The 222,186-nt window shown below is 69.8% G+C and carries 227 protein-coding genes, 1 tRNA gene and 1 pseudogene (2 of these 229 running past the window's edge); 126 read left to right on the top strand and 103 right to left on the bottom strand.

The features are described 5' to 3' along the window. The 5 genes from AC6CCG_RS22220 to AC6CCG_RS22200 all read right to left on the bottom strand — a co-directional run. Positions 1–91, bottom strand: the 5' end (the start) of a protein-coding gene (locus AC6CCG_RS22220) for an ATP-binding cassette domain-containing protein (RefSeq protein ID WP_496656857.1). Its footprint begins 1,238 nt before the window's first position; 91 of the gene's 1,329 nt are visible here — the first part of the coding sequence; the start codon lies at positions 89–91; its stop codon lies beyond the left edge, outside the window. Between the two features lie 769 nt (positions 92–860). Then, a complete protein-coding gene (locus AC6CCG_RS22215) occupies positions 861–1,898 on the bottom strand; it encodes an ABC transporter ATP-binding protein (protein ID WP_496656856.1) in 1,038 nt (345 codons plus the stop codon). Positions 1,899–1,900: 2 nt separating this feature from the next. After that, positions 1,901–2,848 carry an ABC transporter permease gene (locus AC6CCG_RS22210; RefSeq protein WP_496656854.1) on the bottom strand — a complete coding sequence of 316 codons (948 nt, stop codon included), beginning with the start codon at positions 2,846–2,848 and terminating at the stop codon, positions 1,901–1,903. Further along, positions 2,841–3,845, bottom strand: a complete 1,005-nt coding sequence (locus tag AC6CCG_RS22205) for an ABC transporter permease (protein ID WP_496656852.1) — start codon at positions 3,843–3,845, stop codon at positions 2,841–2,843. Before AC6CCG_RS22205 ends, AC6CCG_RS22210 begins: the two co-directional genes overlap by 8 nt. A gap of 54 nt (positions 3,846–3,899) precedes the next feature. Further along, on the bottom strand, positions 3,900–5,555 hold the full coding sequence (locus AC6CCG_RS22200) for a peptide ABC transporter substrate-binding protein (RefSeq protein ID WP_496656850.1): 1,656 nt from the start codon (positions 5,553–5,555) through the stop codon (positions 3,900–3,902). Between the two features lie 216 nt (positions 5,556–5,771). Between AC6CCG_RS22200 and AC6CCG_RS22195 the strand changes: the two genes are divergently transcribed. Next, the gene (locus tag AC6CCG_RS22195; RefSeq protein ID WP_496656849.1) at positions 5,772–7,952 is read left to right on the top strand and encodes a (Fe-S)-binding protein; all 2,181 of its coding nucleotides are present in this window, start codon (positions 5,772–5,774) and stop codon (positions 7,950–7,952) included. A gap of 30 nt (positions 7,953–7,982) precedes the next feature. Beyond that, the gene (locus tag AC6CCG_RS22190) at positions 7,983–8,750 is read left to right on the top strand and encodes an isocitrate lyase/PEP mutase family protein (protein ID WP_496656847.1); all 768 of its coding nucleotides are present in this window, start codon (positions 7,983–7,985) and stop codon (positions 8,748–8,750) included. Between the two features lie 64 nt (positions 8,751–8,814). Here the strand turns inward: AC6CCG_RS22190 and AC6CCG_RS22185 are convergent, their stop codons facing one another. From AC6CCG_RS22185 to AC6CCG_RS22175, 3 genes are all read right to left on the bottom strand, one after another. After that, on the bottom strand, positions 8,815–9,288 hold the full coding sequence (locus AC6CCG_RS22185) for a carboxymuconolactone decarboxylase family protein (protein ID WP_496656846.1): 474 nt from the start codon (positions 9,286–9,288) through the stop codon (positions 8,815–8,817). A 101-nt stretch (positions 9,289–9,389) separates the two neighbouring features. Next, entirely contained in the window at positions 9,390–10,814 is a 1,425-nt protein-coding gene (locus AC6CCG_RS22180) for a dihydrolipoyl dehydrogenase family protein (protein WP_496656845.1), read from the bottom strand. Positions 10,815–10,874: 60 nt separating this feature from the next. After that, positions 10,875–11,210, bottom strand: coding sequence for a hypothetical protein (locus tag AC6CCG_RS22175; RefSeq protein WP_496656844.1), 336 nt, complete (start codon positions 11,208–11,210; stop codon positions 10,875–10,877). 53 nt (positions 11,211–11,263) lie between these two features. Here AC6CCG_RS22175 and AC6CCG_RS22170 point away from each other — a divergent pair, with 53 nt between their 5' ends. Together AC6CCG_RS22170 and AC6CCG_RS22165 are read left to right on the top strand one after the other, a co-directional pair. Then, on the top strand, positions 11,264–11,926 hold the full coding sequence (locus tag AC6CCG_RS22170) for a hypothetical protein (RefSeq protein ID WP_496656843.1): 663 nt from the start codon (positions 11,264–11,266) through the stop codon (positions 11,924–11,926). After that, positions 11,923–12,699, top strand: a complete 777-nt coding sequence (locus tag AC6CCG_RS22165) for a DUF4097 family beta strand repeat-containing protein (RefSeq protein WP_496656841.1) — start codon at positions 11,923–11,925, stop codon at positions 12,697–12,699. The genes AC6CCG_RS22170 and AC6CCG_RS22165 overlap by 4 nt, the downstream gene beginning before the upstream one ends. Positions 12,700–12,759: 60 nt before the next feature. On the opposite strand, the gene AC6CCG_RS22160 is transcribed toward AC6CCG_RS22165, so the two are convergent. From AC6CCG_RS22160 to AC6CCG_RS22140, 5 genes are all read right to left on the bottom strand, one after another. Then, entirely contained in the window at positions 12,760–13,452 is a 693-nt protein-coding gene (locus AC6CCG_RS22160) for a DUF1707 SHOCT-like domain-containing protein (RefSeq protein WP_496656839.1), read from the bottom strand. A gap of 55 nt (positions 13,453–13,507) precedes the next feature. After that, a complete protein-coding gene (dcd, locus tag AC6CCG_RS22155) occupies positions 13,508–14,086 on the bottom strand; it encodes a dCTP deaminase (protein WP_496656837.1) in 579 nt (192 codons plus the stop codon). 37 nt (positions 14,087–14,123) lie between these two features. After that, positions 14,124–15,590 (bottom strand): RDD family protein, encoded by a 1,467-nt coding sequence (locus AC6CCG_RS22150; protein WP_496656836.1) that lies wholly within the window; start codon positions 15,588–15,590, stop codon positions 14,124–14,126. Positions 15,591–15,776: 186 nt separating this feature from the next. Further along, positions 15,777–17,051: an FHA domain-containing protein gene (locus tag AC6CCG_RS22145; protein WP_496656834.1), complete on the bottom strand. Its 1,275-nt coding sequence runs from the start codon at positions 17,049–17,051 to the stop codon at positions 15,777–15,779. A gap of 206 nt (positions 17,052–17,257) precedes the next feature. Continuing rightward, on the bottom strand, positions 17,258–18,112 hold the full coding sequence (locus AC6CCG_RS22140; protein ID WP_496656833.1) for a siderophore-interacting protein: 855 nt from the start codon (positions 18,110–18,112) through the stop codon (positions 17,258–17,260). A gap of 61 nt (positions 18,113–18,173) precedes the next feature. Between AC6CCG_RS22140 and AC6CCG_RS22135 the strand changes: the two genes are divergently transcribed. From AC6CCG_RS22135 to AC6CCG_RS22125, 3 genes are read left to right on the top strand one after another with little or no spacing between them, the layout of a single operon-like run. Continuing rightward, on the top strand, positions 18,174–18,554 hold the full coding sequence (locus AC6CCG_RS22135; protein WP_496656832.1) for a nuclear transport factor 2 family protein: 381 nt from the start codon (positions 18,174–18,176) through the stop codon (positions 18,552–18,554). Between the two features lie 6 nt (positions 18,555–18,560). Then, positions 18,561–19,598, top strand: coding sequence for an adenosine deaminase (locus AC6CCG_RS22130; protein WP_496656831.1), 1,038 nt, complete (start codon positions 18,561–18,563; stop codon positions 19,596–19,598). Beyond that, positions 19,595–20,638, top strand: coding sequence for a class I SAM-dependent methyltransferase (locus AC6CCG_RS22125; protein ID WP_496656830.1), 1,044 nt, complete (start codon positions 19,595–19,597; stop codon positions 20,636–20,638). Before AC6CCG_RS22130 ends, AC6CCG_RS22125 begins: the two co-directional genes overlap by 4 nt. Positions 20,639–20,657: 19 nt before the next feature. Here AC6CCG_RS22125 and AC6CCG_RS22120 read toward each other — a convergent pair whose 3' ends face one another. Further along, a complete protein-coding gene (locus AC6CCG_RS22120) occupies positions 20,658–21,224 on the bottom strand; it encodes a helix-turn-helix domain-containing protein (protein ID WP_496656829.1) in 567 nt (188 codons plus the stop codon). An 18-nt stretch (positions 21,225–21,242) separates the two neighbouring features. Here AC6CCG_RS22120 and AC6CCG_RS22115 point away from each other — a divergent pair, with 18 nt between their 5' ends. Together AC6CCG_RS22115 and AC6CCG_RS22110 are read left to right on the top strand one after the other, a co-directional pair. Beyond that, a complete protein-coding gene (locus AC6CCG_RS22115; protein ID WP_496656828.1) occupies positions 21,243–22,559 on the top strand; it encodes a GNAT family N-acetyltransferase in 1,317 nt (438 codons plus the stop codon). 82 nt (positions 22,560–22,641) lie between these two features. Continuing rightward, positions 22,642–23,178 (top strand): dihydrofolate reductase family protein, encoded by a 537-nt coding sequence (locus tag AC6CCG_RS22110; protein ID WP_496656827.1) that lies wholly within the window; start codon positions 22,642–22,644, stop codon positions 23,176–23,178. Positions 23,179–23,184: 6 nt separating this feature from the next. Here the strand turns inward: AC6CCG_RS22110 and uppS are convergent, their stop codons facing one another. Together uppS and AC6CCG_RS22100 are read right to left on the bottom strand one after the other, a co-directional pair. Further along, positions 23,185–23,958 carry a polyprenyl diphosphate synthase gene (gene uppS, locus AC6CCG_RS22105; RefSeq protein ID WP_496656825.1) on the bottom strand — a complete coding sequence of 258 codons (774 nt, stop codon included), beginning with the start codon at positions 23,956–23,958 and terminating at the stop codon, positions 23,185–23,187. A 10-nt stretch (positions 23,959–23,968) separates the two neighbouring features. Further along, positions 23,969–24,475, bottom strand: coding sequence for a GNAT family N-acetyltransferase (locus tag AC6CCG_RS22100; RefSeq protein WP_496656824.1), 507 nt, complete (start codon positions 24,473–24,475; stop codon positions 23,969–23,971). Between the two features lie 124 nt (positions 24,476–24,599). Here AC6CCG_RS22100 and AC6CCG_RS22095 point away from each other — a divergent pair, with 124 nt between their 5' ends. Together AC6CCG_RS22095 and AC6CCG_RS22090 are read left to right on the top strand one after the other, a co-directional pair. Then, entirely contained in the window at positions 24,600–24,914 is a 315-nt protein-coding gene (locus tag AC6CCG_RS22095; RefSeq protein WP_496656823.1) for a GNAT family N-acetyltransferase, read from the top strand. Positions 24,915–24,942: 28 nt separating this feature from the next. After that, positions 24,943–25,776: a class I SAM-dependent methyltransferase gene (locus AC6CCG_RS22090; protein ID WP_496656821.1), complete on the top strand. Its 834-nt coding sequence runs from the start codon at positions 24,943–24,945 to the stop codon at positions 25,774–25,776. Between the two features lie 75 nt (positions 25,777–25,851). Here AC6CCG_RS22090 and AC6CCG_RS22085 read toward each other — a convergent pair whose 3' ends face one another. From AC6CCG_RS22085 to AC6CCG_RS22075, 3 genes are read right to left on the bottom strand one after another with little or no spacing between them, the layout of a single operon-like run. Continuing rightward, positions 25,852–26,244, bottom strand: coding sequence for a PIN domain-containing protein (locus tag AC6CCG_RS22085; protein WP_496656820.1), 393 nt, complete (start codon positions 26,242–26,244; stop codon positions 25,852–25,854). Next, a complete protein-coding gene (locus tag AC6CCG_RS22080; RefSeq protein ID WP_496656818.1) occupies positions 26,241–26,501 on the bottom strand; it encodes a ribbon-helix-helix domain-containing protein in 261 nt (86 codons plus the stop codon). The genes AC6CCG_RS22085 and AC6CCG_RS22080 overlap by 4 nt, the downstream gene beginning before the upstream one ends. 50 nt (positions 26,502–26,551) lie before the next feature. Beyond that, positions 26,552–27,580 (bottom strand): hypothetical protein, encoded by a 1,029-nt coding sequence (locus AC6CCG_RS22075; protein WP_496656817.1) that lies wholly within the window; start codon positions 27,578–27,580, stop codon positions 26,552–26,554. Positions 27,581–27,768: 188 nt separating this feature from the next. On the opposite strand from AC6CCG_RS22075, the gene AC6CCG_RS22070 reads away from it, so the two are divergent. The 3 genes from AC6CCG_RS22070 to AC6CCG_RS22060 are packed head-to-tail and all read left to right on the top strand — an operon-like array spanning position 27,769 to position 29,489. Beyond that, positions 27,769–28,656 carry a formate/nitrite transporter family protein gene (locus AC6CCG_RS22070; protein WP_496656816.1) on the top strand — a complete coding sequence of 296 codons (888 nt, stop codon included), beginning with the start codon at positions 27,769–27,771 and terminating at the stop codon, positions 28,654–28,656. Positions 28,657–28,658: 2 nt separating this feature from the next. Then, entirely contained in the window at positions 28,659–29,111 is a 453-nt protein-coding gene (gene cynS, locus AC6CCG_RS22065; protein WP_496656815.1) for a cyanase, read from the top strand. A gap of 27 nt (positions 29,112–29,138) precedes the next feature. Beyond that, positions 29,139–29,489 (top strand): HIT family protein, encoded by a 351-nt coding sequence (locus AC6CCG_RS22060; RefSeq protein ID WP_496656814.1) that lies wholly within the window; start codon positions 29,139–29,141, stop codon positions 29,487–29,489. 93 nt (positions 29,490–29,582) lie between these two features. Here the strand turns inward: AC6CCG_RS22060 and AC6CCG_RS22055 are convergent, their stop codons facing one another. The 5 genes from AC6CCG_RS22055 to AC6CCG_RS22035 all read right to left on the bottom strand — a co-directional run bounded on the left by AC6CCG_RS22055 (position 29,583) and on the right by AC6CCG_RS22035 (position 33,968). Further along, complete coding sequence (locus AC6CCG_RS22055) at positions 29,583–30,782, bottom strand: MFS transporter (RefSeq protein WP_496656813.1); 1,200 nt, start codon at positions 30,780–30,782, stop codon at positions 29,583–29,585. Positions 30,783–31,102: 320 nt separating this feature from the next. Beyond that, positions 31,103–31,366 carry a sigma-70 family RNA polymerase sigma factor gene (locus AC6CCG_RS22050; protein ID WP_496656812.1) on the bottom strand — a complete coding sequence of 88 codons (264 nt, stop codon included), beginning with the start codon at positions 31,364–31,366 and terminating at the stop codon, positions 31,103–31,105. Between the two features lies 1 nt (position 31,367). Next, positions 31,368–31,772: a hypothetical protein gene (locus AC6CCG_RS22045; protein ID WP_496656811.1), complete on the bottom strand. Its 405-nt coding sequence runs from the start codon at positions 31,770–31,772 to the stop codon at positions 31,368–31,370. Then, a complete protein-coding gene (locus AC6CCG_RS22040; protein ID WP_496656810.1) occupies positions 31,762–32,856 on the bottom strand; it encodes a DNA/RNA non-specific endonuclease in 1,095 nt (364 codons plus the stop codon). Before AC6CCG_RS22040 ends, AC6CCG_RS22045 begins: the two co-directional genes overlap by 11 nt. Before the next feature lie 707 nt (positions 32,857–33,563). Then, the gene (locus AC6CCG_RS22035; RefSeq protein WP_496656809.1) at positions 33,564–33,968 is read right to left on the bottom strand and encodes a hypothetical protein; all 405 of its coding nucleotides are present in this window, start codon (positions 33,966–33,968) and stop codon (positions 33,564–33,566) included. Positions 33,969–34,047: 79 nt separating this feature from the next. Here AC6CCG_RS22035 and AC6CCG_RS22030 point away from each other — a divergent pair, with 79 nt between their 5' ends. Genes AC6CCG_RS22030 through AC6CCG_RS22020 form a run of 3 tightly spaced genes read left to right on the top strand, consistent with a single transcriptional unit; the run spans position 34,048 to position 35,468 of the window. Further along, positions 34,048–34,401, top strand: a complete 354-nt coding sequence (locus AC6CCG_RS22030) for an ArsR/SmtB family transcription factor (RefSeq protein WP_496656808.1) — start codon at positions 34,048–34,050, stop codon at positions 34,399–34,401. Next, complete coding sequence (locus AC6CCG_RS22025) at positions 34,398–34,895, top strand: SRPBCC family protein (protein ID WP_496656807.1); 498 nt, start codon at positions 34,398–34,400, stop codon at positions 34,893–34,895. Before AC6CCG_RS22030 ends, AC6CCG_RS22025 begins: the two co-directional genes overlap by 4 nt. Positions 34,896–34,925: 30 nt before the next feature. Beyond that, the gene (locus AC6CCG_RS22020; protein WP_496656806.1) at positions 34,926–35,468 is read left to right on the top strand and encodes a P-loop nucleotide/nucleoside kinase family protein; all 543 of its coding nucleotides are present in this window, start codon (positions 34,926–34,928) and stop codon (positions 35,466–35,468) included. 55 nt (positions 35,469–35,523) lie between these two features. Here AC6CCG_RS22020 and AC6CCG_RS22015 read toward each other — a convergent pair whose 3' ends face one another. After that, the gene (locus AC6CCG_RS22015) at positions 35,524–36,420 is read right to left on the bottom strand and encodes a phosphotransferase family protein (RefSeq protein ID WP_496656805.1); all 897 of its coding nucleotides are present in this window, start codon (positions 36,418–36,420) and stop codon (positions 35,524–35,526) included. Positions 36,421–36,489: 69 nt separating this feature from the next. Here AC6CCG_RS22015 and AC6CCG_RS22010 point away from each other — a divergent pair, with 69 nt between their 5' ends. Further along, positions 36,490–37,272: a sulfite exporter TauE/SafE family protein gene (locus AC6CCG_RS22010; protein ID WP_496656803.1), complete on the top strand. Its 783-nt coding sequence runs from the start codon at positions 36,490–36,492 to the stop codon at positions 37,270–37,272. On the opposite strand, the gene AC6CCG_RS22005 is transcribed toward AC6CCG_RS22010, so the two are convergent. Continuing rightward, positions 37,273–38,289: an alpha/beta hydrolase gene (locus AC6CCG_RS22005; RefSeq protein ID WP_496656802.1), complete on the bottom strand. Its 1,017-nt coding sequence runs from the start codon at positions 38,287–38,289 to the stop codon at positions 37,273–37,275. It abuts the gene before it with no gap. A gap of 163 nt (positions 38,290–38,452) precedes the next feature. Between AC6CCG_RS22005 and AC6CCG_RS22000 the strand changes: the two genes are divergently transcribed. Genes AC6CCG_RS22000 through AC6CCG_RS21980 form a run of 5 tightly spaced genes read left to right on the top strand, consistent with a single transcriptional unit; the run spans position 38,453 to position 43,575 of the window. Further along, a complete protein-coding gene (locus AC6CCG_RS22000; protein WP_496656800.1) occupies positions 38,453–39,427 on the top strand; it encodes a carbohydrate ABC transporter permease in 975 nt (324 codons plus the stop codon). Positions 39,428–39,430: 3 nt separating this feature from the next. After that, positions 39,431–40,255, top strand: coding sequence for a carbohydrate ABC transporter permease (locus AC6CCG_RS21995; protein WP_496656799.1), 825 nt, complete (start codon positions 39,431–39,433; stop codon positions 40,253–40,255). Between the two features lie 26 nt (positions 40,256–40,281). Next, positions 40,282–41,661: an extracellular solute-binding protein gene (locus AC6CCG_RS21990; protein WP_496656797.1), complete on the top strand. Its 1,380-nt coding sequence runs from the start codon at positions 40,282–40,284 to the stop codon at positions 41,659–41,661. Between the two features lie 28 nt (positions 41,662–41,689). Then, entirely contained in the window at positions 41,690–43,147 is a 1,458-nt protein-coding gene (locus AC6CCG_RS21985; RefSeq protein WP_496656795.1) for a S10 family peptidase, read from the top strand. A gap of 5 nt (positions 43,148–43,152) precedes the next feature. Beyond that, positions 43,153–43,575 carry a TIGR03668 family PPOX class F420-dependent oxidoreductase gene (locus AC6CCG_RS21980; protein ID WP_496656794.1) on the top strand — a complete coding sequence of 141 codons (423 nt, stop codon included), beginning with the start codon at positions 43,153–43,155 and terminating at the stop codon, positions 43,573–43,575. On the opposite strand, the gene AC6CCG_RS21975 is transcribed toward AC6CCG_RS21980, so the two are convergent. Further along, entirely contained in the window at positions 43,532–44,419 is an 888-nt protein-coding gene (locus tag AC6CCG_RS21975; RefSeq protein WP_496656793.1) for an SDR family oxidoreductase, read from the bottom strand. The two genes, AC6CCG_RS21980 and AC6CCG_RS21975, sit on opposite strands and share 44 nt — an antisense overlap. An 18-nt stretch (positions 44,420–44,437) precedes the next feature. Here AC6CCG_RS21975 and AC6CCG_RS21970 point away from each other — a divergent pair, with 18 nt between their 5' ends. Further along, on the top strand, positions 44,438–45,055 hold the full coding sequence (locus tag AC6CCG_RS21970; RefSeq protein ID WP_496656792.1) for a TetR/AcrR family transcriptional regulator: 618 nt from the start codon (positions 44,438–44,440) through the stop codon (positions 45,053–45,055). A 72-nt stretch (positions 45,056–45,127) separates the two neighbouring features. Here AC6CCG_RS21970 and AC6CCG_RS21965 read toward each other — a convergent pair whose 3' ends face one another. The 6 genes from AC6CCG_RS21965 to AC6CCG_RS21940 form a co-directional block, all read right to left on the bottom strand. Beyond that, the gene (locus AC6CCG_RS21965; protein WP_496656790.1) at positions 45,128–46,258 is read right to left on the bottom strand and encodes an ROK family transcriptional regulator; all 1,131 of its coding nucleotides are present in this window, start codon (positions 46,256–46,258) and stop codon (positions 45,128–45,130) included. Between the two features lie 114 nt (positions 46,259–46,372). Continuing rightward, positions 46,373–48,298 carry a family 20 glycosylhydrolase gene (locus AC6CCG_RS21960; RefSeq protein WP_496656788.1) on the bottom strand — a complete coding sequence of 642 codons (1,926 nt, stop codon included), beginning with the start codon at positions 48,296–48,298 and terminating at the stop codon, positions 46,373–46,375. After that, complete coding sequence (locus AC6CCG_RS21955) at positions 48,295–50,535, bottom strand: family 78 glycoside hydrolase catalytic domain (RefSeq protein WP_496656787.1); 2,241 nt, start codon at positions 50,533–50,535, stop codon at positions 48,295–48,297. The genes AC6CCG_RS21960 and AC6CCG_RS21955 overlap by 4 nt, the downstream gene beginning before the upstream one ends. Further along, the gene (locus AC6CCG_RS21950; protein ID WP_496656786.1) at positions 50,532–52,196 is read right to left on the bottom strand and encodes an extracellular solute-binding protein; all 1,665 of its coding nucleotides are present in this window, start codon (positions 52,194–52,196) and stop codon (positions 50,532–50,534) included. Before AC6CCG_RS21950 ends, AC6CCG_RS21955 begins: the two co-directional genes overlap by 4 nt. A 17-nt stretch (positions 52,197–52,213) precedes the next feature. Then, positions 52,214–53,080, bottom strand: coding sequence for a carbohydrate ABC transporter permease (locus AC6CCG_RS21945; RefSeq protein WP_496656785.1), 867 nt, complete (start codon positions 53,078–53,080; stop codon positions 52,214–52,216). Beyond that, positions 53,080–54,078 (bottom strand): ABC transporter permease, encoded by a 999-nt coding sequence (locus tag AC6CCG_RS21940; RefSeq protein ID WP_496656784.1) that lies wholly within the window; start codon positions 54,076–54,078, stop codon positions 53,080–53,082. Before AC6CCG_RS21940 ends, AC6CCG_RS21945 begins: the two co-directional genes overlap by 1 nt. A 107-nt stretch (positions 54,079–54,185) precedes the next feature. Here AC6CCG_RS21940 and AC6CCG_RS21935 point away from each other — a divergent pair, with 107 nt between their 5' ends. The 3 genes from AC6CCG_RS21935 to AC6CCG_RS21925 all read left to right on the top strand — a co-directional run bounded on the left by AC6CCG_RS21935 (position 54,186) and on the right by AC6CCG_RS21925 (position 56,316). Beyond that, positions 54,186–55,130, top strand: a complete 945-nt coding sequence (locus tag AC6CCG_RS21935) for a hypothetical protein (RefSeq protein ID WP_496656783.1) — start codon at positions 54,186–54,188, stop codon at positions 55,128–55,130. Between the two features lie 63 nt (positions 55,131–55,193). Beyond that, on the top strand, positions 55,194–55,748 hold the full coding sequence (locus AC6CCG_RS21930) for a dihydrofolate reductase family protein (protein WP_496656782.1): 555 nt from the start codon (positions 55,194–55,196) through the stop codon (positions 55,746–55,748). A gap of 118 nt (positions 55,749–55,866) precedes the next feature. Then, positions 55,867–56,316: an HIT family protein gene (locus tag AC6CCG_RS21925; protein ID WP_496656781.1), complete on the top strand. Its 450-nt coding sequence runs from the start codon at positions 55,867–55,869 to the stop codon at positions 56,314–56,316. Here AC6CCG_RS21925 and AC6CCG_RS21920 read toward each other — a convergent pair whose 3' ends face one another. Beyond that, complete coding sequence (locus AC6CCG_RS21920; protein WP_496656780.1) at positions 56,317–57,033, bottom strand: hypothetical protein; 717 nt, start codon at positions 57,031–57,033, stop codon at positions 56,317–56,319. A 129-nt stretch (positions 57,034–57,162) separates the two neighbouring features. On the opposite strand from AC6CCG_RS21920, the gene AC6CCG_RS21915 reads away from it, so the two are divergent. Further along, positions 57,163–58,122: a phosphotransferase family protein gene (locus AC6CCG_RS21915; protein WP_496656779.1), complete on the top strand. Its 960-nt coding sequence runs from the start codon at positions 57,163–57,165 to the stop codon at positions 58,120–58,122. Here the strand turns inward: AC6CCG_RS21915 and AC6CCG_RS21910 are convergent. Continuing rightward, on the bottom strand, positions 58,097–59,023 hold the full coding sequence (locus tag AC6CCG_RS21910) for a hypothetical protein (protein ID WP_496656778.1): 927 nt from the start codon (positions 59,021–59,023) through the stop codon (positions 58,097–58,099). The two genes, AC6CCG_RS21915 and AC6CCG_RS21910, sit on opposite strands and share 26 nt — an antisense overlap. Positions 59,024–59,033: 10 nt before the next feature. Beyond that, positions 59,034–59,780, bottom strand: a complete 747-nt coding sequence (locus tag AC6CCG_RS21905; protein WP_496656777.1) for a GH25 family lysozyme — start codon at positions 59,778–59,780, stop codon at positions 59,034–59,036. 187 nt (positions 59,781–59,967) lie between these two features. On the opposite strand from AC6CCG_RS21905, the gene AC6CCG_RS21900 reads away from it, so the two are divergent. From AC6CCG_RS21900 to AC6CCG_RS21885, 4 genes are read left to right on the top strand one after another with little or no spacing between them, the layout of a single operon-like run. After that, positions 59,968–60,627, top strand: coding sequence for a hypothetical protein (locus AC6CCG_RS21900; RefSeq protein ID WP_496656776.1), 660 nt, complete (start codon positions 59,968–59,970; stop codon positions 60,625–60,627). Positions 60,628–60,658: 31 nt separating this feature from the next. Next, positions 60,659–61,198, top strand: coding sequence for an HD domain-containing protein (locus AC6CCG_RS21895; protein WP_496656775.1), 540 nt, complete (start codon positions 60,659–60,661; stop codon positions 61,196–61,198). A gap of 37 nt (positions 61,199–61,235) precedes the next feature. After that, complete coding sequence (locus tag AC6CCG_RS21890; RefSeq protein WP_496656774.1) at positions 61,236–61,739, top strand: GyrI-like domain-containing protein; 504 nt, start codon at positions 61,236–61,238, stop codon at positions 61,737–61,739. 5 nt (positions 61,740–61,744) lie between these two features. Further along, positions 61,745–62,257 (top strand): DinB family protein, encoded by a 513-nt coding sequence (locus AC6CCG_RS21885; protein ID WP_496656773.1) that lies wholly within the window; start codon positions 61,745–61,747, stop codon positions 62,255–62,257. Between the two features lie 12 nt (positions 62,258–62,269). On the opposite strand, the gene AC6CCG_RS21880 is transcribed toward AC6CCG_RS21885, so the two are convergent. Together AC6CCG_RS21880 and AC6CCG_RS21875 are read right to left on the bottom strand one after the other, a co-directional pair. Continuing rightward, positions 62,270–62,719 carry a GNAT family N-acetyltransferase gene (locus AC6CCG_RS21880; protein ID WP_496656772.1) on the bottom strand — a complete coding sequence of 150 codons (450 nt, stop codon included), beginning with the start codon at positions 62,717–62,719 and terminating at the stop codon, positions 62,270–62,272. 64 nt (positions 62,720–62,783) lie between these two features. After that, positions 62,784–63,263, bottom strand: coding sequence for a DUF402 domain-containing protein (locus tag AC6CCG_RS21875; RefSeq protein WP_496656915.1), 480 nt, complete (start codon positions 63,261–63,263; stop codon positions 62,784–62,786). A gap of 208 nt (positions 63,264–63,471) precedes the next feature. On the opposite strand from AC6CCG_RS21875, the gene AC6CCG_RS21870 reads away from it, so the two are divergent. After that, positions 63,472–63,933 carry a hypothetical protein gene (locus AC6CCG_RS21870; protein ID WP_496656771.1) on the top strand — a complete coding sequence of 154 codons (462 nt, stop codon included), beginning with the start codon at positions 63,472–63,474 and terminating at the stop codon, positions 63,931–63,933. A gap of 227 nt (positions 63,934–64,160) precedes the next feature. Here the strand turns inward: AC6CCG_RS21870 and AC6CCG_RS21865 are convergent, their stop codons facing one another. After that, positions 64,161–65,495 carry an ApeA N-terminal domain 1-containing protein gene (locus AC6CCG_RS21865; protein ID WP_496656770.1) on the bottom strand — a complete coding sequence of 445 codons (1,335 nt, stop codon included), beginning with the start codon at positions 65,493–65,495 and terminating at the stop codon, positions 64,161–64,163. Positions 65,496–65,749: 254 nt separating this feature from the next. On the opposite strand from AC6CCG_RS21865, the gene AC6CCG_RS21860 reads away from it, so the two are divergent. From AC6CCG_RS21860 to AC6CCG_RS21845, 4 genes are read left to right on the top strand one after another with little or no spacing between them, the layout of a single operon-like run. Next, positions 65,750–66,052 (top strand): hypothetical protein, encoded by a 303-nt coding sequence (locus AC6CCG_RS21860; RefSeq protein WP_496656769.1) that lies wholly within the window; start codon positions 65,750–65,752, stop codon positions 66,050–66,052. Between the two features lie 19 nt (positions 66,053–66,071). Continuing rightward, positions 66,072–66,341: a hypothetical protein gene (locus tag AC6CCG_RS21855; protein ID WP_496656768.1), complete on the top strand. Its 270-nt coding sequence runs from the start codon at positions 66,072–66,074 to the stop codon at positions 66,339–66,341. Between the two features lie 30 nt (positions 66,342–66,371). Then, positions 66,372–66,626, top strand: coding sequence for a hypothetical protein (locus AC6CCG_RS21850; protein WP_496656766.1), 255 nt, complete (start codon positions 66,372–66,374; stop codon positions 66,624–66,626). After that, entirely contained in the window at positions 66,623–67,522 is a 900-nt protein-coding gene (locus AC6CCG_RS21845; protein ID WP_496656765.1) for a phosphotransferase enzyme family protein, read from the top strand. The genes AC6CCG_RS21850 and AC6CCG_RS21845 overlap by 4 nt, the downstream gene beginning before the upstream one ends. On the opposite strand, the gene AC6CCG_RS21840 is transcribed toward AC6CCG_RS21845, so the two are convergent. After that, positions 67,494–68,876, bottom strand: coding sequence for an NsdA family TPR-like regulatory protein (locus tag AC6CCG_RS21840; RefSeq protein WP_496656764.1), 1,383 nt, complete (start codon positions 68,874–68,876; stop codon positions 67,494–67,496). The genes AC6CCG_RS21845 and AC6CCG_RS21840 overlap by 29 nt on opposite strands. A 200-nt stretch (positions 68,877–69,076) precedes the next feature. Between AC6CCG_RS21840 and AC6CCG_RS21835 the strand changes: the two genes are divergently transcribed. The 16 genes from AC6CCG_RS21835 to AC6CCG_RS21760 all read left to right on the top strand — a co-directional run bounded on the left by AC6CCG_RS21835 (position 69,077) and on the right by AC6CCG_RS21760 (position 79,872). Then, complete coding sequence (locus tag AC6CCG_RS21835) at positions 69,077–69,292, top strand: hypothetical protein (protein ID WP_496656763.1); 216 nt, start codon at positions 69,077–69,079, stop codon at positions 69,290–69,292. A 361-nt stretch (positions 69,293–69,653) separates the two neighbouring features. Continuing rightward, on the top strand, positions 69,654–69,839 hold the full coding sequence (locus AC6CCG_RS21830; RefSeq protein ID WP_496656762.1) for a hypothetical protein: 186 nt from the start codon (positions 69,654–69,656) through the stop codon (positions 69,837–69,839). Further along, a complete protein-coding gene (locus AC6CCG_RS21825; RefSeq protein WP_496656760.1) occupies positions 69,836–70,081 on the top strand; it encodes a hypothetical protein in 246 nt (81 codons plus the stop codon). The genes AC6CCG_RS21830 and AC6CCG_RS21825 overlap by 4 nt, the downstream gene beginning before the upstream one ends. Beyond that, positions 70,078–70,491, top strand: coding sequence for a hypothetical protein (locus AC6CCG_RS21820; protein ID WP_496656759.1), 414 nt, complete (start codon positions 70,078–70,080; stop codon positions 70,489–70,491). Before AC6CCG_RS21825 ends, AC6CCG_RS21820 begins: the two co-directional genes overlap by 4 nt. Continuing rightward, positions 70,488–71,318 carry a hypothetical protein gene (locus AC6CCG_RS21815; protein ID WP_496656758.1) on the top strand — a complete coding sequence of 277 codons (831 nt, stop codon included), beginning with the start codon at positions 70,488–70,490 and terminating at the stop codon, positions 71,316–71,318. Before AC6CCG_RS21820 ends, AC6CCG_RS21815 begins: the two co-directional genes overlap by 4 nt. Next, the gene (locus tag AC6CCG_RS21810) at positions 71,318–73,696 is read left to right on the top strand and encodes a P-loop NTPase family protein (protein ID WP_496656757.1); all 2,379 of its coding nucleotides are present in this window, start codon (positions 71,318–71,320) and stop codon (positions 73,694–73,696) included. The genes AC6CCG_RS21815 and AC6CCG_RS21810 overlap by 1 nt, the downstream gene beginning before the upstream one ends. A gap of 178 nt (positions 73,697–73,874) precedes the next feature. Next, entirely contained in the window at positions 73,875–74,186 is a 312-nt protein-coding gene (locus tag AC6CCG_RS21805; protein ID WP_496656756.1) for a hypothetical protein, read from the top strand. Beyond that, the gene (locus AC6CCG_RS21800; protein WP_496656755.1) at positions 74,183–74,461 is read left to right on the top strand and encodes a hypothetical protein; all 279 of its coding nucleotides are present in this window, start codon (positions 74,183–74,185) and stop codon (positions 74,459–74,461) included. The genes AC6CCG_RS21805 and AC6CCG_RS21800 overlap by 4 nt, the downstream gene beginning before the upstream one ends. Next, positions 74,458–74,709: a hypothetical protein gene (locus tag AC6CCG_RS21795; protein WP_496656754.1), complete on the top strand. Its 252-nt coding sequence runs from the start codon at positions 74,458–74,460 to the stop codon at positions 74,707–74,709. Before AC6CCG_RS21800 ends, AC6CCG_RS21795 begins: the two co-directional genes overlap by 4 nt. Before the next feature lie 21 nt (positions 74,710–74,730). Continuing rightward, positions 74,731–75,069, top strand: a complete 339-nt coding sequence (locus AC6CCG_RS21790) for a hypothetical protein (protein ID WP_496656752.1) — start codon at positions 74,731–74,733, stop codon at positions 75,067–75,069. A gap of 27 nt (positions 75,070–75,096) precedes the next feature. Beyond that, on the top strand, positions 75,097–75,570 hold the full coding sequence (gene ssb, locus AC6CCG_RS21785) for a single-stranded DNA-binding protein (protein ID WP_496656751.1): 474 nt from the start codon (positions 75,097–75,099) through the stop codon (positions 75,568–75,570). A gap of 96 nt (positions 75,571–75,666) precedes the next feature. Continuing rightward, on the top strand, positions 75,667–76,371 hold the full coding sequence (locus tag AC6CCG_RS21780; protein ID WP_496656750.1) for a hypothetical protein: 705 nt from the start codon (positions 75,667–75,669) through the stop codon (positions 76,369–76,371). Further along, positions 76,368–77,270 carry a bifunctional DNA primase/polymerase gene (locus tag AC6CCG_RS21775; RefSeq protein WP_496656749.1) on the top strand — a complete coding sequence of 301 codons (903 nt, stop codon included), beginning with the start codon at positions 76,368–76,370 and terminating at the stop codon, positions 77,268–77,270. Before AC6CCG_RS21780 ends, AC6CCG_RS21775 begins: the two co-directional genes overlap by 4 nt. Beyond that, positions 77,267–78,451 (top strand): AAA family ATPase, encoded by a 1,185-nt coding sequence (locus AC6CCG_RS21770; RefSeq protein ID WP_496656748.1) that lies wholly within the window; start codon positions 77,267–77,269, stop codon positions 78,449–78,451. The genes AC6CCG_RS21775 and AC6CCG_RS21770 overlap by 4 nt, the downstream gene beginning before the upstream one ends. 3 nt (positions 78,452–78,454) lie before the next feature. After that, positions 78,455–78,673 (top strand): helix-turn-helix domain-containing protein, encoded by a 219-nt coding sequence (locus AC6CCG_RS21765; RefSeq protein WP_496656747.1) that lies wholly within the window; start codon positions 78,455–78,457, stop codon positions 78,671–78,673. Next, entirely contained in the window at positions 78,673–79,872 is a 1,200-nt protein-coding gene (locus AC6CCG_RS21760) for a tyrosine-type recombinase/integrase (RefSeq protein ID WP_496656746.1), read from the top strand. The genes AC6CCG_RS21765 and AC6CCG_RS21760 overlap by 1 nt, the downstream gene beginning before the upstream one ends. Positions 79,873–79,918: 46 nt before the next feature. Here AC6CCG_RS21760 and AC6CCG_RS21755 read toward each other — a convergent pair. Next, positions 79,919–79,992: transfer RNA gene (locus tag AC6CCG_RS21755), tRNA-Gly, on the bottom strand. Between the two features lie 95 nt (positions 79,993–80,087). Between AC6CCG_RS21755 and AC6CCG_RS21750 the strand changes: the two genes are divergently transcribed. From AC6CCG_RS21750 to ppgK, 6 genes are all read left to right on the top strand, one after another. After that, on the top strand, positions 80,088–80,891 hold the full coding sequence (locus AC6CCG_RS21750) for a MerR family transcriptional regulator (protein ID WP_496656745.1): 804 nt from the start codon (positions 80,088–80,090) through the stop codon (positions 80,889–80,891). A gap of 15 nt (positions 80,892–80,906) precedes the next feature. Next, the gene (locus AC6CCG_RS21745; protein ID WP_496656744.1) at positions 80,907–81,251 is read left to right on the top strand and encodes a VOC family protein; all 345 of its coding nucleotides are present in this window, start codon (positions 80,907–80,909) and stop codon (positions 81,249–81,251) included. Positions 81,252–81,337: 86 nt separating this feature from the next. Continuing rightward, positions 81,338–81,997, top strand: coding sequence for a DUF1707 SHOCT-like domain-containing protein (locus tag AC6CCG_RS21740; protein ID WP_496656743.1), 660 nt, complete (start codon positions 81,338–81,340; stop codon positions 81,995–81,997). Between the two features lie 33 nt (positions 81,998–82,030). Further along, positions 82,031–82,519: a PH domain-containing protein gene (locus tag AC6CCG_RS21735; protein WP_496656742.1), complete on the top strand. Its 489-nt coding sequence runs from the start codon at positions 82,031–82,033 to the stop codon at positions 82,517–82,519. Between the two features lie 18 nt (positions 82,520–82,537). Then, positions 82,538–84,889, top strand: coding sequence for a PH domain-containing protein (locus AC6CCG_RS21730; protein ID WP_496656741.1), 2,352 nt, complete (start codon positions 82,538–82,540; stop codon positions 84,887–84,889). 10 nt (positions 84,890–84,899) lie between these two features. Then, positions 84,900–85,685 carry a polyphosphate--glucose phosphotransferase gene (gene ppgK / locus AC6CCG_RS21725; RefSeq protein WP_496656740.1) on the top strand — a complete coding sequence of 262 codons (786 nt, stop codon included), beginning with the start codon at positions 84,900–84,902 and terminating at the stop codon, positions 85,683–85,685. A gap of 109 nt (positions 85,686–85,794) precedes the next feature. Here ppgK and argS read toward each other — a convergent pair whose 3' ends face one another. After that, positions 85,795–87,432 (bottom strand): arginine--tRNA ligase, encoded by a 1,638-nt coding sequence (gene argS, locus AC6CCG_RS21720; protein WP_496656739.1) that lies wholly within the window; start codon positions 87,430–87,432, stop codon positions 85,795–85,797. A gap of 70 nt (positions 87,433–87,502) precedes the next feature. Here argS and AC6CCG_RS21715 point away from each other — a divergent pair, with 70 nt between their 5' ends. After that, the gene (locus AC6CCG_RS21715) at positions 87,503–88,015 is read left to right on the top strand and encodes a nucleoside/nucleotide kinase family protein (protein ID WP_496656738.1); all 513 of its coding nucleotides are present in this window, start codon (positions 87,503–87,505) and stop codon (positions 88,013–88,015) included. Next, positions 88,012–88,617 (top strand): hypothetical protein, encoded by a 606-nt coding sequence (locus tag AC6CCG_RS21710; protein WP_496656737.1) that lies wholly within the window; start codon positions 88,012–88,014, stop codon positions 88,615–88,617. The genes AC6CCG_RS21715 and AC6CCG_RS21710 overlap by 4 nt, the downstream gene beginning before the upstream one ends. On the opposite strand, the gene AC6CCG_RS21705 is transcribed toward AC6CCG_RS21710, so the two are convergent. Then, positions 88,601–89,608: a UbiA family prenyltransferase gene (locus tag AC6CCG_RS21705; RefSeq protein WP_496656736.1), complete on the bottom strand. Its 1,008-nt coding sequence runs from the start codon at positions 89,606–89,608 to the stop codon at positions 88,601–88,603. The genes AC6CCG_RS21710 and AC6CCG_RS21705 overlap by 17 nt on opposite strands. Positions 89,609–89,783: 175 nt before the next feature. Between AC6CCG_RS21705 and AC6CCG_RS21700 the strand changes: the two genes are divergently transcribed. After that, positions 89,784–90,377 carry a hypothetical protein gene (locus AC6CCG_RS21700; RefSeq protein ID WP_496656735.1) on the top strand — a complete coding sequence of 198 codons (594 nt, stop codon included), beginning with the start codon at positions 89,784–89,786 and terminating at the stop codon, positions 90,375–90,377. On the opposite strand, the gene AC6CCG_RS21695 is transcribed toward AC6CCG_RS21700, so the two are convergent. Then, positions 90,374–91,093 carry an SDR family NAD(P)-dependent oxidoreductase gene (locus tag AC6CCG_RS21695; protein ID WP_496656734.1) on the bottom strand — a complete coding sequence of 240 codons (720 nt, stop codon included), beginning with the start codon at positions 91,091–91,093 and terminating at the stop codon, positions 90,374–90,376. The genes AC6CCG_RS21700 and AC6CCG_RS21695 overlap by 4 nt on opposite strands. 51 nt (positions 91,094–91,144) lie before the next feature. On the opposite strand from AC6CCG_RS21695, the gene AC6CCG_RS21690 reads away from it, so the two are divergent. Continuing rightward, complete coding sequence (locus tag AC6CCG_RS21690) at positions 91,145–91,717, top strand: MarR family winged helix-turn-helix transcriptional regulator (RefSeq protein WP_496656733.1); 573 nt, start codon at positions 91,145–91,147, stop codon at positions 91,715–91,717. On the opposite strand, the gene AC6CCG_RS21685 is transcribed toward AC6CCG_RS21690, so the two are convergent. After that, positions 91,686–92,318 carry a methyltransferase domain-containing protein gene (locus AC6CCG_RS21685; protein ID WP_496656732.1) on the bottom strand — a complete coding sequence of 211 codons (633 nt, stop codon included), beginning with the start codon at positions 92,316–92,318 and terminating at the stop codon, positions 91,686–91,688. The two genes, AC6CCG_RS21690 and AC6CCG_RS21685, sit on opposite strands and share 32 nt — an antisense overlap. 120 nt (positions 92,319–92,438) lie before the next feature. Here AC6CCG_RS21685 and AC6CCG_RS21680 point away from each other — a divergent pair, with 120 nt between their 5' ends. Then, positions 92,439–93,263: an aldo/keto reductase gene (locus tag AC6CCG_RS21680; RefSeq protein WP_496656731.1), complete on the top strand. Its 825-nt coding sequence runs from the start codon at positions 92,439–92,441 to the stop codon at positions 93,261–93,263. 21 nt (positions 93,264–93,284) lie between these two features. On the opposite strand, the gene AC6CCG_RS21675 is transcribed toward AC6CCG_RS21680, so the two are convergent. After that, positions 93,285–93,809, bottom strand: coding sequence for a GNAT family N-acetyltransferase (locus AC6CCG_RS21675; protein WP_496656729.1), 525 nt, complete (start codon positions 93,807–93,809; stop codon positions 93,285–93,287). Positions 93,810–93,938: 129 nt separating this feature from the next. On the opposite strand from AC6CCG_RS21675, the gene AC6CCG_RS21670 reads away from it, so the two are divergent. The 3 genes from AC6CCG_RS21670 to AC6CCG_RS21660 all read left to right on the top strand — a co-directional run bounded on the left by AC6CCG_RS21670 (position 93,939) and on the right by AC6CCG_RS21660 (position 97,245). Beyond that, complete coding sequence (locus AC6CCG_RS21670) at positions 93,939–95,855, top strand: glycogen debranching N-terminal domain-containing protein (protein ID WP_496656728.1); 1,917 nt, start codon at positions 93,939–93,941, stop codon at positions 95,853–95,855. Positions 95,856–95,928: 73 nt separating this feature from the next. Next, positions 95,929–96,402, top strand: coding sequence for a GNAT family N-acetyltransferase (locus tag AC6CCG_RS21665; RefSeq protein ID WP_496656727.1), 474 nt, complete (start codon positions 95,929–95,931; stop codon positions 96,400–96,402). Between the two features lie 51 nt (positions 96,403–96,453). Next, positions 96,454–97,245, top strand: coding sequence for a hypothetical protein (locus AC6CCG_RS21660; RefSeq protein WP_496656726.1), 792 nt, complete (start codon positions 96,454–96,456; stop codon positions 97,243–97,245). A gap of 6 nt (positions 97,246–97,251) precedes the next feature. Here the strand turns inward: AC6CCG_RS21660 and AC6CCG_RS21655 are convergent, their stop codons facing one another. Continuing rightward, complete coding sequence (locus AC6CCG_RS21655) at positions 97,252–98,244, bottom strand: phosphotransferase enzyme family protein (RefSeq protein ID WP_496656725.1); 993 nt, start codon at positions 98,242–98,244, stop codon at positions 97,252–97,254. A gap of 338 nt (positions 98,245–98,582) precedes the next feature. Here AC6CCG_RS21655 and AC6CCG_RS21650 point away from each other — a divergent pair, with 338 nt between their 5' ends. Continuing rightward, the gene (locus AC6CCG_RS21650) at positions 98,583–98,816 is read left to right on the top strand and encodes a hypothetical protein (RefSeq protein ID WP_496656724.1); all 234 of its coding nucleotides are present in this window, start codon (positions 98,583–98,585) and stop codon (positions 98,814–98,816) included. Positions 98,817–98,980: 164 nt separating this feature from the next. Beyond that, complete coding sequence (locus tag AC6CCG_RS21645) at positions 98,981–99,283, top strand: hypothetical protein (protein ID WP_496656723.1); 303 nt, start codon at positions 98,981–98,983, stop codon at positions 99,281–99,283. A gap of 470 nt (positions 99,284–99,753) precedes the next feature. Here the strand turns inward: AC6CCG_RS21645 and AC6CCG_RS21640 are convergent, their stop codons facing one another. Continuing rightward, positions 99,754–100,536 carry an Fpg/Nei family DNA glycosylase gene (locus tag AC6CCG_RS21640; RefSeq protein ID WP_496656722.1) on the bottom strand — a complete coding sequence of 261 codons (783 nt, stop codon included), beginning with the start codon at positions 100,534–100,536 and terminating at the stop codon, positions 99,754–99,756. A 36-nt stretch (positions 100,537–100,572) separates the two neighbouring features. Between AC6CCG_RS21640 and AC6CCG_RS21635 the strand changes: the two genes are divergently transcribed. Together AC6CCG_RS21635 and abmR are read left to right on the top strand one after the other, a co-directional pair. Beyond that, the gene (locus AC6CCG_RS21635) at positions 100,573–101,211 is read left to right on the top strand and encodes a SanA/YdcF family protein (RefSeq protein ID WP_496656721.1); all 639 of its coding nucleotides are present in this window, start codon (positions 100,573–100,575) and stop codon (positions 101,209–101,211) included. Positions 101,212–101,295: 84 nt separating this feature from the next. Then, on the top strand, positions 101,296–102,045 hold the full coding sequence (abmR, locus tag AC6CCG_RS21630) for an ATP-binding transcription factor AbmR (protein WP_496656720.1): 750 nt from the start codon (positions 101,296–101,298) through the stop codon (positions 102,043–102,045). A gap of 212 nt (positions 102,046–102,257) precedes the next feature. On the opposite strand, the gene pgi is transcribed toward abmR, so the two are convergent. From pgi to AC6CCG_RS21610, 4 genes are read right to left on the bottom strand one after another with little or no spacing between them, the layout of a single operon-like run. Next, a complete protein-coding gene (gene pgi, locus AC6CCG_RS21625; RefSeq protein WP_496656718.1) occupies positions 102,258–103,934 on the bottom strand; it encodes a glucose-6-phosphate isomerase in 1,677 nt (558 codons plus the stop codon). A 35-nt stretch (positions 103,935–103,969) separates the two neighbouring features. Next, positions 103,970–104,578 carry a response regulator transcription factor gene (locus AC6CCG_RS21620; protein WP_496656717.1) on the bottom strand — a complete coding sequence of 203 codons (609 nt, stop codon included), beginning with the start codon at positions 104,576–104,578 and terminating at the stop codon, positions 103,970–103,972. Further along, positions 104,575–105,762 carry a sensor histidine kinase gene (locus tag AC6CCG_RS21615; RefSeq protein WP_496656715.1) on the bottom strand — a complete coding sequence of 396 codons (1,188 nt, stop codon included), beginning with the start codon at positions 105,760–105,762 and terminating at the stop codon, positions 104,575–104,577. Before AC6CCG_RS21615 ends, AC6CCG_RS21620 begins: the two co-directional genes overlap by 4 nt. Beyond that, a complete protein-coding gene (locus AC6CCG_RS21610; protein WP_496656714.1) occupies positions 105,729–106,265 on the bottom strand; it encodes a hypothetical protein in 537 nt (178 codons plus the stop codon). The genes AC6CCG_RS21615 and AC6CCG_RS21610 overlap by 34 nt, the downstream gene beginning before the upstream one ends. A gap of 247 nt (positions 106,266–106,512) precedes the next feature. Here AC6CCG_RS21610 and AC6CCG_RS21605 point away from each other — a divergent pair, with 247 nt between their 5' ends. The 6 genes from AC6CCG_RS21605 to AC6CCG_RS21580 all read left to right on the top strand — a co-directional run bounded on the left by AC6CCG_RS21605 (position 106,513) and on the right by AC6CCG_RS21580 (position 112,100). Then, positions 106,513–107,088, top strand: coding sequence for a dihydrofolate reductase family protein (locus tag AC6CCG_RS21605; RefSeq protein WP_496656713.1), 576 nt, complete (start codon positions 106,513–106,515; stop codon positions 107,086–107,088). Between the two features lie 90 nt (positions 107,089–107,178). Then, entirely contained in the window at positions 107,179–108,570 is a 1,392-nt protein-coding gene (locus AC6CCG_RS21600; RefSeq protein ID WP_496656712.1) for an MFS transporter, read from the top strand. Between the two features lie 24 nt (positions 108,571–108,594). Then, positions 108,595–109,383 (top strand): DUF899 family protein, encoded by a 789-nt coding sequence (locus AC6CCG_RS21595; protein WP_496656711.1) that lies wholly within the window; start codon positions 108,595–108,597, stop codon positions 109,381–109,383. Positions 109,384–109,418: 35 nt separating this feature from the next. Next, on the top strand, positions 109,419–109,748 hold the full coding sequence (locus AC6CCG_RS21590; protein ID WP_496656710.1) for a YciI family protein: 330 nt from the start codon (positions 109,419–109,421) through the stop codon (positions 109,746–109,748). A 48-nt stretch (positions 109,749–109,796) separates the two neighbouring features. Beyond that, the gene (locus tag AC6CCG_RS21585; RefSeq protein ID WP_496656709.1) at positions 109,797–111,326 is read left to right on the top strand and encodes a deoxyguanosinetriphosphate triphosphohydrolase family protein; all 1,530 of its coding nucleotides are present in this window, start codon (positions 109,797–109,799) and stop codon (positions 111,324–111,326) included. 3 nt (positions 111,327–111,329) lie between these two features. Further along, positions 111,330–112,100, top strand: coding sequence for a M50 family metallopeptidase (locus tag AC6CCG_RS21580; RefSeq protein ID WP_496656708.1), 771 nt, complete (start codon positions 111,330–111,332; stop codon positions 112,098–112,100). Positions 112,101–112,171: 71 nt separating this feature from the next. On the opposite strand, the gene AC6CCG_RS21575 is transcribed toward AC6CCG_RS21580, so the two are convergent. After that, a complete protein-coding gene (locus tag AC6CCG_RS21575) occupies positions 112,172–112,327 on the bottom strand; it encodes a hypothetical protein (RefSeq protein ID WP_496656707.1) in 156 nt (51 codons plus the stop codon). 136 nt (positions 112,328–112,463) lie between these two features. On the opposite strand from AC6CCG_RS21575, the gene AC6CCG_RS21570 reads away from it, so the two are divergent. Together AC6CCG_RS21570 and AC6CCG_RS21565 are read left to right on the top strand one after the other, a co-directional pair. Further along, on the top strand, positions 112,464–112,964 hold the full coding sequence (locus tag AC6CCG_RS21570) for an SRPBCC family protein (RefSeq protein ID WP_496656706.1): 501 nt from the start codon (positions 112,464–112,466) through the stop codon (positions 112,962–112,964). A gap of 11 nt (positions 112,965–112,975) precedes the next feature. Beyond that, positions 112,976–114,124 carry a serine hydrolase domain-containing protein gene (locus AC6CCG_RS21565; protein ID WP_496656705.1) on the top strand — a complete coding sequence of 383 codons (1,149 nt, stop codon included), beginning with the start codon at positions 112,976–112,978 and terminating at the stop codon, positions 114,122–114,124. Positions 114,125–114,359: 235 nt separating this feature from the next. On the opposite strand, the gene AC6CCG_RS21560 is transcribed toward AC6CCG_RS21565, so the two are convergent. The 3 genes from AC6CCG_RS21560 to AC6CCG_RS21550 form a co-directional block, all read right to left on the bottom strand. Next, positions 114,360–114,824, bottom strand: a complete 465-nt coding sequence (locus tag AC6CCG_RS21560) for a hypothetical protein (protein ID WP_496656704.1) — start codon at positions 114,822–114,824, stop codon at positions 114,360–114,362. A 100-nt stretch (positions 114,825–114,924) separates the two neighbouring features. Next, positions 114,925–116,058, bottom strand: coding sequence for an SH3 domain-containing protein (locus AC6CCG_RS21555; protein WP_496656703.1), 1,134 nt, complete (start codon positions 116,056–116,058; stop codon positions 114,925–114,927). Between the two features lie 120 nt (positions 116,059–116,178). Further along, on the bottom strand, positions 116,179–116,769 hold the full coding sequence (locus AC6CCG_RS21550; protein WP_496656702.1) for a DNA-3-methyladenine glycosylase: 591 nt from the start codon (positions 116,767–116,769) through the stop codon (positions 116,179–116,181). Between the two features lie 65 nt (positions 116,770–116,834). Between AC6CCG_RS21550 and AC6CCG_RS21545 the strand changes: the two genes are divergently transcribed. Then, entirely contained in the window at positions 116,835–117,191 is a 357-nt protein-coding gene (locus AC6CCG_RS21545; protein WP_496656701.1) for a VOC family protein, read from the top strand. A gap of 76 nt (positions 117,192–117,267) precedes the next feature. Here AC6CCG_RS21545 and AC6CCG_RS21540 read toward each other — a convergent pair whose 3' ends face one another. Genes AC6CCG_RS21540 through AC6CCG_RS21530 form a run of 3 tightly spaced genes read right to left on the bottom strand, consistent with a single transcriptional unit; the run spans position 117,268 to position 121,974 of the window. Next, the gene (locus tag AC6CCG_RS21540) at positions 117,268–119,829 is read right to left on the bottom strand and encodes a PEP/pyruvate-binding domain-containing protein (protein ID WP_496656700.1); all 2,562 of its coding nucleotides are present in this window, start codon (positions 119,827–119,829) and stop codon (positions 117,268–117,270) included. Next, a complete protein-coding gene (locus AC6CCG_RS21535; RefSeq protein WP_496656699.1) occupies positions 119,813–120,421 on the bottom strand; it encodes a TetR/AcrR family transcriptional regulator in 609 nt (202 codons plus the stop codon). Before AC6CCG_RS21535 ends, AC6CCG_RS21540 begins: the two co-directional genes overlap by 17 nt. A gap of 32 nt (positions 120,422–120,453) precedes the next feature. Further along, complete coding sequence (locus AC6CCG_RS21530; protein ID WP_496656698.1) at positions 120,454–121,974, bottom strand: MFS transporter; 1,521 nt, start codon at positions 121,972–121,974, stop codon at positions 120,454–120,456. A gap of 54 nt (positions 121,975–122,028) precedes the next feature. Between AC6CCG_RS21530 and AC6CCG_RS21525 the strand changes: the two genes are divergently transcribed. From AC6CCG_RS21525 to AC6CCG_RS21500, 6 genes are all read left to right on the top strand, one after another. Continuing rightward, positions 122,029–122,931: a helix-turn-helix transcriptional regulator gene (locus tag AC6CCG_RS21525; RefSeq protein ID WP_496656697.1), complete on the top strand. Its 903-nt coding sequence runs from the start codon at positions 122,029–122,031 to the stop codon at positions 122,929–122,931. 55 nt (positions 122,932–122,986) lie between these two features. Then, on the top strand, positions 122,987–123,379 hold the full coding sequence (locus AC6CCG_RS21520) for a VOC family protein (RefSeq protein ID WP_496656696.1): 393 nt from the start codon (positions 122,987–122,989) through the stop codon (positions 123,377–123,379). 237 nt (positions 123,380–123,616) lie between these two features. After that, entirely contained in the window at positions 123,617–124,948 is a 1,332-nt protein-coding gene (locus AC6CCG_RS21515) for an ABC transporter substrate-binding protein (RefSeq protein WP_496656695.1), read from the top strand. Between the two features lie 205 nt (positions 124,949–125,153). Then, the gene (locus AC6CCG_RS21510; protein WP_496656694.1) at positions 125,154–126,071 is read left to right on the top strand and encodes a carbohydrate ABC transporter permease; all 918 of its coding nucleotides are present in this window, start codon (positions 125,154–125,156) and stop codon (positions 126,069–126,071) included. Further along, positions 126,068–126,919: a carbohydrate ABC transporter permease gene (locus tag AC6CCG_RS21505; RefSeq protein ID WP_496656693.1), complete on the top strand. Its 852-nt coding sequence runs from the start codon at positions 126,068–126,070 to the stop codon at positions 126,917–126,919. Before AC6CCG_RS21510 ends, AC6CCG_RS21505 begins: the two co-directional genes overlap by 4 nt. 84 nt (positions 126,920–127,003) lie before the next feature. Further along, complete coding sequence (locus tag AC6CCG_RS21500; RefSeq protein WP_496656692.1) at positions 127,004–128,029, top strand: LacI family DNA-binding transcriptional regulator; 1,026 nt, start codon at positions 127,004–127,006, stop codon at positions 128,027–128,029. 60 nt (positions 128,030–128,089) lie between these two features. Here the strand turns inward: AC6CCG_RS21500 and AC6CCG_RS21495 are convergent, their stop codons facing one another. Together AC6CCG_RS21495 and AC6CCG_RS21490 are read right to left on the bottom strand one after the other, a co-directional pair. Next, a complete protein-coding gene (locus tag AC6CCG_RS21495) occupies positions 128,090–129,232 on the bottom strand; it encodes a Gfo/Idh/MocA family protein (protein WP_496656691.1) in 1,143 nt (380 codons plus the stop codon). Positions 129,233–129,394: 162 nt separating this feature from the next. Next, positions 129,395–130,513 carry an epoxide hydrolase family protein gene (locus tag AC6CCG_RS21490; protein ID WP_496656690.1) on the bottom strand — a complete coding sequence of 373 codons (1,119 nt, stop codon included), beginning with the start codon at positions 130,511–130,513 and terminating at the stop codon, positions 129,395–129,397. A 68-nt stretch (positions 130,514–130,581) separates the two neighbouring features. Here AC6CCG_RS21490 and AC6CCG_RS21485 point away from each other — a divergent pair, with 68 nt between their 5' ends. Beyond that, entirely contained in the window at positions 130,582–131,535 is a 954-nt protein-coding gene (locus AC6CCG_RS21485; protein ID WP_496656689.1) for a helix-turn-helix transcriptional regulator, read from the top strand. On the opposite strand, the gene AC6CCG_RS21480 is transcribed toward AC6CCG_RS21485, so the two are convergent. Further along, complete coding sequence (locus AC6CCG_RS21480; RefSeq protein WP_496656688.1) at positions 131,532–132,422, bottom strand: siderophore-interacting protein; 891 nt, start codon at positions 132,420–132,422, stop codon at positions 131,532–131,534. The two genes, AC6CCG_RS21485 and AC6CCG_RS21480, sit on opposite strands and share 4 nt — an antisense overlap. Before the next feature lie 85 nt (positions 132,423–132,507). Here AC6CCG_RS21480 and AC6CCG_RS21475 point away from each other — a divergent pair, with 85 nt between their 5' ends. Continuing rightward, positions 132,508–133,560 (top strand): ABC transporter substrate-binding protein, encoded by a 1,053-nt coding sequence (locus AC6CCG_RS21475; RefSeq protein ID WP_496656687.1) that lies wholly within the window; start codon positions 132,508–132,510, stop codon positions 133,558–133,560. Positions 133,561–133,574: 14 nt separating this feature from the next. Here AC6CCG_RS21475 and AC6CCG_RS21470 read toward each other — a convergent pair whose 3' ends face one another. Then, complete coding sequence (locus AC6CCG_RS21470) at positions 133,575–134,186, bottom strand: dihydrofolate reductase family protein (RefSeq protein WP_496656686.1); 612 nt, start codon at positions 134,184–134,186, stop codon at positions 133,575–133,577. Between the two features lie 126 nt (positions 134,187–134,312). On the opposite strand from AC6CCG_RS21470, the gene AC6CCG_RS21465 reads away from it, so the two are divergent. Then, positions 134,313–136,934, top strand: a complete 2,622-nt coding sequence (locus tag AC6CCG_RS21465) for a helix-turn-helix transcriptional regulator (protein WP_496656685.1) — start codon at positions 134,313–134,315, stop codon at positions 136,932–136,934. A 3-nt stretch (positions 136,935–136,937) separates the two neighbouring features. On the opposite strand, the gene AC6CCG_RS21460 is transcribed toward AC6CCG_RS21465, so the two are convergent. Continuing rightward, complete coding sequence (locus AC6CCG_RS21460) at positions 136,938–137,552, bottom strand: TetR/AcrR family transcriptional regulator (protein WP_496656684.1); 615 nt, start codon at positions 137,550–137,552, stop codon at positions 136,938–136,940. A gap of 105 nt (positions 137,553–137,657) precedes the next feature. Between AC6CCG_RS21460 and AC6CCG_RS21455 the strand changes: the two genes are divergently transcribed. Further along, a complete protein-coding gene (locus AC6CCG_RS21455; protein WP_496656683.1) occupies positions 137,658–138,731 on the top strand; it encodes a saccharopine dehydrogenase NADP-binding domain-containing protein in 1,074 nt (357 codons plus the stop codon). An 11-nt stretch (positions 138,732–138,742) separates the two neighbouring features. On the opposite strand, the gene AC6CCG_RS21450 is transcribed toward AC6CCG_RS21455, so the two are convergent. Beyond that, positions 138,743–139,627 (bottom strand): transglutaminase-like domain-containing protein, encoded by an 885-nt coding sequence (locus AC6CCG_RS21450; protein ID WP_496656682.1) that lies wholly within the window; start codon positions 139,625–139,627, stop codon positions 138,743–138,745. Next, positions 139,624–140,535 (bottom strand): transglutaminase-like domain-containing protein, encoded by a 912-nt coding sequence (locus AC6CCG_RS21445; protein ID WP_496656681.1) that lies wholly within the window; start codon positions 140,533–140,535, stop codon positions 139,624–139,626. The genes AC6CCG_RS21450 and AC6CCG_RS21445 overlap by 4 nt, the downstream gene beginning before the upstream one ends. Positions 140,536–140,682: 147 nt before the next feature. Here AC6CCG_RS21445 and AC6CCG_RS21440 point away from each other — a divergent pair, with 147 nt between their 5' ends. Next, complete coding sequence (locus AC6CCG_RS21440; RefSeq protein ID WP_496656680.1) at positions 140,683–141,084, top strand: FAD synthase family protein; 402 nt, start codon at positions 140,683–140,685, stop codon at positions 141,082–141,084. A gap of 378 nt (positions 141,085–141,462) precedes the next feature. Here the strand turns inward: AC6CCG_RS21440 and AC6CCG_RS21435 are convergent, their stop codons facing one another. Next, entirely contained in the window at positions 141,463–142,110 is a 648-nt protein-coding gene (locus AC6CCG_RS21435; RefSeq protein WP_496656678.1) for a uridine kinase family protein, read from the bottom strand. Between the two features lie 47 nt (positions 142,111–142,157). On the opposite strand from AC6CCG_RS21435, the gene AC6CCG_RS21430 reads away from it, so the two are divergent. Together AC6CCG_RS21430 and AC6CCG_RS21425 are read left to right on the top strand one after the other, a co-directional pair. After that, on the top strand, positions 142,158–142,424 hold the full coding sequence (locus tag AC6CCG_RS21430) for a hypothetical protein (RefSeq protein WP_496656677.1): 267 nt from the start codon (positions 142,158–142,160) through the stop codon (positions 142,422–142,424). Between the two features lie 35 nt (positions 142,425–142,459). Next, positions 142,460–143,308 (top strand): phosphoribosylaminoimidazolesuccinocarboxamide synthase, encoded by an 849-nt coding sequence (locus AC6CCG_RS21425; RefSeq protein WP_496656676.1) that lies wholly within the window; start codon positions 142,460–142,462, stop codon positions 143,306–143,308. Positions 143,309–143,384: 76 nt separating this feature from the next. Here the strand turns inward: AC6CCG_RS21425 and AC6CCG_RS21420 are convergent, their stop codons facing one another. Together AC6CCG_RS21420 and AC6CCG_RS21415 are read right to left on the bottom strand one after the other, a co-directional pair. Continuing rightward, a complete protein-coding gene (locus AC6CCG_RS21420; RefSeq protein WP_496656675.1) occupies positions 143,385–144,185 on the bottom strand; it encodes a sugar phosphate isomerase/epimerase family protein in 801 nt (266 codons plus the stop codon). A gap of 63 nt (positions 144,186–144,248) precedes the next feature. Beyond that, on the bottom strand, positions 144,249–144,788 hold the full coding sequence (locus AC6CCG_RS21415; protein WP_496656674.1) for a hypothetical protein: 540 nt from the start codon (positions 144,786–144,788) through the stop codon (positions 144,249–144,251). Between the two features lie 47 nt (positions 144,789–144,835). On the opposite strand from AC6CCG_RS21415, the gene AC6CCG_RS21410 reads away from it, so the two are divergent. After that, the gene (locus tag AC6CCG_RS21410; RefSeq protein WP_496656673.1) at positions 144,836–145,591 is read left to right on the top strand and encodes a GNAT family N-acetyltransferase; all 756 of its coding nucleotides are present in this window, start codon (positions 144,836–144,838) and stop codon (positions 145,589–145,591) included. Positions 145,592–145,640: 49 nt separating this feature from the next. Here the strand turns inward: AC6CCG_RS21410 and AC6CCG_RS21405 are convergent, their stop codons facing one another. Continuing rightward, on the bottom strand, positions 145,641–145,835 hold the full coding sequence (locus tag AC6CCG_RS21405) for a hypothetical protein (RefSeq protein WP_496656672.1): 195 nt from the start codon (positions 145,833–145,835) through the stop codon (positions 145,641–145,643). Positions 145,836–145,930: 95 nt separating this feature from the next. Here AC6CCG_RS21405 and AC6CCG_RS21400 point away from each other — a divergent pair, with 95 nt between their 5' ends. Continuing rightward, positions 145,931–146,746, top strand: coding sequence for a hypothetical protein (locus AC6CCG_RS21400; protein ID WP_496656671.1), 816 nt, complete (start codon positions 145,931–145,933; stop codon positions 146,744–146,746). A gap of 92 nt (positions 146,747–146,838) precedes the next feature. Here the strand turns inward: AC6CCG_RS21400 and AC6CCG_RS21395 are convergent, their stop codons facing one another. From AC6CCG_RS21395 to AC6CCG_RS21385, 3 genes are all read right to left on the bottom strand, one after another. Further along, positions 146,839–147,528, bottom strand: a complete 690-nt coding sequence (locus AC6CCG_RS21395) for a DedA family protein (protein WP_496656670.1) — start codon at positions 147,526–147,528, stop codon at positions 146,839–146,841. A gap of 127 nt (positions 147,529–147,655) precedes the next feature. Continuing rightward, positions 147,656–149,941: a hypothetical protein gene (locus tag AC6CCG_RS21390; protein ID WP_496656669.1), complete on the bottom strand. Its 2,286-nt coding sequence runs from the start codon at positions 149,939–149,941 to the stop codon at positions 147,656–147,658. Positions 149,942–150,012: 71 nt separating this feature from the next. Next, positions 150,013–151,056 (bottom strand): aminoglycoside phosphotransferase family protein, encoded by a 1,044-nt coding sequence (locus AC6CCG_RS21385; RefSeq protein ID WP_496656668.1) that lies wholly within the window; start codon positions 151,054–151,056, stop codon positions 150,013–150,015. 124 nt (positions 151,057–151,180) lie between these two features. Between AC6CCG_RS21385 and AC6CCG_RS21380 the strand changes: the two genes are divergently transcribed. Continuing rightward, positions 151,181–152,068: a phosphotransferase family protein gene (locus AC6CCG_RS21380; RefSeq protein ID WP_496656667.1), complete on the top strand. Its 888-nt coding sequence runs from the start codon at positions 151,181–151,183 to the stop codon at positions 152,066–152,068. On the opposite strand, the gene AC6CCG_RS21375 is transcribed toward AC6CCG_RS21380, so the two are convergent. Beyond that, the gene (locus tag AC6CCG_RS21375) at positions 152,069–153,337 is read right to left on the bottom strand and encodes an exo-beta-N-acetylmuramidase NamZ family protein (protein ID WP_496656666.1); all 1,269 of its coding nucleotides are present in this window, start codon (positions 153,335–153,337) and stop codon (positions 152,069–152,071) included. Positions 153,338–153,413: 76 nt separating this feature from the next. Here AC6CCG_RS21375 and AC6CCG_RS21370 point away from each other — a divergent pair, with 76 nt between their 5' ends. From AC6CCG_RS21370 to AC6CCG_RS21360, 3 genes are all read left to right on the top strand, one after another. Then, on the top strand, positions 153,414–154,070 hold the full coding sequence (locus AC6CCG_RS21370; RefSeq protein WP_496656665.1) for a pentapeptide repeat-containing protein: 657 nt from the start codon (positions 153,414–153,416) through the stop codon (positions 154,068–154,070). A gap of 114 nt (positions 154,071–154,184) precedes the next feature. Further along, positions 154,185–154,439, top strand: a complete 255-nt coding sequence (locus AC6CCG_RS21365; RefSeq protein WP_496656664.1) for a hypothetical protein — start codon at positions 154,185–154,187, stop codon at positions 154,437–154,439. 34 nt (positions 154,440–154,473) lie between these two features. Beyond that, positions 154,474–154,869, top strand: a complete 396-nt coding sequence (locus tag AC6CCG_RS21360; RefSeq protein ID WP_496656663.1) for a VOC family protein — start codon at positions 154,474–154,476, stop codon at positions 154,867–154,869. 125 nt (positions 154,870–154,994) lie between these two features. Here the strand turns inward: AC6CCG_RS21360 and AC6CCG_RS21355 are convergent, their stop codons facing one another. Further along, the gene (locus AC6CCG_RS21355; protein ID WP_496656662.1) at positions 154,995–155,597 is read right to left on the bottom strand and encodes an HAD family hydrolase; all 603 of its coding nucleotides are present in this window, start codon (positions 155,595–155,597) and stop codon (positions 154,995–154,997) included. A 288-nt stretch (positions 155,598–155,885) separates the two neighbouring features. Here AC6CCG_RS21355 and guaB point away from each other — a divergent pair, with 288 nt between their 5' ends. Further along, on the top strand, positions 155,886–157,379 hold the full coding sequence (gene guaB, locus AC6CCG_RS21350; protein ID WP_496656660.1) for an IMP dehydrogenase: 1,494 nt from the start codon (positions 155,886–155,888) through the stop codon (positions 157,377–157,379). Here guaB and AC6CCG_RS21345 read toward each other — a convergent pair. The 3 genes from AC6CCG_RS21345 to AC6CCG_RS21335 all read right to left on the bottom strand — a co-directional run bounded on the left by AC6CCG_RS21345 (position 157,361) and on the right by AC6CCG_RS21335 (position 161,049). Then, the gene (locus AC6CCG_RS21345) at positions 157,361–158,722 is read right to left on the bottom strand and encodes a cryptochrome/photolyase family protein (protein WP_496656659.1); all 1,362 of its coding nucleotides are present in this window, start codon (positions 158,720–158,722) and stop codon (positions 157,361–157,363) included. The genes guaB and AC6CCG_RS21345 overlap by 19 nt on opposite strands. Positions 158,723–158,815: 93 nt before the next feature. Beyond that, positions 158,816–159,874: a serine hydrolase domain-containing protein gene (locus tag AC6CCG_RS21340; RefSeq protein WP_496656658.1), complete on the bottom strand. Its 1,059-nt coding sequence runs from the start codon at positions 159,872–159,874 to the stop codon at positions 158,816–158,818. A gap of 113 nt (positions 159,875–159,987) precedes the next feature. After that, a complete protein-coding gene (locus tag AC6CCG_RS21335) occupies positions 159,988–161,049 on the bottom strand; it encodes a DUF4037 domain-containing protein (protein WP_496656657.1) in 1,062 nt (353 codons plus the stop codon). A gap of 52 nt (positions 161,050–161,101) precedes the next feature. Between AC6CCG_RS21335 and AC6CCG_RS21330 the strand changes: the two genes are divergently transcribed. Further along, a complete protein-coding gene (locus tag AC6CCG_RS21330; RefSeq protein ID WP_496656656.1) occupies positions 161,102–161,518 on the top strand; it encodes a helix-turn-helix domain-containing protein in 417 nt (138 codons plus the stop codon). A 34-nt stretch (positions 161,519–161,552) separates the two neighbouring features. Then, a complete protein-coding gene (locus AC6CCG_RS21325; protein ID WP_496656655.1) occupies positions 161,553–161,960 on the top strand; it encodes a VOC family protein in 408 nt (135 codons plus the stop codon). Here the strand turns inward: AC6CCG_RS21325 and AC6CCG_RS21320 are convergent. Both AC6CCG_RS21320 and AC6CCG_RS21315 read right to left on the bottom strand, forming a co-directional pair. Next, positions 161,944–162,537 (bottom strand): hypothetical protein, encoded by a 594-nt coding sequence (locus AC6CCG_RS21320; protein ID WP_496656654.1) that lies wholly within the window; start codon positions 162,535–162,537, stop codon positions 161,944–161,946. The genes AC6CCG_RS21325 and AC6CCG_RS21320 overlap by 17 nt on opposite strands. Then, a complete protein-coding gene (locus AC6CCG_RS21315; protein WP_496656653.1) occupies positions 162,534–163,055 on the bottom strand; it encodes a DUF1697 domain-containing protein in 522 nt (173 codons plus the stop codon). Before AC6CCG_RS21315 ends, AC6CCG_RS21320 begins: the two co-directional genes overlap by 4 nt. A gap of 419 nt (positions 163,056–163,474) precedes the next feature. Between AC6CCG_RS21315 and AC6CCG_RS21310 the strand changes: the two genes are divergently transcribed. From AC6CCG_RS21310 to AC6CCG_RS21290, 5 genes are all read left to right on the top strand, one after another. Beyond that, on the top strand, positions 163,475–165,328 hold the full coding sequence (locus AC6CCG_RS21310; RefSeq protein WP_496656652.1) for an acyl-CoA dehydrogenase: 1,854 nt from the start codon (positions 163,475–163,477) through the stop codon (positions 165,326–165,328). A gap of 115 nt (positions 165,329–165,443) precedes the next feature. Next, positions 165,444–166,283 (top strand): hypothetical protein, encoded by an 840-nt coding sequence (locus AC6CCG_RS21305; RefSeq protein WP_496656651.1) that lies wholly within the window; start codon positions 165,444–165,446, stop codon positions 166,281–166,283. Continuing rightward, positions 166,270–166,611: a hypothetical protein gene (locus AC6CCG_RS21300; protein WP_496656650.1), complete on the top strand. Its 342-nt coding sequence runs from the start codon at positions 166,270–166,272 to the stop codon at positions 166,609–166,611. The genes AC6CCG_RS21305 and AC6CCG_RS21300 overlap by 14 nt, the downstream gene beginning before the upstream one ends. Positions 166,612–166,922: 311 nt before the next feature. Then, on the top strand, positions 166,923–171,179 hold the full coding sequence (locus AC6CCG_RS21295; RefSeq protein ID WP_496656649.1) for an ExeM/NucH family extracellular endonuclease: 4,257 nt from the start codon (positions 166,923–166,925) through the stop codon (positions 171,177–171,179). 33 nt (positions 171,180–171,212) lie between these two features. Further along, a complete protein-coding gene (locus AC6CCG_RS21290) occupies positions 171,213–172,316 on the top strand; it encodes a DUF4282 domain-containing protein (RefSeq protein WP_496656648.1) in 1,104 nt (367 codons plus the stop codon). A gap of 13 nt (positions 172,317–172,329) precedes the next feature. On the opposite strand, the gene AC6CCG_RS21285 is transcribed toward AC6CCG_RS21290, so the two are convergent. Continuing rightward, a complete protein-coding gene (locus AC6CCG_RS21285) occupies positions 172,330–175,119 on the bottom strand; it encodes an AfsR/SARP family transcriptional regulator (RefSeq protein WP_496656647.1) in 2,790 nt (929 codons plus the stop codon). Positions 175,120–175,316: 197 nt separating this feature from the next. On the opposite strand from AC6CCG_RS21285, the gene AC6CCG_RS21280 reads away from it, so the two are divergent. Beyond that, on the top strand, positions 175,317–177,053 hold the full coding sequence (locus AC6CCG_RS21280; RefSeq protein ID WP_496656646.1) for a phospholipase D-like domain-containing protein: 1,737 nt from the start codon (positions 175,317–175,319) through the stop codon (positions 177,051–177,053). Between the two features lie 282 nt (positions 177,054–177,335). Then, the gene (locus AC6CCG_RS21275; RefSeq protein WP_496656644.1) at positions 177,336–177,830 is read left to right on the top strand and encodes a hypothetical protein; all 495 of its coding nucleotides are present in this window, start codon (positions 177,336–177,338) and stop codon (positions 177,828–177,830) included. 19 nt (positions 177,831–177,849) lie between these two features. Here the strand turns inward: AC6CCG_RS21275 and AC6CCG_RS21270 are convergent, their stop codons facing one another. From AC6CCG_RS21270 to AC6CCG_RS21260, 3 genes are read right to left on the bottom strand one after another with little or no spacing between them, the layout of a single operon-like run. Then, complete coding sequence (locus AC6CCG_RS21270) at positions 177,850–178,881, bottom strand: LacI family DNA-binding transcriptional regulator (protein WP_496656643.1); 1,032 nt, start codon at positions 178,879–178,881, stop codon at positions 177,850–177,852. A gap of 38 nt (positions 178,882–178,919) precedes the next feature. Continuing rightward, positions 178,920–179,252, bottom strand: coding sequence for a hypothetical protein (locus tag AC6CCG_RS21265; RefSeq protein ID WP_496656642.1), 333 nt, complete (start codon positions 179,250–179,252; stop codon positions 178,920–178,922). Positions 179,253–179,257: 5 nt separating this feature from the next. Beyond that, positions 179,258–180,214: a DUF6772 family protein gene (locus AC6CCG_RS21260; protein ID WP_496656641.1), complete on the bottom strand. Its 957-nt coding sequence runs from the start codon at positions 180,212–180,214 to the stop codon at positions 179,258–179,260. A gap of 104 nt (positions 180,215–180,318) precedes the next feature. Between AC6CCG_RS21260 and AC6CCG_RS21255 the strand changes: the two genes are divergently transcribed. The 3 genes from AC6CCG_RS21255 to AC6CCG_RS21245 are packed head-to-tail and all read left to right on the top strand — an operon-like array spanning position 180,319 to position 182,887. After that, on the top strand, positions 180,319–181,635 hold the full coding sequence (locus tag AC6CCG_RS21255) for an MFS transporter (protein WP_496656640.1): 1,317 nt from the start codon (positions 180,319–180,321) through the stop codon (positions 181,633–181,635). A 5-nt stretch (positions 181,636–181,640) separates the two neighbouring features. Continuing rightward, entirely contained in the window at positions 181,641–182,567 is a 927-nt protein-coding gene (locus AC6CCG_RS21250; protein ID WP_496656914.1) for a DUF6772 family protein, read from the top strand. Then, a complete protein-coding gene (locus tag AC6CCG_RS21245) occupies positions 182,567–182,887 on the top strand; it encodes a hypothetical protein (RefSeq protein ID WP_496656639.1) in 321 nt (106 codons plus the stop codon). Before AC6CCG_RS21250 ends, AC6CCG_RS21245 begins: the two co-directional genes overlap by 1 nt. Positions 182,888–182,926: 39 nt before the next feature. Here the strand turns inward: AC6CCG_RS21245 and AC6CCG_RS21240 are convergent, their stop codons facing one another. Genes AC6CCG_RS21240 through pdhA form a run of 3 tightly spaced genes read right to left on the bottom strand, consistent with a single transcriptional unit; the run spans position 182,927 to position 186,483 of the window. Further along, positions 182,927–184,363, bottom strand: a complete 1,437-nt coding sequence (locus tag AC6CCG_RS21240) for a dihydrolipoamide acetyltransferase family protein (RefSeq protein WP_496656638.1) — start codon at positions 184,361–184,363, stop codon at positions 182,927–182,929. Positions 184,364–184,375: 12 nt separating this feature from the next. Next, a complete protein-coding gene (locus AC6CCG_RS21235) occupies positions 184,376–185,353 on the bottom strand; it encodes an alpha-ketoacid dehydrogenase subunit beta (RefSeq protein ID WP_496656637.1) in 978 nt (325 codons plus the stop codon). Next, positions 185,350–186,483 (bottom strand): pyruvate dehydrogenase (acetyl-transferring) E1 component subunit alpha, encoded by a 1,134-nt coding sequence (gene pdhA / locus AC6CCG_RS21230; RefSeq protein ID WP_496656636.1) that lies wholly within the window; start codon positions 186,481–186,483, stop codon positions 185,350–185,352. Before pdhA ends, AC6CCG_RS21235 begins: the two co-directional genes overlap by 4 nt. 280 nt (positions 186,484–186,763) lie before the next feature. Between pdhA and AC6CCG_RS21225 the strand changes: the two genes are divergently transcribed. Then, entirely contained in the window at positions 186,764–187,951 is a 1,188-nt protein-coding gene (locus AC6CCG_RS21225; RefSeq protein ID WP_496656635.1) for an endonuclease, read from the top strand. 40 nt (positions 187,952–187,991) lie between these two features. Here the strand turns inward: AC6CCG_RS21225 and AC6CCG_RS21220 are convergent, their stop codons facing one another. After that, on the bottom strand, positions 187,992–188,543 hold the full coding sequence (locus AC6CCG_RS21220; RefSeq protein WP_496656634.1) for a CGNR zinc finger domain-containing protein: 552 nt from the start codon (positions 188,541–188,543) through the stop codon (positions 187,992–187,994). A gap of 74 nt (positions 188,544–188,617) precedes the next feature. On the opposite strand from AC6CCG_RS21220, the gene AC6CCG_RS21215 reads away from it, so the two are divergent. Then, positions 188,618–189,643 (top strand): EamA family transporter, encoded by a 1,026-nt coding sequence (locus tag AC6CCG_RS21215; RefSeq protein ID WP_496656633.1) that lies wholly within the window; start codon positions 188,618–188,620, stop codon positions 189,641–189,643. Continuing rightward, positions 189,633–190,835, top strand: coding sequence for an MFS transporter (locus AC6CCG_RS21210; RefSeq protein WP_496656632.1), 1,203 nt, complete (start codon positions 189,633–189,635; stop codon positions 190,833–190,835). The genes AC6CCG_RS21215 and AC6CCG_RS21210 overlap by 11 nt, the downstream gene beginning before the upstream one ends. A 93-nt stretch (positions 190,836–190,928) precedes the next feature. Here AC6CCG_RS21210 and AC6CCG_RS21205 read toward each other — a convergent pair whose 3' ends face one another. The 7 genes from AC6CCG_RS21205 to AC6CCG_RS21175 all read right to left on the bottom strand — a co-directional run bounded on the left by AC6CCG_RS21205 (position 190,929) and on the right by AC6CCG_RS21175 (position 199,791). After that, a complete protein-coding gene (locus AC6CCG_RS21205) occupies positions 190,929–191,882 on the bottom strand; it encodes a phosphotransferase (RefSeq protein ID WP_496656631.1) in 954 nt (317 codons plus the stop codon). Then, positions 191,879–193,510 (bottom strand): nickel ABC transporter ATP-binding protein NikE, encoded by a 1,632-nt coding sequence (gene nikE / locus AC6CCG_RS21200; protein WP_496656630.1) that lies wholly within the window; start codon positions 193,508–193,510, stop codon positions 191,879–191,881. Before nikE ends, AC6CCG_RS21205 begins: the two co-directional genes overlap by 4 nt. Further along, entirely contained in the window at positions 193,510–194,412 is a 903-nt protein-coding gene (locus AC6CCG_RS21195) for an ABC transporter permease (protein ID WP_496656629.1), read from the bottom strand. The genes nikE and AC6CCG_RS21195 overlap by 1 nt, the downstream gene beginning before the upstream one ends. A 40-nt stretch (positions 194,413–194,452) precedes the next feature. Then, entirely contained in the window at positions 194,453–195,484 is a 1,032-nt protein-coding gene (locus tag AC6CCG_RS21190; RefSeq protein ID WP_496656628.1) for an ABC transporter permease, read from the bottom strand. Between the two features lie 57 nt (positions 195,485–195,541). Further along, entirely contained in the window at positions 195,542–197,368 is a 1,827-nt protein-coding gene (locus AC6CCG_RS21185; RefSeq protein ID WP_496656627.1) for an ABC transporter substrate-binding protein, read from the bottom strand. 138 nt (positions 197,369–197,506) lie between these two features. Beyond that, positions 197,507–199,000, bottom strand: a complete 1,494-nt coding sequence (locus AC6CCG_RS21180; protein WP_496656626.1) for a glycosyltransferase family 39 protein — start codon at positions 198,998–199,000, stop codon at positions 197,507–197,509. A gap of 173 nt (positions 199,001–199,173) precedes the next feature. Next, positions 199,174–199,791: a TetR/AcrR family transcriptional regulator gene (locus AC6CCG_RS21175; protein ID WP_496656625.1), complete on the bottom strand. Its 618-nt coding sequence runs from the start codon at positions 199,789–199,791 to the stop codon at positions 199,174–199,176. A 67-nt stretch (positions 199,792–199,858) separates the two neighbouring features. Between AC6CCG_RS21175 and AC6CCG_RS21170 the strand changes: the two genes are divergently transcribed. The 6 genes and pseudogenes from AC6CCG_RS21170 (at position 199,859) to AC6CCG_RS21145 (ending at position 204,512) form a co-directional block, all read left to right on the top strand. Next, the gene (locus AC6CCG_RS21170; protein ID WP_496656624.1) at positions 199,859–200,341 is read left to right on the top strand and encodes a hypothetical protein; all 483 of its coding nucleotides are present in this window, start codon (positions 199,859–199,861) and stop codon (positions 200,339–200,341) included. Positions 200,342–200,390: 49 nt separating this feature from the next. Further along, positions 200,391–201,197, top strand: coding sequence for a phosphotransferase family protein (locus AC6CCG_RS21165; RefSeq protein WP_496656623.1), 807 nt, complete (start codon positions 200,391–200,393; stop codon positions 201,195–201,197). Between the two features lie 128 nt (positions 201,198–201,325). After that, complete coding sequence (locus AC6CCG_RS21160) at positions 201,326–202,267, top strand: type IV toxin-antitoxin system AbiEi family antitoxin domain-containing protein (RefSeq protein ID WP_496656621.1); 942 nt, start codon at positions 201,326–201,328, stop codon at positions 202,265–202,267. Next, positions 202,243–202,614 (top strand): annotated as a pseudogene (locus tag AC6CCG_RS21155) (NAD(P)-dependent oxidoreductase); the annotation flags it as partial. The gene AC6CCG_RS21160 and the pseudogene AC6CCG_RS21155, both read left to right, overlap by 25 nt. Before the next feature lie 273 nt (positions 202,615–202,887). Continuing rightward, a complete protein-coding gene (cobA, locus tag AC6CCG_RS21150; RefSeq protein WP_496656913.1) occupies positions 202,888–203,604 on the top strand; it encodes a uroporphyrinogen-III C-methyltransferase in 717 nt (238 codons plus the stop codon). Continuing rightward, positions 203,601–204,512 carry a phosphotransferase enzyme family protein gene (locus tag AC6CCG_RS21145; protein ID WP_496656620.1) on the top strand — a complete coding sequence of 304 codons (912 nt, stop codon included), beginning with the start codon at positions 203,601–203,603 and terminating at the stop codon, positions 204,510–204,512. The genes cobA and AC6CCG_RS21145 overlap by 4 nt, the downstream gene beginning before the upstream one ends. On the opposite strand, the gene AC6CCG_RS21140 is transcribed toward AC6CCG_RS21145, so the two are convergent. Both AC6CCG_RS21140 and AC6CCG_RS21135 read right to left on the bottom strand, forming a co-directional pair. Continuing rightward, positions 204,493–205,170 carry an ion channel gene (locus AC6CCG_RS21140; RefSeq protein WP_496656619.1) on the bottom strand — a complete coding sequence of 226 codons (678 nt, stop codon included), beginning with the start codon at positions 205,168–205,170 and terminating at the stop codon, positions 204,493–204,495. The two genes, AC6CCG_RS21145 and AC6CCG_RS21140, sit on opposite strands and share 20 nt — an antisense overlap. A gap of 10 nt (positions 205,171–205,180) precedes the next feature. After that, the gene (locus AC6CCG_RS21135) at positions 205,181–205,861 is read right to left on the bottom strand and encodes a helix-turn-helix transcriptional regulator (protein WP_496656618.1); all 681 of its coding nucleotides are present in this window, start codon (positions 205,859–205,861) and stop codon (positions 205,181–205,183) included. A gap of 94 nt (positions 205,862–205,955) precedes the next feature. On the opposite strand from AC6CCG_RS21135, the gene AC6CCG_RS21130 reads away from it, so the two are divergent. Together AC6CCG_RS21130 and folE are read left to right on the top strand one after the other, a co-directional pair. Further along, entirely contained in the window at positions 205,956–206,372 is a 417-nt protein-coding gene (locus AC6CCG_RS21130; RefSeq protein ID WP_496656617.1) for a hypothetical protein, read from the top strand. Beyond that, positions 206,369–207,007, top strand: coding sequence for a GTP cyclohydrolase I FolE (gene folE / locus AC6CCG_RS21125; protein WP_496656616.1), 639 nt, complete (start codon positions 206,369–206,371; stop codon positions 207,005–207,007). Before AC6CCG_RS21130 ends, folE begins: the two co-directional genes overlap by 4 nt. Before the next feature lie 72 nt (positions 207,008–207,079). Here folE and AC6CCG_RS21120 read toward each other — a convergent pair whose 3' ends face one another. Then, on the bottom strand, positions 207,080–212,578 hold the full coding sequence (locus AC6CCG_RS21120) for an ATP-binding protein (protein WP_496656615.1): 5,499 nt from the start codon (positions 212,576–212,578) through the stop codon (positions 207,080–207,082). A gap of 172 nt (positions 212,579–212,750) precedes the next feature. On the opposite strand from AC6CCG_RS21120, the gene AC6CCG_RS21115 reads away from it, so the two are divergent. Continuing rightward, positions 212,751–213,275: a cobalamin biosynthesis protein gene (locus AC6CCG_RS21115; RefSeq protein WP_496656614.1), complete on the top strand. Its 525-nt coding sequence runs from the start codon at positions 212,751–212,753 to the stop codon at positions 213,273–213,275. Positions 213,276–213,309: 34 nt separating this feature from the next. Here the strand turns inward: AC6CCG_RS21115 and AC6CCG_RS21110 are convergent, their stop codons facing one another. Both AC6CCG_RS21110 and AC6CCG_RS21105 read right to left on the bottom strand, forming a co-directional pair. Continuing rightward, positions 213,310–215,166: an ABC transporter ATP-binding protein gene (locus tag AC6CCG_RS21110; RefSeq protein WP_496656613.1), complete on the bottom strand. Its 1,857-nt coding sequence runs from the start codon at positions 215,164–215,166 to the stop codon at positions 213,310–213,312. Next, complete coding sequence (locus tag AC6CCG_RS21105; RefSeq protein WP_496656612.1) at positions 215,163–216,986, bottom strand: ABC transporter ATP-binding protein; 1,824 nt, start codon at positions 216,984–216,986, stop codon at positions 215,163–215,165. Before AC6CCG_RS21105 ends, AC6CCG_RS21110 begins: the two co-directional genes overlap by 4 nt. 319 nt (positions 216,987–217,305) lie before the next feature. Here AC6CCG_RS21105 and AC6CCG_RS21100 point away from each other — a divergent pair, with 319 nt between their 5' ends. After that, entirely contained in the window at positions 217,306–218,082 is a 777-nt protein-coding gene (locus tag AC6CCG_RS21100) for a CPBP family intramembrane glutamic endopeptidase (protein WP_496656611.1), read from the top strand. Here AC6CCG_RS21100 and AC6CCG_RS21095 read toward each other — a convergent pair. From AC6CCG_RS21095 to AC6CCG_RS21085, 3 genes are read right to left on the bottom strand one after another with little or no spacing between them, the layout of a single operon-like run. Beyond that, the gene (locus AC6CCG_RS21095) at positions 218,075–218,974 is read right to left on the bottom strand and encodes a phosphotransferase family protein (RefSeq protein ID WP_496656610.1); all 900 of its coding nucleotides are present in this window, start codon (positions 218,972–218,974) and stop codon (positions 218,075–218,077) included. The two genes, AC6CCG_RS21100 and AC6CCG_RS21095, sit on opposite strands and share 8 nt — an antisense overlap. Positions 218,975–219,003: 29 nt before the next feature. Further along, entirely contained in the window at positions 219,004–219,942 is a 939-nt protein-coding gene (locus AC6CCG_RS21090; RefSeq protein WP_496656609.1) for a sigma-70 family RNA polymerase sigma factor, read from the bottom strand. A gap of 29 nt (positions 219,943–219,971) precedes the next feature. Continuing rightward, positions 219,972–221,228, bottom strand: coding sequence for an FAD-dependent oxidoreductase (locus tag AC6CCG_RS21085; RefSeq protein WP_496656608.1), 1,257 nt, complete (start codon positions 221,226–221,228; stop codon positions 219,972–219,974). 91 nt (positions 221,229–221,319) lie between these two features. Here AC6CCG_RS21085 and AC6CCG_RS21080 point away from each other — a divergent pair, with 91 nt between their 5' ends. Beyond that, positions 221,320–222,186 carry the 5' portion of an S-(hydroxymethyl)mycothiol dehydrogenase gene (locus AC6CCG_RS21080; protein WP_496656607.1) on the top strand. 219 nt of this gene lie beyond the right edge of the window, so the window shows 867 of its 1,086 coding nt (coding positions 1–867); the start codon lies at positions 221,320–221,322; its stop codon lies beyond the right edge, outside the window.

Genomic DNA, 222,186 nt, shown 5'->3' with positions numbered 1-222,186 from the left:
TCATGCGCAGCACGGTGCTGGTCCCGGAGCCGGGTTCACCAAGCAGCACCGTGATCTGGTTCTGATGGGCGGCGAAGGTGACGTCGGTCACCGCGGCTGAGCCGCGTCGAGAAGCCCGACTCACCGATTCGAACTCGATCACAGGGATCACCAACTACTCTGCCCAACCGTTCGGGGAAGTTTTCTGTGGCCACGGGGGCAGACTTAGCCACGAATCCGAGGCTAGAGGGAGGTTGCCGACATAGCACGGAACCGCCCCGGCGCGCCCCCACTTTCCCCTTCCCCAGTAGGCCCGGGAGCCCCGGCCCCGAGCCGGCCGCCCGGCCCCTTGATCGCCGCCGCCCCCGGATCCGCGACCGCTGCACCCATCCGCGACTGTTGCAACAGTCGCGGACGCGAAGAACGGTCGCGGACCGAGGGGGAAGCCTGTCGGCTGCGGAGGCGAAGAATGGTCGCGGACGGTGATCTGGAGGCGTCGAGGGCGGGGGCTGGGGCGAACCGGGCGCGCCCGTGCAGCAACGGCGCCAAGGGTCCGCGCTCACCCAAGTGGCACAGATCTGGCGTTTGCGGGTCCCTCATCGCACCGGGACCGATTTCCTGCTCGTTGCGCGCCCGATTTGTGTCACTTGGATTGGCGGTCCCGCGCGGCCAGTCCCGGAGCGGGCGTGACGGCGGATACGAGTCGATGCCCGCGCCGCGCGCCTGTCGAACTGCCGAGCCGGACGCACGGGGCGGTCCGGAGCGACCAGTCGGCGAGCCTGGCCGGCTTTCGTCGGGGGCGAACCGGCGCGGCCTACGAGCGCTGACCCTCACTCAGATCACGGTCGCCGCCCGAACGGGGCGTTGTTGGGCGGGCGGGGTCAGGGGCTCACGAGGTCGGCGGCGAAATGGCAGGCCGAGTGTCGGCCGGGGGCTACTTCGAGGAGCGGGGGTGGTGGGTCGGTGCGGCAGAGGTCCTCGGCTCGGCGACAGCGGGGGTGGAACGGGCAGCCGGCGGGGATCCGGGTCAGTTCCGGCGGGCGGCCGGCGATCACCTCGAGTTCCTGACCCTTGCGGTCCACCCGCGGGATGGAACGCAACAGAGCCTCGGTGTACGGATGCGCCGGGGCCGCGAAGAGATCGTGGACGCCGGCCTGCTCGACGGCCCGGCCGGCGTACATCACGGTGATCTCGTCCGCGACGTCGGCCACGACGCCGAGATCGTGGGTGATCAGGATCAGGCCCATGTCCCGTTCGGCCTGGATCTCGGCCAGCAGGCGCATGATCTGGGCCTGCACCGTGACGTCCAGCGCTGTGGTCGGCTCGTCGGCGATCAGCACCTCGGGTTCCATCGCCAGCGCCATCGCGATCATGGCCCGCTGTCGCATCCCGCCGGAGAACTCGTGCGGGTAGTCCCGGACCCGCTGAGCGGCGTTCGGCACCTGGACCAGGTCGAGCAGCTCGACGGCCCGCGCCCGGGCCGCCCGCCGGGACAGGCCGCGCCGCGCGACCAGAGCCTCGCCGAGCTGGAAGCCGACGCTGTACACGGGATTCAGCGCCGCCAGAGCGTCCTGGAACACCATCGCGATGTGCTCACCGCAGACGGCCCGGTGCTCCCGCCGCGGCAGCGTCAGCAGGTCGACCCCGCGGAAGTTGATCTTGCCGGCGGTGATCCGGGCCGGCGGCGTCTGCAGCAGCCCCAGGACGGCCTGGGCGGTGACGCTCTTACCGCTGCCGGACTCGCCGACGATGGCCAGGGTCCGGCCAGCCTCGACGGCGAACGAGACGCCGTTCACGGCCCGTACGACTCCGTCCTCGGTACGGAACTCGACCGCGAGTCGATCAACCTCGAGCAGCGGACCGTCGGTCCGCCCTTCGACGAGCTCAGGGGGCGATGTGGGCATCAGCGGTTCGGCCATGATCACCTCAGCTTCGGGTCCAGGGCGTCCCGCAGGTTGTCCCCGATCACCACGAAGGACAGGATCGTGGCCAGCAGGCAGCCGAGCGGGAACAGCAGCAGGTGCGGGAAGCCGCCGGTGAACCACTCGGCACCGTCGGAGATCATGATCCCCCAGCTGACCGCCGGCGGCCGGACGCCGATGCCGAGGAAGGCCAGGACGGCCTCGGTCGCGATCACGCCGGCGATCGACGTCGGCACCAGCGCGGTGACCGGGCCGATCGCGTTCGGCAGGATGTGCGAGAACATCAGCCGCAGGTCGGAGGCGCCGAGCGAGCGGGCGGCGGCGACGTAGTCGAGGTTCTTCGTCTCCAGCACGCTGGCCCGGACGTAGCGGGTGTAGCCCATCCAGCCGAACAAGATCAACACGATCGCCGGTTGCACGATCGAGGCCAGCTGACCGCCGCCGAAGTCGACGTTGCGGAACATCGACAGCAACAGCAGGGCGGCCAGCAGGAACGGGATCACCAGGAAGATCTCCAGCACCCGGGACGTCACCGCATCGACCCAGCCGAGGTAGTAGCCGGAGACCGTGCCCAGCACCAGCCCGATGATCACGGACGCGCCGACGACGGTGAACGCCAGCACCAGCGACGGCCGGGCGCCGTGCACCAACTGGGCCAGGACGTCGCAGCCGTGCAGGTTGGTCCCGAAGGGATGCTCGCCGCCGAAGCCCTGCGGCGGCAGCCGGGACTCGGAGATGTCGCAGCGCTGCGGGTCGGTGGCGGTGAACAGGGTCGGGAAGATCGCGACGACCACGAAGAAGAGGCTGATCAAGGTCGCGATGATCACGTCCGGCCGGCGCCGCATCCGGCGGAACACGTCGGACCAGAGGGACCGCGCGGCCTGGTCGACGCGGCCGCCCGGTTCTGTCTCGGCCGCGATAGCCGCCGACGTGGTGGGATCAGTCATAGCGGATCCGGGGATCGAGGACCGCGTACAACAGATCGACGACGAGCATCACCACGATCGTGACCACGGCCAGGATGGTCACCACCCCGATCACCACCGACACCTCGCTGCCCCGTACGGCATCCCAGAGCACTCCGCCCATCCCGTAGATGTTCATCATGCCCTCGGTGATCACGGCACCGGCAAGCGCCTCGGCGAAGACGAACCCGACCGCGGTGATCACCGGGATCGCCGAGTTGCGGACGATGTGGTACGCCGCGACGTGGGTGTCGCCGAGCCCTTTCGCGCGAGCGGTCCGGACATGATCGGCGTTGTAGTTCTCCAGCTGGCTGGCCCGGACCAGGCGCAGGAACGGTGCCGCCCCGGTCAGCCCGAGCAGCAGTCCGGGAATGATCACGGTCGCCCACGGATGCTCGGCCGAGAACGACGGCTTGAACAGCAGGGCGGGAAGGCTGTTGTCGCCGAACCGGTCGCTCAGCCAGTTGCTGACCGGCACCGTGACGATGAACTTGTAGACCAGCAACGTCACGAACACCGGGAAGGCGTCGATCAGGATGCTGATGAACCGGATCGAGTGATCGGGAGCCCGACCGCGGAAGCGCGCCGCGACCGAGCCCAGCAGCATGCCGACGATCATCCAGGTGATCGTGACGATCACGAACAGGCGCAGCGTGTTCGGCGCCGCCGTGGCCACGATGTCGGCGACCTCGCGGCCCCGGTGGTTGGTCCCGAAGTCGCCGGTCAGGTAGTCCCCCATCCGCTTCACGAACGGCCCCAGGCAGGGATTGCCGAGCTGGTCGTAACAGGGATCGGCCAGCCCGAACCGCTCCTCCACCGCCGCCAGCTGGGACTTCGACGGCACCCGGTCGCCGAAGAACGCCAGCGCCGGGTTGCCGTTGAGCTGGATCGCCAGCGTCATCAGCAGATGCAGCAGCAGCATGACGCCGACCAGTGAGCCGACGCCCTGCAACACCCGCCGGACGAGATAGCTACCCAATGATCACGCCTCTACGTTCACGCGTCTTCGACAGGCTCAGGACACGAACGCCGTTCAGCCGACGTACTTCAGCAGGCGCAGCTTGGTCGCACCGCTGAACGGATCGATCACGACGTTCTCGACCCGGTCGCTGTGGAACGTGACCGCGAGCGCGAAGCTGAGCGGGATGGTCGGGAAGTCCTGGGCCAGCACCTTCTCCGCCTCGGCGTACTTCGCCACGGCCTCCTCGACGCTCTTCGACTGATCACCCTCGGAGATCAACTTCTCGAAGTCCTCGTTGTAGTAGCCGAAGTTCGTGTTGCCCTTCGGGTCGCCGCTGGCGTACACGGGGGCCAGGTAGTTCTCGTTCAGCGGGTAGTCCGGGAACCAGTTGTTGCGCCACACGCCGTCGAAGTCGCGGGCGCTGCGCCGGGAGAAGAAGTCCGGCGTCGGGTCGAGCTCGTACGGGATGCCGAGGTTGAGCTTGATCTGATCGCCGATGGCGCGGAAGTACTGCTCCTGGGTGTCGTCCTGGCCCAGCGAGATGGTCAGCGTCTTGCCCTCCGGCCAACCGCCGGCCTTGGCCAGCGCGGCCTTCGCCGCCTCCGGGTCGAACGTGCACCACTCGCAGGTGCCGGCCGCGCCGCCGGGCACGCCGCCCGGCACCACCCAACTGTCGGCCGGCACGGCCTGGCCCGGCAGCACCTGCTCGATGATCGACTTCCGGTCGATCGCCATCGAGATCGCCTTGCGGAACTCGATGTTGTTCCACGGGGCTCCCTTGTACAGCGGGAATCCGAGGTACGTCAGACCGGCGCCCGGACGCTCAACCTTGCGCGCGGTCAGGTCCGGATCGTTGTTGGCCGACTGCCACTCGGCGGGCGGCGGCGCGCCGGTGTCCAGGTCACCCGCCTGGAAGTCCGGCCAGGACGAGGACCCGGAATACTCGGTCCACTCGATCCGGTCGTAGTTCGGCGTCTCCTCGCCCTTGTAGTCGGCCCATTTGTTGGCGACCAGCTTGACGCCCTGGTCCCACTCCTCGACCTGGAACGGGCCGTTGCCGATCGGCTTCACCGCGCACGCCTTGACGTCGTCGAGGCAGGCTTTGGCGACCGGGAAGAAGCCGGTGTAGCCGAGCATCGTGGAGAACCCGACGAACGGTGCGTTGAGGGTGACCTTCAGCGTGCTCGGATCGACCACCTCGACCCCGGACAGCTCCTTCGCCGTCGGCTCCTTGGTGACCGTGACCTTGCCCTCGTCGTCCTCCTCGTACTCGCCCTGCATCTCCTCGTAGCCCTTGATCCGCTCGAAGAAGTAGTTGTTCTCCACGGCGTTCGGGCCGTACGCGGCGTAGTTCCAGGCCCGGGCGAAGGACTCGGCGTCGACCGGCTCGCCGTTGTGGAACGTGAAGCCGTCCTTGATCTTGATCGTCCAGACCGTGTTGTCCGGCGAGCTGATGTCGGAGGCGATGTAGTTGTACGGCTCCGTGGTCTCCGGCTTGTAGCGGACCAGGCCGTCGTAGATCACGTCCAGCACCGCGATGTTGTCGTTGACGTTGGAGTCCATCGGGAGCAGCGTCTCGACGTCCTGGGTGAGCGCCAGCCGGACCGTCTTCGGCCCTTCCGGCTCCTCGCCGCTGGGGGAGCTCCCGCCGCCGCAGCCGGACAGCGCCAGGGCCGAAGCGGCCAGCAGCGCGACCGCCGCGGTCAGCTTCCGCTTGATGATCGACATCGATTCCTCCCGGTCGCCGAGGTCAGGGTGGAACGGATCATGCCACGATCCGCCGCAGGAGGTGCCAGACGCGCACATTTGTTACACCGCCGTAGCTGGGCGGCAGACCGGATCGTGGCGAACCGAACCTGGTTACTGGCCAGTAAGGTGTGCCCTGAGGCGTGCCACGGGCCACCATCGGCACGCCGCCGACCCCCTCTGGCCCCGGGAGTGTGCGTGAGGATCATCGCCATCGTGGTGGCGCTCGCCGTATCGGTCGTCGGCGTCACCCTCTTCGCTCGTGCCATCGCCGGCATCGTCGGCGTCGTCCGCCTCGGCCGGCCGGTCGCGGGGCAGCGGTCCGACGCCCCTGCCGAGCGCTGGAAGCATCTGCTCGCCGAGTCGCTCGGGCACACCCGGATGCTGCAGTGGACCAAGATCGGGGTCGCCCACTGGTTCGTCTTCGTCGGCTTCGGGCTGTTGTTCTTCACCCTGGTCACCGCGTACGGGCAGTTGTTCGACCCGACCTTCGCACTGCCCCTGATCGGGCACTGGGTGGTCTACGAGTGGATCAGCGAACTGATCAGCTGGATCATGATCATCAGCATCCTGGGTCTGATGATCGTCCGGTTCCTGCAGCGGGACAAGGGCCGCGGTTCCCGCTTCTTCGGATCCCGGACCTGGCAGGCCGTGTACGTCGAGCTGACCATCCTGGGCATCGGGATCTGCATCGTCGTCCTGCGCGGGCTGGAGTACCGGCTGCTCGGCGCCGAGACCTCGGCGATCCACTTCCCGCTGACCAATTTCCTCGTCCCGGCCGGGATCCCGGCGGACGCCCTGGCCACGGCCGTCGTGGTGGTGGCCGCGATCAAGATCATCATCTCGATGGCCTGGATGATCACGATCAGCCTGAACCTGACCATGGGCGTGGCCTGGCACCGGTTCACCGCCTGGCCGAACCTCTGGTTCAAGCGGGAGTCCTCCGGTCGGCCGGCGCTGGGCGCATTGCAGCCGATCATGGTCGAGGGGAAGCCGCTCGACTTCGAGCAGATCGAGGACCTCGACCCGGACGCCACGCCGCTCGGCGTCGGCAAGGTCGAGGACTTCACCTGGAAGGGCTTGCTCGACTTCACCAGCTGCACCGAGTGCGGCCGCTGTCAGTCCCAGTGCCCGGCCTGGCACACCGAGAAGCCGCTCTCGCCGAAGCTGTTGATCATGGGGCTGCGCGAGCACGCGTACGCCAAGGCACCGTACCTGCAGGCTGCCGAGGCGGCCCGGGAGACCCTGCCGGACGACCTGCGCAACGAGGCGGCCCGGCCGCTGGTCGGCCCGATCCAGGTCAGCGACGGGCTGGCCGGTGTCATCGACCCGGACGTGCTGTGGTCCTGCACCAGTTGCGGTGCGTGCGTCCAGCAGTGCCCGGTGGACATCGAGCACGTCGACCACATCATGGATCTGCGCCGGCACCAGGTGCTGCTCGAGGAGGAGTTCCCGAGCGAGCTGAACGGCCTGTTCAAGGGCCTGGAGAGCAAGGGCAACCCGTGGAACCAGAGCCCGCGGAAGCGGATGGACTGGGCCAAGGACCTGGAGTTCGAGGTGCCGGTGGTCGGCGAGGACGTCGAGGACCTGACGGCGGTCGAGTACCTGTTCTGGGTCGGCTGCGCCGGCGCGTACGAGGACCGGGCGATCAAGACCACGCGCGCGGTGGCGGAGCTGCTGCACCGGGCCGGGGTGTCGTACGCGGTGCTCGGCAACGGCGAGACCTGCACCGGCGACCCGGCGCGGCGAGCCGGCAACGAGTTCGTCTTCCAGCAGCTGGCCCTGGAGAACGCGGCCACTCTGACCGAGGCGAAGGCGGGCAAGGTGGTCACCACCTGCGCGCACTGCCTGAACACGCTGAAGAACGAGTACCCGCAGGTGGGCGTCGAGCTCGAGGTGGTGCACCACACGCAGCTGCTCAACCGGCTGGTCCGGGACGGGAAGCTGACCCCGGTCGCGCCGCCCGAGGGCTCGGTGGCCGGGCGGACGATCACGTACCACGACCCTTGTTATCTGGGCCGGCACAACGAGATCTACGAAGCGCCGCGGGAACTGCTGGGCGCCCTGCCGGGCTCGACCGTGGCCGAGATGCCGCGGAACCGGCAACGGTCGTTCTGCTGCGGGGCCGGCGGCGCCCGGATGTGGATGGAGGAGACCCTCGGCACCCGGATCAACGCGAACCGGACCGACGAGGCGGTCGCGACACTGGCCGCCGGCAACGGCCAGGCCAAGGGCGCGATCGCCACCGGCTGCCCGTTCTGCCGGGTGATGCTGACCGACGGGCTGGCCGCGAAGCAGGCCGACGGGACCGCGCCCGAGTCGGTCGAGGTGATCGACGTCGCGCAACTGCTGCTGGAGTCGGTGCAGCGGTCCTCCTGAGTGTCAGTGGCCGGGCGCAGAATGACGGCCATGGACGTGACGAGGTTGAAGGCCGACGCGGATCGGCTCCGGGCCCTGCATACCGACGGGATGCTGGTGCTGCCGAACGTGTGGGATGCGGGCAGCGCGAAGGTGGTGGCCGAGGCAGGCTTCCCGGCGGTCGCGACCGCGAGTGCGGCGGTCACCGAGATGCTCGGCTTTCCGGACGGTGATGTCGCGCCGTGGCAGGAGATGTTCGGGGCTGCCGCGCGGATCGCCGGGGCCGTGTCGGTGCCGGTGACGGTCGATGCCGAGGGTGGGTACGGGTTGCCTCCGGCGCAGCTCGTCGAGGAGTTGATCAAGGCGGGTGCGGTCGGCTGCAACCTCGAGGACACCGACCACCGGGGCGGCGGACTCAAGGACGCGGAGGCGCATGCGGCCTGGCTCGGCGAGGTCCGGGCCGCGGCCGACGCGGCCGGGGTGCCGATCGTGATCAACGCCCGGGTCGACGCGTTCCTGCCGGGCGCCGGGATCGCCGAGGACGACCGGATCGCCGAGACGATCCGGCGCGGCCGGCTCTATCGGGACGCCGGCGCCGACTGCATCTATCCCATCGCGGTACGGCGAGCGGACGAGCTGGCCGCGTTGATCAAGGGGCTGGACTGTCCGGTGAACGGCAATCCGAGCGACGAGCTTGACCTGTCCCGGCTCCGCGAACTCGGCGCCGCCCGCGTCTCGTACGGGCCGACGTTCTATCGCAAGGCCCTGGCCGCCCTGAAGGCCGATGTCGAGGCGCTGCGGCCCGGTCTCGCTTCCTGACGGCAATGGGGGGAGTTCCCGCCGGGTGCATGCGGCGAGAACTCCCCCGATCCCACGACGTCGATCAGCCGAACATACCCGGCTGGTAGTCGCCGGCGGGCTGCTGGATCATCACGTTGACCCGGTTGTAGGCGTTGATGATCGCGATCTGGATCACCAGGGCGGCGAGCTGTTCCTCGTCGAAGTGCTTGGCCGCCCGCTGCCACACCTCGTCCGGGACCCCGCCGGCCGCGTCCGCGAGCCGAGTGCCCTCCTCGGCCAGTTCGAGCGCGGCCCGCTCGGCCTCCGTGAAGACCTTGGCCTCCCGCCAGGTGGCGACCAGGTTGAGCCGCTGCTGGGTCTCCCCCGCCGCGGCGGCGTCCTTCGTGTGCATGTCGGTGCAGAACCCGCAGCCGTTGATCTGACTGGCCCGGATCTTCACCAGTTCGGCGGTGGCCTGCGGCACGATCCCGGACTCGGCGGCCTTGCCCGCCGAGGTGATGTACTTCAGGACCTTGCCGCCGACCGCGCTGCCCATCAGGTTCAGTCGAGCTTCCATCGTGCACTCCTTATGCCGTGTCTGCTTACACCTCTTTGACAGCACGGCACCGCACGATGTGACAGCCCTCGACGTGATCCGACCCACACCGGGCTCAGGGGTCAGAGTCCGTACGTCTCCAGCAGGCGCAGCCAGACCTCGCTGATCGTCGGGTACGACGGCACCGCGTGCCAGAGCCGGTCGATCGTGACCTCGCCGGCGATCGCGACCGTCGCCGAATGGGTCAGCTCCGCGATGCCCGGGCCGACGAACGTGGCGCCGACGATGGTCCGCCGGTCCTCGTCGACGACCAGCTTCGCGGTGCCGGCGTAGCCGTCGGCGAACAGCGAGGCGCCCGCAACGTTGCCGATCTCGTACGTCACCGCACGGACCCGCACGCCGTCGCCCTTGGCCTGCTCCTCGGTCCGGCCGACGGCGCCGACCTGGGGCACGGTGAAGATCACGCTCGGCGTGGCGTCATGATCGGCGGTGGCGACGGCCGTACCCCAGGGCTGGTCGTCGATCGTGTCGCCGGCGGACCGCTGCAGGATCGCCGTACCGCACATCCGGGCCTGGTACTTGCCCATGTGGGTGAGCAGGTTCCGGCCGTTGGCGTCACCGACCGCGTAGAGCCAGCCGTCCGCGACGCCGGTGACCCGGCAGGTGTCGTCGACCTCGAGGTAGCGGCCGGGCTCGAGGCCGACCGTGTCCAGCCCGAGGTCGCCGGTCGCCGGGGTCCGGCCGGCCGCGACCAGCACCTGCTCAGCGGTGACGGTCTCGCCGCCCACGGAGAGCCGTACCTCGCCGCCCTCGCGCCGGGCCGCGTCGACCGAGACGCCGGTCCGGACCTCGACGCCGGACTCGCGCAGCGTCGCCGCGACCTGCTCGCCGGCGAACGGCTCCAACCGGTCCAGTAGCCGCTCGCCGCGGACCAGCATGATCACCTTCGTGCCGAGTGCGTTCCACGCGGTCGCCATCTCGCAGGCCACCACGCCGCCGCCGATAATCGCCAGCGAGGCGGGCGGCTGCTGCGCCGAGGTCGCGTTCCGGCTGGTCCACGGGTCGACGTCCTTCAGGCCCTCGATCGGCGGGATCGAGGCCACCGAGCCGGTCGCGACCACGACCGCCTGCCGCGCGGTCAGCGTGGTCCGGCCGCCGTCCGGCCCCTCGACCGTCACCTGGCGCGGGCCGGACAGCCGGCCCCGGCCGCGGTGCAGCGTGATGCCCGCACCGTCCAGCCACTGCACCTGGCCGTCGTCCTTCCAGTTCGAGGTGAACGAATCCCGCCGGTCCAGCGTCGCCGCCACGTCCTGGTTCCCGGTGACGGCGGCCGCCGCTCCCGCGACCGCCTTCACGTCGACCAGCGCCTCGGTCCCGCGCAGCAGCGCCTTGCTCGGCATGCAGGCCCAGTACGAACACTCGCCGCCGACCAGCTCCGCCTCGACGATGGCCGCCGTCAGCCCGCCGTCCACCACCCGTCCCGCAACGTTCTCGCCCGGCGGTCCCGCACCGATGACCACGACGTCGTACTCGAGTTGCTCAGTCATGGTTGCCATCCTCGCCCCTCCACCCCGGCCTGTCAGCGACCGGGTGCCCGGAGCCGCTCGTCAGTCGCCGACCCGGCTCCAGAAGGTCGTCTCGATGCCGTGGTCCTGGAGGGTGCGTTCCAGTTCGGGCGAGCCGCCCGGGTGGGCGAAGCGGCGGCGGAGTTCCTCGCCGAGGTCCGCTTCGGGGTCGAGGGCGAGGGCCTCCCGGAGCCGGGCGACGCCGGCCGGGGTCACGGTGCGGGTGAACTCGTACTCGGTGTTGCCCTCGCCGAAGAACCGCTCCACGCCCGGGCCCAGGTCGTGGCCTTCGATGGTGAGGCCGCCGTCATCGGCGAACAGCACCCGGCGGACCGAGAAGCCGCGGTCGTCGTCGGTCTGTTCCAGGGTCAGGTGCACGAGCGGTGCACTCCTGTCTTGAAGTGACGCCATCATGGTGTCATGATGGCGTCATGGATCTCTCACCTTATCTGGCCTCGGTCCGCGAAGGCGTCACGAATGCCGCCGCGCTCGCCGACGAGAATACTCAGCAGGTCGCGCAGCGCCTCGGCACGGCGATCGACTCCTCCACCCGCCTGGCGATGATCCGGGCCCTGTCCGACGCGGCGAGCACGATCAGTGCGGACCTGGCGCCGGCCTCTGTCGAGGTACGGATCGTCGGCGGTGACCCCGAGTTCGCCGTCTCCGTGCCCACCGCGCCGAGCGAACCGACCATGATCGCTCCGACCGCCGAGGAACCGGCCGAGCCCGAGGAGCCGGAGATCGGGTCCGAGGACGAGCCGATCGCCCGGATCAGCCTCCGGCTGCCCGCCTCGGTCAAGTCCAAGGTGGACGAACTGGCCGACGCCGACGGCATCTCGACCAACGCCTGGCTGCAGCGCGCCATCCTCGACGCCATCAACGAGCGCCGCCGGCCACCGCACATGCCGCACCCCCCGACCCCGCCGGGCCCCCCGTCCGGCGTGTTCGGGCCGGACGGGCCGTTCGGGCCGAACGGGATCTTCGGGCCCGGTGGCGTCTTCGGCCACGGCGGCCCCACCGGCCGGAACCGCAATCGCGAGGGCCGCGGCCGTTCGCACCCGGGCGGCCAGAGTGTCCAGGGGTGGGTCAAGTGAGCGTCTTCGAGCAGGTCTACCGCGGCATCTCCTCGGTGTCGGTGAACCTGCCCGGCGAGGGCGACGTGCTGATCAACGCCGGCGCGGAGGCGGACCAGGTCCGCTGCACGATCGACGAGTGGGACGCGAACGACCCGTACGCCCTCCGGGTGGAACAGCGGGACGACCGGTTGATGATCACCGCCGACCGGATCTGGGGCCGCGGCTCGAACTCGGACGTGTTCCTCGAGGTGCCGGCCGGCCTGGACGTCGAGGTGACCACCCAGTCCGGCGACATCGTGATCAACGCCGACCTCGGCTCCAGCCGGATCGCCACCGGCTCCGGCGACATCGCGATCGGCACTGCCCGGGCCCTGTCGGCCAAGTCGGGCTCCGGCGACATCGCCGCGGGTACGGTCACCGACGCGGCCGAGATCACCACCGGCTCCGGCGACATCGTCGTCCGCGAGGCCACCGGCCCGGTCACCGCGAAGTCGGGCTCCGGCGACGTGCAGTTGGCCCGGCTCAAGGCGGCCACCCTCAGCGTGTCCACCGGCTCGGGCGACATCAGCGCGGCCTCCACCACCGGCTCGGTGGATCTCCGGTCCGCCTCAGGCTCGATCGAGGTCGGCGTCGCGGACGGCCTGCCGGCCTGGCTCGACCTGAACACGGTGAACGGCGACATCCGGATCGACCTCGACGCGAGTCAGCAGCCCGAGGACGGCCAGCCGTACGTCGCCGTCCGCTGCCGGACCGCCTCCGGCGAGATCGACATCCACCGCGCCCGGGACTGACGCACATGCGCCGGGTCCCGGGAGCCTGGGCCGACGGACCGGCCGAGCCGACGGAGCCGGTCAGCGTGGCTGAGCGGCGGCGGCTTCGGCGAGTGCCTCCGCCGAGTCCCGGACCGCCGCTTCCAGCTCGAGAGCCAGCTTCTCGAGTGCTGCCGCATCGGGCTTGCCGCCGGCAGCCTCGATCAGAGCCTCGGCCCTAGCCCGGGCCTGGGCCACCTCGGCCAGCCTGATCCCCTTCTCGACGCGCGCCAGCAACTCCCTCGACGGCTCGTACGACTCGATGTCCCCGCGAGCGATCTGCAGCTGGTCGGCGTAGGCGTCCAGCCGAATCTGGGCGGCCGACCGGGGCGGACACGGCTGCGCCATGTCGTCCCGTCCGGTCGACTCGCAGTAGGCGGAGGCGGCCGCCTGGTTCGCCGCGCCGGTGCTGGTGGCCAGGCCGACGACTCCGATGCCCGCGGCCAGCACGGCCGCCGCTCCCGCGATCGCCAGCACGGTGCGACGCCACCGCCCGCGCTCGGTCCGGGCCTGGACAGGTACCGGTACCGGCGGCGGGGCCACCGGTTCGGCCGGTGCCGGGGCAAGGTCAGCGTTCAGGGCCGACAGGGCGCTGTGCGTCTTCGCCTGCAGCGCGAGACCGACCCGATCGTCGAGGTCGTCCCGGGACAGCCGGCCGAGCGCGTACTGCCGCTGGATCTGCTCGATGCACGCCTCGCGTACGGATTCGATCATGGGCTCGAGCTGATCGGGCATGGCAGACCTCCTCGGGACGACATCGGGGAGGGATGTCGAGGTCAGTCTGCACCATTCAGGGGATGTCGGTGCGGTGGAAGTTCAGATGGGAACGGCTCGGCGTGGGGCCCCGCTGGCCCTGGTAGTGCGAGCCGTACCGCTCCGAACCGTACGCGTGCTCGGCCGGCGAACTGAGCCGGAAGAAGCAGAGCTGGCCGATCTTCATACCGGGCCACAGCTTGATCGGCAGCGTGGCGACGTTGGACAGTTCCAGCGTCACGTGGCCGGAGAAGCCGGGATCGATGAACCCTGCGGTCGCGTGGGTCAGCAGGCCGAGCCGGCCCAGCGACGATTTGCCCTCGACCCGCGCGGCGACGTCGTCCGGCAGCGTGACCGACTCGTAGATCGAGCCGAGCGCGAATTCGCCCGGATGCAGGATGAACGGATCCTCGCCGGAGACCTCGACCGGCCGGGTCAGCTCCGACTGCTCCTCCGCCGGATCGATGTGCGGGTAGCGGTGGTTCTCGAAGACCCGGAAGTGCCGGTCCAGCCGGACGTCGATGCTGGACGGCTGGATCAGCCCGGCCTCGTACGGCTCGAGCACGATCCGGCCCGCTTCGATCTCCGCGCTGATGTCGCGATCCGAAAGCAACATAGGCAGACCCTACCGACGCCCGGCCGCCGGAGCCCGGTCAGGGGCGCTTGACCTCGAGCCAGTGGTCACCGAAGGACACGATCGTGCCGACGTCGACCTGCACCACGTCGCCCGGTGCACAGGGCCTGGTCTGCCCCTCCGAGTCGGTGGCCGTCGAGCCGTTGGTCGAGCCGCGGTCCATCACGTACATCCCGCCGGCGTCGACGCCCAGCGCCAGGTGCGTCTTGGAGACGGTACGGGTCTCGTCGGAGATCTTGATCAACTGGGCGTCGTCCTCGTTCGGCCGCGCCTGCGGGTTGCGGCCCAGCAGCACCAGACCGTTCACCGCGATCTCCCGGCCGTCGTCCAGCGAGGCCCGCCAGCCCTGGTCCAGCGGCCGCGGGTCGGCCTCCCGGTAGTCGGCCGAGCCGGCGCTGCTCCCGGACACCGGCGGCGGCGCGGCGGCCGGGAACTGGGTGGCACCGGGGATCGGGGCCGCCACCGGAGCCGAGTCGTAGCCCTGGTCCTGACCGTATTGATCTTGGTACTGGTCGCCGTAGGACTGCTGGTACGCGTCCTGCTGCTGACCGTACTGATCTTGACCGTACTGGGTGCCGTACTGATCTTGCTGCTGGCCGTACTGGTCCTGACCGTACTGATCCTGCTGCTGGCCGTACTGGTCCTGCTGCGGATACTGCCCCTGCTGTCCGTACTGGTCCGGCTGGCCGTACTGATCCTGCTGACCGTATTGATCTTGCCGGTAGGGGTCCTGACCGTACTGATCCTGCTGGTACGGATCCTGCTGTTGGCCGTACTGATCCTGCTGCTGGTACTGGTCCTGACCCTGCGGCGGGTACGGGCTCTGCTGCGACTGCTGTCCGTGCTCGCCGGCCGGCGCATCGTACTGATCGCGGCCGTAGCGGTCCGACTGGCCGTACCGGACCGGCGTCTGCACGCCGTGCTCCTGGTGCTGCGGGAACAGGCCGCGGTCGCCGGCGCCGGTCGGGCCGGGAGCGTACTGCTGCTGGTGGTCCTGCGGCAGCTGCTTCGGCGCCAGCGCGCGGGCCTGGATGACCACGGCGTCGGCGATCTGGTCCGGCCAGGTCTGCCGGCGCGGATTCTGCATCATGAAGACGAGGAGCAGGATGGCGCCGATGCCGGTGCCGGCGATCACGCCGAGCAGGAACCAGCGCAGGATGACCCGACCCCAGCTGAGCGGCCGGCCGTCGGAGAACCCGACCAGCTGCAGCCCCATCAGCTTCATGCCCGGCCCGGCGGCCTGGCTCACGTAGCTCCACCAGACGAAGACCACCCAGCCGATCACGGCGATGAACGACACCAGGCCGAGAACCAGGGAGAGCACGGCGCTCTGGGCGAGGATCCCGATCAGGGAGACCAGCCACACCACGATGCCCGGCGCGGCCCACTCGATCAGGTAGGCGGCGATCCGCTTTCCGACATCACCCGGCTGCACGCCCGGCGGCAGGCCTGTGCCTGGCGCCGGTCCTGGCTGCGGCGATTCCATCTGCGGCTCCTATCCGGACGGCGATCGATCCCCCGTAACGACAACATATGCGTCACGACAACCTCTAGGTTCAGGCCACAACCTATTGGCTGTGCCGTCAACCTGTGCCGATTATCGGCCCTTGCACAGTGCTGATTATCGACCCTGGGCGCGGGGAGCTCCGCAGCCGGTCCCCGACCTTCCCGCTCAGGAGGCGGGATCCACGGCGATGCTGACGCCGTCCCCCAGCTCGAGAACACTGCCCAGCGGCACCACCATCGACTCGCCGGGCGCGAGGCGGCGGCGCACGATGTCGGGTCCGCCCAGCACGACCGCGGTGCCGTTGGTCGAGTGCAGGTCGGTGACCACGATCTCCCAGCCCTCGGCCTCCACCTGCGCGTGGGTACGGCTGATGTCGTGGCCCGGGCTGAGCACCGTCATCAGGCGCGGGTTCTCCGCCGTGCTGCGGTCCGCGTTCGGGGCCCGGCCGATCACGACGGCCGTGTCCAGCTCGGCGACGACACCGTCCGGGCCGTGCAGCCTGGCCAGCGACGGGCGGGTCACCAGACGCGGGTTCTGCGGCGGGATCTGGTCCCCGCAGACCCGGCAGCTGATGCTCTCCGGCGGATTGCTGTGCTGCCGTACGCAGAGCACGGCCATGATGAGCGACTCGCCGGCCATCAGCTCGGCGTCCGGCGCCGCCCGCCGCCCGCGCGGCTCGTCGGCGTAGATCCCGGCCGCGTCGGCGGGCGAGACGTACGGCTCCTGGTACTCCTCGCGGACCCGCTGGGTCGGCTCGACGTCCTCCTCGGCCCAGCCCTGTGAATCGTCGTACTGGTCGTCGAACCCGTACTCGGCGGACTGGCCGTACTGGCCCGCGTTCGGGTCGTACGAGTAGTCGGCGTCGGCCGACATCAGCTCGGTGTCGGCGTTCTCGGTCTCCACCTGGGCGGCCGAGACCGGCGCCCCGGCCTGGGGCGAGACGACCCGCGCGTCCACTCCGGCCTCCAGCGTGATCGACGACGCGGTCACCACGCCGACCACCAGCGGCAGCTCGAGCAGCGTCTGGTTGCCGTTGCTGGCCAGGTCGACCCGCACCTGCTCGACCGTCTCCAGCCCGACCTCACGCCAGGTCTGCACGCCCTCGCCGTCGGCGACGATCTTGCCGTCGGCCAGATTCATCACGGTGATGCCGCCGCGGATCAGGGAGCGCATCCCGTCCGGCGACCAGAAGAACGCCGCGAAACTGGCCATCTCGTCGATCCGGTAGTGAGCCAGCCGCTCGGCGACCTCGGCCAGCGACGAGGAACCCATCACCTCGGCCCACAGTGTGTTGATCAGCGAACTGTGCCCCATCGACGACGGCTCCAGCACCACCAGCGACGTCGGTCCGGACAGGACCACCCACTCGCCAGGGGTGTAGGCCGCCCGCCAGCGGCTCACCTCCCCGCTGCCCCGAACGGACTCGGCTGTGTTCGTCACCCACACTCCCATCGTTTGCCCCGTTCACCGGCAGGCCTGCGCCTCAGCCAACGCGCCACACCGGATCCCCCCGACGCCGCCCGACCTTCGGAGCCTCCCGCTTCCGGCTCCGACCGGGCATGATCGTGCCTATTGTCCACGCGATGCAGGACGATGGAAAGCCCGCGACGGGCGAGCGGGCGGCACGAGCGAGGAGAACGGAACCCTCAGCCGACCAGGGCGTCCCGTTCGGAAGCCTCCATCTCGGCGACGAACTGGCCCTTGGTCGACTGCCACCGGTCCTCGGTGTAGTCGGTCCGCCAGTAGCCGGAGATCGAGGCGAGCGAACGGTCCAGCTTGGCCTCGACGAAGAGGAACCGGCGCAGATCGCGGACCAGGTAGGCGTTGCCGTGGACGAACGCCTGCACCCGTCCCTCGGGCAGGCCGGCCGTGCGGACCGCCTGGGCGAGCGCCACGCCGTAGTCGGTGCCGGTGTCGTCGCGGTGCACCCAGGTGATCGTGGTGCCCGCGGTCTGCCGGAGCGGGAGTTCCTCGTCGGTGTTGGCGACCTCGACGAAGACGTACGCCTTCGCCTGCGGATCGAGCCGGTCCAGGGCCGCCGCGATCGCCGGGATCGCCGCCTCGTCGCCGACCAACAGGTGCGCGTCCGCCGCCGGATCGGGGGCGTAGGCGCCGCCCGGCCCGTAGAAGCCGAGCAGATCGCCCGGTTGCGCCCGCGCCGCCCACGGCCCGGCCAGGCCGGAGTCGCCGTGCACGACGAAGTCGATCGCCAGCTCGTTGCTGTCCGGGGCGTACGACCGGATCGTGTACGTCCGCGTCACCGGCCACCGCTCCGCCGGCTCGGTCTCGCGCAGTTCGTCCGGGTCGAACGGCCACCGGTAGTCGGCGCCCTCCGGCGGGAAGATCAGTTTCACGTAGTGGTCGGTGAACGTCAGCTCGGGAAGCTGGCGCAGGTCGTCGCCGGTGAAGATCACCCGCACCATCGAGGGCGCCAGCCACTCGGTGCGGACGACTTCGACGGTCCTGGCGACCCGCTTGCGCCGGGTCTGTGGCTGATTCAACGGTCCTCCCGAAAGATGGTAAGGACGACCTTACCTGACGCCGAACGACTAGCGTCAGGGCATGGTCCACGCCGCGGAATCCGCAGTCCGGGAGTATTTCGACCGGATCTTCGGCCGCCGGGACCTGACCGCGTGCGCGGACCTGCTCGCGGACGCCTATGTCGATCATGACGCCTATGTCGATCATGATGCGCCGCCCGGGACGGCACCGGGACCGGCGGCGACGCACGCGTTCCTGGAAGACTTCCTGCGCGAGCACGATCCGCTCGAGTTCGAGCTGGTCGACCTGGTCGCCGGCGGCGACGCGGTGGCGGTACGGGCTCGCTGGCGCGGCCGGCGGACGGACTCCGGAGCGCCGCTGCATCAGGACAGGCTGCTGTTGATCAAGGTCGACCCGGACGGCCGACTGGCCGAGCGGTGGTCGGCGTACCGGGAGGAATGAGGGGACATGTCGGATCTGACCAGCTTCATCGCCGGCCTGCCGAAGGCCGAGTTGCACGTCCACCACGTCGGCTCGGCGTCGCCGCGGATCGTCGCCGAGCTCGCCGCCCGGCATCCGGGCGTGGTGCCGACCGACCCGGCCGAGTTGGTCGACTACTTCACCTTCACCGACTTCGGCCACTTCATCGAGGTCTACCTGTCCGTGGTCGATCTGATCCGGACCGCCGAGGACGTCCGGATGCTGACCTACGAGGTGGCCGCGGACCTGGCCGCGCAGCAGGTCCGCTACGCCGAGCTGACCGTGACACCGGACTCCTCGATGATCCGCGGCATCCCGGGCGAGGCGTTCGTCGAGGCGATCGAGGACGCCCGCGTCGCCGCCGAACGTGATCATGGGATCCGGCTGCAGTGGATCTTCGACATCCCGGGCGAGCGCGGGTTGGATGCTGCCGCGTCCACGCTGGCCCTGGCCCTGGAGCGCGGGCCGTCGTCCTTGATCGGCTTCGGCCTCGGCGGGCCTGAGGTGGGCGTGCCGCGGCCGCAGTTCAAGCCGTACTTCGACCAGGCCCGGGCCGCCGGCCTGCACTCGCTGCCGCACGCCGGCGAGGTGACCGGGCCGGAGACGATCTGGGACGCGTTGCACGAGCTCGAGGCGGAACGGATCGGGCACGGCACCTCCTGCGTCCGCGACGAACGACTCCTTGATCATCTGGCCGAGCACCGGATCCCGATCGAGGTCTGCCCGACCTCCAACTACGCGACCGGCGCGGTGGCCGGCACCGACGTCCACCCGGTGGTCCGGATGGTGGAGCGCGGCCTGGTGGTGACGATCAACAGCGACGACCCGCCGATGTTCGGCACCACCCTGAACACCGAGTACGGGATCGCCGCCGACCTGCTCGGCCTGGACCGGCACGGCCTGGCCGAACTGGCCCGGACTGCCGTCCGGAGCAGCTATCTGGACCCGGCCGGCCAGGCCGCCCTGCTGGCCGAGATCGATGATCACCTGACCGCGACCGATGATCAGACGGCCGTGCCCCGATGATCATGGGCGACCAGGTGAGCCGGGTGATCATGGCCGAGGCCGACCGGCTCGGCCTCGCGGGACCGGACCGGGTGGCCGTGCTCGACGATCAGGACGGCAGCCTGCTGCGGGCCGCGGCCGATCGCTGGCCGGGCGCCGAACTCTCCTTGTTCTGCGACGATCTGGCCGATCAACGAGCGACCGTCGCGTCGGCCGGCGTCACGGTCCGGGTCGAGGACGAGCTCGGCGCGGCGACGGCCGGCGCGCAGCTCTGCCTGGCCCGGCTGCCGAAGAGCCTGGACGCCCTCGACGTCCGCGCCGCGGCCGTCGCCCGGCACGCCGCTCCGGAGGTCGTCCTGCTTGCCGGCGGCCGGGTGAAGCACCTGACCCGCTCGATGAACACCACGCTGGAGCGGTCTTTCGGCGAGGTGCGCGGTTCGCTCGGCCTCGGCAAGGCGCGCGCTCTGGTCGCCGCGGCGCCGAGGCCGGACATCGCGGAGCCGGAGCCGCGCCGGGCCGACGTGGCAGGGCTCGAGGTGGTCGCGTACGGCGGGGTCTTCGCCGGTGCCGCGCTCGACCCGGGCACCCGGCTGCTGCTCGGCCAGGCCGACCGGTTCCCGGCCGCCGAGGCCGCGATCGATCTCGGCTGCGGCACCGGCCTGATCGCCTGCACCCTGGCCCGGAACCTTCCGGCCGCCAGGATCACCGCGATCGACAGCTCCCACGCCGCCGTCCGCTCAGCGGGAGCGACCGCCGCGGCCAACGGCCTCGCCGACCGGATCGAGGTGCGCCGAAGCGACGGGCTGACCGAGGTTCCCGACCATGCCGTCGACCTGATCGTCTGCAATCCGCCGTTCCACCGCGGCACGGCGAAGGACAGCTCCGCGGCGCTGATCATGATCAAGGACGCCGCCCGCGCCCTCCGCCCCGGTGGCGAGCTCTGGCTGGTCTACAACACCCATCTGCCCTACCGTTCCACGCTCCGCACGGTGATCGGCCGGACCGAGTTGATCACCCAGGACCAGGGCTACCTGGTCACCCGCTCCCGCCGTCCCGACTGACGAACGCGGCGGGCGACCTTCAGCCGGGCCGACGGCTGCGCATGATCAACGCGGCCACGTGATAGCGGCACTCCGCGGCGGTGTGATTGGCATAGCCGTGCAGGACGTCGGCCGCGAAGTAGACCGAGTCACCGGCCGCGAGCTCGTACCGGTCGTCACCGATGGTCAGGGTCAGAGTGCCGGTGTCGACGACGACGAACTCGTGCGAACCGGGCGCGTAGGCCGGGAAGGTGCCGGCGTCGCAGCCCGGCGGCAGCGTGGACCGGATCCATTCGAAGTTCACCCCGGGCACCACCGGAGTGAGGATCGTCCGGCGCCAGCCCCCGGGCTCGTCGGCGACGTCCTGCTCGGCCGCCCGACGGACGATCACCCGTCCGTCGGACTGCCCGGCCAGCAACTCCGCGATCGGTGTGCCGAGGCCCTGGGCGATCTTGTCCAGCACGACCACCGTGGCCGCCTTGTCGCCGCGCTCGACCGAGGACAGCATGCTCACGCTGACGTCGCACTGTTCAGCCAGCTGCTGCAGCGTCAGGCCTCGCTCGAGGCGCAGGCCGCGGACACGTTCGCCCAGCACCCGAAGATCCATGTCCGCTATAATATCTACATGTTCCACTATAGTGAAATCACGGAGCCTTCGGTGCTCGTCCGGGACGCGGTCCCGAGCGATCTCGACGCCGTCACCGAGATCTACGCGCACTACGTGGAGCGAACGCCGGCGACGTTCGAGATCACGCCACCGAACCGGCGGGACTGGTCCCAGCGCTACTGGACCGCTGCGGCGGCCGGGCTCCCGTTCCTGGTCGCCGAGCTGAACGGCAGGGTCGCCGGCTATGCCTACGGTGCCCGGTGGAAGCCGCGCGCCGCGTACCGGCGGACCGTCGAGGACTCGGTCTACGTCGCGCCGACCGCCACCGGGCACGGCGTCGGCGGCGCCCTGCTGGCCGCGTTGATCGAGGCCTGTGCCGCCGCGGACGTCCGCGAGCTCATCGCGGTCGTCGTCGACACCGGCAACCCGGCCTCGCTCGCCCTACACCGACGGCACGGCTTCCGCGAGACCGGCCGGTTGACCGCGGTCGGGTTCAAGCAGGGACGTTGGTGGGACACCGTGCTGTTGCAGCGCAGTCTGCGCCCGTTGGAGCGAAGATCGACGGGTGACCACGATGGCGAGGGCCGGCTCGTACGGGAGGTACGACCGTTCCGGCGGAACCTGTCGATCGCGAACGAGAGCCGGGCCTCGGACTCCCCGTACATCGAACGCGTCTACCGCAGCGACGGTGTCCTGGCGGCGACCCGGATGCACTCGATCGCGAGCACGCACTGGGAGCTGGCGTTCGCGGAATCCCGCGGTCGGCTGCGCGTCGCCGTCCGCGGGCCGGAGACGAGACCGACCTCGGTCATGGCGGACCCGGACATCCGCTGGTCCGGGATCGTCTTCGCTCACGGGGCCGTGATGCCTCACCTGCCGGTGCCCCGGCTGGTCGACTCCGGGCTCTCGGCGACCAGGGTCGACCCGACCTCGTTCTGGCTCCGGGGCGAGCCGTGGGAACTGCCGACCTTCGACAACGCGGAGGTCTTCGTGCAGCGCCTGGTCAGCGCGGGCATCCTGGTCCGCGATCCGCTGGTGACCGAGGTCCTGGCCGGCGCCGAGGTTCCGGTACGGAGCGCGCGCTCGATCCAGCGCCGCGTGGTGGCCGCGACCGGACTGACCCGTCAGCTGGCCCGGCAGATCGACCGGGTCCGCCAGGCCGCGCTGCTGATCGGCGACGGGGTGCCGGCGATGGACGTGGTGCATCTGCTCGGCTACTACGACCAGCCGCATCTGGCGCGTTCGCTGACCCGGTTCCTGGGCCATACCGCCACCCAGCTGCGGGAGCTGCCACCGGACCAGGCACTGTCGCTCCTGTACAAGCCCGGCGCGTGATCGGCTCCCTAGCCTGACGGTTCGTCGTACGGCGATCCACACTGCTCCCGGGAGGTCGAAAGTGTCCAGATCCATCCTCGACATGTCCGTCTCGCTCGACGGGTACGTCTCCGACGAGAGCGACTTCCTCGGCGGGGCCGACGGCGAACGGCTGCACCAGTGGGCCGGCGCGGACCCGCAGACGAGCGAGCTCTTCGAGGCGGAGTGGACGTCCGGCTGCGGTGCCGTGCTCGCCGGCCGGCGCACCGCGGAGCTGATGGACCACTGGGGCGGCAGCCACCACGGCCTGCCGATCTTCGTGCCCAGCCATCGCCCGCCCGGCCCGGCGGCCCGCTGGGGCTACCCGCTCGTGACGTACGTGACCGACGGGATCGAGAGCGCGATGGCGCAGGCCAAGGAGGCGGCCGGTGACAAGGACGTCCAGGTCCGCGGCGCCTACACGGGCCAGCGCGCGCTCGAGGCCGGCGTGCTGGACGAGGTGCAGCTGCACCAGGTCCCGGTCCTGCTCGGCCGCGGCCGGCGGCTGTTCGACGTCCTGCCGGCCGAGATCGAACTGGAGATCGTCCGGGTCATCGACACCCCGCAGGCCACCCATCTGCGCTACCGCGTCCGGCGCTGATCTGGCTCAGGTCGCCGCGGCCCGCAGCCGGCGGCGGCCGAAATCGCGCAGCGCCCGGACGAAGTCGACCTCACGGAAACCGGGCCAGAGCGTGTCGCAGAAGGAGAACTCGGCGTGGGCGCTCTGCCAGAGCAGGAAGTTGGACAGCCGGAGTTCGCCGCTGGTCCGGATGATCAGATCCACCCCGCTCATCGACGGCGCGTAGAGCCGGCCGGCGATGTCGGAGGCCTCGACCCGCCCGGCCAGGTCGGCCAGGCTGCCGCCGGCCCGCCGCTCGTCCCAGAGCAGCTCGCGTACGGCGTCGACGATCTCCTGCCGGCCGCCGTAGCCGATCGCCAGGGCCAGCCGGCCGCCGGTCAGCCCGGCGGTGGTCTCGGCGGCCCGCTTCAGCGCGTTCCGGGTGCCGTCCGGGAGTACGTCGAGCCGGCCCATCAGTTCGATCTTCCAGCGGTTGCCCGGTTGCGCGGCCCGCTCGGTGACCACCCGTTCCATCGCACCGAGCAGGAAGTCGACCTCCTCGGCCGGCCGCCGGTGCAGGTTCTCGGTGGAGCAGACGAAGATCGTCACCTCGTCGATGCCGTACCGGCTGCACCAGCCGAGCAGCGTGTCCACATGATCGGCACCGTGGGCATGCCCGACGCTCGGGTTGTCGTACCCCTGCTGCCGGGCCCACCGCCGATTGCCGTCCATCACCAGCGCGACGTGCCGCGGCCGGGGCAGTCGGCGCAGGCGGTGCCGCAGCCCGGCCAGGTAGGCCCGCCGCAGTAGATCGGCGATCATCGCGGGGTGTTCATGCGGACGGCTTCGCGGCCTGGGCCAGCGCGTCACCGGCCAGCCGGTGCACGGTCCACTCGTCCATCGGCACGGCGCCGAGGCTGCGGTAGAAGTCGAGCGCCGGCTGGTTCCAGTCCAGCACGGCCCACTCGAACCGGCCGTAGTCGCGGGCCACGGCGATCGCCGCCAACGACTGCAGCAGCGCCTTGCCGAGACCGCTGCCCCGGCTCTCCGGGCTGACGTACAGGTCCTCCAGGTAGATGCCCAGCTTCCCTTCCCAGGTTGAGAAGTTGAGGAAGTAGATCGCCATGCCGACCACTCGCTGTTGATCTTCGGCGACCAGAGCGTAGACCCGGGGGTCGGGGTCGAACAGCAGCGCCGTGAGCTGCTCCTCGGTGATCTTGACCGCGTCCGGTTCGCGCTCGTACGCGGCGAGTTCCTTGATCAGACCGATCAGGGCCGGCACATCGGTCTCGGCGGCCGGGCGGACGGCGGGATGGAGTTCGGGCATCGGAAGAGTCACAGGGACCAATATGACCGATCCGCCCGGCGGCAGGATAGGCGCATGAACGAGCTGGCCGAGGTGTACGCCGATCGCCCTGCTCGCCACCGGCCGGGATGGTCCGCCTGACCTCGAGCTGACCAGGGTGGACGCCAGTGATCACGGCCGGGTGGAACGCAGCCGGCAGCATCGGGACGACGTCCGCGTCTACGCCACCGACGGCGCGGTGCTGACCATCGGCCGCGGCGTCGCGGGCCGCTGGGAGGCGGCGTTCGAGGTCGATCCCGCCCACCGGGGCCGAGGCCTGGGACGCCGGCTGGTCGAGGCCGCGCGGCACCTGGTCCCCGATGGAGCGGGCGTATGGTGTCAGGTCACCCCGGGCAACGCGGCCTCGCTGCGGGCGGTGCTCGCCGCCGGCTACCAGCCGGTCGGGTCCGAGGTGATCTTCGACCCGATCTGAGCCCGCACCCAACCCTGGGGAGGCAGCGATGTCGTACGACCCGACCGCCTACAGCGGCGCCGCGATCCACTACCGACCGGGCCGGCCGCCGTACGCACCGGAGCTGGAGGCCGTGCTCACCCGGGAGGCGGGCCTGGACGGCACCGGCCGGCTGCTCGATGTCGGCTGCGGCCCGGGCATCCTCACCGTCCGGCTGGCGCCTCTGTTCGACACCGCCGTCGGACTCGATCCGGACCCGGACATGCTGGCGGAGGGACGGCGCGAGGCCGAGGCGAGCAGGCTGACCGGGATCGACTGGGTCCAGGCGCTGGCCGAGGAATTGCCGGCGGCGGCGCCCGGCCCGTACCGGCTGGTGACGTTCGGGCAGTCCTTCTACTGGACCGATCAGGAACTCGTCGCCGAACGGGTCTACGACCTGCTGGAGCCCGGCGGAACGCTGGCGCTGATCGGGCACGCGGCCGAGGGCCGGCCCAAGCCGCCGAACCCCGGGTCGCCACCGATCCCGCACGACGAGATCCGGACCGTGGTGCGGCGCTACCTCGGGCCGGAGCAGCGGCTCGGCCAGGGAACGGCGCCGCCGCCCGGGACGCACCGCTTCGAGGACGTCCTGGTCCGGACCCGGTTCGGGGCCCCGCGGACGATCTTCGTCCCGGGCATCCCGGATCTACGACGGAGCAGCGAGAGTGTGCTGTCCGGCTACTTCTCCTTCTCGTTCTCGGCGCCGCACCTGTTCGGCGACCAGGTGGACGACTTCGCCCGAGACGTACGAGAACTGCTGGCCGGTCACGCGCCGGACGGCCTCTTCTGGGACTGGCCCGGCGACACCCAGGTCGTGCTCGCCCGGAAGCCGCGCCTGCCCTGAGCCGACGCCAGGTCCCGGGCCCACCCAGCCTGCGGCCCGCGCCACGACATGACCCTCCAGCCGAGGTTCGGCTGGTCAGACGTGGACGATCTCCAGGTCGGCATCGACGCGAGCGATGTCCGCGTCATCCGAAGTGAGGACGGCACAGTGGCGTTCGCCTGCCGCGAGGGCCACGTGCACATCCACGATGTCGGCGTGCTTGACCCGGCCGATCGTGATCCCGATCTGCTCCGCACGCGCGGCCGTGAGTTCGTCGATGATCACCGGCCCATGATCAGCCCGGCCGGCCCTGATCAATCGCGCCAGGCCGGCCTGCCTCGGCCCGCCACGCCACAACCGCGCGACGACTGTCCGTGGCACGACCACCCGCACAGTGCCCGCCAGGACACCCTCGACGACGGTGAGCATGGACGGCTTCCGGCGTTCGAGCGCGATCAGGGCGCCGGTGTCGAGAACGAAGCCCCTCACGCGACCTTGCCCGCAGAACCTCGTTGCGCCCGATCAGCTGCCGCCAGCGCGTTGTCCATCCACTCCCGCGTGGCCTCGTCGACGGTCACGTCGGTCCGCAGATCAGCCACGATCCATTCGAGGTGCGCCCTGGCCTCCAACAGTTCCAGCCCCTCGGCCACGAGCGCGGAGACCGACTCCGCCCGCCCTTCGGCCACCGCAGCCGTCGCCCACTCGTAGAGATCGTCGGGGAGCGACACCCCGATCTTCCTGGTCATACCGACGATTGTACAACTGGTATGACCGCTGGCGGTCAGGTCCTTTGTGATCAGATCGGATAGCCGCCGGCGAGCGGCGCGCCGACCCGGACGGTGATCGGCACCGAGCCGCCGATCGGCGGGATCGGCGCTGCGTCGACGGCGACCACGGTCCCCGCGACGATGCCGAGGTAGTCCTGCCGGGCCTTCCGGGCCTCCTCGATCTTGGCGCCGACCGCCGCCCGTACGGCCGGGGTGAGGAAGGTGAGGCCGCGCGGGAAGACCTCGGCCAGCGTCTCGTCGCCGGCGACGAAGAAGTCGGCCGTGACGATGCGGTCGCCGCGGAGCGAGACCCGGAACTCCTGGAACTCGCGGCGGCAGTAGTCCTGCGGCGGGTAGAAGCATTCGAAGCCGGACTCCTGCAGGTCGCCGACCGCCAGGCTCATCCGGTTGGCGTAGTGCGCGGCGTCCGACGGCCACCGGTCCACCGATGCGTCGTGCCCCGCAACGAGCAGCCCGGGGCTGCTGGACATCGTGTAGTCGGCATGATCATCGCGCCAACTGCGGGTGAACGCTCCCTCCTTAGCCCTGGCCCGCTCGAGCCACCGGCCGTGATCAAGGTCGTAACCGGCCAGCTCCTCGGCGATCCGCTCGGCGCTGTCCGGCCACAGCGCGCCGAGACTCGGCGCGGCCACCGCGGTCAGTCGCTCGATGTCCGAGCGGCGATCGGGGTTGTCCTGCTCGAGAACCGGCGGCTGCGGGAACCAGGCCCAGGCCAGCCGATCGTGCTCGTCCAGCAGGAACTGGGCCACCCAGGGATCCTCGGTGACCCGGTTGCGGCACCACAGTGCCCGTCCCTCGGCGTTGCTCCGGACCTGGGCACAGAAGGCACCGGCCGCGACCAGCGGCCCGGTGATCGTTTCGGCCGTTCCGGGCGGTACCGGCCGGGCGACGCTGTCCTCGCCCACCGGATCCTGTGGCTGATACCGGTCGGGCGGCGGAAGCCGTACTTCCGGCGGCTCGATCGTGCAGGCCGTGGCCAGGAGTACCGCCGACACCATGATCAGCAAGGAGACGATCAGCCCTCCGGCTCGGCGCATCCGTACCTCAATCCTGTTGTCGACGCGCGATTCAGGATAGTCGCGACCGCACAGGCCGCCGGCCGGCCTGTGCGGTGCCTTTCACGGCCCGGAGACGGCTCCGTAACACCGCCGGAACGCGCGGAACCTAGCGTCGGCGACCAACGCCCGTCGCACGCATGCCCTTCAGCCTGGGGAGGCTCCAGCCCATGTCGTACGTCAGTCCCACCGAACTCGCGCAGCAGATGATCAACGCCGGCGCGGCCAAGGTGCAGTTGAGCACCCGCGACACGTTGATCCGCGCCTTCATGGCCGGCGCGATCCTCGCCCTGGCCGCCGCGTTCGCGGTCACCATCTCGACCAAGACCGGGCAGCCGCTGATCGGGGCGCTGCTGTTCCCGGTCGGGTTCTGCCTGCTCGTCCTGCTCGGCTTCGACCTGCTGACCGGTGTGTTCACGCTGGCGCCGCTTGCCTGGCTGGACCGGCGGCCCGGCATCACGGTCCGGGCCGTGCTGCGCAACTGGGGCCTGGTCTTCCTGGGCAACTTCGCCGGCGCGCTGACCGTTGCGCTCATGATGGCCGTCTACTTCACGTACGGCTTCACGCAGGCACCGGACGCGGTCGGCCAGGCGATCGGCCAGATCGGCGCGAGCCGGACGGTCGGCTATGCCGATCATGGTGCCGCCGGCATGCTGACCCTGTTCCTGCGTGGCGTGATGTGCAACTGGATGGTCTCGACCGGCGTGATCGGCGCCCTGGTGTCGAAGAGCGTGCCCGGCAAGATCCTCTGCATGTGGCTGCCGGTGCTGGTCTTCTTCTACATGGGCTTCGAGCACTCGATCGTCAACATGTTCCTGTTCCCGTCCGGGTTGCTGCTGGGCGGCGAGTTCACGGTGATCGACTACCTGCTCTGGAACGAGATCCCCACCGTGCTGGGGAACCTGGTCGGCGGTCTCACGTTCGTCGGCCTGCCGATCTTCCTCACCCACGCCCGCACCCGACGCGCCCGGAGCGTGGTCGCCGAGCCCGTCGTGGCCGAGACCAAGCCGGCCGCCACCCCCGACCGAGTCCCGGCCGTCGCCGGCGCCGAGAGCTGATCATGGAAGACTCGATCATGGACAAGGCGACCGCGGCCACCTTGATCAACTCGGCCAGGGTCCGCCGCGGAGTCAGCTGGGCCGAGTTGGCCCAGGCTGTCGACGCCCCACTGGTATGGACCACCGCCGCGCTGCTCGGCTCGCATCCGATGACCGAGGCCCAGGCCGCCGCTGCCTGCGCGCTGCTCGACCTGGACGACCGGGTCGCGGAAAGCCTGCGGCAGCAGCCGGCCCGCGGCCCGGATCCCCGGCTCGCCGCGGATCCGACGGTCTACCGATTCACCGAGGCGCTCGCCGTGTACGGCCCGGCCCTGAAGGAACTGATCCACGAGGAGTTCGGCGACGGCATCATGAGCGCGATCAACTTCAAGATCGACTTCGCGCGGCGGCCGGACCCGGACGGCGACCGGGTGGTCGTCACCTTCGACGGGAAGTTCCTCGACTATCGCTGGTGATCAACTCTTCCGTGACACACTGCGGCGATGGACGAGTTGACCGGCTACCAGGGCACGGACTTCTACTGCGACGTGGCGCTGCGCCGGACCGGGGAGCTCGACGTCGTCGCCGAGACCAACCAGGTGCTGGCGTTCCGGCACACCCGGCCGTACTGGCGTGATCATGTCGTCGTCATTCCCAAGGTCCATCTGGCCTCGCTGATCACCGTCACCGAGGCCGACGAGCCGGTGCTGCGGGACCTGTTCGCCGTGGTCCGCCGGATCGCCGCCGAGCTGACGGCCGAGCGGGGCGCGGCCCGCGTCCTGACCAACCTCGGCGACTACCAGGACTCCAAGCACCTGCACGTGCACGTGGCGAGCGGACCGGTCCTCGGCTGACCAGGTGGCTGGCGTCGAACGAGCGCTGAGCCCGTCGAAGTGCCGAGCCAGATCGGGCCCCTGCCCTTCGACAGGCTCAGGGAGCGTGTCGGCCTAAGGGCCGTTCCGGCGCAGGGCCCGGTCCAGCACGACCAGGCCGACGCAGCCGATCAAGGTCAGCACGGCCGGCAGCAGGAACACCCGGGGCAGGCCGAACGTGCCGACCGCGATCCCGCCGATCACACCGCCCACCGCGCCGGCCACCGGGATCGAGCTCATGAACAGGCCGGACGCGGTGGCCACCCGCTCGGGATAGAGATCCTGGGCGATCGTCACGCCGAGGACGCCGATACAGGCCCAGAGCAGGGCGATCTGCAGCTGCCCGGCGAACAGCCCGGCCGCCCCGTCCGAGAAGGCGTACGTGAGGTTGCCGGTGACGCCGAACGCGACGCCGACCGGCAGCACCCGGAGCGCACCGAACCGGTCCGCCAATCGTGCCGCGATCGGCATCAGGGCGAACTCCAGCAGCGGCTGGACGCCGATCACGGCACCGCGCAGCAGCGGCGACAGGTGCAACTGCTGTTCCATGTAGATCGGCAGGTAGCCGAACTTCATCGTGTCGCCGGCCATCGCCAGCACGATCAACGCCATGAAGATCAACAACGGCAGCATCCGCCGCACGCCCGGATCCCGTACGGTGCCGGGCGTCTCGGGCCGGCGGTAGCGGAGCACCCGCTGCCGGCCGAGCGGCACGATCTGCAGCAGCACCAGAGCCGCGGTCGCGAACACCATCGCTCGGAGTCCGGCGAAGCTGCCGTACCAACTGCCGAGGACGGGCCCGAGCACCCAGCCGGCCGTGAACGCCATCCGCACCAGCGCGATCACCTGGTTGTCGACCGTCGTCGGATGCCGACTCAGCTCGTCACGGCAGGCGGCGAACAACTGCCCCATCGCCGCACCGCCGATGCTCAGCGCGACCACACTGACCACGAACGGCACCCAGATCGCCTGGGCCAGCCCGACGACCAGCCAGCCCACCGCGCCGACGACCGCGCAGACCCGGAACATCAGGAGTCGATCGGCTGAGCGGTCCGACCAGCGTCCGACCAGGAAGCCGGCGACCGGCGCCGCCAGATTGGTCAGGTAGTACAGGCCGGCCACGGTCAGCGACGCGTGCAGCTCCTCGACCAGGAACAGCGTCAACTGCGGCGTCACCGCGGAGACCCCGATTCCGGAGCAGAACAGGGCGACCACGGCGGCCCGGAGGAACCGGGAGCGGGCGACCACGCCGATCGCCGTGTCGCCCGCCTGCATTGCTCCGTACGCCTCCCCGCAGACCCGCTCGGGCCGGCGGATCAACGGTACGGGAAGCGATCTCAGCCGCTCGCGGCGACCGGCTCCGGAGCGAGGTAGGCCAGCTCGGTCACCCAGCGGGACGGGTCGGGTTCCTGCTCGGGATCGGTCAGGTACGCCTCGTACATCAGGCCCCCAGCGGAGCCGGTCCGGGCTGCCGGTCAACGCGATCCCGTGCGCCGCGGCCCAGTCGACCAGCGCGGTGTGCGACCCGCTGATCGTGTCGGGATGGCCGCGGTGCTCCAGCACCAGGTAGCGCCCGGCCGGGAACGCTCCGCTGATCACCCGTTCGCCGCCGGCCCCAGCTCGGTCGCGACCGCTCGGCGAGCCGACCCGCGGAGCAGGTCCAGGCAGAGGTTGGTCGCGATCCGGTAGAGCCAGGTGCTGAATGCGCCTCGGGCCGGATCGTACGAGTCGGCCGCCCGCCAGGCTCGCAACATCGTCTCCTGCACCGCGTCCTCGGCCGCACCACCGAGCATCCGGTAGCAGAACCCAGTCAGCCCGATCCGGTGCGCCTCCAGCTGCTCGGCCGGGAACGTGCTCATCTCAGGGGCGGGAGGGATGCCAGGCCGGAAGGTTCTCCGGGCTGCGCGGGTAGGCCTCTTGATCATCTTCGAGCATCTCGGGAGTGAAATCGCCGTCGAACGGAGCCTCGTCGTAATCGAAGTCAGTCTCCAGTTGGCCGTCCGACGTCAGTGTGAAGGTCGCGGTGTACCAGGTGCCAACACCTTCCTGATACATGGAGTCGCGCAGGTCATCGAGTGCGAAATGACCATCAGGTCCCACGCCTTGCGACTCGTCGACCGTTCCGTCGGACAACTCGATCCGCTGCGACGTTTGCACGGTGGACGAGACCGCCGAAACCCGTAGCGTGATGGACCTCCATCCTTCGGGCGCGGACGCGGCCATAGCTGCGCCGATCTTCGCAAGCTGGCAAGAATCAGGGTTCATCGTTCGAAGCCTCCGCTCGTCGGTGGGGTTTGTTCAGGATGCCCTGCTCGAACTTCTTGCCATCGATCCACCAGGTCAGGGACAAGGCATCCGGACGTGGGCTGTCCGATCGGTAGGTCAAGGCGATCTCCACTCTCACTTCTCGTCCAGCCTCGATCCCCCGCCGCCAAGCGTTCTCGGCCATCTTGTAGGAGCCGAGGTTGACCTTGTTTCCTTCCATAGCCGTCAGGTTGATCGTCTCGCCCGGGCCCTGGAAGATTCTCGCGAACAGGTGCCCCGCGTGATCACCGGGGAGCTTACCGATCAGCTGCGCCTGCGCCGATTTGTCCCGCGGATGATCAAGATCGACGACCTCCAGCTTCGCCGAGGCGTGGACGACGCGACCCAGTTGATCGGTGCGATAGGTGAAGCGATCGTCGACCACCACCGTGCTGTCCGGCGGAGGGCGGTTCAGCAACTCCTTGTGCTCCTGATCCGTGGTCTCCAGACGCAGCGGCCCCGGATCCTTGACCTCGTCCGCGTGGCCGTACTGCTCGTGCAACTCGGTGTCGACCAACCACACCGTCCGGCCGTCGCCGGACTTGTGCCACGTCTTGCCCTCCGGCGTGCTCTCCCAGCCGAAGATCACGTTGACCCGGTCGTCCACCTCAGCCTGTTCCGGGCGGTCGAAACCCTTCCGCAGCTCGACCGTCTTGCTCGCGTACCGACCAAGATCAGGATGCCCGGTCTCCGTGTAGTCGACCCCGGCCGGGTAGCGCTCCCGGAGTGGCTCGGCGGCCGGCTGGGTGCTGCCGGCCAGGTCGGTCCGGCCCTCCGGCAGGCGGAAGGATTCCGGATCTCGCTCCTCCTCCGGTCCCTCGTACCGCTCGTACACCAGCTCGTCCCGACGACTCAGGTCACCCGGCGGGAACACCGGGCGATATTCCGACCAGGCTGTGGCGGGAAACTTCCGTTGCCGATCCTGGTCGAGCGGCGTGTTGTCCGGTCCCTCGACCGGCACGGTCCGGAAGTGCTCCAGGGCCCGATCCTGTCGCTCGTACGGCTCCCGCCGCTGCGCCTCGTGCGTCTCCGGCGGTCCCCACACCGCCGGCTGCTGATCTTGTCCCTGGCCGAGGAGAGCTCCGCGGCCTGCCGGGCATCCTCGCGCGCGGTCTCCTCCTTCGCCACGAACTCCTCGCGCGAGATTCCGCGTTCCGAAGCCTTCGCGATCCGCGCCTCCCGAGCCTCGTACCGCTGGCGGATCATCTCCTGGCGCAACTCGGACAGGGCCTGGTCGGCGCGGTGGCGATCATCATCATCAGACCGCTCCGGCGATCTCGGTTCCACGTCACGGTCGTCCGCCGCCTCACGCCCACCGTCGACCCGACCCAACTCCCGCACCGCCCTCACCTCCCGCCGCTCCGCCGAGGCTAGCCGACCACGCCGATCGTGGACAGACCGTCGAGCCCACGCCTGCATCCGCGCCGTTGTCGAGAGTCCCACCCATCTCGCGGTCTGAGGGCTGAACTGAATTCCTAGTCGATCGTGAAGTTCTGCACCACGTGACCGTCGGCTCCGGTCCGCTCGTCGTACGGCATCGGGATGGCACGCCGCCAGAACGCCGTCGCTCCCTCGTTGCCCAGCACCTGGGTGACTTTCCACGGTCCCGGATGACGACGCAGGGCACATGGCGGGGCGTGGGGTTGTCGACATTCCCACGCATTTCGGTACTGGACCCGTGGCGTTGTCGACAATCCCACTCAACTCCACGGACCCGCCGTGCCGGCCCACGCGCTGCGACCCCCGGGTCGGTCAGGACGACCGGTAGTCGATCTTGACCGGCCCGTGGTCGGGCCGCTGGGTGAAGGTCCGGGTGCCGGCGGGGAATTCGATCATGAGCCGGTCCGGGGCCGGCCAGGTGACGCGGAGGGCGAGCGCGTTGTCGGGGCCGAGCGGCACCGCCCCGTGATCGCCGTCGGCGCTGAAGATCTCGTTGGCGTCGCCGACCGCCTCGCCGGGGCCGACGAGGGAGACGTGAGTGCTGTAGCCCGAGGTGGCGCCGCAGTTCTTCACGAGGACGACCGCCGTCCGGTCGCCCGCCGGGGCGGCGACCCGGTTCACCTCGGTCCGTTCGCACGGGTCCGGACCGGCGCCGCAGCCGGCCGCGCCGAGGACACCGAACAAGATCAGCAGCAGGGCACCGAGGCCGCGAGACATCACAGGGACGAGGTTCGCACGGACCGGGCTCGAACGCCGCCCGTTGTCAATGCGTAACCGATCGGTTACGCTTTTCGTCATGGACGGGGCACGAGCGATCGCGGACCCGGTGCGCCGGGAGATTCTCGAACTGCTGCACGCCGCCCCGCAGCCGGCGGGCCGGATCGCGGAGCGGTTCCCGATCAGCCGGCCGGCGGTCAGCAAGCACCTGCGGATCCTCGTCGAGTGCGGCGTCGTCGAGGCCGAACTCGTCGGGCGGCAACGGATCTATCGCCTGCGTACGGAGCCGTTGGCCGAGGTCGCGGACTACCTGAACCGGCTGCTCGGGCCTTCGCTGCCGAGCCGGCTCGACGCGCTGGCCACCGAGGTCGCCCGCGCCCGCCGCGACCGCCGTACCGGAACCTCAGACAACCCGAAGGAGCAATCAGCATGAGCACACCGACCCCGACCGGGCGCCTGGTCCCGACCGCCGAAGGCCTCGATCTGGTCCTGACCCGGAGCCTGCCCGGCTCGATCGACGACGCCTGGGCCAGCATCACCGAACCGGACCGGACCGCCCGCTGGATCGGCCGCTGGGAGGGCGAGGGTGCTGTCGGAGCGACGATCAAGCTGCAGCTGGGCTTCGAGGAGGAGACCCCGTGGACCGAGGTCAAGATCACCGAGTGCGCGGCGCCGAGTCGGCTCCGGGTCCTGACCATCGACGATCACGGCAGCTGGGACGTCAGCCTCGAGCTGAGCAGCGCCGGTGATCACGCCGAGCTGCGGTTCGTCATGCACCGCGTCGATCCCGCCGGTGTCGGCGACGTCGGACCCGGCTGGGAGTACTACCTTGATCAGCTGCTGGCCTCGCTGACCGACGGGCCGCTGCCGGACTTCAACGACTACTACCCGGCTCAGCGTTCTCACTTCGAGGCTCAGGTTTCCTGATCATGAACGGGCCGTGCTAGAACACGAGGTATGGCCTCCCCTTCCTTGATCGTCGTCAGTGGTCCGCCCGGTTCCGGCAAGACCACGCTGGCCCACAAGATCGCGCAGGGCGTCGGTTGTCCGGCCATCTGCCGGGACGAGCTCAAGGAGGGCATGGTGCACGCGCACCCCGGTTTCGTGCCCGGCCCGGTCGACGAGCTGAACCTGCGCACCTTCCCAGCGTTCTTCGGGGTCGTCGAGTATCTGCTCCGGGCCGGGATCACGGTGGTCGCCGAGGCGGCGTTCCAGGACAAGTTGTGGCGCCCGGGACTGACCCCGATCCTCGACCTGGCCGCCGTCCGCCTGGTCCGCTGCCAGGTCGATCCGGACACCGTCGAGGCCCGGATCCGCCGCCGCTACGAGGAGAACGGGCTCCGCGCCGCCGCCCACGGCGATCTTGATCATCTCGCCGAGGTCCGGGAACGTACGCTGAACTTCGACCCGATCACCCTGGACGTCCCGACCGTCGACGTCGACACCACCGACGGCTACGACCCGGGGCTGCCCGACCTGATCACCTTCGCCCGCACCTGATCGACGTTCCCTGAGCCTGTCGAAGGGCCGGGCCACACCGAACCCTTCGACAGGCTCAGGGCGCGGAGGGGCTGAGCCAGTCGATGATCGTCTGCCGGTAGACGTCGAACCAGTCGCCGCCGGCCATCAGCTCGTAGTGCAGCGCGTCCACCCGCTGGATCGCCCGATAGCAGGCCAGGCTCCGCGACAGGTCGGCGTCGAGCTCGAGCCCGTACCCTTCCAGGGCCGGCCGGAAGATCTCGTCGTCGGCGACCGACAACCGGGCCACGTCGTACAACGGATCGCCGTACGAGGTGTCGCCCCAATCGATGATCGCGGACAGCCGCCCGTCCGCGACGAACAGATGCGCCGGCTTCAGGTCGCAGTGCAGCAGCGCGCCCTCGCCCTCGTACGCGATCGCATCGGCATGATCGGCCACCGCGGCCCGGAATCCGTCGGCGAGCTCGGCGGTGATCACACCGTGCCGGACCAGCGGCTCGGTCTTCGCCACGATGTCCGCGATCCGGTCGGCCCAGGAGCCGAAGGTCCCGGCCGCCGGCCCGTTCCGGAACTGGACCAGCCCGTAGCCGGGCCCGCCGGTCCGGTGATAGCGGCGGATCGCTCGCCCGGCCTCGACCAGCGCGTCACGGTCGGCCCCGTCCGCCGGGCCGCCGGCGACCCAGCCGGTGATCATGAACCCGCGGCCGTCGCCCAGCTCGCCCGCGGCCGCGACCGGCGGCACCGGTACGCCGGCCTCGGCCGCCCGTTCCAGTCCCCACCGCTCGCCGGCGAGCTCGGTCTCGGCGGCGAGCTTGATCGAGAACCGGCCGCGTTCGGTGTCCAGCCGGAGGTTCTGGTTGCCGACCGACCCGGCCAGCGGGGCCGTCGCGGTCACGGGAACGGCCAGGGCACGCTCGGCGATAGCGCGGATGTCGGCCTCGGCGAGCTGAGGAGCAGGGACGGGTTCGGTCATCGCGGGCCAGCCTAGGCACGGGGAGCACCCGGCGCGAGCAGATTTCCGCCGTCTCGTACCCTCGACCGGGTGAGTCCCGTCGAGATCCTGTTGATCCTGCTCGCCGGAGTCGGCGCCGGCACGATCAACGCGGTGGTCGGTTCCGGCACCATGATCACCTTCCCGACCTTGATCACCTTCGGGTACGAGCCGGTGGTGGCCACCATGTCCAACGCGATCGGCCAGGTGCCCGGCAGCGCGTCCGGATCCTGGGGCTACCGGCGCGAGCTCAAGGGCCAGGGGCGCCGGCTGCTGCAGCTGCTGCCGGCCTCGCTGCTCGGCGCGATCTGCGGCGCCTGGCTGCTGCTGCACCTGCCGCAGACGGTGTTCCGGGTGATCGTCCCGGTGCTGCTCGGACTGGCGGTGCTGCTGGTCGTGCTGCAGCCCAAGATCCAGGCCTGGGCCCGGCGCCGCGCCGAGGCAGCCGGCGAGGACGGCGAGACGCTGTCCCGCGGCAAGACCGTGTTGTTGATCTTCCTGGTCTTCCTGATCGGCATCTACGGCGGCTACTTCACCGCTGCACAAGGGATTCTGCTGGTCGGCGCGATGGGCGCCCTGATGCCGGAGAGCATGCAGCGGCTGAACGCACTGAAGAACGTGCTCGCGCTCGGCGTCAACATCGTCGCCGCGATCGCCTACACGATCGTGGCCTTCGACCGGATCAGCTGGCCCGCGGCCGGCCTGATCGCCGGCGGCACCCTGATCGGTGGCTTCATCGGAGCCAGCGTCGGCCGCCGACTGCCGCCGATCGCGCTCCGGACGATCATCGTCGTCCTCGGCGTGATCGCGATCGCCCGGCTGCTGCTCAGCTGATCACCGGAACCGGTCGGCCAGGAAGTCCAGCGTCGCCGCCAACGTGTCCCGGGCGTCGACTCCGTCCAGCTTGAACTGGTACTCGTGCCCGAGCGCCGGTTCATGATCATCGGCGAAGAACCGCTCCGTCACCGGTACGCCGAGCTCGGCGAGCCGGGCAGCCAGGGCGCGGGACTGGGCCGGCGTCAGCCCGTCGGCGTTCCCGCCGGAGATGAACGTGGCCGGGAAGTCGCGGGTGACGAAACGCAGCGTCGACATCTCCCGGCCGGCCGCGGTCTCGGACCAGTCGCGCTCGCCGGAGTAGGCCCACAGCGCGGTCTTGAAGCCCCAGCCGACGATCCCGGTGCTCCCGGCGAGCGCCTGGAGGTCGTACACGCCGCAGTGCAGGATCACCCCGCGCAACTGTTCCGACCGGAGCGCCGGCGTCAGCCCGGTCGTCGCCGCGTAGCCGGGGTTGGTCACCGCCACCGCGAGCTGACTGGCCAGCTGGGCACCGGCCGAGTCGCCGGCCAGCACGATCCGGTCCGGGTCCAGCCCGAACGCGCCCGCCTGCTCGACGAGGCGCGCCAGCGTCGTGTTGAGCTGATGCACCGCGGCCGGATAGGTCTGCTCGGGTCCGAGCGGATAGTTCAGCCCGGCGGTCGCGTAGCCGTGCCCGGCCAGGATCCGCAGGTACGGCGCCACGTCCTCCTTCCAGCCCGAGATCCACGCCCCGCCGTGAATCCAGACCACGACCGGCAGCGGGCCGGTGGCGTCGACCGGCGTGAAGAGGTCGTAGCGGGCCGGCCGATCGAGCCCGGTGTCGAGATCGGTCCGGGCCACCAGCCGGGTCGGCGGCACATGCCGCTCCAGCTCCCGTACGGTGTCGGCCGCGCCCCGCTCGAACAGGGCCCGGATCAGCAGCGCCGACGGCCACGGCGTGACCGCGCCGACGGCGGCCCCGGCGCCGACCACGGCCCCCGCACCGGCGACGGAGAGCAGCGCACGGCGCCGCCAGCGACGTTTCGTTTCGGGCACCCGCACACCTCGTCTCGACCGGATCATCCAGTCTGACGCACCGTACGCCGAGGCCGCCGACACCCGGCTGGCGCGTCGCCGAGGCTCCCCGCCAACCCAGTTGTGAAATCGATTACAATCACTTATCGTCAGGCCGTCGGATCCCGAGGCCGAGGAGGGTCAGTTGGCCACCGCAACACCGAGCCCGCCGGGCACCGCCGCCGCACCGTCGCGGCCGGCCCGCCCCGCCGCACCCCGCCGGACCGGACGGCTGCACCGCTCGAACCTGATCGCTTTTGTCATGCTGGCGCCGTTGATGGTGCTGCTGGCGATCTTCGTGATCATCCCGTTCTTCCAGGCGGCGTCGCTGTCGTTCTTCGACTTCTCGTTCTACCTGCCGTCGACGTTCATCGGCTTCGACAACTACCGCAACGTGCTCAGCGACCCGATCTTCACCCAGTCGATCGTCCGCGGCCTGCTGTTCATGGTGCTGGTGGTGCCGATCGGGCTGGTCCTCGCGTTCGTCTTCGCCTCCGTGGTGAAGGGGATGGGCCAACGGCTGGCGTCCTTCGTCAAGACGTCGATCTACCTGCCGACGATCGTGTCCGGCGTGATCGCCTCGATCGTCTTCATCCTGATCTTCGACTACTACGGCGGCATCCTGAACTGGTTCCTCGACCTGCTGGTCAGTCCGTTCCGGGACTTCGAGCCGATCCCGTGGCTGGGCGATCCGGCCACAGCGCTGCCGTCGCTGGCCGTACCGGCGGTCTGGATCGGCTTCGGCGTCACCGCGTTGATCATGCTCGCCGGCATGCTGGACATCCCGGACTCCTACTACGAGTCGGCCTCGCTGGACGGCGCGACCTGGTGGCAGCAGACGGTCCACATCACCATCCCGATGCTGAAGAACGTGCTGATCTACCTGCTCATCGCGGGCTGTACCGGCGCCATCCAGCAGTTCGAGCTCCCGTTGATCATGACCGGGGGCGGCCCGCTGAACTCGACCATGATGCCGAACCTCTACATCTTCCAGCACTTCACCCAGGATCAACGCCAGGGTCAGCCGCTGGCCGCGGCGCTGATGCTGTTCGTGGTGCTCGGCCTGGTGTCGGCGTTGATCTTCCGGTTCATCAACTCCGAGAAGACCCAGGAGGGCTGACCCGTGGCCAAGAGTCCCGCTCCGGTCCGGGTCGCCCGGACCGTCGTCGGCCTGCTGTTCGCCGCCGTCGCCCTGTTCCCACTGCTCTGGATGGCCCTCTCCGGCTTCAAGCCGAACAGCGAGGTCACGGCGACCCCGTTCAAGCTGCTGCCGACCGAGTGGATGGTGTCGAACTACGTCACCATCGCGACCGACCCGGCCTTCCAGCGCGCGATGGTGATCACGTTCGTCGGGGCGGCGATCTTCACCGTCGGCACGCTCGCGGTGAACTCGATGGCCGCGTATGTCTTCGCCCGCCTGGAGTTCACCTTCAAGCCGCTGCTCTGGGTGCTGGCCATCGGCACCATGTTCGTGCCGTCGATGGCGATCCTGCTCACCTCATTCATCATGGTGACCCGGCTCTACATGCTGGACACGCTGACCGTGTTGATCTTGCCGGGGATGGCCTCGGCCGGTCAGATGTTCTTCATCCGGCAGTTCTACCTGTCGATCCCGACCGCGCTGGAGGAGGCGGCCATGATCGACGGCGCCGGCCGCTGGCGGATCTACACCCGGATCTTCCTACCGCTGTCCCAGCCGGCCTTCGTCGTGGTCGGCGTCGTGTCGTTCCTCGCGTACTGGAACTCCTACATCTGGCCGATCATGACGATCACCAGCCCGGACCTGTTCCAGATCCAGCAGTACCTGGCCAACTTCCGTTCCGAGCGGTCGCCCGAGCGCGGCCTGCTGATGGCCGGATCGTTCCTGGCCGCCCTCCCGGTGATCTTGCTCGTGATGATCTTCCAGCGCCGGATCATCAGCAACATCAAGATCGCCGGCCTGAAATGACCCACGCATTCACGAAGGAGTGTTCCATGACCTCACCCGCTCAGCGGCTGCTCAGCCGCCGTACCCTGCTCGCCACCAGCGCGATCGCCGGGACCGGAGCACTGCTCGCCGGCTGTGGCTCCGGGACGCCCGGCCAGTCCGCCTCCGAGGCCCAGAACTCCCAGTCGCCGGGGTCGACGACCACGGTGCAGTTCTGGCAGTCCAAGCTGACCAACGGCGAGGACGCCTGGTACAAGAAGATGGTCGAGCAGTTCAACGGTGCCCAGTCCGAGGTCAAGGTCGTCCTCACCCAGGTGCCCGGTGACGCCTGGGAGCAGAAGATCAAGGCCGCGCAGGCCGCCGGCAAGGCGCCGGACATGTACATCGGCGTCGGCAACAACGTCTGGGTGCAGGTGGAGAACGGCGAGCTGGCCGATCTCACGGACGTGCTGCCCAAGGAATCGTGGGACGACCTGACCGACACCGCCCGCGAGCTGGTCACGGTCAACGGCAAGCACTACGCCTATCCGATGCTGTTCGAGCCGCAGACCGTCCTGTACTACCGGAAGGACTTCTTCGAGGCGGCCGGGCTGGACCCGGAGACGCCGCCCAAGAGCTGGGCCGAGCTGGTCGACTTCGGCTCCAAGACCAAGGCCGACGGCCGGTTCGGGCTGGTCATGGGCGTGACCGGCGGAGACTTCGGCTGGCAGTCCTGGCCCTGGCAGCGCAACGTGGCCGGGCACCTGCCGATCAGCGACGACTGGTCGACGGCCCAGGCCAACGATCCCGCGTACCAGAAACTGGCCCAGCTCTACCGCGACCTGTTCGACGCCCAGGTGATCCCGAAGCAGTCGCTCGGCCCGGCCAACGACTCCACGCCGTTCGGCCAGAACAAGGCCGCGATGATGATCAACGGCTCCTGGGCGATCAGCCAGATCCTGGACGAGTTCAAGGGTCTGGCCGACAAGGTCGGCGTCGCCCCGATCCCGACCCACGACGGGACCGGCGCCGCTCCGGCGACCAACGGCAACATGAAGTGGATGATCGACGCGAAGTCGAAGCACATCGAGGCCGTCGGGAAGTTCTTCCTGTGGGCGCTCGCCGGCCCCGATCCGGCGGTCATGCTCGACTACTTCAAGGTGACCGGGTTCTCCAAGTTCCCGACCCGGAAGTCGCTGGTCGACGCGGTGGCCCAGGCTCCGGACGCCGACACGCTGAACCCGTGGCGCAAGGTGATCCAAGATCAGGTGCTGCCGTCGGCCGCGCTCGAGCCGCAGTACGACTGGACGGTCGCCGAGGCGTTCGGCCAGGCGATGGAGAAGTCCATGCGCGGCGCCGACATCCCGAAGACGCTGGAGGCGGCCAACGGCCAGATCCAGGACATCATCACCAAGCTGAAGCTCGCCGGGAAGGCACCCAACCGCTGAGCGTCCTGCTTGCGGCAGAATACGAGGCATGAGTGACGATGCCTCGGGTGATCATCCGCAGCCGCCCACTGACGATCTTGTGGTGACGACCCACCAGATCGGCAGTGGGCGGTCCAAGCTCAGCTACACGGCGACGACCGGCCGGGTGGTGCTGCGGGAGGAAGTGATCACCGACGGCAAGTTCACCGGACACCAGCCGCGGGCCCAGATCTTCCACACCAGCTACGTGCTCGACGACGCCGACCCGGCGACGCGGCCGGTGACGTTCGCGTTCAACGGCGGCCCGGGCTCGTCCTCGGTCTGGCTGCACCTGGGGCTGCTCGGCCCACGCCGGGTGATCATGGGCGACGCCGGTGACCTGGCGCCGCCGCCGTACAAGATCGAGGACAACCTCGAGTCGCTGCTCGCCGTGTCCGACCTGGTCTTCATCGACCCGGTGACGACCGGCTTCTCCCGGACCACCGAGGGACACCAGGCCGACGACTTCCACGGTTACGGCCGCGACATCGAGTCGGTCGCCGAGTTCGTGCGGCTCTGGACGTCGCGGAACGGGCGCTGGCTGTCGCCGAAGTACCTCGCCGGCGAGTCGTACGGGACGACGCGGGCCGCCGCGCTGGCCGCGCGGCTGGCCGAGAACGACGGCCTGTACGTGAACGGGCTGATGTTGATCTCGTCGGTACTCGACCTCGGGTCCGTGCACTACAGCGAAGGAAATGATCTTCCGTACGCGCTCTACTTCCCGACCTTCACCGCCACCGCGCACTACCACGGCAAGGTCTCCGGCCGGCTGCGCACGCGGGTCGCGGAGGCCGAGCAGTTCGCCGCCGGTGATCTCTGGGTCGGGCTGGGTCGCGGCAACCGGCTCTCGGTAACCGAGCGCAGCGATCTGGTGCAGCGCTACTCGGCGCTGACCGGTCTCGACCCCGAGTACGTCGATCGCGCCGACCTCCGGGTCACCCTGCACGCGTTCGCCGCCGAGCTGCTGCGGGACCGCGGCCAGGTGATCGGCCGGCTGGACATGCGGTTCACCGGCTGGCCGACCGACCACAACCGCGATCAGATGGAGTACGACCCGTCCCACGCGGCCATCACCGGGCCCTACGCTGCCGCGCTCAATTCCTATGTCCGTTCGGAACTCGGCTACTCGACCGACGTCGCGTACAACATCCTGACGCCGAAGGTGCAGCCCTGGTCGTACAAGGAGTTCGAGGGCGAGTCGGTCGAGGTGGCGACGGCGCTGACCAAGGCGATGCGCGCGAATCCGCACCTGCGCGTGCACGTGGCCTGCGGCTACTACGACGGCGCGACCCCGCACTTCGCGGCGGAGCACGTGTTCGCGCACCTGAAGCTGCCGGAGGACGCGCGGGACCGGATCGAGTGGGCCTACTACGAGGCCGGGCACATGATGTACGTGCACGAGCCGAGCCGGCTGCAGCAGTCGGCCGATCTGGCCAAGTTCGTCACCGAAACCTCGGCGCGTTCCTGACGATCATGAGGCTGGACGAGGCCACCTGCCGGCGCCTGGTCGAGGGCGCGGCGGTGGCCCGGCTGGCCACCACGGGGACCGACCGGCAGCCGCACCTGGTGCCGGTCACGTTCGCGGTCACCGGCGACACGGTGATCATCGCGATCGACCAGAAGCCGAAGTCCACCACGAAGCTGCGCCGGTTGCGCAACCTGACCGAGAACCCGCGGGCGGCGCTGCTCTGTGATCATTACGAGGACGACTGGACCCGGCTCTGGTGGGTCCGACTGGACGGCAGTGCCGTGATGATCACCGACGAGCCGGACCGGTCGGCGGCGCTGGATCCGCTGATCCGGAAGTATGCGCAGTACCGGGCTGACCCACCGGCCGGGCCGGTGATCATGATCAGCGTGGATCGCTGGACCGGCTGGTCCGGCGCAGCCGGCTGACCAGGGTCCAGAAGATCATCCGGGCCAGCGCGGCAGGCCGGTAGCGAACACCGCGCCGGTACGGCTCGTCGCCGCGAAGGGTCACGTCGGCGCCGCCGTCGACGAAGACCAGCTGGCCGGCCATGAACGAGTTCTCCGCGCCGACCGCCCAGGCGACCGCGTCGGCCGCCGCCGCTGCCGGGCCCGGGAAGCCGAGCGGCTGCGGCAACGCCTCGGCCAGCACCCGGGCCTGCGCCGCGTCGCCGAGCATGGTGGTCCGCGCCGTCTCGGTGTCCACGATCCCCGGCACCACGACGTTCAGCGGGATGCCACTGCCGGCCCAGTCCGGACCGCCCGCGTTGCGGCGCACCCAGCGGTTGATCGCGATCTTGGTCGACCGATAGATCACCGTGCCCCGGCCCCGCTCGATCGCCCGCTCGGCCGCCCGGTCGGCCGCCTCCTCGTCCTCGCGCAGGCAGGCGTGCACCAGGTCGGTCGCGCCGGCCGAAAGAGAGGATGCGGACGAGACCAGCACCGCCCGCGGCGCCCGGGACCGCACCAGCAGCGGCCGCAGTGCACGGAGCACGGCGAGGGTGCCGAAGTAGTTGAGCCGTACGGTCAGCGACGTCGGTGCGGCGATGCCGGCCACCAGGGCCACGCCGTCCAGGCCGGAGGGAGCGAGCCGCTCCGCCTCGGCGGCCAGCCGGGTCACCTCCGCCGATTCGGACAGGTCGGCCCTGATCTCCATCCCGGGGCCGATCCCGCAGCGGATCACCGTACCTCCGGCGTCGGCCAGCCGTGCCACGACCAGGGCACCGATCCCGCTGTCCGCCCCGGTCACCAGATACGTACGATTTCGATGCACATATGCAATATTACACTTGTGCAATCAGAGACCGGGCTTCGGGAACGCAAGCGCCGGGCGACCCGGCAGTCGCTGGTCGAGGCGGCGACCACGCTGTTCCTCCGGGACGGCTTCGACGCGACGTCCGTCGCCGAGATCGCCCGGCTGGCCGGCCTGTCGCCGCGGACCTTCTTCGTCCACTTCACGGCGAAGGAGGACGTCCTCTTTCATCACGTCGAGCGGTACGCGGAGCTCGCCGTCACCGCGGTCGAGGCGCTGCCTGACGAAGCGACACCCTGGCAGGCCGTGCACGCGGCCATGATCGCGTTGATCGACGCCGCCGACCCGATCGGCGACGAGGCCGATCGGCTGGCCCCGATCCGGGCCGACCTGGCGCGCCGCGGTCACGGTGCCCCGGCCTCTCTGATCCGCCGGCTCCAGGGCCTTCAACGTGCCGTGCTGGAAGCGATCCGGGCCAGGTTCGGCCGGGCGCCGGGCGCCGACCTCGCCGCGATCCAGCTGGGCGCCGCCATCGGGGCGGTCACGGCCGCCGCGGTCCATGATCAAGCTCCGGGCCGGAGCCGGCCGGCCCGGCGCGGCGCGATGCACCGGGCGCTGCGGCTCGCCGAGGCAGGCTTCGCGCCCTCAGCGCCCTGAGCCTGTCGAAGGGCCGAGTCCGATCGTGGCCTGCCCTTCGACAAGCTCAAGGAGCGTTCCGTACTGGAGAAGTCAGATCTGGAAGAGCTGCTTGTCCATCCAGTCCGCCGCCACCTGGAGCGCCCCGCTGCGCAGACAGTCGGCGCCGAGGTCGGAATAGATGATCTTGGTGTCGCCGTAGAGGTACGGCTCGAGAGCGGCCCGGAACGGGTCCAGGAACACCTCTCCGGCCTCGACGATCTCGCCACCGACGACGATCACCGGCGGGTCGAGGACCAGCAGCGCCCCGATCCGCTCGGCGATCTCGCCGGCGTACCGGGCGACCAGGGTGCGCGCCCGGCCGGGCTTCAGCCGGGCGGCCCGGAAGATCGCCGCGAACGACTGGTCACGCTGCTTCGCGTAGTCGCGGATCGCCCGGTTCGTCGCGGTCCAGGACCGGGACTTGTCCTCGCCGAAGAACTCGCCCGCCGCGCCGTGGGCGCCGCGGTAGAGCTCGCCGTTGACCACCAGCCCGCAGCCGAGGCCCTCCCCGATCAGCAGCCCGACCACGTTGTCCGGCCCGGCGAGGTTGCGATGCTCGGCCAGGGTGGCCAGGTTCGCGTCGTTCTCGATCAGGACCGGGCAGTCGAACGCCGCCGTCAGCCGCCGGTGCACCTGCTCGCCGACCAGCGACGGCAGTTCGCCGGAGACCTCGATCACGCCGCCCGCCGACACGATCCCCCGCACGCCGATCACGGCGATCCGCAATCCGGCCGCGGTCTGGGCACACTCGCTCAGCGCGTGATCGACGGCAGCCTTGATACAGGCCGGTGGGTCCGGCTCCTGGTTCAGGTCGTCGAACCTGAACCGCCGTTCGCCGATCACCTGGTCGCGCAGGTCGGCGATCACCACCAGCAGTTCGTGGTTCGTCACGGTGACGGCCGCGACGCAGCCGGCCCAGGCGTCGAACCGGAACTCCCGGGCCGGGCGGCCGCCACGCGGCGAGCTGACCGTCTGGGTCGTCTCCAGCACCAGCCCGCGCTCGGCCAGGTCGCGCAGGGCAAGATCAACGGTGGGCCTGGACAGTTCGGTCTCGCGAGCCACCACCGAGATCCCGTGCGCCTCACCCGACCTGCGCAGGAACCGCAGCACCTCGTTGCGGTTCAGGTGGCGCAGCAGCGAGGTCTCGGCCCCGTAGACATCGATCGCGTCCTTGAGCGTCAACGTCGGTCTACCGGACTGTTCCTGCATCTGGCCAACCCCTTCCGGTCGTCGACGATCAGTCGATGCCCACGATATGCGGTTATTCGTATCACCGAGCCCGGTTCGCCGGACCGGTCAGGTGCGGCGGGTCTGCAGGATCGACAGGTACGCGATCGCCGTGATGAACAGGTTGTCCCAGTCGCTGTCGATGATCAACTTCAGGTAGCGGCCGGTCACCGCCGGGAACCGCACCGACTGGGCGGGCTGTTCGTCGGGCAGGGTGCCGGACCAGGCCTGCTGCCAGGACTGCCGGTCCGTGCTGACCTCGACCCGGATCGCCTTCGGGCGTGCCTTGGTGTGGTGGAAGTCGTCGACCACCTTGCCGTCCTGGCGCGGCCACACCTCGATCCCGGCCAGCGGACGTACCGCACCGGTGTCGATCACGAGCCGGTGCGGCGTGATCATCAGGTCGTTGCGGTACTGGGTGACCCACTGGGTCTGCGGGTTCGGATCGAGCACGTGCTGGGCGGAGCCGTCCTCGTCCTTGATCTCCTCACTGCTCACCTCGACGATCCGGCACTCCCGGACCGGGACGGCGGTGCGCTCGTCATCCGCCGCGCCGATCGCGTCCGCCCGGGCGTAGAAGTCGGAGGCCGACGCCGCCGCCGGCCCGCCCCAGGTCCGGTCGGCCAGCACCTGCAGCGGGCGGTGTGAGAAGAAGTGCACCCAGGAGGTCGAGCGCGCCTCGGCCTTGTCCATCCAGCGACCCAGCCGATGCCCCTCCAGCAGGTCGTCGCTCGGGTAGTCGTCGTCGGCATAGATCCGCTCGGCCGGCATGTGGCCCTCCCAACCCTGCGGCGAGGTGCCGGTCGGCGTGGTGCTGTAGCCGGGCGTGACGTAGTTGCCGCCCCAGTTGACCCCGACCGTCCGGTAGCCGCGCCGGGTCAGGTCGGCGGGGTCGCCGTCCAGCCACTTGCTGATCCGGATGTCCGGGTGCGGCTCGATGCTGGCGGGTTGATCACCGTAGGTCCACCACTCCCAGAGCTCGGTGCGCTTGCCGTGCTCGCGCAGGGTGGCTGCAAGATCATTGGCGAAGTCGATCAGGGCATCGCCTGAATAGCGGAGCCCCTTGGCCCGGGCGTACGCCAGCAGCTCGGGATCCTGCTTCTCCGCCGTCTGCAAGGGAATCTCGTCGCCGCCGATGTGAAGGTACTCACCCCGGAAGACGCCGGCCAGCTCGATGATCAGTTTCCGGACGAAGGCGCGGGCGAACTCCGAGGTGAGGTCGAGGGTCCAGCCGCCGCCGAGGCCGCCGGGCCAGCCGGCGTAGTCCATCGCCGGCGATCGCAGCCGGAGCCGCGGCTCGTACCGGGTCAGCCACACGGCGTGGCCGGGCAGGTCGATCTCGGGCACGATCGTGACACCCCAGCGGGCGGCATAGGCGTCCAGGTCGCGCAGGTCGGCCTGGGTGTAGTGATCGGTGGAGGCCAGGCCGGGAAACTCCAGGCTCTCGAAGCGGAAGCCGTTCCACTCGGTCAGGTGCAACTGCAGGCTGTTCAGCTTCAGCCAGGCCATCCGGCGGATCTCCGACCGGAGGTACGTCAGCGGCAGGAACTTCCGGCCGACGTCGATCATCTGGCCCCGCACCGCGCACCGGGGCCGATCGACGGCCCGCCCGCGCGGCAGCGCCCGCCGCTCCGGATCCTGCTTGATCAACTGGCCGATCGTCTGGCAGCCGTAGAGCAGACCTGATCGCCCCGCGGCGACGACCCGGACCGTGTCGGCGATCTCCAGCCGGTAACCCTCGGCACCAAGATCATCGGTGTGGCCCGGGTCCAGGACCAGCCGGACCTCCGCGTCCGCCGGATCGGCGACGATCACCGGGCGCCCACCGCGGAACAGCAACAGGTCGTCGGCCAGCAACCTCGCCACCTCGGCCGCCGCGCCGCCGGAGTGGCTGATCGTCCCGGGACTGCCGAGCAGCAGCCGGCCGTTGCCGGGCGTCCACTCGCGCAGCGCCGGCACGACCGCCGGAACGATCTTCGACGTCTCCGAACTCATCGCGTCGCCTCCACTCTCGCCGGTCTCGTGATCACGTGGGTTCCGGGTCCGACCCGTTGCCGATACCCGTCCGGGGCATCGATCAGGCAGGAGGAGCCGTCCGGAACCTCGGCCTGCAGCCGGAACGCGTCACCCTCGATCCGCCACTCGACGGCGAAGAGACCGCGCCCGGTGCGGTAGCTCGCCCGTGCCCGGTCGATCCCGCCGCACGGCCGCGGCCGGATGATCAACTCCCGGAACCCGGCATCGCCCGCAGCCTGCTGCAGCCCGGCCAGGTGCGCGAAGACCCAGTCGTCGATGGCGCCGAGCATGAAGTGGTTCTGGCTGATCCCGTAGGTGGGGCCGTCCCAGGTCTCGGTCAGCGAGGTCGCGCCGTGCCGCAGCTGATAGCCGTAGCCGGGCCGCTCCTCCTGGCGCGCGAACCGGAAGATCGTCTCGTGGCGATCATGCTCGGCGAGCAGTTCCAGCAACGCCGGCAGCCCGACCTCGCCCACATCGGCCACGTAGCCGTCGGCGACGATCCGCCCCTCCAGCCGGTCCACCACGTCGAGGATCCGCTCCGGCGGCACGATGCCGTACCGGGCCGCGATCGCGAGCTCGCCGAGGGTGTCGTCGCCGACGGTCAGGTCATGATCGTTCCAGAACTCGGCCCGGACCCGGTTCGTCACGAGGCGTGCCTCGTTGCGCCACCACGCCGCATCCGCGGGGCGGCCGAGCTGCTCGGTGACGTCCGCGAGCACGCCGAGCAGGCGGGCCAGCGTCGCCGTGCCGACCAGCGGGACGGCCCGGAACTCCCGGCCGTCCCAGTCGCCGAGGCCGTACCGGATCAGGCCGTCGACCCGGCTGTCCAGCAGGTGCCGGGCATACCGGCCCATGGCCTCCTCGTTGTCCCGCAGGACGGACTCGTCGGCGTAGGTCCGGTACAGCAGCCAGGGCAGCATGATCACGGCGCCGCCCCAGTTGACGTCGCCGCGCCACGGATCCGGGAACGGATCCCACTCGGGCACGTACAAGGGCAGGTGACCGTCCCGGCCCTGGCCCTCCCGGATCAGCCGCAGCGTGTTGGTCAGGATCGCCAGCACGTCGTAGTTCCACCGCAGCACGGGGAAGGCCAGGTGCAGTTCCTCGAGGAAGTTGAGCTTCTCCCGATGCGGGCAGTCGGTGAAGACCGAGAACATGTTGGACGTGACGGCGCGCCGGATGATCGTGTGCAGCCTCGTCAGCGTCGGGTCCGAGCAGGCGAAGTCGCCGGCCGACGGGGTGTCGGCGGAGATCACCAGACCGCGGACCTGGCCGGGGCGCAACGGCTCCACGAGCCCGCTGATCTCCAGGTAGCGCAGGCCGTTGTAGCAGAACCGCGGATGCCAGGTCAGCGGCCGGGCACCGGTCGCGACCGTGTGATAGACGGGATCCCAGCCCTCGGTCCGCGGATCGATCGTGCCGTCCGGGTGCAGCAGCTCGGCCGGTCGCAGTGTGACCCGCGTGCCGGCCGGCAGGTCGACCTCGGGCCAGCCGGCGAAGTTCAACCCGAAGTCGATCACCTGCGTGCCCGTCGCGAAGGTACGCAGGCTGACCGGTTCGAGCACCTCCCGGACGCGTAGCGGCCGCGTCGTCTTCGCGCTGAGCCGGAGCCTGGGCGGCATCGCGGCGATCACGGCCTTGGGCCAGGCCCGGATCCCGCCGACCGAGGTGTCCAGCGGCACGGTCGCGTCGAAGTCCTCCCCGCCGGTCCAGTTCGAGGCCCGGGTCTGGCCGACCGTGGCACCCCAGTCGGTCCCGGTGATCACCGTCGAGGCGGCCCGGCCGTCGTACTCGAGGGTCAACGACGCACAGGCCGCCAGCTCACCGTACTCGGTCTTGATCTTGGTCCAGCGGTCGTCCAGTCGCTGGGAGCGATAGAGCCCGGGGCCGAGCTCGATCATGATCACGTTGTCGCCGGCCGTGATCAGCCGGGTCACGTCGTAGCGGCAGAATTCGGCCCGCTGCGCGTAATCCGAATAGCCGGGCTCGAGCAGGTCGGCCGACACGGCGCTGTCGTTGATCGACGCCGTGAAGACGCCGAGCCCGGCGATCCGCAGCTCCGCCGACACCGGCGGCGCCGGGCAGCGGAACACGGTGCCGAGCACCGGCAGCGGCCCGGTCGGATCGGCTCGCCAGGCCGGCGCGGTGATCCAGCGGGCACCGTGGGCCAGCGGGTCGTCCCGCCGTTCCTCGGGACGGAGGTCGGAGTTGATCATGCCAGGCCGGCCTCGAACTCTTTCCGGATCGTGTCGCCGCCGCGGCTGCGCCAGCGTTCCCGCCATTCGGCCAGTTGGCTGATCGGCCGCCGGCCGGTGATGATGCCGAACAGGTAGTCGTCGGTGAGCTGCCCGAGCGCCGCCGACTGCCTGATGTCGGTCTCCGAGATCAGGCTCCGGACCGGGTTCTCGATCGACAGCGGCACAGCCTTCGCGATCGCCTGCTGGGCTTCGGTCGCGGCCTTGTCGTCGCCGGGGAAGAAGAACACGGCCTCCAGCGGCTGCACCAGGAACGACGGTCCGGCCACCTCGGTGAACGGCTTGTCGCCGTCGACGGCGATCGGCGTTCCCCGTTCGTCGTAACGGAAGTGCCGGCCCTCGATCCCGTAGTTGATGAACGTGTGTTCCTCGCTGCCGAACGGAGCGCACCAGTAGTTGATCACACGCAGCAACTCGGCCAGCCGGGCCTGGTCCTTACCCACCTCGGACGGGATCGCGGCGATGCCGAAGTAACCGCCGCCCTGGTGCACGACCGGGTCGCCACCGTCGTGCCCGGGCGGACTGATCGCCACCACCTCGGCCGACGGGTCGTTCTTCCGCAGCGTCGGCACCATGCTGCGATAGTGCGGCGCGATCCCGGCCGGCATCAGCCCGATCCGCCCGCTCATGAACAGATCCTGCGAGTCCAGCGTCGGCAGCGTGGCCGCATCCGGATGGAACGCGCCGGCCTTCCAGAGCTCGACCAGCCAGGTGATCGCGGCCTCGTACTCGTCGGTCTCGATCACGTTGGTCAGCGTGCCGTCGTCGTTCAGCCGCCAGTCGTTCGGCACCCGGAACATCTCCATCGCCCAGCTCACGCCGTTGCCGAGCGTGGCCAGGCCCCAGCAGTCTCCCTTGGCCTTGCCGCGATGATCACCCTTGGTGAACCCGACCAGGAGTTCCTTCACCGCTTCGGCGTTCTTCGGCGGTTCGGCGAGGCCGAGGTCGGCCGCCCAGTCGGCCCGATACATCGTCACCCCGTTGACCAGCGGCAGCGCCCGCGGGACCCCGAGGATCCGGCCGTTGATGCTGGAGTTCTTCCAGGCATAGGTGGGCAGCCGGGCGAGATTCGGGTACGCGTCGATGCCGGACCCCGCCAGCAGCTCACTGAGATCGGTGAACGCGCCCTGCTGCATCGGCTTCACCACCGACGGCGCGGCGCTGCGTTCCACGAAACAGATGTCCGGAAGATCACCGCTGGCCATCAGCGTCTGGACCTTCTGCCCGTACGCGTCGCCCGCGCCGAACGTCGCCTTGATCTTGGCACCGAGCCGTCGGTCGAATTCGGTCAGCCAGGGATTGTTCGACGGCGGCGGAGCCTGGAACAGCACCTGGAACGTGGCCACCTCGCCACCGCTGCCGGGCGTCTCCGTGACCGATCTGGCCTGTTCGCTCGGGTATCGGCTGTACGCCGGCGAGACGCCGTCGATGTCGCTGATCATGGCGCCGGGCACCTGGTCCGGCGGCACGTAGTTCGGGGCGACGAACCTGGCCGTCTGCTCGGCGCCCGGGGCCGGATCCTTCGGTTGGGTACGGCAGCCGGCCAGCGCGGCCAGCCCGGCGCCCAGGCCCAGCACGCCCCGTCGGGACAGCCGGCTCTGCGGCAGTGATGCGTTGATCATGGAAACTCCTTGTCTGGTCAGCCCTTGACCGCGCCGGTGAGGACGCCCTTGGTGAAGAACCGCTGGAGGAAGGGATAGACGACGAGGATGGGCACGGTGGCCAGCACGACCACGGCCATCTGGACCGACTTCGCCGGTGGCGGCGGGGCGGCCGGGTTCTGCAGCTGGGTCAGCGGGGTGCCCTGGAGGACGTACTGGTTCAGCACCAGTTGCACCGGCCACTTGGCCGTGTCGTTCAGGTAGATCATCGCGCTGAAGAAGTCGTTCCAGTACGCGACGCCGTAGAACAGCGCGATCACCGCGATCACGCCCTTGGACAGCGGGACCATGATCATGGACAGGATCTGCCAGTCGCTCGCACCGTCGATCCGCGCGCACTCGATCAGTTCGCGCGGGATGCCCTGGAAGAAGTTGCGCACCACGACCATGTTGAACGCGCTGACCGCGCCGGGCAGGATCAGCGAGGCGTACGTGTCGAGTAGCCCGAGTTCCTTCACCAGCAGGTAGTTCGGGATGATGCCCGCGCCGAACAGCATGGTGAACAGGACCAGGTACAAGATCACCTTGCCGCCCGGGACCTCGCGCGTGTTCATCAGTCCGTACGCGAGCAGGATGGTCAGCACGACGCTGAGCAGGGTGCCGATCACGGTCACGCCGATGCTGACCAGCAGGGCCCGGACCACGATGCCGCCGGACAACACCGAGAGGTAGGCGTCGAGAGATGCGCCGCTCTCTCCGGGCGGGGCGGCGAAACTCTGCGCGATCACGTACAGGAAGGGATAGATCATCACGACGACGGTGACCGCCAGCACGACGGCCTTGAGCACCGTGGAGGTGAGGGTCGGCTGGTTCCAGCGGGGCCGGACCGCGACGGCGAGGCTCATCAGAAGGCCCCCTCGCCACCGAGCCGCTTGGCCAGCCAGTTGGCGCCGAGCACCAGCACCGTGCCGACCAGGCCCTTGACCAGGCCGGCGGCGGTGGCCAGCCCCCAGTCACCACCGAGCACGCCGCGGTAGTAGACGAACGTGTCGAGCACCTGCGCCACGTCGGCGCCGACCGCATCCTGCTGCAGGATGATCTGCTCGAACCCGACCGTCAGCACCGAGCCGAGTCGCAAGATCAACAGCAGCACGATCACCGGCGCGATCCCGGGCAGCGTGATGTGCCACATCCGGCGCCAGCCGCCGGCGCCGTCCACCGCCGCGGCCTCGTAACGCTCCAGGGGGACCAGCGCCATCGCCGCGAGGAAGATGATCGTTCCCCAGCCGATCTCCTTCCAGATCACCTGGGAGGTGATCAACAGGGCGAACGTGTCCGGATTCGTCATCAGGTTCACCGGGCGGTCGAGCAAGCCGGACAGCACGTCGCTGATCGCGCCGGTGCCGCCGAACAGCGCCTGCCAGATCGAGACCACGATGACCCAGCCGATGAAGTGCGGCAGGTAGACCACCGACTGGACGAACCGCTTGATCCTGTCGCTGACGATGCTGTTCAGCAGCAGCGCCAGCAGCAGCGGCGCCGGGAACGCGAAGACGATCTGGAGCAGGCTCAGCACCAGCGTGTTGACCAAGGCATCGGCGACCTCCGGATCGGTGATCAACCGCTCGAAGTTGTCCCAGGCGACCCAGGGACTGCCGGCCACGCCGAGATAGGGGCTGTAGTCCTGCCAGGCCACGGCGTTGCCGAGCAGCGGAACGTACCGGAAGATCACGAAGTAGATCAGCCCGGGCAGGATGAACAGGTAGCTCCACCGGGCCTGCCAGAGCCGCCGCTTCAGGGCCCGCCGCCTGGGGACGCGTCGATGATCATCGGTCGATGGCCGGTCGTCGGGCGTGACGGACGGCGCCCGCGAAGTCTCCCGTGACAGCGTCAGCCGGTCCAACTCTCCGCCTCCCTAGCGAGTGTCCTCATCAAAACCGACCGCCGCGGAGTTAGTCAAGATGGTTACATATCCTGTCTTCGTTTCTGGGATCGGTTAGGGTCGGCCGCATGATCGATCACCGTGGATCCGGTCCGACCGAAGTGCTGATCGTCGGCGTCGCCCATCTGACCGACGAGGTGCCCGACGCGGCGATCGCCGGTGGCCGCGATCGCCTGCTGGCCTGGGCTCCCGACCTGATCGCAGTCGAGAACCTGCCGGGTCACCTGGTGGTCGAGTACGAGGAGCACGGCGGCGCCTTCACCGACTTCCCGGTCGGCGGCGCCGCGATCGCCCGCGGCCGCGCGGCCACTGTGTCCGGGCTGAGGCCCTGGTCGGTGTGGCAGGCGCGGCGGGTGGCGCTCGACACCGACGCCGCCGTGACCGACCGGGTGATCGGGTGGCTGCTCGCCCGTGAACCCGAGAACGCCCTGCTGCTGCCGTGGCGCGAGGCGGAACTGCCGGACGCGGCCGTGGCGGCCCTGGCGGAGCTGGAGCGTTCGCCGTCGGAGCGAATCCGGATCGGCGTCGCGATCGCCCGCGAACTGGGCCATCCGTACCTGGCCCATGTCGACGATCATGCCGGCGTCGAGCTGCTGGAACACCTGCCGGACGACTGGCCCGAGGCCGAGGACGCGGCCTACCGCACGGTCAGCGACCGGGCCAGCACCACGCGTCCGGTCGGGACGCCGATCGATCATGATCATTGGCAGAAGTGGGTGGCGGTGGCGGAGTCACCCTTCGCGGACTACTGGGAGTGGTTCGAGAGCGGAGCACGAGCCGACGTCTCGGATCCGAGCGGCGTGATGCGGGCCCGGCTGGCCCAGTGGCGGACCCGCAACCTGGCCATGGCGGCGCGGCTCCGCGAGGCCACCGGACTCGTGCCCGGCGGCCGAGTCATGGCCATCGTCGGCAGCTCGCACGCCCGCCCGCTGCGCGCTGCGCTGGCCACCGATCAGCATGACCTGGCGCTGCTCGTACCCGGCGACCTGGAGAAGGCCGGAGCGGGCCGATGAGTTTCCGGCACGGCGCCGGTCTCAACCACCACGCACGCACGCAAGATCTCAAGGAGAATGATCATGGGCAAGATCCGCGTTCACGAGTTCGTCAGCCTCGACGGGAGCTTCGAGGACCCGAGCTTCACCTTCGACTTCGGTTGGACGGACGCGATGTTCGAGCGGATGGGCGCCATCACCGCTGGTAGCGACGCGATCCTGCTCGGCAAGAACACCTTCGAGGGCTTCGCCCCGGCCTGGAAGGACCGCACGGCGGAAGAGGACCCGGGTGCGCCGTTCTTCAACGACAGCCCCAAGTACGTCGTGTCCTCGACCCTGCAGAACCCCGAGGAACAGTGGCAGAACTCGAGTGTGATCGGCGGCTACGACGCCGACAAGATCCGCGAGCTCAAGGCCAAGCACGAGGGCATCTACATCAGCGGCAGCGGCACCCTGGTCCGCGCCCTGCTCGCCGACGGCCTGGTCGACGAACTCCACCTGCTGACCTACCCGGTCGTCCTCGGCACCGGAGCCCGCCTCTTCCCCGACGGCACCGACAATCTCGCCCTGTCGCTGGTCGAGTCCACCGCCTACGACAACGGCGTGGTGCATCTGGTCTACGGCCCGAAGGGCGCCTGATCCACTCCGACGATCAGCGCTGGTGACCGGAATCGAGCGCACTTCGCCCGGATCGGCCCGTTCCAAGCCCGATTCACCCGAGTGCGCTGGGTTCCGGTCACCCCCTACCGTCGAGGGCATGTACAACCACGAGCCGGACGGCTATGACTGCCCGTTCTGCCGGGAGGACCCGGCGCTGGCCACCCGCCCGATGGAGATCCTGCGCCGCTACGAGCGGGTCACGGTCCGGCTCAATCCGAAGTGGTGGCCGAACAACCCTGGTGCCGCGCTGGTCGTGCCGCATGATCATTTCGAGAACGTCTACGACCTGCCGCCGGAGCTCGGAACGCCTTTGCAGCAGGCGATCCGGGATACCGCGCTCGCGCTGAAGGCCGCGTTCGACTGCCCCGGCGTATCGACCCGGCAGCACAACGAGCCGGCCGGCAACCAGGACGTCTGGCACTACCACGTGCACGTGTTCCCACGGTTCCAGGACGACGGTCTGTACGGATCGCTGGGCGATTGGGTGGACGCCGAACGGATGCGCCGGTACGCGGATCGGATCCGGGCGGCCTGGCCGCGATCATGATCAGACGTGCAGGCGCATCAGGACGCCGGTCTCGCCGTCGCGTCCGGCGACGGTGAAGCCGAGGCGCTCGAACATCGACATCAGGCCGCGGTGCGGCGCGGTCCGCACGGTGGCCTCGGCGGCGCGGATCCAGCCGACCCGGGGCACGTTCTGCACCGGCCAGACCTCGAGGTGTTCGGCGACCTCGCGGGACCGCGGGCCGAACTCCCGGCGGGCCTTGCCGAGCTCGGGATCGTAATGACAGTGGACCACCGGCCGGGCCTCGATCCAGCCGCCGCCCTGCTGCCGGATCGACTGCACGGCCACCGCCAACGCGAGGGTGGCGACGCCCTGGCGGCGGAACGGCAGCAGGGTGAGGAAACAGGTGATCCGCCAGTCCGACGTCGGGTCCGCCGCCACCATCCAGTCCGGGGTGCTGCTGGTCCGCGTGAGCGGCAGGTCCTCGACCCGGCCGTACTGGCACCAGCCGATCACCTGGCCCGCGCCGTACACCAGGATGCCGCGCGCCCGGCCCTGTTTGATCAACTCCCGCATCTCGCCGAGGTTCTGGTCGCGGCGAAGATCACGACTCGGCAGCTCCTTGCCACTACCCTCGGGCTCGCTGACGGCCGGCGGGCGGCCGCACGGATAGCGCAGACAGCCGCAACTGCCGCGACCGTTGACCCGGAAGAACCGCTCGTAGTCGCGCCAGGTCTTCGTCGAGAGTTCCCGTGTCATGAACTGACTGACTTCCATCCATCGCCCCCAAGCTCCGACGGTGAACACACTCACCCTGGGCCACCGCTCGGCCGGCGTCAACTGCATAATCCCTTGCCAGGCGGCAACCCGGTGTGACTCGATGGTGCCATGGCCGCGTCCGAATTCCTGGTTGATCTGCATCGGCGCTTCGCCACCCCGCGTGTCGCGGTGACCGATTTCGTCCGTCGTACGACCGGCGCCGCGGCCGTCGAACTGGACCGGATCGCGCGCGGGTACGACAACGAGGTGTACCGGGTGACGCTCGATTCCGGGGCCTGCGTCTACGTACGGATCCGGAGCGGCGACGAGGACTTCGCGGGCGAGCTCTGGGCGATGGACCTGGCGCGGGATCACGGGATCGGCGTGCCGGAAGTGCTCGGCACCGGACGGGTTGCCGGTGATCAAGGAGAGCGCGCAGCCATGGTGATCACGCCCGCGCCCGGTGGCCAGTTCCGGGAATCGGCCGACGGGCTGACCCGCGCCGAGCGCCGGTCGGTCCTCGCCGACCTCGGCGGCGTGCTGGCGCAGCTGCACGAGATCCGGACGCCCGGACCGTGGCGACCCGATGCAGGAGGACGTTGGCCGGATCCCGCCGAGCTGCGCGAGGGCTACATCCGCGAACGTCTCGCCGAGCATGATCAACTCGTCAGTGCCGGGCTGTCACCGGCCGAGGTCGAGGCAACGTTCGCGACGCTGCACACTTCACCCGAGCCGGCGCCCTCCGGGTTCGTCCTCTGCCACGGCGATCTCAGCCCGGAGCACGTCTTCGTCGACGGCCGGGTGACCTGTCTGATCGACTGGGGCATGTGGCACGGCGGTTCGCAGCTCGGCGAGCTCACGTACCTCAGCAACACCTTCACCAGCGAGGATTTCGCCGCAATCGTGGAGGGTTACGGCTGGTCACTCGACGACGAGTTGCGCCGAGGGCTGGCGACCGTGACGGTGTCCAACCGGATCGGCCATCTGGCACACCATGTGAGCATCGGCGACCGGGCCGGCACCGAACGCAACGTCGCCCTGATGCGCCGCGCGCTCGCCGAACTCAGGGAGTTGGGTCCGGCCAACTGACCTCGGCCAGCCTGCGTTCGGCGAGCCGCTGCCGTTCCGGATCGCCCGAGCCGAGCTCGGCCCGCTGGAAATCGCGGTACAGCAGCAGGAAGTGGTTCTGGAAGTCCACGGTCCGGCGGCACAGGTCGCGTAGTTGATCGCGTTCATGATCATCGGCCGGAATCCCGTACCGCCAACGGTTCCGGCACAGGTCGTGGGTCCGGACGACGAGTTCGGTCCACTCGTCGGCCACCTCGCGGCGATAGAGGTCGGCGCAGGCGGCCTTGTCGCGGACGTACCGGCCGGTGCGCAGCGCGATGATCGCCGTCGCGGTCCAGCCGACGGTCGCGACGAGCAGCTTGGTGCTCGGACGCTCAACCCCGTCCGACCCCGGCATCGCCCACTGATCGAAGCCGAAGAACGCGCCGTCCGGATCGAGGTGCTCCAACGGGTACGTGAGCACGTCGCTGCGTTGTGCGGGGAAGCGGTAACTGGTGAACGGCGTGTGGATCACCGACCGCCGGTAGCTGTCCGGCTCGAACTCCGGCAGGCCCGGCCGGACGTCGTCTCCGTACAGCAATCTCGTGCCCAGCTTGAGATCCAGGGCCGTGCTCACGGCCTCGGGAAGCTGGAGGACCTGCTCTCCGATCACGATGATCTCCAGCAGGATCGGACTCAGCCGCGCGCAGTGATCACTCAGCGCCCGGGCCCGGTCGAACTCGGCCCGATCGAGGAAGCGGTCCCGGAACAGGACGTACAGATCAAGATCACTGCCGTCGATGCTGGCACCACTGGCATGACTGCCGCGGAGATAGACACCCAGGACCCTGCGGGGGAAGGTGATCTCGAAGATCCCGATCAGGCCCTGAGTGATCATGTCGCAGCGGTGATCACCGGTCGACTCGATCAGCTCAGGGCCCATCGGCGAGAAGTTACGCGGTGTTGTTGGCGAGCGCCAGCAGCCTGGCGTCGCTCCCGTTGAACACGTTCCGGTCCACCGCTCCGGAGATCCCGGAGACGGAACCGGAATCGGTCCACTGCCAGAAGGTGTAGGTCCCGAAGCCGGTCGGCATGGTCGGGCTGGACGCCGACGTCCAGCTGGCCACCCAGAGCGGCGTCAGTGCGGCGAATTGGCTCGTGCCGCCGGTGCAGGCGTTCCACCAGCTGCGCGAGGTGTAGATGACGACGTCCCGACCGGTCCGCGCCTTGTACGTGTCGTAGAAGCTCTTGATCCAGGTCCGCGTGGCGGCCTGGCCCAGCGTGCACGAGCCCTCGAGGTCGAGGGCACCGGGCAGGGTCAGGTTGTCGGCGCTCCAGGCACCGCCGTTGGACGCGAAGTAGTTCGCTTCGGCGGCGCCGTCGGCGACCGGGTCACCGTTCGGCCGGGCGAAGTGATACGCCCCGCGAATGACCCCTGCACGGTGTGCGTTCGGGTAGTTGGCGTTGAACTGCGGATCCTTGTAGTTCGTGGATTCCGTCGCCTTGATGTAGGCGAACTTGATCCCCGCGCCCTTGACCGCCGTCCAGTTGATCGTGCCCTGCCAGTGTGAGACGTCGATCCCGGGCAGGCCCGCCGGCGCAGCCTGCGCCGGTTGCACGAACGTGAATGCGAGCGAGACCGCAGCGAGAGCGACGGCCGCAGACCGCGCCAGACGGCGCAGGTGAACACTTCCCATCATGCCCACTCCTTCGGTAGAGATTTGCCATCCCCCCGGACAGGAACCTACGGCACCGAAGTGGACTTGCCTAGACCCAAAAGTGAACCGTGTCACACCCTTGGTCGACCGGATCGCGGAGTGACTGCTCCGCAAGATGTTCCCGGCCACGCCGTGCGCCATCCGGTGAAACCGCTCTACTGTATGACCCATGCCGGGGGACATCTTGACGTTTCTGTTGCAGGCCCAAGCACCATGGTTGGTCGGGCCGCTGGGTGTCCTCGTCGGCGTCATCATCGGCCTGATCGGAGCGGCCTGGGCGGCCGCCGCGCAACGGAAGGCGGACCTGGTCCGGGCGGCCCAGGATCGGGACCACACCGCGACCCTCGGCGAGATCGAGCGGGTCCGGGAGGTCTGCACCTCCCTGTTCCGCGACCTGCAGGACTACTCCCGGCAGGCGCTGCTGCTGCGCACCGACGCGAACCTCGGCCGGAAGGCCAGCTTCGAGGTCACCCTGGCGATCACCGAGTCGCAGGCGGCGGTGATGGAGACGTATGCGACGGCACGGCTGAGCTCCCCCGGCCCGGTCAGCGACGCCACGGCCCGGATCGTCCGCGCGGTCGGCGACTGCCCGATCCTGGAGAGCCAGGAGGAGTTCGACATCTGGTCCGAGTCGTGCCGGAAGCTCTCCGGGTTCCTGTTGCAGGTCGGCGAGCAGCGGATCAAGGAGTTGTCCGGCGGGACCGTACCGAAGAATTGGTACGAGACGCTGGTCCGCACCGAACTCGCCGAGGAGACGCCGGCGCCGCGGGGTCCGAAGCGTGGGGCTTCGACCAACGGCCGCAGCTACGCCCGGGCCAAGTCGAACTAGGTCCCGCCCGGCGGGTGCGACCATGGTGGCCATGTCGGCCGAACCGTACGAGAGCTTTGCCCTGCCGCACTACGCGGACCGCGACCCGGCCCACGACGCCGACCACATCCGGCGGATCCTGCGCCGACTGCCCGACCTGTCCCGCGACGTCGAGCCGGAACCCCAGCCGCCTCTGCTGCACTTCCTGGCCTGCTTCCACGGTCTCGCCGACCGGGTCCGCCGCGACGACGCGTTCCGGGCCGAGACCGAAGCGTTCCTGATCATGAACGGCTGGACGCCCGAGCAGGTGACCGAGGGGCTCCTCGCTCTCGGCCGGCACCACGTGATGCCGATGACCTCCGAGGAGAAGATCGTCCACGACGCGAACCACATCGAACGGCTCGGCGCGTTCGGCGTCGCCAAGGCCTTCACCCGCGGCGGCGCGGACGGGCAGAGCTACGAGCGAACGTTGGCCATCTTCGAACGCAACCTCAGGATGACCCGGTTCCTGACCCCGCGCGGCCGCGCCCTGGCGACCGAGGGTCTCGCGTACTGCCGCGACTTCATCACTCGACTGCGCCTCGAGCTGTGATCTTGACCGGGTAGGCCCGGAGTGCCACCGTGATCGCATGCCCGAGGAGCCGAGGACGGTCGCGGGGTCCGACGTCATGCGCCGGCGGCTACGCGCCCAGCCGGTGCTGCGGCTGCGCGAACTGTGGGATCCGGCGAGTCCCGAGTCCGGCGCCGGTCAGGCGTTGGCTCGCGTGCTCGCCGAAGCGATGCGCCAGGGATTGGCCCGGGCCGGGACGGTGTGGATCGTGCTCGGGCGGAAGACGGACGCGGGCCTCATCCCGGGCGAGGCGGCCGTGCCGGTGGACCGGGCTGGGGAGTCGGTCGAGGGCATCGAGGCGGTGGTGGTGCCCGGCGGGCTTGCGCTCTCCGTCCTCTATCGCGACGACATCCACCTGACCTCCGGCGGCGCCGTCGCGGATCGACTCCGGGCGCACGCCGAGGCCGAGGGTCTCGCGCTGGAAGGCGATCCCCGGCGGATCTACCACACCGACCCGGCCTGGAACCTCGAGCCCGATGATCAACTCATCGAGGTCCTCTGGCCGATCCATAGCGAGGAGTGATCACGATGGCTCGACGCGAGGTGCCGACCCACGGCGACGAGAAGACGAGCCTGCACGCCAGCCTTGATCGCCATCGCGACGCCGTCCTGTGGAAGCTCGACGGACTGGACGATGATCAACTACGCCGCCCGCTGGTGCCTTCGGGAACCAATCCGCTCGGCCTGGTCAAGCATCTGGCCTCGATCCAGTTCGGCTGGTTCTGCGAACCGTACGGACGGCCGTCGGAATGGATCCCCTGGGATCCGGAGGACTGCGACGCCGACGCCCGGGTCCGCCCCGACGAGACGACCGCCGACGTCCTGGCCTACTTCGCCCGGGCCCGCGCCGCCGCCGACGCGGTGATCATGGACTACCCTCTCGATGATCAACGCACCACGCCACCCGGCCTCGGGACCGGCGATCCGGTCACCCTCCGCTGGATCCTGATCCACGTCCTCGAGGACACCATCCGCCACGCCGGCCACCTGGACATTCTCCGCGAGCTGATCGACGGCCGCACCGGGACCTTCCCGAGGTGAGGAGGGTGGTGATCAACTACCGTTCCAGACCAGGTAGCGATCTGCCGTCTCGAACCCGGTCTGTCGATACAGCCCGACGGCTGCCTCAGTCGACCGCAGCAGGATCTTTGTCACGTCGTTCTGCCGTGCGTAGTCGAACGCTGACTCCAGCAGACTCCGGCCCAGGCCACGGTTGCGGTGCTCCGGAAGGACGAAGAGGAGTCCCAGGTAGGCCAGCTTTCCCGCCTCCCGTCCCGGAACCGGCATTCTCGGGATCACGAACATGCTGAGCAATCCGATGGCGCTGGCGTCGTGACAGGCGATCCAGCAGACGGACAGTCCCTCGGTCTGCTGGAACCACCTGTCGAGGCGTGCTTCGAAGCCCGGATCTGTGCCGGCCTCCGCCGGGCGTCGCTCCGCGGCATACGCCCGCCGCAGGGCCGCCACCTGATCCGAGTCGGCCGCAGCTACCCGCCTGATCATCGGAACCGTCACCCTCGGATGGTAGCGAGCTCTATGTCGCGCAGGAGGCAGGTGATCATGACCGTCAGACACACAAGATCGCCGCCGCCCGGCTGACCCAGGATCGCCAGATCGCGCCGAAGGGTTCGGTTCCGTGCAGTGCCGCGGCCAACACCTCGTCGGCGGCCACCCGCGTCCTGGCCACGCTCTCCGGCGGGTAGCCGTAGCGAACCGTGTGAGCGGCGAACTCGTCCTCGTCCTCGATCCACGCCTGCCCGTCCGCACTGCGGACCACGTCGAGCTCAAGATCAACAGCGGCAATGGACCAGCCGGAACCGTCTGCGCAGAACTCCGGCGCCGTCGTGATGTCGGCGTACACCGCGGTCCGGTGAGGTGGGGCGTTGAAATGCGCGAGATAACAACCGGCGTGGGGAACGAGCATGACGTGCGTTCCCCTCCGGACAGACACGCGCGCAGGATCCCGAGCCTCAGAATCGACCGGGAACGGAGATCCATCCGCATTGGCCAGCCATCCACCGAACTTGTCCGAACCCAGGTACAACATCGACGCGCGGCGGTGCGGGGATCCGTCCCACTTGCGCTGCCGCAGAGCCACCGCTGCGCCGATCGTCGGCTCGGTCACTCGCATTCCATCCTCCTGAGATGCCGGCTGATGATTGCTCCGAGCTCCGGACCGTGGAAGTTTCGGGGCATCAGACGCGGCGATAGTTTCCACGTTATCGCCAGCTCGAGTGAGCGAGAGGTTCGAGAAGATGATCACTGATCCGATCCTGACCCGGATCGGCGAGGCCGCCGCGCTGAACCATCATCAGGGTCAGCGTGACGCTGCTCGAGACCTGTTCACGCAACTCTGGGCCGACATCGGCGGCGAGGAAGGCGACCCGCTGCACGTCTACGTCCTCGCCCACTCGATGGCCGATACCCAGGACGACCCGCACCAGGAACTGGTCTGGGACCTCCGTGCCCTGGCCGCCGCCGACCGGATCAAGGACGACCGCGCCGCAGCAGCCGGAGTGACCCTCCCGGTGGCCGGCCTCTTTCCATCCCTCCATCTCAACCTCGCCGACGGCTACCGCAAGCTCGGCCACCGGGACCAGGCCCGTGGTCACCTGCAGCAGGCTCGGAAGACGATCGAGATCCTCGGCGACGACGATTACGGCCGGCTCATCAGAGAGGGACTGGAGCGACTGACGCGAGAGTTGGCCTCCGACTGAGGCACCACATCTTGGAGCGGATGACGAGAATCGAACTCGCATTCTCAGCTTGGGAATCCCACCTATCCCGGCTGCATGCGCCGCGCTCAATGGAATCGACCGTGGACCCTCGTTGGCACCTGCTGGCGCCACCGACCCGTCGGTCGAGATGCACGAGGGATGCAGATCCAAGCCGGCTCACCCACCCCCCCAATGCTCCAGCTTCGCTCTGATGCGGCTCACGGAACTCACACAAGCTTGACCTCTTGGGCCATCGGATCGCTGTCGGCGTTCACCTGCAGGACCTCTGACGGCACACCGATCCGAGCCGCCGCCCAGACTCGAAACACAAATATGTTCATTCGGACAACTTTGACCATCTCTTCAACGTCCGGCATCAACCGATTTGAATGCTTGATTGAATTGTATGCTTTTGCCGACCTAGTGGCCCATTCGTCACACTCAAAAGGCATCTTTATTGGGATACCTCGATAGACTCGCTTTATCCGATTCTCATGACTCTCACTATTCGCCGAACTTTTCGACTTCCCGTCGTCTAGTGCCACCTGCAATCCGATCGCATCCAGTCCAGCGCCAGATTGGAGTATCTGCGTTTCGATGGACATGGAGGATCGCAAGTGTAAATCCAAGACTGCACTTACCCCCCTGCCATACGCTCCGGAACGGAGATCAACCCAAGCACGAACGCCAGAGTTCTCGATGTCGCCATATCGGAAAAGGAATCGAACCGCACCTGGCTTGTCAGATGAGGATGACCGAGCGTCAGAGTAAACAACGCGTGACCAACGCCTACCTATAGCATCTCCGGACATGACCTTCTCAGGATCGTCCTCACGCATTGCACGCACATCATCCAGTGTGTACGTCTTCCAGCTTGCCAATGCAAGAAGCAAGCACACCGACCAATGCAGGGACTCGTGCTCATTCCAGTCTGTGAGGTCCTCGCTCATGGTCTCAATTAGGATCGCTTCTGTGATTTCAGAAACGTCACCGTACGCGGAAGGCTTGAACCCAAAGCTCGGCCGTGCAGTTAGACTCAACCTGTCGTGCAGCAGAATAGGATCCGGCGACTTCAAGGTCAGTGTCATTGACTCGAGTCGCTTGTCCCTAAATTGCTGGTCCCATTGCAGTGACCGCAAATGAAGCCACTGACTTAGGCCCGGGATTCTCGACCGCAGGCCGTTAATTCTGACGTAGTCAACAAGGTCGCGGCCCCCGAAGATTGCTTTTCTGACCGCGATCCGCCCGACGCCGTGGGACATATTGGTGTGAGATCCCGCAAATCGACAGCCGACGAGGGTGACACACCCGTCTACCGTAAACAACCACAGCACTTGGGGCGGCGAATATCGATACTTGGTTCGATCCGGGTCATCGCCGTGATGACCAAGGTCTCCCTCAAACCATCGACGATACGGACTTGAGGGATCCGACCACGGCAAAGTCAACTCCAGCTTGCCGTCGTCGAATCGCCGCAGTACGCAACTCACCTCGGGCGTGTCCTCCAGGCCATCAACGAGCCAGCCGACAGATTGTTCGCCTGCTTCAAGGTAATTCACCACATTGGACAGTGTCGCAGGCGAAAACGACAGCCGGTGCAAGAAGCCGAATCTTTGCACCAAGGACTCGCTGGAGCATTGGGGTCCGCCACCTCCGCCACCTCCGCCACCTCCGCCACCTCCGCCACCTCCGCCACCTCCGCCACCTCCGCCACCTCCGCCAGTTCCGCCAGTTCCGCCACCAGCATCGGCGACCCGCGCGGCCCGTCGTGCACCCGCAGCTTGACCAAATCGAACACACGTTCGATACTCGATTGATGGACCGTACCAACAGCTTCGAACGGACCGTCATGAATGGCATCGAGCGAGTGAGTGGTCAAGTGGCGCAGTACTACATACCCCTGGCTGCCCGCCCTATCCGAGATCTGGCGGACGGTCGGGCCGACCTGCTGGCAGAGGTGGCCGGGCTACAGGTCGGACACTGGCTTGCCAACCCGCGAACCGAGACCGGCTCCGCCCTGGTGACCGCAGGGCTGATGATCTGGGCCGGCGCCGATCCAGACCAACTCAGCCGGTGGGTAGAACTCGGCGCCAGGCGAAGGGCACCCGGTGCAGCCTGACAAGGACGGGGCGGCGAGAGTGCTCAACGAAGAGCGCCCACCGGCGGCGATCGTTCCGTACCTCGGCGACAACCCGGCTGTTCAGGTGGAGGCCCGGATCGTCTGGGCCGACGGTTCCGAGGAATGGGTACGGGGCCACGCAACGCGTTGGACTCGACCGCTCGCCATGGTCAACCTTGCCGATCGCCGCCGCCGGTTCGTATGGCTCCCAGTCGAAGACGTGCGCCGGCTGCCACCGGGCGATGAAGAGGCGTCCGACTCCCGACATTCGGACGGTGGCGACCGCTGAGACCTTGCCTCGCTCTGCGAAGGTAGACCGGTGAGCGATGCCCCAGATCCGAACGCAGAGTGGTGGACGACTTCTGACGTGGCCGCGCACCTCGGCGTGCGCGTCGGTGCGGTCAGTTCCTACCGGCTGCGCGGCCAGATGCCAGAGCCCGATCTGACGGTCGGCCGGACTCACATGTGGAAGCCGCAACGAATCATCGAGTGGCACGAGAAGCGCCCGCGCCATGGCATCGGCGGCCGGCCGCGCAAGGAAGCCAGCGAGACCGAGCCGAAGGCCAGCGAGTGACCAGCCCGGACGACTCCGATCGTGAGTGCTCGGAGGCGCTGAACGCCCTTGAGCAGGCTGCAGCCGAAGCCGGACTGGACCTCCCCGCCCCTGATCTGATCAGGATCGGATCAAACGCCGTGTTTCGGTCGGGAAGCACGATCGTTCGCGTTAGCGCCCCCGATGCGGACGCTGAGTCGGTGCGGATGACGGTGGAGATCGCGCGCTGGCTGGCCGTTCACAGGGTCGCTGTGACGGAGGTGCTGGACGTACGCCAGCCAATCACGGCTGGCGATCGGGTCGTGACGTTCTGGCGGTCCGTTTCGGACCGAACCGTGTTCGGCACGACCGCAGATTGCGGCCGCTTGCTCGCCCAAATGCATGCGATCCAGGGTCCGGCTCCGGTGCCGTTGCCGACGTTCAACCCCGGAGGGAAGGCGGCCCGCCGGCTGTCCAAGCTCCAACACCTGGACGAAGGCATGCGTGACTTCCTCGCCGATCGGCTGGGCCAACTTGCGGCCGATTTCGAGGGGCTCAAGTTTGCACTGAAGCCAGGCCCGATCCACGGAGACGCGAACGTGGGCAACGTCCTGGTGGACGATGCGGGAGTCGCCCGGCTGGCCGACCTGGACAGCTTCGCCACCGGCGCCCGTGAGTGGGATCTGATCCAGACGGCGCAGTACTACGAACAGTTCGGCTGGCACACGCGGGATGAGTACCGGGCGTTCGTCAAGGCCTACGGGTTCGACGTGATGGAGTGGCCTGGCTACAGCACTCTGCGGGACACGCTCGAACTCACGATGCTGACGTGGATCGCGGGTCGCGCTGAGACTGATCCGGCCGCTGTTCCTGAGGCCAGACAGCGAATCCACGACGTTCGCACGGGCTCTAGCCGGCGATCTTGGAAGCCGTTCTGAGTCCGGCGTTCCACATGCGGTTGTCGGCGCTCCGCTCGACTAGATCGACAACGGCAGCCGCGCCATCCCGACCCGCAAGCTTCGCCTGGAAGTCCGCGACGTACGACACCGCTCGGCTCGATTTGAGGTGTTCTCCGGCGTCCAGTGCGTCCCCCGCGATGGCACAGGCAGACTCGATATCTGCGGCCGGCCCGGACAGCAGCGCTGTAGCGCGCAGCATGGACGTAAAGAAGTCGCTCCGGGGCGAGCCAACCTGAGATTCGACCGCGTAGGCGTCCACCTTGTGGTGCCACCCAAGGGCCTCGTAGCAGTGGCTGAACTCGGCGTTGAGTTCGCGATCGTCTACATACCGGATCCATTCCGGATCATCGTCCGGCTGGCGCCGGTCGAAGATGCCGACAGCCTTGGACAGGGCCCGTTCCGCTCCAACGGCGTCGCCGCTCACCGAGAGCCCGCGCGCCTCCATCAGCAGGAAATGGGCGTTGAGAGTCGGCGTCGCGACTGAGCGCGTGCCTGCCAAGGCTGCCCTCGCCAGCGTCGCCGCTTCCGTTCCGCGGCCGAGGAATGTTGCTTGGTGACTCATTGCGTCGAGAACGCTTCCGGCGAGTAGCTGATCATTGCCGGACCGGGCCAACCCGAGCGCCAGGGTGAAGTACCGCTGAGCAAGTCCATGCCGGCCCGCGTCGTACGACATCCACGCCGCGAGCAACGTTGCCTCTGCGATCGTCCGGTGCAACTCGCGGCCGATCGACTCCGAATAGCGCCCGCTCAGTAGCCGCTTGGCGTCGGACCGTAGGAACTCGACCAGCGCCCGGCGGGCATGGTCGCCGCCATAGGTGTCATCGAGGCGCGCAAACGCCGCCGTCGTCGCCTGGACAGCTGCAACGTCAGCCAGTCCGACCCGCTGGCCAGTGGTGTTCTCCGGCATCGGCTGATCACCGTCGGTGAGCCATTGGAGTGCCGCGGCCGGCCCGGCCTGCGCGTCGAGCTCCGATCGGACGATCGCCTGGACATCAGCCAGATCGGCCTCCATGACGTCCAGCAGTGTGCTCGGGGCCTCCGCGGCCCCGTAGTCGAGCCCCGCTCGGTTGATCGACGGACTCGCACCGGGAAACCCGATGTCGGCGGGGCTGACGGCACGTCCGGTCAGGTCCGTCATAGCCTCGGCGATCAGGGCGACTGTGGTCACCCGAGGGACCGTGCCGGATAGCCATCGGGAAATGTCTGTGTGGTTCGTTCCGAGCGGCTTTCCCGTACGCGCCGATAGCTCCCGGATCCGGCGGGCCAGTCGCTTGCTGGAGAGGTCCGCGCTTCGCATCGCGGCGGCCAGGCGTTCGTTCGGCTTGCCTGCCATCGCACCTCGCCCCTTCCCTGATTCGCGATTTGCACATTTGCGCCCCCCGCTGCGCCCTACCGAGCCCCCGGTGATCGTCGGGATGCTGGTCAAACAAACCAAGAACCGCAGCGGCCAGTACTGAGTCGCAGCATAACCCTTGACTCTCAATACTGACTGAGTCAGTATTGAGTCCTGCCCAATCGATCTAGGAGAAACCGATGGTGACGATCCCGTTGGTCGCGATCCTCGCGATCTTGATCTTTCTGTGTGTGAAGTACTGGAAGCAGGGCCTTGGCGGTGCGATCGTCGGGGTGCTGTTGGGTTTGGCGTTGGCGAGTACGGCTGTGGGTCCGCCGATCTTGTCCGGCCTGAACACGTTCTGTGATGCGGTGATCGGCGCGATCAACGCGGGCGTGAACGGTGGTGGTCGGTGATGTCGCGGCCTCACGTTGAGCGCCCGATCCTGGTCCGGGCCACGACCGGCGGCGGTTACTCCTGGACCTGCCTTGGCTACCCGTCGTGTCCGGGCGTGGGCCGGGAGCGGTCGCAGCTTGAGGCGATCGCGGCGGGTGTTGATCATCTCCGGACCGGGCACCGCCCGGCCGCTGCTGTGCGGGCGGTGGCGGCGTGATGGCGGCGGGCGAGGTTCGTTCGGCGTGGCCGGTGGTCGCGGTGGCTGAGGCTGCGGTGATTGGTGCAGCTGGTGGCCGGTGCGAGTGCCGGGGAGTGTGCGGTCGGGCTCATGCGAAGGGCGGCGGCCGCTGCGATGTGGAGCACCGGCAGGGTCGGCGGCTGATGATCGTCCCGGTCGATCCCGAGGTCCTCCTGGATTCGGTGGCCGCGGTCCGTTCGGCAAAGCGGGCGATGTGCCCGGCCTGTTGGGACCTGGCGCACCGGCTCGCGACGCGGCAGGCAGCCGAGGATCGCCTGGCTGCGGTCGAGCCGCTGTTCGCTGCCGATCTTGGGGGTGAGGCAGCATGACCGGCCATCTGTGGGCCCGGCTTCGGCTGGCTGTCGTGCTGGTGCTCACGCTGGCCGCGGCGGTCGTGCTGGTGGTGTGGCTGGTCGGTGAGGTGATCGCCGGCAACCCGCTGGCGCTGCTGTGGCTGACACCCTTCCCGGTGGCGGCCTGGTTGGTTTGGCAAAGCCATGCCGATGCACGGAACGACGCGCCGAACCACACCCCTGCCGATCATGATCATCGACAGGACGGCCCGAAATGACCGGCGAACAGAAAGCGGTCCGCCGGGTGGAGCCGTTGCCCGGTCCGGGTTACACGACCCGGCAGGCGAGGGCTCAGGTGGCGTTGACGGCGGCGATTCAAGATCAGTTCGAGGCAGGGGTGTTGACGCCGTGCCGGATGGATCCGCGGTCGTGGGACGCCGATGAGCGGGGAACGCCGTTCAAGGAAGACATTCAGCGGCCAGCCCGGCTGTGCCGGACGGCGTGCCCGGTGTTCGACGTGTGCGCAGCGTTCCTGGCGACCGACCCGCCGGTCCACGGGATCATCGCCGGCCAGTTCCGGCGCCATCCGCGCGATGACCGGAACAACGCCCATTGGCGCGGCCGACGCGATCAGCGCGTGGAGTGGGCAGCCATCGCCGGCACCGAGCAGGAAGGACGAGCAGCATGACCAAGATCAAATCCGCCCCGGCCAAGTCGGCCAAGACCACCAAGATCAGCGGCGGGGAGAACGCGCGGGATCCGTGGGTGCGGGCCGGCCTGTACGTAGTGATCATCGCCGCCATCGTCGTGTCCGGTGACACGTTGATCTTTCTCGCGGCTCAGGCCGGGTGGGGCGGTTGGCGGGCGTGGCTGTTGCCGGTGCTGATCGATCTTCCGGCGTTCCTGGGTGGCCGGATCTGGCTGCGCCGGCAGCAGACCAGTCCGCAGACCCGTAGCTATGCCCGGCGGTTGACGCTGGCCGCGCTCGGCGCGTCGCTGGCCGGGAACGTGTCCGGTCACCTGGTGCATGCCGGGCACCTGCCGGCCGGGTTGGCGTTGGTGATCGTCGCGGCGATGGTCGCCCCGATCGTGCTGGCCGCGGTGCTCCACCTGGACGCTCTGCTGTCCCCGGCGTCCCTGCCCAAGCTCCGCACCGAGACCCGGCCCGAACCGTCCCCGGCCAGCACACCGGCCGCGATCACCGCAAGGCCCGACTCGATCCCGGCCCCGAAGCCGGCCGAGCCGACCCGGCCGGCCGAGGCTCCGGCATCGACTGGTCCGGCCTCGGCCGAGGTGAGGCCGGGGACGGGTAAGGCGCGGGCGCGTGAGGTGTGGGAAGCGGCCCGGGCGGAGGGCCGGACCCCGGACGGCGCCGAGTTGGCCGAGGCGGCCGGCGCGACCCGCCGCTCGGGCAACCGGTGGCGCCAGGAATTCCTCACCGAAGACACCACCGACACCAGCGCCGATGACGGCGAGACCGAGACCGGAACCGAGTACGGAAGCGAGGCGGCGTGATGACCGCGACCACGGGACCCGACACCCCGAGCTTTGAGGACGAGACCGAGCCGAGCGGCGTGATCCCGTTCCGCCGTCCCGGCACCACTGGCCCGGTCTGGCCGACCCTGGACGACGACCAGGACGAGACCGAGATCGAGATCCCGGACCTGTCCGAGACCGACCGGGACGACCAGGCCAGGACCGAGACGGGACCGGACCAGGACGAGCGGGACACGGCCGAGACCGGGCGGGACCGGGACGGGTCCGGCGGTGTCCTGGTCCTGCGAGACGGCGGGACCGTCATCGTCCCGGACCCCGACCTGGACCGGGACACCGACCAGGACACGGACGACGAGGGCGGGACGCTGGTCCTGGTCGATCCGCCGACCGGGACCGGTCCGGGTGTCCTGCCGTGGGACCGGCCAGCGGAACGGCAGGACGTGATCCCGGTCTGGCTCCGCGACACCACGACCCGCAAGGCCGCCGTGGTCTGGGTGGCCGGGACCGCCCGCCATATCGCGGCGTTCCACGCCGCCCGTGTCCCGCTCTACCTGGGCCGGCTGCTGCTGCAAGCCCCGATCGGCGCGGCCCGCCTGCTCGGGCGTTGGTCCCGCTGGGTCCGTGACGCCGACACCGCCCCACTCCGCAGCCATGCGATCCAGCAGGCCGACGCCGAGACCCACATGCGGCTGATGGACAAGACGGTGAACCGACAACGGGTCCGCGGCGTCCTGTCCCTGCTGATCGGCGTGACCGCGGTCGTGGCGGGCGGGACGGCGGTCACGGTCCTGCCCGATCCGGTCCTGGTCGTGCTGGGGTGTGTCCTGGTCGGCCTGTTGGGTTGGGCCGGGACCCCGGCGGACAAGCCGGTCCTGGGTCGGGCGGTCACGCCGGACAAGGTCCCGGTCCTGACTTCCGATCTGGTGATGGGCGCGTTGGGCGCGCTCGGGATCGCGGAGATGAACAAGGCGCTGCGTCCGGGCGGGTCTGGCGTGCATTTCCCTCAGCCGATCACGCGGGACGGTCCGGGTTGGCGGGCCGCGGTGGACCTGCCGCCCGGCGTGACCGCCGGGGACATCCTGGACCGTCGCCCGGCACTGGCGTCGGCCCTGCGCCGCCAACTCGGTTGTGTCTGGCCGGAGGGTGACCCGGACTCGCACGAGGGCCGCCTGGTCCTGTGGGTCGGAGACAAGGACATGGCCCAGTCCAAGCCCGCCGCCTGGCCGCTCGCGGCCCGTGGTCAGGCTGACGTGTTCACCGATCTGCCGTTCGGGGTCGATCAGCGCGGCCGGCCGGTCACCATGACCATGATCTTCAACAGCCTGCTCATCGGTGCGATGCCTCGTCAGGGGAAGACGTTCGCGCTGCGGGTCGTGCTGCTGGACCTGGCGCTGGATCCGTCGGTGATGCTCTACACATACGAGTTGAAGGGCACCGGCGACCTGGAAGCGCTGGAACGGATCTCGCACCGCTACGCCTCCGGCCCCGGCGACGAGGCCACCCTGGACCGCCTGATGACCGGCCTGCGCGAGGTCTTCGCCGAACTGGAACGCCGCGCCGGCGTGATCACCAAGCTGCCCAAGGATCTGTGCCCGGAGAACAAGGTCACGCCGGACCTGTCCCGCAACCCCAAGCTCGGCCTGGCGCCGATCGTGCTCGCGATCGACGAGTGCCAGGAACTGTTCACCTCCGACAAGTACGGCGACGAGGCCGAACAACTCTGTTTGGCGATCATCAAGCGCGGCCCCGCGCTGGGGATCATGCTGATCTTGGCCACGCAGCGGCCGGACAAGGACTCGCTGCCGACCGGCATCAGCGCCAACGTTGGGATCCGGTTCTGTCTGCGGGTGATGGGCCAGCTGGAGAACGACATGATCCTCGGCACGAGCGCGTATCGGACCGGGCTGCGGGCGTCGGACCTGACGAACCGGGACAAGGGGATCGGGATCCTGCGCGGTCACGCCGACAACCACCAGATCACCCGCACCTACTACATCGACGGCCTGGCGGCCGAGAAGACCGCCGACCGTGCCCGCGCCCTCCGCGAGGCCGCCGGAATGATCACCGGCCACGCCGCCGGCGACACCCCGGACACCGCGCCGGCGGTGTCGCTGCTGGACGACCTCGCCGCGGTCTGGCCGGACGGGCAGGACAAGGCGTGGTCGGAGACCCTGTGCGACCTGCTGACTGGCCTGCGGCCCGACCACTACGGCGACCTGGACCCGGCCGGCCTGGCCGCCCAGATCAAGCCCTACGGCCTCAAGACCGCCCAGGTGTGGGGCACCGACCCCGCGACCGGGAAGGGCAGCAACCGGCGCGGCCTCGACCGCGCCGACCTCGCCGCCGCCCGCCGCCGCCTCGCCGCGAACGGTGGCAGCGGGGAGGGCGCCGACTGACCAGACCGCCCACCAGGCAGGGCCGCTAGACCTAGCAGCCCCGCTAGCACACCGATCAGGACGCTGACCAGGCACGACACCGGTCTAGCGGCCCTGGCCGAACACGCCCGAAATGCAGCCAAATGCCTGCCAAACAGGAACCTGGACACCCTTCCGAGCCGATAGGAGCTAGACCCGAATGACCACCAACCGCCTCGCCCACGACCCCCGACTGCTGGCCCTGTTCACCGACCTCACCCGCGAGAACCGCGACCTCAAGACCGAGCGCGCCCGGCTCGACCGGCGCCTGTGTGAGGCGCTGGCCGACGCGAACCGCTACCTGACCGCGGCCGGCCGGGCCAACGCCGAAGCCGTCCGGCTGCGGGCCGCGATCGCCGAACTCGTCACCCTGGTCGATCCGCTCGCCGGGCCAGCCCTCGACGCCCGGCAACTCCGCACCGCGATCGGTCACCTTGCCGCTGTCGCGCGGCCGATCGGCGGTGCGGCATGACGCCGACCGCGTTCGTGGTGATCGTGCTGGCCGGTGTCGCGGTCGTCACGGCCTGGTGCCTCGGCTCGACCTGGATGATCGAACCCGGTGACCCCGCCTCGCCCGACCCGGCCCGGCGCAAGCTCCGGTTCCGGCCGGACTCGCTGTACCGGTGGGCCGCCGACAACGGTCCGCTCGGGATCGCGCTGGTCGCCGCGCTGTTCGGAGCCTTCTACCTCGGCCTGTGCATGGTCGCGGTCGTGATCATCCGCGCGATCCCCGGACTCATCCCGTGACCGGCGAACAAGTCGGCCTGTTGGTCCTGGTCGTCGCTGGGCTCGGCCTGCTCTACCTGCTGACGTGCTGGCTCTGGCCGTTCGCCGCCTGCCGGCGGTGCACCGGCTCCGGCAAACGCCGCTCACCCAGCGGCAAAGCCTGGCGCGACTGCCCCCGCTGCAAAGGCACCGGCCGCCGGCTCCGGCTCGGCCGCCGGATCGCCAACAGCCTCGGCCGCACCCGCGACCACACCAACAAACACCTCTAGCCACGTGAAAGGGAGTTGATCATGACCGCGACTCTGCATGACCCGCACCGGGCGATCCGAGCCGACATCTACCGGGCCGGCGCCATCCTCGGCGACGCCCTCGACGACGCAGCCGGGACCCCGCTGGCTGGCCGCGACGCCACCTCGCTGGCCGCCGCGCTGGCCGACATCGCCGAACGGATCGCCGACCTGTGTGACCAGGCCGTCCGCAATCACGCCCTCGCCGGCCACACCGCCACTCCGGAACCCGGAAGCCCGCTCACGACCGGCGAGCACTTCCGCGCCGCCGAACGCCGGTCCCGCGAGACCGCGACCGCGCTCTACCGAACCGCCGCCGGCCACACCGCCCGCGCCGCCTGAAACCCAACCCCGAAAGGAACACTCACCATGAGCAACGACACCACGATCACGATCATCGGGAACCTGACCGCCGACCCCGAACTCGGCTTCACCCGCAGCCGCGACACCTACGCCCGGTTCGTCATCGCCTCCACCCCGCGCCGCTACGACCGCGCCACGAACGGCTGGGCCGACGGGGAAACGATCTTCCTGCGCTGCACCGCCTGGCGCGACCTCGCCGAACACGCCGCCGAATCACTGACCAAGGGCGTCCGGGTGATCATCACCGGCCGGCTCCGGCAGAACAACTGGACCACCGACGACGGCCAACACCGTTCCTCGCTGGACCTCGACGTGGACGACCTCGGCCCGTCCCTGCAATGGGCCACCACCAAGATCACCAAGGCCACCCGGCAACGACCAGAAACGGCACCGGCCGGCGCCGAGACCTATTCGGCACCGACCGGTGACCAGGGCCAGCCGGTCCCGGCCGGAGTCGCGGCGGGCGAGCCGCCGTTCTGACCGGTGCTGGTGAGCGAGTCCGGAGGCTGCCACCTCCGGGCCGCTCGCCGGCCAACCCTTCCCATGACCACGACCGGGACTGAAACCGAGGCGATCATGAACCACCCCCATCCTTACGGAACCCGTCGCCGTCCGCGACTGCTCGACCTGTACTGCTGCGCCGGAGGCGCGGCCACCGGCTATCACCGGGCCGGGTTCGACGTGACCGGCATCGACCACCGGCCCCAACCCCGCTACCCGTTCCGGTTCGTCCAGGCCGACGCCCTCACCTACCTCGCCGAGCACGGGCACCGCTTCGACGCCGTTCACGCCTCCCCGCCGTGTCAGGGCTACAGCACCATGACGCCCGAGCCGGACCGGTACTCGCGCGACATCGGCAAGGTGCGTGCCCTGCTGAGGCTGGCCGGCGTCCCGTACGTGATCGAGAACGTCGAGGGTGCACAACGGGACCTGGACCATCCGGCCAAGCTGTGCGGGTCCGCGTTCGGTCTCGCGGTCCGGCGGCATCGCTACTTCGAAGCCAACTTCGCGGTGCTGAGCACGCCCTGTGCCCATCGTCAACAGGGTCAGCCGATCGGCGTCTACGGCGACCACGCGGAGAACGATCGCGAGTACCGCCGGCCCGACGGCACCCGCCGCGGGCACAAGGCCGCCGACCTCGACCACGCGCGCGCCGCGATGGGTATCGACTGGATGACCTGGCGGGAACTCACCCAGGCCATCCCGCCCGCCTACACCGAACACATCGGCCACCAACTCCTCGCCCATCTCAACGCCGAGGCGATCGGCGGTGCGGCATGACCGGCTACGCACTCGCCGTCGCCCTCGACATGGCTCGGCGCGGCTGGCGGATCTTCCCTCTCAAGCCCAACCGCAAGACCCCCGCGATCCTCGGCTGGGAGAACGCCGCCACCACCGACCCTGATCGGATCCGGCGCTGGTGGAACCACCCCGACCACACAGGCGACGGGATCGGGATCGCCTGCGGACCCTCCCGGCTCCTGGTCATCGACTGCGACCAACCCAAGACCGGCGAAACACCGCCCACCGAGAGGCCGGCCGGGATCCGGGACGGCGCGGACGCGCTCGCCGCGGCCGCCGAACAGGCAGGTGAACACCTGCCTATCGAGACGTTCACCGTGCACACCGGCTCCGGCGGGCTCCACCTGTACTACCGGCAACCCGAACCCGCCCTTGGCAACAGCCAGAGCCGGCTCGCCTGGCACGTCGATACCCGCGGCCGCGGCGGCTACGTCGTCGCCGCCGGCAACCGAATCGGGGGCCGGGTCTACACGATCACCCACGACGCGCCAGCCGCCCCGCTGCCCGACTGGATCGCCGCACGCCTCACCCGCCAACGGCCCGCCGTGGCACGGCCAGCACAGGTCCAGACAGAACGGCTGACCGGCTACCTCGCCGCCGTCGTCGGCGCTGAGGTGCAGTACGTCACCGACGCACCGCCCGGCGAGCACAACCGGGCGCTTTACATCGCCGCGCTCAACCTCGGCCGCCTGGTCGCCGGCCACGCCCTCGACCACGGCACCGCCTACGCCGCCCTGATGGCCGCAGAGCAAGCCCTGGCCGCCTCCTGTCCCAAGGGTGACCACACCGACCAGCAAGCCCACAAAACGATCACGTCCGGGTTCCGGGCTGGCGCCCAACGCCCGCGCAGGATCGCTACCGGAAGGAACGCGGCGTGAGCCACCAACCCACCGAGACCGTGCGACAGCTCCGGCCCGTGGAACCCGACTGGTCCCCCGAGCCAGCCGGGCCCCGGCCGGTCCTGCGGAACCTCGCCGAGGTCCAGCCCGAGCGGATTGATTGGCTCTGGGACGGCTACCTGGCCCGTGGCAAGGTGCACACGTTCGACGGCAACCCCGGCCTCGGCAAGTCCACCGCGCTACTTGATCTTGCCGCCAAGATCACCACCGGCAATCCCTGGCCCGACGGGCAGCCCGGCACCACCCCGGCCGGCGTCGTGCTGCTGTCGGCCGAGGACGGCCTGGCCGACACCATCCGGCCCCGGCTCGACGCCGCCGACGCCGACGTGTCCCGCGTCGTGGCGCTGACCGGGATCACCGTGGACGACTACCCCGAGCCCTACGAACGACTGCCGGTGCTCCCCGGCGATATCGACCACATCGCCGACGCGATCGCCTCCGTGGACGCCGCGCTGGTCGTGATCGATCCGCTGATGGCGTTCCTGGACGGCAAGATCGACTCCCACAAAGACCAATCGATCCGCCGAGCGTTGACACCGCTCACCCGCGCCGCCGAGACCTCCGGCGCCGCCGTCGTGATCGTTCGCCACCTCACCAAGGCCGACGGCGGACCGGCCATCTACCGCGGCGGTGGTTCCATCGGCATCATCGGCGCCGCCCGCCTCGGCTTCACCGTCGCCCGCGACCGCGACAACCCCGACCAGGTGATCATCGCCTCCACCAAATCCAACATCGGACCCGAGCCCGCCAGCCTCGTCTACCACCTCGAGAACAGCGACGACCACGGCTGCGCCCGCGTCATCTGGGACGGCATCACGGAACGCACCGCGGACGACCTCACCGCGCCAGCCATGCCCGCACAGGAGACGAACCAGGATCGCGCGCGAGCCTGGCTGACGGACTACCTGACCGAGCACGAATCCGGAGTACTGCGCACCGATGTCTTCTCGGCCGCGGTTGAGGCCGGGCACGCCGTCCGCAACATCGAACGCGCGTTCAAGGCAGGGCCGTTCACCTCCTCGACCATCAACCGCCACGCGCTCTGGCAACTCGCCATCTCCGCCAACTCAGGCGGCCTTGGCGGAACTGGCGGAAGTGGCGGAGGTGGCGGAACTGGCGGCCATACCGAATCAACCGACGACCTGACGGAAGGACTCTGAACCATGACGACCAAGATCGAGAAGCTGTACGACGTTCCGCAGGCCGCCGAGCTGCTGGGCAGCAGCGAGAAGTTCATTCGCAGGCTGATCGCCGAACGGCGGATTGCGTTCGTCAGGATGGGGCGCTGCATCCGGATCGCTGAGTCGGCACTCAGCGGCTACATCACGGCGCAGACGGTCCAACCGATCGACCGTCGCCGCGGTGGACGGTGGGCTGCCTGATGGCACAGTCGAAGCGGCGGCGGTTTGGCAAGATTCAGCAGCAACGATCGGGGCGATACCAGGCGAGCTACCTGGACCCGCTCGGCGTGCGCCGATATGCGCCCGACACGTTCGAAACAAAGACCGAAGCGAACGACTGGCTAACCACCGTTGAGGCCGATCTACTTCGCGGAGTTTGGCAGGACCCAGATCGAGGAAAGATCAAGTTCGCGCTCTACGCCGAGACCTGGATTCCCGAGCGCCCGAACCTTCGCCCGCGAACGGTCGAACTCTACGAGTGGCTCTATCGGCGTTACCTCAAAGATCATTTCGGGAACGTGTTCCTCTCGGACATCGATCCGGGAATGATCCGCCGGTGGCGGTCGCGACTCATGGGCGAGAACGTCTCGGCAACCATGGTCGCAAAGGCGTATCGGCTGCTTCGCGCGGTGCTGATGACGGCCGTTGACGATGAATTGATCAAGCGGAATCCTTGTCGCATCAAGGGCGCGGGTACCGAGAATCCCGCTGAGCGACCGGTTCTGACTGTGGATCAGGTGTATGCACTTGCTGACAGGATGCCCGAGCGGTACCGAGTCATGATCTTGACGGCGACGTTCCTCAGTCTCCGCTACGGCGAAGTGACCGCATTGCAGCGACGCCACATCAACATCGAGGACCGGACGGCGAGGGTTCAGCATGCATACGGTTTCGTCCGTGGCCGGGGTCTGGTCCTGGGCCCGACCAAGTCCAAGGCCGGCGACCGGATCATTGGGATGCCGGACGAATTGGTTCCCGAGTTGGCGGAGCACCTCGACATGTACACCGATCGATCACCTGATGCGCTCGTATTCACTCATCCATCGGGTAAGCCGATCGCGCGCGGCAACTTCAACCCAACTGTCGGGTGGACTGAGGCCGTGACCGCCATCGGAATGCCCGGCTTCCGCTTCCACGACCTCCGCCACACAGGTAACACGCTCGCCGCCGACTCGGGTGCCAGCACCCGCAATCTGATGGCTCGGATGGGTCAGGACAGTCCTCGGGCTGCGCTGATCTATCAGCACGCATCGTCACAGGCCGATCGGGCCATCGCGGACGCGATCAACGCCCGGATCAAGCTGGCTCGCGAGCGGCGAAAGGCCGGCGCAGAGAGCGGTGAAGGATGCACCGGGGATGCAGACAGCGTCGGAGATGCCCCCGCTGCGGGCAGCAGCTAGGACGCTGATCGGCCCGGTTCCCTTGTGTGTAAGGGAACCGGGCCGTTGGAGCGGATGACGAGAATCGAACTCGCATTCTCAGCTTGGGAAGCTGATGTTCTGCCATTGAACTACATCCGCGCTGACCGGCAGCATACCGGCGCAGAGAGCAGTGTAGCCAACTCGTCCGGTCGCCGCTTGACCCTCCCATTGTCGGAGGGTGCAGGGTTGCGGTCATGAGCGCATCGGTACCGATCGGGGAGTTCTCCAGGCTGACCCATCTCAGCGTCAAGATGCTGCGGCACTACCACGAGATCGGGCTGCTGGAGCCGGCTGAGGTGGATGCGGCGACGAGCTATCGGCGGTACGGGGTCGGGCAGGTTCCGACCGCCCTGCTGATCGCTCGGCTGCGGCGCCTGGACATGCCGCTGCCGGAGATCACGACGGTGGTCCGGGCGGAGTCCGAGGAGGCACGGAACGCGATCATCGCGGAGCATCTGCGCCGGATGGAGGAGGAGCTGGACCGGACCCGGGAGATCGTGGGGTCGCTGCGCCGGCTGCTCTCCCAGCCCAGGATCGGGTACGAGTTCCGCCACACGCATCAGCCCGAGCAGCGGGTCGCCGCCATCGCCGACCGGGTCGACCGAAGCGTGATCGATCTCTGGTGCGCGCAGACGTTCCCGCGGCTGTACGGGGCGCTCGGCGCGGCCGGGATCGCACCGGTCGGCCCGGGCGCCGCGACGTACGACGATTCCTTCTTCACCGACAGCATCGGCGAGGTGGTCGCCTACGTCCCGATCGCCCAGACGCCGCCGCGCGAGCTCCGGGAACTCACGCTCCCGGCCGGCCGGTTCGCGACCACGGTGCATCACGGCAGCTTCACCGACATCGACCGCACCTATGCCGCGCTCGGCAGCTACGTCGCCGAGCGGGAGACCCTCGCGCCGGGACCGGTGCGCGAGCTCTACCTGGTCGGTCCGGGCGACGTGCCCGATCCGGCCGACTACACCACCGAACTCTGCTGGCCCATCGCCGGCTGACCGAAAGGAACCTCGATGCAATTCGGACAGATCGTGATCGACGCCGCCGAGCCCGCCAAGCTGGCCGGCTTCTACGCCGACCTGGTCGGCCGGCCCGTCGCCGACGGCGGCAATCCGTTCATGGCGCAGATCCACGGCGACGCGGCCTTCCCGTCGCTGATGTTCCTGGCCGTGCCCGAGCCCCGTACCGGCAAGAACCGGCTGCACCTCGACCTCGTCTCGGACGACTTCCGGGCCGAGGTCGAGCGGGCGGTCGGGCTCGGCGCGACGAAGGTCGGCGAGTACGAGGAGTACGGCACGGCCTGGGTCACGCTGACCGATCCGGAGGGCAACGTCTTCGACATCGGCCGTCCGCACTAGCCCGGCCCCAGGGTTCGCCCGGGTTCCTCCATTGTCCGGCCGACGAGCATGTCGGACCCCGCGAGGAACGCGTTACGGTACGGGGTGTGACCGCGAGCAACAACGTGCCGGAGCCGGTCGGTCGGGAGCCACGGGACGTGGGGCCGATCGCCGGTGGCAACCTGCGCGCGTCCGACGCCGACCGGGAACAGGTCGCCAACCTGCTCGGTACGGCGTTCGCGGAGGGCCGGCTCACCCACGAGGAATACGACGAGCGACTGGAGCAGGCGATGAGCGCCCGGACGTTCGACGACCTGATGCCGATCACCAGCGACCTGGTCCTGGTGACGCCGCCCTCGCCGCCGCAGCCACAACCGCAAGCTCAGTCCAACGTCACCATCGACCAGTCCCACCCGGCCGAGGAACGCGACACCATGATCGCGATCTTCGGCGGGGCGTCACGCAAGGGGAAGTGGCGGGTTCGTAAGTCCAGCACGGCGATCGCGGTGTTCGGCGGCGTCGAACTCGATCTTCGCGACGCGATCTTCGAGGCCCCGGTGGTGGAGATCATCGGCTTCTGGTGCTTCGGCGGGATGGACGTCCTGGTGCCGGAGGGCGTCGAGGTCCGCGATCAGACCGCGGGGGTGTTCGGCGGCACCGACATCAGCCGGCTCGGCGACCCGGTGCCCGGTGCACCGGTGATCGTTCTGAAGGGGATGTCGTTGTTCGGCGGCGTCAGCGTCAAGGGGCCGAAGAAGCGTCGCTGACGTTCTCGCGTCCCCACTAAGGTGGGATTCGCTATGGATGACCTGTTCGCGCCCCCGCAGTACGAGTGGAAGCGCCTCGCTCCCCCGTACCGTACCTTGCGCCGCCTCACCACCGTCATCGCCGCGGTCGTCTTCGTGGTGCCGGCGGTGATCTTCGGCGTCCTGACCCAGCTCTGGTGGGTCAGCGCGATCGTGATCGCCCTCGGCCTGGCGATCACGGTGCCGCGGTGGCTGCTGATCGAACGGCACTACCGCTCCTGGGGGTACGTGGAGCGCGACGACGACCTCTACATCACGCACGGCGTCATGTTCCGCTCCCTGGTCGCGGTGCCGTACGGGCGGATGCAGCTGGTCGAGGTCGAGTCCGGGCCGCTGGAACGGGCACTCGGACTGGCCCACGTCACCCTGGTCACGGCCAGCGCGTCCACCAACGCGACCATCCCCGGGCTGGTCCCGGAGGAGGCGGCCCGGCTGCGGGACAGCCTGACCCAGCTGGGCGAGGCCCATGCCTCGGGTCTGTGACCGTCGGAAGTCCGGACGATGACCGACCAAGATCATGAGCAGGCCACCGCGCCCGAGCTGGCGCCGGTGGTCGAGGGCGCGCCCGCGGTCAAGCAGACCGAGCGCCCGCACCCGCTGACCCCGTTCATCCGCGGCTGGATCGTGCTGGTCGCGATCGTCGTGTACGGAGGCCGCGAACTGATCCCGGACTCCAACGGGCAGGGCTTCGTGCTGCCCGAGCTGCGCTGGCTGCTGCTCGCGGTCGCCGTGATCGTCGTGCTGGCCGCCGTGGTCGGCTTCATCAGCTGGTACTTCACCCGGTTCGTCATCGACGACGAGGAGCTCCGGGTCGAGACCGGCGCGATCTTCAAGAGTTCCAAGAAGGTCCCGTTCGAGCGGCTGCAGTCGGTGGACATCATCCAGCCGTTCGCCGCCCGGATCTTCGGCCTGGTCGAGTTGCGCCTCGAGGTCGGCGCCGGCGACAACACGATCAAACTTCGTTACCTGCAACGGGACAAGGCGGCCCGGCTGCGGGACTACCTGCTGGTCCGCGCGCACGGCGAGCAGAGCAGTCTGCACGAGGCCGAGCACGGCGAGAAGACCAGCGTCTTCACCGATCTGCGGCAGTCCGACCGGCCGTTGGTGGTGATCAGTCCGGCGATGCTGGTGGGCAGCTTCCTGCTCTCCAGCGAGTTCTTGATCACCGCCTTCCTGACCATCGGCGCGCTGGTCGTGACCGGCGTCCTCGGCGTGATCATCTACGCACTGCCCGGCCTGGTGCCGGCGGTGATCGGCCTGGTGTCACTGGTCGGCCGCCGCCTCATCGCGATGTTCAACTTCACGCTGGCCGAGTCGTCCCGGGGGCTGCGGATCACCCGCGGACTGACCGCGCTGACCAGCCAGTCGGTGCCGCTGGACCGGATCCAGGGGCTCTCGGTGTCGCAGCCGATCCTGTGGCGCCGGCTCGGCTGGTGGCGGGTCGACGTCGACATCCTCGGCTATGGCACCTCGGAGGGCGAGAACAACGACAACAACGCCACCAGCGTGCTGCTGCCGGTGGCCAACAAAGATCAACTTCAGGTCGCCCTGGACCGCGTCCTGCCCGGGGTCGACCTGTCGGCGATCGAGCTGCACCCGTCGCCGCGCCGGGCCCGCTGGCCGGCCTGGTACAACTTCTGGACCCTCAGGTACGGCTACGACGACCGGGTCCTGGTCACCGAGCACGGCTGGCTGACCCATCGCCGCGACATCGTGCCGCACGCCAAGAGCCAGTCGGTCCGGATCGAGCAGGGCCCGTGGCAGCGGCGGCTGCGGCTGGCCGACGTCCACGTCGACACCCCGAAGGGACCGGTCAACGCCGTGGCCCGGCAGCTGGACGAGACCGCGGCCCGCGAACTGGCGCTGACCCAGCTGGACCGGGCCCGGACCGCGCGCGCGGCGGACCGGCAGCGCCGGCTGACCGCCGGCCGGCCGGGTGCCACCGACCGGGACGAGCTGGCGGTGCTGGACCGGTTCCGGATCGGCCCGGAGGCGCTGCTCGGCGGCGGTTCGGAGTCGCAGGTGTACGCCCTCGACGACGACCGGGTGCTCCGGCTGCAGGCGCCCGGTGCCCAGCCCGAGGTGGCAGCCCAGCGCCGGGCCCTGGCCGACCTCTGGACCGGGGTCGATCTCGGCTACGCGGTCCCGCGGGTCCTGGACGCCGGGGAGTTCGCCGGCCGCCGCTACACGGTCGAACCGCGGATCGAGGGCGAGGAACTGCGCCGCTATCTCGCCTCGGATCCGGACGAGTCGCCCCGCCGGGTGGCCCTGGAGCGTTACCTGACCGCCGCGATGGACCTGCAGCGGCTGCCCGTACCCGTGGCCGGCTTCGCCCAGCTGATCGGCCCGGAGGCACCGCGCCGGTTCGACACCCTGGCCGACCTGCTGGCGGCCCAGCTGCACCGGACCGTCGGGGCTGTCCGGCCGCGGCTCGAGGCCGACCTGCCGGACCTGACCGAGCGGTGGCAGGAGCTGTTCGACGCGCTGGCCCGGCGCCAGGCCTGGCCGGCGCTGGTGCACGGCGACTACTTCCCGGGCAACGTGCTGGTCCGCCGCGAGCCCGACGGATCGGCGAGCGTCACCGGCGTGGTCGACTTCAGCCCGCACACCCTGGCGGCCGACCCGATGCTCGACGTCGCGGGAGCGATCGCCTTCCTCGGCCTCGAACCGGCGACCGCCCACCCGGGTGACGAGGAGTGGCTGACCGACCTCGCGGTCGCCCGGCTCGGCGACGAGGCGCGGTTCTGGATCGAGGTGTACCGCCGCTTCTACGCCTTCTACTTCGCTGAGGACCCAGCGATCTACGACTGGTCCGTGGAACAGCTGAGGCGAGACCTCCACCGCGGCAGATAGGCTCCCGTGCATGACCGAACGTCCAGTGCTGGGTATCGATATCGGCGGGAGTGGGATCAAGGGCGCCCCGGTGGATCTCGCCGAGGGTGTGTTCGCGGAGAAGCGACTCCGGATCGAGACCCCGCAGCAGTCGACGCCGAAGAACGTCGCCGCCGTCGTCGGCGAGATCGTTGATCATTTCGCCGACACGATCGGTGACGGACCGATCGGCATCACCGTCCCGGCCGTGGTGACCCACGGCCGCACCCGGTCCGCCGCGAACATCGACAAGTCCTGGATCGACGCACCCGCCGAGAAGATCTTCGAAGATCATCTCGGCCGGCCGATCCTGCTGGTCAACGACGCCGACGCGGCCGGGGTCGCCGAGGTGCAGTACGGCGCGGCGAAGGGGCATCCGGGCCTGGTCCTGATGACCACCCTCGGCACCGGGATCGGCAGCGCGCTGATCTACCGCGGCGTGCTGATCCCCAACTCCGAGCTGGGCCATCTGGAGATCGACGGCCACGACGCCGAGAGCCGGGCCGCGGCCAGCATCAAGGACAAGACCGGCATGTCGTACGAGGAGTACGCCAAGCGGCTGCAGCGCTACTACGAGGTGGTCGAGGCCCTGTTCTGGCCGGATCTGATCGTCGTCGGCGGCGGCGTCAGCAAGGACTCCGACGAGTTCCTGCCGCACCTCAAGCTGAACAGCAAGATCGTGCCCGCCGAGTTGCGCAACAAGGCCGGCATCATCGGCGCCGCCTGGCTGGCCAACGACGCACAGGACAACCCGGACCCGATCGCCCACGCGACCTGATCGTCCTGCGCGGGCTGGACCTGACCCACCTTCCTGGCACTTTGCACAGGTTGCAACCTAGGCAAAGCGCCAGTTTTTCACGTTAACGTGAAAAACTGACCGGGTCGGGCTACATCCGTTCCAGGGCTTCGATGCCGAGCAGGTCGAGCCCGGCGGCGAGGACCCGCTTGGTGGCCAGGCAGAGGGCGAGCCGGGAGGCCCGGATCTCGCCGTCGGCCTTGAGCACCGGGCAGTTCTCGTAGAAGTCGGTGTAGGCGACCGCGAGGTCGTACAGATAGCCGCAGAGCCGGTGCGGCTGCAGCGTCTCGGCCACCTCGGCGACGGTCTCGCCGTACTTGGTCAACTGCAGCGCCAAGGTCTGCTCGGCCGGCTCGTCGATCACGGTGATCTTGTCGGGCACCTGCAGCTGATCCGCCTCGGCCTTGCGCAGCACCTGGCTGCACCGGGCGTGCGCGTACTGCAGGTAGGGGCCGGTGTTGCCCTGCGCCTTGACCATCCGGTCGATGTCGAAGACGTAGTCCTTCTGCAGCCCGCTGGACAGGTCGGCGTACTTGATCGCGGCCAGCGCGATCGGCGGGGACGCCTTCTCCTCGGCCGCGTCGAGCAGGTTGATCAACTTCATCGTGCCGCCGTCCCGGGTCCGCAGCCGCTTGCCGTCGGCACCCAGGATCAGGCCGTAGCCGGCATGCTCGGCGACCACGTCGTCCGGGAGATAGCCCGCCTTGCGGCAGACCGCGAAGACCTGGTTGAAGTGGTACGTCTGCTCGGTGCCGACGACGTAGATCATCCGGTCGGCCTTCAGGTCCCGGACCCGGTGCCGGACGGCGGCCAGGTCCGTGATGCCGTAGCCGTACCCGCCGTCGGTCTTGCGGATGATCATGGGCGAGTTGAAGCCCTCGACGAAGACGCACAACGCGCCGTCGTCGATCACCGCGGTGCCGTTCTCCTCCAGCTCGGTGGCGACGACCGCAAGATCATCGTTGTACGTGGACTCGCCGGCAAGATCATCGTCGGTGAGCTTGACGTGGAGCCGCGCGTAGACGTCGTTGAAGCCCGCCACCGAGAGCGTGATCAACTGCCGCCAGATGGACAGCGTCTGCTCGTCGCCCGACTGCAGCGCCACGACCCGCTTGCGGGCCGAGGCGGCGAAGTCCGGGTCTTCCTTGAAATGCTCGTTGGCCCGCCGGTACAGCTCCTCGGCCTTGACCAGGTCGAAGGTGGACGCGTCCAGGCCCTCCTCGAGGATCTGCTCCACCAGCATGCCGAACTGGGTGCCCCAGTCGCCGAGGTGGTTCTGCGGGATCACCGTATGCCCGAGCGCCGTCAGCACCCGGTTGAAGCAGTCCCCGATCACGGTCGACCGCAGATGTCCGACGTGCATCTGCTTGGCCACGTTCGCGCCCGAGTAGTCGATCACCACCCGCTGCGGCATGTCCGTCGGCACCACCCCGACCGCCGGGTCGGTCAGCTGCCGGCTCGCCTCCGCGGCCAGTACGTCAGCCTTGATCCGGAAGTTGATGAAGCCCGGGCCGGCGATCTCCAGCGGCTCGCACCATTCCGACACGTCCAGGGTGTCGACGATCCGCGCCGCGACCTCGCGCGGCGGCTTGCCCTCGGCCTTGGCCAGGCGCAGCGCGACGTTGGACTGGAAGTGTCCGAACTGCGGCTTCGTGGCGGGCCGGAGTTCGGGGTCGACACCGGCAATCGCCTCGACCGCGGAACTCAACAGGGTAGGAATCGATGACACGAGAGCCCAGTATTCCACTCTCCGAACGGTGCCTCCGAACGGATTCTGATCCACCCGTACAGTGCGATCCATGACCGCCGCCCTGGTGCTGGTCGGCCCGAGCGGGGCCGGCAAGTCGACGCTGCTCCGGGCGCTCGGCGACCAACTGCCCGGACTGCGTACGGTCCGTACCCTCACCACCCGCCCGCGCCGCCCGGGCGAGACCTCCGACACGCACGAGTTCGTCACTCCGGCGGAGTTCGCCGAGCGCCGGGCGGCGGCGCTGGGCGTGCATCGGCACTACGGCCACGACTACGCGCTGCCCCGGCTCGACGCCGAGCCCGGTGTGCCGGTCGCGACCTGCCTGCGGGCCGTCGTGCTGGACCGGCTGCGGGCCCTGCACCCGGACCTGTTGGTGGTCGCCGCAGAGGCTCCGGTGCCGGACCTGCTGGTGCGGCTGCACGAGCGCGGCGACCGGGACCGGGCCGAACCGAAGGTGCTGGCCGCCGAACTGGAGCACGGTCGCCGGATCGCCGACCTGGTCGTCGACACCCGCGAACCCGTACCCGCGAGCCTGGCCCGGATCCGCGAGGTCTGGCCGTGATCACCGCGGCCACGGTCGCGCTGACCATCGCCCTGCTGGCCGGCTTCCTCGCCGTCAACGAGGTCGTCGCGCGGCGCCGGCCGCCGCCGCCCGAGGTGAGCCGGAAGATCGCCCACGTCGGCTCCGCCGTGCTCGCCGCACTGTCCTGCCTCTGGCTCGACTTCCGCTGGTACGTGCTGATCGGCCTGCTGTTCTCCGCGGCGCTGGTGCTGGCGCGGCGCTACCTGCCGCTGCGCAGCCTGAGCTCGCGCGCGGAGGGGTCCTGGGGCGATCTGCTGTTCGGGGTCGGCGTGGCGCTGGCCGGGCTGCTGGCCGACAACGCGATCGTCTTCGTCCTGGCGGTGCTGATCCTCGGACTCGCCGACACCGCGGCCTATGTCGTCGGGCGGCGGTGGCCCATCCGGACCATCGTGTTGGGCCGCTCGGTCGGCGGAGCGCTCGCGTTCCTGGTCACCGCCTTCCTGATCACGTTGCCGGCCGGGCCGGTGCCGGCGCTCGTGGTCGCCCTGAGCTGTACGGTCACGGAGCTGGTCAGCCCGCGCGGCACCGACAACCTCACCGTCCCGGCGATCGCGGCGATCCTGATCAGCGCTCTCGTCTGAGCTCTTCGAGATAGGCGTACGCGGAAACCGCGAACACCAGCACGCCGAGCGCGGTCACCACCTCCTGCTGCCACCAGGGCCCGCCCCCAACCGTCTGCACAGACCACCGGCTGACCGCCAGCGACACCGTGCAGCAGAACGTCCACAGGCTCGCCAGCCGGCCGACCAGACCGACCCAGAGCAGCCGCCGGCTCAGGGTCTCGGCCAGGCCGACCTTGATCAACAACAGCGGCTCGCCGACCACCGTGATCACCGCGGCCAGGATCAGCGCGAACCGGGCCGGCGGCATGATCGCCAGCGCCATGATCACCACACCGGCCACCAGCAGCACCGCCGAGGCGACCAGGGTGGCGGGCAGCCCGTGCCGGACCAGGAAGGTCCGCTTCCCGGTCCGCCGGTCGCCCTCCAGATCGCGGATGTCCTTGAGGAACAACCTTCCGCAGAGCAGCAGATAGAGCCCGGCCACGCCGAGCAGGCCGCGCCCGTCGACCGGCGGCTGGCCCGCGATGGCCCAGACCACGACGGCCGGGAAGATCACGTACCCGATCGGGAGCAACAGCTGGGCGGCGCCACCGCGGCCGGACAGCCGGACCGGCGGCAGGGAGTACGCCAGATTGAGCAGCACCATGATCAAACCGGCCAGGCCGAGCCACGGTGACAGCAGCAGCCCGACCAGGACCACCGCCGCGGCCAGCAACCAGCCGGTCAGCCGCAGCCGGCCCACGCTCACGGTCTTGTTGATCAACGGACGGTCGGCGGCCCCGGCCAGGTTGATCGCGTCCGTGTCCGCGTCGCTGAGGTCGTTGATCGCGACCGCGTGGGCATACCAGAGCGCGAGCATGACCAGTCCGCCCAGGACGGCCGGCGGTTGCGGGGCGGGCAGGCCGAGCAGCAGGTGGCAGAGCAAGGCCTGGAGCAAGATCAGGATCGCCGTGCCGGGCCGCAGCAGCTGCCACAGCAACGGTGAGCGCCCACCCGTTCTCCGCACCACCCCCCGACCCTAATCCCGCCGCCACCCCACAATTCCGCCGACCGGTCACCAAAGCAGCGGTTTTTGCGGCGTGTCGACGCGCAAGTGACCGGTCGGCGGAATTTCGGACAAGGTCAACGGGTTCCGGACCCGCGTCGGGCAGGCGGGTGATTCGGCGAAGTGGGACGATGCGGGCATGGACACCGGACCGTTGGCCGTCATCCTGGTGAACCTCGTCGGCGGGGCCGCCGTGCTCGCCCTGCTGCTGCCCGCGTACGTGCTCGGACGGCGCCGGCTGCTCGCGTCGGAGGAGCCGCTCGCGCACGACCCGGAGTTGCTGACCGGCTACCGGCGGGTCACCGGCGGCCCGCGCCCGGTACTGATCTTCCTGGCCAGCGTGCTCGGCGTGATCGTGGTCGGCCTGGTGATCCAATACCTGGTCACCGAGCAGATCGAGCCCGAGGCCGGCATGATCGCGGCCGGCGTGTCGGCCCTGGTGTTCGTCGCCGCACCGGTCCCGATCGTGCTGGCGATCGTCCTGATCGCCCTGCTGATCTGGCTGATCTCGACCACCCGGGCGCGCTATCGCCACCTGGAGCAGATCGCCCATCAACCGGGCGCGACCGAGGCGGCCGAGCGGCTGCGGAACGAGCGCGGATCGCTCGGCATCGCCGGTGCCGCGGGGTTCGCCGCGGTCACCTGCCTCCTGCTCGGGATCGGCTGGGTCGGGCTGCTGTTCGCGGCCGCCGGCGGCGCGATCCAGTGCGTCCGTAACCCGAAGTGCCTTTAGCGGCTGGCCCATTCACCCCCGTTGACGGCGATCGTCTGTCCCGTGACCTGGCGGGCACCGGGCGAGGCGAGGAACCGTACGGTCTCGGCGATGTCGGCGGGCGTTCCGGCCCGCTTGGTCATCGTGGCCGCGACGAGCGAGGCGCGGCGATCGTCGGTGAGGTTGTCCCGGAAGAACTCGGTCTCCGCGATGTAGCCGGGCGAGACGACGTTGGCCGTGATGCCGCGGCTGCCGACCTGGCGAGCCAGATCGATGTTCCAGGAAGCCACAGCCGCCTTCGCCGCTCCGTACGAACCGACGCCCTTGTCCGCAGCGATCGAGCCGATGGTGATCACCGACGAGCCGCTCGGCATCGCGGGCAGCAGCGCCGTCGTCATCAGGACCGCGGTCAGCAGGTTGCTGTCCAGGTTGCGCCGCCAGGCCTCGGCGACCGCGGCCAGGCTGCCGGGTTCGGCGAAGTCGAAGTCCGTGTTGCCGCCGGCGTTGTTGACCAGCACGTCGACGGCCCCGGCCGCCGCGGCCAGGGCCGCCACCTGCTCCGGGTCCGTACCGTCCAGCGTGATCGGCCGGACCGAACCCTCGAGTTCCGCGGCCGCCCGAGCCAGCACCTCGGTGCGCCGGCCGGTGATGATCACCTGGCAGCCGTCGGCGGCGAACCGCCCGGCGATCTCCCGGCCGATTCCCGTGCCGCCACCGGTCACGACGACAGTGCGCATGCGTCTACCTCCTGCTACGTTTAGGTCTAAACGAGACTAGCAGGAGGGTCGATGCCGGACGCAACCGCGGATGACGCCGTCGATGCGATCGCCACGGCGTGGCAACGGGAACTGCCCGGCGTGCCGGTGCACTCGATCGGCATCGTGACCCGGGTGTGGCAGATCGCGAAACTGCTCGGCGACGACCGCGCCCGGCTGCTGCGGGCGCACGGCGCGGACGCGGCCACGCTCGACCTGCTGGCCACGCTGCGCCGCAGCGGCGAGCCGTACCGGATGACCACGCGGGAACTGGCCGCCGCCTCGCTGATCACGGCCGGGGCGATCACCCAGCGCGTGGATCGCGCCGAGGCGCAGGGGCTGGTGCAGCGGTCGGGACGTGCCGGTTCACGGGCCGTCGACGTCGAACTCACGCCGCTCGGCCACTCGACCGTCGACGGCCTGGTCGTCGCGGTCCTGTCCCGTGAGGCCGAGTTGCTCGACGGGCTCTCCGCCGATCAGCAGGCCGAACTGGGACTCACCTTGCGACAACTCCTGCGCCATCTCTCGGGATTGCTCGGAGACCAGCAGCCCGGCCATGTCGGGCACCACGACGCTAGCGCCGGAACTCGGCCAGCCAAGGGGTGAGGCCGGGCCGGTCGGGGCGTTCCCAGCGGTTGATCGCGACCGGCTCGAGGCCGTACTCACCGAAGCGCTCGATGTCGGCCCGGTCCAGCGGCCACGGCGGTCCCGGCTCCTTCTCGGCGTCGTCGAGGGCCGAAGCGATCACCAGCACCGTTCCGCCCGGCGCGGCCAGTCGAGCGATCGCCGCGGTGGCGTCGACCCGCTGCCCACGCGGGATGGACTGCACGGTCAGGCTCTCCACCACCAGGTCGAAGGCGCCGGTCCACTCCCTCGGCAACGCGAGGACGTCGGCCACCCGGAGGTCGAGATCAGCAGTGGGGTGCCGTTGCCGAGCGCCCGCGATCGCGTCCTCGACGTAGTCGAACCCGGTGGTACGGAAGCCCAGCGAGGCCACGAAGGCCGCGTCGTCCCCGTACCCGCAACCGACGACCATCGCCGACCGGCCGCTGCCACTGATCTTGTTCTCCCGCGCCCAACGGACCAGGTGCGGGTGCGGCGCCTGCCAGTCCCAGGGCGGTTGCCGGCCACCGGCATTCGCGGTCCGATATGTGTCGGTGAACATCGTGATCATCTCGGCCTGCTGCGGTCCGCTCTGACCGGACATCCGATCCTCCCTGTCTGTTCCCGGTGGCGAGGCACCATCGTGCCGTACCCGAGTCGATTCCGCATCGCGGATCGGAAATACTCACGACTGACACCCGACAGACGAGAAGGAGCAACGGTCATGAGCCAGGTGCCCACGATCACCCTCAACGACGGCAACGAGATCCCGCAGCTCGGGTTCGGCGTATGGCAGGTCTCGACCGAGGACATCGTCGCCTCGGTGGCCAAGGCGCTCGAGGTCGGCTACCGGCACATCGACACGGCCGCGATCTACGGCAACGAGGAGGGCGTCGGCCGCGCGATCGCCGAGTCCGGCATCCCGCGCGAGGAGCTGTTCGTCACCACCAAGCTGTGGAACGACAAGCACGCGCACGACGACGCGATCGCCGCGATCCAGACCAGCCTGGAGAAGCTCGGCCTCGACTACGTCGATCTCTACCTGATCCACTGGCCGACGCCGGAGAAGGACAACTACGTCGAGGCGTGGCTGGCGCTCGAGGAGATCAAGTCGAAGGGCTGGTCCAAGTCGATCGGCGTGTCCAACTTCCTCGAAGATCATCTTCGACGCACCGTCGCCGAGAGCTCGACCGTCCCCGCGGTGAACCAGATCGAGTTGCACCCGACCTTCAGCCAGGAGCCGCTGGTCGCCGTGAACTCCGAGCTCGGCATCGTCACCCAGTCCTACAGCCCGCTCGGCCTGTCCAAGGATCTGGCCAACCCGCAGATCCAGGAGCTGGCCGGGAAGCTCGGTCGCACGCCGGCCCAGGTGATCTTGCGCTGGCACATCCAGAAGGGCTACGTGGTGTTCCCGAAGTCGGTCACGCCGGCCCGGATCGCGGAGAACTTCGACATCTTCGGGTTCGAGCTGTCCGCCGACGACATCGCCGTGATCGACGGCGTGAACGTCGACGGCCGGAACAACCCGCACCCCAACGAGTTCAACTGATCATGGAGTGCCGGCGCCCGTTCAGGGGCGCCGGCACCAGATCCGGTCGTCGTCGACGCGATCACCGAGTGTGAAGGTGCAACGGCCGACCTCGGTGAAGCCGTAACGTCCGTAGAAGCGCTTCGCTCGCTCGTTGTGATCGAAGACGGTCAGATAGAGCTCCGGCGCGTCAGCTGCGGTGGCCAGGGCCCACTCCATCAGGCGGTCGGCGATGCCGGTCCCGTGCCATTCCTTCAGTACGTACAGCTGCTGCAGTTCGAGGGCGCCGGGCAGCGGTGTCGCCGCCGGAGCGCGGAGCGGGGTCAGCTTCGCGTACCCGATCGGGCGGGTCGCCTCGAACGCCGCGAACCACCGCAACTCCGGGTCGGCGAGATCGCGGGCCATGCTGCCGTCCGGGCCGTAGCTGCCGTCCAGGAAGGCGCCGAACGGCTCCGGATCGTAGTGCCGGGCGAACGTGTCCGCGAAGCAGCGGCGGGCCATCGCCCGGAGAGCCTCGTGCTGGTCCGGCGTCGGCACGGCGTAGTCGATCCGCTGTTGATCATCCATCTGCGTCTCCAGTCCTGGAGGACGCCCTTGGATTGATCATCCGACCGGCCCGAGCGTGGCGGCCGTGCCGCTGCAGCGTCTCTCGGACTCGCTCCCACTTTACGGCAGACACTCGATAGCCTCGTCACCATGAGCCGACTGCATCCGCTGCTGCACGATGTGCTGATCTTGGTCGCCGCGCCGACCCAGGTGCTCTCCGGCGCCGACGGTGGCATCCGGGCCGACGCCCGGACCGCGCACGGCGTGCTGCACGCCGACTGCCGCGTGATCAGCGAGGCGACCGTGACCGTGGTGGCACCGGACGGTGGGGAGAGCGCCGGCGAATCGATCGCCCGACTCGGCTCCGGCACCGCCGCGACCTTCACCGCGCTGCTCCGCGAGCTGAGCGTGGCGCCGAGCCCGGACCCGGTGCTCCGGCTCGACCGGGAGCGCACCGTCGCGCCCGGCACCGTGACCGAACGGATCACGGTCTCCTCCGTGCTCGAGCATCCGGTGGAGTGCGTGGTCCGGCTTCGGCTGGCCGCCGACCAGGCCGGCATGGACGCCATCCGCTCCGGTACTCCCGTGGAACCGATCGAACTTCCGGAACCGGACGGTGCGTCGGTGACCTGGGCTGACGTACGGACCGCGACGACGCTCACCGCCCCCGATGCCCGGCTGCGGCGGGCCGACGACCGGCGTTCCATGATCATCGAGTGGCCGGTCACGGTTCCGGCCCGCGGTTCGGTGACCTGCTCCTGGGTGGCGGAGGTGACCGACCTCCAGCCGGTGATCATCGCGGCCGGCCGGGACGGGCTCGCGGTCCATGATCACGTACGGACCGCCGAGACACGGCTGGCCGACCGTCCGGAGCCTCGGCTGGGTCGCTGGCTGGAGCTGGCCTTGACCGATCTGGACTCGCTGCGGATGGCCCTGCCCGACTCGCCGGCCGACGCGTTCTTCGCGGCCGGTGCGCCCTGGTACCTGACCTTGTTCGGCCGGGACAGCCTGTGGACCGCGCGCCTGTTGCTGCCCGTTGAACACCGCCCGGCCCTGGGTACGTTGCGTACCCTCGCCGGGCTGCAGGGCCGTCAGGAGGACCCGGAGACCGGCGAGCAGCCGGGCAAGATCATCCACGAGTTGCGCCGAGCCACCCAGGGCTACGGGGACAGCTGGCTGCCGCCGCGCTACTACGGGACGATCGACGCGACGCCGCTCTGGGTCTGCCTGCTGCACGACACCTGGCGCGCCGGCGGAGTCCCGGACTCCGAGTTGGCCGCACTCGCCCCGGCGTTGACCGGCGCACTGTCCTGGATGATCGACTTCGGTGACGCCGACGGCGACGGCTTCCTGGAGTACATCGACGCCAGCGGCCGCGGGCTGGCCAACCAGGGCTGGAAGGACTCCGGCGACGCCGTGCGGTTCACCGACGGCAGCCAGGCCGACGGTCCGGTGGCGCTGTCCGAGGTGCAGGGCTATGCGTACGAGGCCGCGGTCAAGGGCGCCGAACTTCTGGATGTGCTCGGCCTCGACGGCAGTGATCGTTTCCGTACCTGGGCAGCCGATCTCGCCGACCGGTTCCGCGCCGCGTTCTGGTGCGAACGGGACGGCGAGCGCTACCCGGCGCTGGCCCTGGACGGATCGAAGCGACGGGTGGACTCCCTGACCAGCAACATCGGCCACCTGCTCGGCACCGGGCTGTTGGGCGCCGACGAGGAGCGGCAGGTGGCCCGCATGATCGCCACGCCCGAATTGGACTCGGGGCTCGGCCTCCGCACGATGTCGATCAAGGACGGCGGCTACTCCCCGCTCAGCTACCACTGCGGCTCGGTCTGGCCGCACGACACCGCGATCGTGATCAACGGCCTGGTCCGCTCCGGCCTGACCGAGCACGGCGCGGGCCTGATCGAAGGTCTGCTCCGAGCCTCGGTCCTCTTCGAGCAGCGCCTGCCGGAACTCTGGTCCGGCGAAGGCCGCCCGGTCCCGTACCCGGCCGCCTGCCGCCCTCAGGCCTGGTCCGCCGCAGCCGCCGTCACCGTCGCCCACGCCCTCGGCGCCCTGCCCTGAGCCGGCTCGGCGCGCCCAGCGCGGACCGAAAACGCGTTGGCCGGCCGACCGGAGTGTGGCAGAGTCGCGGGCTATGGCGGGCCTCGACGGAGTCGTGATCAGGCCGTTCCGCCGCGACGACGTCGACAGGTGGACTCGGACACCGTCGCACCGGCAGCACGTGATCGACGGGCTGAAGCAGGCGGGTGACTATCTGGCCGCGGTGCTGCCCGGTGGTCGGATCGCGGGCAAGATCGGGATCCGGTACGACGAGCATCCCGGTGCCGGGACCGTGTTTCAGTTCGATGTCGTGGAAGACCTTCGGAACAAGGGAATCGGGACCGCACTGATCGGCCGGGCCGAGCAGGTGATTCGTGATCATGGCTGTGATCGGGTCACGTTGGGCGTCGAGGAATCCAACGACGGCGCCATCCGGCTCTACCGCCGCCTGGGCTATCAGGAGTTCGGGACTGAGCCGGCCGAGTGGGACCAGGAGGGTCCGGACGGCACCGTCTACCGCTACCGCTGCTTGTGCCTCCTGATGCAGCGCACCTGGTCCGCTCGCTGATCCGAGTCCCGCACCGGGTCAGATGATCAACTTCAGGCGACGGGAGTGGACATGGGGACACGTACGGTGCTCAACATCGCGGTCAGTGACGACCTGGTGGAGTCCTGGCGCGGCTGGTTCGCGCCGCCTCGACAGCCGTTTCCGTTGGATCCTCTCGCTCCGGCGGTTGCGGCGACGGTTCCGGTCGTCGAGGGAGACCCGATCGACGAGGTGCGGGATACGTTCGGCGTGTACCGCGGGGCCTGGACCTGGTTGGACGAAGCCGAGTTCGATGCTCTGCCCTACCGCAGCCGTCGGGCACTGGCAGCCGCTCAGCGACGATCGGTCAGGCCCAAACCGAAGCCCGTCTGGCCGTCGCAACTCGCCCGCGCGGGAGACGAGCTGCTGGTGCGCTGGGTTGAGACCAACCGCAAGCCCAGCCAGCACGAGATCGTGCCGGCGTCGGTCTGGCGGCGGGCCGAACGCCTGCTGCCCGAGGCGAAGCGGCTCGCCGGGACCTTCCCGAGCAGCTCCGGGCCGAACTGCTACGGCAACGTCGTGGCCGCCGCCGGCGTACCGGACACGGCGACCGTCCAGGTGTTCCCGGACCAGTTCCAGGCCTGGCTGGACCGGCAGACCGAACCCGTCCGCGGGACCGGCCATGATCGGGACCCGGGCACCGTCCTGTACTGGACCGAGCACGGGAAGCTGGCCCACGCGGCGGTGACGATCGGGGACGGGTGGGTCCTGAACAAGCCCTCCCAGGCCTGGTCGTGTCCCCGGTTGATCATGACGGTACGGGACCTGATCAACCGTTGGAAGTTCCCCACGACTCGCCTGTATCGGCGCCGGATCACCAACTGAGGCTGGTCAGCCTGCCCCTATCACGCAGCTGAGAACGTCGATCAGTTCGGCGCCATGCCTCGCGATCCAGCGCTGGGTCTGCACGGCGTCCGGGACCCGGGACGCGACATCCTCCAGCCGGGCGGCGCCACGCTGCCACAAGTTGGCTCGCCAGCCGACCGCTCCGATCGCCCGGGCCAGGATCAACTCGGGGATGATCATGATCTCGGCGGGATCCAGCCGGACCGTCTCGGCGTAGCCCTCGAGCAGCGCCGTAGTCCTGGTTCGCCAGTCGTCGCCGTTCAGGTAGCCGCTCTGATACAGCAGGATGGTCAGATCGTTCACCCGCAGGTCGCGGCCGGCGAACTCGAAATCGATCACGCCGGTGATCCTGATCTCCGGATCGTCGACTGCGAGCAGGCTGTAGGCCCCGACGTCACGGTGGATGATCTGCGCCGGCAGCTTCGCGCCACGAACCTGCATGTCGGAATGATCATGAAGCCAGTCGACCTGATCACCGGGCAGGCCGGCGGCGCCGAGCGCTGTGATCATCGTGTCGCCCAGCTCGGCCCGACCGAGGTCCGTGCTGAGCCAGTCGAACGGGGCATCCTTCGCCGGTACGCAGGCCAGGGCAGCGGCGAGCCGGCCCAGGGCGCGCCCGGCCGTCCGCGCCGCGTCGATCCGGTCGAGGTCGGGGCGCCGGCCCTCGATCCAGTCGACCAGGCTGACCGCACCCCAGGGCGATTCGACGACCGTCGCCCCGTCACGCGCCGGCCGTGGTGCCGACACCCGGAACGGCAGGTCAGCGGTAGCCAACCGGTCCAGCAACCGATGCTCGGCCAGCACCCGATCATGATCAAGAGTCTGATACAGCCGGAGCACGGCGATCGGCCGGTCTGCGACCACGATCCGGGTCAGGTTATGGGTGCCGCGGAGAGGGGGCCGCAGCCGGACCTCGCCACCCCGCCAATGCCGGTGCACCAACTCCAGCAGGGCGTCGTCGTCCGGGGGTCTGATCATGACGGGTCAGTCTCGCCGAATGATGAGCCACCCGCCAGGAGGGACGGTCGAACCGTCCGCCGATCGGGCGGCGGCTGTCGGTGGCGTCGCCTAGCGTCGTTCAGACCGACGACTTCGGAGGTTCGAATGAATGACGAAGCGGCACCGGCCGAACCTACGGCCCGGCCCGGGCGTCTACCCGATGGCTACAACGATTCCGGCGAACAACGTCTCCTCGGCTGGAGGGACGTCCGCCACCGTTTGGAGCAGTCGAAGCACTTCTGGTTCAGCACGGCGGACGCCGGCGGAGCACCACATGCTCGGCCGATCTGGGTCTGCTGGCGAATCCACGGATCCAGGTGCACCTGGAGAGCGCGACCGACGTGGTGATCGTCGAGGGCGTGTTCACGCTCGAGAACGACCTGACCGAGGAATCCTTTCGGCGTGTCCAGGCGAGCTATCTCACGCGCTACCGCGACTATCAACCCGAAGCTGCCGACGGCTTGTTCATGATCAAACCTCGGCATGTGCTGGCGTGGTCACAGTTCCCGGCCGATGTGACGCGATTCGTGTTCGACGATGATCAAGGCTGATCAGGCCGACCGACGCCGTGCCATTGCCGCTGACCCATAACGCTGTTATGGTCGATATCTCGGGGTTTCCTTCGCTATATCGAAGATTAGAGGAGATCATGCCCAGAGAGAGATCGGTCATGGCCAGGGTCGGGGCACTCGTTGCCTCGACAGGTGTCGCCGTAGTGACGCTCGCGCTGTCGGTGCCTGCGCAGGCCGCAACCACGACTGCCGATGGCGACGTGGACGTCATGGCGTGGCCGAGTTCGTGCCACACCGCCATCGATACGTTCCGCGAGTACTCGAGTGCTCAGTGCGTGCACCCGAACGGGGGTTCCTGGCGCGCGATTGCCATCTGTGAAGGCCCGAACGGCACCGTCCATCGGTACGGCGGATGGCGGCAGGGCGGACAGTCCAATGCCTACTGCGTCGGAACCGAGCTGGTTCGGCCGGGCGATGGCGGCGCCATCGAGACCCGGACCTGGTGACGGACAGCCGCTGATCACATGACCACTCACCGAAGGGAGACCGCTATGTCGCCAGAAGCAACGAGAAGGTCCAAGGGAGCCCGTGCGCGTCGGGTCGCGTTGGCCGCAGCCGGTGTCACCGCCGTCGCGCTCGCGGGACTGACGTCTGCGACGAGTGCTGCTGCGGCGCCTGTCGTCACCGGGTATCCGACCGATTGCCATGACTACCTGTCGAAGAACGGCTGGTTCTCGAGATGTGGGTCGGGTTCCGGGTTCTACAAGTCATCGGTGATCTGCAATCCATGGGACGGTGGTCCCAAGTTCGTCCGGGACGCAGAGTCATGGTCCACGCCCGGCGCCCTTTCGTACTCCTGGGTGAAGTGCCCGGCCCAGACGACCGCCGAATCCGGCGGAATCCTGTACAGCTCCTAGCTCCGGCCTCCGCACGGTGCCCGACCTGCGTGCGCGCGAGAGCAGTGTCTCGACGATGATCAAGGCTGACAGCGGGGGCACCAGTAGCTGAGGCGTTCCTGGCCTTCCGGGCCGAACTCCTCGCTCTTGATCATCGTCCCGCAGCGGCGGCAGGGCTGGCCGGCCCTTCCGTACACGTAGCTTCGGGCGCCGGAGCGGAGGTCGCCGGTGCTGGTCTGCTCGGGGCGCTCCCGGTTGGCCATGATCAATCGGTGGGCGCGGTCGACCAGACGGCGCAGGTTCGGTACGTCGGCGACCGGACGGCGCGGGTGGATTCCTTGCAGGAAACAGATCTCGGCCCGATAGAAGGTGCCGAGGCCGGCCAGGTTGCGCTGGTCGAGCAGGGCCTCGCCGATCGCCCGCTCGGAGGCTTCGCCGAGTCTGCGTACGGCTTCGTCGAGGTCCCAGTCCGGGCCGAGCAGATCGGGGCCGAGGTGACCGAGGACCCGATCCTCCTCGGCGGTCGGCAACAGTTCCAGCACCGGCAGCCGATAGCCCACGGCGACCTGGTCGGCGTTCGCCAGCAGGGCCCGGATCTCGTGCGGCGGCCCGCCCCGCGGCGTCCGCCCGGCCGGGGAGATCCGCCAGGTCCCGTCCATCCGAAGATGGCTGTGCAGCGTACGCCCGTCGTCGAACCGGAACAGCTGGTGCTTCCCTCGGGACACCACCTCACGCACCGCGTGCCCGACCAGGGAGACCGTCGCCAGCGACGGCACCCGCAGCTCGGCACGGACGAGCGGGCGACCGGCAAGGGCGGCGTGCAGCCGCCGACAAGCCAGCCAGACCGTGTCGCCTTCAGGCATGCCGCCCATTGTGGCCCACCCGCCTAGGGTGGTCGCGTGACCAGCCCCGCGCCTCTGCTCGACAACCTCGGCCGACTCGCGACCGGCGGCGCCGTCCTGGGAGGGCTGGGACTGCTCGCCTCGATCGGGTACGTCCGCGGTGCCGCGATCGGCCACCTCCACCGCCTCGAGGACGTACCGGCAGCCCCGGTGGCCATGATCCTCGGCGCGAAGGTGCATCCGGACGGACATCCGTCCTCGTTCCTCTCGGCCCGCTTGGAGCTCGGCCGGCGGCTCTTCGAACTGGGCAAGGTGGAGCGGCTGCTGGTGTCGGGCGACGGCGTCCGGCCCGAGTACGACGAGCCTGCCGCCATGATCGACTACCTGACCGATGCCGGCGTCCCGGCCGACGTGATCATGGCCGACCGGGCCGGCCTGGACACGTACGACTCCTGCCTGCGAGCCAAGACCCTGTACGGCTGCCACGAGTTGATCATCGTCACGCAGACCTACCACCTGGCCCGCGCGGTCGGCATCGCCCGCCACCTCGGGCTGGTGGCCCACGGCGTCGGGGACAACTCCGTCCGCCGGCACCGCAGGCCTTGGCTGATCGGTTCCGCCCGTGAACAGCTTGCGTACCTGAAGGCGGCCGGGGACCTGATCAGCCGCCGCGACCCGACCGAACCGACGGCCTGAGTCACTCACCGCTCCACTATCAGGTTTGACTTGCTTGTGCAAGCATGTAATGCTGTAATCAAGTAAGAACGAAAGGAGGGTCAGATGACCTGGCACTCACCTTGGGACGAGGGCTCGCGGGAACGCCGCGGACGCCCCGGACTACGAGACGACCGCCGGCGTGGTGCCGGCGAAGGCCGCGGGCGGGGACGCCGCCGCGGCGAATCTGAAGAGCCGGCCGCGGACGAGACCGAGGCCGACCCGCGCGAGCGTCGCCGCCATCACGGCGAACGACGCGGCGGACGCGGCTTCGGCCGACCGGGCGGCTGGCAGAACGTTGATCTGCCGCCGGCCGACGACGCTCAGGCCTGGTTCGAGGGACGACTGCCCGACGGTTGGTTCTCCGACGTCGAGGTCAGTGTCGACCGCGAGGAGATCCTCGTGATCGGCACGCTGCCCGACGACACGACCGACGACACCGCTGCGGCAGAGGGCCGGATCAGCCGGTTCCGCGCCGACACCCGCGGCACCCGGATGCAGATCGCCGACGAGGCTCAGGCCCGGTACCGGCGGAAGGTGTCCTGGGGCGCCGAGCTCGGGGACGTCCGCACGCTGTTCACGCACATCTCGGTTCCCGTGATGACGCGGCTCCGTCAGCCCGAACGGCAGGTCCTGGACACGCTGGTCGACGCCGGCGTCGCCCGCTCCCGGTCCGAGGCGCTGGCCTGGGCCGTCAAGCTGGTCGGCGAGCACACCGAGTCCTGGCTGTCCGGGCTGCGTGACGCCATGGCCGAGGTCGACAAGCTCCGTGCCGCCGGCCCGAGGCTCGACCGCGAGGACGATTCCGACGATTGAGCGCGGGCCGGTCGGGCCCGCGCTGTGGATCCCCGGCTCGAGGATCGTGCTGCGGCCCGAGCCGGGACGCTCCGGGCCACCGGAGGCCGTACCCCTGCTGCTGAGGTTGCTGGCCGAACTCCGCCGGCCACCACCGCCCCGACCCCGAACCCACTGATCGACCGGTCAGTTCTGCAGCGACACGCCGCCAGAACGCCTGCTTTTGTGACCGGTCAGCGGGTTCTGTGGGTGCGGTAGTAGGTGATCAGGGAGCGCGTGGAGGAATCCTGGGCGGCCAGGGCCGCCTCGTCGCCGGAGACGGCCGGCGCGAGTTGCAGGGCCAACTGCTTGCCCAGCTCCACCCCCCACTGATCGAAACTGTCGATGCCCCAGATCGCACCCTGGACGAAGGTCAGGTGCTCGTAGAGGGCGATCAGCTGACCGAGCACGGCCGGCGTGAGCGCCGGAGCCATGATCGAGGTCGACGGGCGATTACCCGAGAACACCCGAGCCGGCACGATCGGCTCGGGTGTTCCCTCGTCGCGGACCTCGTCGGGCGTCTTGCCGAAGGCCAGGGCCGCGGTCTGGGCGAAGAAGTTGGCCAGGAACAGCTCGTGGACATCGGTGTCGCCGTCCCGCAGTGGGTGCGCAGGGTTCGCGAACGCGATGAAGTCGGTCGGGATCAGCCGGGTGCCCTGGTGGATCAGCTGATAGAACGCGTGCTGGCCGTTGGTGCCCGGCTCGCCCCAGAACACCTCGCCGGTCTCGGTCGTGACCGGCGAGCCGTCGTAACGGACGCCCTTGCCGTTGGACTCCATGGTCAGCTGCTGCAGGTAGGCCGGGAACCGGTGCAGATACTGCGAGTACGGCAGCACGGCGTGGGTGGCCGCGCCGAGGAAGTTGCCGTACCAGACGTTGAGCAGGCCGAGCAGCACCGGCAGGTTGCGGGCCGGTTCGGCGGTCCGGAAATGATCATCGATCGCCCGGAAGCCGGCCAGGAACTCGGCGAACCGCTCCGGCCCGATCGCCACCGCGAGCGAGGTCCCGATCGCCGAGTCGACCGAGTAGCGACCGCCGACCCAGTCCCAGAACCCGAACGCGTTCGCCGGGTCGATGCCGAAGGCGGCCACCTTGTCCAGCGCCGTCGACACCGCGACGAAGTGCTTCGCCACCGCGGTCTTGGCTTGATCGTCTCCGCCGTCGATCGCCCCGGCGGAGCGCAGGCCGTCCAGCAGCCAGGCCCGGGCCAGCCGGGCGTTGGTCAGCGTCTCCAAGGTGCCGAACGTCTTGGAGGACACGATGAACAGCGTCGTCTCCGGGTCCAGGCCGGCCGTCTTCGTGGCCAGGTCGGTCGGGTCGATGTTGGAGATGAACCGGGCCTCCAGGCCCTCCTTGACGTACGGCCTCAGCGCCTCGTACGCCATCACCGGACCAAGATCAGATCCGCCGATGCCGATGTTGATCACCGTGCTGATCGGCTTGCCGGTGACACCGGTCCACTCCCCGCTGCGGACCCGGTCGGCGAAGGCGTACACCTTGGCCAGCTCGGCGTGCACCTCCTCGACGACCTCGTGGCCGTCCACCTCCAGCCGTTCGCCGGCCGGGGCCCGCAGCGCGGTGTGCAGCACCGCCCGGTCCTCGGTGACGTTGATGTGCTCGCCGGCGAACATCGCCGCGATCCGTTCGGGCAGCCCGACCTCGCCGGCCAGGGCGAGCAGCGCTGCGACGACCTCGTCGGTGATCAGGTTCTTGGACAGGTCGGCCCGCAGGTCGGCGGCGTCGACGGTGAGCCGCTCGGCCCGGTCGGGGTCGTCGGCGAACCAGGCCCGCAGGTCGGGTCGCAGCGAGTCGGCCAGCCCGGACAGGGTCCGCCAGGCCTCGGTTCGAGTCGGGTCCACCGGTGCGCTCATGGGGCCATCCTGCCAGGGCAGGATCCGGGCCGGGATCAGAGCCAGCCCTTGACCTCGGCGCGGCGGGCCGCCTCGACCCGGTTGCTGGTGCCGAGCTTGCGGATCGCGTTGGAGAGATAGTTGCGTACGGTGCCGGGAGACAGGTGCAGCCGGTCCGCCACGGCATTGATCGACGCCCCGTCGGAGGCGGCCCGGAGCACGTCCCGCTCCCGTTCGGTCAAGGGATTCTCTCCGTCGCGGACCGCGGTGATCGCAAGATCCGGATCGATCACCCGCTCCCCGGCCGCGACCTGCCGGACCGCCTCGGCCAGCTCGGACGCCGGCGCGTCCTTGAGCAGAAAGCCGACCGCGCCGGCCGCCATCGCCCGCCGCAGGTAGCCGGTCCGGCCGAACGTGGTCAGCATGATGATCTTGGTCCCCGGCAACTGCCGGGTCAGCTCGGTCGCCGCGCTGATGCCGTCGGTGCCGGGCATCTCGATGTCCAGCAGCGCGACGTCCGGCCGGCCCGTCAGGGCGGCCGGCAGCACCTCGTCGCCGCGGGACACCTCCGCGACGATCTCGATGTCGCCCTCCAGCGAGAGCAGCGCGGACAGCGCCCCGCGCACCATCGCCTGGTCCTCGGCGATCAGCACCTTGATGATCATGGCACCTCCGGTTCGGCCGGCACACTGACCCGGAGCCGGAAGCCGGGCCCGAGATCCTCGATGGTCAGGGTCGCCCCATCGGCCTGGCGGACCCGCTCGGCCAGGCCGGCCAGCCCGCTGCCCGGACCGGATCGGGCCGGCGGGGTCCGCTCCTGTCCGCGGCCGTCGTCGTCGACGACCAGCGAGATCACCCGGTCGGACCGGCGCAACTCGATCCGGCAGCGGGCGGCACCGCTGTGCCGGACCACGTTCGTCACCGCCTCCCGGACGGCCCAGGCCAGCACCGCGTCGTGCCGGACCGGGCTGCCGTCGAGCTGATCATCGATCACGGTCTCGATGCCGGCCGACTCGAGCAGTTCCCGGGCGCCGTCGAGCTCGGCGGTGAGGACCGGGCGGCGATAGCCGGCCACCGCCTCGCGGACCTCGCGCAGGGAGCGCCGGGCCACCACGTGCGCGTCGGCGATCTCCGCGCGAGCCCGTACCGGATCGGTGTCGATCAACTTCTCCCCCAGCTCGGTCTTCAAGCTGATCAGGGACAGGCTGTGCCCGAGCAGGTCGTGCAGGTCCCGGGCGAACCGCAACCGCTCCTCGGCCACGGCCAGCTCGGCCAGCCGCCGCCGCGCCGTGATCAACTCGGCCAGGTTCGCCGTCTGGCCGATCGTCGCCGCGCCCCACAGCCCGAGCAGCCCGGCCGGCAGCCCCAGGAACGACAGCCCGTACGGCCAGCCCAGCACGAACAGCACCACCACCAGCACGGCGACGCCGACGTACGCCTCGCGGGCCGGCAGCATCACGCCGACGGCCATCCCGACGTGGAAGAACAGCGACAACCAGGCCGGCCCGGTCAGCTGGGCCAGCATGATCAACAGCACCGCCAGCCCGACGACCAGTCCCCGGCGCAGCCACAGCGCGGCCGCCGGCGGCGGCCCGACCAGCAGCGTGGCGGGCCGGAGCCAGCACATCAGGTACGTGAAGCCGACCGCGAACAGCAGCGCGCCCGCGAAGCTGATCATGGACGTCGGCCGAGTCGGCCCGGCCTCGACCGCGGTCCGGATCGGATAGCCGAGCATGATCAGGCTGAGCGGCGTCAGCACCTGCCACCAGTGCCGGTAGAACAGCCGTGGCAGCGAGCGCAGGTCGGCCCCGTTGATCACGCCGAGCGCCGCTTCCGGATCCGGCCCCACGGCTTGAAGACCGCGAGCACCATCGCGAAGGTCAGCGCGGTGGGCGAGACGATCGGCGGGTAGATGATGTTGTCCAGGTCCGCGGTCGCGGCCGGGTCGGCGGCCAGCTGCCGCCCGTACTCGCCGACCTCCTGCACCCCGCCGAGCAGGGACAACGGAACCAGCAAGGTCAAGATCAAGTTCAGCACCAGCTTGATCAACACCCACCAGTAGCGGACGATCCCGTACCGCGAACCCCAGCCGAGGAAGAGCCCGGTGATCAGGCAGACCAGGCCGGCGCAGAGCAGCGGCACCACGGTGATCGTCTCCAGGGCCTGGAACAGCGAAGCGGCGAGCCGCGGATCGTCGGTGGTCAGGCCGGTGAAGACCGCGAACGCCATCGCCACATCCAGTCCGATCCAGATTCCCGCGGACATGATGTGCAGCAACAGCACGAGCTTGCGTACCGGAGTCCTGAGCCGCAGCCGGATCGGTGACCCGGCCGCCGTCGTCGTGGTCGCCATCTCGCCCTCCTCGCTGACGCCAACCCTGCCCGGACCCCGGTGGACCCGACCAGTGATTTCTGTCATTCCGGAATCCTCGCCGAGCGGACGTCTGCTGTCGTCGGACGAGCAACGGCCGTCGGCTCAACATCCGGCGCAGCGTGCCGGCTCGTCACTACGCACTCGGACGTAGTTGCGGTCGTTCTGTCGGATTCGCCCGGACGGCTCCGTACGGACTCACAACAGACCACATGAGAAGGAGCAGACCATGAACCAGGCCAACCCGATCCGGCTCTACATGTCCATGTCCCTCGACGGCTTCATCGCCGGCGAGGACGACCGCCGCGGCCAGGAGATGGGGCGGCGCGGCTTCCGGCTGTTCAACTGGCTGGACGACCGGTTCGGCGACGGGCCGAACGGCCAGGTGTACCGCGAAGGACTCGCGACCGGTGCCGTGATCAGCGGCCGGCGCACGTTCGAGCTGGCCGGGCACTGGAACGGCGACCACCACGACGGGGTGCCGATCTTCGTGTTGACCCGCACCGTCACCGAGCAGGACCGGCCGATCGGCCACGCCCGGTTCATCAGCGACGTCGCCGAGTGCGCCCGGCTGGCCCGGGCCGCCGCCGGTGACCGACCGGTGCTGGTGCACGGCGCCGGTGCGGCCCAGGCGCTGCTCCGAGCCGGCCAGCTGGACGAGCTGGAGATCCAGCTGGTGCCGGTGCTGCTGGGCCGGGGCCGGCGACTGTTCGACGAGCTCGCCGACGAGACGGTGGAGCTGGAGCCGGTGCGCCGGCTCGAGGGGCGCGACGTCACCCACCTCCGCTATCGGGTGGTGCGCTGAACTTTCCGGAGATTTCTTGGCGGCGGTGTCGATCTCGGGTCGTGACTCTTCGTCGGTGGGGCAAAGAAGGCTTCACGGAGGGAGAGTCCGATGTCGTACGCAGCAACCCGGACCATGCCGGTGCCGGCCCGGACCGCCGGAGCAGGCCTGGTGCTGGGCCTGGCCTGCGCGGCCGACGCGATGGTCGGCCTGGACATGGCGATCGTCAACGTCGCGTTGCCGTCGATCCAGCGCGACCTCGGAGTCGGCCCCGGGGCCGTGCAATGGGTGGTCGTGGCCTACGGGCTGCTGCTCGGCGGCTTCCTGCTGTTCGGCGGACGGCTGGCCGACCAATTCGGCCGCAAGCGGGTCTTCGTCGCGGGCCTCGCGGTCTTCACCGCCTCGTCGCTGCTGGCCGGCCTCGCCGCCGAGGCGTGGCAGCTGATCGCGGCGCGGGCGGTCCAGGGCTTCGGCGCCGCGCTGATCGCCCCGACCGCCCTGTCGCTGCTCGCGGTCAGCTTCGCCGAGGGGCGCGAGCGGAACCGCGCGCTCGGCGTCTTCGGCGCCGTCGGCGGCGTCTCCGGCTCGGTCGGGGTGGTGGCCAGCGGCCTGCTCACCGGCGGGCCGGGGTGGCGCTGGGGCTTCCTGATCAACGTCCCGGCGGGTCTCGTCATGATCACACTCGCCGTCGTCTTCCTGACCGCCGACCGGGAGACCCGCCGGACCGCCCGGCTGGACACGGCCGGCGCGACGACGGTGACCGGCGGCCTGCTGCTCCTGGTGTACGCGCTCCATCACGGCGCCACCCATGGCTGGCTGGCCTGGTCGACCCTGGCGCTGGGCGCTGCGGCCGTGGCGTTGCTGGTCGCCTTCGTACGGATCGAACGCCGCACCGCCAACCCGCTGGTGCCGCCGTCGACCTGGCGGAACCGGACCCTGGTGGTGGCCAACGCCGCAGCGTTCCTGACCACCTGCGCCTTCCTCTCCTTCATCTTCATCGCCTCGCTGCTGATGCAGCAGGTGCTCGGCTACTCGCCGCAGCTGACCGGCGTGGCCTGGCTCGCCACCACGGCGACGATCTTCCCGGTGGCCATGATCGGCGGCCGGCTGACCGCGCTGGTCGGGGTCCGGCCGCTGCTGGTCGTCGGGCTCGGCCTGTTCGCCGCCGGCGCGGTCTGGCTCGGCCGGGTGCCCGCGGCGGGTCACTACTGGACCGATCTACTGCCGTCGTTCCTGGCCGCCGGGATCGGCTTCGGGCTGTGTGTTCCGGCGTTGCAGGTCGGCGCGCTGGCCGGGGTACCCGAGAAGGACTCGGGACTGGCCTCCGGGCTGGTCGAGACGATGCGCGAGGTCGGCGGTGCGGCCGGCGTCGCCGCGGTGTCGACCGTGCTGGTGGCCGGTTCCGGCCTGGCCGGGTTCCACCTGGCCTTCCTGTTCATCGGCGTCGTGGCCGCGCTCGCGCTGGTCACCGCCGCGATCGGGTTCGCCGGCCGGCGAGCCTGACCATCCGATCCAGAGGAGTCTGAGATGACCATCGAGAACGTTCCCGAACCCGCGATCGCCGACCGCGCCACCTTCGAGGCGGAACTGGCCGAGCTGCGGACCCGGGAGAAGGCGCACACCCGGGCCGGCGACGCCATCGCCGCGGCCAGGCGCCGGCTGCCCGTGGTCGAGGTCGACCCGTCCACCCCGCTGATCGGTGCGAACGGGCCGGTGCCGCTGATCGACACCTTCGAGGGCCGGCAGCAGCTGATCACGTACTACTTCATGTGGTACCCGGGTCGGCCCGCGGCCGGGCAGTGCGAGGGGTGCACCTGGAACAACACGCAGCTCGACGAGCTGTCGTACGTCCATTCCCGGGACATCACGTACGCGGTGTTCTGTCAGGGGCCGTACGAGGAAAGTGTGCGCTACCACGACTTCATGAACTGGTCGATGCCCTGGTACTCGGCGCAGGACTCGCTGGAGACGCTCCTGGTCGGGCGGCAGGCCGGCATGATGCACGTGGTCTGCTATCTCCGGCGCGGCGACCGCGTCTTCGAGACCTACTGGACCACCCTCCGCGGCGTCGAGGCCGTCGACATCAACTACCGGCTGATGGACCTGACCATCTACGGGCGACAGGAGCCGTGGGAGGACTCGCCCCAGGGCTGGCCGCAGGGCCACGGGGAGACGTTCCGCGTCGACGGCCGCCCGATCGCCCAGTGGTCGCGGATCCGCGCCGGCCGGTCCGACGACCTCACCGGTGGCGCAGCACCGACGACCGCGGCACCATCGTCACCACCCACGTCCGGCGGATGTGGCGCTTGTGGCTGATGCCCGCTGCAGGCAGAACCGAGACCGGAGGTGTCATGAAGTACGTGCTGTTGATCTGTGACGACGAGGTCGATCCGCCGTCGACGGCGGAGATGGCCGCCGACCCGGTGCACAAGGTCTGGGAGGAGAAGGTCCGCGGCTCCGAGCTGTGGGGTGCGCGGCTCCTGCCGACGGTCAACGCGACGACGATCCGGGTCCGCAGCGGAGAGGTGCTCGTGTCCGACGGGCCCTTCGCCGAGACCAAGGACTTCGTCGGCGGTGTGGTCGCCATCGAGTGCGAGAACCTCGACGACGCGATCGAGATCGCGGCCAGTCACCCGTACGCGCGCCGCGGGAGCGTTGAGATCCGGCCCTTCTGGGAATGACGGCCGGGCGCTCCGGCCGCTGGGCACGGCGCTAAGTTGGGCCCCACTATGGGTACGGAGAGCCGGCAGGCCCGGGCGCGCGCGGAGCAGATCGTCCGGGACGGCGCCCCGGTCGGCTCGTCGCCGTACCGGACGGATCTGGAACGGATCCGCTTCGCGCCGTCGTTCTCCCGGCTGGCCGAAGTGACCCAGGTGGTCGCCTCGGCCGCGACGGCCGGCGTCGTGCACAACCGGCTGACCCACACGATCAAGGTCACCGCGGTCGCCCGGGCGCTGGCCGAGCGGCTGGTCCGGAGCGAGCCGTCGGACCGGTTGGACGAGCTGGGCGGGCTGGATCAGGTCGTCGTGCAGGCCGCGGCCAGCGCGCACGATCTCGGCCATCCGCCGTTCGGGCATCTGGGCGAGCGGGTGCTGGACCAGCTGGCCCGGCAGCGGTTCGGCCTGCACGACGGGTTCGAGGGCAACGCGCAGACGTACCGGATCATCACCGAGCTCGAGGTGCGCGGCCCGGGCGACGAGGGGCTGAACCTCACCGCGGCGGTGCGGGCGGCGGTGCTGAAGTATCCGTGGGGGCGGCTCGACGTACCGGAGCCGCATCCGAGCGGCTGGCCCGAGATGCCGCGCGGGGCTCGGGTCGGCGTCGACGGTCCGGGATCGGCGAAGTTCTCGGCGTACGTGATCGACCTGCACGAACTGATCGCGGCACGGGCCGCGTTCCCGATGCTCGAGCCGGGCCGGCAGACCGTCGAGTGCTCGGTGATGGACCTGGCCGACGACATCGCCTACTCACTGCACGACCTGGAGGACTTCCACCGGTCCGGGGTGCTGCAGTTCTCGCCCGTGTCGGCCGAGTTCCGGGCCTGGGCGGCCGACCGGAAGACGCTGGCCGGCCTGGAACCCGAAGCCGTGCAACAGCTGGACCGCAAGCCCGGCGCCGGACTGGAGCGGCTGCGGCGCCGGCTGCAGGACCGGGACGGCTGGATCTTCGACGAGGAGCTGTTCGCGGCGGCGGTGGCCCGGGTCGGTGACGAGTTCGTCGACGGGGTGCTGGACCGGCCGTACGACGGGTCGATGGCGGCCGACCGGACCATCTCGGGCTTCACCGGGCGCTGGATCGACGAGTTCATCGCCGCCGCCCGATTGGATCCCGCGCCGCAGATCCGGGCCGGCTGGGTCGAGCCCACCCCGGAGGCCTGGCACCGGGTCCAGGTGCTCAAGTTCGTGCACGCCTACTTCATCCTGGAACGGCCGGACCTGGCGATGTTCCAGCGCGGCCAGGCCGAGATCCTGTCCCGCTTGGTCGCCGCCCTGGACGACTGGCTGTCGGACCGGCTGGACGCCGGCCGGGCGCCGCGGCGGCTGCTCGACCTGGTCCGGATCGCGACGCTGGCGTACCGGAGGCTGGCGGAGGAGCGGCCCGCATGGCTGGGCGGCCGGACCGGTGACGGCGACCTGGCCCGGATGGGGCGGGGCCGCGGCATCATCGACTACGTGAGCGGCCTGACCGACGAGCAGGCGATCGCGTTCTCGTCCCGGCTCTCCGGCGGTAACAGCATCCTGTGGAGCGGGGCGGTCTGACCCTTGGATTCGTTGCAGGAGTTCGCCGCGGCCGCCGGGACGGTGCTGCGGGAGATCATCAACCGCGCGGTGTCGGTGCAACCGGCGCCGCCGATCGAGGTGATCCTGATCATCGCGGCCATCGCCGCGCTGGCCGTGCTGCTGCGGCCGGTCTGGCCGGTCACCCGGCTGTTGATCACGATCACCCACGAGGGTGCGCACGGCGTCGCGGCGCTGCTGACCGGTCGCCGGCTGCACGGGATCCGGCTGCACTCGGACACCTCCGGCGTCACGCTGTCCAGCGGCCGGCCCGACGGACCGGGCATGATCATCATGCTCGCGGCCGGCTATCTCGGACCGGCCGTGGTGGGCATCGGCGCGGCCCTGCTGCTCGCCGCCGGGCGCAGCGTGGGGCTGCTCTGGTTGTTGTTGATCTTGCTCGCCCTGCTGTTGGTGCAGATCCGCAACTTCTACGGGCTGCTGGTGATTCTCGGCGTCGGCGCCGTCCTGGTCGCGATCAGTTGGTACGCGCCGCCCACGGTCCAGTCCGGCGTCGCGTACCTGATCACCTGGATCCTGCTGATCGCCGCGCCGAAGCCGGTGATCGAACTGATCCGGCACCGGAACCACCCGCAGACCGCCGGCTCGGACGCCGCCCAGCTGGCCGGGCTGACCCGGCTGCCGGCGCTGGGCTGGTCGCTGCTGTTCCTGGCCGCGAACGTGGCCGGCCTGGTCCTCGGGGTCAGCTTCCTGCTGCCGGGGATGATCCAACGGCTCCTTGCGCTGGCCGGCTGAATCCCCGGAAAACAAAGGACTCCCGGCCGAAGCCGGGAGTCCTGGTCAGTTGGGGAGGAAGGGAAGTTCGATCAGCGGTGTGGGCTGAAGACGCCGTGACGCTGCGCGACCAGGATCAGCTCATCGCGCATCGCCGGCGTGGCGGCGGTGCTGATGGCGCGGTTGATCTCGCGGCGGGTCCGGATGGTCTCACGGCGGCTTCGGAGAGCCTTCGCGAGGCGTGACATGCGTGGTCCTTTCACAGGGTTGACTGGTGGCAGCTTCGGCGTCGAAACTTTCGATTTCGAATTAATCTTACCTCGCCGGACAAGCCGTTCCGAAGCCGGCGGCTATGATCTCGCCCACACGGCTGGGAGGTCAGAGATGCCGCAGGTGGAGGCACGGGTACGGGTCGCCGTCGACCCCGCGACCGCCTTCGCCGTCTCGCAGACCACCGGGCCGACCCGGCTTCGCTGGGACCCGTTCATCCGGCGCCAGCACTTCCTCGACGACGCGACCGAGGCGGGTCGCGGCGTCCGGACCTTCACCCGGTCCCGGCACGGTCTTTCCATGATCAGCAGGTACGTCTCGTACGCGCCGCCGGCACCCGGCCGGGACACCGGCAACGTCGGCATGACCATGGAACGCGGGCCCTGGTTCTTCGAGACCTTCGGCGGCGGCTGGCGGTTCGTACCGGACGGCGAGGGCGGCACCGTGGCGACCTGGAAGTACACCTTCAGCTGCCGGCCGGCCTGGGCGCGGCGGGTGCTGGAGCCGATCGGCAGCTGGCTGCTCGGCCGGGACATCCGCCGCCGGATCGCCGGATTCGCCAACGGGTGCAGCGATCCCGAGGTGCTCGCGGCGGCCCGGTCCGGGGCGGGATAGGCTCGATGGCCATGGACACCGAACCGTTGGCACGGTTGCTCCGCAGCGGCATTGCCGCCCATCCCCGGCCGCTGTTCCCCGGCGCGGTCTGCGCCGTCGATCATGGCGGTGAGTGCGACGTGATCATGGTCGGCGACGCCTACCGCTATGCGGACCTCGACGGCACCCGGGTGCCGGACGAGCAGCGGACGCCGATGGCGGCCGACACGGTCTTCGACCTGGCCTCGCTGACCAAGCTGTTCACCGCGATCTTGATCATGCAACTGGTGGACCAGGAGCAGCTGGAGCTGGACGCACCGGTCGCGGACTACCTCGAGGCGTGGTCCGATCCGGAGCGGTCCTCGGTGACCGTGCGGCAACTGCTCACCCACACGAGCGGGCTCGCTGCCGTACTGGGGCTGTGGCATGAGCCGGACCCGGACGCCCGGGTCCGCGCCGTCCTCGAGGCCCCGCTGGAGACGCCGCCGGGCGCCGCCTTCCGCTACTCGTGCGTCGGCTACCTCAACCTCGGCCTGCTCTACCAGGCGATCACCGGGATGGACCTCGCGCACGCCGTGATCAACCGGATCTGCCGGCCGCTCGGCCTGACCGACACCGGCTACCGACCCCTGGCCGCCGGGATCGCCAAGGAGCGGATCGCGGCGACCGAGATGCGGCCGATCGCCTGGTCCCGCGACCTGCCCCCGGCCGGCCCGGACGAACCGGCCCAGGACAACCGCGGCATCGTGCACGACGAGAACGCCGCCTCGCTCGGCGGGATCGCCGGCAACGCCGGCATCTTCGGTACGGCCGCCGACCTGCTCACCTTCGGCCGGGCCGTGCTGACCGGACTCGGCGGCGACGGCTCGGCCCTCGGCCTGCGGCCGGAGACCCTGGCCGAGATGGCGAGGCCGCAGCTGCCGGACGGACTGAACCCCGATTTCCAGCAGGGCCTGGGCTTCCGGATCGGCCAGACCGGCTTCATGGGCAAGCTCGCCGACACCCCGGCGATCGGCCACACCGGCTACACCGGCACCTCGATCACCATCGACCCGTCCCGAGACCTGGTCCTGGTCCTGCTCACCAACCGGGTCCACCCGTCCCGCGAGTGGTCCGAGCTGAACCCGTTCCGGAGCCGGATCTCCGACCAGGTCGTCGCCACCCTCGAGCCCAGGGTCTAGCCGCGCGCCGCCCTTGGGACTGGGCGCAGCGCTTGTCCCCGCACCATCAACCCACCCGCGCCGGTGTTCGCGGGTCTTGGCCCGCCCGGGTCCCGCCCACCGGCCGCCCGTCACTCGTCGCGGAGCCGGGGCCCAGCCCGATCCCCGGCCCCGCGCGACCTCCACGCCGACCGGTCACTACTGCAGCGACACGCCGCCCAAACGCCTGCTTTGGTGACCGGTCGGCGGAGGAGTTTCAGGCGGCTCGGCCGTAGCCGGTGGAGAGGACGACGCCGGCGCGTTCGAGTTCGGCCTCGACGCGGAGGCGTTCGATGTCGCGGGCGTGGCCGGCGGTGTCGGTGTCGAGTTCGTGTTCGATGCCGAGCATCTCGCAGCACTGGATCAGCAGGCGGTCGTACGCGAGCCGGTTGCCGAGCTGGTGGGCCGCCGAGGAGCTGGCGTCGACGGCGATGATCCGGCGAAGCCGGCGCAGGTCGGCCGCCAGGCGTTCGATCGGGATGCCGCACTGGTGCCGGAGTGCGGACACGTTGCGATGATGCTCGGCCCGCTGTCGTACGGCCTCGGCGACCCGCTCCAGCAGGTCGGTCTCGGGGGTCTCGAATCGACGGCGCCGCAGCCACCGGGATCGGGCCCACCAGAGGGCCGCCAGTCCGCACAGCAGGCCGGCGAACACCAGGTATCCGAGCACCAGCCAGCCCACAGCTGAACTCTAGGCACGGTGTGACGCACCGCACAAGGAACTTTAGACATGCCTCTGCCCGGCCGGACAAGTTCCGGCCGGGCAGAGGTGTGGCGATGGACTATCCGGTGCCCTCGTTGCCGTACACGGAGACGTGCACGTGGTCGTAGTGGTTCGCGGTCGCCGAGCCGCGATCCTCCATCGAGCGCCAGCCTTCGCTGCTGCGCTGGACCGTCCAGATCTTCTGCGCGTGGATCACTTCCATCACGCCGAGGGCCTTGGCGTTCGCGCGCAGCCAGCGGGCCACCTCCCAGCCGAGATCGCCGTCGACCATCGCGTCGACCGCCCGGCCGGAGCCGTGGTAGCCGTAGGCAGCAGCCCGGACGCCACCGTACTCGGTGATGGACGGGAACTTGGCGCAGATGGCGCGGTGCACCCGGATGGCGTCCTGGGTCAGGCCGTCCTCGACGCCGGACCCGCTCGGGCACGGCTCCATCGAGAACCCGTCCGAGGAGTCACCGCCGTCGTCCTCGCGAGGCTCCGGCTTCGTCTTGGACAGGTACTCGGTGGCCAGCCAGCGCGGCTCGTCCGAGTAGACGACCAGCGTGTAGTCGCCCTTCTTGGTCGAGGTCGCGGTGACCTTCTCGCCCTCCGGCAGGACCTTGATGATCTCGCCGTCCGGCGACGGCTCCACGCGGAGATTCAGGGCCGTGGTCACGTACCGGTCGCCGACTTCCTCCCAGTCAGTCGGCGCCCGGTACGCATCCTCGGATCCCGAGTCCCCCGACTTCTCCTCCGAGTCCCCACCGGACTTCTGCGACCCCGCTCCCTCGGAGTCGCTGTCCGATTCCTTCTCCTCCTGGGCCTTCTTCTCGGCGGCTTCCCGCTCGGCCTTCTCCTTGGCCGCCTTGTCCTTCGCGGCCTGCTCCTCGGCTGCCTTCTTGTCGGCGGCCTTCTGCTTGGCGGCCTTCTCCTTCGCCGCCTTCTCCTTGGCGGCCTTCTCCTTGGCCGCCTTGTCAGCGGTGGTCGGTGGCGTGGACGGGCGGTCGGTGCTCCGATCCGGCCGGTCCTCGCGGGTGTCGGTCAGCGGTGTCGCTGACGAGGGGATTGGTGGCTCCGCAGTGACTGACTCTTGTTGGGGCCAATACGCCACAGCAACCCCCGTCGCCAGGGCTCCCGCAACCACGACCGGGATCCCGATGCGGGCGATCCGGATGATCATGGGCGGTCGCGCCGCGCGGCGGGGTCGTACCACGAAATCTGCCTCCTGCGTTTATCAAACCGTTACCAAACGCTGGCAGTCTAACCACACGGGTGCCGGATTGGGCAAACCTGACCGCAAAAAACCTGCAGGAAGCGCCCCGGACCAGGGCTTTCAGGACTCTGCCGGTACGGGAGCACGCGGGCTCCTCCGGTACGGCGACACGCTGGGATCACCGTCGATCCAGAACCGCCAGGCCCGGTCCGCCGCGACCGACACGCCGACTCGCGGTCCCCTCGCCACACCGCGCGCCGGGCGGTCCGCGAGGGTCAGCGAGACCGGGCCGTCGCCGAACAGGTCCGCGCCGCGATGCTCGCCGGTCAGCCCGAGCGCCTGGGTGAGCCGGCCCGGGCCGCGAGCAAGATCACGATCCTTCGTCGCCGACAGCCGCCGGCTCCGGGCCAGCTCGATCCCGTCGATCACCTCGCCGGCCCGGAGCAGCACCGCGGCCGATCTCCCGTCGGGGCCGCAGACGACGTTCGCGGCCCAGTGCACGCCGTAGGAGAAGTACACGTAGAGGAACCCGGGCGGGCCGAACATGATCGCGTTCCGCTGGGTCAGGCCCCGGAACGCGTGCGAGGCCGGGTCGTTCGCGCCGTCGTACGCCTCCACCTCGGTCAGCCGGACCGCGACGTCGCCGTTCCGCAGCACCGCGTTCAGCAGCCGCGGCGCCACCTGCGCCACCGGGCGGGCAAGATCGATCATCGGCGGCAGTGCTCCCGGAATCGGATCATGATCATGATGGTAGTCAGGGGCTAGTGTGGCGTCCCATGACCATCCGCGCAGTGACGCTGATCATGGACGATCCCTCGCGAGCGGTCCGCGCGCTCAGCGACATCTTCGGCTGGACGATCGAGAGCGACTTCGGCCGGTTCGCCTCGGTACTGCCGCCGTCCGGCATCCCGGTCTGGATCAACGCCCCGTCCGAACCGGGCGCGACCACCGCGCACTTGGTCGTCCACCTGGCCACCGACGACGTCGACGCCGACGCCGCGGCAGCCGTCGATCGCGGCGCGCGGATCCTCCGCGGGCCGGTCGACATGGAGTACGGCGAACGCTCCGCGGTCGTCGAGGTCGAAGACGTCCCCGGTGTCAGCTTCGACTTCTCGCGGCCGATCGCACCCTGAGCCTGTCGAAGGGCCGAGCCGGGATCGCCCTGCCCTTCGACAAGCTCAGGGAACGTTGTTCAGGGTTCGATCCTCGCTACGTCAGCAGCTCGACCGTCCCGGCCGACCCGTCCACCCGGATCCGGTCCCCTGACTTGATCCGCATCGTCGCGGTACCGGTGCCGACGACCGCCGGGATGCCGAGCTCGCGAGCGACGATCGCCGCATGGGAGAGCGGAGCGCCGATGTCGGTGACGACCGCGGAAGCCCTGGGAAACAAGGGAGTCCAGCCGACGTTGGTGATCGACGTGACGAGGATCTCGCCCGGTTGCAGCCGGTCGCCGTCGGCCGCGTCGATGATCACCCGGGCGACGCCCTCGACCGTCCCGCCGGCGCCGGCGAAGCCGGTGATCACGTCCCCCGTTTCATGATCGTCGGGCCGGCCCGGCGCCCACAGATCGGTCCGCCGGTTCGGCTGCGCAGCCCAGCGGTACGGGTCGAACGGGCCCAAGATCAGACTCGGCGGCGCCGGCAGTGCCCGGTAGTGGTCGTAGGCGTCCCGTCGTTCCGTGATCAGTCCCGGGTCGACCGGCTCACCGCGCAGGGCGGCGACCAGTTCGTCCAGGTCGAGGAAGTACGCGTCGTCGCCGAGCCCGAGGAGCTCACCGGCCCGCCGGACGAAGTCGCGGATCACCCAGAAGTAGCGGACCACCTCGCTGCGGGTCTGCTCCCGGTCCCGGCTCATCTTGGCCCACCGCGCCAGCAGCGGCCGCAGCCGGGCGGCCTGCTTCGGGTGGGCCGCGGCCAGCCGGTCCCACGCCTCGCGTTGCTGTTCCTGCTGCCGGGTGATCATGGTGGCGAAGTCCGGGCCGTCGCCCTGCTCGGCGAGCCACTGCTCGATCCAGCCCGGTTCCTCGGCCGGCCGGGGGCTGGACAGCTCGAACTCGTGCGGGCCCCGATGGGCGTAACGCCGGTTGAACGTCTCGGCGTCCAGCTCGCCGCGGGCCAGTTGATCAAGGCCGGCCACCAGGCCGAGGCTGGCCAACTGCCCGGCGCTGGCGCCGAGCCCGGAGGTGATCTTGGCGGCCTCCGCCTCGCCGACCAGAGCGGCCAGCTTCTCCGGCGTCGTGATCGGGCCCAGGCCGGTGCTCCGGGTGGCGGCGGTGAGCAGGTCACCGGCGTGGTCGAACTCCGGCCGCAGCGTGTCGGTCCACAGCGCGGCCAGCGCCACCGGGTCTCCGACGGCGGCGATCTCGGCGCGCCGCCGCTCACAGAGAGCGGGGTGCTCGGCGACGAAGGAATCGATCAGGCCGACGTTCCGGCGGACCAGGATCCGCATCCCGATCACGATCGGGATCAGCGTCCGGATCGCCCGCCAGCGACTCATCGCCGCCTTCGGGATCGGCAGGTCCGCCGGGATCCGGCCGAACAGCGTGCCGATCATGGACCGGAACCGGCCCTCGCCGACGCCGAACGCGCCGAGCAGGCTGGCCTGCATCGACAGGTCGAGATAGATCCGGCCGGCGATCCGGCCGTAGCCGAGGTAGCCGGGGATGCTCGCCGTCGGCATCGCCCTGGCCATGAACAGCCGGACGGCCGACCAGGAGGCCGGTGTCAGCACGTCCGGGATCGCCTCGCCGACGTTGGTGTTGGCCCACAGATGATCACTGTCCCGGGCGTCGTTCCACGGGTCCGGCCCACGCATCGGTACGGTCTCGGCGGCAACGGCGGTGACCGGCCGGGACTGCACGATCTGCAGCCGGTCGCCGGCCCGGCACCACTCCACGTCCCGCTCGGACCCGGCCCAGTCGGCCAGCCGGATCCCGAGTTCAGCCAGGGCTACGGCCTGTTCGGTGGTCAGGGCCGGCTCCGTCCGCCGGTCGGCCGGGACCGGCTGTTCCTCGGTGCCGCCCTCGGTCAGCACGGTCATGATCGTCTTCTCCGCGACGGTCGCCTCGGTGACCGTACGGTCGCCGCGCCGGACCCGGTAGACGTCCGGCGTGACGGCACCGCTGACCACCGCCTCGCCGAGGCCCCAGGCCGCGTTGATCACCACCTGATCGGCCGCACCGGTGACCGGGTCGACGGTGAACAGCACGCCCGACGCGTCGGCCTCGACCAGGCGCTGCACGACGACGGCCAGCGCGACCTGATCATGGTCGATGCCCTGCCGGGCCCGGTACCCGATCGCCCGGTCGGTCCACAGCGACGCCCAGCAGTCCCGGACCGCGGTGAGCAAGGACTCGGGCCCGCGGATGTTGAGGAAGCTGTCCTGCTGACCCGCGAAGGACGCCGACTCCAGGTCCTCCGCGGTGGCCGACGAGCGGACCGCGACCGGCGGTGCCCCGAGGTCGGCGTACGCCTTCTCGATCGCGGTCGCGACGGCCGCCGGCAACGCGTGGGCCCGGAACAGGCCGATGATCTCGGCGGACGCGGCGGCGGTGCTCCGCGGGTCGGCCGGGTCGACCCCGGCCAGGGCGGCGATGATCGGAGCCTGCAGCCGGTGCTCGTCGACGAAGGCGCGGTACGCGTCGGTCACCACCTGGAAGCCGTCCGGGACGTCGAAGCCGGCGCCGATCATGGCGGCCAGCGAGGCGCCCTTGCCGCCGACGTCGGCCAGTCCGGAGCCCGGGTCGGCCAGCTCACGTACGAAGATCATGATCATTCCTCTGGGGGAGCAGAATGCCGCGGCTCCGCAGGTCGTCGGCCGCGTCCTTGACGCGCTCGAGGACACCCGGGTCGAGCAGGCTGGCCCCGCCCAGCCGGCTGGCGATGGCGTCACCGAGCATGAACGAAGCGGCGTTCCAGCTCGCCAGGATCGCCGCGTAGGCCTCGAGATCGTCCACCGGCCGGATCCGGCCGGCCTCGATCCCGGTGACCAGGTTGTTGCGAGCGGCGTCGATCATCCGGTCGAAGACCCGCCGGCTGGCCACGCCGCCGATCAGCAGCGCCTGGCCGAGGTAACGGGTCATCGCGATCAGTTCCGGATGATCACCCAGGTAGTCGGCGACCGAGTCGATCGTCGTCCCGCCGCGCAGGTAGTCGTCCCGCAACCGTTCGATGTGGCCCAGGACGTAGTCGTCGCAGTGCCGGATCAGGCCGTCCTTGGAGCCGAAGTGATGCATGATCAACGCCGGCGAGACCTCGGCCCGGGCCGCGATGGCCCGCACCGTGGTGCCACCGAAGCCGGCCCGGCCGAACAGCTCGACCGCCGCCTCCCGAATCCGTTCCAGACCCGAGTCCTCGCTCACCCAGCCAGACTAAACATTTGTTCAGCCGACGGTCAACGGCCGTTCCTGCGACGTTCATCACGGCCGCCGCCGACGCCCGCGCAGAGTGCCGTGATCCCTGCCAACACGGCCATTCCGGTGAACACGATCACGGTCAGCGAGGCCCAGCCGGGCGAGTGCACCGGGCCGTGCGGCGCCGCGAACAGCACCGCACCGAAGGCAGCCGCACCGAGCGCGATGCCGATCTGCTGGGTGGTGGTCAGTACCCCGGCGGCGGTGCCGGCCCGCTCCGCCGGCAGCTGGGCCAGCACCTGGCCGAACACCGGGATCATCACCAGGCTCTGCCCGACGCCGAGCATGATCAACTCCGGCAGCAGGGCCGTCCCGCTGAGGCTCGCGTACGTCAGCCAGGACCGCACCGCGATGATCAAATTGGCCACGACCAGGACCACCGCTCCCGCGATGATCACCCGCCCCGCGAACCGCCGGACCAGCCACGGAATGATCATCGAGCAGGCCAGGAAGGCCAGCGCATAGGGCGTGAGCACCAGAGCGGCACCGAGCGGGCCGAGGCCGAGGCCGCCCTGCAGCACGAAGCCGATCACCAGGAAGAACCCGCCGAGACCGAGGAAGAAGGCGAGCGCCGTCACCAGCCCGCGCCGGAACGGACCCAGCGCGAACAACGACGGCGGCAACAGCGGCGTCCGGCCGGCCGCCTCGATCCGCCGCTCCACGGCGACGAAGATCACCACCGCCGGGACCGCCGCGAGCAGGCTGAGCCAGGTCCACACCGGCCAGCCCAGCCGGGCGCCGAGGCTGAGCGGCAGCAACAGCAGCACGAGCGGGAGCGCGAGCAGCGCGGCGCCGAGGATGTCGATCTTGACCGCCTGCCCGGTCGTCTCCGGGACCAGCCGGACGGCCAGCAGGGCCAGCAGCCCCGCGACGACGACCAGCGGCAGGAAGATCGCCCGCCAGCCCAGGCCGCCGAGGTCGTACTCCGCGATCACCCCGCCGAGCAGCTGACCGCCGGCCGCGGCCAGGCCCAGGGTCGACCCGAACCAGGCGATCGCGCGTTGCCGGGCCGCTCCGCTGAAGGTGGCCTGGATCGTGCCCAGCACCTGCGGGGTCAGCAGGGCGGCCGCCGAGCCCTGCAGCACCCGGGCCGCGACCAGGGTCCAGAACCCGGGAGCGATCGTGCAGCACAGGGTGCCCAGCGCGAAGGCCGCGGCGCCGATCACGAACATCCGGCGCCGGCCGTACCGGTCGCCGAGCCGGCCCCCGGCCACCAGCAGGGCCGCGTACGGGGTGCTGTAGCCGGCCACCAGCAGCGGCAACAGCCCCGGATCGGCGCCGAGCTGGCGACCGATGGTCGGCAGCGCGACGTTGATCACGAAGAAGCTTCCGGTGGCCAGGAAGGCGCCGGCCAGGATCACCACCAGGCCGGGGAGCCCGCTCGTCGCCCGCTCGCGCCCCGTCAGATTGCGGATGCGGGTCCGGGGCCGGGTGAGCACCTGTTCGTCGGTCACGCTGATCACCTTCGGCGCACCGGGAACCTGGTACCAGAGCGTCTTCATCCTGGTACCGGAAGCACCTGGAAACCTGTCAGCGGGACGGGGCACGATGGAGGCATGTCCACCGCGGTCAGCCGTACCGAACTCGCCGCCTTCCTGCGTTCCCGGCGGGAGCGCGTGCAGCCGGAGGAGGTCGGGCTGCCGAGTGGTGGCCGGCGCCGGACGCCGGGGCTGCGGCGCGAGGAGGTCGCCCAGCTGGCCCGGGTCGGCGTCACCTGGTACACCTGGCTCGAGCAGGGCCGGCCGATCAACGCCTCGCCGTCGGTGCTGGAGGCGATCGCCGGCGCGCTGCGGCTCGACGGCGGCGAGACGACGCACCTGTTCACGCTGGCCGGGGCCGCCCCGCCGCCGGCCGTCGACGATGCGGCCCAGGTCGACCCGGTGACCCGGCACGTGCTGGACGCGGTCGCGCCGCTGCCCGCCTGCCTGGTCAACACGAGGCTGGACGTGGTCACCCAGAATCGCCCGTCGGAGCAGTTGTTCGGGGTCACCCAGGAATTGCCGCCGGGCCGGCGGAACAACCTCTGGCTGGTCTTCGCCGAGCCTCGCTGGCGGAGCATGATGGCCGACTGGGAACTGGAGTCGGCGCACCTGATCGGGCTCTACCGGGCCGCGCTGGCGGAGCACCTCGGCGAGCCGAGCTGGCAGGACCTGGTGGACGAGTTGATCGAGATCTCGCCGGAGTTCCGCGCCGGCTGGGCCGAACACCGGGTCGCCCAGCCCGGCGGACGGACCAAGCTGTTCGAGCACCCGGCCGCAGGGCTGCTCCGCTTCCGTACCGCCAGTCAGTGGTTGCAGCCGCGGGCCGGGCTGCGGATGGTGATCTACTGCCCGGTCGACGCCGCCACCGAGCACACCCTGCACCGGTGGCAGCAGTCCGGACCGAAGCCGTTCGCCGACTGGTCCGATCTGGCCCGGTACGGCCGCTGCGCCAGGGCGCCGCTGCAGCAGGTCGGCTGACGATAGGTCGGATTTCTTCAAGCTCAGCCGGGCCCGATGCGGTTGACTCGGTGTCATGAGCACAGAACAACCATCCAAGGCAGCCGCGCCGGCCAGCGTGGCGATGTTCACCATCGACTGCGCCGATCCGGCACCGCTGGTCGACTTCTATACGAAGCTGCTCGGGATGACGGTCGCCTACCAGGACGAGAACGTCGCCATGATCACGGGCGACGGCGGTCCGGCGATCGGGTTCGGCAAGGTGGACCACTACACGCCGCCGCCGTGGCCGGACAACGACAGCGCCAAGCAGTTCCACCTCGACCTCAAGGTCGACGACATCGACGCCGTGGCGAAGCAGGCCGTCGAGCTCGGCGCCACCCAGCCGGAGCACCAGCCGGGCGAGACCTGGCGCGTCCTGCTCGACCCGGCAGGGCACCCGTTCTGCCTCGCACTCTGGCAGAACTGACCGCATAGATCGAATGTTTCGTTAATCGTTAGCGATCTTTCGACCTCGCCGTATGACGTCGTGACCCGAGTCCACCCCCGTGTGGACTCGGGTCTTGTTGCGTCCTGACGGTTGACATCATTTAGAGCGGGGAGCATGCTGAACGAAGTCGTACGAATCTTTTCGTAGACCTGCGACACTTTTCGTTCATCGCCGAACAGCAGCCCGCGACGGCGCGCGGCCGCGGAAGGGCAGATCATGGCGACATCCCTCAGCTCGCTCCCCCGTCGGGGATTCCTCGGCCTGGCGGCGACGGCCGGCCTGGCCGGTTCCGGCGCCCTGGCCGGGTGCAACCGGGCGGCCAACAACGGAGGGTCCGGCGGGACTGCTCCGATCAAGTTCTGGAACATGCCCTGGGGCAACACCGAATTCAACGTCGTCGACGAGAAGATCACCACCGCCTACCAGCCGGCCGACGGGCTCGGCCCCGCGACCTACCAGGTGATCCAGTGGGCGAACTTCACCCAGACGTTCTCCTCCGCGGTCGCCTCCAACACCGGTCCGGCGGTCAGTTCCGGCGGCGGCACCCAGGCCTTCCAGTTCGAGGCGCAGGGCAAGATCGCTTACGCCGACGGGCTGCTCGAGTCCTGGAAGAAGGACGGCCTCTACGACGACTTCCTGCCCGGCCTGATCGACACGATGAAGGTCGAGAAGGGGTATGCGGCGGTCCCGTACAACCTCGACATGCGGGTGCTCTGGTACAACAAAACCCTGCTGCAGAAGGCCGATGCGGAGCCGCCGAAGGACTGGCCGGGCTTCCTCGAGACCTGCGCGGCGCTGAAGAAGATCGGCGTCTACGGGTACGGCACCGCGGCCGGCGCGGGCGCCTTCACCGGCAGCCACATCCTGGTCAGTTGGATGATCAACAACGGCGGTGGGCTGTTCGGCGCCGACCAGCAGCCGGACATGCTGACCGACGCCAACCTGGAGGCGATCGAGTTCGTCCTGGAATGCGTGAGCAAGGGCTACGTCGACCCGGCCAGCCCGACCTACACCAGCGACAACGCGCAGTCGCAGTGGAAGGCGCAGAAGTACGGAATGGGCTTCGACACCGCGGGCCTGGCCAACAACGTCGGCGGCGACATCGCCAAGCAGCTCACCGTCGGCAGCCCGCTGACCAGCCCGGCCGGGAAGCAGGGCATGCTCTACTTCCCGAACAACATCATGATGTACACGAACACCCCGAGTCAGCCGGCCACCGAGGCGTTCGTCACCTACTACTACAAGAACATGGCGCCGCTCTGGACCGAGAACACCGGCATCGGGCTGCCGCCACTGAAGTCGATCACCGAGACCGAGGGCTTCCGCAAGGACGCCAACGCGGTCAAGGCGATCACCGAGTATCAGCCGATCGCCAAGACCTGGGCCGCACCGGGCTCGGACGCCTTGTTCCTCGGCGTCACCACGGTGGACGGCACGCCGGCGATGGACACCTTCACGCAGTCGGTGCTGGGCGGCAAGACGACGGCCCGGGACGCGTTGACCAAGCTCCAGGACGCTGTGGCCAAGGCGATCAAGGCCCAGGGCTGAGCGGGGGGAACCCGACGTGGCACGACCAGGCCCGCGGCCATCGGATCCGCGTCCGGAGTCCCCGGCGAACCGACCGCCGGAGCCCGGACCGCCGACCCGGCCCGCCGCGACACAATCCGCTCCGACACAGTCCGCCCCGACCCAGTCCGCTCCGGCACGATCCGCCCTGACCGAGGGATGGGACCGGGCCCGCCGCGGCGTCGGCATGGCCGGACCCGGGCCCCGGCCCGCCACCGGTCGGCCGGGGCGCCGTCGCGGCTTCCGCCGCTCGGCGATCACCCTGGTGCTGCTCGCTCTGCCGTCGTTGATCCTGCTCCTGTTGATCAACCTCTATCCACTGCTCTACGCGGGCATGCAGTCGGTCCGGGCCGGCAACCTGATCAGCCTGGGCCGGTTCGTCGGGCTGGACAACTACGCCGACGTGCTGCAGAACCCGGACTTCTGGAGCTCGGCGCTGTTCACGGTGATCTTCACCGTGACCGGCGTCTTCGGCAGTTGGGTGATCGGGCTCGCGCTGGCCCTGCTGCTGCGGACCCGGATCCCGGCCGGTGGTCTGTTCAAGGTGCTGCTGCTGTTGCCGTGGGTGGTCCCGATCGTGGTGTCGGCGACCGCCTGGAACTGGCTGGTGGCCACACCGCAGAGCCCGCTGCCGATGCTGGCCGAGGCGATCGGCTTCGGCAACGTGTTGTTCCTGGCCGATCCGCTGCTGGCCCAGATCACCGTCTGCGTGTTCAAGGTGTGGGTCAGCTTCCCGTTCATGATGATGATGATGAGTTCGGCGCTGGCCGGTGTCGATCATGGTGTGTACGAGGCCGCGAAGGTGGACGGGGCGACCGGCTGGCAGGCGTTCCGGACGATCACGATGCCGTTGATCTCCCGCTCCACGTACATCAGCTGGATCCTGATGACGATCTTCTGCGTGAACGACTTCCCGACGATCTTCCTGCTCACCGGCGGCGGCCCGGTCAACGCGACCACGTCGCTGGTGGTGCTGGCGTACCGCACCGTGTTCCAGAACTTCCAGACCGGGCCCGGCGTGGCGATCGCGTTCCTGATGACGCTGGTGCTCGTCGTGATCTCGGTGCTGCTCTATCGGCAGATCAGGAAGGTGGAGATCGAATGACCGAGACCGTACGCGAGCGAAGCCGGAGCCGGCGGCCGCCGCTGGCGGACCGCGGCCAGTGGTGGCGGTTCGTGCTGATCTTGATCGTCACCACCGTGACCGTGGTACCGATCGCGGCCGTGGTCTACCTGTCGCTGCTGCCCGGCTTGGGCAGCGCGACCACCGGCGTCACCCTGGAGAACTTCGCCCTGGTGTTCAGCCAGACCAACGTCGACTACTGGCTGGAGAACAGTCTCGGCGTCACGATCGTCACGGTGATCATCTCGCTGGCCGTCGCTGCGCCGGCCGGCTACGTGCTGTCCCGGGTCCGGAACCGGCTGGTCTCCGGCTATTCGCTGACCCTGTTCATCGTGCAGTCGCTGCCGGTGGTGACCGCGGTGATCCCGCTGTTCATGCTGTTCTCGACGCTCGGCCTGGTGGACAACCTCGGCGGCGTGACGATCATCTACGTCGGTTCCACGCTGTCGGTGGCGATCTGGATGATGGCGGCCTACTACGACTCGATCCCGATCTCGCTGGAGGAGGCGGCCTGGATGGACGGCTGCTCGCTGTTCGGCGGTTTCGTCCGAGTGGTGCTGCGCAACGCGCTGCCCGGGGTGCTGTCGACGGCGATCTTCTGCTTCCTGCTGGCCTGGAACGACTACCTGATCTCGGTCGTCTTCCTGCGCTCGGACGTCAACTACACACTGCCGGTCGGGCTGCAGACCTTCTTCCAGCAGAACGCGACCAACTGGGGCCCGGTGATGGCGGTGGCCGTGATCATGATGCTGCCACCGGTGATCTTGTTCGCCGCGCTCAACCGGTACTTCAGCGTGGGAGGCATCGGTGGTGCGCTGGCCGGCCGCTGACCGGAACACGGAGCGGCGGGACAGCCCGGATCTGGTGCAGGATGGGCCCGGATGACCGCGGGGGCGGTCCCGGAGGGAGGCAGCGTGGACACCACGGACAACGGCGGCGATGTCGCGCGGTCGACGCTGTCCAGGATCGCGGCGGACGCCGACGTCTCCACCTCGACCGTGTCGAAGGTGCTGAACGGGCGGGCCGGCGTCTCCGAGGCGACCCGGGCCCGGGTCGAGGCGCTGCTGCAGCACCACGGCTATCAGCGCCGCGGGCTGCGCGACGCGGCACCGTTGATCGAGCTCGTCTTCGCCCGGTTCTCCTCGGTCTGGGCACTGCAGATCCTGCGTGGCGTCCAGCAGGTGGCCCGGGAGCGCGGGCTCGGCGTCGTCGTCACCGAGAGCGGTGATCATTCCGGGCCCGGACCGGAGTGGGTGGACGGGCTGATGCAGCGCAACCCGGCCGGCATCGTGCTGGTGCTGTCCGGCATCTCGCGGTCGCAGCGGGACCAGCTGCGGGCCCGTGGAATCCCCTTCGTAGTGGTCGATCCGGCCGGCGACCCGGCCCCGGACGTCGCGTCGGTCGGCTCGGCCAACTGGAACGGCGGCCTGCTCGCCACCCGGCACCTGCTGTCGCTCGGGCACCGGACGATCGGCGTGGTCGGCGGACCCGCGGACACCATGTGCTCGCGGGCCCGGCTGTCCGGTTTCCGTGCCGCGATGGAGGAAGCCGGTGCGCCGGTCTGCGAAGAGTTGATCGTCTTCGGCGACTTCGAGCGGAACAGCGGCCTGGCCCGGGGCCAGGAGCTGCTGGACCGGCCCGAACGGCCGACCGCGATCTTCGCCTGCAACGACCTGATGGCGCTCGGCGTGTACGAGGCCGCGCGGCTCGCCGGGCTCGCCGTACCGGAGGATCTTTCGGTGATCGGCTACGACGACCTGAGCGTGGCCGAATGGGCCGGGCCGCCGCTGACCACGATCCGGCAGCCGCTGACCGAGATGGGCCGGCAGGCTGCCCAGCTGGTGCTCGACCTGGACGACACGGCGCCGGCGCCGCGGCTGGATCTGGCCATCGACCTGATCATCCGCGGCAGCACGGCACCGAACCACAACGTTCCCTGAGCCTGTCGAAGGGCCGAGCCCGAGGTGGCCTTGCCTTCGACAAGCTCAGGGAACTGAAGGTCAGCCGACCTTGACCCAGGTCTTCTCGGCGTCGGAGCGCAGCATGGCGTCGCAGATCTCGGCGGCGCGGACGCCGTCGGCGAACGTGGGCAGGCCCTGCGGTGCCTCGCCGGAGCCGGAGACCTTCGCGTCGATCGCCGCGTACGAATCCGCGACGTAATGCTCGAAGCACTGCGCGTACCCCTCGGCGTGCCCGGCCGGCAGCCCGGCCAGCCGGCGCTGCTCCGGCGAACCCTGGTTGGGATCCCGGACCAGCAGGGTGGTCTCCGCATCGGCGCCGATCCACAGCTGCTCGGCGTGTTCCTGATCGAAGACCGCGCTCTGCGAACCGCCGTCGACCTCGATCCAGAGCCGGTTCTTCCGGCCGGCGCTGAGCTGCGAGATCACGGCCGAGCCCGCGATGCCCTTCTGCGTCCGGAACAAGATCAACGCGCTGTCCTCGGTGGTCACGTCGACCAGCTCCGCGTCGCCGCCCTCGACCGCGCTGAACGAGGCCGCGGTCGCCGCCGGCCGCTTCGGGATGGTGATCGACGTCGTCGAGACCAGCTCGGCGATCCGGTCACCGGTGACCCATTCGGCAAGATCACACCAGTGCGAGCCGATGTCGCCGAACGCCCGGGAAGGCCCGCCCGCCTTGGCATCCACGCGCCAACCGCTGGCCAGCGGATTGAGCATCCAGTCCTGCAGATAGCTGCCGTGGATCAGATTCACCGCGCCGAACGCGTCGGACTGCACCCGCGCCCGGAGCTCGCGGGCCATCGGGTGGAACCGGTACGCGAACGGGATGGTGTTGATCATGCCCGTCCGCTCCGCGACCGCGGCCGCCTCGCGGGCCTCGTCCAGCCCGGTGCCGAGCGGCTTCTCGCACAGGACGTGCTTGCCGGCCTCCATCAGCTGGATCGAGTACGGGACGTGGGAGGAGTTCGGCGTGCAGATGTGCACCGCCTCCACGTCGGACGCGGCCACCTCCTCGATGCTGGCGTACGCCGTCTCGACACCCCAAGCGTCCGCGACCTCCCGCGACCGCTCCGGACTGGAGGCCATCACGCCGGCCACCTCGGCCCCCGCCAGCACCGCCGCCCGCCGGTGCACCTCGCCGATCATGCCGGCACCCAGGATCGCTACTTTTCGCCTCGTCGCCATGCGGTTCATCCTATTTGCCGAGCCCTGGCGCGTCTGCCGGGCGTTCATGATCACGGGACGCGAACGCTCCCCGGCGTCGGTCGGTTTTTCACGTAACGTGAAAAACTGGCGCTATACCAGAGATGTTTCCCTGGTATAGCGCCAGTAAGTGTGGTGAAGACGTCAGCCGGCGAAGAAGGTCCGGATGTCGGCGGCGACGTCGGCCGGGCGTTCCAGCGCGGCGAAGTGGCCGCCCTCCTCGTATCGGCTCCAGTGCTCGATCGCCGCGTTGTCCCGTTCGGCGAAGACCCGGATGGTCTGGAAGTCCGAGGCGAAGACCGCGACGCCGGTGCGGGACTTGTTGACCCGCGGCTCGGCCTGGGCCCGCGCCTCCTCGTAGTAGAAGCGGGCGGCGGTGGCGCCGGTATTGGTCAGCCAGTAGAGCGAGACCTGGGTGAGCAGCTGGTCCCGGGTGATCAGGCTGGTGCCGTTGCCGAAGGACTCGAAGAGTTCCGAGTACGCCAGCTGGGCGACCGGGGAATCGGCGAGGCCGGCGCCGATCGTCTGCGGCCGGGACGCGTTCATCCCGTTGTAGCCGCCGACCGACTGGAACCACTGCATGTGCTCGAGCCCGGCATAGTCGGCCGGCTCCAGCCTCTCGAACTCGGCCGGATCGCCGCTCGGGAAGGAGAACAGCTGCAGCACGTGCAGACCGAGGAAGCCCTCCGGCTCGAGCAGGCCGAGCTCGCGGGCGACCATCGCGCCGGCGTCGCTGCCGTGCACCCCGTACGAGCTGTAGCCGAGGTCGCGCATCAGCATGTCGAAGGTCTTGGCCACTCGGGCCAGGGTCCAACCGCCGTCGGCCAGCGGGGTGCTGAAGCCGAAACCGGGGATCGACGGGACGACCACCGAGCAGGCGTCCTCGGCCTTGCCGCCGTGCGCCTCCGGATCGACCAGCGGGCCGATCACGTCGAGGAAGTCGGCGAACGAGCCCGGGTAGCTGTGCACCAGCAGCACCGGCGTCGCGTCCGCGACCGCGGACGGCACGTGCAGGTAGTGGATCGTCTGGCCGTCGATCTCGGTCAGGTACTGCGGGAAGGCGTTGAGCCGTTCCTCCTGGGCCCGCCAGTCGAACTCGTCCTTCCAGTACGCGACGGTCTCGGCGAGGTAGCTGTTCGGGGTGCCGTAGTCCCAGCTGTCGCCGGGAGCGGCCTGCGGCAGCCGGGTCCGGGCCAGCCGATCCTTGAGGTCGTCGAGGTCGGTCTGCGGGATCCGGACGGTGAACGGGGTGTGGTTCGTCATGACCACTACTCTGTATCTCAATCAGGAAAGTTTCGTTCCTGATTAATGGACGGATCCGGAGGAATTTCGTGACCGACACCGCGGCCCGCTTGCTGGCGCTGCTGGGCCTGCTGCAGGCCCGGCCGGACTGGACCGGTCCCGAGCTCGCGGAACGTCTTCGGGTGAGCGAGCGGACCGTCCGCAACGACATCGCCCGGCTGCGCAGCCTGGACTATCCGGTCGATGCTGTCCGCGGCGCCGCCGGCCACTACCGGCTGGGCGCGGGCGGGAAGCTGCCGCCGCTGCTGTTGAACGACTCGGAGGCGGTCGCGGTAGCCCTCGGGCTGCGCGCGACGACCGGCGTCGGCGGCGTCAAGGAGAGCAGCGCCAGGGCCCTGGCCAAGCTCGAGCAGGTGCTGCCGAACCGACTGAAACGCCGGGTCACGGCGATCCACCAGGCCACCAGCGAGGGGCCGCGGAACACCGCGACGGCCGACCCCGAGGTCGAGGTCGACGCCGAGTTGCTGAGCACCCTGGCCGCGGCGATCCGGGACCGGGAGCTGGTGCGCTTCGACTATCCGGGTGCCGACCTGCCGTTGACCGTCGAGCCCTACCGGCTGGTCGCCTGGCAGGGCCGCTGGTATCTGGTCGGGCGAGAGTCGGACCGCTGGCGCACCTTCCGGGCGGACTGGCTCGAACCGCGGATGGCCACCGGGCGGCGGTTCGCGCCGGTCGCGCTGCCCGGCGGCGACTACACGGCCTTCGTCCTGCGCGATGTCGCCGCGACCGGCTGGAAGGTGCACGTCCGGATCACGGTGCTGGCGCCGGCCGCCACGGTGCTGGCCCGGATCAATCCGGCCGTCGGGCTGGTCGAGGAGATCGACGACGAGCGGTGCGTGCTGGTCACCGGCGCCGACAGCGTGGACACGGTCGCGGTCTACATCGGCATGCTCGGCCTGGACTTCCGCGTGACTGAGCCGCCCGAACTGGTGGCCGCGCTCCGCGCCGTCGCCGAGCGCTATCTGCGGGCCATCGATCGTTAGAGGCCGACCCGTTCCAGGGCGTCGTCGTACAGTTCGCGGACCTCGGTCCGGTTGGTGCCGACGGTGTTCGCGTGGTCGAGGGCCTTCGCCATCTCGTCCCGTACCGCGTCGAAGCGGGCCAGCCACTCCTCCTTGCGGTGCCGCCAGTAGCCGATGATCTCGAACCGGTCCGCGGTCCAGCCGAGCTCGCCGCGGACGAACTTCCGGACGGTACGGGAAGCGCCGGCCTCCCCCGCGAACCAGAGATAGCCCGGCCCTTCCGGCAGGTCGTAGGCCCGCACCGCCTCCGGCAGCGCACTCTCGGTCAGTCCGTGCCCAGTCCCGTGCAGCCACTGGTACGTGACGTCGCCGCGGGTCTCGAAGCGCTGCTCGTCGGCCGGATCGATCACCTCGATGATCGCGTGCACCCGGTCGCCCGGGGTCAGCTCCTCGATGATCCGGCCGACCGCGGGCAGCGCGGTCAGGTCGGCGACGAGCAACTGCCAGCCGGCATCGACCGGAGGCGCATACCAACCGTCGGCACCGGTCAGGCCGACCACGTCGCCCGGGGCCGCCCGCAGCGCCCACTGCGCCGCCACGCCGCCCTCGTGGACGACGAAGTCGATGATCATCTCGGCCGCGACGGGATCCCAACGGCGCACCGTGTAGCTGCGCATCGGCGGCCGTTCCTCGTCATCGGGATAGCCGTAGATCCCGTTGCTCAGCGTCGGAACGGGCGGCCGGTCGGCACCCTCGGGCGGGAAGATCACCGACAGCCGCTCGTCGGCCTGGCCGCTGCTGACGAAGCGACCAAGATCATCGCCACCGAACCGGATCCGCACCATGTTGGGCGTCAGCCGCTCGGCGCCGGTCACCGTCGCCTCGTAGTAGTAGGAGTGCCTGCTCACGATCCCCCCTCGCTCGTCAACTAAGGCTAGCCTATCCTGTTGTATCGGGTCGCGCCGCCCGCTGCCCGACCCTCGGGAGGCCTTGATGATCACCACCGTTCCAGCCGCTCCGCCCGTGATCGAGGTCGGGTCCGACCTCGACGAACGATGGCGCGAACTCGTCGACCAACTGACCCGCCGCGGCTTCCTCGCCGCAACGGCGGCGACGGCCGCACTGGCCGGCTGCCGGCAGACCTCCGACGGACCGGCCGGTCCCGACCAGGCGACCATGATCACGGCCGAGACGCCGCTCGGCACCTTCCAGGTGCCGGTCGCACCCGAGCGGGTCGTGGTGCTGGAGGGCCGCCAGGATCTGGAGGTGGCGCTGGTGCTCCGACTGCCGCGACCGGTCGGGCTGGGCAGCAACGCGATCGGCGCCGACGGCAAGGCCTCACCGTTCCTCGATTTCGATCCGGCCGGGATCGAGATCATCCCCGGCGGCGAGACCGACGTCGAGAAGGTCCTGTCGCTGCGGCCTGACCTGATCATCGGCAGGGCCCTGAACCTCGAGCCGGTCAAGGACGGGCTGGCGCCGTTCGCGCCGCTGATCCCGGTCGAGATCGATCGGTTGGACTGGCGCACCGGCCTGATCGACGCCGGCCGCTGGACCGGCCGGAACGATCAGGCCGACCGTGCGATCGAGGGGTACGAGGCCGCCCTCGCCGAGTTCCGGGCCGATCATTCCGAGGTCGGTACCGCGGTTGCCGCCGTGATCCAGGTCGGCGCGGAAGGCACCTTCTCCTCCTCGAACTCCGACGGCTTCTACCTGCCCGCCCGGACCCATCATGATCTTGGTGGCCGTTACCTGCCGTTCCTGGACGAGGCCAGGCAGGGCGCGGGGCCGTACGGGCCGGACGGCGCGTACCTCGAGTTCAGCCTCGAGGAGTTGGACCGGCTGGTCCCGGCCGACCTGATCATGGTCGTCGCCAACACGCCGCAGCAGCGCGCCGAGCTGGAACGGAACCAGCTCTGGCAGCGCCTGCCCGCGGTCCGGGCCGGCCGGGTCGGCTACACCGATTCCCGACTCAACTCCGGATCCGTCCTCGCCGCGACGGAGTGCCTGCGCCTCTGGGAGATCCTGTACGGACGCCTCGGCTGAGCCGCGGACCATGATCAGGAGGCCGTGCGGGCGCGGTCGTAGGTGAGGATGACGGCGCCGCTGTCGGTGCTGGTGACATCGGTCAGGCTCCAGGAGGTGGACGGGAAGCCGTCCTCGAACAGCCGGACCCCGCCGCCGGACAGTTCCGGGCAGAGGGTCACGATCAGCCGGTCCAGCTCGTCGGCGGCCAACAGGGCCCGGATCAGGCTGAGGCTGTTGTTGATCACGATGTCGCCGCCCGGCTGGTCCCGCAGCTCCCGGATGAGCGTGGCCGGGTCACCGGCGACCAGGCGGGCGTTGTGCCAGTCGGTGGCGGTCTGGGTGGTGGAGAAGATCACCTTCTCCACCTGCTCCAGCCACTGGCCGTAGGCACGGTCGCGGGGGTCGGCGTTCTCGTCCTGGCCGACCGGGACCCAGTAGCCGCGGAAGCCCTCGGCGTTGACCCGGCCCAGCACGGCGGTGGTGCCGTTGACCAGTCGGGTCAAGATGTCGCGGGCCTGCTCGCTCACGGCGTGCTTGACCACCCAGCTCATGTCGGCCGGGCCGCCCGGGCCGGTGACGTAGCCGTCCAGCGACATGGTGAAGTTCGCCAGGACGGTCCGGGTGGTGGTCTGCTGCTCGGTCATTTCGGTGTTCCTTCTCTTCGTTGTGGCTGCGATCCTTCGCAGTGATTCGATCCTGTCCGGGCGGGGTGGGTGGCTACATCTGCCAGGTGGCCGATCTTCCCGCGCCGGGTGGCAGACTCGTCGCCCATGGGGATCCCGCTACCCGGCGAGCTGTCGTCGTTCGTCGGCCGCACCGGTGAGTTGGAGTCGGTCGCCCAAGGGCTGGTCGGCAGCCGACTGCTGACCCTGGTCGGGCCGGGCGGCTGCGGCAAGACGAGACTGGCGATCCGGGCGGCGCGCGAGGCCGGTCCGGCCGAGGTGGTCTGGGTCGACCTGTCCGAGGAGACCCGCGACGACCAGGTCGTGGCGCGGATCGCCGAGGCCGTCACGGCGCCGGTCCCGGGTTCCGATCCGACGGCCGTGGTCGCCGCGCTGGCCGACCGGCCGGCGCTGATCGTGATCGACAACTGCGAGCAGGTACGGGCCGGGGTCGCGACGTTCGCCGAGACCGCGCTGCGCCGCTACCCGGACCTGACCGTGCTGGCCACCAGCCGGGAGCCGCTGGGCGTGACCGGCGAACGGGTCTGGCGGCTGGCCCCGATGATCTTGGACGAGGCGATCGCCCTGTTCCTGGACCGGGCCGGCGCCGATCCCGGGGATCACGACGCACGGGCCGCGGCCCGCCGGATCTGCGACCGACTGGACCGCCTGCCGCTGGCCCTCGAACTCGCCGCTTCCTGGTCGGGAACCCTTTCCCTGCAAGAGATCTCGGAGTTGTTGATCAAGGAGCCGGGGCACCCGCTGCTGGACGACGAGGCCGGCCGGTCGGCACCGTTCCGGCAACGGACCCTGGCCGACTCCTTCGCCTGGAGCCATCGGCTGCTGACCGAGGACGAGCGGGTCCTGCTGCGCCGGCTGGCGCCGTTCCAGCAGTTCGGCGTCGAGGCCGTACGGGCGCTGGCGGAGGGCACCGACCGAACGGCCGAGGCGCACCTGCGGGCCCTGCGCGGCTTGATCGACAAGTCCCTGGTGGTCTGCGATCCGACCGGACCGCGGGCCCGGCATCATCTGCTCAAGATCATCGGCGAATACGCCCTGGCCCGGCTCCGCGAGGCCGGCGAGGAGGAGGACGTACGGCGGCGGCATGCGCGGATCGTGGCCGATCAGTTCGCGACCCTGGCGCCGTTGTTGATCACCGACAAGGACGCTTGGCGGGACCGGGTCCGCGATCTCCGGGCCGACCTGGTGGCGGCGGCCGAGTGGTGCCTGGCCGGCGCCGACCCCCAGCTCGGCCGCCGGCTCTGCGCCGAGGCGGCCTGGTGGTGGCACCTGACCGGCGACCGCCCCGGGCTGCTGCTGCTGCAGCGGGCGGCCGAACTGGATCCGGGCACCGACGACGCGCTGCAGGCCCGGGTCCTGGTCGGGCACGCCCTGGTCGCGGACGTGGTCGAGCCGGGCGTCGGCTATCCGTCGGCCGAACGTGCCCTGACCCTGGCCGAGGCGGCCGGCGACCACCGCACCGTCGGGCTGGCCCGCCAGCTGATGGCGATCGGCCGGATCGGTTTCGACCTGGCCGGGGCGCGCGAACTGGCGTACCTCGGGCATCGGGAGGGTGCCGAGACCGGCGATCTGTTCGCACGTGATGCGGGCGGGGTGCTGGTCGGCCTGGTCCATTCGCTGCTGGACCAGCACCGTGACGCGATCGACTGGCTGAGCCGCTCCGTGCCGGGCCTGATCGAGCGCGGCGACCGCGGGATCGCCGGCACCGGCCTCTGCGCGCTGGCGCTGAGCCAGGCCGCGGTGGGCGAGTTGGCGGCCGCCGAGCAGTCCGCGCGGCGGGCCCGTGAGATCACCGAGCCGCTGCGCGACTTCGCCCGGGTCGGTGTCGCCACCTGGGGACTGGCCCGGATCCTCGGCCTCGGCGGCGACCTGGCCGGGGCCGAGGCCCTGCTGACCGACCTGCAGCGGCTGATCGACCGCGCGGACGAGGAGCCCTACCTGCCCGGCTGGTACGCCACGCGCGCGCGGATCGCCTTGTGGAGCGAGGATCCCGCGGCCGCCACGCGTTGGTGCGCGCGGGAGCGTTTCGCCGCCACCCCGGATCTGCTGATCGTGCAGGCCGCGGCCCGCCGGACCGCCGGTGATCCCGACGGTGCGACCGCGCTGCTGGACCGCTCGCAGGAGTCGCCGATCCTCGACGCGATGCCGGCGATCCGGGCCGAGCTGATCTTCGAACGGGCGCGACTGCGGGAGCCGCGGGACCCGGTCGGGGCGGCCGGTGAACACCGGGAGGCGCTCCGGCTCCGGTCCGAACACGACCTGCGGCTCGCCCAGATCGACAGCCTGGAGGCCCTGGCGGGGCTGGCCGGGACGCCGGAGCGAGCGGCGATCCTGTACGGCGGAGCAGACCGGGCCCGGGCCGAAACCGGCTACCGGGCCGGACAGCCCGCGTTGCCGCAGGGTGAGGAGTTCGAGGTCGGCCTGGACCGCGGCCGTGCGCTGACCCTGGAGCAGGCCGTGGAGCGGGCGCTGCGGGTCCGGTCGGCCGATCGTGCCGGTTCCGGCTGGGCCAGCCTGACCCCGGCCGAGCGCTCGGTCGTCGACCTCGCCGTCCGCGGCCTGTCCAACCCCGAGATCGCCGCCGAGCTGTTCATCGGCCGAGGCACGGTGAAGACCCACCTCGCCCATGTGTACGCCAAGCTGGGCGTCGCCAACCGCACCGAGCTGGCCCGCAGCGCCGCCGAGATCGGCCCTCCGCCGGCCCGGTGACGGTCAGTCCGGTCGCCGCTGACCGCGGACCGTGGCCACACACCGGTCGTACAACTGATCGAGGGCAACCGAGTCGTCCTCGATCCAGGTCTCCAGGGCCGCGTCGAAGCACGCGAACGCCGTCGCGATCACGGCCCGGGGCCGCGGGTCCCCAGGCTGATCGCCGAGGCCCATCCGTTCGGCGATCAACGGCACCAGGTCGGCCTGCCAGCGTTGCCGCTTCTCGACGTACCGCGCCCGCAGCGTCGGGATGGTCAAGATCAGCCGGAACCGGGCACGGAAGTGCTCCGGCGCGTCGTGTGCGGCCAGGACGGCGATGATGCCCGCGCGCAGGGCGGCCCAACTGCTCGCCCGGGCAGGCTGGTCCCCCACCGCCCGGCGCAGCACCTCCCAGAACGCTTCCTGATCACCGCCGATCAGGTCCTCCTTGGTCCCGAAGTAGCGGAAGAGGGTGCGCTGGGACACCTCGGCCTCGCGCGCGATCTGGGCGATCGTCGTCGCCTCGAAGCCCTGTTCGGCGAACAGCCGCATGGCCGCATCCATGATCGACTGCCGGGCCAACTGGCGGGAGCGATCCCACAGCGTTGGCCGCGGCTCCGCCTCGGTTTCCCTGGTCACGGGGACACCCTAGGCGATCGACGCCATCCTGGCAGAAGCCGACATTTTGGCAGTCTCTGCCAATATCACCTAGACTCGGCGTCGAACGGAACCCACAGGAGGGCCATGAACGAGATCTGGATCCTGGGCGCGACCGGCCGCACCGGGCGCGCCATCGCCGCCCGGCTGGGCGAGCGGCAACGATCGGTGGTCCTGGTCGGCCGGGACCGCAACCGGCTCGAGGCTGTAGCCCGCGACGTGGGTGGCGAAGCGTCGGTGTTGGTCGCGGCTTCACTGGCCGACACCACGCATCGGATCGCAGCGGGCGCGCCGGCCGTCGTGGTGAACACCGTAGGACCGTTCGCCACGACGCAACCCCTGATCGCCACTGCCGGCCCGGCGGGCACGCACTACCTCGACCTGGCCAACGATCTGCCGGCCGTGACGTCACTGCTGGGCGGCCACGAGGAGGCCGTCGCGGCCGCGCGTTGCCTCGTCACCGGCGCCGGCTTCGGAGTTCTCGGTACGGAGAGCGCGACGCTGCGGGTGTGCGACGGGAGACCAGCGCCGACCAGCGTCCGGGTGGACGCGCTCGCCGCCATCGGTGGCGGCGGAGCGGTCGGAACTGCGGTAGCCGAGAGCCTCGTCGACGTCCTCGCCGGCGGTGGCTACCGTTACCGATCCGGCCGGCTCACTCGCGGGCCGATCGGCGGGGACGCCGAGCGCTTCGAACTGCCCGACGGCAGGATCGTCACCACGGTCGGTGCACCGCTGGCCGAACTGGTCGCCGCGCAGCGCGGCAGCGGAGCACCCGAGGTCGTCGCGGCGTCGAACGAACTGCCGAGCGGGCGCGTGGCGCGGCTCGCCCTGTCGCTCGTCGCGCCCCTGGTCAGGATCCCTTTGTTCCGGCGGGCGGCGGTTCGCGCTGTCGCCGGGATCGAGGTGAAGGAGGACCGGTCGGCCGGCGAACCGACCACCTGGGCCCGCGCCCGGGCGACGTGGGCCGACGGCTCGACCCGGGTGGCCTGGCTGCGCGCCCGAGAGGGAATGGACTTCACGGCCGCGGTCGCCGCGGAGGTCGCGGACCGGTTGGCGAGCGGAGCCGGCCGGCCCGGTGCCTACACACCGGGCGCCCTCTTCGGCGCCGAGCTGGCCGAGCAGGCCGGCGGCACGTTCCTGGTCGAGGACCGCCTCGGCTGATCGGGGCCGAGTCAGCCGGCAACCTCGGACCGAGCGCCGCCGCGGGTCAGATCGACGGTGATCGGCGGCTCCCCGTACGGCGACAGCTGGGTCACCGTGTCGGTCGGCCGGAGTCGCGGATCGGCCCGGAATCGCTGCTCCAGCTTGGTTTCGGCGGCCCCGTCTCCGGCATCGGCCTTGATCAACAACGCCGCGAGCTGGTCGGTCTCGGCGTCCGTGACACCGGTGCCGACGACATCCCAGAGCAGCAGCTCGTTGCCGTACCGGTGGTTGATCTCGAGGAAGACGTACGTCTTGATCAACGCCGGTCCGATCAGGTCGGAACCCGGGATCACGCCGTAGCGATCGGGGTCGACGCGGCCGGCCCGGTACTCGGTCCAGACCTCGGCCGCGGTCGGGAACAGCGAGTCGGCGCCGACGGAGAGATCGAGCACGTCGAACGGATGATCTTGCTGACGCAGACCGGGATCGGACCGCTGCCAGCGACTACCCTGCCACCAGTCGACGACGACGTGGTCGTAGTGGAAGTCCGGGCCGAAGTAGCCGGCGAAGCCGACCCGGGTGCGCGCCGGGATCCCCTGCTCACGAAGAGCGGCGACCGTGAACAGGGAATGATCACGACAACAGCCGGCGACCCGGTCGTCCGGAGGTCGCGGCGTCAGCAACGAACCCGGATGGCGCTGCTGGTCGACGTCGAGGATGACCGAGACCCAACGGGAGTTGATCTCGTCCTTCCGATCGTCGTGGAGCAACTCGGCCTCGCCCCGGTAGTGCAGGATGAGGTTGCGGGCCGTCGCGCAGACCTGGTCGATGCCGGCGGGCTCGCGGAGCAGGGCGGCGTGCCGGCCGGGTTCGGTGTACGCCGTGTGAGCGGCGAAGCGGTGTGGTGTGGTCATGATCGAAGCGTGTGCCCTGACACCGTGTCAGAGTCCAGCCCGGCCGCCGGTCCGGCCGCGAGATCGATGATCACCGGCGGCTCGCCGTACGGGGACAGCTGGGTCACCGTGCCGGGCGGCCGCAGTCGCGGGTCGGTCCGGAACCACTGCTCCAGCTCGGCTTCCGCCGCCTCGTCACCGGCGTCCGCCTTGATCAACAACGCGGCCAGCCGATCGGTGTCCTCGTCCGTGACGCCGGCGCCGAGTTCGTCCCAGAGCAGCAGCTCGTCGCCGTACCGATGATGGACTTCCATGATCACGTAGAACCTGATGAATCCAGGCCCGGAGAGGGCGGGAACGCCGGCGACACCGTAGCGCTGCGGATCGAGCCGGCCGGCCCGGTAGCCGGCCCAGACCTCGGCTGCGGTCTCGAACGGCGCACCCTCGCCGGTGGCGAGGTCGTGCACGTCGAAGTCGCGCGTGCCCGGAACCAGCTCCGGGTCGGCGCGCTGCCAACGATCGCCGTTCCACCAGTCGATGACGACATGATCACCGTGGAAGGACGGATCGAAGTAGGTGGTGAACCCGATTCGGGTGCGGGCCGGGATCCCCTGCTCGCGCAGCATCGCCACCGCCAGCAGAGCATGATCACGACAGCAGCCGGCCACCCGGTCGCCGGGCGGCCGCGGCGCGAGCACCGGCTCCGGGTGCCGCTCCTGATCAAGATCGAGGATCGCCGAGACCCAGCGCGCGTTGATCTCGCCCCGCCGCTCGCCGGCCAGCAGCTCCGCCTCGGCCCGGTAGTGCAGCACCAGGTTCCGTACCGCCTCCCCGATCCGGTCCAGTCCGACCGGCTCCCGGAGCAACGCGGCATGGCGGCCCGGATCGGAATAGGGCGAGTGGGCGGCGAAGCGTTGCCGATCGGTCATGGCACGATCAGACGCCCGAACCCGCCGAAATGTCCAGAAATCCGCGGCCGCGGTGGACGGACCTCGGGACGGCCGGTGGTGTCACCGGGCCGCTGCCGTACGTTCCCGTAGAGTTGACCGGAAGTTCACGAGGGAAGGGCACTACCGATGGCTGACACGACGGTGATCACGTTCGGCACATTCGACGTGTTCCACGTCGGGCACGTCAGGGTGTTGAACCGGGCGGCCGAGTTCGGCGACCGCCTGCTGGTCGGCGTCTCTTCCGACCAACTCAACCTGGCCAAGAAGGGCCGGCGGCCGGTGTTCACCCAGGACGAGCGGATGGAGATCCTGACCAACATCAAGGTCGTCGACGGCGTCTTCCTGGAGGAGAGTCTCGAACTGAAGCGGCAGTACGTCGAGGAGCACCAGGCCGACATCCTCGTCATGGGCGATGACTGGGCCGGCAAGTTCGACTTCCTCAACGACGTCTGCAAGGTCGTCTACCTGCCCCGCACCCCGTCCGTCTCGACCACCGCGATCATCGAGCACATCACCACCATCGCCTGACCTCCCGTTGTCCCCAGGCCCCTGTGCACAACGTGTGGACGAGGGTACGGAAACGGTGGGTAGCCGGCCGGTAACTGTGGATCGACCGGTGGACGAAGAATTGCCCAGGATTCTTTCGCAGAAGGGCTTGCGGACCCCTGGCACCGGGTGTAGAACTTACTCACCGGAAGCCGCAAGGCAACCGGGATCGGACGAAGGAAGGTCCATACGGAGGGTTTCGGCCCACCGCGTCGGTCGTGACGGACCGCGGGACCGGAGAGCATCCGATGGTCAGACAGCGTCACCCGTCGGGCCCCACCAGTAGGGCCCGTCCAACTCATACTTGGACGGGCCCTACACCCATTTTCGCATAGGTGCATGGCGGTCCCCAAGCAGCGATCAGGCCGGCGCCAGTTCGACCAGGTCATCGTCATCGCCCGCGGCCCGACCGGCCACGATGACCGTCGCCCGCTCCCAGGGCCGCTCGGACTCGAGGAACGGCAGTTCCGACCGCATCCATTCGTCCCAGAAGGGCTCGACATCTTCCGCGGCCCGGACCCCGAACGCCAGATCCCGCGCGACACCGCGGGCGCGGGCGTCGCCGAAGTCCGACTGCACCCACACCACCGCATCCGCCCAGGCCGCGATGCTCGCCCGACCGGCGCCCACGCCCTCCACGATCAGATCCCGGCGCGGTTCGACGATGATGGCGCCGTCGCGTCCGTTCGGCGCCCAGCCCGGCGGTTGGTAACGCACCGGCTCGTTCCGGCGCACCGGGGCGAGGATGTTCTCGATCAGTTCGGAATCCCAGTCGAAGAAGGAATGGTTCCAGGCCACGTCGTCCGTGTGCACGATCGCGGCTCCGGGCAGCGCGGCCTGGAGCCGGCCGGCCAGCGTCGTCTTGCCGCCGGCGCTGCGGCCGTCGACCACGATCACCCGGTTCCCCGCGGCTCGGTCCGGCAGGCCGAGCCGATCCACCAGGGTCGTCAGCGGGGCACGGCGCCAGCCGTCGATGACCGGCTCGGTCGTGCCGTCCGGCAGCTTCATGAACGTTCCTCGTCCTCGGCGGTCAGAATCTCACTAGTGTGGCGCGCATGATCACCTGGCGGGAGTTCGCAGCCGCCGCGCCGCACGTGTCGGCGATCTTCGCACGGCGGCACCGGGAGGCGGACTGGGTCTACCGGGAGCTCGGGCACGACATCCGTGGCGTCCCGGTCGCCGGCAACTTCTTCGTCGCCGACCTCGAGGGAGCGTCGTCCGTCGAAGCGGACGGACAGGGCCTCAAGATCACGCTCTGGAAGGCCGGCGGGGCGGAGCGTGTCACCAGACCCGGAGCGAGGGACATAGGCGACAGCCGCTGACGCTGCCGGCCGGTGCGCCTGCGAGACTGCTGCCCGTGACCGAGTTGACGCTGCTGCACCAGGGCAAGGTTCGCGACATCTACACGGATCGGCCGGGCGAGATCCTGCTGGTCGCCTCCGACCGGGTTTCGACGTTCGACGTCGTGCACCCGACGCCCATCCCGGACAAGGGGAAGGTGCTGACCGCGCTCTCCCTGTGGTGGTTCGAGCAGTTCGCGGACGTACCGAATCATGTGTTGTCGGTGACCGACGTGCCCGAACAGTTCGCCGGGCGGGCGATGCGGTGTCGGCAGGTCGAGATCGTGCCGGTCGAGTGCATCGCGCGCGGTTATCTCTCCGGCACGGGGTTGAAGGCCTATCAGCAGTCCGGCGAGATTTCCGGGGTACGGCTTCCGGGCGGACTGGTCGAGGCCTCGCAACTGCCGGAGCCCGTCTTCACGCCCTCGACGAAGGCGCCCGCCGGTGAAGGGCATGACGAACTCATCACCTTCGACGAGGTCGTCGACCTGGTCGGTTCGGAGACCGCCGAGAAGCTGCGCGCCCTGACCATGGACCTGTACACCCGGGCCGCCGAGCTCGCCCGCAGCCGCGGCGTGATCATCGGCGACACCAAGTTCGAGTTCGGCCGGACTCCGGACGGCGAGATCATCCTCGCCGACGAGATCTTCACCCCGGATTCGTCCCGCTTCTGGGCCGCCGAGGAATGGGAACCGGGCCGGCCGCAGAACTACCTCGACAAGCAGTACCTGCGGAACTGGGTCGAGACGACCGACTGGGACAAGATGCCGCCGGCCCCCGAGCTGCCGCCCGAGGTCGTCGCCGAGACCCGCCGCCGCTACATCGCCATGTACGAACGTCTCACCGGCAGCACCTGGTCCGACTAGCCCAACGCTTGGGTGAATTCCCGCCGGGTACTCGCGGCGGAAATTCACCCAAGACCTGAGGCTCTGCCGCTGATCCTCAGCCGAGGGTGTCGGTGAGGAAGCGGTAGCTCTGCGCGATGCCGTCGAAGGTGTCGCCCTCGTAGTGATCGAACTCCACGACGGCGTACGGGATCGCCAGGTCCGACGTCAGCACCTCGGCCAGCGGGACGTCGCCCTGGCCGGCGGGCTGCTGATCGTTCGGCAGTTCGCGGGCGCTGATGCCGGGACGCATCGGGCCGTCCTTGACGTGGACCGCGATCACCCGGTCGCCGAGCTTGCGCAGCAGGGGCAGCAGGTCGGCGCCGCCTGCGAAGGCCCAGTAGAGATCGACCTCCAGCAGCACGGACGGGTCGAGCTGCTCGGCGAAGAACTCCAGGACGGGCCGGTCGTCGATCTTGGTGGTCAGTTCGTGATCATGGTTGTGGTAGCCGACCTTGAGGCCGAATTCCTTGGCCTGCTCGGCGCGTTCGTTGAGGCGCTCGGCATTGCGCTTCACGTCGTCGGCGGTGGCCCAGCGGTCGGGGGCGACGAACGGGTCGATCACGACCTGGACGCCGAGGGCGTTGGCGGCGGCGAAGGTCTCCTCGGCCGGCGGTACGGAGAGCAGGCCGTCCGGCGTGGCCACTCCGGCCTCCTCGAGCAGCAGCGCGTGCGCGGTCGGCGAGCTGAGACCGTACTTCTCGAAGGACGCCTTCAGCGCATCGGCGCGGCGGACGAAGTCGAACGCCTCGACGGTCCGGAACCCGATCTCGGCGAGCTTCGCCAGCGAGCCGTCCAAGTCGGCCTCCAGCTCGGGGTGGATGGAATACAGCTGCACAGAGATCTCGGGCGTGGCCATATGGATCTTCCTCACGTCGTGCGGGCAGAGACGCCAGTATCTCCCGACGGGCCCGGCCGACTGTTACCGGGCGAGGCTGAACGTGACCGTGGACGACTCCCCGTAGCTGGGATCGCCGTCGGCCACCCGTACCTCGGCGTTGATGTTGCCGTCCGCGACGCCCGGGATGCCCAACGGCTCGCAGTCGGCCGGAATCGTCGCGGTGCCGTGCCAGGTTGCGACGATCTTGGACTCGGGCGGCTTGTGGGTCGACCCGGGCACTCGGAACCTCGCCGTGCCGGTGAACTTCGTGTTCTGGCACACCGCCTCGATGATGATCTTGGTCTCGACCGGCCGCCCGGAGTAGTTCCGGAAGTCGAGCGACAGGTTCGCTGCCTGACCGGGCCGCACCAGATACTGCCCCGCGTCGTTGGCCGGCCCATCGACCCGGAGTTCGGCGGACTCCGCGCCGCTCAGCACACCAGTGCCCCTTGTCGGAGCCTCGAAGGTGCCCCCGGTTTCCGGCTGTGTCGAAGGCCTCGGCGGCGGCGCCGGATCCTCGGCGGTGCACGCCGTCAGCGCCAGTACGACGAGCAGGGCGAGCCCGCCTCTCCGCAGTCTCATGGCGGCACGGTACCTGTTGTCAGCCGTCGGTGACAGCATGCTTCTCCATGGGCTGTGAGCTCCGCTGCGACGGATGTACGACGCTCGTCACGGCGCCTGACCTGGAGGCGTTCAGCGACGCCTACCTCGCCCATGTCCGCACGGTGCATCCGGACTGGCCGTTCCCCGACCTGGCCATCCGGAACACCGCCGAGGCGACCCAACGGCTGACCGGTCCGACGGAGCGGCTGGAGTCGATCGGCCCGGTGACGGTCGAAGCCGTCACCGCGGACCGGATCGAGGACTGGCTGGCCTTCTTCGATCACGACGCCTTCGCCGGCAACCCGGTGGACGCCGTCTGTTACTGCGCCGGGCCCCATCTGCCGGCCGGGCAGGCCGGGCGGCAGCCGTGGCGACGGAACCGGGAGTTCATGATCGAACTGTTCCGCAGCGGAGCGGCCCACGGCTATCTGGCGTACGTGGACGACCGGCCGGCCGGCTGGGTGAACGCCTCCCGGCGTGCGGCCTGTCCGCAGTTCCGGACCGGTGATCCGACCGACGACCGCACGATCGCGATCACCTGCGTCGGCATCGCCCCGCCCTGTCGCGGGCACGGCCTCGCGGACCCGCTGATCGGCCGGGTCATCGCCGATGCACCCGGGCGAGGCGCAGGCTGGATCGAGGCCTATCCGTTCGCCGACCAGACCGGAGTCGACGAGGACAACTGGCGCGGTGCGCTCTCCGTGCTGACGCGGTTCGGCTTCGAGCAGGCCGGGGCTCGGGAAGATCTGCAGGTGCTTCGCCGCCCGGCTCTTCCGACATAGGGTGCCGCGTCTGTGGATCACCGGGATCCCGCGGCGCCGAGGTCTCGCGTCACCCGGACAAGGTCTCGATCATGAAGTTGATCAGTAGAGCCATCAGGTAGACAGATCCGGTCAGCCACACCACCAAGACGATGATCATTCCCACGGTGACGAGGCCGTTCACTCCCAGCACCGATCGCAGAAATGCTCCCCGACCTGGATAGTCGCCAGGAGGGTCCTTCATCGGATCTTGTGAGCGCAGCACGCCATGGATTATCCAGCCCGACAGGCCCAATTCATAACGGCGTTATTCAGGACAAGCCAGCCGTTCGACGGGCCCGGCGTGTGAGAATCGGGGCCGTGGAGTTCTCCGAGATCGCCGCCGAGCTGTACGCCGGGTCGCCGGACGGGTTCGTCGCGCGGCGGAAGGAGTTGGCCGACCAGGCCAAGAAGGAGGGCGACAAGGAGCTGGCCAAGCGGGTCGGCGCGCTTCGGCGGCCGACCAAGTCGGCCTGGCTGGTGAACCTGCTGGCCCACCACGACCCGGATCGGATCGAGTCCTGGCTCGAGCTGGGTACGGCGCTCGCCGAGGCTCAGCAGCGGTTGGCCGGTGATCAACTCCGGGAACTCAACCAGCAGCGAGCAACGGCGGCGCGGCAGTTGTCCCGGCGGGCGGCGGAGCTGGCCAAGGAGGCTGGGCAGTCGACCACGGATGCCGCACTGCAGGAGGTTGCCTCCACGCTGCAGGCCGCCTGGACCGATCCAGAGTTGGCCGAGGCGGTCCGCAACGGCTGGGTGCACCAGGTCGTCGCGTACGGCGGATTCGGACCGCTGTCGCCCGGTCCCGTACCGGCTCCGGCGCCGGACAAGGCCGCGAAGGCCAAGCCTGCCGAAAAGGAGAAGGCTCCGGCGAAGCCGAAGACCGAGGATCCCGAGGTACGGAAGGCGCGCGAGGAGGCCGAGCGGAAGCGGGCCGAGCAGGCCAAGCTGCGTAAGGAACTGGACCAGGCCAAGGCGGAGTTGGACGCGGCCGCCGAGGTGCTGGCCGGGCTGCGGGAGCGGCAGTCCGAACTCTCCGAGCAACTCAAGCAGGTCACCGCCGAGGAGCGGGATCAGGCGAAGGTCGTCGCCGAACTGCGGGCCCGCGCCACCACCCTGCGCCGCGACCTGCCCTGAGCCGCCGACGAACCTGAACCGAACGTGCCCTGAGCCTGTCGAAGGGGCCCGGATCGGGCTTGCCCTTCGACAGGCTCAGGGAGCGTGGTGGTTCAGGATTCGATCGGCTTGGCCGCGACCACGGCCGCCTGGCGCTGAGCCTGCGCGTCCTCGTCAGCGGCCCCGTCCACGACCGGTTCGGGCAGCCGGTGCCGGCCGGTGATCCGGCCGACGATCTTGTCGATCAGGAAGCCGATGATCATGGCGGCGACGATCGCGATGCCGGCGCCCAGGATCGGGTTGTCCTTCACCCAGTGACCGGCCAGGGCCCCGATCAAGATCGAGTACAGGGCCCAGGAGGTGCCGGCCAGGATGCTCAGCGGGAAGAACCGGCGCCAGGAGAAGCCGGTCGCCCCGGCGGTCATGTTGACCGCGACCCGGCCGACCGGGATGTAGCGGGCGGTCAGGATGAGCAGGGCGCCGCGGTGCTGCAACTGCCGGTGGGCGAAGTCGAACACCTTCGCGACCCGCGGCCGGCGCATCCAGGCGAACCGGCCGAGACCGAGCTTGCGGCCCATCAGGAACGCAATGTTGTCACCGGCGATGGCGCCGATCGCGGCGACGATCGCGATGCCGATCACCCACGGCTGGCCGGTCGCGATGCCGACCGCGGCGAGCGCGACGACGACCGACTCGCTGGGGACCGGCGGGAAGAACCCGTCGATGCAGGCGGCCAGCAGCACCAGTACGTAGACCAGCGGCGATCCGGCGGCCCCCAGGATGAAATCGGTCAGCGTCTCCATGTCCACTATCCAACGCAAATCCGCCGGACAGCACATTGAGGTAGTCACCCGAATCGGTGTCGGGTTAGCCCTACCCGGAACCGGGGTCCGGGATGACCCCGACCCTGAGAGGCCCCCTCCCGCTGCGTCAGGGCAGTTCGAAGACGATCGCGAGGGGGGTCTGCTGACTGCCCTGGCCGAGCGGGTTGTCCGCGAACATCTCTTCGTAGACCTTCGGTTCGCCCGGCACGTCCTGGCCGAGCGCGTTCCGACCAAGATCATTCGCATCCATCACGACGGTTCCGGCGAACGTGCTCGCGTACGGCTCCGGGAGCAGCGGCCGGATCGCGGCGGTCAGCTGCGCGGCCACCTTGTCCGGGTCCTTCGGCGGCAGCTTCGCCGACACGTTGGACGGGTAGGCCGAGTACTCGGTCGGCCCGTCGATCGCCCGTACGTCGTTGCCGACCAGGTTGTAGAACACGCCGGACTTGCCGGCCAGCTTGCCGACCACGCTGCCGGCCGACGCGAACAGGATCCGCGGCAGGCCGGCCTCGCCGATCGCCAGCTGCATGGTGAACGGCGACCCGAGGCCGATCCCGGTCGGCGTCCGAGTGACGAACCGGGACAGCACTCGGGCCGCCCAGCTGACCTTGATGTCCCAGACGAACATCGAGCGGCCCTGGGTGATCGCGACGATCTTCTCGCTGATGAAGAAGTACCAGCGGCCGGTCGTTGCCGCGCGATGATCTTGGTCGGTGGTCGCGCTGAGCGTCTGGAAGAACTCGGCGACCCGCTCGACCACTCGGGCGGTCAGGTCGTCGTCGGCGCTGAACAGCTCGGTCCGCAGCGGGTAGCGCCGCACCGACCGGCCGTTCGGCAGCACAAGGTCGAGTTCCTTGCCCTCGTTCGCCTCCAGGTCGGTCTTGATCTTGACCTCGGGCGCCGGCTGGGCCTTGTCGAAGAACTCGCGGCACCAGAGTTCGACGTTGAGGATGCGCCAGAACACGGCCGCCGCGGCGCTGCTCGGGCGCTTGATGAAGGCCTCGAACGACTCCACCACCGCGGTCTGGTCGAAGTAGCCGCGGTTGGCGAACGACTCGCTCATGAACACGTCGTAGACGGTGTTCTTGATCCGCATCAGCCAGTCGGCCTGGGCCGGCTCGCTGTCCCCCTGGCCGGGGCCGTCCAGCAAGTTGATCAAGGTCTGGTCGTCCTGGCCGAGCAGCCAGCGCACCGTGTCGGTCTGCAGGTACGGCAGCACGAACCGGGTGCCGAAATGATCAGCGGTCTTGGCCAGCGACCGCAGCCGGTACGGCAGCGAGGTCGTGGTCAGCGCGTCCACCCGGAGCCGGGTCGGCTCGGTGGCGAGCGGCGCCGGGCCCTCGTCGGAGTACCGGCCCCGCAACTCCTCCGAGAGCAGGCTGACGCCCAGGTCGGCCCGCTGCCCGGCGGACACCGACCGGACCCCGCGCACCGCCGAACCGACCAGCCGGACGGCCCCGGCGAGCCGGTTGGGGGCCCCGCCGGCCCCGAGCAGCAATTGCGCGGCGCCCTCGGCGCTGATCAAGGTGCCCAGGTCGGCGCAGTCCTGGGCGAGCCGGTAGTGCAGATAGGCGACGGCCGACCCGGTCGGTTCCTCCTGGACCCGGATGAAGTCGGACCAGTCCGCCTTGAACTGATCGGCGGTGAGCCGGACCCGGCCGGGTCCGGGCGCGTTGCCGGTCTCGGACGGCTCCGGGTACTCCGGAACGATCTTGGTCCCGGCCAGCCCGGACAGGGCTGCCGAGCCCGGTCCCGCCGCGACCACGGCCGCCTCCCGATCGCCCGCGTCCACGGCGGCGGCGAGCCGGCGCTGCAGTTCGGCCGCGGGATCGGCACCGGCGGCCGGGTCCGGCCGTAGCAGCTCGGTCTGCGGGCGGAGGAAGACCTGGCGGCGGACGCCGCTCGGCTCGGCGATCAGCGCCTGGCCTGGCAGCACCCGCTCGACGCCCTCGAAGAAGGTGGCCGGCTCGTCGTCCAGCGCGCCGGTGGAGAGATAGCGGTGCACCACCCGTGGTGCCGGCGCCGGCTCCGGACCGTCGGCCAGCACGGCCGCGATCGTGGACCCGTACCGCACCCGGCAGCCGTCCGCGTCGTGGCGGAAGTAGAGCTGTTCGACGCCGAACGGGTCCCGGGCCAGCACCAGCCGGTCCGCGTCCGAGATGGCCAGCGCGAACGTGCCGGACAGCCGGCGGAAGCCGTCGATCCCCCAGATCCGGTACGCCTGCAGGGCCAGCGTGGCATCGTCGGCGCCCGCCGCCGGCGCCGCCTCCGGATCGGCCTGCTGCATCTCGGCGGCCAGCGCGTCGGTGTCGGTGAGCCGGCCGCTGAACTCGATCGTCCCGTCCGACGACGTCAGCTCGGCACAGTGGTACGACCCGGCCAACGCGATCATCGAAACGTCCTTACATCCAGGGGGCTTGGGGAGGGCCGGACGATCCTACCGAAGCGTCCGACCGCCCGACCTTAACCCGCGCTGACCGCTGACCCACACAACAGCGAACTCAAATAGCCGGCGTGGCTCTGCAGCATGTCCAGCGGCAGGTACGGCAGCAGCCGATGCCAACTGTTGTAGCGGTGCAGCCGCCCGATCACCAGAGCCGGTTCGACCAGCCGGCGCAGCTCGGCGAGGGGTGCCAGGTCTGACCAGCACTCGAGATAGGCGTCGACCAGGCGGTCCAGCCGCGGGTCCGCGCCGTTCTCGGTCCAGGCCGGGCAGGACCACTCCTGGGCGAGCACGACCAGGGTGACGTGCAGGACACAGAACGGGTGGCCCCAGACCGCGTCGCCGAAGTCGAAGAACCGCAGCGGCCGGCCCGGCTCGGCGGCGAACGCGTTGTTCTGGTGCAGGTCGTTGTGCTGCAGGGACGACGGGATCGGAGTCTCGGCGAGCCGGTCGGCGGCGGCCGTGAGCACCGGGCTGTACGCGACGGACCGGGCCAGCAGCTCGGCGCCGGCGTGCAGCGGGTGCTCGGCCGGCAGTGCCGCGAGCTCGGCGACCTGGCCGGCCACGTGGTCGGCGGTTCGATCCGGTTCCAGGGCGGGCAACCCGGTCCCGACCAGATCGGCGCCGTGGCCGGCCAGCTCCCGCTGCAGTTCGGCGTACTCGGTCAGGATCCGGACGAAGGCCGCCTCGTCGGCGGCCCCGGTCTCGCGCACCGTACGACCGCCGTCGGGGACCAGCAGCCAGCCCCGGTCGGCCGCCACCGCGACCGGTTCCAGCACCCGGCCGGGGACCAGCTCCGCGAGCCGGGCGACCAGGGCGGCCTCGAAGGTCATGGCCGGGTTGTTCTCCTTGAACCAGTGGCGGCCGCGGTCCGTCGGCACCACCAGCTGGGTCGACCAGGGCCGGACCCGCGGCTGCTCGATCGGCCCGGTGACCGCGATCCCGGCTGTCGCGAGCCGGTCCCGGATCCAGCTCTCGGCCTCCGCTCGCCAGGCTGTGCCGGTCCACGTCGCCGTCAGGTCGATCCCTGAGCCCGTCGAAGGACCGGCGCTCCCCGTACTCATCGGAGCATCCTGACAGCCGTCCCGTTCGAGGGCGAGGGAATTCGGCTTGACCGCGCCGATAGCCTGACTCCCCTGGTGGATGGCCGTCATGGGGGGGACCGACCCGACGCTCGGAAGGATCCCGATGAATCTCCCACCACCCATCCCGCGCCTCGACCCGGCCCGACTGGTCGACGCCCTCGCCGCCCAGCACGGCATTCGACTCGCCCTGATCGGCACCGCCGCCGAGGGTCAGGTCGGTGCCGCCTATGTGCGTTGGCCGGACGGCCGGGACGGCGTCCTCACCACGGTCGGCGACGGCGACGACGCGACCGGCGACCGGCTCCGGCAGACCGCCGACGTGCTCGACCTCGCCCGCTCGCACGGGTTGCCGGTGCCGCGCTACGACCTGGTCGCCGCGGTGACCGAGCCGGCCGCGCATGTCGTCGTCCAACAGCGGCTGCCGGGTGCTCCGCCGGCGACGGTCGACGTCGCGCTGCTGGACCGGATGGTCGCCGAGACCGAACGCTGGGCCGGGCTGCTCGCCGACCGGCCGGCGGACCCGCTGCCGCTGTACCTGACCGAGAGCGGTCCGGGCTTCTGCCTGCACGAGTCACTGGAGCGGTACGACCGGCGGACCCGGCGTCTGCTCGGGGTGGTGCGGGAGATCGGCCGGTCCGGGCCGGACGTGATCACCGGCGACGACCTGGTCCATCTCGACTTCCATGCCGGCAATCTGCTGGTCGACCCGGCCGGCCGGATCACCGGCATCGTCGATTGGGACGGCTGGGCTCGTGGCGACCGCCGCTTCGCGCTCGTCGTGCTGGCGTACGACCTCGGCTGGCGGCGCAGCGACCCGGCCGTCCGGACCCGGCTGGACGAGTTGATCAACCTGACCGTGCCGCCGGACCGACGCCGGCGCTACGACGCCTCGCTGAGCCTGCGCCAGGTGGACTGGTCGATCCGGCACCACGGTGCGGCCGAGGTGGACTTCTGGCTGGGCGTTGCGGCGGACCGGTTGGACCCGTCGTGATCAGTAGTGCAGGTAGCGCCGCCGGATCCGGTTGAACCGGGCCAGGTCGTCCTGCCAGCCGGCGACGATGGCGTCCGCGTCGTCGCCGGCGTCGACCGCGAGCCGCACCCGGTCGGAGCCGGTCAGGTGGTCGATCCACCATTGCGGCTGCGCGTCCGTACCGGAGTTGAGCCAGGCGAAATCCTTGGGATACAAGGACTTCAGCGTGACCAGCAGGTTGATGCCGAGGGCCACCGCGTCGACCTTCGCCGGGTCGGTGACGTTGATGTCGACGCCGCCGCAGTTCTTGCCCTGATAGGTGGAGAAGGTCGGCGTGAAGTAGGCCTCGCGGAACGCCAGCCCGGGCAGCCGGCGGGCGGTCAGCTCGGCTGCCCACCGGTGGTCGATGAACGGCGCTCCGACCAGCTGGAACGGGCGGGTGGTCCCGCGGCCCTGGGACAGGTTGGTCCCGGAGAAGAGGCAACTGCCCGGATAGACGTACGCAGTCTCCAGGGACGGCAGGTTCGGCGACGGCAGCACCCAGGGCAGCCCCGTTCGGTCGTAGGAGAGTTCGCGGCGCCAGCCGTTCATCCGCCGCACGGACAGTTCGACCGGTCCGCTCGGCCGGCCGGGCAGGAACTCGGCGTTGAACAGGTCGGCGAGTTCGCCGACCGTCATGCCGTGCTGCTGCGCGATCGGGGCCCGGCCGATGAACGTCGCGTACTCGGGGTGGAGCACCGGCCCGGTGGCGCGGCGGCCGGTGATCGGATTCGGCCGGTCCAGCACCACGAATCGCTTGCCGGCCAACGCGGCCGCCTCCATCGAGTCGAACATCGTCCAGATGTAGGTGTAGAAGCGGGCGCCGACGTCCTGCACGTCGAACAGGATCGTGTCCGCCTTGGACGCGGTGAACAGGTCCGCCAGGTCCTGGCCCGACGCCTCGAACGTGTCGTACACCGGCAGGCCGGTCTTCGGGTCGGTGAAGAAGTCCTCCGAGTCGTTCGCCTGCGCGGTGCCGCGGAAGCCGTGCTCCGGCCCGAACACCGCGACCAGGTCGACGTCGTCGCTCTCGGCCATCACATCGACGCCGTGCCGGAGGTCCGGCAGCACTCCGGTCGGGTTCGTGATCACGCCGACCCGCTGGCCGCGCAGCTCACGGAAGCGGTCCTGGACCAGGAGCTCCAGGCCGGTACGGACCCGGCCGGGCTGAGCGTTCGCCGTTGGGCCGAAGCCGATCGTTCCGGCCAGGGCTCCGGCGCCGATCAAGGCTCCACGTCTGGTCATCGTCATGATCATGAGGCTAGCGAGGCCGGATGACCAGCGGCTGACGTACGGGTGTCGGAACGCTGGCGTACCGTGACGTGGCATGGAGAGCCGGGAGCCGAAGCCGCCGAAGATCACCGCCGTACGCCTCGGGGAGCTGACCCGGCCCGATCCCCGCGACGTGCTGGACGGCGATCTGCGCGAGGGCGAGCAGTACGTCCGGGTCGACTTCACCGACCGCGACCTGACCGCAGCCTCGTTCACCGGTTGCGAATTCGACCAGGTGCAACTGCTCGACGCCAATCTCCGCGGCGTCCACTTCACCGGCGGGCGGTGGCGCGACGTCGACGCACCGGTGCTGCGCGGGCAACGGACCGGCTGGCGGAACATGATCATCGAGCGGTCCCGGATCGGCTCAGCCGAGCTGTACGAGTCGAACTGGCGCGACGTGACGATCACCGATTGCAAGCTGGGCTATCTGAATCTGCGCGGTTCGGAGTGGCGCGACGTGATCATCGCGGACTCCGGGATCGAGGAGCTCGACCTCAACTCCGCCAAGATCAACCGGCTCGCGATCCGCAACTGCCGGATCGGCACCCTCGACCTGACCGACACGAAGCTGACCGACGTCGATCTTCGCGGCGCCGAGCTGTCGACGATCAACGGGCTGGCCGGGATCGCCGGAGCGACGATCAGCGAGGAGCAGCTGATGTTGATGTCCCGGCTGCTGGCCCGGCACCTCGGGCTCAACGTCCTTTGAGCAAAGGGAATTCGCCCAACAACTCCTGCAGTTGCATCACCTGGCGCGGCGCGCCATCTGTCATGACGTCAGGCTACCTTGACAGGCTCCGATCTGTCAGGAATCCTTGACATCATGTTCGAGACCACGGAACGAGAGGACCCGGTCGAGACACCGGTCCAGGTCAAGGTCACGGTCGGCATCAGCGGCGACTGGCGCGCCGAGCCGATCAAGGTCATCAGCGGCATCACCGAAGGCATCCGCTCCCTCGACAGCACCCTCGCCGAAGCAGTGCGACTGGCCCGGAAACAGGGCGTGACCTGGGCCGAGATCGGCACCGCCCTCGGCGTCAGCCGCCAGGCCGCCTGGGAACGATTCTCCGTCGACTGACCCGCGACCCGGTCGGAACTGGTTGACTCGACCGATGAGGGTCACCGAGATCAACCTCGTCGTCGAGGACCTGGCCCGAAGCCACGCGTTCTATGCGGCGATCGGCTGCGCGCTACGCCCCGCCTCCGAAGCCGGCGAGGAGACCCAGGCGTGGCTGAGCGACGGCGGCCCGGTGCCGGTCGCCCTGCACAGCACGGAGTTCGCAGCGCGGTGGGACTCGTCCGAACCACCCGTTGCACCAGGCTCGACCACCATCGACCTGACCCTCGACTCGGCCGACGAGGTCGACGCCCTGCTCTCGACGGTGGAGCGGGCCGGCGGCCGGGTGATCGCCGCGGCGCGATCGATGCCCTGGGGCCAGCAGTACGCGATCTTCGCCGACCCCGACGGCTACCGCTGGGGCCTGAAATCCCCGCCCCGTGCCGACTGATGATCGACTCGCATGTCGTTAAAGCTCTTGGCATTGAGGGCTCCTCCGTGCCCGATGCGCTTTATCGGTTCATGCGAAGAGAAATCGCGACATGCACCCTGGTGGCACTCACCCCGCTTGGGCGATCAACGCGCGGCGGTGATGGCCTCGAGGGGGTGCAGGTCCGCTGCCGCGGTGAAGTGGATGCCGGCCATGCCGAGTGCCAGGGCGGCTTCGACGTTCTCGCGCCGGTCGTCGATGAAGACGCAGGTGCGGGGCTCAGCGCCGGCCGCCTCGGCGGCCAGCTCGTAGATGCGCCGGTCGGGTTTCGCGATGCCGACGCGGGCACTGCTGATCACCGCGTGGGCGAAGCCGGTCAGGCCGGCGCGCTCGAGATGCTCGTCGAGGGTGTCGGTGGCGTTGGTGACGATCACGACCGGGACGCGCTCCATCGCACGCTCCAGCGCCTCCTTCACCTTCTGATCAACGAAGAACGGTACGTCGACGAACTCCTGCATCGCCTGCCGCGCCTGCTGATCACCACCGAGCGCTTCGACGACCGCCTCGACCCACTCCTGTTCGGTGGCCAGGCCGAGCGTCGCCGGCCCGATCAGCTCGGGGTCGAACGCCGTACGCATCAGCGGCAGTCCGTAGCGGTCTTCGATCTCGACCTGAACCTCATGATCGAAAACCCGGAGCACCCCGTCGAGATCACAGAGCACGGCCCCGATCTCGTTGTTGATCTTCATCCTGCTCTCCGACCGATCGCGGTCGCCCAAGGCTACGACAACGCGATCACCCCGCCCACCTCGGCACCGCCGCGACCCCCTGCACCTCTCCGCCACCGTCGCGACAGTCGCGGATCGGCGCGACGGCCGGTCGGTTCCGGGCACCGACCCGTCCAGACACCTCGCCCACCTCCATCGACCGGTCACAACTGCAGCGACACGCCGCCAGAACGCCTGCTTTTGTGACCGGTCGGCGGAACGGAGAGGGTAGTAGTTGTGTTGGCTACTACTCCTTGGTTATGGTGGCGCATGGACAAGGTGATGGAACGCTGGGGATTGACCTTCGACGACGTGCTGCTGAAGCCCGGGGAGTCGGAGGTGATTCCTTCTCAGGCGGACACGCGGTCGCGGGTGTCGCGCAACATCTCGCTCAAGGTGCCGCTGCTGAGCTCGCCGATGGACACGGTGACCGAGGCTCGGATGGCGGTGGCGATGGCTCGGGTCGGTGGGCTGGGCGTGATCCACCGCAACCTCCCGTTGGACCAGCAGGCCCGGCAGGTGGACCAGGTGAAGCGGTCCGAGTCGGGCATGATCGACGATCCGGTGACGATCTCGCCGGACGCCAGCCTGCGCGACGTCGAGGAGCTCTGTGCGCACTACCGGATCTCCGGGGTGCCGGTGGTCGACGCGGACGAACGGCTGGTCGGCATCGTGACCAACCGTGACCTGCGCTTCGAGACCGATCCGCTGCGCCGGGTCGGCGAGGTGATGACGCCGATGCCGTTGATCACGGGGCGGGTCGGCATCGGGCGTACGGAAGCGCTGCGGCTGCTCGCCGCGCACAAGATCGAGAAACTGCCCCTGGTCGACGACCATGATCGACTTCGCGGGCTGATCACGGTCAAGGACTTCGTCAAGGCCGATCAGCATCCCGACGCCACCAAGGACGAGCAGGGCCGACTCCGGGTCGCGGCCGCGGTCGGCTTCTTCGGCGATGCCTGGGAACGGGCCATGGCCCTGATCGATGCCGGGGTCGACCTGCTGATCGTCGACACCGCGCACGGGCACACCCGCGCCGTACTGGACATGATCAACAAGCTCCGGGTCGAACCGCGGGCCGATCAGGTGGACATCGTCGGCGGCAACGTCGCGACGGCGGCCGGGGCGCGGGCGCTGATCGAGGCCGGCGTGGACGGGATCCGAGTCGGCGTGGGCCCGGGTTCGATCTGCACCACCCGGGTGGTGGCCGGGGTCGGCGTACCGCAGGTGACCGCGATCAGCGAGGCGGCGTCGGTGGCCGGTCCGGCCGGCATCCCGGTGATCGGCGACGGCGGCCTGCAGTACTCCGGCGACATCGCCAAGGCCATCGTGGCCGGTGCGGACACGGTCATGCTGGGTTCGCTGCTGGCCGGCTGCGACGAGAGCCCGGGCGAGTTGATCTTCGTCAACGGCAAGCAGTACAAGGAGTATCGCGGGATGGCTTCACTGCCGGCGCTGTCCGGTCGGGGCCGCAGCGGCTCGTACTCGAAGGACCGCTACTTCCAGGGTGACGTCACGGCGGTGAACGACCTGGTGCCGGAGGGCATCGAGGGGCGGGTGCCGCACCGCGGGCCGATCGCCGCGGTCGCCTACCAGCTGGTCGGCGGGCTGCGGCAGGCGATGTTCTACGCGGGCGCCGCAACGATCCCCGAACTGAAGGAGCGCGGCCGGTTCGTCCGGATCACCTCCGCGGGCCTCCGCGAGTCACACCCGCACGACATCCAGCTGACCGCCGAGGCACCGAACTACGCCGTGCGTCCCTGAGCCGCCCGAGCGTGCCGGTAGCGGGACAGCGCCACCTCGCGCTCCTCGGCGTGGTCGACGATCCGTTCCGGATAGCCGTCCGCGTAGCCGTCGTCGGACCGCCACGGCTCGTGGGCGGCAGCGCCGGCGAGGTGGCGCAGCTCCGGCACCCAGCGCCGGACGTAGTCGCCGTCCGGGTCGAACCGCTTGGCCTGGGTGGTCGGATTGAAGATCCGGAAGTACGGCGCCGCGTCCGTCCCCGTCCCGGCCACCCACTGCCAGCCGTGGTTGTTCGAGGCCAGGTCGCCGTCCAGGAGTTGATCAAGGAAGTGCCGCGCACCGACCGGCCACCAGACGTGCAGGTCCTTGATCAGGAAGCTCGCCGTGATCATCCGCATCCGGTTGTGCATCCAGCCCTCCGCGGCCAGCTGCCGCATCGCGGCGTCGACCACCGGATAGCCGGTCCGGCCCTCCGTCCAGGCCTTGATCAACTCCGCCGCCTCGGCCGGGTCGGCATAGTCCATCGCGGCGAGCTCGGGGCGTAGGTCCTGCCAGGCCGACCGCGGCCGGTGCCAGAGCACGTCGGCGTAGAACTCGCGCCAACACAGCTCGGCGACGAACTTGTCCCGCCCCGCGCTCGGCGGCCCGGCGGCGACATCGGCCAGCAGGGTGCGCGGATGCAGTTCGCCGTACTTCAGCGGGATCGACATTCGGCTGGTCGCATCGAGGTCGGGCCGGTCCCGCTCGGCGTCGTAGCGGTCGATCGTGTCCTCGACATAGCGCCGCCACCGATCCAGCGCCCGCTCCTCGCCGGCGTCGTGATCGGCCGGTGCCGGCAACCGCCGATGCTCCGGCTGGACGTCCGACGGGTGCCAGTCCGGCTCGACCGACGGTGCCGGAGCGGGCCAGCCGTGCTCCCGCCAGGCCCGATGGAACGGCGTGAACACCTGGTACGGCGCGCCGCTCCCGTTCAGCACCAGTCCCGGTCCGATCGCGTACGGGCTCCCGGTCATGATCAACTCCAGCCCCGCCTCGGCCAGCGCCTCGCCGACCCGCCGGTCCCGCCGTCGACCGTACGGCGTGCCGTCGGCGCTGACGTGGATCCGCGTCGCGCCGACCCGCCGCGCCGCCGCCCGCACCTCGACGGCAGGATCGCCGGTCCGGATCTCGAGCGCCCCGCCGGTGGCGTCGCGCAGGGCCGCGACCGAGGCCAGATAGCGGTCCCGCCGCCGGCCCGCCGCCCGGAGCAACCCGGGATCGAGCACGACCAGGGGCAGCACCGCGCCCTCCGCGGCGGCCCGGCCGAGCGCCGGATGATCACCCAGCCGCAGATCACGCCGGAACCACATCACGGAAACGTCCATCCGACGACACTAGCCCGATCGTCGGGGCCGTCCGGGTCGCGCGCTGTCGCGAGATCGCGTCGACTTGAAGGGCTATCGCGACAGCGGCACCGGCTAGTGCCGCCCGATCGTGCGCAGGACGCCGCGAACGACCTCCGACCCGCGATCTCCGTTGGTCAGCACGACGACGCCAAACCGCTCCCGCGGGTTCACGACCAGCCGGGCGTAGTAGCCGCGGTTCACCCCGAGATGCCCGACGTGGTCCGGATGATCGATCTCGACGCCGAGCCCGTACTTTCCGTCGGTCCCCTCCTCGGCGGTACGCAGGCGCACCGCAACGGGATCGGACGAGCCGAGCCAGGCCGCGAAGCGACCAAGATCATCGGCCGTGCTGCACAGGCCTGCCGCGGCCGCCTCCGGATAGCGGTAGTCCGGCGTCCGCCGCCCCTGTTGATCATGACCGGGTACGACCTCGGCACCACAACCGAAGCCGCTCCGCTCCATCCTCAGCGGCGCCAGCACCCGATCCTGGACCAGGGCGGCGAACGGCCGGCCGGTGTCAGACTCGGCGAACAGTTGCGCCACCGTGTAACCGCCCCCGCTGTAGCGATAGCGGCCCGGTGTCTCGGTCTGCCGGACCGGGTCGGCCCCGGTCCGCCCGTTCAGCGAGTCGATCGTCGAGCCGCCCCGCTCCGCGCCGAGGTAGCCGGGCACGTTCATCCCGGCCGTGTGGCTGAGCAGCCGCCGCAGGGAGATCGCCGTCGGGTCCGGCCCGCCGGGCGGCAGGGCCCAGCCACGCAGCTCGCCGGCGATCGGCTCGTCCAGCCGGTCCGGGTAGCGTGCGACGAGCGCCGCCGCTGCCACGGTCTTGGAGATCGAACCGGCCTGGAAGACCGTGTCGTCGGTGACCGGCGTGCCCGTCCGGTCCGCTACGCCGTAACCGCGGCTGAAGATCACCCGGTCGCCAGACACCAGCGCCACCGCCGCTCCCGGGACCTTGGTCGAGGCGAGCAGGGCGGGCAGGTCCCGGTCCAGGGCGGCGGTCGCGGCGGCGAGATCACGCGGTGGCCGGAGCTCGGGGCGTTCGTCGGCGGACCACCAGAGCCCGAGGCCGGCTCCGGCGGCCAGGATGAGCAGGCCGGCCAGCACGCGCCGAACCCAGGCGACGATCATCCCGCCCGCCCTTCGACAAGCTCAGGGACCGCGTGGGGTGCGGCGATCATCCGGCCTGCCCTTCGACAAGCTCAGGGAGCGGAGGGGCGGTGATCATCCTGGCTTCGACCGGCTCAGGGAGCGGAGTTGCGCGTGGGGCGGAGGACGGTACCCGCGGCGGCGTCACGCAGTCCATGATCATTGAGCGCGTCGGTGCTGTCCAGGTATTGGTCGGCCGCGCCGATCCTGGGTAGGTGCCGCAGTTCCGGATCGGTGATGGTCTGCAGCAGCGCATCGGCATAGCGGCCGGCGGCCGGGACCAGGAACGGCCTGGTGTGGAAGGGGACCAGGGCCGGCTCGATCGGCGCGGTCAGGCCGAGGGCGTTGTGGGCGCGGCCGGTCGCCAGGTAGGCCTGGTTGAGCAGCCGCTCCCGCTCCGGCCAGTCGCGGGCGGTCAGGGCGCCGGTGAGCAGCGGCTCGACCTCGGCCGCGATCGGCAGCCGCTTGAAGGCGGTGCCCAGCCATTTCGGGTACGGCGGGTAACGGCGCTCCATCAGCAGGCACAGCTTGATCACGTCCCGGGCCAGCCGGCCGGCGATGATCATGGAGCCGACGTCGTCGCCTACCTCGGCACAGCGACCCGGGAACGGCTCCTCCTGGCTGATCCGCTGCCACTGACAGGCCAGCAGATAGCGCCACACGTCGTTCGGATACCAGGCCAGTCGCGCCCGGACCCGGCCCAGTTCGCCGGAGTCGTCGTGGAAGACGGCACCGCCGGTGATCTCGGCCAGCAACTGACCGGGCGCGCCGAGCCAGTCCCGCAGCGCGACCCCGCTGCGCGGATCGAAGCCGAGCCGCCAACGCAGCCAATCGCCCAGCCCGGCCACCACGACCCGGTGATCACCCTCCGGGAAGGTGGTCGGAAACCCGTGGAACCGCTCCGGGAGCCGCCGGCCCACAACGTCCCGGACCTCGGCCGCGCGGTCGGCATGATCATCGGCGAGGAAGATCAACAACCGCGGGCCCCAGTCGTGATCGGTGGACCGCTCGGTGTCGTACCCGAGCACTTCGGAGCCGGGGCCGATCAGAGCGGCCGCGTACGGCAGCCCGGGGAAGTCCGCCGCCAGACCGGGCCCGACGACCTCCCCGTACAACCTACGGGCGAGTTCGATCCCGGACAGGAAGGCTGGCGGCACCCGCCAAGTCTGGCCAGCCCGGAGCCGTCCCGTCCAAGGGGTTTCCGGCAGGATGACCTCCATGAGCCGGGCCGCCGAGGACACCAATCGGCGGATGCTGCGCGCCCGGGACGCGATGGACCGTGGCTACGCCGAGCCGCTGGACATTCCCGCCCTGGCCCGGCTGGCGCACGTCTCCGAGGCGCACTTCATCCGGACCTTCCGGGCGACGTTCGGCGAGACGCCGCACCGCTATCTGCAGCGGCGCCGGGTGGAACGGGCAATGCGGCTGCTCCGGGAGACCGACCGCAGCGTCACCGACATCTGCCTCGAGGTCGGGTTCAGCAGCCTCGGCACGTTCAGCCGTACGTTCCGCGACATCGTCGGCGAATCGCCGACCGAGTTCCGGCGCCGGATCGTCGGGTTGCCGCCGATCGTCGCGCCGACCTGCTTCGCCAAGGCCTGGCTCAGACCGAGCAGTTTCGGATAAGCATCCGCGCGGTCGCGGACCTTAGGTTCGAGGCATGTTGAACGCCATCACGATTTCCTCGATCTTCGTCCTCGACCAGGACGAGGCCCTCGCCTTCTACGTCGACAAGCTCGGCTTCGAGGTCCGCACCGACCAGGACCTCGGCTTCATGCGCTGGCTCACCGTCGGGGTGCCAGGCCAGCCGGACCGCGAACTGCTGCTGGAGCGGCCGGGCGCGCCGGCGCACGACGACAGCACCGCCGAACAGGTCCGCGAACTGGTCACCAAGGGCGCCGGCGGGGGCTGGATCGGCCTGTCCACCGACGACATCCACAAGACGTACGAGGAACTGACCGCCAAGGGCGTCGAGTTCACCGAGCCGCCCACCGAGCGCCCGTACGGGATCGACTGCGGACTGCGCGACCCGTTCGGCAACGCGATCCGGATCAACCAGACGACGTAGCCGGCACCGGCGCCCGGCGGCCGGCCACCCAGGTCAGCCAGCCGGTCGCCAGGCCGATCAGCAACACGGTGATCACTCCGCGCGGTGCATAGATGTGGCTGTCCAGGAACGAGACCGCGCTCCCGACCAGGAGCAGCCCGGGGATCAGCGCCGGACCGCGGACCCGCTGGAACAGCAACCCGGCCACCAACAGGGCAGCCGCCAGGAACGCGATGCTGCCCACCCAGCCGAGGCTGTTGCCGACGTCCAGCAGCCAGCGATCGACGTCGCCGCGGGCCTGGTTCCGCTGTACCGCGATGCCGGCCCCGATCCCGGCGACCGCGTCCAGGGCGCCGTAGTAGACGACGTACAGGAAGATCAACGCGGCCAGCACGATCCGGGCCCAGCGCGGGGATCGCCAGCCCGGGATCAGGAGGGCCAGCCCGAGCAGCGGGAAGATCGGGACCAGCCAGACGTGCAGGGTGATCCAGTGGCCCGCCGTGGCCGGAGCGAGATCGTGCGGATGGGCCAGGCCGATGCCGGCCAGCACCAGCCCCGGCAGCGCCGCCGCGATCGCCGGAACCAGCTTGGCGTTCACGTCAGCAGCTCCACCAGCTTCTGCACCGTGCGCAGATTCCGCCCGGTGGCGGTGACGCCGATGACCTTGTCCCCGGCGCCGGCGAGCTTGCTCCGGCCGATCCCGTCCCGAAAGTCCACGACGACTTCGTCGCCCACCACCGCGATCGGCTCCGCGTCGGTGGCCAGCCGGGCCATCCGGTCCAGCACGTCGGCCGGCGGTGCGGTCGCGCAGAAGTTGATGATCAGGCGGGACGGATCGGCGTCCGGGAACGGGTTCGCGGCCAGCACCGCTCGTAGTTGATCAACGGTGCGCACGACGACCGGCACGTCGAAGCCGAACCGCTCGGCGATCGCGGGCTCCAGCAGCTTCCGCACCTTGTCGGCAGCGTGATCGCTCGCGATGATCAGGTTGCCGCTGTTCAGATGCGTCCGTACGTCCTCGAAGCCGGCCGCTTCGGCGACTTCGCGCAACTCCGCCATCGCCACTTTGCGCCGGCCGAGGTTGATCCCGCGCAGCAACACCGCGTAACGCGTCATGGCCCCATCGAACCACGCCGGGCCCGTCCACTCGCCGAAGACGGGACGATCATCAAGATTTCGCTTGTACGGCAGCAAGATGGGACCAACTTCCCCTACCGCGACGGGGCGCCGAATCCTAGAATGTAGCTCTCTCTTCTGCCGGGTATCTCCCCGGAATCCGGCAGGTCAGGAGTGTGAATCGGCGAAGCTCGTAAGACCGCACTCAACCCCACCTTCTCGTGGCCCGTGTGGCCGAGCTACCCGTCCGTGCTGATCACACCCTGAATCGAGAGAGTGACGCCGGGTGGGGCCCTGGTGCCCCACCCGGCGAATCATCCTCTGCTGCCCTCTTCGGATCAGTGCAGCTTGCGCAGGTTACCGGCGAGTAGCATACTTTTGGTTACTGACGGGTAACTTCGGTCCTGGCGAGGAGTCCCATGGCGCACTACAAGTCCAATGTCCGCGACATCGCGTTCAACCTGTTCGAGGTTCTGCACACGGACAAGGTGCTCGGCACCGGCCCGTACGCGGAGCTCGACAAGGAGACGGCCGAGGCGATGCTGGCCGAGGTCGACCTGCTGGCCCGGACCAAGCTGGCCGAGTCGTTCGTCGACGGCGACCGCAATCCGCCGGTCTTCGACCCGGTGACGCAGACGGCGCCGCTGCCCGAGTCGTTCAAGAAGTCGTACCAGGCCTACATCGACTCGGACTGGTGGCGCGTGGTGCTGCCGGAGGAGCTCGACGGCCAGCCGACCCCGCCCAGCCTGGCCTGGGGTCTGGCCGAGATGGTGCTCGGCGCCAACCCGTCGATCTACATGTACGCGGAGGGCCCGCACATGGGCTACGCGGTGTGGCGCAACGGCACCGATCGGGACAAGAAGATCGGCAAGCACATCGTCGACCGCAAATGGGCCGCGACGATGGTGCTGACCGAGCCGGACGCGGGCTCCGATGTCGGCGCCGGCCGGACCCGGGCCATCCCGCAGCCGGACGGCTCCTGGCACCTCGAGGGCGTCAAGCGGTTCATCACCGGCGGCGAGCACGACCTCACCGAGAACATCATCCACCTGGTGCTGGCGCGGCCGCACGGGGTCGAGGGCGAGGGCGGGCCCGGCACCAAGGGGCTCAGCCTGTTCATCGTGCCCAAATACCACTTCGATCATGAAACCGGCGAGCTGACCGGCGAGCGCAACGGCGTCAACGTCACCGGTCTGGAGCACAAGATGGGGCTCAAGGTGTCCAACACCTGCGAGCTCACGTTCGGCGACGGCGCCACCCCGGCCAAGGGCTGGCTGCTGGGCGAGGTGCACAACGGGATCAAGCAGATGTTCGAAATCATCGAGCACGCCCGGATGCTGGTCGGCACCAAGGCCATCGCGACCCTGTCCTCCGGCTACCTCAACGCGCTGGAGTACGCCAAGGCCCGGGTTCAGGGGCCCGATCTGGCGAAGGCCACCGACAAGGCCTCGCCGCGGGTGACGATCATCAACCACCCGGACGTCCGGCGTTCGCTGATGACCCAGAAGTCCGCCGTGGAAGGGATGCGCGCCCTCGTGCTCTACGCGGCGAGCATCCAGGACCGGGTGGCGCTCGCGCGCGCCGAGGGCCGTACCGACGAGTTGGCGGAACGGCTCAACGACCTGATGCTGCCGATCGTCAAGGGGTACGGGTCGGAGCGCTCCTGGGTGCTGCTCGGCACCGAGTCGCTGCAGACCTTCGGCGGCTCCGGCTTCATCGCCGACTTCCCGCTGGAGCAGTACGTCCGCGACGCCAAGATCGACACGCTCTACGAGGGCACCACCGCGATCCAGGGCCAGGACCTGTTCTTCCGCAAGATCATCAAGGATCAGGGCAAGGCGCTCGGCGCCCTGTCCGCGGAGATCGGCGGGTTCGCCGCGGCCGCCGACGAGAGTGGGCAGCTGAAGGAGGAGCGCGAGCTGCTCCAGAAGGGTCTCGAGGACGTCGGCTCGATCGTCGCCGCGATGATCACCCGGCTGCAGTCCTCGGCCGCCGGCGAGCCGCGCGACCTCTACCAGGTCGGCCTGAATACCACCCGCCTGCTGATGGCCGCCGGCGACCTGATCTGCGCCTGGCTGCTGCTGCGCGGCGCCGAGGTCGCCCTGCAGGCCCTGGCCGGCGACGTGTCCGAGGCGGATCGGGCCTTCTACGAGGGCAAGGTCGCCGCCGCCCGCTGGTTCGCCCGCACCGTCCTGCCGCGCCTGACCGCCGAACGGACCATCGCCGAGCAGACCGACAACGCCGTGATGGACCTGCCCGAGTCGGCCTTCTGAGCCGACCCCCGGACAGCACCGAGCGGGGCGTTCCGTACCCTTCATCCCCCCGAAGTGAAGGAACCGCCCCGCTCGGTGTTCTGGCCCCGTTTCTCGAGCCTCATATCGTCATGCCATGCGGGTAGATCGCCCAACGGACCAGCCGGAGGACCCCGGCGAGAGAGCCGACCGTCACGAGGCGCGGCCACAAGGCTCGGAGCTGCGGGACGCCAACGGTCTGAACGCAGCCGAGTACACCCGCGCCTGGAACGAGAAGGTGGAGTCCGAGGAGGCCGAGCAGGAGCAGGCGGTCGAGGAGGGGCGTCGCCGCGAGGTTGATCTGCGCGACTCCAACGGTATGACCGCAGCGGAGCTGCGGTTCCTGCGCAACAAGCAAATCGATGAGGCCGAGGACGAGACGCCCGAGGCTGACGGTGCCGACGGCGATCTTCCTCCCCGGAGATCGGTCGTCACCGATGCCCAAGGGCGCACGGGCGCTGAGATCCGATTCCAGCAGGCCAAGCGGGCCGAGGAGGCTGCCGAGGCCAGAGAAGCCGAGGTACCGGAACCCGAGCCTGCTAGCGAGGGCGACGACAAGCCCGAGAAGCAGCGAGGGTTCAAGACGCTCACCGAGGAGTTCGGAGAGTCCCGGTCCTTCAGCACTTTCGATGCGGCCCGCAAGGCGAGCATCCGCGAGCACGGGCCACGTCCCGGCCAGGACTTGCATCACCTGGTGGAGCGTTCTCAGGCCAGGCCGGAGCGCTCCGGTTTCACCCCGGAGCAGATTCACTCCAGTGACAACCTGGGCTGGCTCGATCGACCAGTGCACGAGAAGATCACGGCACGCTATAACAAGGGCGTCCCGGGCTTCTCGCGTTTGCGGGACTCGCTCGACGGCCTGCCGTTCGAGACGCAGCACGCATTCGGCCGCAGCGTGGTCGACGAAGAGATAAGGAAGTACCGTGGCGACGATTGACGAGGATCGTAACGAGGTCCGGCACCATCTGCAGGAGGCCGAACGACTGCTCAGCGGTGACGATCCTGAGGCGACCGCATCGAACGCAGCTACAGCCAGGATGGAGGCTATCGCCGCGCGGCACGATGCTGCCGGGCATCTGGTTCAACTGCTGGCTCCGCTGCTGGCCGAGACCGAGGACAAACACGTTCGCTTCGGCGCAGCTACATTCCTGCTGAGCCGCGGTCACGCCGACCTGGCTGTGCCGGTGCTGGAGACCATCGACGTCCTGGAGGCGAGCATCATCCTGGCGCAGTGGCGACGCCACCAACAGCAGGGCACCGCATAGCTCCCAGCAGTGCCAGATGGCACAGAACTGCATCTCGCGACCTCCCCGAGGCCGAGAAATCGATCTCCGATCACCGCACAACGCGATTCTGTGACACTTGGCCGACCGGCCCTCCGCGGGCTCGCTGCCGCAGGTGACGGCTGGGCGAATTTCTTCGGAGTGGGTTGCGAACCGGGGCCGGTCGCGAGAGGTTGTCTCCCGGGGATTTCCACGCCCTATTGGGGGCGTGGTGGCGGACTCGGAGGAGAACGTAGGTGCTGGTGTCAGGTCACGGCCGCAGGATTCGGATCATCTTCTCGACGCTCTTGGCCGTGGCACTGGCCCTGGGGCTGTTCCTGACCACACCACCCGCGCACGCGGCCGAGCCGGTCGCGATCGCCGACATCCAGGGGACCGGTGACAGCACGCCGCTGAACGGCCAGGTGGTGACCACCCAGACCTCGGTCGTGACGGCGGTCTATCCCAAGGCGGACAACGGATTCAACGGATTCGTCATCCAGACTCCGGGCACCGGCGGCGAGGACAAGGATCCGGCCGCACCGTCCGATGCGATCTTCGTCTACGCGGGCCATGTCGCGTTCGACGTCGAGATCGGCGACGCCGTGACGGTCACCGGCAAGGCCGGCGAGTTCAAGGGGCTGACCCAGCTCGCGCTCACCTCGGTGACGGTGCAGGACGCCGACGTCGATCCGGTCGAGCCGGTGACGACGGCCTGGGCGGAGACGGCGGCGCAGCGCGAGAACTTCGAGTCGATGCTGTACGAGAGCGACGAGGAGTTCCTGGTCAGCGACACCTACCCGCTGCTGGCGTACGGCGAGCTGGGCCTGGCCGCCGGCGACGAACTGCCGGTGCAGCCGACCGACGTCGGGGCGCCGGGTTCGGACGCCGCCGCGAAGCAGGCCGCGGCCAACCGGATCACCATGGTCAACCTGGACGACGGCACCAACCGGGGCACCGCCGGGCAGACGCTGCCGTACCTGAAGACGGGCGAGGGCGTCACGGTCGGCGACACCCTGGAGCTGACCGAGCCGGTGATCATCGACTGGCGCAACGACAAGTGGAAGCTCAACCCGGCCGGTCCGGTCGAGGCGGGCGACGAGCCGGCCAAGATCAACGCCGGCGAGACGCCCGAGGCGCCGAAGCCCCAGGGCGACTTCACGATCGCCTCGTTCAACGTGCTCAACTACTTCACCACGACGGGTGAGGGCCGGACGGACTGCGTCGGCGGCAACAAGTCGCTCGACGACACGTTCAACGTGACCTTCGACTGCGACGTGCGCGGCGCCTGGGACTCCGACGACCTGGCCCGGCAGCAGGCCAAGATCATCACCGCGATCAACGAACTCGACGCGTCGGTGGTCGGCCTGATGGAGATCGAGAACTCGGCCAAGCTCGGCGAGGACGTCGACGAGGCGACCGCGACGCTGGTGGACGCGCTCAACCAGGCCGCCGGCTCCGACAAGTGGGCCTTCGTGCCGTCCTCGACCCAGCTGCAGCCGGTCGCCGACCAGGACTTCATCACGAACGCGATGATCTACCAGCCGGCCGAGGTGAAGCTGAACGGCAAGGCGCACGCGCTCGGCTCGGCGTCGACCGACGACGGCGCGTTCGGCAACGCCCGGACCCCGATCGCGGCCAGCTTCACCTCCGCCGAGGGCGGCGAGCCGACCCTGGTCGTGGTGAACCACTTCAAGTCCAAGAGCGGCTCCGGAGCGACCGGCGACAACGCCGACACCGGCGACGGGCAGGGAGCCTACAACGGCGACCGGGTCCGGCAGGCCGAGGCGCTGGTCGACTGGCTGCCGACGCTGCGCCGGACCACCCGGGCCAATTCGATCGCGCTGGTGGGTGACTTCAACTCCTACACGCAGGAGGATCCGCTGCGGGTCCTCTACGAGGCTGGATTCGCCGAGGCGGCACCGGCCGACCAGTACTCGTACAACTTCTCCGGGCTGGCCGGCTCTCTTGATCACATCCTGGTCAACCGGCCGTTGGCCCAGCGGAAGACCACCGCCGCGGTCTGGAACATCAACGCCGGCGAGTCGACCGCCCTGGAGTACTCGCAGTACCGCTCCACCAAGATCGACTACTACGCCGACGACGCTCGCCGGGCCAGTGATCACGACCCGGTGATCATGGGCGTCACGTCCGGCCGGGCCGCCACGCCGAAGCTCGCGGCGGCCGGCGAGCTGACCCTGCTCAACCTGAACGACTTCCACGGCCGGATCGCCGAGGAGTCGCCCAACACGGTCGCCGTGTTCGGCACGGTCGAGCAGCAGCGCGAGCAGGCCGGTGAGGACAACACCCTGTTCCTCACCGCGGGCGACAACATCGGCGCCTCGTTGTTCGCTTCCTCGATCCAGAAGGACCAGCCGACGATCGACGTCCTCAACGCGGCCGAGCTGGCCGCCGCGGCGGTCGGCAACCACGAGTTCGACCGCGGCTTCGCGGACCTGACCGATCGGGTGATCGAGAACGCCGACTGGACCTACCTCGGCGCGAACGTCTACCGCAAGGGCACCACGACGCCGGCGTTGCCGGAGTACGCGACCTTCGAGAAGGCCGGCCGGACCGTCGCCGTGATCGGGGCGGTCACCGCCGAGACCCGATCCCTGGTCTCGCCGGACGGCATCGCGGATCTCGACTTCGGGGATCCGGTGGACGCCGTGAACCGGGTTGCCAAGAAGCTCAGCGACGGCGACGAGTCGAACGGCGAGGCGGACGTGATCATCGCCGAGTACCACGAGGGCGCCGTCGAGGGAGAACCGAACGGGACGCTCGAGGACGAGGTGTCCAAGGGCGGCGCGTTCGCCAAGATCGTCAACGAGACCTCGGCGAAGGTGGCGGCGATCTTCACCGCACACACGCACCAGGCCTACGTGTGGGACGGCCCGATCCCGGGTGTGGCCGGCAAGACCCGGCCGATCCTGCAGTCGGAGTCGTACGGCGCGCTGCTCGGCAAGGTCACGCTGCGCTTCGATGACGCCGGCGCCGTCGCCTCGTACACGGCGGTGAACCTGGAGATCACCGAGACGCCGAACGACGAGTTGATCGCCGAGTACCCGCGGGTCGCCAAGATCAGCGAGATCGTCACCGACGCGCTGGCGAAGGCCGACGAGCTGGGCAGCAAGGTGATCGGCGAGGCCACCGCACCGATCACGCGCGGCACCGTGCAGACCGACGAGGGGCCACTGGAGGACCGGGCCGCCGAGTCGACGATCAGCGACCTGGTCGCCACCATGTTCCGGGAGCAGCTGTCCGATCCGCAGCGCGGCGGCGCCCAGATCGGCATCCAGAACGCCGGCGGCAACCGAGCCGATCTCGATCAAGGTGACATCACCTATTCCGAGGCTGCGGCCGTGCTGCCGTTCGCCAATACGCTGGTGACGCTCGACCTGACCGGTGAGCAGTTCAAGACGCTGCTCGAGCAGCAGTGGCAGACCAACGCGGACGGTTCGCCGTTCACCGGGTCGAGGCCGTACCTGCAGCTCGGGCTCTCCGACAACGTCAGCTACACCTACGACGAGTCGCAGCCGTGGGGCAAGCGGATCACGACGATCATGATCGACGGGAAGCCGTACGATCCGGCCGCGACCTACCGGATCGGTACGGCGAGCTTCCTGGCCGCCGGCGGCGACAACTTCCACGTGCTGGCCGACGCGGCCAACAAGCGCGACTCCGGCCTGATCGATCTTGATTCCTGGACCGACTACGTGCAGCAGAAGTCGCCGCTCAGCCCGTCGTACGCCAAGCGTGGCGTGGCCCTGGGCGGCATCCTGCAGGAACTCAGCCGGGCCGACTTCTCGGAGCTCCGCATCGGCAGCGCGGACCGGACCACCGGCGGGCCGCTGAACACGATCGACTTCACCGGGCCGGAGGCGCCGAAGAACACCAAGCTGACCGCCAAGATCAACGGCACCACGGTCGGCACCGCCACGGTCCTGGACGGGGTGGCGAAGCTTCGGATGGACATCCCGGCCGACTTCCCGATCGGCCCGTCGACGCTGGTGATCACGGCCGAGCCGACCGGGACGGTGATCAGCTATCCGGTCACGATCTACAACAACCCGGACGAGTTCGAGCCGAAGATCAAGATGCCGGCCGAGGCCTCCCCCGGCGAGCGGATCAAGCTCGAGCTGTATCAGTTCGAGCGGAACGGCGACACGATCGAGATCAGCCTGGTCCGTGGCGACGCCCCGAACGACAGCGAGGCGGTGCCGCTCGGCTCCGTCGATCCCGACGAGAACGGCAAGGCGACCGCCTGGGTGACGATCCCGGAGGACACCGAGCTCGGCCCCTACGTGATGGTCGGGTCCGACGGCAAGGCGCAGGCCCGGACCAGGTTCATGATCGTGGCCGGGACCGACGAGCCGGGTCCGGGCAACGGCGGCGACAATCCGGGCGGCCCCGGCGAGGATCCGGGTGACGACGGTGAGTTGCCCAACACGGGCTCCGACATCGGACTCTGGCTGCTGATCGTGGCCGGGGTCGCGGTGGTCGGCGGCGGCACGTTGTTGATCATCTCGCTGATCCGGAAGCGGGCTGCCGCGAACAAGTCGGCGTCCTAGCCACGGAGAACCAAACAAGAGATAGTTGGGGACATGTCACAACAGCCAGGAGACCCGAACGACCAGGGCCGGACCGAGAACGGGCCGGCGAACGAGCCGGGTCCGGCGGGCTTCGGCCAGTCCAGCGAGACGCCGAGCCAGCCCGATCCTGCGCCGGCCGTCACTCCGCGGCACGCGTTCGAGCAGTCGGTGGACACCGTGCCCGGCGCCTCCGGACGGGGCTCGGACCAGGGCGGCGACTCCGACCGGCCGAGCTTCGGCTCGTCGTCGGCCTCGGCTGCCGACCCGGACGCGACCGTGCTGTCGCAGCCGCAGGCGGTTCCGCCGAGCGCTGCCGTACCGCCGGTGCCGCCGAGTCGGCCGGAGTCCTCCTCGGCCCCGTCGGCCTCCTCGCAGTCCAGCGCGCCGAGCCAGTCGCCCTGGGGCTCGCCGGCCGGGTCCCCGGTCTCCAGCTCGGTGCCGGAGGAGACCCAGCAGCTCGGCGGCCCGGGTCAGTTCGGCTGGGGTGGTGATCAACAGCAGTCGTACGGCGGGCAGCAGCAGTACGGCGGGCAGCAGTACGGTCAGCAGCAACAGCAGCCGCAGTACGGCCAGGCCCCGCAGTACGGCCAGCAACAGCAGCAGTACGGCGAACAGCAACAACAGCAGCAGCCGCACCAGCAGTACGGCGATCAGCAGTACGGGCAGACGCAGCAGCAGTACGGACAGCAACAGGGCTACGGCCAGCAACAGCAACAGCCGTACCAGCCGCAACAGCAGCAGGGGTTCGGCTATCAACCGGTCCCGCAGGGCGGCCAGCAGAAGGACCGGCCGGCCGACGCGAACCCGATCGCGGCGCTGTTCGACATGTCGTTCGGCAAGTACGCCACGCCCGGCCTCGCCAAGATCGTGTTCGGTGTGGCGATCGCCGCTGGCGTGGCCTACTGGCTGATCGCGGTGATCGGCAACTTCATGGACAACGGGGTGACCGGCGTCCTGACGCTTCTGCTCGGCTTGATCCCGCTGGTGTTCTGGATCCTCATCGTCCGGGTCGCGCTGGAGGCCGCCGTCGCCAACATCCGTTCGGCAACTGACCTTCGGGCGATCCGGGAGAAGCTCGCCGAGAACGACGACGAGGACAAGGACCAGACCGACTGACGGTTCGGCGACACTAGGTGTTGCGGCGGATGATCTCCGGCGGCTCCGGGCAACCGGGGCCGCCGATCCGTTTCCGCTCCTCGGCGTCGAGCAGGCCGAGCTCGTCGAGGATCCGGGCCGAGGCGCGATGCTCCGCGGCAGCCCGTGCGGTGTCGCCGAGGTCCTGATGTGCCCGGCCGATCCCCCAGCGGATCTCGGCGTCCAGGAAGGTCTGGGTCCGTTCCGAACGACCGCTCGCGTCCAGGGCCCGGGCGAACACGGCGAGCGCCTCGGTCGGCCGGCCCACCCGGCGGGTCGCCTCGCCGAGGTTCGCCAACACGTTGGCCAGCCAGTTCCGTTCCGGCAGCAGCTCGGCGATCGAGGCCGCCTCGGCGTGCACAGCGAGTTCGGCCTCCGGCTTCCCCATCCGGCGGTACGTCAGCCCGAGGCTGGTCAGGCAGTCGACCAGAGCGGTCCGCCGGGCGATCCGGCGGTTGAGCTCGATCGCCCGGGTGGAGTGCGCGACCGCCTCCGGAAACCGGCCGAGCAGCCGGTACGCGGTCGCCATCGCCGCCAGTTGGACGGCCGCGCCGGCCGGGTTGCCCGCCCGTTCGAACCCCTCGCACGCCGATTGCAGGTGGTCCAGGGCCTGCTCGGGATCACCGCAGCGCAGCAATGCCGAGCCGAGACAGTCGTGCGCGATGGCTTTCAGTTCGTCGTCGTCGGACGCGGCGGCCAGCGCCAGCCGGCCGAGCTGAAGCTTGTCCAGCGCCCGGCCGCGCAGCGTCAGCACCAGACCGATCGCGGCACAGAGCGCACCGACCAGCCGCGGCCCGTCCCCGGGCAACGCCGCCGCCTGCCGGAACACGCCGGGCAGGTTCGGGGACTCGGCCCGCAGCCAGGCGTAGGCCTCGTCGCGATCGCGCAGCCCGAGCCCGGTCCGGCGCGGCAACTCCGGCCCCAATCCGGTGCGCCAGGTCGCGTCGGCGTTGAGCTGCAGGCAGGCGGTCCGCGCCGTGGCCACGTAGAAGTGCACGGCCCGCCGGGTCAGCCCGTCCCGCTCGGCCGAAGTCGTACCTGATTCGAGGTGTTCGCGGGCGTAGAGCCGGATCAGGTCGTGCAATCGGTAGCGGCCGGGCGACGGACTGTCCACGAGTTGTACGTCGACGAGGCCCTCCAGCTGAGCCTCGACGGGTCCGGGAGCGGCGTCGGCCAGCGCGGCCGCGGTGGGCAGGCCGATGTCGGCGCACTCGAGCAGGCTGAGCAGGCCGAAGGTCCGCCGCTGCCGCGGGTCCAGTTGGCAGTGACTGGCCTCGAAGCCGACCCGGACCGCCCGGTCGGCGGTGGCGAGCTCGTCCAGCCGATGCGCCTCGACCCGGAGCCGGTCGGCCAGGTCGCGCAGGGTCCAGGCCGGCCGGGAGTTCAGCCGGCCGGCGGCGATGGAGATGGCCAGCGGCAGACCGCCGCACCAGCGGAGCATCTCGGTCGCGGCGTCGCGGTCCCAGCGGGCCGGATCGACCAACGCCTCCGCCATGGCCAGCGCCTCGGCGTCGCCCAGCACGTCGACCGGAAGATGGGTCACCCCGGGCAGCCCGACCAGGGCGGTACGGGCGGTGATCACGACCCGGCAGGTCCGGCTGGCCGGGATCAGTGGCGCGACCTGAGCGGCGTCCCGGGCGTTGTCGAGCACGATCAGCAGCCGACGGCCCTCGGTCAGCGAGCGGAACCGGGCGGCGGCCTCGTCCGGGTCCGCGGGAACGGACCGCTCGTCGGCGCCGAGCGAGCGCATCATCCGGGTCAGGGCCGCCAACGGCGTCAACGGTTCGACGCCGGGGGTCGAGCCGCACAGGTCGACGTACAGGCGGCCGTCCGGCAGGTCGGCCGCCGCCCGGTGCGCGGCCTGGACGGCGAGTTCCGACTTCCCGATCCCGCCCGGACCGGAGACCGCCACGACCACGGTCTGTTCCGCGGCGGGGCAGCAGAGCAGCCCGGTGAGGCGGTCCAGCTCGGCGGTCCGGCCGCTGAAGCCGGGGCTGGCCCGCGGCAGTTCGGCCGGCACCACCGTCGATGCGCCCGTCCGCTCCTGACGTTCAGAGTCGGACTCGGGTTCGGGTTCGGGTTCGGGTTCGGGTTCGGCGAGGATCCGCTCATGCAGTCGGCGCAGCACCGAGCCGGGCTCGACCCCGAGTTCCTCGACCACCGCGGTCCGGCCGTCGCGGTAGCAGGCCAGCGCCTCGGCCCGCCGGCCGGTGCGCCACAGGGCCTCCATCAGCAGGGCGCGCAGTCCCTCCCGGATCGGCGCCGCGTCCACCAGCCGGGCCAGTTCGTCGATCAGCCCGGGACCCGGGCCGTGGGCCAGTTCGAGCCCGTACAGGCGTTCCGCGATGCGCAGCCGCAGCTCCTCCAGCCGATGCGTGACCGGCTCGAGGACCTCGAGCTCCAGGTCGCCGTACGGTCTCCCGCGCCAGAGTCCGAGCGCCGACCGGAGCAGCCGGATCGCCTCGTCCCGGCCCGCGGTGGCGGCGTCTCGAAGAGCTCGCTCGGCGAGTTCGGCATCGATCCGTACCGCCTCGGAATCGAGCCGGTAGCCGAGGTCCGTCGTCTCGATCGCGTTCGCCGACGCGCCGGCTCCGACGAACGCCCGGCGCAGCCCGGACACCTGGATGGAGACCTGAGTCCGCGCCGACGCCGGCGGGGCAGGACCCCAGACGGCGTCGATCAACCTCTCGGTCGACACCGCGTTCCCGGCCTCCGCAGCGAGCACCGCCAGCACCTGGCGCGAGCGTCGGCCGCACAGGGTGACGGGTGCGCCCGACTCAGTCACTTCGAGAGGCCCCAGCACTCGAAGGTCCACCCGATCAGGCTAGGCAGCGGCCCGGTCCCTTGTGACCGGCTCGCGCATGCCGAGAACCGAATGGCCCGGTACGGCGGCGTTATAACCGCCCGATAAGCCGCCGATAACGCTCCTGCCTACGCTGCCGAATCTTGCTGCGCGCACATCACGACTGACGGGAGATGGTGATGAGCCGGACCCTTGGACGCCCCTGGCGCATCCTGGCGGCCGCCCTGGCCACGATGCTCGTCGTCGCCGGTACGGTCGCGGCCGGACCGGCCGCGGCTGATCCGAAGGCGGCCGACTGCGCCCGGACGGGAGCGGTCTTCAACAACCCGCACACCGACCCACGCCGGATCCACGAACACCTCGAATGCCTGATCGACGGGACGCCCGAGGGCGCTGAGATCAGGATGGCCAGCTACCGGTTCGCCGACGGGGAGGTGGTGGCCGCGCTGCACCGTGCGATCGATCGCGAGGTCCGGGTCAAGATCATCGTGGACCACCGGTTCGTGGCCGACAGTGAGGAACCCGACTTCGACCTGTTCTGGGGTTTGCAGGAGAGGATCGGCAGCGACAAGACCAAGGACTCCTGGGCGGCACCGTGTCCCGGCGAGGGCTCCGACGGAGCCTGCATCGGCAGCTTCAAGATGCACAACAAGCAGTTCACGTTCTCCGAGACCCACGGCGTTCCGAACGTCACGTTCATCACGTCCTCGAATCTCGAGGACGCAAAGATCCCGGCGAAGGACAACGACGGAATCTTCATGTGGAACAGCGGCTATACGGCCGCGAACGACGCGCCGCTCTACGACTGGTTCGCCAACAAGTATTTCAGCGATCTCGCGTCCGATCATCCGGCGAACGACGACTATTACACCGACCGGGACCTTCCCCGCGAAATCGGCAATTACCGGGTGTATCACGCACCGCGGAAATCCGGGAACACGGTGCTGGACATCCTCGACAAGGTCGAGTGCCACGACAACACCACCGGCGGTACGGATCCGGGGAACCGTACGATCGTCCGGGTCGCCGTGTGGGCGATCAGCGGCAACGAACTGAGCGATCCCGGAGTCAAGATCGCGAAGCGGTTGTGGGATCTCGACAACGAGGGCTGCTACGTCGACATCGTCGCGGATCAGATCGACGCGAACGCGAACGGCCCGCTGCGGACCCTGCTGCGCAAGCCGGAGCGCACCGAGATCGGCAAGCAGCAGAACTATCACGGCCCGGAGGTCCGCGAGTTCTACAGCAAGAAGCACTTCGGGACCCACCAGAAGAACCTGCTGATCGAAGGAAACTACGACGGCCGACCGAATCAGAAGATCGTCTTCACCGGCAGCGTGAACTTCACCTATCGCTCGGTCCGGGTGAACGACGAGACCTGGCTGCAGATCAACGACGCCAACGTGTACGACCGATTCGCGGACAACTTCGCCGACGTACGGAACGCCGCGCACACCTGCTGGCAGTCCAGCAAGGCGGACGGCTGCACGGGTGATCGCGACCGCCCGACGCCCGAGGAGCCTTTCACCTGCCACGAGACTGCCGACGAGTACGGCGACGCCGGGAACCTCTACCTCTACGGGAAGACCGTCTGCAAGGGCGTCAACGACGGCAAGGATCCCGACAACGACCGGGACTACGGCGACGGCAAGGGCGACATCAAGGACTTCGACAACAAGACCGCGTCGATCGTCAACACGACCAAGCGGCACGTGAGGTTCTCCAACTACCCGCGCTACAACGAGGGACACCCGGAGGGCGACAGCTTCTGTGTACGGCCCGGACAGTGGGTGAACCGGCTCGGCCCGTACGGCGACAACGACGGCAGCTGGAGCGGCAGCATCAGCTCCCACGAACTGGTCGACGCGGGCGACTGCGATCGCTGGTTCGGCGGCTATCACGAGCCGAACGGATGATCATGCGCTGACGCGAATTCTCGAATATCTGCGAATTTGCCGGGTCGATGCAGACTCGGCAATTCGGCATTCCCGGACGAATTCCACACCAGTGATCAAGATCATCGGCGCACATTTCCGGTGACCCTTTCGTATGCCAGTTTTGTGCAGGAAATGTATCCGGAAATGTCAGCGTGGACCGCGGTTGCGAAATCCGCGACCAGGGAAGGGGAGATGATCAACCAGGAATTCGGGGCGAACTCCGGCCGGATCATTCGGACACATCAGGGAGAGGGAATCAGCATGATCAACAACGACAGCATCAACCCGCGGGGCGGACGAGCACGGCGCATTCTGACCCGCGTTCTGGCCGGCGCGGCAGGCGTGGCCGCGACGGCGGCGATGCTCTCGATCGGGCCCGCGCCCGCGACCGCGGACACCCGGGCGAGCTGCGGCAGCGACAGCGGCGGGAAGAACGTCACGGCCAAGTACGGCAGCAACTACGTCGCCAAGTTCTGCGCCCGCGGCGAGAAGCTGCACGTCAGCGACGGCGTGACCGACGGGAAGGCGGCCTACGCCTACGTGCACGTGCTACGACGCGATCCGCACACGCCGGATGGTTGGATGCGCTACGACTCGGACTCCTTCAAGGTGCCGTGGCGGGCCACCTTCGGACTCGACTCGCCGGACAACGGCAGCGGGATCACCGAAGGCCACAAGGTCGGCGTGCAGGTCTGCAAGGGCGCCAAGAAGAAGGATGAGAGCAACTGCTCCGGGTGGGTCTGGGGCGTCGCCTGATCCACGGTCGGCCCCCGGTTCAACCGGTGCTGGATCTCCGAGTGATCAACTCGGGTTTGATCAGCCGGCGGACCGGGGGCCCGGCCTCGCCCGCGATCCGCTGCAGGAGCAGGGAAACGGCCAGTTCGCCGATCAAGCGGGCCGGGATCCGCACCGAGGTCAGCGGCGGGTTCAGCCACTGCGAGTACGGATGATCGCCGTAACCGGCCAGCCGGACGTCCTCGGGCACCCGTACCCCACGTTCGGTCAGCGCGGCCAGGGCGCCGAGAGCGAAGTAGTCGTCCCCGGCCACCATCGCGTCGAAGTCGAGCTTGCGGTCGAGCAGGGCAAGGGCCGCGCGGTGCGCCTCGGTGGCGCGCCAGCGCGGCTCGGCCGATTCGAACCGCCGGGTCGGGACCAGGATCGTGTGGGCCACCGCGTCCGGCACCTCGGCCATCGCCCGGGCATACCCGTCCCGGCGGTGGTCGATGGTGCTGATCGCCAGGTCCTCCTCGAACTGGACGATGCTCCGGCAGCCCTGGGCCAGCAGATGCCGGACCGCCGCGTACGCTCCCGCGGTGTTGTCGACCGTGACGAAGTCGCACGGCAGCGCGGGCACCTCCCGGGAGGCGAGCACCAGCGGGATCCCGGCGGCCAGCACCTCGGTCCAGGGCTCGGTGCGGTCCTGGACCGGGATGACGATCGCCCCGGCCAGTTCGTTGTCGATCATGCGCTGGGCGATCTGCTGCTCCTGCTGCTCGCTCTCCTCCGTCGTGAAGACGTCCAGCGAGTAGCCGGCCGCGCGAGCACCGGCCTCGATCGCCCCGATCAGCTCCGACGAGAAGAGATGCGTCGCGGACGGGATCGTGACGGCGACGGTACGGGAGCGCGCCCGCCCAGGGTCCGGCGGCTCGGGCGTCGCGACATAGCCGGCCCGTCGGGCCTCGTCCAGCACCAGGGCCCGGGTCCGCTCGCTGACCCCGTCCTTGCCGGCCAGGGCCCGCGACACCGTGTTCACCGACAGGCCGAGTTGTGAAGCAAGATCGCCCAGCGTCGTCCGCCGTCCGGTCATCAGCCCTTCCTTCGCCTTGCTGCCCGCAGGAGTGCAGGCTATTCCTTCAGGGCAAGATAGACCCGGGTCAGGGGCGCCGCCGCGCCGCCCGTGCGCCGCAGCTCCAGCCGCAGCCAGTGCCCGAAGTCTCGCAGGGGCAGGGTCACCAGCCCGTCGGCGGGTACGGTCAGCGGCTCCGACTCATGATCGATCCAGGCCAGCCCGTCCGGCGAGATCTGCGCGGTGATCGTGATCTCGGCGCCCGGATCGGGGTGCAGGAACTGGACGTACCAGCGGGCCTCACCGGCCCAGGCCGCCTCGAACGGTTCCGTCGTGAGTTGATCATGGAGTTCGACGCCGCGCTCCAGCACGGCGGTCTGCGATTCGCGCATCGTCTTCACCAATCCACCGAGATCAGGACCGAGTCCAGGAACAGGAAGTTGCGCCGGCCCGAGAGCGTACGCACCGAGAAGTAGAAGTTGAGCAGATTCTCCAACGAGCCGTAACGATCCTCGTACGGCGGCACCGGAACCCCGCGCCAGTCCATCACCCGGTCGTTCAGCTGCAGTTCGACGTTGCTCCGGGTCTCGGTGTTGATCAAGAACCGCAGATAGTGCCAGTTCACCTTGGTCGGCACCTCGTTGACACACAGCTCCTGCGGCTCGCCGAACGTCCGCCAGTCGTTCGGGTCCGGCGCGGTGAAGTCGGCCGCGTACGGATAGTCGACCCGGCCCTGATGATGATCACGGGGCGTCGGCTCGGGCACGATCGGATAGCGCCACTCGCGGGTCAGCCGGCCGTTCTCGTCGGCGTTCTGATAGCGCGCAACGTTGTGGTAGCGCAGCCCACCGTCACCGCAGAGGTCGGTCGCCACCGTGAAGGCACCGAACTGGGACTCCGACGGATGCTGGTTGCCGTCCCAAGCCATGTCGCCGAACGAGTTCTCGGAATCGTCGCCGCCGACGTTCGCCTCGGTCTTGAACGCCAGGTAGGCCTCGATCTGGAGCAGCCCGCGGCCGCTCATGGTCAGCCGGCGGATCGCCGTCGCCGTGTGGCCGGGATGGGGCCGGGTGGCCAGCTTCATCGCGTACGTGCCGGACATGGCGCCGTGGGTGCCGACGTCGAAGAAGTCGCAGGAGGAAAGCTGCGGCGGCCGGAAGTCGCGGAAGTGGCGATCCAGGGAGTCGAAGTCGCCGCGGCCGTTGTAGTTGCCGCCGAGTTCGACCCAGCCGTGCAGACCGGTGTTGAAGTCGTCGTGGCACAGGATGCGGGAAAGAGGATTGAACCTGGACAAGGCCGGGTCGGCGCCGCGTACGGCGTCCCGGAGCGCGTTCGCGTCCGCTGCGGTAACCATGGCGTCACGTTAGCCATCACGTGATGAATCTGCAAAATTCTTGACTCCAGTGATGGCCCGGACGTAGCTTGAGCGGCGACGTGGACCCCGAACCGGAGGCAGCGATGGCTCAGCGGAGCAGACCGATCAAATTCCCGACGCTGGCGGCGACCGTCGGCACGGCGCTCGAGTGGTACGACTTCTCGCTCTACGGCACCGCCGCGGCGCTCGTCCTGCCGAAGATCTTCTTCCCCACCGGGGACCCGACGATCGCCGTGCTGTCCTCGCTGGCGACCTTCGCGGTCGGCTTCTTCGCGCGGCCGATCGGCGGCGTGATCATCGGCCTGCTCGGCGACCGGTTCGGCCGACGGCAGATGCTGCTCGTCACGCTGCTGCTGATGTCGGTGTCGTCGCTGTTGATCGGCTTGCTGCCGACGTACGCCTCGATCGGGCTGCTCGCCCCGGCCCTGCTCGTGGTGCTGCGGGTGTTCCAGGGCCTCGGTGCCGGCGGCGAGTACGCCGGCGCGATGCTGCTCTCCGCCGAGCACGCGCAACCGCAGCACCGCGGCCTGAACGCCTCGATCGCGAGCGTCGGCAACGCGGTCGGCTCGGTGGTCGCGACCGGCGTCTTCTTCGGCGTCCAGGCCCTGATGTCGGAACAGGCGTTCCTGGACTGGGGTTGGCGAGTGCCGTTCCTGCTCAGCATCGGGGTCGCGGTGGCCGGCGTCCTGATCCGGCTGCGGGTCACCGACAGCCCGGAGTTCACCGGCGCGGTCTCCGAACACGGCGTGGTCCGGTCCCGCTTCCTGGACATGTTCCGCGCCGGCGGCCGGCGGATCCCGCTGGCCATGCTGATGAGCATCGGGCCGAACGTGCTGAGCTACCTGCCGTCCGTGTACGCGCTCAGCTACCTGGCCACCTCGGTGCAGGCGCCGAGCTGGATCGGCCTGGTCGGCATCATCATCGCCAACCTGCTCAAGGTGATCACCATCCCGACCGCCGGCTGGCTGTCCGACCGCTTCGGCGGCAAGCCGATCATGATCATCGGCTCGGTCGCCGGCGCCGTGCTCTTCTATCCGTTCTTCTTCATGCTCGACACCGGCACACCGGTGATCATCTGGGCGGCCCTGGTGATGATCTTCACCCTGTGCTGCGACATGACGCTGGCCTCGCAGGCGGCGATGATGTCCAGCCTGTTCGCGGTCCGGGTCCGCTACACCTCGGTGACGTTCAGCCGGGAGATCACCGGCGCTCTGGTCGGCGGCACGCTGCCGCTGCTGGCGACCTGGCTGACCGGGCTCGGCGGCGGTACCCCGTGGCTGGTCTGCATCTACTGCGGCGTGCTCTGCCTGATCTGTGCCGCCGGCACCGCCTTTCTGCCGCGCACCGGTCCCGGGGCTCCGGCCGATCCGGCTCCGGTCGTGCATCCGGTGCTGCGGTGATCACGATGACCGGTGTGAACCACGGATTCTTCGATCCGCTACCACGCATCCTCACCGCCGACGACTTCGACCGCGGCCCGTCCGGCTGGCTGGACCTGCGGCCCAACTTCGTCCGGCCCGGGTTCGCCGTGCACGACGACATCGTGGACCTGCAGCACTGGGGCTCGGTCATGATCAGCAGCGCCACCTTCCCGTTCGCCGGCAGCCACGGCTCCGCGTCCGGTACGTATTCGCTGCGACTGGCCACCCGGTCACCGGCGGCCGGACCGGACCAGCCGCCGGCCGCCGGCAGCATGAGCCTGGCGATCAAGCGGCTGTCCCGGCCGCCCCGGGCCCGGCGGCTCCGGGTCGAGGCCCTGTTCGCGTACACGACGGATCAGGACCGACCCGGCTTCGCGATCGACGCCATGCGGGCCTTCGGCCTGATGATCGATCTGCAGGACGATGATCATCGGTTCATGCCCGGCGTCCGCTATGTCAACGCGACCGGCGGCGAGCCGCAACGGCGCTGGCAGTACTACACCCGGACCGAGGCGAACGACCGGGAGTGGAACTACGGCGAACCCGGGTGGCACCGGGCCGGCATCGACCCGCAGTGGTTCGGCCGCCGCCAACCGGACGGCAGCACCGCAGCGTCGGCGTGGTTCGACGGCGGGCCGCAGCAGCTGATCTACAACGAGACCGACGACAAGATCAACTGGATGCCTTTGTCGCTGACGATCGACCTGGCGCGCCGCCGCTACGACGGCTTCCGCTGCGGGCCCCGCGAGTACACCTTTCCTGACGATGCCGGGCCTACCCTCGCGGATCCGTACGAGAACATCGGGCAGTTGATCAACCCGGTCTTCTTCATCGAGGCCGACACCGACCGCCGGGTCAACCTCTACCTGGACTCGATCATGATCTCCTACGACCGAGAAGATGATCACTGATGCACACCTTCGCGACCAGCGTCACCGACCTGCGCCAGGAGTTCAGCGGCTCCTTCGAGACCTTCCCGTACGAATGCGGCTGGGCCGACGAGGCGATCTACTTCGTCACCGCCGAGGACCAGACCCCCGCCGACGCCCGGATCGACCTCCGGGTCCAACTCAGCGCCGACGGCATCCGCTGGCTCGACGAGGGCACCACCCTGACCCTGACCGGCCCCGGCAGCACCTTCACCCGCCTCACCCACTTCGGCGGCTTCCTCCGCCTCGCCGGCACCACCACCACCTGCACCCTCACGATCCGCCTGGCTCTGAAAGGTTGACCGACTCCCGCCGGTCGGTCGGCGGGTTTCTTCGGGGGTCTAGAAGAGAAGGGCTTGGGCGGGGTCGGAGAGGACTCGGGCCACGTCGGCGAGGAAGCGGGAGCCTTGTTCGCCGTCGACCAGGCGGTGGTCGAAGCTGACGGCGAGGGTGGTCACCCAGCGGGGCTCGATGCGTTCCTCGGCCCCCGTACCGACGACCCAGGGGCGGCGCTGGATCGCTCCCATGCACAGGATTCCGGCCTCGCCCGGGTTCAGGATCGGGGTGCCGCCGTCGATGCCGAAGACGCCGATGTTGGTGATCGTGAACGTACCGCCGCTGGTGTCCGCGGGCTGGGTCTTGCCCTCCTTGGCCACCTTGACCAGCTGGTCGATCCTCCTGGCCAGCGTGACCAGGTCGTCGGCGTGGGCGCCCTTGAGGTTGGGGACCAACAGGCCGCGCGGGGTGGCGGCGGCGATGCCGAGGTTCACGCCGCGGCGCAGCACGATCTCGTTGTTCGCCTGGTCCCAGGACGAGTGCAGTTCCGGGGTACGGCCGAGCGCGAGCAGAACCGCCTTGGCGACCAGGACCAGTGGCGTCCAGCGGACCTCGCCGAGATCACGGCGCTGCTTCAGCCGGTCCAGCAGGTCCATCGTCGCGGTCACGTCGCAGGTCAGCCACTCGGTGACGTGCGGGGCGGTGAAGGCCGACGCGGTGACCGCTGCGGCGGTGGCCTTGCGGACGCCCTTGATCGGGATCCGCTCCTCGAACAGTTCGTGCACCGAGCCGGTCGGAGCGCCCAGGGCCGGTGTGGCTTGCCCTTCGACAGGCTCAGGGAACGTTGTGGTTCGCGGCTCGGGGGACGGTGTGGCGGCGGCCTGCTCGACGTCGGCGCGCGTGATCACGCCGCCCTCGCCGGTGCCGTTGATCATGGTCAGGTCGAGGCCCAGATCCTTGGCCAGCTTGCGCACCGGGGGCTTGGCCAGCACCGCACCACCGGTCGGCGCGGGCTCGGCCGGGGCCGGGCCGGGTTCGGGCAGCGGACTGCCGCTCGGCTCCGCCGGGGCCGGCCGCAGCGGGGCCTGCTCGTCGGCCCGGCGGGACACCGGGGCCGCGGTCTGGAAGGCCGCCACGAACTGATCATGAGCCTCGACCGGTCCCGGATCGGCCGCCGGCGCGCCCTTGCGCGGCCGGCGCTTGGTCTCGGACTTCTTCGGCCCGGTGCCGACCAGGTTGGCCACCGGGGCCTCCTCGTCCGCCTCCTCGCCGTCGTCGATGATCACGATCGGGGTGCCGACGTCGATCAGCTGGCCCTCGGGGACCAGCAGTTCCTTGATCGTTCCCTCGAACGGGCTGGGCAGCTCGACCAGGGACTTGCTGGTCTCCACCTCGACCAGGATGTCGTTGATCTTGACCTGATCGCCCGGCTTCACCCGCCAGGTGACGATCTCGGCCTCGACCAGCCCTTCGCCCGGGTCCGGCAGCAGGAAGTTCTTCATGATCAGACCTCCTCAGTAGGCGAGCGAACGGTCGACGGCGTCCAGGATCCGATCAAGATCGGGAAGGTAGTCCTCCTCGACCCGGCTCGGCGGGTACGGCATGTCGTAGCCGCCCACCCTGATCACCGGGGCCTCCAGTGAATAGAAGCACTGCTCGGTGATCCGGGCCGAGATCTCCGAGCCGACGCCGAGGTTGAGCGGCGCCTCCTGCACGGTGATCAAGCGACCTGTCCGCTGGACCGACTCGACCGTGCTGGACAGGTCGAGCGGCGCGATCGTCCGGAGATCGATCACCTCCAGCTCGCGGCCCTCCTCGGCGGCGGCCGCCGCGGCGTCCAGACAGATCTTCACCATCGTCCCGTACGCCACCAGGGTGGCATCGCGGCCCGGCCGGACCACCTGGGCCGAGTGCAGCGGCGGCGGGCTCGCCTTCTCGTCGACCTCGATGCCCTTCTCGTGATAGCGCCGCTTCGGTTCGAGGAAGATGACCGGATCGTCGGAGGCGACCGCCTGCTGGATCATCCAGTAGCCGTCCACCGGGTTGGAGCAGGTGACCACCTTGAGGCCGGGCGTGTGGGCGAAGTACGCCTCCGGGGACTCGCTGTGGTGCTCGACCGACCCGATCCCGCCGCCGTACGGAATCCTGATCACGATCGGGATCCGCAGCTTGCCGCCGGACCGGTAGTGCAGTCGGGCCACCTGGCTGACGATCTGGTCGAAGGCCGGGAAGACGAAGCCGTCGAACTGGATCTCGCAGACCGGCCGGTACCCGCGCAGCGCCATCCCGATCGCGGTGCCGATGATGCCGGACTCCGCCAGCGGCGAGTCGATCACCCGATGATCACCGAAGTCCTTCTGCAGACCTTCAGTGACCCGGAAGACGCCGCCCAGCTTGCCGATGTCCTCGCCGGCCAGCACCACCTTCGGGTCCGCCTCGAGCGCCCGGCGCAGGCCGGCGTTGAGCGCCTTGGCCATGCTCATCCTGGTCATGCCTGCCCCCCTTCGGCGGCGTCGGCGAACGACGCCTGATACTCCTCGAAGCCGGCTCGCTGCTCGATCAGGTACGGCGTCGTGTCGGCGTACACGTTGTCGAACAGGGCGCCCAGCTCCGGATCGGGCAGGCTCAGGCAGGCCTGCCGCAACTCGGTGGCGGCCTGCTGGGCCTCCGCGTCGACGGCCTCGAAGAAGTCATGATCAACAACGCCGGACCGGGTCAGGTAGGCCCGCAGCCGCTCGATCGGGTCCTTCAGCCGCCAGTGCTCGACCTCGTCGCTGAGTCGGTACTTGGTCGGGTCGTCCGCCGTGGTGTGCGCGCCCATCCGGTACGTGTAGGCCTCGATGAACGTCGGGCCATTGCCGGAGCGGGCCCGTTCCAGCGCCTCGGTGGTCACCGCGTGCACCGCCAGGACGTCGTTGCCGTCGACCCGTACGCCCGGGAAGCCGAATCCGGAAGCCCTGCGATACAAGGGGATCCGGGACTGCCGCTCGATCGGCTCGGAGATCGCCCACTGGTTGTTCTGGCAGAAGAACACCACCGGGGCGTTGTACGAGCTGGCGAACACCATCGCCTCGCTCACGTCGCCCTGGCTGGTCGCGCCGTCGCCGAGGTAGCTGATCACCGCAAGATCACGACCCGGCTCGCCGGTGCCGACCAGGCCGTCCCGTTCGACACCCATCGCGTAGCCGACCGCGTGCAGGGTCTGCGCCCCGATCACGATCGTGTACAGGTGGAAGCGGGAATCGACCGTGTCCCAGGCACCAAGATCAACTCCGCGGAACATCGCCAGCAGCCGGACCGGCGGAACGCCGAGACAGTAGGCGACACCGTGCTCGCGGTAGGTCGGGAAGACGAAGTCCTTCGCTCCCAGCGCCCGGCCGGAGCCGACCTGCGCCGCCTCCTGGCCCAGGCAGGAGGCCCAGAGGCTGAGTTCGCCCTGCCGCTGCAGGGCCGTCGCCTCGGTGTCGATCTTGCGGGTCATCACCATGTCGCGGTAATAGCCCTTGATCGTTTCGTCGTCGCCGTTGAAGGCGTACCGGGGGTGGCTGAGCCGATCACCCTCCGGGGTCAGGAGCTGTACCAGCTCGACCTCGGCGTCGTTGACCTCGGTCACGTCGTACATCCTCTCGTCGGGACACGTCGGTATCCGTGCTTGCCGGCACCCGGTCGTGGGGTGGGCGTCCGGGTGAACTTGAGGGATTCCGCGGCCGCGGAACCGGGCCGTGATCATGCTGGGTGTGGCATCGACCCCGACCGTTCCCACAACGTACATCGTGGTTGCCGGGTCCGGGAAAACTCCTCGGATGTCCTAGTGGTGAAGGGCACCTGAACAGGCCCGGAAGCGCAGGGCCGACACGCCGTCGACCATTGCGGAAAACCGTAGCTTCCGAAAAGACTGCCCTATGACCCTCGTCACTTGGAGTGATCAGCCAACCCGGACCACCCCGTTACGAGCCGCACGAACGAAGGCCGCACTGACCGTGCTCTTCGCCGTCGCGGTCGCGCTCGCCGGCCTCGCCGTACCAGGGCGGGCGCAGGCGGCCACCAGTGTCACCACGGCGATCGGGAGCCAGGACGGCTCGACGGCCTCGGTCACCGGCTACGTCGTCGGCCAGCCCGTCAGCAGCGACCAGGTCCTCAGGACCGGCTTCCCGAACGACTACGCCCTCGCCCTGGCCGACACCGCCGGCGAGACCGACCCCGCCGCGATGTTGTACGTGCAGCTGAGCAGCGCCTTCCGCGCCGAGTGGGGCCTGAGCTCCAACGCCGGGCTGCTCGGCGACCGGATCACGGTGACCGGCACCCTGACCCCGTACTTCTCGCCGCACGCCGGGCTGAAGAACCCGACCGCGATCACCGCGGCCGGCTCGGGCGAGCCGGATCCCGGTGACCCGGTTCCCGGTGCCGGCGACGACTACTACCAGCCGGCGATCGGCAGGACCGGGCCGGAGTTGCGGGCGGCGCTGCACGACATCATCGACGGCCACACCCAGCTCTCGTACGACCAGGTCTGGGACGCCCTGAAGCGGACCGACGAGGACCCGGACAACTCCTCGAACGTGATCGAGCTCTACTCCCGCCGCTCCGTACCGAAGTCGTCCAACGGCGGCGATCCCGACGACTGGAACCGGGAGCACACCTGGGCCAAGAGCCACGGCGACTTCGGCACCGACGCCGGGCCCGGCACCGACATCCACCACCTGCGGCCGACCGATGTCAGCGTCAACGCCGACCGCGGCAACCTCGACTTCGACCTCGGCGGATCAGCGGTCGACGAGTGCTCCGGCTGCCTGCGCGACGGCGACTCCTTCGAGCCGCCGGACGAGGTGAAGGGCGACGTGGCGCGGATGCTGTTCTACATGGCGATCCGGTACGAGGGCGACGACGGCAAGCCCGACCTGGAGCTGAACGACCAGGTCGACAACGGCTCCGCCCCGTTGCACGGCAAGCTCTCCGTCCTGCTGGCCTGGCACGCCGCCGATCCCGTCTCGGCGAGTGAGCAGCGCCGCAACGAGATCATCTACACCGACTACCAGCACAACCGGAACCCGTTCATCGACCACCCGGAGTGGGCCGAATCCATCTGGTAGGGCGGACCTGAGTGAATTTCCGGTCAGTCGCGGCGGAAACTCACCCGAGACTGCGCTGGCGGGCGCGGTAGGCGGTGACGTGCATCCGGTTGGCGCAGTTGCCGGTGTCGCAGAAGCGCTTGGAACGGTTGCGGGAGAGGTCGATCAGCACGTCGAAGCAGTCGGTCGCGGCGCAGCGCTTCAGCCGCGACCACTCGTCGGTCCGGATCAGGTCGAGGAAGGCCATCGCGGTCTCGGCCGCGATCCGCTGCTCGAGCGGCTGGTCGGCCCGCGTCAGGTGCAGATGCCAGTCGAGCTCGTCGTGCCGGATCAGATACGGCCGCGCATCGCACTCGGCGAGCAGCTCGTTGACCAGGTCGGCCGCCTGGTCGCGGTCGTCGACGTCCCAGAACCTCCGCAGCCGCGGCCGCAGCGCCCGGACCTGCTTCAACTCCTCGGCCGTGCCCAGAATGTCGCCGGAATAGCGTTCCTGGGCGAGGAACTCGTCCAACTGGGCGCGCTCGGTGAGCCGGTCCCCGTCGGTCGGGCTGAGCGAGTTGACCAGCCAGACGGCGGCCCGCAGCACAGCCTCGGTGTCATGGGCGAATATCACATTGACTCCTGACATGCGGGCGAACTACTGTCATGGGCGTACCCACTCTTTACTCCTTACAGTCTAGGCAGCCCATGTCCACCACCGAAGCGCTCCCCGAGGCGGCGCGCAAGCACGCCGCGCGCTCCGGCCTCGCCCTGGCCCTGTTCTCCGCGATGGCGTTCGGTCTGTCCGGGTCGCTGGCCAAGCCGCTGCTGGAGACCGGCTGGTCGCCCGCCGCCGTGGTCGCGGTCCGGATCGGCGGCGCGTTCCTGGTCCTGCTGGTGCCGTGCCTGCTGATGCTGCGCAGGTACGGCAACGGGGGCAGGCTGTGGCGGCCGACCGGGCGGCAGGGCCTGCGCATGATCGGGTACGGGACGACCGCGATGGCGCTGGCCCAGCTGTGCTACTTCAGCGCCGTGCAGTACGTCTCGGTCGGGGTGGCCCTGCTGCTGGAGTACCTGGCCCCGGTCCTGTTGATCTTCTGGCACTGGGCCAGGACCAGGGTCCGGCCGGAGCCGCGCCGCTTCCTCGGCGCCGGGCTCGCCGTGTTCGGGCTGTTCCTGGTGCTCGACGTGGTCCGCGGCGCGGCCGTGCATCCGCTCGGGCTGCTGTGGGGACTCGGCGCCGCCGCCTGTCTGTGCTGCTACTTCATCCTCGGCGACTCCGGCTCGGACGCTCCGGTACCGCCCCTGGTGATGACGACCGTCGGCACCGGAGTCGGCGCCTCGCTGATCCTGGGCCTCGGCGCGGTGGGCGTCCTGCCCCTGACCGCGGCGACCACGCCGATCCAGCTGCTCTCCTCCGCCGAGCTGCCCTGGTGGGCCCCGGCCCTGCTGTTGATCTTGATCACGTCCGTCTCGGCCTACCTGTCCGGGATCGTCGCCGTCCGCCGGCTCGGCGCCCCGATCGCCTCCTTCGTCGCGCTGACCGAGGTGATCTTCGCGGTGATCTTCGCCGCCGTGCTGCTGAGCGAGGCGCTGAGCCCGGTCCAGCTGCTCGGCGGCGCCCTGGTGATTGCCGGAATCACCGTGGTGCAAGGGATCCGGCGACCGACGCGACGCCGGTCCGACCCACCGGCGACCACGCCGGAGGCGCTAGAGTCGTCGGGTGGCGGCTGACCGGACCCCGGTTCCACGCGCCTGGATCGTGGTCGGTGCGGCGACCCTGGCCCAGGCCGGCTCGTCCTTCGTGCTGCAGGGACTCGGTGCGGTTGCCGGCTTCCTCCAGGAGTCCTTTCTCCTCGGTACGACGGCCGTCGGCCTGTTGATCACCGTCGCCGGACTGCCGACGATCATCGGGTTGCTCGGCGTCGGTGACCTGCTGGACCGGCGGCACGAGGGCAAGATCGTCTTCGCCGGCGCGATGATCACCGCTGCGGGTGCCCTACTGGTCGCCCTGGCTCCGGGATTCGGCTGGCTGCTGGCCGGGTTGTTGATCATCGGGGCCGGCTACTCCACCGCGCAGCCGGGCGGCAGCAAGGCGGTCGCCGGCTGGTTCGACGACCGCCGGCGGGGGCTCGCGTTGGGTATTCGGCAGGCCGGGCTGCCGGCCGGCGGCGCCCTGGCCGCGGTCGTGCTGCCGTTCGTGGCGCACCGGCACGGCTGGCCGTGGGCGTTCGCGGTGGACGCGGTCGTGGTGGCCCTGGCCGGCACGATCTTCCTGCTCGCCTACCGTCGCCCGCCCGGCCCGCCGCCGTCGCCGGCCCGGACCCCACTGGGGGAACGGCTCGCCGCCGGGCTGGCCCATCGACCGCTCCGGATCGTGCTGCTGGCCGGGATCTCCCTGGTCGCGGCCCAGTTCGGGATCCAGACGTACCTGATGATCTTCCTCCGGGACAGCCAGGCGATCCCGCTGACCGAGAGCGCCTGGCTGCTGGCCCTGGTCCAGCTCGCCGGCGTGGCCGGCCGGATCCTGCTCGCCGTCTGGAGCGACCGGCCCGGACACACCCGGCTCGGCCCGGTCGCCGGCTGCCTCGCCGTCACCGGCCTCGGCCTGATCATGCTGCCGCTGCTGCCCGCCGGCACTCCCCGGCCGGTGCTCGCCGCGGTCGTGATCATGCTCGGCTTCTTCGGCTTCGGCTGGTACGGACCGTGGGTGGCCCGGATCGCCGAGATCGCGCCCGCCGGCCGGACCGGCCTGATGCTGGGCCTGGCGATGGCCGGCAACCAGCTCGCCATCGTCGCCGCGCCGCCGCTGCTCGGCCTGCTGCACGACCTGACCGGCAGCTACCGAGCACTCTGGTGGACCCCTGCGGTCGTCCTGACCCTCACCACGATCCCGGTCGCCCTCGCCCGCCGCCGCAACACCTGACCCACCTCACCACCTTTCCTGTCGCTTTACCCGAGAAGCCCCTCTGGTAAAGCGACTGTTTTTCACGCAACGTGAAAAACCGCCCGAGCCCGGTCAGTCGGCGGCGAGCCAGCGGGCGGCGTCGGGGAGCCAGCCCTGGCGGAGCATGCCGGCGCCGACCAGGGACGGCAACCAGGCCTGCTCGGCGTCGGTCAGCGGGCGGCGGTCGGTGTAGGCGGCGAGGAAGAGTTGTTGGGCCTCCGGGGTGATCGGTTGCCAGTCGCGGTACCAGGTGCCGAGCAGGACGAGCGCGTGCGCCAGGTCGACCACCGCCGCGTCCAGCCGAGCCTCCTCGAAGTCGAGCACGCCGCCGAGCCGGCCGTCGTGCCAGAGCAGGTTGGCGCCGCGGAAGTCGGTGTGCACGGGTTGCCGGCCGGGAGGTTCCGGCAGGTCCTCGGCCAGGCGGTCCAGCCGGGCCTTGAGCTCCGGCGCCGCGGCGGCACTGTGCTCGGGTACGGCCAGGAAGTTGGACCGCGGGTCGGGCGGGCCGTCGGCGCCCCAGCGGTGATCACGGTCCAGACTGGCCTGCGCCGGCCAGTCGCCCAGGTCGTCGTGCAGCGCGGCCAGCGCTGCTCCCGCCGCCCGTACCTGATCATGGTCGGTGCCGTCCAGGAGCGCTCCGGGCAGCACCGGCTGGACGCCGGTCGACCAGCCGTCGCGGCGGACCTGCAGGTCGCCCGTGATCGTGGCGAGGGGACGGCCAACCGGCTGTCCTCGATCGGCGAGCCAGTCGACCAGCGCGGACCGGGTGGCCAGCCAGTCGTGCCCGGCACCGAACGCGCAGACCTTGATCATCAACCGCCGGTTACCCGACACCCAGATCATCAGGTTCGCCGAACTCATCACCAGGCGGTCCACGGATCGCACGGTGATCGCGTACTCGTCGGCCAGCAGCGCGGTCGCCCACTCGCCCGCGGCACCCGCCGTCTCGAACCCGAAGCGCCGGCGGAGCTCGTGGTCCGGATCGCTGCTCTCCCACAGCATCTCCGGCGCCGGCGCGGTGATCATGGCTGGCCGAGCTTCGAGGGTACGACCTCGAGCAGGGTCTTCGTGTAGTCGTGCGCCGGCTCCAGCAGCACCTGCTCCACCGGACCGGACTCGACGATCTTGCCCCGGTGCATGACCAGCACCCGGTCGGCGATGTTCCAGGCCAGACCAAGATCATGAGTGATCACCAGGGCACCGAGGCCGAGATCGCGCTTCAGCTGCAGCAGCAGGGACAGGATCTCGCCGCGGACCGAGGCGTCCAGGCTGGCCACCGGCTCGTCCGCCACCAGGTAGGACGGCTCCAGGGCCAGCGCTCCGGCGATCACCACGCGCTGCCGCTGGCCGCCGGACAACTCCTGCGGAATGGCGCCGAGGAAGCGTTCCGGCGGGGTCAGCTCCGCCTGGGTGAGTGCCTTCGCGACCCGCTCGGCCTCGTCGCCCGGCAGCCGATGGATCCGAATACCCTCCGCGACCGCCTCGTACACGCTGTGTTTGGGATTCAGCGACGCGCTCGGGTCCTGCAGCACGAACTGCACCGCCCGCCGGTACGCCTTCAACCCGGCCCGGTCGGTCGGCATCGGCTTGCCTTGGTACGAGATCCGGCCCGACGTCGGCCGCTGCAGGCCGAGCACGGTCCGGGCCAGCGTGGTCTTGCCCGACCCCGACTGGCCCACCAGTGCCACGATCTCGCCGGGATGGCAGGCCAGCGACACATGATCGACAGCGCGGGTGTGCCGGCCGCGGGCGTGGAAGTCGACCACCAGGTCCTCGACCTCGATCAGCGGTGCCGAGCCGAGGTCGCCGGCGGACGGGGCGGCCGCGGACGCGAACCGCGACTCGGGATCACCGATGATCGGGAAGGCTGCGGCCAGCTCCCGGGTGTGCTCGTGCTGCGGGTTGCTGATCACGTCGTGCGCGGGACCCTGCTCGACGATCCGGCCGTCCCGCATCACGACGATCCGCTCGCACACCGCGGCCAGCACGGAGAGGTCGTGGCTGATCATCATCAGGGTCAGCTTGCGGTCCCGGACCAGGCCGCTCAGCACGTCCAGCACCTGCGCCTGGATCACCACGTCCAGAGCGGTGGTCGGCTCGTCGGCGATGATCACGTCCGGGTCGCAGGCCAGCGCCATCGCGATCATCACCCGCTGCTTCTGCCCACCGGACAGCTCGTGCGGGTACGACTCGGCCCGCGCCGCCGGCAGCTCGACCAGTGCGAGCAGTTCCGCCACCCGAGCCGCCCGGGACTCCTTCGTCGATCCCTTCCCGGCGTGCAACTCCAGCGCCTCGAGGATCTGCTTGCCGATGGTCCGGACCGGGTTCAGCGAGTGCATCGCGCCCTGGAAGACGATCGCCGCCTCGGTCCAGCGGACCGCGCGGAGCCGACCCCAGCGCATCGAGCCGATGTCCTCGCCGGCCAGCTCGATCGAACCGGTGATCGCGGCGTTGCGCGGCAGCAGCCGCAGCACCGACATTGCCAGCGTGGACTTGCCGCAGCCTGACTCGCCGGCGATGCCGACCGTGCCGCCGGTCTCGATCGCCAGCGACACCCCGTCGACTGCGGCGATCTCGCCGGACTCCGAACGCGCCGTCCGGTAGGAGATCCGGACGTCCTTCCACTCCAGGGCCGTCTCCGTCGAGGTCGCCATCAGCGGGCCCGCAGGGTCGGGTTGAAGACCGCTTCCAGGGCACGGCCGACCAGGGTGAAGCAGAGTACGACGGCGACGATCGCCAGGCCCGGCGGGATGACGTACCACCAGTAGCCGGCGGTCGCGGCGCCGGTGTCCAGGGCGGTCTTCAGCATCGAACCCCACGATACGGTGCCCGGATCGCCGAGGCCGAGGAAGCTCAGCGTCGACTCCGAGATCACCGCCGAGCCGACCGTCAGCGTGGTGTTGGCCAGCACGATCGGCAGCACCGCGGGCAGTACGTGCCGGCCCAGGATGTGGCCGTCGCCGGCGCCGAGCGCCCGGGCCCGTTCGATGTAGGGCCGGGCCTCGATGGTCAGCGTCTGGGAACGGACCACCCGTGCGGTGCCGGCCCAGCTGGTCACGCCGATCGCGATGATGATCGTCCAGACCCCGCGGCTGAGCACCGAGGAGAGCACGATCGCCAGCACCAGGCCGGGAATGACCAGGAAGAAGTCGATGATCCGCATGATCACCGCCTGGGCCATGCCGGTGAAGTGACCGGCCGCCATGCCGACCACGGTGCCGATGATCATGGAAACCGCGGTCGCCGCGAAGCCCACCAGCAGGGAGATCCGGGAGCCCCAGAGCAGCATCCCGAGCACGTCCCGGCCGGCCGGGTCGGTGCCGAGCAGATGCGCGGCGGTCGGTGGCTCGTTCTGTGCGGCGGTAATCTTGGTGACGTCGAGGGTGTCGGCCGGGACCAGGATCGGCGTGATCACCGAGAGCAGGATCACGATCAGCAGCAGCACGGCACCGACCAGTCCGGACCGGGTCCGGGTGAACTCGGTCCAGTTGTCCTTGAACTGCTGCTTCCGCCGCTCGGCAACGGCGCTGCCGCGAGTGATCGTCGTGGTGGTCATCGGGATGGCCCTTCGACAGGCTCAGGGAACGTACGGCTGATCATGCGGCCTTCAATCTCGGGTCGAGCAGGCGGTAGACCAGCTCGGCGATCAGGTTCATGATGATCACCAGGGCGGAGAAGACGACGAAGGTGCCCTGCAGCAGTGGCAGGTCCGGCGCGTCCAGCCCCTTGAAGGTGAGGAAGCCCAGGCCGGGCCAGGAGAACACGGTCTCCACCGTGACCGCTCCGCCGATCAGCCCGCCGGCGGTGAGGAAGATCAACGTGACGGTCGGCAGCAGCGCGTTCGGGACCGCGTGCCGCGTCCGTACCTTGTCCTCGGGCAGGCCCTTCGCCCGCGCCGTGGTCAGGTAGTCGGCCGTCATCTCCTCCAGCACCGAGGCCCGCATCACCATCAGATACTGGGCGTAGACCACGGCCACCATAGTGAGCACCGGCAGCACCAGGTGCCAGGCCACGTCCAGCACCCAGGCCAACCCGGTCGCGCTGGTCCCGGCGGTGACCATGCCGCCGGCCGGGAACAGTCGCAGGCCGCCGCCGAAGATCAACAACAGCAGCAGGCCGAGCCAGAACGTCGGCACCGACCAGAAGATCAACGCCAGCCCGGTCTGGCCCTTGTCGAACAGGCTGCCCCGTTTCCAGGCGGCCCGCTGGCCGATCCACAACCCGAGCACGATCGACACCACGGCAGCCGTACCGGTCAGCAGCAGGGTCGGCGGGATGCCCTCCAAGATCAACTCGCCGACCGGCCGGTTGTAGACGTACGACCAGCCGAGATCACCGCGGAACAGGTCGCCGACGAAGTCGAAGAACTGGATGATCAACGGCTGGTCCAGGCCGAACTGGTGCCGCAGCCGCTCCACCTCCTCGGCGCTGACCCGGCGGCCCCGGGTCATGTTGATCGCCGGATCGGAGCCGGGCAGGATCCGGAACGCGAAGAAGCCGACGACGACCACCATGGCCAGGCTGACCAAGGCACCGCCGGCCTTGGTCAGCAGGTAGCGCGGCAGCGTCGAGCCGCGCGGAGCCTCCTCCTCGACGACCAGCGACTCGCCGGCCGGGGTGATGCTCATCGGGCCTGCCCTTCGACGGGCTCAGGGACCGTTGTGGTGGGGGTGATGCTCAACCCGTCACTCCCGGTCGTCGGCGGTACGGCGGCCGCGTAGCACCAGCAGCACCGCGCCGCCGGCGATCACGACCAGGACGGCGATGCCGACCCCGATCGCCCAGCCCGGCACCCCGCCGCCAGTCGCGCCCGGCGCACCGTTCTGGCCACCCTCGGCCGTGGCCGGAGCCGCGCTGTAGAGACCCCAGTAGCTGTTCTGGCCGGTGATCGGACCCTGGCCCTCCGGCTGCCGGATGAACCCGCCGAACTTGTCGCTGCGGTAGGCCTCCAGGCTGTCGGCGTACCAGAGCACCATGTTGACGGCCGACTCGTGGATCATGCTGAACGCCTGCTTGACGATCTCGCCGCGCTTGGCCGGATCCTGCTCGGTGTGCTGGGCCTGGTAGAGCTTGTCGAACTCCGGGTCGCACCAGTTGTTCTCGCTGGTGTTGCCGGAGCCGTCGGCGTTCGGCCGCGAGTTGCACTGGTTGATCGACAACTGGAAGTCCGGGTCCGGCCCGATCCCCCAGCCGGTGAAGTAAAGGTCGTACTTGCCCAGTGTCGAGTCGTCGTTCACCTGCTGCGGCGTGACCATCGAGACGGTGATCTCGATCCCGATGTCCTTCAGCCACGGCTTGAGGAAGTCGGCGATCAGCTGGTGCGACGGCTCGGTGTTGCGGCCCATCAGCCGCAGCTTGAGCGGCTTGCCCTCCTTGTCCAGCCGGATTCCGTCCGGCCCCTTGGCATAGCCGGCGTCGTCGAGCGCCTTGTTCGCGGCGGCCGGGTCGAACGGGAACGCCTTCACGCCCGGCGCGAAGCCGTAGTACTGCGGGTAGACGGTCGGCATCTCGGTCTCGCCGAGCTTGCCCAACCCGTGCAGCACCCGGTCGAACAGGGTCTGCCGGTCGATCGCCATCATGATCGCCTTGCGCAGCACGGGATCCTTCAGCGCCGGGTTGCCGTCGCCCATCGGCTTGCCCTCGGCGTCGATGGTGCCGGGGTTGATCGCGATCGAACTGTAGCGACGGCCGGCGCCGGTCACGGTGGTGATGCCGGGTGCGCTCTTCAGCGAGTCGAACTGGGCCGCGGTCAGGCCGCTGACGATGTCGACCTCGCCGGTCTTCAGCGCCTGGACGGCCGCGTCGCCGTTCTTGTAGTAGACCCAGGTCAGGCCCGCCAGCTTCGGCGCGCCGCGCCAGAAGTTCGGGTTGGCGACGAGCTGGACGTTCTGGCTCTGCGCGTACGACTTGATGGTGTACGGGCCCGAGCCGACCGTGTCCGTGTCGTTCTCGTACGTCGCCGCATCGACCTTCTCCCAGACGTGCTTCGGCACGATCGGCAGCTCGCCACCGGGGTTCGCGGCCTGTGGGGCGGTGAGCACGATCTCCAGCGTCTGCGGGTCCTTGACGTTGACCGAGGCGACGTTCTCGACCAGGCCGCCGTTGGCCTGCTGCAGCTTGTTGTCCTTCTTGATCGCATTGAACGTCCAGGCCGCATCCTCCGCGGTCAGCGGCTTGCCGTCGGACCACTTGCGGTCCTCGGGGATGTGGAAGGTCCAGGTCTTGCCGTCCGGCGACGTCTCCCACGTGTCGGCCAGGCCGGGGACGGTCTCGTTGTTCTTGCCCCAGGTGACCAGGCTCTCGTACTGGAAGCGCAGGATGGCTGTGCTCGAGGCGAGGATCGCCTGGAACGGGTTGAACGTGTCGATGTCGGTGGTGATCGCCACCTTCATCACCGCCGCGGGATCGTCGGCGACGGCCCGCGGCGTCACCGGTCCGGCCAGCGCCGTCGTGACCGTGAGCGCGAGCGCGGCCGCGAGGCCCGCCAGAATCCGCTTCGGCTTGGCTTTCATGTCCCGCCCCTTCACAACCTCGGAGAAAGAAACAAACGACAACCTACGGCCTCAGGCCCGGGTCGGCAGACCGTTCGACGGTCCGCGGGTGAAGATTTACATACGCGTGACAGATCAGGGAAGACTTCGCCCTGGAGCTCAGCCGTAGTGGCGGACCTCGGGCCACAGTTCGGCCCAGGTCCGGCGCCGTTCGGCGCAGAGCCGGAACGGGGCGCCGTCCTCCTCGTTGTCGACGCCGGGTGGCGAGGCGTGCCGGAGCAGCAGGGTGCAGCGGCCGAACCAGCGCCCCAGGTCGGCCTCGTCGAAGTCGCCGACCACGAGTGCCGTGCGTACGGTCTCGGGCGGCGGGCCCCACCCGCCGAAGGCGTTGTGCCCCGAGTAGACCGGCGGCAGCGCACCGGCCGGCCCGGCCGGGGTGGCCAGGTCCAGCCGCCGGGCCCGGCTCAGCGAGCCGGCCTCGCCGTAATTCGCGGTCAAGACCATCGCCGCGTCCGGCTGTTCGCGGGCGAGCCGGACCGCGATCTCGGTGAAGCCCTCCCAGCCGACCGTCTCGGCGGCGTCCGGGTTGACCGCCGTGGCGACCTGGAACACCGGCGAACCGGCCGGCGCCAGCGGCAGCGAGAAGATCGCGGTCGGAACGGCGAAGATCACCAGCAGCGCGATCGCGAGCACCCTCCGCCAAGCGATCCAGGCCAGCCAGTCCGAGAGCGCCAGCACCCCGAGGGCCAGCACCGCCGGGAAGAACCCGGCCAGGTAGTACGGCTTGCCACCGGTCACCACGACCATGATCAACATCAACAGGTACGCCAGCGCGAGCCAGCGATGATCCCGCAGCCGCGGCAGCGCGAAGGTGGCGACCAGGCCGGAGATCGCCAGCACGGCCAGCAGCGGACCGATCAGCAGCAGGTGCAGCGGAACGATCATGATCCGGTCCGCCGACGAGGTCGAGCCACCGGCCGCGATGTTGGCGGCGATCTCGCGCATCGGGAAGCCGTGCAGGGCCTGCCAGATCAGGTTCGGCGCGGCCAGCAGCAGGGCGATCCCGGCTGCCAGCCAGGGACCGGGCCGGGCCAGCGGCCCCCGTGGCCCGATGATCAACAAGCCGACCAGGCAGCAGGCGAGCACCAGGGCCGGCAACACCTTGATCTCGAGCGCGATTCCGGTGATCACGCCGAGCAGCAGCCAGCCACCGAGCCGGTCCGGGGTCTCGAGGGCGCGGATCAGGAGCATGATCACGGCCGCGGTGAGCAACAGGTCGAAGGTGGCAACCGAGAACAGATGGCCGATCGCCATCGGGAACGAGCTGAGTGCCGTGACCAGAGCGGTCAGGGTCTGCTGGCGGGCGGTGCCGCCGAGCCGGCGGGCGGTGGCGGCGGCGATCAGGACGGTGCCGGCACCGGCCAGGGCGGGCAGGATCCGGAACAGGATCAGGTGGCCGCCGACCAGGTCGTGCCAGGCCGTCGCGAGCAGCGGGACCAGGATCGGGTTGTCCGGCTGCGCCCAGTCCGGATGCCGGCCGCCCTCGATGAAGTAGAACTCGTCGCGATGGAAGCCGTACCGGGCGGACACCAGCATCAGCACCAGGAACAGCAGTCCGGCGACGACCCAGGGCCCGCGGGGACGCAGCGACACCGGTTCACCCCCACTCACCCTCGATCCGTCGAGGTGAATTCAAACCCGCCGGCCGGGGTCGTGCAAGATCGTTCTGGCTATCCTGATCGTTCCGATCATCCCGATCCGGAGGCCGAGGGGCGTGATCGAAGGCCGGCCGAGTGGTCGTCGTGAACGGGTCGCTGGTGTCCTGATCAGGATTCCACGGCCTGGTCCGGCGCCCGGTCCAACTGCTCGCTGAGCAGCAGCCGGAGGGTCTGCCGGATCCGCCGCGGCGTCAGCCGATCGGGGTAGTGCGCGCCGTTGAAGGCCAGGCCGTCGATGGTGGACGCGATCAGCTCGGTCCGTACCGCCGGCTGGTCGATACCGACCCGGTCCACGATCCGTCGGATCAGGCTCCGGGTACCGTCGAACAGCCGCTCCACCGCGGGTCGCAGTGACGGTTCGGTCCGGGCTCGTTCGACCATCGCGATCCAGACCGTGACCTCGCCGCGGCGGCGCTCGTCCAGCGGCAACAGCTCCTCGAGCATGTCCAGCGCCACCTGGTAGCGGCCCGCCTGGTCGCCGACCGGCGGCAGCCGGTCCAGGTGCTCCAGCAGGCGGGCCGAGATCCGCTCGACCAGTTCCTCGCCGGCGGCGGTGAGCAGGTCGTCGTAGTCGGTGAAGTAGTGCCGGACCGAACCGATGTTGAGTTGGGCCTCGTCGGCGACGTTGCGCAGTGAGGCCCGCTCGACCCCGTGGTCGCGGACGAGTCGGAAGAAGGCGTCGATCACGACGCGGCGGCGCTCCTGCGCGTCGACCAGCTTCGGCATTCGACCATTTTATCCCACCTGTGCTAACTTTGTTTTATCGCGTCTGTGATAAATCTAGGAGTGGTCCATGCGTGAGTTCCTGATCCCGGTGTTGATCATCGGCCTGGTGATCTACGTCATCGCGCGGCGGTTCCGTGGTGAGCCGCTGGTCGCGAAGGACCTGGTCGCCTCGCCCCTGATCATGCTCGGCATCGGCGTCTACAGCCTGACCAAGGTGACCGGCTGGACCGCCCTCGACGTCGGCTGGCTGGTGCTCGGCGTCGGGACCGGCTTGATCCTCGGGGCGATCCGGGGCGCGTCCAGCGAGCTGTTCGTCCGGGACGGCGTGCTGCACCAGCGGTACACCTGGAAGACGCTGCTGATCTGGGCCGGATCTGCCGCGATCGGCTTCGGCCTCGGCTTCGCCGGCACCGCGCTCGGCGTCCACCCGGAGACGAGGCCGTACCCACTGTCGCTCGGCATCGGCCTGTTCGGCGAGATGATCACCTGCGGCCTGCGGGCCCTGCGGACCGGTCACGACTTCGCCCCGCCGCGCCAGAACGCGCACTGACCCCGCCGAACCAGCCTCTCCCTCGGTCAGGCCCCGTACCCTCGTGATCATGAGCGTCGATCCCGCCGAGTTCCTGCCCCGGCTCGGTGTTGCCGAACCGACGTCGGTCGAGGCCGTGCCGGGCGGGGCGGACGCGCTGCTCTTGCGGGTCCGCTGCGGCTCGCTGACGTACGCGCTCCGGGTGCTGAAGCCCGGCCGACAGGCGCAGGCGAACCGCGAGGTGACGATGCTGCGGTCGCTGGCCGGCAGCGAGATCCCGGTGCCTGCGGTCCGGGCGGCGGCGATCGACACCGACCGTCCGGCGTACCTGATGGACTGGGTCGACGGCCGCCCGCTGGCCGAGCGACTGCTCGATCCCGCCGCCACCGAGGACATCCGGCGCCGGTTGATGACCGAGTTCGGCCGACTGCAGGCGCTGATCAACGCCCGCACCGGGCCGGTGCTCGAGGACGGCCCCGACTGGATCGCCCGGCGCGGCGACCCGGTCCCCGGTGCGACCGGCCCGGCCCGGCTACTGCACCTGGACTACCACCCGCTGAACGTGATGGTCCGCGACGACCGGATCGTCGCCGTCCTCGACTGGGCCAACGCGACCTTGGGCGACCCGCGCTACGACCGAGCCCGTACCGAATCCATCCTCGCCCTGATGCCCGACCCGGCCGGCACCCTGGAGCCGCTGCTGACGCAGGGCATCGCCGACTGGCGCGCCGGCTACGGCGACCCGACCCCGCCCGGCCCCGACTTCCGCCGCTGGGCCGGCGCCGCGATGGCCGAGGACCTCGCCCCCCGCGTCGGCGACCCCACCATCCCCTGGCTCACCCCCGACCACCTGGCCCGCATCCGCGCCTACGGCTGATCACTGTGGAACTTCGGTGGCACGAGACCCGGCCGAAAGTTCCACACAGACCAGGTGTTGTCCGTTCGGTTGTCCACAGATTTCTTTGGGGGCGGCTGGTTGGGGAGCGGCTGAGCAGAGTCCCCTGCATGAAGCTGCGTATTGAGCCGTCCTCGGCGCTGCGGGATCTGGCCGCGGCGCAGGCGGGCGTGATCACGCTCCGGCAGGCGAACCAGTGTGGGTTGAGCCGGCACTGCGTCGCCCGGCTGGTCGAACAGGGCCATTGGCGACGGATCGACCGCTCGGTCCTCCACCTGAATTGGCAGGAGCCGCCGTGGCGGGCGCTGGCCTGGGCCGGTGTCCTGGTCGGCGGACGGGATGCGCGCATCGGTGGGGACGCGGCCGCCCACCTGCACGGCCTGGTGGATGAACCGCCGGGCCGGATCACCGTCATGGTTCCGGCCGAGCGCCGACTGCGGGACCGGTGGCCGTGGACCTTCCAGCGGGAGCGATCCGGGGTCCGGTCCGACCGCTCGCCGGGAAGCCCGCCCCGCCTCACCGTGGAGGACACCGTTCTCGACCTGTGCCTGGACCCGCGGTCGACGATTCACTGGATCACCACGGCCGTCCAGCGCCGACGAACGACCGCGGCCCGGCTGCACCGGACCGCCGTGGCCCGGCAGCGGCTGGGCGAGCGAGGACTCGTGCTCGAGTTGCTCAACGAAGCGGGGACGGGCGTCGAATCGCCGCTCGAACACCACTACCTGCGTCTGGTCGAGCGCCGGCACGGCTTGCCCCGCGGGCAACGACAGGTCCGCCGCCGGGCTCGGCACGGCCGGCACGATGTCGGATACCCGGACTACGCGGTGCTGGTCGAGCTCGACGGGCACCTCGGGCACACGGAGGCGGGACGGTTCCGGGACATGCAGCGGGACAACGGCGCGGCCGTGGACGGCCTGGTCACGCTCCGGTACGGCTGGGCCGACGTCGTCGAAACCCCGTGCGCCGTGGCCTCCCAGGTCGCCGCCGTCCTCGCGCGACGCGGCTGGCCCGGCCTCTTGGTCGGATGCCCTGCCTGTCCCGGACCGTAGCGTGGAACTTCGAGGGCACCAGACCCGGCGGAAAGTTCCACACTGTCGGCACCGGTAGCGTCTGCGGTGTGGATGAGGTTGGGGTGGCCGGGTGTGCCGTGCTCGTGGTCGGGGGCGGAGCCGGAGTGCTGGCGACCGTGGCGGAGCTGCGTGAGGCGGCGGCGGTGGTCACGGTCGCGGCCGAGGAGGTCGTGGTCAGCCTGGAGGACCTCGCCGATCGCGGCTTGATCGGCTGGCACCGCGGCCCGGTCGCCGATGACCTGCTCGGATCGGTGGCTCTGGTCGTGGTGGGAACCGGCGATCCCGGGCGTGACCAGGAACTGGCCGACCGTTGCCGGGCCCTGGGCCGGCCCGTCCGGCGACTGCACGGGGCCGGGACCGGCGCTGCTGCCGGGCGACCGGGTCGGATCGTGGACGCACCGCAGGACAGTGGTACGGCGGCTGCCGAAACACCGTCCGCGGGAACACCAGTGGGCGACTCCACCCCGGACGGCGCCGCGGTGGACGCCACGGACCGAGCAAGCGCGGTCGGCGCCGGCCCGGCCGGCGACCCGCGTGACCCCCTCGGCGAGAGAACTCCGGCCGAGGTCGATCCCGACCGGTCCACCGAGGCGGGCGAGGTGATCTTGGTCGGCGGCGGTCCGGGTGACCCGGGGCTGCTCACGGTCGCCGGGCTGGCCGCGCTGCGCCGGGCGGACGTGATCATCACCGACCGGCTGGCGCCGCTGGCCAGCCTGGCCGAGGCCCGGCCCGAGGCCGAGGTGATCGACGTCGGCAAGGTGCCGGGCGGGCGCTACACCCGGCAGGAGTCGATCAATGCGCTACTGATCGAGCACGCGCAGGCGGGCCGGGTGGTGGTCCGGCTCAAGGGCGGCGACAACTTCGTGTTCGGCCGCGGCGGCGAGGAGTGGGAGGCCTGTGCCGAGGCCGGGATCCCGGTCACGATCGTCCCCGGGGTGAGTTCGGCGACGGCGGTTCCGGGGCTGGCCGGCGTCCCGGTGACCCATCGCGATCTGGTGCAGGGCTTCACCGTGGTGACCGGGCATGTGCCGCCGGACCATCCGAGCAGCACGCTGGACTGGGCCGGGCTGGCCCGGTCCGGCACCACGCTGGTGATCATGATGGGCGTCGCCACCCTGCCGGCGATCACCGCCGAGTTGATCAAGCACGGCATGCCGGCCGATCTGCCCGCCGCCACCATCGCGGACGGCGGCCTGCCCAGCATGAAGGTGGTCCGCGGCCCGCTGGACCGGATCGCGGAGCTGACCGAGCACGCCGGCCTCCGACCGCCCGCGATCACCGTCGTCGGTGCCGTGGCAGGCCTCACCTTCCGGTGATCGGTCATCCGCTGGTCCGGAGCTGGGTCCAGCGGCATCCCGAACACGAGTTCGAGCAGGCGCCCGACGCTCCGGCGATCATGCGACTGCTCCGGGAACTTGATCTTGGCCAGGAGACATGCGACCTCAGCGGCGAAGATCACCTGAATCTCCGGGTCGGCGCTGGCCGACTGGTTCTGCGCAGCTACAAGCCGTTCGTCACGCGACCCAGGATCCTCGACCTGCAACGGATCCGGGCCGGGCTGGCCGAGCAGGGGCTGCGGGTCGCCGTGCCGATCAGGATCGGCGGCCGGGCGATCTTCCGGTGTGGCACCCGGTGGGCCGAAGTCGAGCCCTACCTTGATCATCAGCCCAGTCGCGGCACACCCGAGGACCTGTTCGCGGCGATCGGCCGGCTGCACCGCGCCCTGCGCCGGCTGCCGGCACCGATCAGCCGCGACCTGCGGCCCTCGTACGTCGATCCGGGCACCCTCGGTCGCTGGCTCCGCTGCAACGCGACCGACGGGGCGACGTCGGACCCGGACGAGCTCGCACCGATGATCAAGGAACTCGGGCGACGCTGGATCCCGGCCGAGGAGATCCAGACGATCCACGGTGATCCGCACGGCGCCAACCTGGTGCACACCGACGACGGCCCGGTGTACTTCGACTTCGGCGGCCTGGCCAAGGCACCGCGCACCTGGGACCTGGCCGTTGCCCACGCCTACCTGCTCCGCACCGAGCAGGCGTCCGATCCGGCCCGCCTGTACGACGCCTACGCCAGTGCGGCGGAACGGGCGCTGACGCCGGGCGAGCGGTCGGCCGTTCGGGTGTATCCGATCGCGGTCGCGCTGATGTACGCGATCTGTGGCTGGGGCGAGGGCTGGCGCACGATCGCCCGAGACCTGCTCAGTGGTGATCACCGCTGACGCGGAGCGTGGTCAGGGCGACCAGGCGGGACACCACGAGGGCGACGTAGCCGAGGCCGGCCAGCTGTTCGATCATGACCACGGATCGCGCGTGCGCGGTGACCGGGACGATGTCGGACAGGCCGGTGCTGGACAGGGTGGTGAAGCTCAGGAACAGCAGCTCGGTCCAGGTCCGGGGCTGGTCCGAGTCGACCGCGGCGATGAAGCAGCCCGGCTGCAGCACCTGCAGCAGTACGTAGAGGTAGGCGAAGCCCCAGGCGACCAGGGTGAAGGTCGCGCCGACCGCGAACAGCTCGTCGGTGGTCACCTTCCGGTCCTTCAGCATGTACCGCAGCAGCACCACGGTGGCCCAGAAGTAGAAGGCCGCGTGCAGCGCCGCGGAGGCGACCTGGAGCACCGGGTTGTGCCAGAAGATGTCGATGATCGCGAGCGCGGCGGCCGACGAGGCCAGGGTGATCACCACCCAGGTCGGGCCGGGCAGCTCGCGTACCGAGAAGATCGCCAGCAGCAGCACCAGCAGCCCGAACGTCTCGAACGCCAGCCGCCCCGGCGTCGAGGAGTCCATCGCCGGGTAGATCAGGACGCCGATCAGCTGGACGGCGAGCAGCACCGCGGACGGATGCCGGCGGGTCTGCTCGAGGGCCCCACGGAGAGTCACCCGGCTGAGGCTAGTCCGAGATCCGTGCCTTGACGCAGCACCGGCCTGGTTCGGGTTCCAGGCACGCCTTGATCTCGGGGCTGCCCAGGCCGTCCGCCGTGCCCTGGACGTAGACCTGGTTCAGGCCGCAGACCAGCGCGGTGTGTTTCCGGGCCAGGGCATCGAAGGGGCAGTTCGCCAGCTCGACCCGTTCGTCGTGGACCTGCGGCTCGTAGCCCTGGCCGGCCAGCACCTGGGCCAGCGCCGCGAGCGGTTCCGACCGGTCCACGCTGCCGGCGGCCGCGGTCCCCAGCGCGAGCCCCTCCGCGCGGGCCGCTTCGTGCAGCGATGCGTCCAACGGGTCGCCGGCGCCGGCGCGCGTCACCGCCGCGGCCAGGATCTCGCCGACGAGGTCGTACCGCCGGGGTGGCAGGGACACCGCGAATTCCTGGGAGGACCTGCGGTACAGCTTGCTCGGCCGGCCCGCGCCCGGCCCGGTGCGGCCGGAGAGCCGCCGGTACTCGGTCTCCAGCAGGCCCTCGGCGACCAGTCGATCCAGATGGAAGCTCACGTTGTGCAGCGCCAGCCCGAGCGCCGCGGCGGCCTGCTCCCGACCCACCGGCTCGGGCTGGGCGGCCACGTACGCGTACAGCTGACGCCGGGTGTCGTCGGCCAGAGCACCGATCCCGGCGGCCTGCGGGCCAAGGTCCATGCCGTGAAGTCTAAAACAGAATCCTCTTGACATAAGAACCTCGGGCCATCTCTAATGCTAAGTAGATTCAATTTTAGAAAGGGTGCGTGTTCCGATGCCGACGACGACAACCTCCAGAGGTGCCACCCGCACCGAGCTCGGAGCCGACCGAGCGTTCCTGCTGCTCCGGACCGTGTTCACGGTGGCGCCGATCCTGTTCGGCCTGGACAAGTTCACGAACCTGCTCACCGACTGGGAGCGCTATCTCGCGCCGTGGATCGACGGCATCGTGCCCGGCGACGCCCGGATGGCGATGCTGATCGTCGGCGTGATCGAGATCGTGGCCGGGATCGCGGTCGCGATCATTCCGCGGTACGGAGCTCTGCTGGTGGCCGCCTGGCTGCTCGGGATCATCGTGAACCTGGTGTCGATGGGGACCTACTACGACATCGCGCTGCGCGATTTCGGCCTCCTGGTCGGCGCACTGGCCCTGGCCGTCCTGGCCTTCCACCGGAACCGGGCCGAGGCATGAGGAGCCACGCCGCGGAACGCCCGGCCAGCACGCCTGCCGTCCGGCGCTGGCGCTCCCGGATCGCCGACGCCCGGCCGGAGGTCGACCCGGTCGCCGCCGAGCGGGCCGCCGCCGACCTGCTCACCGCGCTCGGGCTGGACCTCACCGACGAGAACCTGGCCGAGACCCCGCGCCGGATGACCCAGGCGCTGATCGAACTGACCAGCGGCCCGGACTTCGAGCTCACCACGTTCCCCAACGACGAGGCGTACGACGAACTGGTGCTGGTCCAGGACATCCCGCTCCGTTCGGTCTGCGAACACCACCTGCTGCCGTTCGTCGGCGTCGCCCACATCGGCTACCTGCCCGGTGATCGCATCCTCGGGCTGTCCAAGTTCGCTCGCATGGTCGAACTCCACGCCCGCCGTCCGCAGACCCAGGAGCGGCTCACCAAGCGGATCGCCGATCATCTCCAAGATCAACTTCAGCCGCACGGGGTCGGCGTCGTGATCGAGGCCGAGCACACCTGCATGAGCCTGCGCGGCGCTCGCGCAGCCGGTGCCCGGACCACCACGTCGGCCCTGTTCGGCCGGCTGCGCGACGACGCCCGCAGCCGGGCCGAGTTCCTCGCCCTGACCAGACGCCCTGTGGCGTAAGGGATTCTCAGCGCGCTGGCTGGCGAAGGGCCGAGCCAGCCCGGCCCTTCGACAAGCTCAGGGAACGTGTCCTCAGCGCTTCAGGCCGCGCTCGATCGCGGTGATCAACTGCGGCCGCAGTTCCGCGGCCGTGATCACCGCGTCGACCGAGCCGACCTCGACGGCCCGGCGGATGCTGTGCACCTGGTCGAACTCGTCGGCGACCTCACCGATCTTCTCGGTCCGTACGGCAGCGCGCAGCTCCGCCAGCTCGGCGGCCAGCGCGGCCCGGTCGGCGTCGTCGGCCTCGGCCACGCGGGCCTCCAGCTCGACCACCCGAGGGTCCGCGGCGATCCGGCGCCGCACGTCGCCAGCGAACACGACCGCCGCGGCCGGCGCCCCGCCGATCACCGACGCGAACGAGCCCTCGACCGCGAGCACGGTCATCTTCGGATTCAGCGCCTTGGAGAACACGACGAACGCGCCGCCGTGATACCGGGAGATCACGCAGAAGACGATCGGGCCGCGGAAGTTGACGATCGCCCGGCCGATCTCGGCGCCGTACTCCAGCTGCAGGTTGCGCATCGAGTCCGGCGATCCGTCGAACCCGGACAGGTTGGCCAGCACCACCAGCGGACGGTTGCCGCTGGCCGCGTTGATCGCCCGGGCCACCTTCTTCGATGATCGGGGGAACAGCGTGCCGGCGGTCCAGGTGTCCGGGCCGTCGGTGGGCGGGAATCCCCGTCGTGGCACGGGTTTCGACTCGATCCCGATCAGGCAGACCGGCAGACCGCCGAGCCGCGCGTCCTGCACCACGGCCGTCTCGGCGTCGGCCATCCCGGCCCACCGTTCCAGCACGGGATGATCAAGATCGGAGACGGCCCGCATCACCGTCCTGATGTTGAACGCCTTCTTCCGGTCCGGGTTGGTCGTCGCCGAGAAGATCTCCCCCACGGTACGGAAGCCGCCCTCGGCCGGGTCGTGCGGATAGGCCGTGACATCCCGCTCGTACGGGTCGGTCGTCTCAGCCCGCCGCGGCGTCGACTCGCCCGGCGCCAGATACGTGTAGTCGTAGTGCGAGAGCAGGATGTCCCGGGCGCCGGCAAGATCGGGCGCCCAGTACTGCGCCTGGCCGTTCGGCCCCATCACCCGGTCGTACCCGCCGATGCCGAAGTTGTCCTCGGCCGACACGCCGCCGGAGAAGTCCAGCGACTGCTTGCCGGTCAGCACCATCGCGCTGTCCGGGGTCATGATCAAGATCCCCTTGGTGTGCATCAGCATGGTCGCCTCGGCGTTCCAGTACGGCTGCGCACCGACGTTGATCCCGGCGACGACGATGTTGATCTCCCCGCCCGCCTGGGTGAACTCGACGATCCGCTTCAGCGCCTTGGCGACCCAGTCCATGTTCTCGGTGCCGGAGTCCATCGAGATCTTCGCGCCGGACGACAGCGCGAACCACTCCACCGGCACCTTGAGCTTGGTGGCCAGGTCCAGCGCGGCCACGATCCGGGCACACTCCGGCTCGGCCAGCGCGCCGAGCGCCTTGGTCGGGTCGCCCAGCAGCACCACCCGGGTCAGCCCCTTCGGGTAGCGCCGGGTCGGGGTGCTGACCACGCCGGCGATGATCGCCGAGGTGTTCTGGCCGCGCGGCCGCTTCACCGGCGCCAGGGTGCCGTTCGGCTTCAGGTCGTGCTCGACGAACGAGCCGCCGGTGCCGGCGATCATGCCCGCGAGTTCGTACGGGTAGACGGTGTTGCGGCGCCGGGCCCGGACCACCTTCTGGGCATAGTCGTCCAGCGGCAGCAGCGGCTCGGTCGGCGGCCGCTCCACGACCGTCTGCACGCCCGCACCGGGCTGGTTGTAGAACCGGCCGACCACCGGCAGCGGGTCGCCGTGCGAACCGGTCACCCGGCCCTGGATCAGCACCTCTTCGATCCCGGCACCGACGGTCAGCGGCGTGATGTTGCGTTCCAGCGCGGTCAGCTCGGCGACCTCGGCTTCGATCACCGGCCAGACCGTCACCCAGACGTGGTTCATGTCCAGCTTGGCCCCGTCCGGCCGTTCGGTACGGGCCCGGCGGATCCCCTCCAGGCAGTTGGCGATCGCCCGCTCCACGTGCGGCAGCGAAGTGATCTGGCCGTCGTCGTCGCGGACCACCGCGAACTGACGCACCTGGGCCAGCGCGACCAGCCGGACGTCGGCCGGGTTCTCCCTGGCCACACAGTGATAGAGCAGCACGTCCTCGGGCGCGTCCAGCCTGGTGATCATGAAATCGCGGAGTCGCCACAGGTTCAGCCGGCGGCCGACCATCGGATGCACGCCGCGGACGTTCTCGTCCTCCACAAGATCACGGCGCTGCGGCCGGTAGGTGAAGTAGAAGACCGGTCGGCCGTCGCCGGCCGCCACCGCAATGGCGATCCGGCGCATCCGCTTCCGGAACGGCAGCGCCGCGACCAGTTCGCGGAGCACGTCCGACGCCTCCTGGACGTCGGTCGGCGCCTCCGGCCAGTGCAGGTAGAGGTCGGCCACCGTCTCGTAGCCGGACGGCCGGCCGCCGACCGTGGCCTTCAGGTCCCGGACCAGGGTGCTGCGCGGGCCGGCCAGTTCCTCGACGGTGCCGACCGTGCTGACCAGGTAGGTCTTCCGGCCGTCCAGTTCGTAGCCGGCCATGGTGAACGGCCGCCCGTGCAGGCTCTTGTTCGCGACGTCGTGCAGGCCGTACTCGAGGTAGTGGCGGCGGATCAGCACCTCGAGCATCGGCTCGGTCCGCGGCACGCCGCGTTCCAGCCGCTCGGTGAGGAACCTGATCAACTGCTCCGGGATCGTGGCCAGCGCCTCGACCCGTGCGGCGTAGTCGCGCGCGTGCGGATGCTCGGCCAGGTCGGCCAGCTCGGACCTGACGCCGGCCAGCACCTCGGCCCGATCCTCGTCCACCTGCGGTTGGTCGAACCAGCGGAACCGGACCGACCGGGCCAGGTCGCCGATCTCCGGGAACCGGAGCTGGGTGGACAGCACCAGATGATCGAGGACCGCGTGGGTCTCCTCGGTGCGTTCCGCGGCCGGCCGCGGTTCGGCCAGCCAGTGCTCGAGCAGCGAGGTGACCAGCCGCACGTCCGGCGCCACCCGCTGCTGGGCCAGGAAGATCCGGAACACGGCGTCGACCAGCGGCTCGCTGCGGTCCAGGTCGGTGATCCCGTAGTGCCCGAGCACCTGGGACAGCCGGCCGACGAACGAGGCCGGCAGCGCGGCCCGCTCGACGTCCAGCGTCTGCAGATAGGTGTGGAACAGCTCGCGCGGCGTGTGCACCCGCAGTTCGGTGTCCAGTTCCTCGCCGGCCGGCCGGTTCCGGCTCAGGTCGGCGAAGTCGGCGAACAGCCGGAGCAGCGCGCTGTCGGAGTTCATCGGCGGTTCCGGCAACTCGGCCCGCGCCGCGAAGTACTCGGCCAGCGCCCGGCCCTCGTCGCGCGGATCGAGATCGAAGCCCAGCAGCATGCTGCGCAGGTCCTCGTAGCCGCGAGTCACGCGCTCGGCCGGATCCGGCACCGTCGCCGGCGCCGGCAGTTCAAGATCAACCGAAGCCGACGACTCGGCGGCCAGGTCCTCCTCGCCGAGCGGTTCCAGTCGGATCAGCGGCGCGCCGGTCTCGACCTGGGTGCCGGTGCTCACCGACAGCTCCCGGACCACCGCGCGGAACGGCGCCGGGACGACCGTCTCCATCTTCATGCTCTCCAGCACCAGGACCGGGGCGCCGGCCTCGACCTCGGTACCGACGGCGACCGGGGTCGCCACCACCAGGGCCGGCACCGGCGACCGCAGCACGCCGCCCTCGTCCCGGGTGACCCGGTGCGTGACGCCGTCCACCTCGACGAAATGGACCGGGCCGTGGGTCGCGGTGATCAACCGGAATCGCTGCCCGGCCACGGAGAGCCGGGCCTCGTAGCTGTCGTACCGCTCCAGTTCGGCGTCGACCGTGCTGAGTTCGTCGCCGCTGCGGACCGTGACCCGATACCGGCGCGGACCGATCCGGGCCACCCCCAGCCGGTACGGGGCGCCGCGCAGCTTCACGTCGATCGCCCGGCCCGCCTCGTGCTGCACCTGCGGCCGGCCGCCGAACGCGGACACCAGCAGCTGCTGGCGTTCCAGCGCCTCGGCCTCCTGGTAGGCCTCGATGCCGGCCGCGACCAGCGCAATGCCGGAGTGCCGGTGGGTGATCAACTCGCCCTGCGCCCGGACCCGGTCGATCCAGCCGGTGTCGGCCCAGCCGGCGCCACCCCCGGTGATCACCTCGGGCCGGCTCAGCAGCTCCAGGATGAAGCTCTTGTTCGTGGTACCGCCGTCGAGCACCACCGTCGTGTCGGCCACCGCCCGGCGAAGCCGACCCAGGGCCTCGTCGCGGGTGCGTCCGTACGCGATGATCTTGGCGATCATGGAATCGAAGTCGGCCGGAATGGTGTCCCCCTCACCGACGCCGGTGTCGACCCGGATGCCCGGACCGCGCGGCAGGTCGAGCCGGACGATCCGGCCCGGCGACGGGGCGAAGTCGCGGTCCGGGTCCTCCGCGTTCAGCCGTGCCTCGACGGCGTGCCCGATCTCCGGCGGCGGCTCCTCGGTCAGCCGCTGCCCGGCCGCCACCTGCAACTGCAGCCGGACCAGGTCGACATAGCGGGTCGCCTCGGTGATCGGGTGCTCGACCTGGAGCCGGGTGTTCACCTCGAGGAACGCGAACAGCTTCTCGTCCGGGTGGTACAGGAATTCGACGGTCCCGGCGCCGCGGTAGCCGACCGCGAGGGCCAGCCGCTCGGCCGACGCCTTCAGCTCGGCCACCTGGTGCGGATCGAGCAGCGGCGACGCGGACTCCTCGATGATCTTCTGGTTCCGCCGCTGCACCGAGCAGTCCCGGACACCGAGCGCCCACGCGGTGCCCTGTCCGTCGGCGATCACCTGGACCTCGACGTGCCGGGCGCCGGTGACCAGCCGCTCCAGGAACACGACGCCGCTGCCGAACGCCCGCTCGGCCTCGTCCCGGGTCCGCTGGTACGCCTCGCGCAGGTCGTCGTCGGAGTCGATCACGCGGATCCCGCGGCCGCCACCGCCGGCGGTCGCCTTGAGCATCACCGGGTAGCCGATCTGGTTCGCCACCGCGAGGGCGTCGTCCAGCGTGTCCAGGGCGCCGCGGCTCCACGCCGCGACCGGGACGCCGACCTCCTCGGCGATCAGCTTGGAGCCGATCTTGTCGCCCAGCTTGCGCATCGCCTCCGGGCTCGGCCCGATGAAGGTCACCCCGATCCGCTCGCACAACTCGGCGAACGCCGGATCCTCGGCGACGAAGCCCCAGCCCACCCAGGCGGCGTCCGCTCCGGTCTCGACCAGGGCGCGCTCCAGCACGGCATGATCGAGATAGGGGCGGTTCGCGGCCGGGCCCAGCGGATGCGCCAGGTCGGCCTCGCGGACGAACATCGCGGTCCGTTCCGCCTCGGTGTAGAGCGCCACCGTCTCGATCTCGGTGCCCTGTTCGGCATTCAGCTCGCGAACCGCGTTGATCAGCCGCATCGCGGCTTCCCCCCGATTGACGATGGCGATGCGCCTGAACACTGAGCGTTGCCTCCTGACCTCGGGGTTTCGGTACGGATCCGGACCGAAGGGACCAAAGACACACATTTCCAGGGAACCCGCCCGGGCGTCGAGTCGGACCCCACCAACATTCACCGTCCGGACTTGTGCCCTCTCTACAGTCAGGGCACTCGTTACGGCACAATCGGCTCACATGTCTGCGACCATCCGTCTTTCCCGCGTTGCGGGGCTCGCCCTCGGCTATCTCGCCGGGCGAATGATCGAACAGCCCCTGCGCCGCAAGCCGGTCGAAGGGTTCGAGCGTGCCTCGGCCGTGATCGAGGACCGTACCTACTCCGATGATGCGAACTGGGGCACCGTGCACACGGCCGCCGTGGTCGGCGGCATCGCCCTCGCCGGGCTGGCCGTGGAGCGGCTGACCCGGAAGGTCCCGGTGCTGCATGCGATCGCCACCGCCGCCGCGACCGCCGTCGTCCTGGAGGGCGGCTCGGAGGACGAGCCACAGTCGGCCCGGGCCGTGGTCGGCCCGCTGATCTGGGGCGCCGCGTTCGGCATCCCCGGGCTGTTCGGCTATCGGGCCGCGCATGTCGTGGCGGACCAGATCGGCACCGGCGACGAGAAGTACGCCAACTTCGGCCGGTCCGCGGTCCAGCTGCGCGACCTGCTGGACTGGCTGCCGAACCAGCTCAAGAACGCCGTAGCGGAATCCGGCCGGTAACTCCGGCCGAATTCCGCCCGACGTTCGCGTCCGGTCAGGCCAGCGACTCGACCCAGGCGTCGTGCAGGGCGGCGTAACGGCCGTCCTGCTGCGCCATCAGCTGGGCCGGGCTGCCGTCCTCCAGGATCCGGCCGTGCTCCAGCACCAGCACCCGGTCGGCGATCTCGACCGTGCTCAGCCGGTGCGCGATGATCACCGCGGTCCGGTCCTTGAGGATCGTCTGCAGCGCCTGCTGGACCAGCCGTTCGCTCGGCACGTCCAGGCTCGACGTCGCCTCGTCCAAGATCAACACCGCCGGGTCGGCCAGGAACGCCCGGGCGAACGCGACCAGCTGCCGCTGGCCGGCGGACAGCCGGGAGCCCCGCTTGGCCACGTCGGTGTCGTAGCCCTGCGGCAGCGCGGCGATGAACTCGTGCGCGCCGACCGCCTTGGCCGCCTCGATGACCTGCTCCCGGCTCGCCGACGGCTTGCCGAAGGCGATGTTGTCGGCGACCGTACCGTCGAACATGAAGTTCTCCTGGGTCACCATCACCACCGACTGCCGGAGGTCGTCGTTGCCGATCTCGCGCAGGTCGGTGCCGTCCAGCGTGACCCGGCCCTCGGTCGGGTCGTAGAAGCGGGCCATCAGCTTGGCGATCGTGGTCTTGCCGGCGCCGGTGGTGCCGACCAGGGCGAGCGTCTGTCCGGCCGGGATCTTCAGTTCCAGGTCGGGCAGCACCGGCCGGTCCTTCACGTACGAGAAGGTGACCTTGTCGAAGTGCAGTTCGCCCTTGGAGTCGCGGACCCGGACCGGGTTCTTCGGCTCCGGGACACCCGGCTCCTCCTCCAGCACGCCGGACGCCTTCTCCAGCGCCGACGAGGCCGACTGGAACGTGTTGTAGAACTGGCTGATCTCCTGCATCGGCTCGAAGAACATCCGCAGGTAGAGCAGGAACGCGGCCAGCACGCCGACCGTCATGTCGCCCTGGATCACCCGGTAGCCGCCGTACAGCAGGACGCCGCCGATCGTGATGTTGCCGATCAGCTTGATCCCCGGCTGGAAGATCGCGACCAGCCGGAACGAGGTCAGGTTGGCGTCGCGGTAGCGCTCCGACAGATCCTCGAAGATCTGCTGGTTGCGCGGCTCGCGGCGGTACGACTCGACGGCGCGGATCCCGGTCATCGTCTCGATGAAGTGGACGATCACCATCGCCGAGTGCTCCCGGACCTTCCGGTACGTGAGCTGGCTCTGCCGCGAGAACCAACGCACGAGCACGATCAGGATCGGGAACCCGATCAGGCAGATCAGGCCGAGCTGCAGGTCCATCGTCAGCAGCAGCACCGCGACGCCGACCAGGGTCAGCACGGCGGTGACCAGGCCGTCGAAACCGCCGGCCAGCAGTTCCATGATCGCGTCGATGTCGTTGGTCAGCCGGGAGATCACCCGGCCGGACGTGTAGCGATCATGGAACTTCACGTCGAGCTTCTGGAAGTGCCGATACAGCCGGCGCCGGATCTCCAGCAGCACCTCCTGGCCGACCCGGCCGGAGTTGCGCAGGAAGAACCAGCGGGCACAGCCCTGCATGATCAAGGCGCCGAGCATCACCCCGAGCACCTTGAGCAGTTCGGTGGCCACGCCGCCGTTCATCAGCGGCGGGACCCCGAAGTCGATCCCGAACTGGACCAGCCGCGGAATGCTCAGCCGGGCCGCGTTCTCCACCAGGACGACCGCGATCAAGATCACGATGAACTTGCGGTACGGCTTCAGCAGGCTGCCCAGCAGGGCGCGGCTGCGGCGCTTCAGGAAGACGCTGCCACGTGCCTGGACGTCCTCGTTCTCCTCGGCCCCGACGCCGCGCCAGTCCTCGACGGCCAGCTTCTTGTTCCGGGGTTCGGTCTGGACGGCGGTCACCGGCGGGCCTCCTCGAGCTCGAGCAGGTCCAGCTCGGCCAGCTCCTCCTCGGTGTCGAAGTCCGCGCTGAGCAACTCGCGGTACTCCGGCACGGTCTTGAGCAGCTGGGCGTGCGTACCGACGTGGCTGATCGTGCCGTTGCTGAGCAGGGCCACCTTGTCGGCCAGCAGCACGGTGGAAGCGCGGTGCGCGACCACGATGCCGGTGACGCCGACCAGGACCCGCTTCAGCGCCTCCTCGACCAGGGCCTCGGTGTGCACGTCGAGCGCGGACAGGGTGTCGTCCAGCACCAGCACGCCGGGCTTGGCCAGCACGGCCCGGGCCAGCGCGAGCCGCTGCCGCTGACCGCCGGACAGGCTCATCCCCTGCTCGCCGATCCGGGTGTTCAGGCCCCACGGCAGGTCGTACACGAAGTGGGCCTGGGCCACCTCGATCGCCTGGGTGATCTCGGCCTCGCTCGCCGCCGGGTTGCCCAGGGTGAGGTTCTCCCGGGCGGACATCGAGAACAGGGTCGGGTCCTCGAACGCGGTGGCGACGATGGACCGGACCTGCTCCAGCTTGAGGTCGCGGACGTCGACGCCGTCGATGGTGATCCGGCCGGCGGTGACGTCGTACAGGCGCGGGACCAGGGCGGTCAGCGCCGTCTTGCCGGAGCCGGTCGCCCCGACCACGGCCACGGTCTCGCCCGGCTTGATGGTCAGGTTGAGGTCGTGCAGCACGTCGGTGTCGGCGTCCGGGAACCGGAACGCGGCCCCCTCGAAGCGGATCTCGCCGCGGACGTCGGTGAGCAACTTCCGGCCGTCGGTGATCGTGTTCTCGGCGTCGAAGATCTCCGCGATCCGGTCGGCCGCCGTCATCGCCTCCTGCGTCTGCGACAGCAGCAGACCCAGCGCGGCGATCGGCCAGACCAGTGACAGCAGCATGGTGATGAACGCGACCAGGGTGCCCAGCGTGACCTCGCCGCGGCCGGCCGCCAGGGCGCCCAGGCCGAGCACGATGATCACGGTGACGCTCGGCACGATCTCCAGGAAGGTACGGAACTTCGCCAGCAGCCGGATCCGCTGGTACGTGGTGTCGAACAGCTGGACGGCCTTGCCGTCGAACTTCGCGAACATGTGCTCGGAGCGGCCGAACGACTTGATCACCCGCAGACCGTGCGCGCTCTCCTCGACCGAGGACGCCACGTCGCCGGTCTCGTCCTGCATCTTGCGGGACAGCCGGGTGAGTTCGCGCTCGTTCTTCAGGCACATCACGGTGATCGGGACGATCGCCGCCAGCACCACCAGGCCGAGCGGCCAGTACATGTTGAGCAGCAGCCCGACCACGACGGCGATCTGGACGATGTTGATCATCAGGAAGATCGCGCCGAAGTTGAGGAACCTGCGGATGGTCGACAGGTCGTTCATGATCCGCGACAGCAGCTGGCCGGACTGCCAGCGGTCGTGGAAGCTCATCGGCAGTCGCTGCAGCTTCGCGTACAGGTCGGTCCGGATCGTGTTCTCGGTCGCCAGGGTGCCCTTGGAGATCACCCAGCGGCGGCCGAAGACGACCAGCGCCTCGACGATGCCGATGGCCATCGCGGCGGCACCGAGGGTGTAGAGACCCGTCCGGTCGCTGTGCGCGATCGGGCCGTCGATCACCGCGCGGGTGACCAGCGGGATCACGATGCTCGCCGCGACGCTGAGCACCGCGAAGATGATCATGACCACGAACCGCCACACGTGGGGCCGCAGGTACGGGCCGAAGCGGAGCAGGGAAGAGAGCCGGCTGGTACGGACCGTGCCGTCACGCTTGAGCTTGCCGGGTCGGGGTGGCGCCATCAGTGGCGGCCGATCCAGCGAAGTCGGCGGCGCAACCGGTGCGGTGCGTTGCGCGGGCTCGGCTGAATCGGGAGCTTCGTTGGGCGGGCAGGACGTGGGAGCCGAAATGTCGGCAGACATGAAAGGAGTCCTCAAACGGTGAGAGAAGATCGTGCAGACGTACGAATCTGGTAACTATCCAACCCCATGCAAGTGCCCGATCCAAAACAATATTCCCGACCTCTGGGGCATTCATTACGTACGCCGATAGATCATGTTGCAGTGATTAGCGTCACAATCCGAGCAATCGGGAACTCCTACGCCACCGTAGGGTTCTGCCATGATCGAGCAGCCCGCCCACGCGTCGCCGCCGCCTGCCGAGCGGCAACCGGAGAACAAGATCACCATCGGTGTCAACGCCGCCGGACGGCGGATCGGGCTGCCGGAATTCGTGATCGGCGCGGTGGTCTACTTCGCGATTCAGATCGGCGGCGTCTTTGTGATCTTGGCCGCATTCGGCGGCGACGCGCTGACCAGCGGCGCACCGGGTCCCACCTTGGTGCTGGTCCTCGTCGCCGCGGTGTCGGCGGGGCTCGCGGCGTTGGTCGCCCTGCTGCCGCGGATCCGCTCGGCGGCCGCGCTCGGGCTGGTCCGGCCGGCCGGCCGCTGGCTGCTGATCGGTGCCGGCTGCGGACTGGCCGGCTTCCTGGTCAACCGGATCGTCATCCTGGCCTACGTCGCGATCACCGGCGACCAGGGCAACCCGCAGCAGAACCTGGCCGACACCGCGATGGGCGGCTCGCTCGCCCAGTTCGCGCTGCTGCTGCTCCTCGGCGCCGTGCTGACCCCGATCGGCGAGGAGGCTCTGTTCCGCGGCATCGGCTACGGCTGGCTGCGCCGCTGGGGTTTCGTCCTCGCCGCCGTGCTCAGCTCGCTGGTCTTCGGCCTCGCCCACGGCATCAACGTCGTGCTCCCCGCCGCCGTCCTGCTGGGCCTGGTGCACGCCTGGCTGTACGAGAAGAGCGGCTCGATCTGGCCGGCCGTGATCTCGCACGCGGTCAACAACGGGATCATCTTCATCCTGGCCCGCGTGGTCATCTCCCTCGGCATCAGCTGAGCGCGGCGGTGGCGTCCCGTACGGCCTCGAGGGTGAGCCGGGGCGGCGCGTCCGGCGTGGTGTCGTGCAGGTGGGTGAGGCCGCGCAGCGCGACCCGAACCTGGAAGGTCGCCGGGCTGATCCGGTGCCGGTGCAGGAAGCGCTCGACCAGACCGGACCGCGCCCCGAGGGACCAGCCGCTGTCGTCGGCCCAGAAGCCGAACTTGGGCAGGCCGATCAGCGGGTCCTCCAGACGGGCGTACTCGAAGTCGACCCAGCCGACCCGGCCGGCGTCGTCCACCAGCACGTTGAGCGGGTTGTAGTCACCGTTGGAGAAGACCAGCGGCAGCCGGTGCTCGGGGATCCGGTCGCGGAGGACCGCCACCGCCTCGCGAACCACCGGGGTGCCGGCCCACGGTCCGTCCCGGTCGGCCGCCTCGGCGAGTTCGGCGTCCAGCGTACGGTGCTCCAGCCGGTCGACGATCGGGTGATCGGCGATCCGCGGCGTCAGCTCGTGCAACCGGTCGATCGCGTCGAACAGCAGCCGGCAGGTCCGATCCGCGACGGCAGGGTCGTTCACTCCGATCCACGGCAGCGCCTCGCCCGGCAGCCGGCTCATCGCCAGCACCTCGAACGGGCCGTCCGCGGTCTCGACCGGGTACGGGTCGGCCAGCACCCGGGGTGCCGGGAAGTCGAGATCCGCCAGCGCCCGCAGCGCCGCCGCCTCCTCGGCCAGCTGGCCGGGCACGGCTGAGGCCTTGGCCACGCAGACCAGCCTCCGACCCGGTCCGGTCAGCGTGAGCTCCACCGGGAACGGCAGCGGGTGCCGGCGAAACCGCCGCACGCCCGTCACCGATCCGCCCGGCAGCAGCCGGTCCAGCACGGCCGCGTGCAGTTCCTCCTCGACGGTCACCTGGGGACCCTACGGCGCGACGGACGAACTCAGTCGATGATCTCGATCGAGAAGGAGTCGACCAGGTCGCGGTCGGCGTACAGCTCGATGCCGGTGATCCGCCCGTTCCGCACGGTGAGCTCGAAGACCGAGACGGGCCGGCCGCCCGGCGCGTAGGTGGCGCCGATGTAGCCGTCGACCAGGGCCAGCTGGGCGCCCTGAGCGGTGCCGGACAGTGCGTTCGCGACGGCCTCGGAGCCGCGCAGCTCGGCGGCGATCCGGGGTGCGCCGCGGTCGCCGAACCGGGTCGCGGCGAGCACGGCCGCGGCGTCGGCGCGGAGCACGACGTCCGGGTCGAGGAGTTCCAGCAGCCGGTCGAAGTTCGCGTTCCGGGCGGCGTCGAAGAACGCGGCGACGACCTCGGTCTCGCGGCCCTGGTGCCGCCGCCCGTCCGCGCCCGGCGGCTCCTCCGCCGGTCCGCCACGGACTCGGCGCCGGGCCCGGCTGGCCAGCTGCCGGGTCGCGGCCGGGGACTTGTCGACGATGGTGGCGATCTCGTCGAACGGGACGCCGAACAGGTCATGCAGCACGAACGCCATCCGCTCGGCCGGGGCGAGCGTGTCCAGGACGACCATCAGGGCCGCGCCCATCGCGTCGGCCTGGACCGCCTGCTGCTCCGGACCCGCCGCCAGGTCCTCGGCCGGGTCGATCGGCCGGACGTCCAGCGACTCCTCCCGCCGGGCGGTACGCGAGCGCAACTGGTCGAGGCAGATCCGGGAGACGACCGTGGTCAGCCAGCCGCCCAGGTTGTCGATCCGCTCCGCCTCGGAACGGCTGAGCCGCAGCCACGCCTCCTGTACCGCGTCCTCCGCGTCGGTGGCCGAGCCGAGGATCCGGTAGGCCACCTGGCGCAGCCGCGTCCGGTTCTCCTCGAAGGCTGCGCTCAGCAGATCCTGGCCCGGCCCGGTGCCGGCTTCGCCGTCGGTCATCTGTCCTCCTCGATCCCGGACTCCGTCGCTCACTGTGACGGATCCGGGGTGGGGAGTGTGACAGCGGGGTCGACCGACAGGCTCAGCCGGGGTGGGTTCGGGCCGTAGGCGTTGCCGCGGGCCGACCGGGTCCGTACGCCGGGAAGGCTGGTCACGAACCGGAGCAGCCGGCCGGGCACCAGCGGCCGGCCCCGTTCCCGGGCTCGTCGGGCGCGCGCCTCGATCCGGACCTGCTGGGCCTGTACGGCCGTGATCGCCGCCTGCCGCGACTCCTGCACGGCGGCCAGCACCGGACTCGGGATCGGATCGGCCCCGTCCCGCAGCGGGCCGCTCAGCAGGTTGGCCGCGGCGACCGCGTCCTGGATCGCCATCAGGATGCCGTTGCCGCCGACCGGCGAGATCACGTGTGCGGCGTCGCCGAGCAGCAGCAGACCGGGCCGGTGCCACCGGTCGAGCCGGGAGATCTCGACCGACAGCAGGGTGATCTGGCTGAAGTCGGTGAGCAGGTCGATCCGGTCCCCGAGCCAGCCCAGCCACTCCCGCAGGAACCGGCGGATCGGTTCGACGCCCGCCGCCCGGGCCGCCGCGAAGCCGCCCTTCGGCAGCGAGTAGCCGAGCTGCCAGTCATGATCACCGCCGAGCAGCCCGACGTAGCCGCCGCGCCCGAAGTAGAGGTCGACGTCGGCCTCGGGCGGATCGTCGGGCCGCCGCGGCAGTCGGAACCAGAGCAGGTCACTGCCGACGCCGAATCGGGTCAGCGGCAGCCCGGACAACCGGCGCAGCTTCGAGTTGCGGCCGTCCGTGGCCACCACGAGGCGGGCGCCCAGCGCCCGCTCGCCACCGGCCTCCCGCCAGCCGACACCGCGCACCACGTCCTCGTCGTCGGTGATCAGTTCGCGGACCCGGGCGCCGGTGATCAACCGGAACGACGGCAGTTCGGCGGCACGCTCGGCGAGGAAGGCCAAGAACCGTGCCTGGGGCATCAGGGCCACGTACGGGAACCGGCTCGGCAGCCGGCCGTAGTCGCTCGTCGTGATCGTCCCGGCCGGGGTGTGCATGCGGAAGCGGCGGGCCGGGAAGTGATCCAACCGGAGCAGGTCGTCGGCCAGCCCGAGTTGATCAAGCAACTCCAGCGTGTACGGATGCAGCGAATCCCCGCGGAAGTCCCGATCGAAATCCCGGTGCGCCTCGAGCAGCGTCACCTCGATGCCGTGCCGGGCCAGCAGATAGGCCAGCATCATCCCGCCCGGCCCGCCGCCGACCACCACACACCCCGTCCGTTCCATGCGCCCGACGTACCCACTCGGGGCCTTCGGCACGCGGAGTCGGCTGGTTACGATGCTGGCCTGACCAGATCACGTTCAGCGAGGAGCAGCTGTGCCGCAGCAAGTGAGGGGCGTCATCGCCCGTGCCAAGGGAGCACCCACCGAACTCGTCACGATCAACGTCCCGGACCCCGGCCCGGGCGAGGCGGTGGTCAAGATCAGCGCCTGCGGCGTCTGCCACACGGATCTGCACTATCGCGAGGGAGGGATCGGCGAGGACTTTCCGTACCTGCTGGGTCACGAGGCCGCCGGCGTCGTCGAGGCGGTCGGCGAAGGCGTTCGTGATCTTGAACCGGGCGACTACGTGATCTTGAACTGGCGCGCCGTCTGCGGCACCTGCCGGGCCTGCAAGCGCGGCCGGCCCTGGTACTGCTTCGCGACGTTCAACGCGACCCAGAAGATGACTCTCGAGGACGGCACCGAACTGTCGCCGGCGCTCGGCATCGGCGCGTTCGCGGACAAGACGCTGGTCGCCGCCGGGCAGTGCACCAAGGTCGACCCGAAGGCGCGTCCGGCTGCGGCCGGTCTGCTCGGCTGCGGGATCATGGCCGGCATCGGCGCGGCGATCAACACCGGCAACGTCGGCCGCGGCGACTCGGTCGCGGTGATCGGCTGCGGCGGCGTCGGCTCGGCCGCGATCGCCGGCGCTCGGCTGGCCGGCGCGAACAAGATCATCGCGATCGACATCGACGACCGGAAGCTGGCCAAGGCCAAGGAGCTCGGCGCGACGGACGTGATCAACTCCTCGGCGGGCGATCCGGTGGAACAACTGCAGCAGCTGACCGGCGGGTTCGGCGCCGACGTGGTGATCGAGGCGGTGGGCCGGCCGGAGACGTACCGGCAGGCGTTCTACGGGCGTGATCTGGCCGGCACCGTGGTGCTGGTCGGCGTGCCGACGCCGGAGATGAAGCTGGAGCTG

The organism is Microlunatus sp. YIM B11417, from assembly GCF_059617205.1.
The sequence above is the reverse complement of the archived record's forward strand: the minus strand, read 5'-3'. Positions and strand labels throughout refer to the sequence as shown.

Coding starts and splice junctions, on each gene's coding strand:
- AC6CCG_RS21340 (WP_496656658.1), bottom strand. CDS start 159,874: ATGATCGTCGCCTGGGTTCGGCGCGTGCTGGCCGGCCTGCTCATCCTG.
- AC6CCG_RS21890 (WP_496656774.1), top strand. CDS start 61,236: ATGCCCGAGGAGCCGAGGACGGTCGCGGGGTCCGACGTCATGCGCCGG.
- AC6CCG_RS21570 (WP_496656706.1), top strand. CDS start 112,464: ATGCCGCAGGTGGAGGCACGGGTACGGGTCGCCGTCGACCCCGCGACC.
- AC6CCG_RS21280 (WP_496656646.1), top strand. CDS start 175,317: ATGAGCCGGACCCTTGGACGCCCCTGGCGCATCCTGGCGGCCGCCCTG.
- AC6CCG_RS21935 (WP_496656783.1), top strand. CDS start 54,186: ATGATCGATCACCGTGGATCCGGTCCGACCGAAGTGCTGATCGTCGGC.
- folE (WP_496656616.1), top strand. CDS start 206,369: ATGAGGAGCCACGCCGCGGAACGCCCGGCCAGCACGCCTGCCGTCCGG.
- AC6CCG_RS21780 (WP_496656750.1), top strand. CDS start 75,667: ATGAACCACCCCCATCCTTACGGAACCCGTCGCCGTCCGCGACTGCTC.
- AC6CCG_RS21355 (WP_496656662.1), bottom strand. CDS start 155,597: ATGAAGATCAACAACGAGATCGGGGCCGTGCTCTGTGATCTCGACGGG.
- AC6CCG_RS21270 (WP_496656643.1), bottom strand. CDS start 178,881: ATGACCGGACGGCGGACGACGCTGGGCGATCTTGCTTCACAACTCGGC.
- AC6CCG_RS22210 (WP_496656854.1), bottom strand. CDS start 2,848: ATGACTGATCCCACCACGTCGGCGGCTATCGCGGCCGAGACAGAACCG.
- AC6CCG_RS21900 (WP_496656776.1), top strand. CDS start 59,968: ATGCCGGGGGACATCTTGACGTTTCTGTTGCAGGCCCAAGCACCATGG.
- AC6CCG_RS21370 (WP_496656665.1), top strand. CDS start 153,414: ATGGAGAGCCGGGAGCCGAAGCCGCCGAAGATCACCGCCGTACGCCTC.
- AC6CCG_RS21505 (WP_496656693.1), top strand. CDS start 126,068: ATGACCGAGACCGTACGCGAGCGAAGCCGGAGCCGGCGGCCGCCGCTG.
- pgi (WP_496656718.1), bottom strand. CDS start 103,934: ATGAGCGCACCGGTGGACCCGACTCGAACCGAGGCCTGGCGGACCCTG.
- AC6CCG_RS22035 (WP_496656809.1), bottom strand. CDS start 33,968: ATGTCTCGCGGCCTCGGTGCCCTGCTGCTGATCTTGTTCGGTGTCCTC.
- AC6CCG_RS21090 (WP_496656609.1), bottom strand. CDS start 219,942: ATGACCGACGGCGAAGCCGGCACCGGGCCGGGCCAGGATCTGCTGAGC.
- AC6CCG_RS21945 (WP_496656785.1), bottom strand. CDS start 53,080: ATGAGCCTCGCCGTCGCGGTCCGGCCCCGCTGGAACCAGCCGACCCTC.
- AC6CCG_RS21750 (WP_496656745.1), top strand. CDS start 80,088: ATGAGCGCATCGGTACCGATCGGGGAGTTCTCCAGGCTGACCCATCTC.
- AC6CCG_RS21920 (WP_496656780.1), bottom strand. CDS start 57,033: ATGACACGGGAACTCTCGACGAAGACCTGGCGCGACTACGAGCGGTTC.
- AC6CCG_RS21215 (WP_496656633.1), top strand. CDS start 188,618: ATGTCCACCACCGAAGCGCTCCCCGAGGCGGCGCGCAAGCACGCCGCG.
- AC6CCG_RS22075 (WP_496656817.1), bottom strand. CDS start 27,580: ATGCGCCGAGCCGGAGGGCTGATCGTCTCCTTGCTGATCATGGTGTCG.
- AC6CCG_RS21660 (WP_496656726.1), top strand. CDS start 96,454: ATGGGGACACGTACGGTGCTCAACATCGCGGTCAGTGACGACCTGGTG.
- AC6CCG_RS21605 (WP_496656713.1), top strand. CDS start 106,513: ATGAACCAGGCCAACCCGATCCGGCTCTACATGTCCATGTCCCTCGAC.
- AC6CCG_RS21880 (WP_496656772.1), bottom strand. CDS start 62,719: ATGATCAGGCGGGTAGCTGCGGCCGACTCGGATCAGGTGGCGGCCCTG.
- AC6CCG_RS21925 (WP_496656781.1), top strand. CDS start 55,867: ATGTACAACCACGAGCCGGACGGCTATGACTGCCCGTTCTGCCGGGAG.
- AC6CCG_RS21820 (WP_496656759.1), top strand. CDS start 70,078: ATGACCGGCGAACAGAAAGCGGTCCGCCGGGTGGAGCCGTTGCCCGGT.
- AC6CCG_RS21490 (WP_496656690.1), bottom strand. CDS start 130,513: ATGACGAACCACACCCCGTTCACCGTCCGGATCCCGCAGACCGACCTC.
- AC6CCG_RS21815 (WP_496656758.1), top strand. CDS start 70,488: ATGACCAAGATCAAATCCGCCCCGGCCAAGTCGGCCAAGACCACCAAG.
- pdhA (WP_496656636.1), bottom strand. CDS start 186,483: ATGTACGACGTGACCGAGGTCAACGACGCCGAGGTCGAGCTGGTACAG.
- AC6CCG_RS21440 (WP_496656680.1), top strand. CDS start 140,683: ATGGCTGACACGACGGTGATCACGTTCGGCACATTCGACGTGTTCCAC.
- AC6CCG_RS21225 (WP_496656635.1), top strand. CDS start 186,764: ATGACCCTCGTCACTTGGAGTGATCAGCCAACCCGGACCACCCCGTTA.
- AC6CCG_RS22055 (WP_496656813.1), bottom strand. CDS start 30,782: ATGCAGGCGGGCGACACGGCGATCGGCGTGGTCGCCCGCTCCCGGTTC.
- AC6CCG_RS21950 (WP_496656786.1), bottom strand. CDS start 52,196: ATGATCAACGCATCACTGCCGCAGAGCCGGCTGTCCCGACGGGGCGTG.
- AC6CCG_RS22170 (WP_496656843.1), top strand. CDS start 11,264: ATGGATCTCTCACCTTATCTGGCCTCGGTCCGCGAAGGCGTCACGAAT.
- AC6CCG_RS22070 (WP_496656816.1), top strand. CDS start 27,769: ATGTCGTACGTCAGTCCCACCGAACTCGCGCAGCAGATGATCAACGCC.
- AC6CCG_RS22050 (WP_496656812.1), bottom strand. CDS start 31,366: ATGAGCACGTTCCCGGCCGAGCAGCTGGAGGCGCACCGGATCGGGCTG.
- AC6CCG_RS21655 (WP_496656725.1), bottom strand. CDS start 98,244: ATGATCAGACCCCCGGACGACGACGCCCTGCTGGAGTTGGTGCACCGG.
- AC6CCG_RS21345 (WP_496656659.1), bottom strand. CDS start 158,722: ATGGACGTTTCCGTGATGTGGTTCCGGCGTGATCTGCGGCTGGGTGAT.
- AC6CCG_RS21255 (WP_496656640.1), top strand. CDS start 180,319: ATGGCTCAGCGGAGCAGACCGATCAAATTCCCGACGCTGGCGGCGACC.
- AC6CCG_RS21290 (WP_496656648.1), top strand. CDS start 171,213: ATGTCACAACAGCCAGGAGACCCGAACGACCAGGGCCGGACCGAGAAC.
- AC6CCG_RS21165 (WP_496656623.1), top strand. CDS start 200,391: ATGAGCGTCGATCCCGCCGAGTTCCTGCCCCGGCTCGGTGTTGCCGAA.
- AC6CCG_RS21450 (WP_496656682.1), bottom strand. CDS start 139,627: ATGACCACACCACACCGCTTCGCCGCTCACACGGCGTACACCGAACCC.
- AC6CCG_RS21160 (WP_496656621.1), top strand. CDS start 201,326: ATGAAGCTGCGTATTGAGCCGTCCTCGGCGCTGCGGGATCTGGCCGCG.
- AC6CCG_RS21775 (WP_496656749.1), top strand. CDS start 76,368: ATGACCGGCTACGCACTCGCCGTCGCCCTCGACATGGCTCGGCGCGGC.
- AC6CCG_RS21835 (WP_496656763.1), top strand. CDS start 69,077: ATGGTGACGATCCCGTTGGTCGCGATCCTCGCGATCTTGATCTTTCTG.
- AC6CCG_RS22015 (WP_496656805.1), bottom strand. CDS start 36,420: ATGACCGAACCCGTCCCTGCTCCTCAGCTCGCCGAGGCCGACATCCGC.
- AC6CCG_RS21315 (WP_496656653.1), bottom strand. CDS start 163,055: ATGACGCGTTACGCGGTGTTGCTGCGCGGGATCAACCTCGGCCGGCGC.
- AC6CCG_RS21265 (WP_496656642.1), bottom strand. CDS start 179,252: ATGCGCGAATCGCAGACCGCCGTGCTGGAGCGCGGCGTCGAACTCCAT.
- ppgK (WP_496656740.1), top strand. CDS start 84,900: ATGACCGAACGTCCAGTGCTGGGTATCGATATCGGCGGGAGTGGGATC.
- AC6CCG_RS21240 (WP_496656638.1), bottom strand. CDS start 184,363: ATGAAGAACTTCCTGCTGCCGGACCCGGGCGAAGGGCTGGTCGAGGCC.
- AC6CCG_RS21590 (WP_496656710.1), top strand. CDS start 109,419: ATGAAGTACGTGCTGTTGATCTGTGACGACGAGGTCGATCCGCCGTCG.
- AC6CCG_RS21470 (WP_496656686.1), bottom strand. CDS start 134,186: ATGACCGAGCAGCAGACCACCACCCGGACCGTCCTGGCGAACTTCACC.
- AC6CCG_RS21875 (WP_496656915.1), bottom strand. CDS start 63,263: ATGTTGTACCTGGGTTCGGACAAGTTCGGTGGATGGCTGGCCAATGCG.
- AC6CCG_RS21805 (WP_496656756.1), top strand. CDS start 73,875: ATGACCACCAACCGCCTCGCCCACGACCCCCGACTGCTGGCCCTGTTC.
- AC6CCG_RS21990 (WP_496656797.1), top strand. CDS start 40,282: ATGACCTCACCCGCTCAGCGGCTGCTCAGCCGCCGTACCCTGCTCGCC.
- AC6CCG_RS21745 (WP_496656744.1), top strand. CDS start 80,907: ATGCAATTCGGACAGATCGTGATCGACGCCGCCGAGCCCGCCAAGCTG.
- AC6CCG_RS22080 (WP_496656818.1), bottom strand. CDS start 26,501: ATGACCAGGAAGATCGGGGTGTCGCTCCCCGACGATCTCTACGAGTGG.
- AC6CCG_RS21305 (WP_496656651.1), top strand. CDS start 165,444: ATGCGGGTAGATCGCCCAACGGACCAGCCGGAGGACCCCGGCGAGAGA.
- AC6CCG_RS22130 (WP_496656831.1), top strand. CDS start 18,561: ATGTCGGATCTGACCAGCTTCATCGCCGGCCTGCCGAAGGCCGAGTTG.
- AC6CCG_RS21415 (WP_496656674.1), bottom strand. CDS start 144,788: ATGAGACTGCGGAGAGGCGGGCTCGCCCTGCTCGTCGTACTGGCGCTG.
- AC6CCG_RS21610 (WP_496656714.1), bottom strand. CDS start 106,265: ATGGCGACCACGACGACGGCGGCCGGGTCACCGATCCGGCTGCGGCTC.
- AC6CCG_RS22125 (WP_496656830.1), top strand. CDS start 19,595: ATGATCATGGGCGACCAGGTGAGCCGGGTGATCATGGCCGAGGCCGAC.
- AC6CCG_RS21245 (WP_496656639.1), top strand. CDS start 182,567: ATGCACACCTTCGCGACCAGCGTCACCGACCTGCGCCAGGAGTTCAGC.
- AC6CCG_RS21840 (WP_496656764.1), bottom strand. CDS start 68,876: ATGGCAGGCAAGCCGAACGAACGCCTGGCCGCCGCGATGCGAAGCGCG.
- AC6CCG_RS22180 (WP_496656845.1), bottom strand. CDS start 10,814: ATGACTGAGCAACTCGAGTACGACGTCGTGGTCATCGGTGCGGGACCG.
- AC6CCG_RS21185 (WP_496656627.1), bottom strand. CDS start 197,368: ATGAAAGCCAAGCCGAAGCGGATTCTGGCGGGCCTCGCGGCCGCGCTC.
- AC6CCG_RS21275 (WP_496656644.1), top strand. CDS start 177,336: ATGATCAACAACGACAGCATCAACCCGCGGGGCGGACGAGCACGGCGC.
- uppS (WP_496656825.1), bottom strand. CDS start 23,958: ATGATCGCCGATCTACTGCGGCGGGCCTACCTGGCCGGGCTGCGGCAC.
- AC6CCG_RS21575 (WP_496656707.1), bottom strand. CDS start 112,327: ATGTCACGCCTCGCGAAGGCTCTCCGAAGCCGCCGTGAGACCATCCGG.
- AC6CCG_RS22190 (WP_496656847.1), top strand. CDS start 7,983: ATGGACGTGACGAGGTTGAAGGCCGACGCGGATCGGCTCCGGGCCCTG.
- AC6CCG_RS21130 (WP_496656617.1), top strand. CDS start 205,956: ATGCCGACGACGACAACCTCCAGAGGTGCCACCCGCACCGAGCTCGGA.
- AC6CCG_RS21430 (WP_496656677.1), top strand. CDS start 142,158: ATGATCACCTGGCGGGAGTTCGCAGCCGCCGCGCCGCACGTGTCGGCG.
- AC6CCG_RS21910 (WP_496656778.1), bottom strand. CDS start 59,023: ATGGGCCCTGAGCTGATCGAGTCGACCGGTGATCACCGCTGCGACATG.
- AC6CCG_RS21695 (WP_496656734.1), bottom strand. CDS start 91,093: ATGCGCACTGTCGTCGTGACCGGTGGCGGCACGGGAATCGGCCGGGAG.
- AC6CCG_RS21735 (WP_496656742.1), top strand. CDS start 82,031: ATGGATGACCTGTTCGCGCCCCCGCAGTACGAGTGGAAGCGCCTCGCT.
- AC6CCG_RS21715 (WP_496656738.1), top strand. CDS start 87,503: ATGACCGCCGCCCTGGTGCTGGTCGGCCCGAGCGGGGCCGGCAAGTCG.
- AC6CCG_RS21760 (WP_496656746.1), top strand. CDS start 78,673: ATGGCACAGTCGAAGCGGCGGCGGTTTGGCAAGATTCAGCAGCAACGA.
- AC6CCG_RS21410 (WP_496656673.1), top strand. CDS start 144,836: ATGGGCTGTGAGCTCCGCTGCGACGGATGTACGACGCTCGTCACGGCG.
- AC6CCG_RS21895 (WP_496656775.1), top strand. CDS start 60,659: ATGTCGGCCGAACCGTACGAGAGCTTTGCCCTGCCGCACTACGCGGAC.
- AC6CCG_RS21930 (WP_496656782.1), top strand. CDS start 55,194: ATGGGCAAGATCCGCGTTCACGAGTTCGTCAGCCTCGACGGGAGCTTC.
- AC6CCG_RS21550 (WP_496656702.1), bottom strand. CDS start 116,769: ATGATCGATCTTGCCCGCCCGGTGGCGCAGGTGGCGCCGCGGCTGCTG.
- AC6CCG_RS21395 (WP_496656670.1), bottom strand. CDS start 147,528: ATGGAGACGCTGACCGATTTCATCCTGGGGGCCGCCGGATCGCCGCTG.
- AC6CCG_RS21190 (WP_496656628.1), bottom strand. CDS start 195,484: ATGAGCATCACCCCGGCCGGCGAGTCGCTGGTCGTCGAGGAGGAGGCT.
- dcd (WP_496656837.1), bottom strand. CDS start 14,086: ATGTTGCTTTCGGATCGCGACATCAGCGCGGAGATCGAAGCGGGCCGG.
- AC6CCG_RS21475 (WP_496656687.1), top strand. CDS start 132,508: ATGATCACCACCGTTCCAGCCGCTCCGCCCGTGATCGAGGTCGGGTCC.
- AC6CCG_RS21985 (WP_496656795.1), top strand. CDS start 41,690: ATGAGTGACGATGCCTCGGGTGATCATCCGCAGCCGCCCACTGACGAT.
- AC6CCG_RS21105 (WP_496656612.1), bottom strand. CDS start 216,986: ATGGCGCCACCCCGACCCGGCAAGCTCAAGCGTGACGGCACGGTCCGT.
- AC6CCG_RS21620 (WP_496656717.1), bottom strand. CDS start 104,578: ATGATCATCAAGGTGCTGATCGCCGAGGACCAGGCGATGGTGCGCGGG.
- AC6CCG_RS21515 (WP_496656695.1), top strand. CDS start 123,617: ATGGCGACATCCCTCAGCTCGCTCCCCCGTCGGGGATTCCTCGGCCTG.
- AC6CCG_RS21885 (WP_496656773.1), top strand. CDS start 61,745: ATGGCTCGACGCGAGGTGCCGACCCACGGCGACGAGAAGACGAGCCTG.
- AC6CCG_RS22110 (WP_496656827.1), top strand. CDS start 22,642: ATGTCCGTCTCGCTCGACGGGTACGTCTCCGACGAGAGCGACTTCCTC.
- AC6CCG_RS21685 (WP_496656732.1), bottom strand. CDS start 92,318: ATGTCCGGTCAGAGCGGACCGCAGCAGGCCGAGATGATCACGATGTTC.
- AC6CCG_RS22135 (WP_496656832.1), top strand. CDS start 18,174: ATGGTCCACGCCGCGGAATCCGCAGTCCGGGAGTATTTCGACCGGATC.
- AC6CCG_RS21905 (WP_496656777.1), bottom strand. CDS start 59,780: ATGATGGGAAGTGTTCACCTGCGCCGTCTGGCGCGGTCTGCGGCCGTC.
- AC6CCG_RS21205 (WP_496656631.1), bottom strand. CDS start 191,882: ATGATCACCGCGCCGGCGCCGGAGATGCTGTGGGAGAGCAGCGATCCG.
- cynS (WP_496656815.1), top strand. CDS start 28,659: ATGGAAGACTCGATCATGGACAAGGCGACCGCGGCCACCTTGATCAAC.
- AC6CCG_RS21690 (WP_496656733.1), top strand. CDS start 91,145: ATGCCGGACGCAACCGCGGATGACGCCGTCGATGCGATCGCCACGGCG.
- AC6CCG_RS21365 (WP_496656664.1), top strand. CDS start 154,185: ATGTTCGAGACCACGGAACGAGAGGACCCGGTCGAGACACCGGTCCAG.
- AC6CCG_RS22200 (WP_496656850.1), bottom strand. CDS start 5,555: ATGTCGATCATCAAGCGGAAGCTGACCGCGGCGGTCGCGCTGCTGGCC.
- AC6CCG_RS21640 (WP_496656722.1), bottom strand. CDS start 100,536: ATGCCTGAAGGCGACACGGTCTGGCTGGCTTGTCGGCGGCTGCACGCC.
- AC6CCG_RS22120 (WP_496656829.1), bottom strand. CDS start 21,224: ATGGATCTTCGGGTGCTGGGCGAACGTGTCCGCGGCCTGCGCCTCGAG.
- AC6CCG_RS22090 (WP_496656821.1), top strand. CDS start 24,943: ATGTCGTACGACCCGACCGCCTACAGCGGCGCCGCGATCCACTACCGA.
- AC6CCG_RS21565 (WP_496656705.1), top strand. CDS start 112,976: ATGGACACCGAACCGTTGGCACGGTTGCTCCGCAGCGGCATTGCCGCC.
- AC6CCG_RS21465 (WP_496656685.1), top strand. CDS start 134,313: ATGGGGATCCCGCTACCCGGCGAGCTGTCGTCGTTCGTCGGCCGCACC.
- abmR (WP_496656720.1), top strand. CDS start 101,296: ATGACCTGGCACTCACCTTGGGACGAGGGCTCGCGGGAACGCCGCGGA.
- AC6CCG_RS21235 (WP_496656637.1), bottom strand. CDS start 185,353: ATGACCAGGATGAGCATGGCCAAGGCGCTCAACGCCGGCCTGCGCCGG.
- AC6CCG_RS21310 (WP_496656652.1), top strand. CDS start 163,475: ATGGCGCACTACAAGTCCAATGTCCGCGACATCGCGTTCAACCTGTTC.
- AC6CCG_RS21700 (WP_496656735.1), top strand. CDS start 89,784: ATGGACACCGGACCGTTGGCCGTCATCCTGGTGAACCTCGTCGGCGGG.
- AC6CCG_RS21545 (WP_496656701.1), top strand. CDS start 116,835: ATGACCATCCGCGCAGTGACGCTGATCATGGACGATCCCTCGCGAGCG.
- AC6CCG_RS21330 (WP_496656656.1), top strand. CDS start 161,102: ATGACCTCCATGAGCCGGGCCGCCGAGGACACCAATCGGCGGATGCTG.
- AC6CCG_RS21675 (WP_496656729.1), bottom strand. CDS start 93,809: ATGGATGATCAACAGCGGATCGACTACGCCGTGCCGACGCCGGACCAG.
- AC6CCG_RS21495 (WP_496656691.1), bottom strand. CDS start 129,232: ATGGCGACGAGGCGAAAAGTAGCGATCCTGGGTGCCGGCATGATCGGC.
- AC6CCG_RS21135 (WP_496656618.1), bottom strand. CDS start 205,861: ATGGACCTTGGCCCGCAGGCCGCCGGGATCGGTGCTCTGGCCGACGAC.
- AC6CCG_RS22115 (WP_496656828.1), top strand. CDS start 21,243: ATGTTCCACTATAGTGAAATCACGGAGCCTTCGGTGCTCGTCCGGGAC.
- AC6CCG_RS21830 (WP_496656762.1), top strand. CDS start 69,654: ATGATCGTCCCGGTCGATCCCGAGGTCCTCCTGGATTCGGTGGCCGCG.
- AC6CCG_RS21525 (WP_496656697.1), top strand. CDS start 122,029: ATGTCCACCGCGGTCAGCCGTACCGAACTCGCCGCCTTCCTGCGTTCC.
- AC6CCG_RS21825 (WP_496656760.1), top strand. CDS start 69,836: ATGACCGGCCATCTGTGGGCCCGGCTTCGGCTGGCTGTCGTGCTGGTG.
- AC6CCG_RS21600 (WP_496656712.1), top strand. CDS start 107,179: ATGTCGTACGCAGCAACCCGGACCATGCCGGTGCCGGCCCGGACCGCC.
- AC6CCG_RS21585 (WP_496656709.1), top strand. CDS start 109,797: ATGGGTACGGAGAGCCGGCAGGCCCGGGCGCGCGCGGAGCAGATCGTC.
- AC6CCG_RS21680 (WP_496656731.1), top strand. CDS start 92,439: ATGAGCCAGGTGCCCACGATCACCCTCAACGACGGCAACGAGATCCCG.
- AC6CCG_RS21325 (WP_496656655.1), top strand. CDS start 161,553: ATGTTGAACGCCATCACGATTTCCTCGATCTTCGTCCTCGACCAGGAC.
- AC6CCG_RS21870 (WP_496656771.1), top strand. CDS start 63,472: ATGATCACTGATCCGATCCTGACCCGGATCGGCGAGGCCGCCGCGCTG.
- AC6CCG_RS22215 (WP_496656856.1), bottom strand. CDS start 1,898: ATGGCCGAACCGCTGATGCCCACATCGCCCCCTGAGCTCGTCGAAGGG.
- AC6CCG_RS22020 (WP_496656806.1), top strand. CDS start 34,926: ATGGCCTCCCCTTCCTTGATCGTCGTCAGTGGTCCGCCCGGTTCCGGC.
- AC6CCG_RS21670 (WP_496656728.1), top strand. CDS start 93,939: ATGAGCCGACTGCATCCGCTGCTGCACGATGTGCTGATCTTGGTCGCC.
- AC6CCG_RS21445 (WP_496656681.1), bottom strand. CDS start 140,535: ATGACCGATCGGCAACGCTTCGCCGCCCACTCGCCCTATTCCGATCCG.
- AC6CCG_RS21170 (WP_496656624.1), top strand. CDS start 199,859: ATGCGTGAGTTCCTGATCCCGGTGTTGATCATCGGCCTGGTGATCTAC.
- AC6CCG_RS21115 (WP_496656614.1), top strand. CDS start 212,751: ATGTCTGCGACCATCCGTCTTTCCCGCGTTGCGGGGCTCGCCCTCGGC.
- AC6CCG_RS21250 (WP_496656914.1), top strand. CDS start 181,641: ATGACCGGTGTGAACCACGGATTCTTCGATCCGCTACCACGCATCCTC.
- AC6CCG_RS21420 (WP_496656675.1), bottom strand. CDS start 144,185: ATGGCCACGCCCGAGATCTCTGTGCAGCTGTATTCCATCCACCCCGAG.
- AC6CCG_RS22025 (WP_496656807.1), top strand. CDS start 34,398: ATGAGCACACCGACCCCGACCGGGCGCCTGGTCCCGACCGCCGAAGGC.
- AC6CCG_RS21960 (WP_496656788.1), bottom strand. CDS start 48,298: ATGAGTTCGGAGACGTCGAAGATCGTTCCGGCGGTCGTGCCGGCGCTG.
- AC6CCG_RS21390 (WP_496656669.1), bottom strand. CDS start 149,941: ATGATCGCGTTGGCCGGGTCGTACCACTGTGCCGAGCTGACGTCGTCG.
- AC6CCG_RS21790 (WP_496656752.1), top strand. CDS start 74,731: ATGACCGCGACTCTGCATGACCCGCACCGGGCGATCCGAGCCGACATC.
- AC6CCG_RS22160 (WP_496656839.1), bottom strand. CDS start 13,452: ATGCCCGATCAGCTCGAGCCCATGATCGAATCCGTACGCGAGGCGTGC.
- AC6CCG_RS21595 (WP_496656711.1), top strand. CDS start 108,595: ATGACCATCGAGAACGTTCCCGAACCCGCGATCGCCGACCGCGCCACC.
- AC6CCG_RS21375 (WP_496656666.1), bottom strand. CDS start 153,337: ATGACGATGACCAGACGTGGAGCCTTGATCGGCGCCGGAGCCCTGGCC.
- AC6CCG_RS21260 (WP_496656641.1), bottom strand. CDS start 180,214: ATGGTTACCGCAGCGGACGCGAACGCGCTCCGGGACGCCGTACGCGGC.
- AC6CCG_RS21175 (WP_496656625.1), bottom strand. CDS start 199,791: ATGCCGAAGCTGGTCGACGCGCAGGAGCGCCGCCGCGTCGTGATCGAC.
- AC6CCG_RS22185 (WP_496656846.1), bottom strand. CDS start 9,288: ATGGAAGCTCGACTGAACCTGATGGGCAGCGCGGTCGGCGGCAAGGTC.
- AC6CCG_RS21385 (WP_496656668.1), bottom strand. CDS start 151,056: ATGAGTACGGGGAGCGCCGGTCCTTCGACGGGCTCAGGGATCGACCTG.
- AC6CCG_RS21980 (WP_496656794.1), top strand. CDS start 43,153: ATGAGGCTGGACGAGGCCACCTGCCGGCGCCTGGTCGAGGGCGCGGCG.
- AC6CCG_RS21520 (WP_496656696.1), top strand. CDS start 122,987: ATGAGCACAGAACAACCATCCAAGGCAGCCGCGCCGGCCAGCGTGGCG.
- AC6CCG_RS21100 (WP_496656611.1), top strand. CDS start 217,306: ATGATCGAGCAGCCCGCCCACGCGTCGCCGCCGCCTGCCGAGCGGCAA.
- AC6CCG_RS21665 (WP_496656727.1), top strand. CDS start 95,929: ATGGCGGGCCTCGACGGAGTCGTGATCAGGCCGTTCCGCCGCGACGAC.
- AC6CCG_RS21530 (WP_496656698.1), bottom strand. CDS start 121,974: ATGAAGACGCTCTGGTACCAGGTTCCCGGTGCGCCGAAGGTGATCAGC.
- ssb (WP_496656751.1), top strand. CDS start 75,097: ATGAGCAACGACACCACGATCACGATCATCGGGAACCTGACCGCCGAC.
- AC6CCG_RS21810 (WP_496656757.1), top strand. CDS start 71,318: ATGACCGCGACCACGGGACCCGACACCCCGAGCTTTGAGGACGAGACC.
- AC6CCG_RS21765 (WP_496656747.1), top strand. CDS start 78,455: ATGACGACCAAGATCGAGAAGCTGTACGACGTTCCGCAGGCCGCCGAG.
- AC6CCG_RS21195 (WP_496656629.1), bottom strand. CDS start 194,412: ATGACCACCACGACGATCACTCGCGGCAGCGCCGTTGCCGAGCGGCGG.
- AC6CCG_RS21540 (WP_496656700.1), bottom strand. CDS start 119,829: ATGATCTTCGTACGTGAGCTGGCCGACCCGGGCTCCGGACTGGCCGAC.
- AC6CCG_RS21360 (WP_496656663.1), top strand. CDS start 154,474: ATGAGGGTCACCGAGATCAACCTCGTCGTCGAGGACCTGGCCCGAAGC.
- AC6CCG_RS22030 (WP_496656808.1), top strand. CDS start 34,048: ATGGACGGGGCACGAGCGATCGCGGACCCGGTGCGCCGGGAGATTCTC.
- AC6CCG_RS21730 (WP_496656741.1), top strand. CDS start 82,538: ATGACCGACCAAGATCATGAGCAGGCCACCGCGCCCGAGCTGGCGCCG.
- AC6CCG_RS21380 (WP_496656667.1), top strand. CDS start 151,181: ATGAATCTCCCACCACCCATCCCGCGCCTCGACCCGGCCCGACTGGTC.
- AC6CCG_RS22150 (WP_496656836.1), bottom strand. CDS start 15,590: ATGGAATCGCCGCAGCCAGGACCGGCGCCAGGCACAGGCCTGCCGCCG.
- AC6CCG_RS22045 (WP_496656811.1), bottom strand. CDS start 31,772: ATGAACCCTGATTCTTGCCAGCTTGCGAAGATCGGCGCAGCTATGGCC.
- AC6CCG_RS21435 (WP_496656678.1), bottom strand. CDS start 142,110: ATGAAGCTGCCGGACGGCACGACCGAGCCGGTCATCGACGGCTGGCGC.
- AC6CCG_RS21455 (WP_496656683.1), top strand. CDS start 137,658: ATGAACGAGATCTGGATCCTGGGCGCGACCGGCCGCACCGGGCGCGCC.
- guaB (WP_496656660.1), top strand. CDS start 155,886: ATGGACAAGGTGATGGAACGCTGGGGATTGACCTTCGACGACGTGCTG.
- AC6CCG_RS22060 (WP_496656814.1), top strand. CDS start 29,139: ATGGACGAGTTGACCGGCTACCAGGGCACGGACTTCTACTGCGACGTG.
- AC6CCG_RS21800 (WP_496656755.1), top strand. CDS start 74,183: ATGACGCCGACCGCGTTCGTGGTGATCGTGCTGGCCGGTGTCGCGGTC.
- nikE (WP_496656630.1), bottom strand. CDS start 193,510: ATGGCGACCTCGACGGAGACGGCCCTGGAGTGGAAGGACGTCCGGATC.
- AC6CCG_RS21085 (WP_496656608.1), bottom strand. CDS start 221,228: ATGGAACGGACGGGGTGTGTGGTGGTCGGCGGCGGGCCGGGCGGGATG.
- AC6CCG_RS21955 (WP_496656787.1), bottom strand. CDS start 50,535: ATGATCAACTCCGACCTCCGTCCCGAGGAACGGCGGGACGACCCGCTG.
- AC6CCG_RS21860 (WP_496656769.1), top strand. CDS start 65,750: ATGGACCGTACCAACAGCTTCGAACGGACCGTCATGAATGGCATCGAG.
- AC6CCG_RS21915 (WP_496656779.1), top strand. CDS start 57,163: ATGGCCGCGTCCGAATTCCTGGTTGATCTGCATCGGCGCTTCGCCACC.
- AC6CCG_RS21510 (WP_496656694.1), top strand. CDS start 125,154: ATGGCCGGACCCGGGCCCCGGCCCGCCACCGGTCGGCCGGGGCGCCGT.